Genomic DNA, 230,686 nt, shown 5'->3' with positions numbered 1-230,686 from the left:
TTAAAATATCTTTTCCTTGCGATTTCAATTCTTTAGCGAGCGTGCTGATAGCGATCGTTGCGGATTCTGAAAGGGATTGGATTTTAGAGGAATATAACATGCTTAATCCTTGTTAATTTTTTGAACTATCATAACATGATCAAAAAGATTTTAATTCTAATTTTCAAAAAACTTTAAAAAATGTTTCAAAAGAAAGCGGTGGTTTATGCAAGAAAACTCTAATTGAAAATCCAATTAGAGAAAAACAAGCGTTTTAAATCAGAAATTGTAACGATACCCTACATAAAGGCTGTATTGACGGCGGTAAGTGAAGCTCAAATTCCCATGGTTAAAATAATAAACATTGATAGTAGGAATCTTCACGCCAAAGTCAAATTCTTGATGCCGGCCAATATGGGTGCGGATCCCTAAATTAAAAAGGAATTGGAAAATCGCCGGATCAAGGCTATAGGAAGTGTGCTTATAAGGGCTTTTAGTTTCCAAAAAGGCCCCTGTCGTATTACCCCAAGAGTTGCCCGCGATTTGAGCCCCAAAAAAGAATCCAAAACTCGCATCCTCTTTATTGATGACATTGTATAAAGTGTCAATACCCACACCATAAGTGAACATGTCAGACAGATTGCCCATTGTCCCTACTTTGGTCGCACATGGTTGGTGAAGCTCACACACCCCACCATTATCTGATGTCAAAGCGTTCGCTCCAAATACGGCATGCCCATAATCCATAAAGCCGTAATAGCGCGCACCAAACCATCTCTTCTCCCCAAAAAACTGCTTATAACCCACAGTAAGCCCTAAGCCTTGCATAACGGCCAGATAGTCGGTTTTACCCACAGGGAACTTAGGATAGTTAAATTCACTGCTTTTGGGGGGGTTTTTAACGCTTTGTGAAGCCTGACCGACTTGATAGCTAATCCCCAAATACCAAGCGTTTTGCTCGCCTTTCACTGCTTTATAATCTTTTGGCTTTTCCAATTGCTTTTGCACTTCTGTGCTGCCTTCTGCTGCCACAAGACTATTACCTAACACTACCGATAAACAGAGCGTTTTAAACACTACAAACTTTTTCATACAACATTTTTCCTTCTAAAAGTCTACATTTCGTATAATAATAACATAATAATCTATAAAAAACCTAAATTCTTAAGAAAAACACCCCTAAAACTTAAAATTTTAAATTTTCTAGGGGGTTTTAGCGGTTTGACTCGGTGATTTTTTCTGTTTTTGGGGGGTTTCTTAATTTAACTTTGTTAAGAAAACCAAAATTGTTTGTAATAAAACCACTTAATCCTATCTCGCCAAAGAAAAATTCAATGACAATTTGCTTGAAATCTATAAAAGCATGGCTAATGTCTGTAGCTTTGTTTGTATCAAGCTTTAAACTTCTTCCGTGCGCTAGAGAGTTACGGCAGTCAACAATCTGTTGGATTAGATCTTCTTGACATTTATCATTAAAATAATTTTTCGTTTGATCGCATTTTGTCCTAGATAATGAAATTTTAAAAAATTCAGAGAGTTTTTCATGGAGTTTTGTTTGTTGTGGTTTCTTTAAAAAACTTTCAATCATGCTAATCAATACAAACATGTCCAAATACAAGTGAATAATTGGATCTTTTTTATTGATAATGTCTAAAATACTTGCAAGTTGGAAATCTCTATTGTCTTTGATATAAAAAACAATCCATTTTTCAAGTATTACAGAAAAATTGTCTATCCGTTGGAAATTTATAGCAATCCCATAAAGATCTATCTCCATAGACTTTTTATCTTTTTTGTAAGTGTTTCTTATTGCTGTAATGTCTTTATTAGAAAGCTTGAATTGGATATAGTCAATTTGGATGTCAAAATTAGAATGAGCATAAATCAAAATAAAAAAGTTTTTAATCGCTTCAGCAATAAGCGCTAATTTTTCAAGGGTTTCAAAAATTATATTGCATTCCAAAGACAAATCAAATTGATAAGTTAATAAACGATTCTGTCTTTTAGGAATCAAATTAGATTTTGCTTTTATCTTGTCTTTTTCATATCTTTGGGATAAAAAATCATTTTGAATATAAAATGATTGTAGGATAAAGTCCTTATCGTCATTCTCATGATAACTTTCACACCCACTTTCATCTACTTTAAATAATGCATCAGGTAGCAAATGCTTCTTGGTCGTAAAAAAGCTTTCTAAATAGTTTGTTCTGCAAACAAAACGATCGCCCATAATTTTTTCTGGATCGATCCAATCATCAAACAGCCATTCATAATAGAGCGTGATTGGTGTGGGATGCCCTAAAGCATGACCTAAAACAATGCGATCATAAAGCTTGCAAAGAGTGTATCGTTTTTTGTTATCCACAATATAGAGCGTTTGGTATTGCAAAGAGTGGATCTCTTTAATTTCTCCTAAAACCACAAAAGAAAAAGAAATTTTGTTTTCTTGATACGAAAACACTCCTGGAATGCATTGCTCATTTTGTGGATTAGTTTGTGGATTTTTTAAGAAAGCAAGACATTGCCTTTCAAAATATTCCACACCCCCAAGCGATGTGATCACTCAAACCTCTTCATGCTAATCTTTTCTATCAAATCCACGCTTTTTTCAGAGAGTTTGATGACCCTACAAAGGAGTTCAAAAACGTATTGGCCGCCGGCGTAATCGTTCGGGTTGTTTTCAATCAAGCTGTCTTTATCGGTAGTCTTTTGATAGCGTTCGATCACCCAGTCAATCGCACTTTTGCCATTCACCACATAGTCAAAGGCTTTTTTAGGGATTTGAGTGATGGTGATATGGTGGTTATAAATGATGCTATCCCCTTTTTTAGTCATTTTACCCACAATCATAATAGCCCTCCACTTCGGCGCTCTCTAGCAGGTTATGTTTAACGCTTGTGTGCATTTCCCCATTCTCATAGTTCAGATGCAATTCGGCCAATTCTTTGCCAAGGATAGAGAGTTCCTTAAAATCCTCGCTCAAAGCGATTCGCGGCGCTTCTTTGGCGAGGGAGTTTTTGTATTTTTCCAAATAGCCTTTATGGTGGAAAATCGCATAAATGTAATAAAAAATCTCTTCTTCAGTAATAGCATTATCTTGGTAATGCCTCCTGAACAGATTGAGCGCATAGCCGCTGATAGCGTCATGGCGATTCCCCAAATCGTCGTAATAATACAAGGGGTAAGCTTGGGTGTTCGCCATTGTTTGGACATCAGTAATCTCGTTTGCAATCAAGCAAGAAAAATTTCTTGAAGCCATTGAACTGGTATTGATCACCACATTACGCGCGCTTTTATCCGGGAAAATTTTGGGCAATTGGCTTTGTTCTTCATTTAAATTTTTATCAAAATAAAGCCATTGTTTGTTAAAAGGGCGATACATGGCTAATCTTATGCACTCCTCATTGCTTTCTGGCAGATTTTCATTTTTAATAAATCCTTGTTTCAAACTACGAGTCCAAGCGATTTTCGTTTTATCGGTGGTGATTTCTTTATCATTAAGTTGTTTGTAAAGATCGCCTGATTTGACGCCTTTGGTGCGTTGTTTGAAGGCTTCCCTAAAAACCTCATTGAAGCGCTTCAAATCAGCGTTATAAGTGTCAATGCAGTTTTGCACCGATTGCATTAAATTTTTTGGCGAAAAATTATACACCCAAGGATCACGACCGCTCGCCACGCCATTAGAATTGAGATCAAAAATACTATTGAATATTTTGAGTTTTGGGTCTCTTTTCAAAGGGATGAGCTTTTCAAAGCCGTCATTCCTTTGGTTGATCCAATCGCCTTTATTATTTGGGGTGATGGTTTCAAAAGCGATTGCGTCTAGGTTTGTGAAGTTAGCGAGCCGATTGAGTTTTTCTTCTCTTTTCAAATAATCCCCAATATCGTAGTAATGGATCGTGCTGTTTTTCACGCTTGTGTCTTTGACAAAAAAGATAATCGCTACCGTCGCCCTGGATCCGCTATCAAAGATTTTCCCTCCCTCTTTTTTAAAAGTTTCCCCTGAAGTCCTCGCATTCCCCCTCAAATTCAGCACATAAAGATGCGAAAATTCTTGCGCCACGCATTTCCTGAACCCGTCCGCGCTTTTAGAGTCAATGAAGCTCCCATTCACCACAAAGCCTACCACCCCTTTATCTTTTAAAAGATCGCTCGCCATGCGGATTGACTGGATGAGCGTGTCTCGTGTGGCTTTCCCCGCTTTAGCGGTGGAATTTTTACCATAAGTTTCATAAACCCATTTTTCAAGCTTCTTGTGTGAAAGGTTTTGGTTGTTGTCGTTTTGGCTTTTAGCACCGGCTGAATAAGGAGGGTTGCCGATGATGACTTGGATAGTTTGGTTGGCTAGAGTGGTTTTGATGTCTTTATTTTCTTTCAAATCTTCAAATAAAGGGAATACCCCCTTATCGCTTTTTTCTTCCAAATAATCCAGGCTGTCCGTGAGCGCGATATTTTTGAAATTTTTTAACGAACCATCCCTATTTTGCGCGGCTTGGGTGATATTGATTAAAGCGATATAATAAGATAAAAGCACGATGTCAAAAGCGAACAAATTTTTTTGAAACTTCTCTTTCAAGGCTTCATCGCTAATGAGATCGTTTTCTTTAGAAAGCAAACGAGCGATAAAACTCCCGGTGCCCGTGAAAGGGTCAAAAATCGTGATGTTTTTATCGTTAAAATCCGTGTTGAAATGCTTTTTCAAAATGCCGTTAGTGGCCCTTAAAATGAAATCCACCACCTCTATGGGCGTATAAACGATCCCTAGTTTTTCGCTTTGCTTTCTAAAGGCTTCTTTAAAGAAAGTGTTGTAGAGGTTTTTAATGAGTTCTTGCTGGCTTTTTTGGCTTTTGGCGCGCGTTGCTTCGGTTTTCACGCTTTCATAGAGGTTTTTAAGATCTTTAGTTTCCCCTTCTAGCCCTAGATCGGAGAGTTTTAAAACCATTTTATCCAAGGCTTTTGCGATAGGGTTTTGAATATTGTCCCCAAAAATCGCATCAAAAATGGGCTTAGTGATGACGTGAGAAGTGATCATATCCAAGGCTTCCTCTTCTCTGATGTTTTGATGGATATTTTCCCTTAAGGAATCCAAAAAGCCGTGGAAAATTTCAGGGTTTTTGCCAAAAAGTTCTTTCAAGCGGTTGTTCAAGGTCCTTGCGATGTTGCCCGTTTTTTTAGCGAAATTTTCCCAATAATTCCTGTCCCCTAATTTAGTGGGCATGACATTATACACAGCGTTCGCTAGATCTTGCAGCAAGATAGCGTCAAAAAGGGTTTTTTGGGCTTGTTTGGGATCGGATTGCTCGGTTTTATCTTTTTGTAACTCTTCCTCATCGTCTAAATTGCTTGCGTCATCGCTTCCAAAGATTTTGATTTTTTCTTTAAAAGTGGCTTCATCAACCAGGCTTGAATCATGGCTTCTTAAGGCTTTTATCACTTTCCAAATGTTTTTGAAATTGGTGTTATTGACGGCTTCATCTAGGTTTTTAATTTCACTCTCTTCTAAAGCGATAGGCAAAATGATATAGCCTCTTTTCTTGTGTTTGGCTTTTCGCATCACCCTACCCACCGCTTGGATAATATCCACCATAGCGCTTTTGCCATCAAAAAAGATAATGCTATCAAGTGCTGGGACATCCACCCCCTCGCTCAAACACCTAGCGTTGCTTAAAACCTTACAAGTGTTGGGTTTGAATGTGTTCAAGTTTTCTAATTTGTCAAGCCTCTCCTTACAATTCATGGTGCCATCAACATGATCGATGCTGATTTTTAGGTTTTTAAAACTCTTTTTCTTCAGCTCTTCATCATAGCATTCCATGATCGTTTCAAAGGAGTCTTTGATATTTTTACTCGTTTGTATGCTTTTACAAAAGCTTATGGCTCTTTGAGAAACAAAGGTGTCGGCTTTGTTTTTCAAGTCGTTGTCTTCTTTGTTTTCATCGTCTAAAACGATTAGATCCTGCTTGGCTAACCCTTTATGCGTGCCAACGATCTTACACACAAATTCGTTATTGATGAGCTTTTTATCTAATTTAGTGCCTTCGGCTTTGAGCTGGCTGATTTTCTTATTCACGCTGTTAGTAACGCCGCTTAAATTTTCTTTTCGCACCGCTAAAATGATGACTTTGTAGTCGGTTAAGAGATCCAAAGCGATCGCTTTTGAAAAATTGAGCGTATAGATTTCTTCGCCAAAAGTCTGCGCATCATCCATGGAATAGATAACATTATCTTTCTCTTTGGCTTTAGCTTTAGAGCTTTCGCTATACACTTTAGGCGTAGCGGTCATGTAAAGGCGTTTTTTGGCTTTGATATTTTCATCGCTGTGGCAAAGCGTGAAAGCGTTTTTATCGTCCCTTTCATTACTAGAATACATAGCCCCTACCGTTCTGTGGGCTTCATCGCAAATGATGAGATCGATTTCGCCCAAACCCGCTTCTTGCGCTTCTTTAATACGCAACGCGCTTTGATAAGTTGAAAAGATAATGAAGCGTTTGTTTTCTTTTTGTGCTTTTTCATAAGCGCTTAAAATGTCTTCCAGGCGAGTGGAGGCCTTTATAGGGAGCTCAGAAAAATTAATATCGTCATTGTCTTCGTTCTTACTTTCCCCAGTTTTATCATCGCTGCACACGATAGAAGCGTAAAAAGGCTCGCTTTTTTCTTGCGCGTATTCTCTAAAAGTTTGAGAAAGCAAAGCGATGCTGGGCGCTAAAAAAAGCATGATCTTAGGGTCTAAAGCTTCCATGATTTTTAAAGAAGTGTAGGTTTTGCCGGTCCCGCATGCCATAATGAGCTTGCCTCTAGCGTTTTTAGGGTCAGAAAAATACTCTTTAGTGGCGTTTATGGCTTCTGTTTGGTGAGGGCGCGGCCTTTTCTTATCGCATAAGGGGATTTCGTCTTCGGTTTTTGTGGGATCAAACTTTTCCCAATCAATACGAGAATAAATAAAATTCTCTTCAGTGATTTCATCAATGTCAATCCCCATTCCTGTGCTTCTGATTTGTTCAATTGCTTTAAGAGCTTCAGAGGTTAAATTAGAAGTGGAGATGATGATCCCTTTTTTAAACCTGACCTCCCCTACCCCGATTAGCAATTGGGTTAAAAAAGGTGAAATGTCGTTATACGAGATGCTGTTTTGATGGAATTTGCATTGCACAGCGATGTATTCTTTTGAAGTCGTTTGAATGACTATATCAATCCCCTTATCGCGCTCCTTCCCCCTTAATTCCCAATCATACCAAAGATCAATAGACTCGTATTCGTTAGCGCTGTCATGCTCTTGTAAAAATTGCTTAGAAATTTTTTCAAACAAGCTTCCTTTATGGCGTTTGTTGGGTATGGCATGCAGTTTTTGTTTGATGAGTTCGTAGGCGCTGATTTCTTGCATTTTTCATTCCTTATAGTGGCGTTAAAGTCCTACATTATATAAAAAGATGTTGGAAAGTGGGGTTAAAAAGGCTTTTTATTCAGCGCTTTTTAAGGCTTTAGCGATGAGTTCTAAAGGGTGCAAAAATGGCGGGGTGTTAGGGTCATCTAAAGACTTTAAAGCGTTGTTTAATTGCATGTGGCATGCCCCGCATTCTGCGCTCAAAATTGCAGCTTGAGTGTTTATGATTTCTTTAGCCCTAAGAAGCCCCACTTTTAAAGAAAACTCCGCCTTTTCGGTTTGCATCGTAATCCCCCCAAAACCGCAGCAATTGTCCGGCATTTCTTTAATTTCATAATGCGCATTGAGTAAGTTTCGCACTTCTTTATGAGCGTTTAGGGTTTTTTTGGCATGGCAAGGGTTATGATAGGTGATAACCTCTTTTTTTCCCTTAGGGATTTTTTCTAAAAGACTTTTTAAAGGGGTATGTTTTTCTAAAAACACGCTCGCCAGATAGATTTTAGGCGTGATTTTTTCCAAGCGCTTCACATACAAATCCTTATCTTTTTCGCCTAAAAACACCTTGTAATAATCGTTAATGAGCATGCTAGCGCATGTGGCTTCAGGCACGATGATCGCATCCACTCCATCTAAATAGCTTTCAAACCATTCTATGTTTTTTTTCACTAAAAAAAGCGTGGTGTCTTTATCGCCGGTAAAATACGCAGGGGCTGAGCAGCATTCTTGCTTAGGGATGATCGCTTGAACGTTGAGTTTTTCTAAAATATACAACAAGCTTTCCCCCACTTGCTGGTAATGGTAATTGCTCAAGCACCCTATAAAAATGGCCACTTTTTGAATGGGGTTTTCTAAAGGCTTCATTCCTGCATGCTTTTGTAAAAAACTTTTTTGATTTAAGGGAGGCAGAGCGCTTTTTTTAAAGCGTTTGAACAAGCCTTTAAACGCCACTCTAGGCTCTAAACTATCCCCCACTTGCTTGAAAACGCAAGGGGCTAAAAAATGTGCAGTTGAAAACACCCTATCCATTTTTTTGCGGTTTTTTAAAAGGGAAAAATAGGATTTTTTATACCAAGCGATGCCATGCTTTTGAGCGATTTTTTCTCTGGCTTTTTCTATTAAAGTGTCTATGGGCAAATGAAAAGGGCAAATTTCCACGCAAGCGGTGCATAAAAAGCAAGTTTCTAAAAGGTGTTTTAAATTCGTGTCTAATTGGAGCTTGTTTTGAGCGTTTAAGCGCATCAAATCTAAAAAGCCCCTAGGCGAAGTCGCCTCATCTTTATGAATGCGATATATAGTGCAACCTGGCACGCATTTAGCGCACTTAACGCAAGCGTCCCCTACTTCTTCAAAAATATTTCCATTAACATTTTCATTCATAGCGTTTTACTGAAATGTTTTTCGCCCCCACGCAAATACGCGTCAAACTCCATGGCCATGTTTCTTACGAGCATGCCCCCCGTTCTTGTCATCTCAAAGCCTTTAGGGTTGAAAGAAAGCAAGCCCGCTTCTTCATAAGGCTTTAATTTTTCTAATTCTTTTTTAAAATGCGCTTTAAAATCAATAGAAAATTTTTCTTCAATCTTAGAGTAATCCAATTTTAAATTACTCATCATCTGCATGATCACTTCTTTTCTTAAAACATCTTCTTGACTGAGCGCTACGCCTCTTTCTACCGGTAAATGCCCCAAATCAAGGGCTTTTTCATAGTGGTGCAAATCTTTATAATTTTGCGTGTAATAATCGCCCCCTTCGCCGATGCTTGTAATGCCAATGCCAATGGTTTGAGTGAATTTCTTCGTGGTATAGCCTTGAAAATTACGGCGTAATTCCGCTTTTTGAAGGGCTAAATACAATTCATTATCGCTTTTAGCGAAATGATCCATGCCTATCATTTGGTAGTTGGCTTTTTCTAAAAAACTGATGAGAGATTCTAAAATCTCTAGTTTGTCTCTAGGGCTTGGCAATAAGGTTTCATCAATTTTACGCATCGTTTTTTTCACCCAAGGCACATGCGCGTAATTGAACACCGCCAATCGGTCCGGATCCAGTTTCAAAACCCATTCCAAAGTTTTTAAAAAACTCTCTTTAGTCTGGTTGGGTAAGCCATAAATCAAATCAAAATTAATGGATTTGATGCCGTAATCTCTGGCGAGTTTTACCGATTCTTGAACCATTTCAAAAGGCTGGATTCTGTGAATGGCTTTTTGAACCTCAAAATCAAAATCCTGCACCCCAAAACTCAAGCGGTTAAACCCCCTATCAAACAAGGTTTGCATGTGTTCTTTAGTGAAATGCCTAGGATCAATCTCGCAACTCATTTCAATATCTTGACTGAAATTAGGGAAAACTTCTTGAATGCTTTGCGTGATTTCATCTAATTGAATGGGCGAAAAAAAGGTCGGCGTGCCGCCGCCATAGTGGAATTGCGCCACTTCTCTGTTAGTGTCCATCGCGTTTTTTAAAAGGGCGAGTTCTTTTTTAAGGTAGCTGATATAGCGGGTTTTTTTCTCTTCTAAGCTGGTGTAAATGACTGAACAAGCGCAAAAATAACACGCGCTCCTGCAAAAGGGCAAATGCGTATAAAGCGATAAAGGCATGGGGTTTTTGAGGTTGTCATGGTTAAAAAACGCCGTTTTCAAGCTCTCTTCATTAAAATTTTCTTTAAACTCCACCGCTGTGGGGTAGCTGGTGTATCGCGGGCCGGGCTTGGAATATTGGGAAAATTTTTCAAAATCAATGGTTTGCATTAAAAATTTTCCTCATCGCTATTGTCAAAATTTTCAAAATTATTCTCATTAAAAGGGGGTTGTTTGAACATGTTGTCAAAATTAAAAAATAAATTAGGGTGCTCTTTTTTGATTTGTTTGACAAAGTTTAAGGTGTTGATATTGGGCAAATTCCCGTCTTTTTGGCGTAAATTTTCTAACAATTGCAAGGAAACTTCGCGCACATCTTCAAAATCAATCGGCGCTTGGGTGATAATATCCCTTTCTAATTCCGCCCTAAGCCTGGCTTCAAAAGCCTTTCTGGCGTTCTCTGCCAAAAGAGAAATCACATTATCTGGCACTAAAACGTAATTTTTATCTTCTTCATCAGAAATAAAGTAAGCTTCATTTTTTTTAAACGCCCCTTTTTCTAATTCTAAAAGCATTTCACTAGCGCTGATTTTTTTGAGAAAGGCTCTGTTTTTTTGGGTGGTTAAGCTATGGATAAGTTTTTGTGATTTGGTTTTAGAAACTCGTTTTTTAGGTAATTTTTCCATTTGTATCCTTTTTAAGCTGATTGTATCCAATTTCGTTTAATTCTCATTATAAATCGTTTTTAAATACTCTATTTTTGAAGTCAAATTGAGTAATACCATATCGGCTAACACCAACGCTAACAAACTCTCGCACACCACACTCCCTCTAATCGCAATACAAGGATCATGCCTACCCTTCAACAAGCATTCGCACTCATTACCCTTAATGTCTATGGTTTGTTGAGGTTGGAAAATGCTTGGCGTGGGTTTGAAATGCACCTTAACAATAATTTCTTCCCCATTGCTCATGCCCCCTAAAACCCCTCCGCTACGATTGCTCAAAAACCCTTTTTGATTCATTAAATCATTATACTCTGAGCCTTTTAATAAAGAGCTTTCTACCCCTTTGCCTATTTCAACCGCTTTCACCCCGTTAAGCCCCATCATCGCTTCAGCGATTTTAGCGTCTAATTTAGCGTATAGCCCTTGACCTAAGCCAATGGGGAGTTTTTGATTAATTTTCACGCTCCTTGCTCTAATCAAAGCCACGCCCCCGATACTATCGTGGTTTTTGATAGCGTTTTGAATGGCTGTTTTTTGCGCTTCTTCTTGTTCTTTGTCTAGTGCAAAAATCTCGCTTTTTAAAGCGTGATTAAAATCGTAATTTTTGGCTTCAATGCCCCCAATTTTAATAATCCCGCTTTCACAAACAATACCAATTTCTCTTAAAAGCATTTTAGCAAACGCCCCAGCAGCCACTCTTATAGCGCTCTCTCTGGCCGAGCTCCTCCCCCCACCCCTAAAATCCCTGATTCCGTATTTATGAAAATAAGTGAAATCCGCATGGCTAGGCCTAAAAAGGTTTTTAATGTTATCGTAATCCTTGCTCCTAGCCCTTTGGTTGTGGATTAAAAACCCTATGGGCGTCCCTGTGCTAAAATCTTCAAAAACCCCGCTTGTTATTTCCACCTTATCGTCTTCTTTTCGTGGCGTAATGAAAACATTCCTCCCCCCTTGGCGGCGCTTCATTTCATTTTCTAATAGCGCATAGTCTATTTTAATCCCGCTAGGCATGCCGTCTAATACCCCCCCTATGATGTTCCCATGCGATTCCCCAAAAGTCGTGAGCCTTAAAAAACGCCCCAAAGTGTTCATTTGGCTTCCTTCAGTTTTTGAAGCGCATAATAAGCGCATTGCTGTTCGGCTTCTTTTTTGCTTTTGCCTTTAGCGGTTGCATACATTTTATCTTGAATGTATAGAGCCATTTCAAATTCTTTATGGTGATCGGGACCTTTTTCTTGGAGTAATTGGTACGAAGGGATCACGCAAAATTGCGCTTGGGTCAATTCCTGTAAGGCGGTTTTATAGTCCATAAACAAATGCTCCAAATCCAAACGCTTGTAAGCGCGATTGAGTAAATTTTGCATGATTTTACGCACCTTAGCTAACCCCGCTTCTAAATACACCCCAGCCATTAAAGCCTCAAAAGCGCTTGATAAAATAGAGGGTTTTTCTCTCCCCTTAGAAATTTCTTCAGAAGAAGAAACGCGCAAATAATCCTGCAAAGCAATCGCTTTCGCTAATTTCGTAAAACCATGCGCGCTCACAATAGAAGCCCTTAATTTAGAGAGTTTGCCCTCATCGTATTGATAGAATTTATGGTATAGCAACTCCCCTATCACCAAACCCAACACCGCATCGCCCAAAAATTCCAAGCGCTCATTGTTTAAAGCGAGCTTGCATGATTTATGCGTTAGGGCTTGCTCCAATAAACGCTTGTCTTTAAAAGAATACCCCAAAGCTTTTTCTAGCGTTGTATAAGAGCTATTAGGCGTTATGTAAGGGCTGTTTTGAGAGCGTTTGTTTTTCATCATTTCTCCCTTTAAGTGGTCGTTTTGACCCGTTTTTGCGCCTCTAGTTTAGCGAGGCTATCGCATCGTTCATTCTCAGCATGCCCGTTATGCCCCTTGATCCAAACAGCCACAATCAAATGCCATTTAGAGACTTCTAAAAATTCTTTCCATAAATCCACATTTTTAACTTTAGCAAAATTCTTTTTTTGCCAGTTAGCTAACCACACATTGATCGCTTGGCACACGTATTGCGAATCGCTATAAAGCGTGATATGGCATGGGCGTTTCAAAATTTTTAAGGCTTCATTGAGCGCTCTTAATTCCATGCGGTTATTCGTGGTGAAATGTTCGCCCCCACTGATGATTTTTTCTTTATCTTTATAGCGTAAAATCGCCGCATACCCGCCCGGCCCAGGATTGCCCAAAGAAGAGCCATCGCAAAAAATTTCAATTTCTTGCATCTTAATCCACTCCCACAGCATGCGTTTTTTTAGAGATTTTAAGCACCATATCCATAAACGCTAACTGGTAACACACAGGACACCTATGGTTTTCAAAAGGAAAGATTTGTTTGCAATGCTTACAACGGTATTCAAAAGTCAGGCTCGCTTTTATAGGGCTATGCAATAGAGCGCGTAAAACCTCTAATTCAAAAACTTGGCAAGGTTTGTTATCCAAAAGCAGCCCTTGAGATCGCGCGATATCTTGCAAAAGGGCATGTTTTTCTAAAATAAAAGCAGGGATATTCATATCCCATAAAAGATCGATCACATTTTCTAGCCGTTCGGTTGTATCAATTTCTTGCCAAAAAAGCTTTTCATCATGCGATTTTAAGTGATTTAAAGCGATTTTTTTCAAATCTAACGACGCTTTTGAAACATGCAAGATTTTAGCCGCCTCTTCCTTATTCTCTATTAAATGCATGAGATAAAGGTAATTTTTAATCGTTTCAATTTCAGGCACCTCTAATTCTTCCAAACATTCCAAAGTTTCTAAAGCCTTTGAATAGTCTTTTTCTAATTCATACGCATGCAAAAGTTTCAATAACGCTTCCACATTCCTTGGGGAAAAGCGCAAAATTTCTCTCACGGTGTCTTTTGTTTTTTGCAAATACCCCACACTAAAATAATTTTTAGCCAATAAATCTAAAACAGCGATTTTTTCTTCATCTTTTAAGGGGCGATTCAAAAGGCCTTTTAAGATTTCAATGCTCATTTCCACATCCGCTTTAGAATACGCCCTGGCTAAAAACATCAAACTGGAAATTTTGGCATGCTTTAAAAGCTCGTCTAAATTCTCGCTGCTCGCATAGGCGTTTTGATTTTGGGCGAATTTTTGCAAAAATTTTTTGTTTCTCTTTCGGGTGAAATACGATCTAGCCTGTTCTAATAAAATGACAAGAGCGATAATGAAAGTGAATAAGGCGATAGAAAATAAAGAATCTTTATAGAGGAAATTGAAGTGTTGCACAATCTAAAATCACTCTCTAATCATCACAATCCTAGACTTAACGCGCAATTTTTCAAAATGCTCTTCTAAAATCTTATCCTTAGATTCTTCCACTAATTTTTGGGCGATGAATTGCTTGGCCTGACTGAAGCTCACTTCATTTTTACCCTTTTTTTCCTTGATATAAAAGGTGATGAACTGCCCCCCACCCCCATTCATAACGGGCGTAAAAGAGCCTTGCTCATGCGAAATAAAGACTTGGGCGATTTGAGGGTTTAGGGTTTTCATCTCTATTTTTTCATTGGCCTTACTCACCCCTGGAACTTCCAAATTAGGGTCTGCCATAGCCCTTTCTAAATCTTCTTGATTGGTGGAAGTGTAGCGCACGGTTTCTATTTCTGTGGGGATACTGAATTGCTCCTTGTGTTTGTTGTAATATTCGCGCATTTTAGTTTCAGAGCTGGTATCCACATTAGTGAGCAAAATATTACGCAACAATTCTTGCATTTCTAAATGCTCTTTAAGCTGATCTCTATAGAGTTTATAATGCCCCTCAGCCATAAGCATCTGTTTGAAATGGTCTAAATCCATGCCTTGTTGTTGCGCCATCATCGCCATTTCTTGGTCTAGCTTGTCATCATCTACATGGATTTTCAAGCGCTCAATTTCTTGGTTTTTAATGCGTTCAGCGATCAAACGATCCCTGGCTTGAGCCTTACTCACTTTAGATTTTTCTTGCTCTTCTTGGATTTGATACAGCGTGATAGGCGAGCCATTAACGAGCAATGAAATGCCCCCTACGACCTTATCTTCAAGGGTGTTGTTGGTAGCGTTATTAGGATTACCAAAAATAGAATTGAATTGAGAGCTAGGGCTTGTTTCCTTATTTTTTTCAGTAGCTTGAGGGGTTGTATCTTTTTTTTCAGGTTTTGGCACATTACTTTGAACGCCTTGATTTTGCGTGCCTTGATTTTGAACGCCCTTACTACCCCCTTTGATTTTAGGAGGCGTGATCTTTGGAGTGGGATTTTTGGCATCCCCATGATGGACTTCTGCTCTGGGCTTTGCTCTAGTTTTAGTTGTTTTCTTTTCTTCGGTGTTTTTCTTTTCTTCTTTATTCTTCAAATCCTTATTCTTTAATTCCTTACTCTTCAATTCTTGGCGGATTTTTTTATCCAAAGAAGACTCTTGCTTCCTCCCTTCTAAGGCTTCTACTTTAGAATCAGGCTCTGCATAAACCACCCCAATAAATAATAGAACCTTAGAAATATAAGAAAAAATTTTCCTCATCAACCCAATTTCTCTTTCAAAATAGCATTCACCACGCTAGGATTAGCCCCTTTTAGATTTTTCATCGCTTGCCCTACAAAAAACCCAAAAAGCTTGTCCTTACCGCTTTTGTATTCAAGCACCTTATCAGCGTTGTTTTTTAACACTTCTTCTACCACTTTAACAATCGCTTCCGTGTCATTGACTTGAGACAAGCCCATTTGCTCAATGAGTGCATCCACATCGCCCCCATGCTCTTCTAAAAGCCTGTCTAACACATCTTTAGCGCTCTTGCCTGAAATCTTGCCCTCATCAATGCGTTTGGCTAAAGCGCCTAACATGTGAGCGCTAATCCCACAATTCTCTAAAGTAACTTCAGCCTTCAAGCGCCCTAATAATTCCACGCAAAGCCATGTCACGCTCGTTTTAGCCTTAACCCCAAGATTAAGCATGCTTTCAAAATACTCCGCCAATAAAGGATCGCTCACCAATAAATTCGCATCGTCTTCTTTAAGGTTAAAATCTTTCATGTAGCGGATTTTTTTCGCGCTGGGCAATTCATTGATCTTTTGAGCTTCTTTTAAAAGTTTCTCATCAATAAAAACAGGATACAAATCCGGATCTTTAAAATAGCGGTAATCCGCTGACTCTTCTTTATTGCGCATAGAAAGGGTGATCCCTTTGGCGGTGTCAAAAAGGCGCGTTTCTTGAACCACCTCTTCATCATAACGCCCACTTTCCCACGCCGCGCTTTGGCGTTCTATCTCGTATTCAATCGCTTTAGCGATGAATCTAAAGCTATTCAAGTTTTTGATTTCCACCCTCGTGTAAAGCTTTTCATCGCCTTTGGGTCTAATGGACACGTTCGCATCGCACCTGAAATTCCCCTCTTGCATGTTCGCATCAGAAATCCCTGTAAAACGCACGATAGCATGGAGCTTTTTCAAATACGCTATGGCTTCTTCACTATTTTTCATGTCCGGCTTGCTGACAATTTCTAATAAAGGGGTGCAAGCGCGGTTCAAATCCACTAAAGAACAGCTGCCCTCATGGATATTTTTACCAGCGTCTTCTTCCATGTGGGCTCTTTCAATACGCACGATTTTTGTGCCCTCTTTGGTGTCAATCTCTAACTTCCCATCGCTCACAATGGGGACTTCAAACTGCGAAATTTGATAAGCCTTAGGCAAATCAGGGTAAAAGTAATTTTTCCTCGCAAAAATGGAATGTTGGTTGATATGAGCCTCAATGGCTGTGCCTAATTGGATGGCTTTTTTAACCACTTCTTGATTCAATACCGGCAAAGCTCCCGGTAAGCCCAAACACACAGGGCAGGTGTTAGAATTGGGGGTTTCTCCAAAGCTTGTAGAACAAGAGCAAAAGATTTTGGTTTTGGTGTTGAGTTGGACATGGACTTCTAGCCCGATTACAGCTTCAAATGGCATTATTTGTCCTTACTCTTTTTATTGCTCACAATGGCAAAAGTCAAGTCATTGATCTCGGTGTGGTCTTTAATGAAATCATTGATTTCTTTCAAACTCATTTTTTGGATTTGATTGAGCAGCGTTTGATTGAAATTTAAAGGCAAACCTAAATAAAAATAATTGTAAGTGGTGTTCAAGCGGCTAGAGATCGTTTCATTCCTTAAAGGCTCAGAGCCTAGTAAAAACTTTTTAGCGTCGTCTAATTCTTGTTGCGTCATGCCTTTTTCTATAAATTCTTTAATTATTTTTTTAACCAAGGCAACGCTTTTAGCTTGAGTGCTGAGCTTGGTTTGCAAATACCCGCTAGCAAAATGCGCCACTTTAGAAAAATTAGAGCGGATATACACGCTATAAGCCAAGCCCTCTTGAACCCTGATTTTTTCCATTAAACGAGAGCCAAACCCCCCCCCAAGCACAAACATCATGACTTTAGATTTCGCTAAATCCTGTTTTAAATCCTTGATTTTAAAGGGCGCACCAAAATACACGAAAGCCTGTTCAGTGTCTTTATAGAGAACTTTTTCGCTTTTTTTATCGCTCGTTTCAAAATAAGGCTCTTCATACGCTTTACCTTGCGGCAAGAAATTAAGAGCGTTATTCAAACGCTTAAGGGTTTGATCGATTTTCAAATCGCCCCCAAGCACCACCACGAGCTTATTGAGTTCAAAAACCTTAGCAAATTGCTGTTTCAAATCGTCTAGCTTGATTTTTTGAAGACTCTCTTTAGTGCCTAAAGCTGCATTAGCTAAAGGGGTGTTAGCAAAAAGCTCTTGTTTTAAAGTCAGTTTAGCCAAATAGTCAAAGTCGCTTTCTTTTTGTAAAAGCGCGGCCAACATTTGGGTTTTGACTTTTTCTAAAGCGTTTTGCGTGAAATTAGGGGATTTCAAAAGCTCTTTTAAACGCATGATAGCTTCATCTTCGTATTCTTTTAAAAATTCTAAAGTGATTTGCAAATCTTCTGCGCTGGTATCCACATTCAAACTGATCGCTTTTTGCTCTAAAAGTTGCGCAAATCCCACCGCACCAAGCTCCTTAGTGCCTTCGTTTAAAACTTGCGCGAATAATTTCGCCAAACCCAACTGATCTTTATCGCTTAAGCTCCCACCCCCCCTAAAAGCTAAATGGATAAACCCCATAGGCAATAAATGGTTTTCTTCATAAATCACAGGGACTTTAGCTTGATTGATTTCTTGGTGTGTCAAAGCGCTCGCTTGTAACCCCATAAAAACTCCTAATAATAAAGTGATTAAAAATTTTTTCATGCTCTTTATACCTTTGCTTTAGCCGGATAACGCTTTAAAATTTCATAAGCGGTGTTTCGTTTAGCCGCCACGCTCCCAATGTCTTCAATAAGTTCTATCATTTCCGCTTCATTCATGCAAAAACTCGTCCCGGCCGCTTTCACTACATTTTCTTCCATCATCACACTCCCTAAATCATTCGCTCCAAACAATAAGGCTAACTGCCCTATCATAGAGCCTTGAGTAACCCATGAACTTTGGATGTTTTGAATGTTATCCAAAAAAATCCTACTGCATGCCAAATAGCGTAAATACCGATTGGAACTCGCTTTTTTAATGCTTGGGATTTCTTCTTTTAAGGGGGTGTTGTTGGGCTGAAAACTCCATAAAATAAAAGCCCTAAAGCCGCCGGTTTCATCTTGCAAATCGCGTACCCTTTGTAAATGCTCTATTACATCTTCTTCATTATCCACGCTCCCAAACATCATGGTAGCCGTGCTTTTAATCCCGCAAAGATGGGCCATTCTATGCACTTCAATCCACCGATCACTGCTCAATTTTTTAGGAGCAATGACATCGCGCACCCTATCGCTTAGTATTTCTGCTCCCGCTCCTGGAATGGAGCTTAACCCAGCGTTTTTCAACCTTTCTAAAACTTCTTTTAAAGACAATTTAGAGATTTTAGAAATGTAATCAATCTCAACTGCGCTAAAACCATGAATGGTAATGGTGGGGAATTTTTGAGCGATATGGCTGACTAAATTTTCATAATAGTCAATCTTTAGCTGCGGGTGCACCCCCCCTTGAAAAAGGATCTGCGTGCCGCCAATGGCGAGCAATTCTTCAATCTTTTGATCAATTTCTTCATAGCTCAACACATAGGCGTCTTTTTCTTTTAGGGTGCGTTTGAACGCGCAAAACTTGCAATCCACAAAACAAATATTGGTGTAATTGATATTCCTATCCACAATAAAAGTCGTCAAGTTTTCAGGGTGCAAGCGTTGCTTCACTCTCAAAGCCCTTTGCCCTAATTCTTTCAAGGGCGCGTTTTTCATTAAATCCAAAATTTCTTCTCTGTTGATGCGCATTTTAAAACCTTGTTCCCATAGAAAATTCAAAGTGTTGCGTGTAATCGTCCATGTTAGGGTTGAAGCATAGCCCTTTACATTTTTTGCCATTGCCATCGCCCCATTGGTTGAAAAACGCTATAGGGAAAATCAACACCAAAGGCCCCATGGGCGAAATCCATTCAATCTGTAAGCCTGTAGAAGCTCTCCAAGTCGCTCTTTCAAACCCAGCCCCTATCACGCCATAATCTTTAAAATTCGCTGTCGTGAAGGGAGCGTTATAGAAGAAACTCCCCCTAGTTGGGGTTTTAAAGGTTAAGAAACCAAAGTCAAAAAACCACGCTAAGCGCATTTTAGCCGCTTTTAGCACCCCATAGCTCAATTCAGTAGAAGCGGTAAAAATCCCATCGCCTCCAAGCCACAAGCCAAACTCATCTTTAGGCGTAACTGAGCCGTTTCTAAAGCCTCTCACCGTGGTTACGCCCCCCATGTAGAAAGTGGAGTTTAAGGGCAAGTAATCATCGGTGTTATACCTAAAGATATAGCCCCCTTGCGTTTTAAAGCGAGCGATCAAATCTATCAATAAATATTTTTGCAAATGGTGGTAAGCGGCGAATTTACCATAAACTTTGGTGTTACGGACATTCCCTCCTAACCCGTTCCACGAATTGAGCGTGCCAGAGCTTGGCAAACCAGACATCGTCGCATAAGAGCTAAAGATAACCCCATTTCTAGGGAAATAATAATCATCGGTGTTGTCATAGCTCACATCAAGAGTGAAAGAGCTGGTGATAGGCGTGTGGTAATCCCTATCCCAAATACCTTTTATTTCTGGTGAAGTGGTGATCGCTCCAGGACTAGAACAGCTTTCAGGGACCAATGGAGTCCTACCGCCTGATAAGCGATTGATAATCACCGATGCGGGTGTGGAACATTGTCTTGGAGAAACCACTTCATTCACAGAGGAATAGTAGCGGTTGTATAAAGGGCTGCTGAAACCAAGGAGTTTGGTAACGTTCAAGTTATACCCTAAGCTCACATGGGTTCTGTTACCCAGCATGCGCCCGACATTCACCCCAAAGCCTCCGCCTTGTTGGATGTATTGGTAGCTTATCCTATAGTCCGCATAAAGATTGATCGTAGAGCTATACCAGCTGTCAAAAATCCTTGGATTAGTTAAGCTCAAATTCCCCGCAAACATACGCCCCGCCCCTCTTGGCATGCCCGGATAAGATCTACCCCCCCCTGTAGCGATGTTAGCATACAAGCTCATGCTTTGGCCTGTGCCAAAAAGGTTTCTTTCGCTCACGCTCCCATTAAGCATAAGCCCTCCATAAGAGCCATAGCCTAACCCAAATTGCAACTGCCCAGTACGCCCCTCTTCTACGCTCACTAATAAATCCATGAGTGAGCTATTCACCCTTTTTTCTTCAATTTTGACTTTAGAGAAAAACCCTAAACGCCTCAAAGAATTTTCGGAATTTCTCAGTTTGGTCAAGTTGTATTTATCCTTAGGCCCTAACAATAACTCCCTTCTAATGATTCGATCGCTCGTGCGTTGGTTCCCTGAAATGATGACATCATTGATATGCACCATATCGCCCACTTCAATACGATAAATGACTTTCACAAGCCCGTTTTTTTCATCTTTATCCAAGTCTGGCTTCACCACCGCAAACGCATAACCCTTATCGGCAATTTCGGTTTTTAAAATTTGCGCATCCGCTCTTAAATGCTCAATATTAAAGACATCTTTTCTTTTCACTTTAAGCGCTTTTTCTAAGGTTTTTAAGGGGACTACCGGGTTGTCAATCTCTATTAAAATGTCTGAAATCCTGTATTGGATCCCCTCTTTGACTTTATAATGAAGCTTAGCGTCATGGGTAGAAAAATCCGTTTTCAAAAAAGGCGAAGAAATATGAGCGTCTAAATAACCCCTACGCATATACACATCTTGGATACGCAAAGAATCGTATTCTAATTGATCTAGACGCAATTTTCCGTCATTCAAGCCCCACATCCAGCCCATGAAATCTCGTTGCTTGTTCGCGCTCAAAGATTCAATCAAGCGGTGTTTTAATTTCGCACTTCCCTCATAAATGGATTGTTTGATATAAATACTATCCCCCCTATTCACATCAAACACGATTAATAACGCGCCCTCACTGACCTTTTGGGTGCGCACCTCCACCACGCTCCCATAATAGCCCTGCCCCTCTAAAGCGGTTTTTAAAGCCGTTTTAGCATGCTCTAATTTTTGCTCATCAAAGGTGTCGCCCTTTTTGATCCCCATTTGGGATTTTAAGCCGTCTTTTTCCTTTTCAGTCCCATAACCCTTGATTTCTACCCCGGCAATCCTGGCTTTTTCATCAAAATGAAACTCTAATATGCCGCTTTCAAAAGTGGCATAAACGTCTTTAAAATACCCTTGATTGAACAAAGCCAAAACAGCGGTGTCTATTTTTTTAGAATCCACAATATCGCCCACACGAATCTTTACAATCTCATTAGCGAGCATGTCAGACATGTAAGAAAGCCCGACATAAGAAATGGACTTGACTTTCATTTCTTTAGGCGTTTGATTGGATTGGGGGGTTTCGTTTTGAGCTTCATTCTTTTGAGTCTCACTTTTTTGAGCCTCTTTTGTGGTTTCTTTTGGAGAAGCCAAATCGTTTGGTTTAGAGCCGTCATTTTCTAAAGCTTCAACGCTGGTATTCATACATGCGAAAACAAGAGAAGATAGAATAAATTTTTTAATACTGATTTCCTTAATAGATTTTAGCTTGAGTGTTGTTAGTAGCGTTATTATAACTAATCATTCTTAAAAACGCTAAAAATCCTTAAAATTTTTGTATAAAATTATACAAACTATCCCTTTCTACCGCAACAAAGCCAGAATCCTTGATTTTAAATATCAAATCTTCTTTTTCTAAACCATGCCGGCTTTTCGCGCCGGCCGCACTTTGAATGCTCTCTATTTCTATCGTGCCGTCTAAATCGTTAGCGCCAAATTCTTGAGCCACTAAAGCCAAATTCAAGCCCAAAGTCGCCCAATAAGCTTTAATGTGGGGGATATTATTTAAAAGAATGCGGGATATAGCGATGGTTTTTAGGATTTCTATCGCGCTAGGGGATTTTCCCACTTTCAAATAGTTGTTTTCTTTTTGATACAGCAAGGGAATGAATGCGTTAAAGCCCCCTTCTTTATTTTCTACTTTATTTTTAGGGCTTTGAGTTTTTTTGATCCTTAGCATGTGATCGATGCGATGGATTTTATCTTCAATATGCCCAAAAAGCATGGTAGCGTTACTCATTTTGCCTAATTTGTGCCAATAAGCATGGATTTCTAACCACCGAGAAGAACCCACCTTGCCCTTACAGATTTTACGCCTAACTTCTTCATCAAAAATCTCTGCTCCCCCACCTGGCATGGAATCCACCCCGGCTTTGAGCATGTCTTCTAACACCAATTCAAAAGGTTTGTTGAATTTAACGCTTAAAAAATGCACTTCTGCAGCGGTCATGGCCTTTAAATGCAAGTTAGGCATTTCTTGTTTGATGGTTTCAAACACCTTTAAATACCATTCATAGGAGTAATTAGGGTTATGAGCGCTCACGATATGGACTTCTTTAATCCCCTTGTTGTAGGAGTTTTTAACCTTTTCTAGGATTTCTTCTAAGCTCATTTCATAAGGGTTAGGGTTTTTTCTGTGGGCTGAAAAAGCGCAAAATTTGCAAGCGTCCGCACAAATATTGCTAGGGTTTAAATGCCTATTGACATTAAAATACACGATTTTTTGGTGCATGTTTTGGCGCATGCGATCCGCTGCTTCCCCTAGCGTGTATAAATCATAATCATAAAGCTTCACTAATTCTTTGCTTTCAGTAACTTGATTGTCTAATACTTTTTCTAAAAAGTCCATTATTAATTGCCCTTTCATTTTAAAGATAAACATTGTAGCATTTTTAGATTGAAGAATGCTTTTTATATATTATATAAAAATATCCCTTTTAATCCCCCCTATTGATACCAGCCCCCTTTTTTTGACATAATTCTCATTAAAGGGATTTTTATGATAAAATCTAAGCTTTATCAAGCCATTAGCTGGTGTTCTTTCTCATTTTTATAAATTTTTAAAAATTTTCATACTCTTGTTTACTTTTTCATTATCATTTATGCTATAATTATGGGACAACTTAAACCAACACAAAGGAGATACTATGTTATCAAAAGACATCATTAAGTTGCTAAACGAACAAGTGAATAAGGAAATGAACTCTTCCAACTTGTATATGAGCATGAGTTCTTGGTGCTATACCCATAGCTTAGATGGCTCGGGGCTTTTCTTGTTTGACCATGCGGCTGAAGAATACGAGCATGCTAAAAAGCTTATCGTTTTCTTGAATGAAAACAATGTGCCTGTGCAATTGACTAGCATCAGTGCGCCTGAGCATAAGTTTGAAGGTTTGACTCAAATTTTCCAAAAAGCCTATGAACATGAGCAACACATCAGCGAGTCCATTAATAATATCGTCGATCACGCCATAAAAGGCAAAGATCATGCGACTTTCAATTTCTTGCAATGGTATGTGTCTGAACAGCATGAAGAAGAAGTGCTTTTCAAGGATATTTTGGATAAAATTGAGTTGATTGGTAATGAAAACCATGGCTTGTATTTGGCTGATCAATATATCAAAGGGATCGCTAAAAGCAGGAAATCTTAATTTTAGGGTATTGGGTGCAAAAACTAGCCGTTTTTGATTTTGACTCCACGCTAGTCAATGCTGAGACGATTGAGTCTTTAGCGAGGGCGTGGGGGGTGTTTGATGAAGTGGAAACAATCACTTTGAAGGCTATGAATGGCGAGACAGATTTTCATAAAAGTCTTATTTTAAGGGTTTCTAAACTCAAAAACATGCCCTTAAAACTAGCCAAAGAAGTTTGTGAAAGTCTGCCTTTATTTGAGGGGGCGTTTGAACTCATTAGCACCTTAAAAGAGAAAAATTACAAGGTGGTTTGCTTTAGTGGGGGCTTTGATCTAGCGACCAATCATTACAGGGATTTATTGCATTTAGATGCGGCTTTCAGTAACACGCTGATCGTGGAAAATAACGCCTTAAACGGCTTGGTTACGGGGCATATGATGTTTTCGCATTCTAAGGGCGAAATGCTTCTCGCCTTGCAACGCTTGTTGAATATCAGCAAAACGGACACCTTAGTCGTGGGCGATGGGGCGAATGATTTGAGCATGTTCAAACATGCCCATATCAAAATCGCTTTCAATGCTAAAGAAATCCTAAAACAGCACGCCACGCATTGCATTGATGAGCCTAATTTAGCCCTAATCAAGCCTTTGATTTAAAGAATTTTTTTTGTAAAATTCCTTTAAAAGGATAATCATGTTCCAGCCCCTATTAGACGCTTATACAGACAGCACCCGTTTAGATGAAACCGATTATAAGCCCCCATTAAATATAGCCCTAGCGAATTGGTGGCCTTTGGATAAAAGAGAAAGCAAAGGGTTTAGGCGTTTTATCTTGTATTTCATCTTAAGCCAACGCTACAAAATCACCCTCCACCAAAACCCTAACGAGCCCTCCGATCTCGTTTTTGGCAGTCCTATTGGATCAGCCAGAAAAATCCTATCCTATCAAAACGCTAAAAGGGTGTTTTACACCGGTGAAAACGAATCGCCTAATTTCAACCTCTTTGATTACGCCATAGGCTTTGATGAATTGGACTTTAACAATCGTTATTTGAGAATGCCTTTATATTACGCTAGCTTGCATTACAAAGCCGAGAGCGTGAATGACACCACCGCGCCCTACAAGATTAAAGACAACAGCCTTTATGCTTTAAAAAAGCCCTCCCATCATTTTAAAGAAAACCACCCTAATTTGTGCGCAGTAGTGAATGATGAGAGCGATCCTTTGAAAAGAGGGTTTGCGAGCTTTGTCGCAAGCAACCCTAACGCCCCTATAAGGAACGCTTTCTATGACGCTTTAAATTCTATTGAGCCAGTTACTGGGGGAGGGAGCGTGAAAAACACTTTAGGCTATAACGTCAAAAACAAAAACGAATTTTTAAGCCAATACAAATTCAATCTGTGTTTTGAAAACACTCAAGGCTATGGCTATGTTACTGAAAAAATCATTGACGCTTATTTCAGCCATACCATTCCTATTTATTGGGGGAGTCCTAGCGTGGCGAAAGACTTTAACCCTAAGAGTTTTGTGAATGTGCATGATTTTAAAGATTTTGATGAAGCGATTGATTACGTGAGATACTTGCACACGCACCCAAACGCTTATTTAGACATGCTCTGTGAAAACCCTTTAAACACCCTTGATGGGAAAGCTTACTTTTACCAAAATTTGAGTTTTAAAAAAATCCTTGATTTTTTTAAAACGATTTTAGAAAACGACACGATTTATCACGATAATCCTTTCATTTTCTATCGTGATTTGCATGAGCCTTTAATATCTATTGATGATTTGAGGGTTAATTATGATGATTTGAGGGTTAATTATGATGATTTGAGGGTTAATTATGATGATTTGAGGGTTAATTATGATGATTTGAGGGTTAATTATGATGATTTGAGGGTTAATTATGATGATTTGAGGGTTAATTATGACCGGCTTTTACAAAACGCTTCACCTTTATTAGAACTCTCTCAAAACACCACTTTTAAAATCTATCGCAAAGCTTATCAAAAAACCTTACCTTTGTTGCGCACCATAAGGAGATGGGTTAAAAAATAAGGCGTATTTTAAGACTGATTGAGAAATTGGAGCGCTATTTTAAAATGCACTAACGCTTCTTTTTTGAGCGTGGGGTTTTTGAGCATGTCCTCTAAAGCATGGGTGCTTAAAAAATGTTTGGTTTTTAAAGACACGATGCGCCCAAAGGACTCTTCTTTAGAAAGGTTTAAAAGGCGTTTGGGCAAAATCTCGCCAAATACCACAATGACTTTTGAAGCGCTGTTGTCTAATTGCCAGGTTAAATGGGGCAGGCATGCGTTGATTTCTTCTTCTAAATTAAGGCTGTTAGAGTCGCATTTAAGGAGCGATAAGATATTGCAATCTTTTAAGGGGCAGTTAAAAACCTTTTGGATAATGCTCTCTAACATGGCCGCTTTTAAATTGTTCAAGAAATGTAATTGGCTATCCAGCATGGGGGTTAGCGTGATGAAAGTGATCTTGGAAGTGGGGTTAAAAAGCCCGATCACCGGTTTTGAATTTTGATGGCGTTTGCACAGATTGCAATTTTCTATGCCCTCATAAACTTGTTTGTTAAGGGGCTTATTTTGGGGCTTGGTAAGGTTGGTATTGGTGTAAGTTTCACCTAAAAGACGCTCCATATAAAGGGAGCGTAAAGTTTGAAGGCGTGAAAGTTGCAAAGCGTTCAGTCTTTATGCTTTTTGAAAGCGTGAGGGCTTAGCATGTTTTCTGGCTTGAAAATATCGTCCAGTTGCTCTTTAGTTAAGATTTTCTTTTCTAAAGCGATGTCATAGATAGAGCGATCGCTTTTTAAGGCTTCTTTAGCGATCATAGCGGATTTTTCATAGCCAATATGAGGGTTTAGCGCGGTAACAATGCCAATGCTGTTAAACACATAATCGTGGCAAATCTTTTCATTAGCCGTGATGCCTTCCACGCATTTAGTCGTTAAGGTTTCAATCGCACGCCCTAAAATCACAAAGGAATGGAAAAGCTTGTAAGCGATAACCGGCTCAAACACATTGAGTTGCAATTGCCCTCCTTCTGCGGCTAACGCCACGCTCAAATCGTTCCCAATCACCGCAAAGCACACCTGATTGACCACTTCAGGGATCACCGGATTGACTTTACCGGGCATGATAGAGCTACCCGGCTGCATTTTAGGCAAATTGATTTCATTCAACCCAGCTCTAGGGCCTGAACTGAGTAACCTCAAATCGTTACAAACCTTAGAAAGTTTCACCGCAATACGCTTTAAAACCCCACTCACTTGCACATACGCCCCCGTGCTTTGAGTGGCTTCAATCAAGTTATTAGCCATGACAAAAGGGCGACCCGTTACTTCTTGGATTTTCTTTTCAATCAAACTGCGATAATCCGGGTGCGAATTGATCCCTGTGCCAATAGCCGTGCCGCCTAAATTAAGCTCTCTTACCCAATTCCTAGCGTCTAAAACCTGCTCAATATCCCTATCAACCATCAACGCATAAGTTTCAAACTCTTGCCCTAAAGTCATAGGCACAGCGTCTTGAAGCTGGGTGCGCCCCATTTTAATCACATGAGCGAATTCTTTAGCCTTTTGAGCGAAAGCGTCCCTTAAAGCCTTCATGGGAGCGACTAAATTACTCAAGCGCTCATAAATCGCAATTTTTAACGCACTAGGATAGGCGTCATTGGTGGATTGAGAGCGGTTGACATGGTCGTTTGGGTGGCAAAATTGATACTCGCCCTTTTGATGCCCCATGTATTCTAAAGCCAAATTAGCAATCACCTCGTTCATGTTCATGTTCGTGCTTGTGCCAGCCCCCCCCTGAATCATATCCACAATGAATTGATCATGGTATTTGCCATCAACCAACAAATCGCACGCATGGCAAATCGCAATTTTAAGCTTTTCATCAATCAAGCCTAATTGCGCATTCGCTAAAGCGGCCGCTTTTTTGACTTGAGCAAAAGATTTAATAAAAACAGGATAACTGCAAAGCTTGTCGTTGGTGATGAAAAAATTTTCACTCGCCCTTAAAGTCTGAATCCCATAATAAACCTCGTCGCTAATTTCCATTTGCCCAATGAAATCATGCTCAATACGCATAAAAGCTCCTTATGTAATAATTAAAAAATATTCTAGCTATTGTAACCAAATCTTGGATTATTTTTCTTTTAAACGCAACACTTTTGCCCCTAAAGCGTTGATTTTATCCTCTAATCTCTCATAACCCCTATCCAAGTGGTAAATCCTATGCACCCTACTCACCCCCTTAGCCACTAAAGCGGCTAAAACGAGAGCCGAAGAAGCCCTTAAATCGGTCGCCATCACATCGCTCCCGGTAAGCTCTGTGGATCCGCTAATGGTAGCCACATTCGTTTTTAAGCTAATACTAGCCCCCAAGCGTTGCAATTCGCTTGCATGCATGAAGCGGTTTTCAAAAAGCGTTTCTTCAATCACACTCGTCCCCAAACACTGCGTGGCTAACGCCATGAATTGCGCTTGCATGTCTGTGGGAAAGCCCGGGTATTCTTTCGTGGTGATTTCAAAGGCTTGGCGTTTTTTGGCCGGATAAATTTCTATAGAATTTTCTTGAATGTCTAGCGAAAAACCAATTTCTATGAGCTTATCCGTGATCGCTTGAAGATGGTTAGGGATGATATGATTGATTTTAAGCTGGCTGTTAGTGATAGCCCCCACGCACAAATAAGTGCCTGCTTCAATCCTATCGGGTATGATTTGAATATCTTTTAAATTTAAAGCGTCGCTTTCTACCCCCCTAATCTTTAACTCGCTGCTGCCAACGCCCTCAATTTCTACGCCTCCGCTTTGTAAAAACGCGCACAATTGAGCGATTTCTGGCTCTTTAGCGGCGTTAATGATGCGCGTGATCCCTTTAGCAAGACTTGCTGCCATGAGGGCGTTTTCTGTGCCTGTAACGCTGATTTTATCAAATAAAATATCATTCCCTTTCAAGCCTTTAGGGGCTTTTGCATGGATATAGCCTTGCTCAATTTTGATTTCAGCCCCTAATTGTTGCATTGCTTTTAAGTGCAAATCCACAGGTCTAGCTCCTATAGCGCACCCACCGGGCAAACTCACTAAGCATTCTTTAAAGCGCGCTAATAGTGGGCCTAAAACCAAAATGGAAGCGCGCATTTTACGCACCAAATCGTAAGTGGCTTCGGTGTGGTGCAGGGATTTAGCGCTGAGTTGGAGCGTGTGGGGGTTAAGCCATTCTAATTCTGCGCCTAAATTTTGCAACAATAACGCCATCGCCTTTATATCCACCACTTGGGGCAGAGATTTGATTTTGACTTCTTGGCGGCTTAAAAGCGTGGCGGCTAAAATGGGGAGCGCAGAATTTTTCGCCCCTGAAATTTCTACCTCTCCTTTTAAAGGGACTTGTCCTACAATCTCTAAAAAATCCAATTCTATCCTTTTTCTTTTTTATTCTTAAGGGCTAAGCCGGTAGCGTTAGCGATTTTTTGTCGGTAATTAGGGTTAGCGTTTTCTAATTCTTGCCCAAAATTAATAGCGTCTTCTAATTCAAAAAATTCTGAAGCGACTAAATTTTGGATCGTTTCTAGCCACAGAGTTTCTTTGTCTTTAGGGCAGATTTTAAAACGCTCATTGAAGCGGTTTTTCAGTTTTTCTAAAGCTGGCACGCTTTGAAGGTTTTTGATTTGTTCGTTTAAATTTTCCAAAGAAAGGCTTTTATTAGGGATCTCTTGCTCTAAAGGGGGGCGAAAAAACCTCCAAGCAAGCCCCACCAATAACACAGGTAGCAAGCATACAAAGAGGATCAAATACATGTAAGCGTAATAAGTCAAATTGCCCATGTTGATAAGATTTATAAGCGTTTTTTATAATAGGCGTTACTCGCTTCAATATAGCCTTCCACGCTCCCGCAATCGTATCGTTTGCCTTTGAATTGGTAAGCGATGATGCGTTTTCTTTTGGCTTGAGTGAGTAAGGCGTCTGTGATTTGGATTTCATTGTTTTTACCCGGTTTAGTCTCACGCAAAATATCAAAAATATCCGGAGTTAAAATGTAGCGCCCAATGACGGCCAGATTGCTTGGGGCGTCTTCTTGGCTTGGTTTTTCTACCATGTCCTTAATCTCATACACCCCCTCTTCTAACAATTCGCCCCTAATCACGCCGTATTTTGAAACTTCTTCTAGCGCCACTTCTTCAATGGCTACAATGGAGCATTGGTATTTTTGATACAATGAAGTCATTTGCTTTAACACGCTTGGGTGATCATGGCTTATGCACAAGTCATCGGCTAAAATCACCGCAAAAGACTCATTGCCTATCAGGGCTTCCCCAGTTAAAATCGCATGCCCTAAGCCTTTCATTTGCTTTTGGCGTACATAAGAAAAACAGCATTTTTCTATAATGTTACGAATGCTTTTTAAGGCGTTTTCTTTGTTGGTGCCTTGGATTTGATGCTCTATTTCATAGCTCGTGTCAAAATAATCTTCTAAACTTCGTTTATTCCTTCCTGTAACGATCGCCATCACTTCACAGCCCGCTTCCATCGCTTCTTCCACAGCGTATTGGATCAAAGGCTTATCCACAATGGGCAGCATTTCTTTAGGAATGGTTTTAGTGATCGGTAAAAAGCGCGTGCCATAGCCAGCGGCAGGAAAAAGGCATTTTTTAATCATGGTTTGTCCTTTGAGTTAAGAGTTTGTTCTAAAAATCCATCAATAGGGATGAAATTCCCAAAAATTTCTTGATAAATCAAGTAATTGAGCATGACCCTAAAGCCATACATGCGAGTCTCGCTATAAGGCATAAGCTCCATGCTAAGCCATGGCTCAAAATGATTTTTTTCTTTAAATCGTTTGGAGCTTTCTAACCACCTCCTTAAAAACCCAGGCCCAGCGTTATAGGCGTAGGCGACAAAAAGGGGGTGGTTGAATTCTTTTTTCAAATGGTTCAAGTAATAATTACCAAATTTGAGAGCGATATTGGGGTTAAACATGTCGTTTAGATCAATGTTATCCATGCCAAGGCTTTTAGCGAAAGGCCCTACATTAAAGGGCATGATTTGCATAAGCCCTAGAGCAAAGGAGCGAGAGATTAAAGCCGGGAGCAAAAAGCTTTCTTGCCTAGCGATCGCATACGCCATAGCCCTTTCATCTGTATTTTGCCATTCAATAATGCCCTCATAAGGGGATAAATAATAATAAATCTTGTCTTTATTGCGTTGGCTTAAAAGATAGGTCAATTCAGGGGCGCTTTTTTCATAATACAGGCTTTTTAACATCGCATTAAACGCGCCCTCATCTTTCAAACTCAAAGTTTTTTCCTTAAAAATTTGCCACGAAAAAGGGTCATAAGTGTTAAAAGGAGGGTCTTCTTGGCTTAAATTTTGGATGTGAGAAATGATTCGGTAACTGGGCTTGGTTTGGAGTTTTCGGCTCGCATAAAGACTATAGAGGTTTAAAGCTGGGCTTTGTGAAAGGCGCTCCAAAGTTTTTTTCTTTTTAGAGACTAAATACTGCCAAAAAATCGCTCTGTCTTTTGAAAAATCATCGTCCTTGACAACCTCTTCAGATCGTTCAAAATACTTGAGCGCTTTAGAGGGTTTTTTGCGCAAGATTTCATTAATCCCTAGAATAAAAAAGGTTTGCGCGTTGCTGTGGGTAGCGTTACTTTTAGTGAGAGCGTCTTTAAAATGATCCAATTTAGGATCTAAAATAACCTGATAGATCAAGCGGTTAAACGCCGGGTAATCTTCATCTAAAAGGCGGTTTAACTCTTTAATAGGGATATGCTTTTCAAAAATTTGGAGCTTTTTTTCATAACTCAAATGATTGAAAAGCGCGCTAAACACTTGCACATTAGCCTTAAACAAAGAAGCGCTCACATTCTTACTTTGCAAGATTTCTAATTCTTCATAAAGAACGGGGTAAGCCTCTTTGATTTTTTCTTGTAAGGGCTTGATGGTTTGGATGGGGATTTTATCAAAATCTCTGATTTTTGATTTTAAAGCGATAGCGATACAGCTATTTTGGAAAGCGTCTGTTGTTTCCAATATGCTTTCTAAGGTAATTTGCTTGCAATAAATATCTTCAGGCAATTTAACATCAGGGCTTTTTTCTGCATTGTCTGAGCCTTTTTCTTGCATGGCCTTTTGTAGGGCGTTATTTTTATTTTGGGTCAATTCATAGGCTTTTTTAGCGTTTTCTAAACTCGTTTTTTTATCGCTAATATAACGCCATAAATAATAATCCCTAACGATCCCGGCGGGCTTTTTTTCTAAATCCTTTAAACTCAACTCAGTTTGAGAAAAACCAACGCCAAGCGCACCGATAAAAAATAAAATCAAAAAACGCATGATTTCCTTTAAAGGCTTTTGGCGAGCATAAAAAGCCATTGGATGAGGGTTAAATCTAAAAATTTCAACACAATGACCACCACTAAAGGAGCGAAATCCAACCCGTTAAACACCAGCTTGAATCTAGAGCGTAAAAAATAAAACACCGGCTCACACAAACGAGCGAGGATTTGCATGATAGGGTTATTGGGGTTAGGCTGCACGAAACTGATAAGCGAATAAATGATCACCACCCACATATAAATCGTAATGAGCGCACTTAAAATCACCGCTATCGCATTAAGAAGAGTGGAAAAAATCATGCTTTCAGCCTTAAAACTTCTTGATAATGGCTTTGGATATAGGGGAAAATCAGCGGCAATTCAATGCCATGCGAGTTCCCGGTTAAAAGAATGCGCAAAGGTTTGAAAAAATCCTTACCCTTAAGCTGGCTCAATCGCATGGCTTCTTTTTTAAAGCTTTCAAAATCCTTATACGCTTGAAAATCCATGCCTTTTAGGGCGTTAAAAAGCGCTAAACAACGCTCTTTAAAATCTTCGTTCTCATAAGTTTTAACAATATCCTTTGGCTCTAAAAACAACGAAATTTTTTCTTTCAATTCTAAAAGCGTACCGCATTCTTCTACAAACAATCTTAAAAGCCCTAGGAGGTTTTTATCTTTTATTGAAGTGAGTTCTAATAACTTTTCATCGTCTAAAAGCTTTAAATGCTCGTGGTTTAAGTGTTTTAAATATTTTAAATTAAAATGAGCCGGGGAACTGGAAAGATTTTCTAAACTAAACCACTCTATCGCTTCATCAAGGCTGAAAACTTCCTTAGGCACTTTATTACCGATAGTGATGAGGTAATTCGCAATCGCAACCGGTAAAAACCCTTGATTCAAAAGCCATTTCACGCTAGACGCTTCGTCCCTTTTGCTCATCTTTTTACCGCTTGTTTCATCTAAAATAATAGGCAAATGTGCATAAACAATCGGATCGTTTGAGCCTAAAGCTTCTTGGATTAAAATTTGTTTAGGGGTGTTACTCACATGATCTTCGCCTCTAATAATCAGACTGATTTCATAGAGCAAATCATCGCATGCGCAAGCGAAATTATAAGTCGGGCTTTTATCCTGTCTCAAAAGCACAAAAGAATCCAATTCATCAGGCTCAAATTTCACTTCTTTTTTAATCGTATCATTGAAAGACACCGCATGATTTGGGGCTTTCAAACGCACCACAGGGGCATGGTTTTTGTCTTTTTCTAAAGTGGCCCACTCGTCTAAATACCTGAAAGGGCGTTTTTCATTCTTGGCTTTTTCTTTTTCTCTTTCTAAAAACTCCGCGCTCGCATAACAATAAAACGCTTTATTTTCTTTCAGTAATTTTTCTGCCATTTCTCTGTGATAATCTATGTTATGGCTTTGATACACGAGCTTGTCCCAGCTTACCCCCATAAGCTTTAAAATCTCTAAAATCTCTTGGTCTTTGCCTTCAATGTTGCGCTCTTTGTCCGTGTCTTCAATGCGAATGAGAAAGGGTTTGTGTTGCTGTTTGGCTACAATGTAATTGAAAATGGCTGCCCTTAAATTCCCTATGTGCATATCCCCTGTAGGCGAAGGCGCAAAACGAAGCATAAAAACCCTTTATTTAAAAATAGTTTTTGATTATACCTAAAGAATACTTAATTATGCTGTGGTAGCTCTGTTTTTATCAAACATGAATGGGCATCATTTAAGAGATTAGCGCTTGGCTAACGCCAAGCTCTTTATGATTGGTTATCAAAAAGCTAACAGCGTTTTTTATTCAATCACTTCATAAATAACTTCTGTCTTCCAACGGGTTTTAGGGGTGATTTCTTGGTTGCGATAACCAAAACAAGCCATTACTGATACGCCAAATTCCGCCGTGTTCAGATAGCCTTTTTCCTCTAAATAAGCCTCCACTTTTTCTTGATCATACCCTTCAATCGGGCAAGAATCAATCCCTAACATGGCCGCTGCCATCATCATGTTCGCCATTTGGATATAAGTCTGCTTGCTAGCCCAATCAAACAAAGATCGTTCGCTATTGAGTTTCATATCGTTCTCTTGGAAATTTTTGATGATTTGAGCGAACCTGGAATTGGTGTCATAATCCCTTTTTTTAACCTCATGCATCACTTTCTTAACGTAATCGCTGTCATAAGTAACGCCTTTTCGCGCAAGATAAATGACAAAATGGCTCGCTCCCTCTAAACCAAAAAGCGCCCCCCAGGCCATCGGTTTTAAATCTTCTTTCATGCGTTCATTTTTTAATAAAAGCATTTTCCATGGTTCAAGCCCGATTGAAGAAGGGGCTAATCTCCCCACTTCAACCAAAGCTTCCCAATCCTTTTGAGAAATACGGCGATTGGGATCGTATTTTTTTGCAGCAAATCGTTGGTGCTGTAAAGCAACCACTTGTTCTCTGTCCATTTTAATGTTCTCCTTTTTCTAAATAATGATAAACGGCTGCCATATCCAATCCGCCTAAACCGGATTTTTCCGCTTGAGAATAAAGCTCTTCTGCTTGAAATAAGAATGGCAACTCGATCGCCTCTCCTGCTTCATTTTTGGCTAAGCGAATGTCCTTGAGCATGAGTTTCAAACTGAAAGCGGCCGGATAGCTATCTTGCAGCCACATGCCTTTTTTAGCTTGAAAGAGAGGCGAATTCATGCCAGATTGGCCAATAATTTGCAAAAACGGCTCTGCATCAACCCCTAAACGTTTGGCTAATAGCAAAGCTTCTGAATAAGCAACCCCCATTTGAGCCAAAAGGCTATTAATGGACAGTTTAGCTCCTGTCCCTTGACCAACTTTTCCTAAATAAAAGGTTTGACTCCCCAAATGCGCCAAAACAGGTTTGAGTTGAGTGATCACTTCTTCATCGCCTGCCGCTAAAATCAATAACGCCCCAGCTTTAGCCGCACCAACCGATCCTGAAACGGGCGCTTCAAGGTAAGTTACTTGATGTTTTTGAGCGATTTTTTCTAAAGACAAGCTTTCCAAAGGGGCGATAGTGCTCATATTCACCACGATTTTTTTAGACATCTGTTCCCAAAATTCTGGCACTAAAACAGCATCAATCGCCACTTTATCCGAAAGCATGATAAAAACCAGATCAACTTTAGCGGCCAAATCTATGGGGCTAGTATAAACCGCTACGCCTTTTTCCTTTAAAGGGGCTGCTTTGCTCTCTGTTCGGTTATAAACCGACACTTCTAAATTTGCATCGTGCAAACGAGTCGCCATAGGAATCCCCATAGCCCCTAGTCCAATCCATCCGATTTTCATTCAGTCCTCACTTATTAGCGTGAATACGCCACTAAACCATCTAACCAAGCTTGATGGCCATTTAGCATCGCATTAGGCACGGATTTCGCTAAAGCTTTAGCAGGGACTCCTGATTGGCTTTCTTGGGTTAAAATACGCACACGATCATTATCTAATTTTTCAACTAGCCATGCGTGATAGGCTTCAAGATACTCATCGCCCTTAGCTTCATTCCAGCCTCTCCAAGCCAAACGCAGTATGGTGTCTTTCAATTCAAACTCTTCCACCTGTGCCTCCACTAAAAAGCCAAAAGTTTCAAAACAAAAACGAGTCTTGTCTTTAAGAATGGTATTGTCTTGATTATGCATGTGGATATTCCCTGAATTTTTGTAATACTTTTCCCAATGGGATGCATCTCTTAAATGCTGCACCACTTTATTAAAATCCAAACCTTTGACAATGACTTCATTGGACACGAAATTATCAGTCTCTCCTGGAATCCATTTTTCAGGCCATTGAATCGCATTCATCGTTATCATGTTTTCTCTGTTTTTAATTTTTTCTGCCTATTGGCGAAAGATTTATAGCATCATTAGGTAAATAATGATCCTTAACCCATTTTATCAGCCACTCTAAAGCATTATTTTTAGGATTTTCAATAACCAAATTTAAGCATGCGTTTAAAATTTCGCTGATTTTTTGGTGTTGGTAGCCCAAGCTTTGAAGCGCACCGCCCTTAAGGGCTAGGTGTTCTTTTTTAAAAGGCTCGTTAGAATCAAATATTTCTTTTAATAAGCTTTTAATTTTTAAAGCGTGTTTGGGGTTTTTGAGTGCATAAAAATCTAAAGCCAAATTAAAAGGCTCTAAATCGTAGTTTTTCAATAAAAATTTTAACTCTGTTTTGTTATGAATATTTAAAAAAGATTTGTGGCATTCTTTAGCTTTTGAAAATAAAACACAAGTTTTTTTAGGGTAGCGTAAATTTTCCAAACTTTTTTGATGTTTAAAAAACCCCAACAATCTTAATTCCAAATTAAAAGGCGCGTTTTTTAAAAACCCTAAATTTTCTATTGTTTCTTGAATAACCAACTCCAAAATTTCTTGATATTCTTTGGCCACTTCATAGGCGTTTTTCCCCATAAGAAGCTTATTCAATTCACTTTGTAAGCGTTCTTTGGAGAGGTGTTTTAACAAATCCTTACACGCAAAAACCGCTTCTTTAGTGCTTGGCGCTATCTTAAAGCCTAAAGTCGCGCTAAATCGCAACGCTCTTAAAATCCTTAAAGCGTCTTCAAAAAACCTTAATCGCGCTCCCCCCACGCATTCAATTATTTGATTTTCAATCGCATTTTGCCCTTTAAAGGGATCAATCAGCCCTTTTGTAGGGCTATAAGCGATCGCATTCATGCTAAAATCGCGCCGCTTTAAATCGTCTGTTAAATGAGCGCTAAAAACCAATTCTTTAGGCTTTCGGTGTTTGATATGCCCTTTTTCAATTCTAAAAGTTGTGATTTCATAGCTTTGATGGTTTTTAAGAGCCGTGATCGTGCCATGTTTGATGCCGGTTTCTAGCACCCTAAAATGGCACTTTAAAAGAATCTCTTTGCTTTCATTGACTAAAGCGTTTGAGGTTAAATCGTAATCTTTAGGGGTAATGCCCATCAAACAATCGCGCACGCACCCCCCTACCAAGTAAAGCTCATAGGGGGATTTTTCATAAATGTCAAACAATTCTTTTAATTCTTTTTCTAACTCAAACACGCTTTTTACTCTTAAAATTTCTTTGTGTTATTATATCTTTTTAGAATTTTTAAGGAATTTTGATGGAACAAGAAATTTGCGTGATCGGTTTTAGCGGCGGGCAAGACAGCACCACTTTAGCCGTATGGGCGAAAAAGCGTTTTAAAAAAGTCTGTTTAGTGGGGTTTGATTATGCGCAAAAACACTCTGTGGAATTAGAATGCGCTCAAAAAATCGCTTCTCTTTTACAACTCCCTTATGAAATCATCCCATTAGATTTTTTAGAGAATATCACCCGCTCTGCGCTTTTTAAAAACTCTAACGATTTAATGGGGCATTCGCACGCGCAAAATAAAGATTTACCCAACTCTTTTGTGCCTAATCGTAACGCTATTTTTATCACCCTTTTGCATTCTTACGCGCAAAAAATAGGGGCTAGTAACATCGCTTTAGGGGTTTCGCAAGCGGATTTTAGCGGCTATCCGGATTGTAAAGAAGATTTTATTAAAAGCATCGAGCATGCCCTAAATTTAGGATCAAACACAGCGATTAAAATCGTAACGCCTTTAATGTTTTTGAATAAAGCCCAAGAATTTCAAATGGCTAAAGATTTGGGCGTCTTGGATTTAGTTATCAAAGAAACGCACACCTGCTATCAAGGAGAGCGAAAAATTTTGCATGCTTATGGCTATGGCTGCGATGAATGCCCGGCATGCCAATTGAGAAGAAAAGGCTATGAAGAGTTTCAAGCTAAGGCTTTGTTTCAATAAAGCGTTGGTAAAAATACTCAAAAGCATGTTTAAGACAAGCAATCAAAGAGCGATAAAAAGCATGTTTTAATTTTTAAAATTATATGTATAGTTAAGATAAACGCTCACCACTCTTTTATAATCCAATTTATCCCCATAATTATCGCTATAGTAATTGACTTTAAAGGCTGGCACTTTAACCCCTAATTCAACGCTAGAACCCCCAAGATATATTTCATCACCATAGCGATCAATATCGTATTCATCATTATTCCAACGAACGCCAAATTTTCCTTGCAACTGAAAAATCGTGTGGCTCTTGACTTGATTGAAAGGGGTGAGATTGTTACTTGCAAACCAAGTGCTACCCCCTAGTTCCATGCCAATCGCAAGCCCTGAAGATTTTCTAAATACGTGCCTTGATGCTTTTTTTAATGTATTAGCGTCTAGCGTTCTGCCGGTCATATCTTTGTAAAATATAGAAAGCCCTTTTACCCTTCGTTCAACATATTTTTGGGACGCTCGCTTATCGTTAGTCCAATTAATGAGCAAATCCGTATTGAAACCATAGGGTAAAAAAACGATTAAACCGCTACCAGGAACAGAACCAACGCCACCAAGTTGGTAACCGAAAAAAAGAGAGTGCCTAAACCCTATAATCCTTTTTTTACCCAAAAAATATTTATACCCCAAGCTGAGTTCATTAAAGAGACCGCCCGATCCGCCATTTCCTGCGAATCGGCTAGCGATTTTGTTTGAATCTTTCACTGCATTTAAGGCGTTTTGTGCATCTCTTATGGCTTTTGTGTTTTGTTCGGGGAATAATGAATTTTTTGCGTTATTGATCGCTTGATTTAAGGCGTTTTCTGCTGAAGCTTTTTCGCCGATGCTACCTTGTCCTTGAATGTAGCTTCCTTCTAGAAAATTTAAACCTAAATAAAATCCGTTCCTTTCAGCGTGAAGCCAAAACGAGAGAGAGAGAGAGTTAGTAAGAGAGCTTTTTTCATGGTTTTTCTTTGGTTTAAGATTCGATATTATTGCTAGGTATTTTATCATAAAATAAGATTTTAGTATGGGGTTTTAATGAAAAACAAAGTTAAAATGAAATAACCCTAAAAACCACCGCTTAATGAATATTAAATTAAAAACATGTTAATCTTTAGTTATTTTTAAATTAGGAAAACCCATGCATCAAAACAATTTCGCTCATCTTTCTAAAATCGTTCTTTTTTTAAACACCGGCTTTTTAGCCTATCTGTTAAGCGCTTGTGGGGCGAATGTGCCTATAGAAGAAGTGTTAGTTAAAGATCCTAAAGAGACTAAAGCCCAAGAAGTCGCCAGAGAAGAAAGCGCCATCCAGCAAGAAAACGCCATTATTGATGCGCACACCACGCCTTTAATCAATCGTTTCACCAATTATAGCGCTTATGGCTCTTTAAACGGCTTTTACAATTCAGTGGATAACCTCAATTCGCCCATGCAAAACGGGATGTATGGAGGCTATTACATGCCTTATTATTACATGCCCTATGGTTTCATGCCTTATGGGTCAGGTCTCATGCCTTATGGGCCTTATGGGTATGGAGCGCCTGGATACTTCCCTTACGCTTTTTATTGATTAGCTTAAAACAGCTTGTGCTAAACAATAAGCGTGTTGGTGTTTTTACTCAAACATGCTTATATTTTCTAATGGTTGTTTCTAACATGCTATGGTGGCGTGATAAAGAAAGGCTATATCAGAGGAGATCTTATGCGTATAGTTAGAAATTTATTTTTTGTATCGCTTATGGCTTATAGTAGCACGTTCGCAGCGGATTTAGAAACCGAAACCAAAAACGAAAAAAAGAGCGGTAAAAAGTTTTACAAACTCCATAAAAACCATGGCTCAAAAACCGAGGCTAAAAACGACAAAAAGCTTTATGATTTCACTAAAAATAGCGCTTTAGAAGGTATAGATTTAGAAAAAAGCCCTAAGCTTAAGAGCCATAAAAAAAGCGATAAAAAACTTTACAAACAACTCGCTAAAAACAATATCGCCGAAGGGGTGAGCGTGCCAATCATTGACTTCAATAAGACCTTGTCTTTTGGGCCTTATTTTGAAAGGACTAAAAGCAAAAAAACCCAATACATGGACGGCGGGTTGATGATGCACATCCGCTTTTAAGCCCTTATTCATAATCCAAAAACGCATGCGTTTTAAGAGCGAGAGTTTTAGGGAAATACCGCACAAACAAATCCAAAAACACTTTTTCGCCAAAGAAATCCCCAGCGATCGTTACTTCTTGGACGCTAAAATTCTGCACGTTATCCCAAATGAAATTCCCTAAAAACTCCGCTAAAGAATCCAAAATCCCCAAACTCAAGATTTCATTTTCCACGCCTGCGAGCCTGAAACTCATCGCACTGTGCATGATCTTTGAAAAGTTTAAAGCCATTTTCAAAGAATCGTCTTTAAGGATTTTATAATCAATCCTAGGGCCTTTAGGGCGTAAGCATTCTTTAGCCAAAGAAATAACGCTCTGTGCGCAAAAATCCTCGCTATAACCCAAAACAAACCCTAAAATGCAAAAAAAATCCAATAAATTCGCGCCCCCTAGATTGTATTTAGAAAGCTCTACAATGCGCACGTAAAAATTAGGGAATTTAATAGCGTAGTTTTGTAGCATTCTGGAGGCTTTTTCATCTTGTTTGAGAGTGTTAAATATTTGATTGAAATCAAAACTAACGCTTAAAAGCGTTTTTAAAGAACCATTAGCATGCAATAACAACCTTGTAGGGCGCTTGAAACTAAAATACAAAACGATAGAATTATTGGGGGTTTCTCTTAAAAACTCTAATTCATCTTTAAAGGGAAGGGTAGAAAGGTTGTTTTCTAGCACGAATTTTTTAGTGGGTGTGATCAAGCGTTTAGGGGTTTTAAAAAGCGCTTCATAATGTAACAGCACTTCACAAGAACGGCTTTCATGCATAAAAACAAATTCTATCCCCTCATCTTGTAAAATATGGCACAATAAATTCAATATGGGGTCATAGGGCAGTTGGGCTATGATTTCATCGTTTTTGAAAGTGTCCTTAAACACGCTTTTTAATGGGGCTTTGATAGAGGGTTTTTCCAAACTGGCCAAATATTTAGCGTCCTCTAAAGGCAATTTAGTGCAGGTCAAAACGCTAGAAAGATTGCTAAAAATAACGCTTGGAGAGGGATTTTTTAAAGAAAAAGATAACGCTCCCCTAGAAGTGAAAATAGGGATAAAATCCTGCGTTTTGAGCATGCCTTTTAATTGGGTTAAGCAATCTATAAGCTCTTTAGGGCTATGGATTATAGCCCCCTTAAAAGCGGCGTTTTTGACAAAACCCAACGCATTGGCATACAAAGATGCATTTTTGTCTAAAAAATCTTGATGCTCTTTAGCGTTCATAAAAAGGGGCTTTGAAAGGCTTGTTGTTTGGAAAAGATTTTCATCTAAAGGCTCTGTGATTTCCTTTAAAGACAAAAAGCTAAAATCTAAAGAAAAGGGCAAGATCTCGCTTAATTTTTGCGCGAACTCTAAAGTGGTTTCAGCGCTCGCTTGGAGGTAGAAAGAAGTGGTATTATCCTTATAAACGCTATAAAAACGCGCTTGCAAATGGAGCGCCATTTGCTCTAAAAGGGGCGTAAAATTTAGGCTTGCTTTTTCATTAACGCATTTAAAAAGAAAAACAAACGCCAATTCAAAAACCCTTATAAGAGAGTTCGGCGATACAATCTAAGGCGATATTGCCCGTGCGTTGCATTTTAACCCCCCATGCGTTGAGTCGGGTTTCTATGGCTTTTAAGGCTGTTTCTAAAGCGTTTAACATTCCGCTTGAAAGCTTGAAAGTGGTCTCGCTCCCTATCACAAAAGGCACAAGCCCCACGATAAAAGTTTTAGGCAAATCCCCTAAAAACTCCGTGAGCCTTAAAGTGTGCAGCATTTCCACTTCATGCGCGCTCCCAGCCCATGTGATTTCTTTAGGGGCGTCCTTAAAATCAAAGGCATAGACTGATCCTATCTCAACGCCTTCAGCGCTCACGCAATCCAAAATCAAAACCTTTTCATACGAAGTGATTAAAGGAATGAGTTGCTGAGCCATAGTCCCCCCATCTATAATATCCACGCTAGGGAAAAAAGAAAAATTTCTTTTGAGGTAGTGGGCTAGATGCACCCCAATCCCTTCATCGCCAAAAAGGATATTGCCAATGCCAAGAATTAGGATTTTTTCACTCATTCTTTGGTATAACCATAGCCATTAATCATAGAATCCGCCCCCGAACTATCATACCTGATAGAATGGAAAAACACCATATAAACATGCACAGGGACAAATAAAATAAACCCCCAAGTCGCTAAGTGGTGGATAAAACGAACGTTCGCTAACCCCCCACAAAGCGCTTCAAACCACTTAAAAGCGCTCCCTAAAAACGCCCCAAGCCCCTCATGATAGACGTTATAATACAACACTATCCCGCTCAAACTCATCAATACGATCAAAACAACCAAAGTGAAATAAGCCACGAGTTGGATAGGGTTATACAATCCTTTAGTGTGGGGTTTGCCGCTGATAAGAAAATACGATTTCATCTGATCAATCCAAGCTTTTGGGCTTAAAAGTTGGCCAAAACTCCTGCGTTCCATTAAGCTTTCTTTAGTGAAAAAAAGATAGGTTCTAAAGATTAATGCGCTAATGAGCAAAAACCCAAACATGACATGAAAAGAGCGTACATAAGCTTGTAAAAGATACACCCCTTTATAAAAGCTGGAATTAGGCTGCAAAAAAGGGTAAGCGATGTAAAACCCTGTAGCGATTAGAGCGAAAATACTCAAAGCCCTAACCCAATGGAAAAAGCGCACAAAACCTGAATACTCTTTGTGTAAGACGACCTTATTCATTTTATCCATGCGTAACCCTTTTTAGAATTTAGCGAAATTAGGCTCTACTTTAAACTCGTTTAAAGACTGCCCTTTAAAATCCATCACGTGCACGGAGCATGCGATGCATGGGTCAAAAGAATGGATAGTCCTAATGATTTCTAAAGGCTGGGTTAAATCAGCGATTTTAGTGCCAATCAAGCTCATTTCATAAGCCCCCTTTTGATTTTGAGAATCTCTAGGCCCCGCATTCCAAGTAGAAGGCACTACCGCTTGATAATTTTCCACCACGCCGTTTTTAATACGCACCCAATGGCTTAGCATGCCCCTTGGCACTTGACCAATGTAGCGCCCTTTATATTCTTGATTTTTATCAATGTGATAAGGAGCGCAAGTGCTTTGATCGCTTTTTAGATTTTCCACTAGTGCATCAAACGCCAAAAGGCCATTATCAGCAATCGTTTTAGCTTCAATACACCTTGCAGCTGTGCGCCCAAGCGTTGAAAACAACGCCTCTAAAGGCAGTTTAGTGTCTTTTAAAAACTTCGTAGCCACTTCAGTAACATAAGGGTTTTTCGCCGCTAAACCTACCACTACGGAACTTAAAGGGCCTACTTCCATGGGCTTACTATCGTATCTGGGCGATTTTATCCAAGAATATTTATTTTTAGTGTCAAGCACTTTAGCAGGGATGATTTTATTTTCAATCCCCACGCTCTCGCCGTCTTTTAAACCGGTATAATGCGGGTTAGTTTGCCCGTCATAAGGGTGGAGTTGCACTTCTTTAGTGTTCTCATATTGATACCAAGAATGCGTAACCTCTTCTTTAATCAAACTCTCATCAATGGGGTGTAATTTAGAAATATCCCCATCAAGCACCACCCCACTACTCAAAAGGTATTTATCCTTCCCGAGCAACACTTCTTCATAAGCGATAAAATTCCTTAAACCGCAACCTTTGATGACAGATTGTTCGTTAGCGAACATTTCGCCTGCCATCACCAAATCAGGGTAGTAAGCATGGTTGATAAAATTAGCCACCACTTCAAACTTACTCTTCCATTCAGCCAATCTCGTCGGATCCAATATATCCATAACACTCGTAACACCCCCTACCGTTAAGCTTTGTGGGTGAGGCTGTTTGGCCCCAAAAATAGCGGTCATTTTCGCCGCTTCCCTTTGGATTTCTAAAAGCTTGAGGTAGTGGCTTAAAACGATTAAATTTTGTTCCGGACTCAAACGATAGGTTTTATGCCCATAGTAGCCATTACTAAAAGGCCCTAAAGATCCACCTTTAGCGAAATCATTCAAGCGTTTTTGAACCGCTTTTAATTCGCCGGCACCGGTATTAATGGGATAAGGGCTGTATTTGAAAGAGAGTTTTGCCGCTTGAATGGGATCGGCTTTTAAAGCGCTCATAATATCGCACCAATCAAGCCCATGCAAAGTATAGAAATGCACCACATGGTCATGAAAAAGCAATGCCATGTTCATCAAAGATCGCACCAATTGCGCGTTTAATGGGGGGGTGATGCCTAGAGCGTTTTCTACCGCAGTGATACCAGCCTTATAATGCGAATAAGTGCATACCCCGCAAATCCTTTGAGCGATAAAGCCCGCGTCTCGTGGGTCTCTGCCCTTAATGATCGTCTCTAGCCCCCTAAAAAGCGTAGAAGAAGAAAACGCATCGGTGATCACATTATCATCATCTACGATCACCTCAATCCTTAAATGCCCCTCAATCCTAGTGATAGGATCGACTACGATTTTTTTTGACATGTTAATCCCTTACTCTTTGTTTTTGATCGCTTTAGAAAGGAGTGCATGTGCGGCAATGCCAATAGCGGTTGCGCTGAGTAAAGTCGTGCCGACTTTATCCGCTACTTTATCAGCCCCTAATCCGTCAAAGGCGGTTTTAATGGAGCGATTCGCTAAAGGCTCTTCAAAAGGACTCATCGTATCCCAAAAATTAGGCTCAGAACACCCTATGCACCCATGCCCTGCGCCTATGGGCCAAGAAGTGTGTGAATTAAAGCGGAGTTTGGAGCAATTGTTGAAAGTGTAAGGCCCTTTACAGCCCATTTTATACAAACAAAAACCCCTTTTAGCGTTTTCATCGCCAAAATGCTCCACAAACTCGCCCGCATCAAAATGCCCTCTCCTTTCGCACAAATCATGAATCCTGTTCCCATAAGCCCAAGAGGGGCGGTTATACGCATCCAATTTAGGGAGAGCCCCAAACATCAAGTAATAAAGCACATTGCCCACGATATTTTTTTCACTAGGTGGGCAACCGGGAACATTGATCACGGGTTTATCAATGATTTTATGCAAGGGTTGCGCGTTAGAGGGGTTAGGGTAAGCCGCTTGAACGCCCCCAAAACTTGAGCATGTGCCTATGGCAAAAATAGCGGCTGCGTATTTGGCGGCTTTCCTGCATTCTTCAGCCCCCGTTTCAGCGTTTGGGCCTTGAGTGAGAAAATATTCTGTGCCTTGGGGGATACCGCCTTCTACCATTAAAATGTAATTGTTTTTGTGCTTTTCTATGGCGTCATGCAAGCTTTTTTCAGCTTGAAAACCGCTCGCTACCATGATGGTCTCATGGTATTCTAAGTTGATGTAATCAAAGATAATGCTATCAATAGTGGGGTCTGCACTCCTTAATAAGCTCTCGCTACAGCCAGTGCATTCTGCCATGTGCAACCAAATCACAGGCAATCTGTTAGCCACTTCTACCGCTTTCAAAGTCAAGGGAGCAAAACTAGCCGGTAAAGCTAGAGTCGCACTCATCATGCCCGCCCATTTCAATAAATCACGCCTAGAAATACCCGCACCTTTAAACTCGTCTTGCAAGTTTTTATGCTCGTTATGAGCGTTAAACGAGCTGACTATCTCAAGGCGTTCTTCAATCTTTTGATAGGTCTTTTTTTCATCGTAGAACATGACCACTCCTTAATTGGAAATTTTCATTATCTTAACATAATAAAAATAATAAAGCTGCAATTGATTATTTTTTAACTTTTATTTTAGATGAAAGGAATTTCTTTAACATTAAGTTTCATTTGGATAGAATTCCCCCCTATTTTATTAAAAAAGGAACAAAATGAAAAAAGTACTCATCATTAACGGGGCCAAAGCGTTCGGGAGCTCTGGGGGGAAACTCAATGAAACTTTGACCAACCATGCAAAAAAGACTCTAGAATCTTTAGGGCTAGAAGTGGATACAACAATCGTGGATAAAGGCTATGAACATGCTCAAGAAGTGGAGAAAGTCTTTAACGCTGATGCGACGATTTGGCAAATGCCTGGCTGGTGGATGGGAGAGCCTTGGATTGTGAAAAAATACATTGATGAAGTCTTCACTTCAGGGCATGGGAAGCTTTATGCTAGCGATGGCAGGAGTTCGCAAAACCCCACTAAAAACTACGGGAAAGGGGGCTTGATGCAAGGCAAAAAATACATGTTGAGCTTGACCTGGAACGCTCCCATTGAAGCCTTTAACGATCCTAGTGAATTTTTTGAAGGGGTGGGTGTGGATGTTGTGTATTTGCATTTGCATAAGGCTTTCCAGTTTTTAGGGCTTTCAGCGTTGCCTACTTTTATTTGCAACGATGTGGTGAAAAACCCCCAAGTGGAGCAGTATCTTAACTCCCTAACCACGCATTTGCACCAAGCTTTTGGTAAGTGATTTTAAAATTTTTTTAACCCCCCATTTCTTTGGGGGGCTTGTTTGTTACACAATAAAGTCTTTAGGATTGAGATCGCAACCTAAGATGAGATCTTTAAGATTACTGCCCACCGTTTGATAACTCGCATTGCTTACAAAATAGAATCCGTATTTTTCAAAAGGCACAACAAGAGTGCCATCTCTATCCCTTAATTGCGCTTTTGCTTTATCCCAACAAATATATCTTTGAGACTCATCGTCTGTGTAGCTTTCAAAGGCTTCTCTGGCGTTTTCTAGCAAGTAGTCTATGACAGTGCTAGCCAATTCCTTAGCGTTTCTTGTTATTTTCCTTTGATGATTGGGGAGCTTAACACTTTGAAGATTATGGGAAGTTAAGTCATCATCAAGGGTTTTATTAATCTCTCTTTCGCGGTATTCTTTAGGCAAATCTTTAAACAATCCCACTTGACAAAATTGATCCGCTAAATATTCGCTCCTAGCTCTCACTTCCTCTATCCCCCAAGAATGGGTGTTATTGGTGAAATAGTCGTTTAAATGCAAGGAGCTGTATTGTTCCATAAGCGCAATTTTTGCCTCGTAAGGTTTGTTGCTAAGCTTTTGATTTTGCCCTGATAGGGTTAGATTCCCAAAATTATGGAGGTAGTCTTGCTCAAAAGTGAAATAATCCCCCACCCTATCGCGCCATTCTTGGGTGGGGGTTTTGGGGTAGAAATGCTCCACTTCTAGATTTTCTTCTCTTGGCGGTTCGGCGTTGCTTAGCTTTTCTATCTCAAGCAAAATGAACTTGCACACATAATTTGTTGCATAAGCGTTACGCACAAGAAACGCCGCTTTAATGCGATCGTCATTAGGGAACGCCGTTTGACCAACACTCTTGCCCAAATACCGCTTCAACGCATCGGCTGAAACATTTTCTCCTAGCTGTCTGTATAAAGAATAAAGAACTCTGGTAAGCGTAGGGGAAGAATCCCCGCACACGCTTCGGCGCACGAAGTAGCTGGTAAGGATTTGCAAAATTTCGCAGAAATTTTCATAATCCAATTTGCCTTCTTCAAAGTCTCTGGCGCAACGCAAAACAAAGGGCTTTGCCACGCCAAATTTGATTTTCACAAGATCTTTAATGCGCAGGCGTAAATTCGCTAACTGTTGCGGGTCTCCACGATGTAAAAAATAATGATCTCTGTCTAAAAAGATTTGATAGATTCTGCCATATTCACGCATATCGCTCATAAGACCTTGTATATCATCAGAGAAATTGTCTCTGTGGTGGGCTTTTAGCGCGTAATACACTTCACGCTCTCCCTCCTTAAATCTATCCTCAAAATAGATTCTTAAATAGGTTTTGATAAAATCATTCAAATCCTTTTCGCCAAGCCAATTTTCTAAAGGCACCCAATAGGTCTCATAAAGGTGTTTCTGTCTGAGAGAATTTTCCCCCATCATCAGGTAGTTGCGGATGAGATCCAGCCCTTTTAATTGCACGCCCGTGGCGTTAATGCTTTCAAACACCACTTGCGGATCGTCTTCGCCTAACTCCAATCCTACGGCTACGATTTTAAGCCGCAAAAACGCGCCATAAATCTCTTCTATGCGATACCCTTTGCTGATATAATTGTCAAGCTCTTTGGTGAAAAATTTATAATTATTCCTGATGTGTGATACGCCTTGTATTTCATGCGATCGATTTTGCATGACAAGATCAAAGGCTTCTTTGTCGCTTTTAATGGGCTTTAGGCGCAGCCTTTGTCCTGTAAGATTGAGCAGTCCGTCAATCTCTTTTTTTATCTCTTCATTTGGTATCTTGGTCTCTATAGCTTTAAGCAAAAGCATGATGGTGGTAATCCTTTGCTGCCCGTCAATGATGACAAATTCTTGCAGTTTCCTTAAGCTCTTTTCATCATCAATCCAATGCAAAATATAAGTGATAGAACCCATGAAATGCGTTTTTTTATTTTGAGAAATACCGATAATATCTTGCAGTAATTTTTTACAATTTTCTTCTTCCCAAGTGTAGTTCCTCTGGTATACAGGGATAGAAAATATCGTGCCTGTTAAGGCAAAAAAGTCGTTAACGGTGCTTTCTTTCGCTGTCATAGCTTTTCCTTTTAAATAAGATTAAAATCACACCGAGTATTAAATCAAAAAAAAAAGAACTTAAATTTTTGAAAAAGTAGCAATTTGTGGCTGAATTTATCCAAAAAAAGATAAAAGAGCTTTGCGCAAAGCAAGTAGTAATCTCTTAAAAATGCGATCTTTTGGGGGTTTTAGTTAATGGGAGCGAGAATGATTTCAAAATACCCCTACTAGGGTATCTCATAAGAATTGTATGGCATGAACAAGCGCCCGTAATTAGGGTTCACGCGCAATAAATGCTCTTTGAAATTCCCGTAATTACGACAACTTGACTCAAAACCATTATCGCATGCATACGAGAACAAATCCAAAGCCCTTTGATCGTCTTGAGGCACGCCTAAACCCTTTTGATACAGCACGCCTAAATTGTTACAGCTCCCCAAAATCCCCCCATCGCATGCCATTTGAAAATACTTCGCCGCATAGTGGTTATTTAACGGAGCCCCTAAATCCCCATTCGCATAAATCCAGCCTAAATTCGCGCACCCCATCATATCCCCCGCGTTACAAGCCAAATAATTCAAATCCACTTGACTGAGCTGGGCCTTATCAATGCCATAAATATTATTCACGTTAGACATCAAGCCCAAATTATAGCACCCCATATCATTCCCATTTTCGCATGAAAATTTATAATAACTTATCGCTTTGTAATAATCTTTTGGGACCCCACTCCCGTTAGCAAACATCCACCCCAAATTATTGCATGCGAGCATATCCCCCCCTTGACAAGCCACCGCATACAATTGCAAAGCGTTTTCTTTATCGTTCGTATCCGCATTTTTCTTGTTTTCATACATTTGAGCCAGATTCGCGCAAGCGGTCGCATCGCCCCCACTGCAACCCATTTCATAATAGCGAGCGGCTTTTAGTCTGTTGGTTTGGATCCCTACCCCATTAGCATACATCGCCCCCACTGCAAAACACCCGGCCGCATTGCCGTTATCGCACGATTGGGAAAAAAGCTTGAAAGCCCCTTGATAATCGCCCTTTTTAGCCAAATCAATACCGGCAGAAAGCTCGGTTTGAGCGTTTTCAGGCGAACCTAATTTGTCTAACAGGTTAGAGTTATCGTTTTTAGGGGTGATCTGGGTGTTAGGGTTTGGCACGCCCTTAGCGTTAGCGGGGTTTAATTCAGGGGGCGTGTTTTTTGGGGCTTGATTGTTTTCTTCAGCGCCGCTAAGCTGTAAGACTAAAAAAACAAGCAATAACAAACTTTTTTTGAGCATTCTTTTAATCCTTAATGCAGGTTTTGATTCAACTCAATTTTTTTCACGCTCCTAAAAGCGATCAGCTTGCCATTTTGGCTATTGGAACGAAAATGCACGCCATTTTTTCCGGAAAGCTCTTTGCCCTTGTAGAGATTATTGGCATGTTTTTCTAAAGCGCTATTCACTTCTAAAAGTTTTTTAAACTCATTTTCTTCAATTTCTATCACGCTCCCAGCTAAAATCGCAACGCCTGCATCCACAATACAGCCATCGCCTAAACTAATGCCGGTAACGCTATTAGCCCCTAACAGACAATTTTTCCCGATGCTAATAGGGTTGTTATTCCCTCCGCTTAAAACGCCTAAAACACTCGCTCCCCCACCAATATCAGTGCCTTCTCCAACCACCACCGATGAAGAAATGCGCCCCTCATTCATGCATACTCCCATAGCCCCTGCGTTAAAATTCACATAACTCGCCCCGGGCATTTGAGTATAGCCTCCGGTCCCTAAATACGCCCCAAAGCGCGTTTTTGAGCTATCCAGTAAGCGGATATTGTCAAACTCAGGGATTAATTGCATCAAATAGCGTGGGAATTTATCTATAAAATCAATGCTAGGGAAATTGCCTCGCATTTTTAAAGCCACTTCGTTCGTTCTGAGCCATTCTAATTCATAAGGCTTGTTACCGCTCCAAGCCGCATTAGAAAGTTGGTTAAAAATGCCCTCTAAATTCAAACTCCTCAAAGGGGCTTTCCCTAAAGAAAGCGCTAAAAGTTTCATATACGCGCTCTCCACGCTCTCACAAGGCTTATCTTCATACAAGATCACCAAGCGATAAAGAGACTCCCCATTATTATTTTTCAAACGATTTTCCTCTAAAGCCTTTAAAAGCTCTAAAACCACTTGGATATTCTTATGAGCCATTTTATTAGAGTAGGCTTCATTCAAAAAGGGCGTGTAAAACTCTAGCGCTTTTAACACAAAACTTTCATCAATCTCAACGACGCGCTCGCTCGCGCTCTCTTTTAGGATTTTGTCTTTAGAAAGCGAGTTGCAAAACACCGCATAAGAGCCTAGATTTTCCTCTTTCCAGTTCAAAACGGGGTAAGTGGCGCATAAAATCTTTTTAGAAATAGGGGCAATATCCACTCTGGCAATGCCAAAACCTAAAGGCTCTTTATAGTTATTAGATTGCTGGTAGTTGCTCACAAAATTTTTAAATTTATTCATCATGCCTAATCCTTTAAACTTTTTTCTCTTTCTTTAGCTAGATTTTCCACTTCTATGACAAAGGTTTCAAACAAATCCTTTTCAGCCAGTTTGTGAATGACTTTACCCTCTTTAATGATCAAACCGCTGCGATTCCCAAAAGCGATCGCCATGTCTGCATGTTTGGCTTCACCTAAAGCGTTCACCACGCAACCCATCACGCTAATGTCTAAAGGGGTTTTAATGTGGCTCAGGCGTTTTTCTACCTTGCTCGCCATATCCACTAAATTGGCTTCAATGCGCCCGCAAGTGGGACAAGAAATCCAATTAATCCCCTCTTTCAAACGCCCGCTATGGCGTAAAATCGCTCTAGCCACTTTGATTTCATTTTCTAATTCCCCTGTGATGGATACGCGCATCGTATCCCCAATGCCCTCCATTAAAAGCCCCCCTAAAGCCATGGCGGATTTGATACTGGAGCTAAAAAGATTCCCCGCTTCAGTAACCCCCAAATGGAAAGGATAGATCACAAGAGGGCGTAACATTCTATAAGCTTCTATGGTGCGCATCACATCGCTCGCTTTTAAAGAAATCTTAAAATCAGTAAAATCCAAATCTTCTAAAAGTTTGGCGTTATACAAAGCGCTTTCTACCATGCCTTTTGGGGTTGGTCCGTATTTTTGATCAAACTGCTTTTCTAAACTCCCGGCATTCACACCAATTCTTATAGGGATGTTTTTTTCTTTACAAGCATCAACCACCGCTTTGATTTTGTCTTTAGAGCCGATGTTTCCGGGGTTAATCCTGATCGCATCAACGCTTTGAGCGGCAATGAGAGCGAATTTATAATGGAAATGAATATCAGCGATTAAAGGCAAAGGAGACACTTTTTTCAATTCTTTTAAGGCTAGAGCGTCCTTTTCATTACTCACCGCCACCCTCACTAAATCAGCCCCGGCGAGTTTGAGTCGGTCAATTTGATTTTTAGTGCTTTCAATATCAGCGGTTTTACTAAAGGTCATGCTTTGCGTGCTTATGGGAGCATCACCTCCTATGGCGACGCCACCGATAAAAATTTGCTTGGTCTTAACTCTGTTTTCTAGCATCAAACCTCTTCATCAGTTAAATTCTTATGCACTATTATACTCTTTTATGCGCTCTCTTTTATGCTCTCTTTCGCTCTTTTTTAACGCTTTCAATGATAAACGCTTAAATTTTAGGTAAGATCAACTATTCCATTTTAAATTAAAGTAGCCCTATGACCTTTGAGCCTTATCCTTTTGAACGATTAAGAGCCTTGTTTAAAGAGATCACCCCTAAAAAAAAGGGGCTAGATTTAGGCATCGGCGAGCCACAATTTGAAACGCCTAAATTCATTCAAGACGCCCTCAAAAACCACACCCATTCGCTCAATATCTACCCTAAAAGCGCATTTGAAGAAAGTCTGAGAGAGGCTCAAAGAGGTTTTTTTAAACGCCGTTTTAAGGTAGAATTGAAAGAAAACGAATTAGTTTCTACGCTAGGATCTAGGGAAGTGTTGTTCAATTTCCCTAGCTTTGTTTTATTTGATTATCAAAACCCCACCATCGCCTACCCTAACCCCTTTTATCAAATCTATGAAGGGGCGGCCAAATTTATCAAAGCTAAAAGCCTTTTAATGCCTTTAACTAAAGAAAATCATTTCACTCCAAGCTTGAATGAAAAGGAGTTGCAAGAAGTGGATTTAGTGATTTTAAATTCCCCTAACAACCCCACCGGAAGAACCCTTTCTGTAGAAGAGCTGATTGGTTGGGTCAAACTCGCTTTGAAATATAATTTTATTTTAATCAATGATGAATGCTATAGTGAAATTTATGAAAACACGCCTCCTCCTTCGCTTTTAGAAGCTTGCATGCTGGCTGATAATGAAGCGTTTAAAAATGTTTTGGTTATCCATTCGCTCTCCAAACGATCTAGCGCTCCAGGTCTAAGGAGTGGTTTTATCGCTGGGGATAGCAGCCTTTTAGAAAAATACAAAGCGTTTCGCACCTATTTAGGCTATACGAGCGCTAATGCGATCCAAAAGGCTAGTGAAATCGCTTGGCTAGATGATGTGCATGCAGAATTTTTCCGCAATATTTATGCGAATAATTTGAAACTGGCGCGAAAAACCTTTAAAGACACGCTCATTTATCCTTATAGTTTTTATGCGTATCTGCCCGTTAAAAATGGCGAAAATTTTGCCAAAACGCTTTATCAAAACGAAGGCATTATTACTTTACCGGCTTTGTATTTAGGGCGTAATCGTATCGGCGCTGACTACGTGCGTTTAGCCCTTGTCTATGACACCCCCCTTTTAGAAAAGCCTTTAGAAATCATAGAAACTTATCGAGAAAACCATGCTTGAAACCCCAAAAGTTTTACTCAAAAACTTACAAGATTGCAAGATCCATTTTATCGGTATAGGGGGGATTGGTATTTCAGGCTTAGCCAAATACCTTAAAGCGCAAGGGGCTAAGATCAGCGGATCTGATATTGCCATAAGCCCTAGCGTTAAGTATTTGAAAGCTTTAGGCGTAGAGATTAATATCCCGCATGATCCAAAAGCGATCAATAATCAAGATGTCATTATCCATTCAGCCATTATCAAAGAAGACAACACCGAAATACAAAGGGCTAAGGAATTAGAAATCCCTATTTTGTCTCGTAAAGACGCTTTGTATTCTATCCTTAAAGACAAGCGCGTTTTTAGCGTGTGTGGGGCTCATGGAAAGAGCAGTATCACGGCCATGTTGAGCGCGATTTGCCCCGCTTTTGGAGCGATCATTGGGGCGCATTCTAAAGAGTTTGATTCCAATGTGCGAGAGAGCGCGGATATGAGCTTAGTTTTTGAAGCCGATGAAAGCGATTCAAGTTTTTTATTTTCTAACCCTTTTTGCGCGATTGTGCCTAACACCGAGCCAGAACATTTGGAGCATTACAATCACGATTTAGAGCGCTTTTTCTCCGCTTATAAATATTTTTTAGACCATGCTCAAAAAAGAGTGATCTATAAAGAAGATCCTTTTTTACAAAACTATTCTAAAGACGCCATTGTTTTAGAAAAAAAAGACATTTATAATATCCAATACATTTTAAAAGACGGCGAGCCTTACACTTCATTTGAATTGAAAGATTTGGGGGCTTTTTTGGTGTGGGGGTTAGGCGAACACAACGCTACGAATGCGAGTTTAGCGATTTTAAGCGCTTTAGATGAATTGGATTTAGAAGAAATTAGAAATAATTTATTGAATTTCAAAGGCATTAAAAAACGCTTTGATATTTTGCAAAAAAACGCGCTCATCCTCATTGATGATTACGCCCACCACCCCACTGAAATCAGCGCCACTTTAAAAAGCGCTAGGATTTATGCTGATTTATTGGACACGCAAGAAAAGATTGTAGTGATCTGGCAAGCGCACAAATACTCCCGCTTAATGGACAATTTAGAAGAGTTTAAAAAATGTTTTTTAGAGCATTGCGACAGATTGATCATTTTACCCATTTATAGCGCGAGTGAAGTCAAAAGAGACATTGATTTGAAAGCCCATTTTAAGCATTATAACCCCACCTTTATAGACAGGGTGCGTAAAAAAGGGGATTTTTTAGAGCTCTTAGTCAATGATAATGTGGTAGAAACGATTGAAAAAGGCTTTGTGATAGGCTTTGGAGCGGGGGATATTACCTATCAATTGAGAGGCGAAATGTAATGGGTGCAGCGGTTGTTTTATTTTTAACGTTGATTTTATTGTTTTTAGTTTTAAGGGATTTTGGTTTAGCAAGCCCCAAACAAAAGATTTTAGCTTTTTTAATCGTAGGGATTATAGGAGCGAGCATCAGCGTTTATACTTATCAACAAAACCAGCAAAACCAACAAGAAATCGCTTTACAAAGAGCGTTTTTAAGGGGGGAAACCCTGTTGTGTAAAGGCATTAAAGTCAATAACCAAACCTTTAATTTAGTGAGCGGGACTTTGAGCTTTTTAGGCAAAAAACAAACCCCTATGAAAGACGTTCTTGTGGATTTGGATTCTTGTCAGACGCTTCAAAAAGATCCCTTAATCCAACCCCAATGAACCCCCAATGAATAATAATAATAATAATACCCCACCCAAACCCCTAGAAGAAAGCCTGGATTTAAAAGAGTTTATCGCTCTTTTTAAAACCTTTTTTGCCAAAGAAAGAGATACTATTGCTTTAGAAAACGATCTCAAGCAAACTTTCACTTATTTAAACGAAGTGGATGCGATCGGTTTGCCTACTCCTAAAAGCGTGAAAGAAAGCGATCTCATTGTCATCAAACTCACCAAATTAGGGACGCTCCATTTAGATGAAATTTTTGAGATTGTCAAACGATTGCGCTACATTGTCATTTTACAAAACGCTTTTAAAACTTTCACGCATTTAAAATTTCATGAACGCCTTAACGCTATTATTTTACCCCCTTTTTTTAACGATCTAATCGCTTTATTAGATGATGAAGGGCAAATCAAACAAGGGGCGAACGCTACCCTAGACGCTTTGAATGAAAGCTTGAACCGCCTTAAAAAAGAGAGTATAAAAATCATTCATCATTACGCCCACTCTAAAGAGCTTGCCCCTTATTTAGTGGATACGCAAAGCCACCTTAAACATGGTTATGAATGCCTTTTATTAAAGAGTGGGTTTTCTAGTGCGATCAAAGGCGTTGTGCTAGAAAGGAGCGCTAATGGCTATTTCTATCTTTTGCCTGAAAGCGTGCAAAAAATCGCCCAAAAAATCGCCCAAATTGGTAATGAAATAGATTGTTGCATTGTTGAAATGTGCCAAACTCTAAGCCGTAGCTTGCAAAAACATCTTTTATTTTTAAAATTCCTTTTTAAAGAATTTGATTTTTTAGACAGCTTGCAAGCCCGGCTTAATTTCGCTAAAGCCTACAATTTAGAATTTGTCATGCCAAGCTTTACGCAAAAAAAAATAATTTTAGAAAACTTTTCGCACCCCATTTTAAAAGAGCCAAAGCCCTTAAATTTGAAATTTGAAAAATCCATGCTCGCTGTTACCGGCGTGAATGCGGGCGGGAAAACCATGCTCTTAAAATCGCTTTTAAGCGCGGCGTTTTTGAGCAAGCATCTTATTCCTATGAAAATCAACGCTCATCATTCCATTATCCCCTATTTTAAAGAAATCCACGCCATTATTAATGACCCTCAAAACAGCGCGAACAATATCTCTACTTTTGCCGGCAGAATGAAGCAATTTAGCGCTCTTTTATCCAAAGAAAACATGCTTTTAGGCGTTGATGAAATTGAGCTAGGGACTGACGCTGATGAAGCGAGCAGTTTGTATAAAACCCTGTTAGAAAAATTACTCAAACAAAACAACCAAATCATTATCACCACGCACCACAAACGCTTGAGCGTGTTAATGGCAGAAAACCAAGAAGTGGAATTACTGGCCGCTCTTTATGATGAGGAAAAAGAACGGCCCACTTACACTTTTTTAAAAGGGGTTATTGGCAAAAGCTATGCGTTTGAAACCGCTTTGCGCTATGGCGTGCCGCATTTTTTGATTGAAAAAGCGAAAGCCTTCTATGGCGAAGATAAGGAAAAATTGAATGTTTTGATTGAAAATTCCAGTGCGTTAGAAAGGGAATTGAAGCAAAAAAATGAACGTTTAGAGAACGCTTTAAAAGAGCAAGAAGATTTAAAAAACGCATGGCTTTTGGAAATGGAAAAACAAAAAGAAATCTTTCACCATAAAAAATTGGAATTGGAAAAATCCTACCAACAAGCCCTAAATATCTTAAAAAGCGAAGTCGCTTCAAAAGATACCAGCTCCATGCATAAAGAAATCCATAAAGCGAGCGAGATTTTAAACAGGCATAAAACAGACCAAGAGATCCCACAAACAATAACAAGCTTTCAAACTAACGAAAAAGCGCGTTATAAAAATGAAAGCGTGATGGTTATACAAATTTTAGACAAGGGCTATTATTTGGTAGAAACCGAGCTTGGCATGCGCTTAAAAGCGCATGGGAGTTGGTTGAAACAAATCCAAAAACCCTCTAAAAACAAATTCAAACCCACTAAAACAACCATCCCCAAACCCAAAGAAGCGAGCTTGCGCCTTGATTTAAGGGGGCAACGCAGCGAAGAGGCCCTGGATTTACTAGATGCTTTTTTAAACGACGCGCTTTTAGGGGGCTTTGAAGAAGTGCTGATTTGCCATGGCAAGGGGAGCGGGATTTTAGAAAAGTTTGTGAAAGAATTTCTAAAAAACCACCCTAAAGTGGTGAGTTTTAGCGACGCTCCCATTAATTTAGGCGGCAGTGGGGTTAAGATCGTTAAATTGTAGTTTTTGGCACTTTTTTATGGGGGATTAATATAAAAAATAAAAATCCGCTTTAAATTATAAAGCCATTTTGTGCCAACACCTAATGGAGAACAAAGCCTTTTTAAAAGAGCGTTGAAAAAGGGCTTTTATCGCTTAATTGAGCCAAAACCCTTAAATCTTTAGCCTTGATAGGCTTTTATGGCTTTCTCTAAAACCTTAATCGCGCTCTCTTTGTTTTCAAACCCCTTGACTTTCACCCATTTATTAGGCTCTAAATCCTTGTAAGTTTCAAAAAAATGCTTGATTTTATCCAAAGTGTGTTTGGACAAATCATCAATATCTTTGACATAGGAATGCGTGGGATCGATCTTATCTATGGGTAGAGCGATTAGTTTTTCATCCATCCCGCTTTCATCTTCCATGTTCAAAACCCCAACCAAGCGCGCTTTCACCACGCTTCCGGCTTGAAAAGCCACATCGCTTAAAACCAGTGCATCTACAGGGTCGCCATCAGATCCTAAAGTGTTAGGCACAAAGCCGTAATTTGCGGGGTAATTTTGCGCCCCATAAAGCACCCTATCCACCATTAAAGCCCCGCTTTCTTTATCCAATTCATATTTGATATTAGAATGCTTGGATATTTCAATCACCACGCACAAAGAATCAGCGTCATGGCTCACTTCTAATTGGTCTAAATTCATTGCAATCTCCTTTGAATAAAAAGAATTATTCTAACATAAAGCCCGCTCTTTTTAAACCTCTTTAGGGGTTTTTAAAGGAGCGTATTGTTTGCTGTATTTGTGAAAGGCTTTTAAGCACTTTTGAGCGTTAAATTTATGGTAAAAAAGATTATCAAAATAGGATTTTCTAGGGGGTTTTAATGAAATGTCAGGCTTTTTTGCATTTTGAATGGTGCTATTGAAAGCATGCTTGTTTAAAGAAATAGGGCAAGGCAAATAAGTTAGATTAGCAACATCATGGTAAGTGGGATTGTTCATAAACATATCCACCGGCTCTATGATTTTAAAACGCTCCGTGGCTTCTATAAAGGTTTTAGCGCCCTTAGGCGTGATATAGTAGCCTGCCGTAGTGGCCACATACACGCTGGTGAGGTAAAAATGCTCTAAAAATAGTGCTTCTTTTTCACTATCAGCACGAGATTCCCAAAAAGTCTCTTTGATGTTTACCTCTTTTGCCAATAAGGATTCGTATTTTCCCATGAGTTCGTCGTATTTTTCCGCAATATTCTTATTGAGATCATCGTATTTTTTGGTGAGTTCATCGTATTTTCCTGTGAGTTCATCGTATTTTCCTGTGAGTTCATCGTATTTTCCTGTGAGTTTCTTATACACTTCTGTCCGAGCTAAAATGCTTCCAATAAAGCGGTTGAGCTTTCTTTTAATTTTTCTAAAAACCACTGGATTAAAAGAGATTTTTTGGGGTGCTATTTTGCAAGGATTAGGTAGTTCTTTAGGGTCTTGTTGCGTTTCAATAATAGAGTCTTGTTGCGTATCTTGTGCGGGATTGGGGGGGGGGGTAACTTCATCATTTTCAATAGACGCTTCAGCCTCTTCAGTTTCTGTATAGATAGGGAGAGCGTGCAAGTTGGTTTTATGGCCTCCCCAATAATGCCCATAGAGTCTCACAAAATCAAAAGGGCTTTTCAAGCAATCTTCTAAGGCTTGCATGAAATTAGACTCTAATGCTACATCATCTTCTAAAATAACGACCGGTTGGTTTGTTTTGACGCATTCTTTCCATAAAAGATAATGGCTTAAATAGCACCCAAATTCTTGGGGCAATAATTCTTGATAACAATAATCAGAATGGAACCAATCGGATTTTAACATGCTTTGCGCATCATAAAGCTCTTGAACGAATTTTTCAAAATCTTCATGTTTAGGGCTAATAGCGTCAAAGATTTGAAAAACACAACGGCCTTTAAATTTTTCATTGGATTCTGAAACGAGTTTTTCAGTATCCAAACGCCTTTGACTTTCTTTTAAAGAAATGATATAGACACCAATCACAGATCATTCTCTTTGGAACGCATTTTAATTCGCAAAAGACAAAATATATTTTTGCATTTCATTCACGATTTCTTCAATGCTTCTCTCCCCATCGATCGCTTTATACACCTTCTTATTCTTGTAAAAATTTTGGATCTCACCCAACGGATCCAAAAACACCCGCATGCGGTTATGAAACACCACCTCATTGTCATCAGCCCCCCTAGAGCGCCCTAAAACCCTTTCTTTAGCGGTGTTTGTGTTCACTTCTACTTCAATCACGCTTTTTAAGATCACTTCGTTTTGAGCGTTCAATTCCTTATCCAAAGCTTGCATTTGCTCCACGCTCCTAGGATAGCCATCAATTAAAATGATCCTTTTACTAGAGCTTTTAATCGCTGCAAGGATCGTTTCTACCACAATTTCTAAAGGCACTAATTCGCCTTGAGAAGTGAATTTCTCAATCAATAAGCCTCGCTCGGTCTTTTTAGCGCTCTCAGCCCTTAGTAAATCCCCGGTAGAAAAATGAGCGATTGTTTCGCTGTTATTCTTAGCGATAAGCTCTGCGTCAGTGGTTTTACCACTCCCTGGGGCTCCAATGATCAAAAATAGTTGTTTCATATCGTATCCTTTTAAATTATTTTCTCAAGCGAATGTGTAATTCTCTTAGTTGCTCTTCATTAATGGGGCTAGGCGCGTTCGTCAATAAGCATGAAGCTTTTTGCGTTTTAGGGAAAGCGATCACATCTCTAATGCTACTAGATTTTGTCATTAGCATGATCAAGCGATCAAAGCCTATCGCAAAGCCCCCATGAGGAGGAGCACCAAACTTTAGCGCTTCTAATAAAAAGCCAAATTTCTTTTGCGCTTCTTCTTCATGGATATTGATTTTTTCAAAGACTTTTTTTTGCATTTCTTCTTTATGAATCCTTATGCTTCCCCCACCAAGCTCCACGCCATTAAGCACCACATCATACGCATGCGCTTCAATTTCTTCTATGTCTTCGCATTCTATATTTTTAGGCATCGTAAAGGGGTGGTGCGCGGCATGATAGCCGTTTTCGGTTTTTTCAAACATGGGGAAATTGACCACCCATAAAAAATTCAAAGCGTCTTTATCAATCAAATCAAGCGTTTCAGCCACCTTCAAGCGCAAACGCCCCATGTAATCTAACACGATTTTTTTATCCCCGGCTCCAAAAAAGACAATATCCCCAACTTGTGCATCAGTCTTTTCTAAAATATTTTTAAGCCCCTTTTCGCTCAAAAATTTAACTAAAGGCCCTTTAATCCCATCTTCTTTAATCTGCAAATACGCCAAGCCTTTAGCCCCAAATTGGCGTACAAATTCTTCTAATTCTTTTAAAACGCTGCGGCTAAAAAGCGCATCAGCCCCCTTAACGTTCAAAGCTTTAATGCGTTTGTTTTTAGGATCTTTTGCGATATTAGAAAAAATAGCGTTTGAGCTGTCCATAAAACAATCCCCCACTTCTATTAAAGGCAATTCAAAGCGTAAATCCGGCTTATCGCTCCCGTAATTTTCCATCGCTTCCTTATAAGGCATGCGTTTAAAAGGTTTAGAAATAGTATGCCCAATCGCTTTAAAAATCTCTTGCAACAAATCTTCCACCACGCCCATCACATCATCTTCATCGCAAAAACTCATTTCCGCATCAATCTGCGTGAATTCTGGCTGCCTGTCCGCCCTCAAATCTTCATCTCTAAAGCAACGAGCGATTTGAAAATACCTGTCCATTCCCCCCACCATTAAAAGCTGTTTGAACAATTGCGGGCTTTGGGGAAGCGCGAAAAATTCGCCCTCATGCACCCTGCTTGGCACTAAATAATCCCTAGCCCCCTCAGGCGTGGTTTTAGACAAAATGGGGGTTTCAATCTCTAAAAAGCCCTTTTGAGCTAAAGCGTTACGAGTAATAAGAGCCACTTCGCTGCGCAATTTAAAGATTTCATAAGCGTTCAAAGAGCGTAAATCCAAATAGCGGTATTTCAAGCGCAAATCTTCATTCACATTTTTATTGCCGATTTCAATCGGTGGGGTAGCGCTTTTATTTTCAATGACTAACTCTTCTAAAACAATTTCAATTTTACCCGTTTTTAGTTTAGGGTTTTCTAACCCAGCGCCTCTCAAACGCACTCTTCCTTTAGCCACTAGCACAAATTCACTCCTGACTTCTAAAGCCTTTTCATAAGCCTTAGAGCTAGGATCACAGACTAGTTGCACCAAACCGCTTTTATCCCTTAAATCAATAAAAACCACGCCTCCATGGTCTCTATAAGTGTTACACCACCCGGCCACTTTGATGATTTTACCCACATCTTTTTCACTAATTTCTGTGCAGAAATGACTTCGCATGTTTTATCCCTTTAAATTAAAACAAAAATTAAATTTATGAAAGCGTTTTTTTAAGCATTTCATGGATTTCAAGAATGTTAGATTTTACCACAAAACCATCCGCTTCTAAAGATTGGGCTAATTGGCGATTAGAATCGCTGCTCATGGACGAATTGATAATCACAGGAAGATGCTCAGTCCTGCTATCAGCTTTAATGGTTTTTAACACTTCAAACCCTGAAATAACGGGCATTTCTAAATCCGTAATGACCACGCCGACCTGTTGGTAATGTTCTTTTTCATACAAATAATCCAACAATTCCCTCCCATTTGGAAAGGCTAAATAACGCAATTCTAAAGTTTGAACGATCTTTTCTAGGGTTTTAAGAGCGCTTAAGGAATCTTCAGCGATTAAAATGAGTTTTTGGCTTTGAATGGCTTCTATGCAACGCAAAGTCAAATCGTCTAAATCTTTCAAGCTAGGGAAAACATCGCTAATCATTTTTTCCACATCCAAGATCTGCACCACTCGTTGTTCATCAAAACGGGTGATAGCGCTAAGCTTACCCTCTTCATTAATGCCTTGTTTGTCCCCGGCGCTAATCTCAGTCCAATTTTTATGAATAATCCTTTCAATTTTTAAAACCTTTAGAGCGATGGAATGGTTAGAAAAATGGCACACGATCACTAAATTATGGTCATCTTTAACGCTGCATTCTTTTAGATCACGGCTCGGATCATTAGCGTTATAATGCAACCACCTTTTCACATCCACTAAAGGAATGGATTCGCCCCTAACGCTAAGAAACCCAAGCATCACGCCATCGCTCCCTCCAAGAATCTCTGTAACCTCTCCGTCATAATGGATAATTTCTCGGATCTTAAAAATGTTTAAGCCATAAAGTTGGGCGTCTTTTTCTGCATCTAATCTAAAGCATAGAAATTGCGCTTCGTTATTTAAGTGCAACGAAGTCGTTTTGTCAATATCTCTTACCACCTATTTTCCCCTAAAGCCCTATCAAAGATTAAATGTTATAATACTACCCTAATTTAGTTTAAAAGGTTTTTACAAAAATGATAAAAAGCCAAAAAGAATATTTAGAAAGAATTGAATATTTAAACACCCTATCGCACCATTATTACAACCTTGATGAGTCAATCGTAAGCGATGCGGTCTATGATGAACTTTACCAAGAATTAAAAGCTTATGAAGAAGAAAACCCTAATGATATTCAAGCTAATTCCCCTACCCAAAAAGTGGGGGCTATTACCACCAATTCGTTCAATAAAAACCCCCATTTAATGCGGATGTGGAGCTTAGATGATGTGTTCAATCAAAGTGAATTGCAAGCGTGGTTGCAACGCATTTTAAAAGTTTATCCTAACGCTTCATTCGTGTGCTCGCCCAAACTTGATGGGGTTTCGCTCAATCTTTTGTATCAACATGGCAAGCTAGTGAAAGCGACCACTAGGGGCAATGGCTTAGAAGGAGAATTAGTTAGTGCAAACGCTAAACACATCGCTAATATCCCCCATTTTATCGCTTATGATGGAGAAATAGAAATCAGGGGCGAAGTGATCATTTCTAAAGAGGATTTTGACGCTTTAAACAAAGAACGCCTAAACGCTAATGAACCCCTATTCGCTAACCCTAGAAATGCCGCATCAGGGAGTTTGAGGCAACTTGATAGTGAAATCACTAAAAAGCGTAAATTGCAATTCATCCCTTGGGGTGTGGGCAAGCATTCTTTAAATTTCCTAAGTTTTAAGGAGTGTTTGGATTTTATCGTCTCGTTAGGTTTTAGCGCCATTCAATACTTAAGCTTAAACAAAAACCACCAAGAAATAGAAGACAATTACCACACCCTGATTAGAGAAAGGGAGGGCTTTTTTGCCCTTTTAGACGGCATGGTGATCGTTGTGAATGAATTGGATATTCAAAAGGAGCTAGGCTACACGCAAAAATCCCCTAAATTCGCTTGCGCTTATAAATTCCCGGCTCTAGAAAAACACACCAAAATCATAGGAGTCATCAACCAAGTGGGGCGCAGCGGGGCGATAACCCCAGTCGCTGTTTTAGAGCCTGTAGAAATCGCTGGAGCTATAATTACGAAAGCGACCTTGCACAATTATTCTGAAATTGAAAAAAAGAATATCATGCTTAATGATAGGGTCGTTGTCATTAGAAGCGGCGATGTGATCCCTAAAATCATCAAACCTTTAGAAACTTATAGAGACGGCTCGCAACACAAAATTGAACGCCCCAAAGTTTGCCCCATATGCTCGCATGAGCTTTTGTGCGAAGAGATTTTTACTTATTGTCAAAACCTTAATTGCCCGGCAAGGTTGAAAGAAAGCTTGATTCATTTCGCTTCTAAGGACGCCTTAAACATTCAAGGCTTGGGCGATAAAGTCATAGAGCAACTTTTTGAAGAAAAACTCATTGTTAACGCCCTAGATTTGTATGCTTTAAAATTGGAAGATTTAATGCGGCTAGACAAATTTAAAATTAAAAAAGCTCAAAACCTATTAGACGCTATTCAAAAAAGCAAAAACCCTCCTTTATGGCGTTTGATTAACGCTTTAGGGATTGAGCATATCGGTAAGGGAGCGAGTAAAACGCTGGCTAAATACGGCTTAAATGTGTTAGAAAAAAGCGAAGCTGAGTTTTTAGAAATGGAAGGCTTTGGGGTGGAAATGGCACGCTCTTTAGTCAATTTTTATGCGAGCAATCAGGAATTTATCCGATCGTTATTTGATTTGTTGAACCCTAAAAACAGCGATATGACTGAAGAAAAGCAAGAAAGCTCTTCTGTTTTCAATCATAAAACGATTGTTTTAACCGGCACGCTTTCTAAACCACGGCAAGAATACGCTCAAATGTTGGAAAATTTAGGGGCAAAAATTTCTTCAAGCGTGAGCGCTAAAACCGATTTTTTAATCGTTGGAGAAAACGCCGGCTCAAAACTCGCTCTAGCACAAAAACATGGCGTGAGCGTTTTGAATGAAGAAGAATTATTAAAGCGCCTTAAGGAATTGAATTGAAAATCATCGCTTATTAAAATCAAGCTCCTTTACCATTTGTTTTAAGATTTTATGTTTAATACCCATTTAAATTCTAAAGAAAAATTCCAATTTTCATTCTTAATGAATTTACTCACAAAATCCTATTTTATAGTAGAATGCGAAAAATAAAGATATTTTAAGGAACAATAATGGAACACCATAAAGCACACACAACCATTCAAGCTTTACAAGCGAAACGCAAAAAATTGCTAACCGAATTAGCCGAGCTAGAAGCAGAAATAAAGGTAAGCAGCGAACGAAGGAGCAGTTTTAACATTTCGCTCTCACCCAGTTTGTTAGCTGAAATAGAAGAGATAGAATACGAAGAAAAAACAAGTAAAGAGCGAAGAATCAATCACAGCGTTTTACTTTCGCCCAGTTTTATGGTTAAAGTGGATGAATACATGAAAGAGAAAGGTTTTCCTAACCGCTCGCTCCTCTTTGAAAAAGCGTTGGAATTTTATATGCTAAAACACCCATAAAGCCAATAGCGGACAAAAAACAAGAGAGTATTTAGGGTTTTGAGAATGGAAAATCAAAAGCTCCGTTTCTCTTTTAGGGTCTTTCTTATTTAAAGCCTTGGCTTTGTCTATTTTTTGGGGTTGGAACGCTTTTTAAAGTCGTTTGATGCGATTAGAGCGTGTATATCGGTAACGCTTTTGGCTTGTTTTAACAAATATCAGTTAATTTTTAGTAACACTGCACTCAATAAAACCATCATTTGAATATAATAACCTTAAATGGGATTTTAAACCATTTCTATATAAGGGGATTTTATGATTTCTAACATCAGCATACACCCAAAAACCATGTTTAAAAACGCTTTAAATATATACAAGATTTTTCATTTAAAAGTCATACTAGTACAGCCATTATTGGCGCAAATGGTGCTGGAAAATCAACGCTTATCAACACTATTCTAGGCATTAGATCAGACTATAATTTTAAAGCACAAAACAATAATATTCCATACCACGACAATGTTATACCACAACGCAAGCAATTGGGAGTTGTCTCTAACCTATTCAACTACCCACCTGGATTAAACGCAAACGACCTTTTTAAATTCTATCAATTTTTTCACAAAAACTGCACTCCAAATCTATTTGAAAAAAATCTTTTGAATAAAACCTACGAACACCTAAGCGATGGACAAAAACAGTGCTTAAAGATTGACTTAGCTCTTAGCCACCACCCCCAATTAATTATTATGGATGAACCAGAAACCAGTTTAGAACAAAACGCTCTTATAAGACTATCAAATCTCATAAGCTTGCGCAACACCCAACAACTTACAAGTATCATCGCCACTCATGATCCTATTGTCTTAGATAGTTGCGAATGGGTATTGCTCCTTAAGAATGGCAACATTGCTCAATACAAACCTTTAAATTCTATATTAAAATCTGTAGCTAAAACTTTTAACTTTAAAGAAAAACCAACCACAAAAGACTTATTAGCATTACTAAAGGATATTTAGTGGGAGCAATTCTATCTATCCTAAAACTTGAAATCAAATCTTATCTCACCAATACAAGCGCGCTATTTTGGACTTTTATTTATCCTATTTTAATGCTCCTATTACTGATTTTTGTTTTTTCAAAAAATACCACTGAAATATTTTATTTTAATAATATTATAGGTCTAATGGGACTCCTTATTATTTCTAGTGCGATCTTTGGTCTCACTCAAGCTATAACAAGCTCTAGATCGCATAATATATTCTTGTTCTACATGCTATCACCAGCAACTTTCAAACAAATAACTCTAGCATTAATCGCTTCAAGACTAATCGTTGTAATCCTATATGCTTTTATCTTTATTGTTCTCTCTTTTTATGCGCTCAATATCATCACTATTCTTAATTTTAAAGCGCTTATTTTGGGGTTTGTTAGTGTTTTTTCAAGCGCATTGTTTTGTTTTTGCTTGGCCATTTTTGTAGCTAGAATTTTTCAAAACGAACAAAGCATCTTAGGATTTTGTAATATCATCAATCTCTATGCGCTAATGTCTTGTAACGTTTTTGTTCCTTTAGAATACCTACCTAATATTGGCCAATTATTTATCAAAACATCTATTTTTTACTACCTTAATCAACTTCTAATCAAAGCTTTTCAAGGGATTGATACTATACTGGTTTTAGCAACTTCAACATTTTTCATTATTGGTGGCATTATTTTATTTTTACTAAGTGCTAATCGCATGTTACTAACACCAAAAGAACGCATGCGTTAAACCCTTAGTCCCACCATTGATTCGCTTAATGGCTCAAAAAAGGGGTAAGCCCCAACCCCTTAAAACGCTAAACGCATTCCAATATTTCCGGTAATATTGATCATTTTATAATCCAATCCAAACCTAGCCCCCACCCCAGCATTCGCATAAAAGCTTTTAAACAACCTCACTTCCCCGCCTGTAGTGATGCTCGCAAAAGTGTTATAAAGCTCGCCTTTCCTATAGCTCAAAGTGTTGTTACCAATGAAACGCACCAATTTATCCCCCATAGATCTCACAAGCAAATCCCTACCGATGCCGCCAATCGCATAAAAATAAGAGTTTGTATTGAAATAATGGCGGTTCTCAAAAGCAAAATCAATCGTTAAAACGGATTTTTTAGACGGATCCGCGTTCGCTTTAAACTGGTTGTAGAGCGCGTTATCCATCACCCCTTCTAAACCGGTCATGCCAATATAGTAATACCTTAAACCAATTTGAGGTTTTAAAATGATGCTTTTGTTTTTAAACATGAAATCATACCCATAATTGACTCTCGCGTTCGTCGTCCATGTGTTGTAATTATAAGATTGGTTGATCACAGAAAGCAAAGTGTCGTTGGAGCTGATTTGGGTTTTATTAGCCCCCCAAGTTTCATTGACGCTAAAGGTTAGCTCGCTCTTTTTAATGAAAGCCCTCGCATACAAGCCCACATCTACATTATCGGATTTAGAATTAGTGATGCGTTCATAAAAACCGCTATACCCATAAGCCGCATACCCTCCAACAATCACACCCTTAATAAATCTGTCATAGCCCACATTGACACCATAGAGCGTTCCTGTGCCATTTTCCACAAAGCTCACGCCCCCAACGCCGGTCGCCCAAAGGTTGTTTTTCAATTTATCCCTTTGAGAGTATTTTAAAATCACATCCATCGCGTTAGGGGTCGCATCAGCAAATCTTTGGTTTTTAAGGCTGCTCAAGCGTTCGCTAAAATCCGTTGAATCAAAGGAAGCGAAATTAGAAAGCTTGGCTAAACGGCTCATTTGTTGCGTGTAAGTGTTGAGCTGCAAAGCATCGGTGGAATTGTTTTTAAGATTGGGTTTAGAAAGCATGCCTAAAGCGCTGGTAATATCTTTCATTAAAGTAACAATGTGTTCAGTGTGATTGTCTTGCAAATAATAAGGAGCGAACAAGGGATTACCCCCTTTAGCCGCAAAAAGCTCATTCAGCCACAGAATGGAATTATTGCCCGCAGATTTGATCGCATTCAAACCGGTGCTACCTTGAATGTGTTTAACATAATACTCCAAACTAGGGGCATGAATATCCATGGGTTTATCAGAGACGGTAACTTGAACTTTATCATAAAGGATAGATGAATACACCATTTGCCCTTGATTGTCTTTAAAGCTCACCACAAGACCCCCATCTTTAATATTGACCGGTTGGTTGTCATAGCTTAGTGAATCGCCCTTTAATTGCATGCGTTTGCCGTTAAAATCAATGAGGGTGTAAAGCTTGAGGTAATCGCTCAAGCTCCCTCCAAGAATCGTTTGATTATCATAGCCATAAACCATGCGTTTAGCGTTAATAAGCGTGTAAGAACCCTGTTTGAGTTGGGTGTTAAAGTTGATTAGAGTCTGGTTGTTATAAGACATGATCGTGGAAGTGCCAGTTACGCTCAATATCGTTTTATCAGTTGGGCGTTTGAGGTTGAAAGTCAATGACCCTTCGCTCTTGAAATCGCCCCCCACATCCAAACCATTTTCATTCGTTCTAAAAGTTGCGCCCTTAATCACATTGAAATTACCGCTGATATCAGCCCTATGATTAGAGTTGTTGTTAAAAGCGTTATTCACGATCAAGTTGTTGGCTTTAAAAGTGGCGTTTGGCTCTAAATTTAAAGTCCCAATAGTCGTATTTTGTAAGACTTTTGAAAAATCCACTAATCCGTTCGCTCTAATTGCGCCTAAAAATGCGAAGTTATTTGCATTCACTTCTAAAGTTTCATCGGTTGGAGCGCTTGAAATTGAAGAATTAGTTTTTTTCTCGCCCATGCAATTTAAAACATTCACGCAAATCTGACCTTTTTGAACGCTAATGTCATTTTTAGAAGCGTTAAGTGTTAAGCCGTTGGTAGCGTTTAAGGTGTCTAATGAAATGTTAGAAAAATCTTTAGATACAAAAGAAAGCCTGCCCTGATATTGCGTGAAATTGATCGTGTTTTTCCCATTAAAGATAATAGACTTACCCGCTATAAAATTCAATTCCCCCCCTGTGGCGTTACTAAACGAGCTGTTATTCACAAACACATGGTTTTTAGCCACGAAATTGAAATTCCCTTTTTGCCAAAGATTGTGTAATCCTCTAGAGCCTAGTAAAGATCCCAAGCCAAATTGTTCCAATTCTTTTTGTAAAGATTTAGGGAGTATGGATCCTAAACCTTGATGATAAACGCCTCCAAAGCCCTTATCAGCAATAATCTTATTGATCATTTGCCCTAGGACTTGATGGCTCATGATTTTATTCACTACGCCTTCGCCTAATAAGTCATTTAACGCTTTTTCACCTATGCTAGAAATGGTGCTAGTCAGCTCTTTGCTAGGGTTAGTGATGCTATTTAAAGCGATATTGACTAACACGCTCAAATCCTGCGGGCCTAGCCAAGAAATGAGCTTATTGATTAGGGGGGCTTGTTCAATCATTTGATTGAGAATATCCCCAAAAGTCGTTTTATCCAAGAAACTCTGTAAGTCTTTGGCATCAGAGCTAGAGCCTATTTTATCCAGGGCTTGATTTAAGCCTCCAGGCACAAAATTATTGGCAAAAGAACTCAAGCTTTGTTTGCCATACCAAGTATTGATGAAATTCTCTACATTTTCAATCCCTAAAGTTTTCACGATGAATTTTTCAAACCCTGAAGAATGGGCTTGGATTTGCTCTAAAAGCATTTGATCGATTTCTTTTCTTTTTATAGGATCTAGCGCATTTAAAAGCCCGTTTTCACCAAAAACATCGCCCACCGTTTTAGAATTTAAAATTTCCATGATCGCATTTTTAAAAGCGCTCACGCCTAAGAGATTATTCACTTCAGTAGGGCTAAGCAATGAGCTTAAAGTCTTAGATCCAAAATCTTTAGGGATCATGTTGGCTAAATCTTTAGGGATAGCGTTGTTATTCAAGCTCTCTTCATAAACCATGTTAGAAAGGATATTCCCCAAGCCCTTTTCCCCAAAAAGCTTATCAACGCCCTCTTTCCCCAAGTAAGAAAAGATCTTATCAGTCCCTTGAGCGTCAATATTGGCTTGATTAAGCACCAAATTCGTCGCGCTTTCAAAAGACACATTCGCGCTCCCGCCGCTCCCCCAAGCGTTCCCGCTGCCGATGGTTCCAGTAATGTAAATGTTTTTAGCCTTAAAATTAGCGTTAATATAGCCCAAATAAGGCGCGCTAGAATGGAGCAATTGCCCCAAATTAGTCTGCCTAAACATCTGGCAAGTGTTATCCCCAACCGCGCATGGATTTTTATAGCCATCGCCTCCAAACCACACCACGCTATTCGTGTTCGTTTGCCCTTCTTTGATCGCCCCTACCACGAGATTGCCTTGAGAGAAATGATAATTAGCCGTATTGGAAAAATTATTGATAATACCCAATAAGCTCTTCCAATTTGCTTGGTTTAAAGCAATACCATATTTCTTTAAAATGTCAAAAAGAGTTTCAAAACCATTCGGGCTATTGAGATTGAGATTGTCTAAAGCCCCTGAAGATAAAAGATTGGCTATTTTAGGCAAAAACTCCTTACCCAAACTAGCGATCACACTCAAATCTTGCTTAGTGATAGCCTGATTGTAAATGTGCAAGGCTTGTAAGGGTTGGTTTTGTGCGTTATAAGTCCCGGGTATCTCATTATTCTTACCAAAGCCTTTAATATTGCTACTCAAATAATAAGTGCCAGCCTTATCGCTTGTGTAATTATAAGAATTCGTGCTTTCATCATAAGGGTTTTGTTGGTAATCATACAAGCTAGGAGCGAGATTAAACATCGCATTATTAGAAACGCCGTTTTGAGAGATCTGCACTTTTAAGCGGTTGTTATGCAAGGTTTCTGTAATCGTTTCAGTCGTATTGAGCGGGTTAGTGAAACTCCAAGAATGAACGCCGTTATTAAACGAGTAATCAGCCTTTTCAATCTGTATACCATAAAAACGGATCTTTTCATAGCCGTTATTCCCCATTAAACCCTGAATGTTTTGAGCTTGTAAAATATTATAAACTAAGGGCTTGTTTTTTGCATCAAACAAATTCACATTAGACAGATTCAAAACGCCTTGAGATCCAAAGCTGAAATTCCCGCTTGCATTAATGGATAAAGCGTTAGCGCCATTGCCTAAAAGGTTTAGAGTGCTGTTTAAAAGAATGCTTTGAAAATTCAGGGTGCTGTTGTTGCTTAAATCAAAAGAAGCGTCAGAATTAAAAGTCGCCAAATGAGTGAAAGAAATTTGAGAATTATTAGCGTAAAAATTCACAGGAGCGTTAAAAACGCTGTTGCCATTGAAATTCAACAAGCTTGAGCCGTTGAGATTGAAATTCGTTTCCCCTTCCACGCTAAGAGCGTTAAAGCTCGCTTGAGAACTTTCAGCCAAATTCATCGTAGAATTTTGTTTAAAAGTGGAATCCCCTTGGAAATTGATATGGATATTTTTAGCCCTTAAATTGAGCGTCGCTTGATTAAAATTCGTATTCCCTTTGAAATTGATAAGGCGCACAGAGTTGCCAAAATCAGGCGTTTTACCGAATAAAGGAATGCCATAAAAGGTTACATTAGCGTTATTGAAATTCACTTGGTTGAAGCTTAATTGAGCGTTAGGGTTCAAATTCAAGTAAGAAACCCCGTTAAAAGCGGTTGTGCCGTTAAAATTCGCTGTGCTGTTGTTGTAAAAAGAAAGGCTTGAAGCGTTTTCTAAAGTCGTTTGGGTTTGGCTATCCCCAATATTAATAGCAGCGTTGGGTTTGACTGAAAGCCTGGAATGATTGAAAGTAACATTCCCATTCAATGAAGACTGGTTCACATTTTTAGACACATCAATGACGATTTGAGAGTTATTGAAAATAATGTTATTAGCTTTCAAATCATAGCGGATACCCCCTCCTAAAATGGAATTAGAAAATACCAAATCCGTATTCGCAACCATATTCACATACGATGAGCCGCTCTCAGTCGCTCCGTTAATATTGGTCCAGCCGCTAAAAGTGGTGTTTTCAAAAGTGATACGCCCTGAATTAAAATTAAAGCCTCCCCATGTGAAATCCCTAAAGTTAGAGTTTTTAATCTCCATAGAAAGCTTGGAATTAAAATTCGCCCATGAATGCTGGCTCGCGCTGGTTTGTAAGCCCATAGCCACGGTTTGGAAATTCGTGTAATCCAATCCGTCAGCGTTCAAGGTTTCATCAGCGTTAAAATTGATCGTCGCCCCACCGCCAGCATTAGGGTTGCCGACATTAAAGTTATTCGTTAAAAAGATATTAGTTGCGTTGAAATTGCCATGCAAATACAGCAAATTATTCTTACCAAACCAGATCGATCCGCCATTGTTATTGGCCTTTTCTTGAGCGCTCCCTAAAAGCAAAGTCCCCACCACCGTAGCCCCAAAATTCAGCGACCATGCAAAAGCGCTAGAGCCGATAAGATTTTGATTTTTATAGGGTGCGATATAGCACACGCCAACACACACGGGGGTTTTTCCTGGAATGAAATCAAATTGCTTCCTCACTTGACTCCAAATATCCTTAGAATCAGTTTCTGTGTGGAAAGGCGAAGAATGGATAGTGAAATATTTATAGGTGATAGAGCCCGGATTAAAAGTCTCTTCAAAGACAAATTTTTGGCCGTTGCTTTGGGTGAATTGCACAAAAAAAGTGTTATTATCCGTTCTTAATAAAGTCCCTTGTTCGCCGTCATAATGGATCAGGTTCCATAAATTTTTTGAAAAAGCATTGTCCGCCAAAATTTCATTATTATATTTAATGTTATTCCCGCTTAAAAGCGTGTAGGTGGTGTTGTCAGTCAAATCCCTTTCAATATTAAAAATACTATTATTGTCAATAGCGATTGAGCCTTGGAGACGGCTAAAAGGATCGCTATTAATAAGCGTGTTTGTGCCTTTAAAAGTAATATTTTTAGTATCGTTAAACGAATAGCTACCGCCATTAAACGAGTTGTTGTTAAAAATTAGGTTTTGCACTTTTGCGTTGATGTTATAGGAATTGAAAGTGTTGTTTTCTAGGGTTAAAGAATTTCCAGCGCTGTTTTCACCCCCTTTATAAATCAAAGTGCCGTTATCGCTAAAATTAACATTCTTAATCACGGCATTTCCGTTAGCATTAGCGTTATCCACGCCAAAATTCCCCCCTCCATTCACAGAGCCTTTATCCCAAGTAATGTTATTGGCCTTAAGGTTAAAGCCTCCATGCGGGGTTTGGTTGCTAAAATTGGCGTTTGTTACATTCAAATTGCCATTATTAACAATGAAATTCATCCATGAATTTTGCAAACCGGCTTTATCGCTATTGAGGTTTGCGTTAGCGATATTCAAACGCTCTTGAGCGTTAAACACTAAAATCGCCCCCCCACCGGTTTTGGCCCCATTACCAGAGCGAATCGTGCCGGTAATATCAATTTGATTGGCTTTAAAAACGCCTTGAATATAGCCCACTAGCCCCCATTCAGCCCCTGAAGTTTTCCCAAAACTCACCACGCTATTAGAAGTGGGATTCGCCCCATCAAGAAAAGAGGTGGTTTGGTTGAACACTAAAACGCTGTTAGCGCCGCTATAATCTTGCGTGAAAACGCCTGTGCCAGCGATCTTCCAAGTCGTCATGCCGTTGAGATAGAACACGGTGTTGCTGGCGTTATTATTGACATTTTTAAGATTAAACGCATCATTATGGATATTCACGCAATGCGTATAACCTAGAGTGCATAAACGAGTGAGCGTGATCCCGTTATTAAAATTTTCTTTGATGTAGTAAGTCAAGCCATTATCAGTGAATTGGACATTATAAATTTTAGCGCTGTCTGGCGTGGATTGATCTTTATCCACTAGCGTGCCGCTAGGGTTTTCCCCACTAATCCAACGCAACATTTGATACAAAGCGTTATTATCCTTATAATCCACGCTTTTAGCGTTAAGCAATTGATAAGTCGTGCCCACGCTTAAACTGCTCAAAAGCCCTTGCATGTTGAAAACAACGCCCTTACTGAAAGTAAAATCCGTTTGAGCGCCATTTATTTTGAATTGGTTATTCACATTGAAAGTGTCGTTAGTAAAATTGACTTTAGGGGTATTATTGAAATTAAACACGCCCCCATTAAAAACATTCCCATTAAAATCCACTCGCTTGGCGTTAAAACTAAACGATCCGCCATTAAACGAGTTGTTATTAAAAGTGTTTGTTTGCTCTGCATGACTAAAATTAAACGAACCGCCATTAAATTTGTCTTCATTAAAGGTGTTATTTATACCATCAAAAGTGTAAGAAGCGTCGCTTAAAACGGAATTTTCAATGGTGGTCTTACCCTGGAATTTGAAATTCCCTGCTAAAAAATTCGTGTTTTTAAAATGGTAAGAATTTTCAGCGCCTTGAAATTTGTAATAAGCCTTGTTGAAATTCACGCTATCAAAAACGCTGTTACCGGTAAAATCATACCCTCCACCCGTCCAATCGTAAAAATCAGACTGAGAAACATTGATCTTACCACTCCTAGAGCCATTCCCTAAGGCGATAAAAGTCATGTAAGAGTTTTGCGAAGTGGTTTTTAGGTTTTTAAAAGTGGCTCCAGCGATATTAATTTCAGTCGCGCCCACAAAATTCAAAGTCGCCCCCCCACCGGTTTGAGCGCCATTACCAGTCATCATGTTACCGGTGATATAAACCCTATCGGCTGTGAAAGTGCCGGTGATATAGCCCGTTTTCCCCCAATTGACTCTCTCATACCCCCCAAAACGCACCGTGCTGTTAGATTTAGGGATGCTGCCATTAGCCCAAGGGGTCGTAGCGTTAAAGACTAAAGCGCTGTTTTTCCCGCCATAGGTTTGAGCAAATCTCGCATTAGTGTAATTCCAAGTGTTCAAGCCGTTGAGGTAGAAAATCGTGTCAGCCCTATCATCGTTAATATTTTTTAAATTAAAGACATTGTCATGGATATTCACGCTATTGGTGTAGTAAATATTGTTCGCGCCATAATAGACGGATTGTAAAACAATAGAATCAGGGCTAAAAATTTGTCTGAAATGATAGAGCGTGCCGCCTAAATTGTAGGTTACATGGTAAGTGTGGGTGTTGTTATTTGAGCTTGTATGATTTTTATCAGCGTCTTTTGTGGCTTGCGTGTTTTTAAGCCTGATGATATTCCATAAATTATTCACATCATTGTAAGCGATAGAGCCATTTTTCATGCTAAAGAGCGTGTAAGCGCTCCCTATGCTAGGCGTGTAATTTTGAATATTAAAAATCGCATTAGGATTAATAGTAACTTTACCGGTCATATTGACAAAAGGCGAAGTGGGGTTGTTGATCGTGGTTGTGCCTTGAAAATTAACATGAGCATCAAGTCTATTAAAAACGAACCAACCCCCATTAAAGGTCAAATTATTAAAAGTAATATTATTTGCATTAAGAATATAGGCATTCCCTACGGTGTTAGCGTTGCCATTAGGCATACTCCCTAAAATGCTGTTATTAAAGGTAACGCTATTAGCGTTAAGATTGAGCTTGTAATGATTGATATTAGAGTTAGTGAAAGTGATGCTCCCCCCAATACCATTCCCACCCTTATAAGTGAGCGCGCCATTATTATTGAAAGTTACCCCGCTAATGGTGGTTGCGCCGTTGCTATCCACGTTATCAAAGCCAAAATTCCCGCCATTGACAATCCCGCCATTATAAGTAATCTTTCGCCCCATCACATTAAAGCCTCCATTAGGGGTTTGGTTGCCAAAATCCGTGTTTGTCAAATTCACGCTGTTATTGGAAATCAAATTGATCCAAGAAGTTTGCGTCCCGGCTCTGTTATTTTGAAAATAAGCTCCGTTAGTGGTTAATTCGTTTGAGCTTTCAAAAACCAGTATCGCGCCTCCGCCGGTTTTCCATTCATTACCTGAGCCAACAGCCCCTGTGATAAAAATGTCTTTTGCCTTAAAAACCCCTGTAATAAAACCTACATAGCCCTTTTCCCCAAACCACACAGAAGAATTATTAGGCGTTGCGGAAGCGTTTTTTGTCCCTATATACAATTTGCTGTTGTTGTAGTTTTGCGTAAAACTCCTACTCCCCCCAGCCCAAGTGCGTAAAGGGCTGATGTAGTAGGATTTGTTGTTATTATTTTCATTCACGCTATTGAGCCAATACACCGAACTCTTATAATCTTCAGCGCTCAAAGCTGAAACAAACCCAAGCCCTAAGAAGATTTTTTTGTTAAAGGATAGAGAAGAATTTGAATGCGTTTTTAAGGAATAAATTATCAAAGGCGAGTTTTTGATCGTACATTTTTTAGCGATTTTCTTTTTAATGCCCTTAAACGAGCGGTTTTTACTAAAGCGTTCCTTTAAATCTATTTTGCTATTTCTATAAGTCATATTTTGAACCCTTTCATTATATAATTACATTTCTTAACACTATCTGCGACAAAAAGATCATTTTATCAATTAAGAGAAAACAAAACAACTCCTTTTACATGTTAGTAACCAATCTCATTATAAAACCCATCAATCAGTTACTTTCTATAATATACCTCTCTTAAAACATATAACTATAAGCCGCATGGATAAAAACGCTCTCTAAAAAATAAGAATTTTTAAAAGAATTTCTGGTATTTGAAAAAGGGATCTTAGCCCCAAGCTCTATGCGGTGGTGGCGATCGATCGTGCTGCCAAGCCCCACATTAATTAGCCCGTTATACCCCATAAACGAACTATTTTTCATGCCTAAATGATCGCTTTGATAAAAATACCCTATCCCAAGCCCCCCATACACCCCAAAGCTGTATTTTTTATAAGTGTAAAAATCGCTCAACACGTCCATATTTAAGCTCAATAACGAAGTGTTAATCGTGTGCAATGCGGTGGGTTTGATCGCCATAAGGTAGGAAAATTCACCCCTTAATGCTAGAGCTTTAAAAAAAGCGAATTGATACCCCCCTTTAGCCCCCCATAAAAAAGCCGTATAAGAAGAATCACTAGCCGGTTTTGGGGTTATTTTAATGGGGGCTAAACCCACCATAGCCCCAAAATAAATATGACTTTTTTTAGGCTCAAACGCCCCTAACAAACCCACCCATAAAGCCAAAACCGGAACGATTTTTTTCATTCTAAAGTTTTTTGGTTTTGATAAAACCGCTTGAGTTTGTCGTCTATGGGAGCGAGCAAACGATAAAACACCGGCACAATGAGTAAGCTTAACACCATAGAAATCATTAAACCCCCACTCATCGCAATCCCTATAGGGGATTTCATCGCCGCTCCATCCCCACTCGCCAACGCTAAAGGCAGCATGCCACAAACCATCGCAATGGTCGTCATTAAAATCGGTCTTAGACGGGTTTTGCCGGCAAATAAAATGGCTTCTTGGATATTCAAACCTTTTTTACGCTCTTCATTCGCCACATCAATTAAAAGCGTGGCGTTTTTACCCACCATACCAATGAGCAAGATCAAGCCTATCATAGAGAACATGCTCAAAGGCTGATGCACTAAACCTAAAGCAAAAAACGCCCCTGAAAAGCTTAAAGGCATGGTAACCATGATGATAAAAGGCTCTAAAATGGACTCATACAACGCCGCTAAAATCATATAAATCAACACAAACGCTGTCGCTAAAGCGACTAAAAACTCCCCATTGCTCTCTTTGGCGTTATCCGCTTCACCGGTGAATCTGTAATTCGCCCCTTCAACCAGCCATTCTTTAGTGTTTTTACTCACTTGCGTTAAAATTTCCCCTAAAGAGATACCCGCTTTAGGTTGAGCGAGCACCGTAACGCTGCGTTGGCGGTTATAACGAGAAATACTGGACGGGCTTTTAGTTTCTGTGATTTCCACTAAAGCGTCTAAAAACATCAATTTATCGTATTTGTTACGCACTTGCAAGCGTTTGATGTCTTCTACAGAAACGCGCTTATCATCAGGCACTCTAATGATCATGTCGTATTCTTTGCCATCTTCTTTGAACACGCTCGCTTGAGAAGTCCCAGAGAAAGCAGAACTCACCACTGAGCCAATGGTTTGAGCGCTCACGCCGTATTTGTTAGCGTTTTGTCTTAAGATTTTGAGTTGCAATTGCGGTTGCGATTCGCTCGTGCTTGTATGGTAGCTTTCAACCTTGCCTTTTAATTCAGGGCTTTCTAATAAGAATTTTCTCAAATTCTCCACGCTTTTATCCACCGCTTCTTGAGAATGGGAAAACACAAAGGTTTGGAAGGGCGAACTATCCCCACCGCCCCCTATAAGAGCAACTTCAGAAAGATTAATAGTATCTAAACCTTTAGCTTCAGGCAAGCTTCTCAACTCTTTCCTTAAAGCGCGCATCAACTCAAATTGCCCCAATTGATGCTCTTTTTTGCGCTCTTTTAAAGGCTTGAGTTGCACAAAAATCTTAGCCTTAAAAGGGTTTTGCGATGTGCCATAACCCACTTGCAAGGTGGTAAATTCCACTTCATCATGTTTTTCAATCGCTTTTTGAAAGATCTTACTCTTTTGTGTCATGTAATCTATGCTCACGCCCGGTTTAGCCTTAAGCCACACTAAAAACCTCCCCCTATCTTCTTTCAGCATGAAATCCATACCTAATTTGGAAGCCACAAAAAGCGAACCCACAAACACCAAAACCACCGCTATAAAGATAATGAGCTTGTGGTTTAATACCCATTGGAGCAATCTGGTATAACGAGACTCTAAAGCTTTAAAAAAAGGCTCACTCCACACATAAAAACGAGAATGCCTGGGATTGACCACGACTGAGCTTACCATGGGGATAATCGTAACGACCACCACATACGATAGAGCGATCGCTAAAGCCACCGTGATCCCAAAGCTTTGGAAAAAGCGTCCGATAATGCCTTTCATGTTCCCTATAGGCACAAACACAGAGAGCAACATCGCTGAAATCGCTACTAGAGCAAAACCAATTTCCCTCACCCCCTCATAGCTTGCTTTGCGTTTGCTCATGCCCATTTCTAGCTTTTTATGGATGTTTTCAATCACCACGATCGCATCATCAATGATGATCCCTATCGCTAGCGTTAAAGCCACCATGGTGAGCATGTTTAATGAAAAGCCCATCCATTGAATGAGCGCAAAAGTCCCCATGATAGAAATAGGGATAGAGATCGCTGAAACAAGGGTGATCGTGCCGTTACGCAAGAACGCAAACACCACTAAAACCGCTAAAATCGCCCCTAAGATTAGGTCAAATTTCACGTCTTCAATAGAGGTGCGGATATAGCTCGTGGTGTCTAAAAAGGGTCTGATTTCATAACTAGGGCTAATGGCTTGAATGTGTTTTAACGCTTCATACACCCTATCCACGATTTCAATTTCATTCGCTCCGGCAATCTTTTGGATTTCTAAAATCACACCGGGTTTGTCTTTAAAGCTCGCAAAAGTGTTGTCTTCTTCCAAACCAATTTCAATTTTTGCAATATCGCCAAGACGCACATGATTGCCCACTTGGATCTTTTCTACATCCGCAACGCTATAACTATTCGCATTGATTAAAATAGACAATTCCCTTTGGCTATTGACAATGCGCCCCCCATCAATTTCCACATTCTCCGCTTTAAGCGTGCTGAAAAGATCCGCATAAGTCAAGTTGTATTTATTCATCAAAGTGGGATCTGCATAAATCCTAATCTGGCGCTCCCTAAAGCCGTTGAGCTGCACGCCCCCTACCCCATTGATTTTTTGGAGCATGGGTTTAATGGTGTTTTTAGCGTAGTCATTAAGGGTTGTAGCCGGCACGCTTGAACTGCTCACAAACAATGAAATAATGGCTTGGCTGTCGGTATCAAATTTATTGATAGAGGGTTTTTTAATGTTGGAGTCATCAAAACGCACCGAAGAAATTTTATTAACCACATCGTTTAAGGCTTCTTCATTAGGTTTTTCTAATTCAAATTCAATGACGACAATACTCACATTTTTAGAACTCGTAGAAGTAACCTTTTTGATCCCATCAATCCCCATCACCGCTTCTTCAATCTTATCGGTTACCTTACTCTCTATGATTTCAGCGCTAGCCCCAGGATAAGTCGTAGTAACCACCACCGTAGGCAGATCAATTTTAGGGAAAAGCGCCACGCTCAATTTTTTAAAACCCATAGTCCCAAAAAAGACAATCGCCAAAGCAAACATCAAGGTCGTAATAGGACGATTAATCGCTGTTTTATACATCAAAATATCCTATTATTTCGTTTGGATAAACCCATCGCCAAAAAGCCCCACCGCCATAGGCTTAGACAAAAGGGCTTCAGCACTCACTTTTCTGGTGTTTTCATCAACCGTGGGGTAAATCTTAGTGATTTTAGCTTCATGCTGATTGGAATCCCCGTCTATAGAATAAGTGTAAGTATCCCCCACTTTGACCGCATTAATATATTTAGAATCAAATTCAATAACCAATTTCCTAGCATGGCTGACTAATCTCAATAACACCGTGTTATTCGCGCTCACCCCTTCGCCCACTTGAATGTTTTTGCTCGCTATCACGCCATCAAAAGGGGCTCTTAAAATGGTTTTATTCAATACCGCAATAGAATAAGCGTAATCCGATTCCAAGCGCCTGTAAGTGAACTCATAACCCTCTAGAGTGTTTTTATCCACAGCGCCCCCAATTTTGCTGTATCGTTGGTATTGCTTTTTAGCGAAAATGAGTTGTTGTTCAGTGGAATCGCTTTGAGCCTGTTTGTCTTGATTATACAAAAGCAACAAAACATCGCCCTTTTTGACCACGCTCCCCTCAGTAACCTTAATGCTATCCACAATCCCTGTGCTGTCTAAGGTGAGTTTGGAATCTTGCATCGCTTTCACATTGAAAATCGCATACACTTTTTCGCCAGCTTCCATGCTCAAAAAACTCAAAAAAAGTCCTATTAAAATTTTTCGTATCATTTTCATTCCCTTAATGCACATAGTCGTCTATTTTATGCCCGCTGTTGAAAATGTAGTTGGCTTTTTGCACTTCGTAATTGTTGAGCGCTAAATTGTAAGCCACTTCTGCATCAAAGCGCGTGGTTAAGCCCCTTAAATAGGTGGTGAAATCCACTAAATTAGCGTCGTATTTCCTTTTAATATTGGCAAAAGAAAGATTGGCCGCATCCAAACTGGCCTTGGAAGATTCAATCTTAGCTCTGGCAATATCAAGCGACTTTCTATAAAGCTGTTCGTCTTTTTCTTGCTCTAATTTTTTATACGCTAAATTCTTTTCATTCGCTAATTGGCCTAACATGATAGATTGTTTTTGCAAGCTCAAGCCTATATCATCAAAAATATTCAAAGTCGCAGTAACCCCAGCCGTATTTTGCTGACCGGGGAAGAAGTTCCCAAAACTCCCCAAAGCGTAAGCGGGTTTTTGGATCCAATAAAGCCATGAGTCAAACACATCTATCTTGGGGTAATAGTTGAGTTGCTTGTTTTGGTATTTGAGCGCAGAAATTTGCTCCCTTAAAGAGACTAAATCTTGCCTTTCTCTCAATTGCAAATTAGGCGCATCAATCGTAGTCTTTTTTAAATTTTTCACACTGAGATTAGTGAGATATTCTAAAGTCAATCGGTTTTGCTCCAAAGCAAATTGCATGTCTAAAATATCGTATTCGCTCAAATTCCCTTGCGCTTTTAAGCTTTGCAAATCATCAATCGTGGTTAGCCCTTTGTCATAGAGTTTGGTAACCCTTTTAATGTCTGTTTTGATTTGCTCTAATTTCTTTTGTAAAGCGATCATGCGAGCGAGGTTATTAAAATACTCATAATATTGTTGCACCACTTGCAAATACACGCTCTGGCGGCTATACTCTAAATTAGCCACAGTGGATCGGTAAGTCGCAGACTTTTCTTTGACATTATTCACATCGCTAAAACCATTAAACACATTCAATTTGACTTCAGCCTGGAGTTGTTGCGTGTTGTAATGCTTAAAGTGCGGAGTATCCCTATTTTCATTTTTAAAGTTATAGTTCATATTAAGAGTGGGCAAAAACATCGCTTTGGAGATGGTGTGGTTTTTCATCGCTTGCTTGACACTGAGTTCTTGCGCTTGCAAACTGAGATTAGTGGTAGCCCCCTTTAGCAATTCATAAAGCCCCAAAGCGGCTTTATCGCTTTTTTCATGGTATTTAGCGATCTCTTGATTGATAGTGGTCGCTGTTTCTTTAGGCGAGGGCAAAAAACTCGGTGTTGCTTCTAAAGAACTTGTCGGTGGATCAATGAGCTTTAAATTCTTGTGGCTGTAATTGTTAAGGATTTGCTTGATTTCATCTGGGGTTTTAGAGGGGGTTTGGGCTAGAGTTAGAGTAACACACAAGCCCCATAAACTCGCATATCTTATAATAGTATTCATCAATCCCCCTATCGCCTGGTTTTAGCATGCACTAATTGCACTAAATATTTCGCGTTTTCTCTAGGCAAATCCGGCAACATCCCATGCCCTAAATTAAAAATATGCCCTTGATTGCCCATGACTTTTAAAATCCTTTCAACCCCTTCTTCCAAAGCGTTTTTATCATAAAGGCGGGTGGGTTCTAAATTCCCTTGCAAAACATACTTACCGCCTAAAATCTTTTTTGCCGCCTCTAAAGGCGTGCCCCAATCCACGCCAAACACATCAAATTCCCCATCTATGCTATCCAAATAAGCACCAATCCCTTTAGGGAAAAGGATAACCGGGATATGGGGGTAGCGTTTTTTAAGCTCTTTAGAGATTTTTTTCAAATAATCCCAACTGAATTTCAAATACGCTTCTTTTTCTAAAGCGCTAGCCCATGAGTCAAAGATCATTACCGCATTGACCCCTGCTTGGATTTGAAGGCTCAAATACTCTATCAATTCAAGGCTCAATTTTTCTAAAAGCGCTTTTAAAACTTCAGGCTCGCTATAAAGCATTTTTTTGCTTTTGGCATACGATTTGCTCCCCTCACCTTCTATCATGTAAGTCGCTAAAGTCCAAGGCGATCCGCAAAAACCGATTAACGCTTTCTCTTTAGAAAGCTTTTGGCGCGTTTGAGAAATCGTATCATAGACATAATTTAGTTGTTTATAAGCCCCTACTTTTAGGCTTTCCACGCTTTTTAAATCCGTAATCGTCTCTAAAAAATGCGGCCCTTTTTTGGGGATAAACTCCAAATTCAAGCCCATTTCCAAAGGCACTACTAAAATATCGCTAAATAAAATAGCCGCATCCACGCCTAAAATCTCTACCGGCTGCAAAGTAACTTCTGTGGCTAAATCGCTATTTTGACACAATTCCAAGAAGCTCCCCGCTTTTTTACGGCTCTCTTGGTATTCGCTAAGGTAACGCCCCGCTTGCCTCATCATCCAAATGGGCGTGTAAGGCGTTTCCTTTCTAAAACACGCATCAATGAAAATCATCATAAATCCTTAAAGGTTTGTCTGATTATGGTTTTTATACTCTATAGTTGTTTTTTAAAATGAATATTTTACCCTAAAAATCTCGTAAAATCATAAAAGGTGAAAGTGATGCCAACAGAATAGATATTCAATCGTGGCGTGCCAAAGGCTTTAGAAAATTTGCTTTGGATAAAATAAAAGGGAATACCGCCCCTTGCTTCTATACTCAAGCCAAAATTTTTAGCCGCATTGAAAAACAAGCCCACGCTCCCCACCGCTGATTGGATATTGAATTGATACTTATCAATCTTAGCCCCTAAAATTTGAAGCTGATAGCCTAAGGCGATTTTAGGGATAACCCACCCCTTAAAAAGCCTAACCCCAGCGACTAGCCCAGCGCTCATGAAATACGAATCGCCCATTCCAGCATCCAAATACCCCCCTAATAAAGCTTTCTTTTTTAAAACGAACCCTGCTTGAAAACCCAAAGAAGCGTCATGGTAAATTTTATCCATTAAAATAGGAGGGCGGTTTTTAGGGCGGATGGGGGATCTTTTAGTCGTTTCTGCATGCTGATAAAGATAGCCGATTTTAAAAGAGCCAAAATATTTTTTAGTAGGCTCTAAAGGTTTGAAAAAATCCCCATCCTTTTTGGCCAGTAAAACGCCTTTTAAAAGGCTTAAGATTAAGAAAAATCTAAAAATCAAAGCTTCAATTCCAATTTTTGTTTGGAAAATTCTACAATCTTTCCATGGAATCTCGCATAAAGTTGCGCTAAAGGAATGGTGTTTTCATAAAGCGCTAAGGCGACATTTAAATTCTCTTGAACGCCTTTTTCAAAAAAATGCTGCAATTCGTCATAATCTTCTATCTCTATGCCTAATTTTTTTAAAAAAAGATAGCTATATTTATCCACCACCATCACTTCTTTGGCGCACGCATAGCATAAAATCGCATCCGCGCTTTCTTTGCCAACGCCCTTTTGGTCTAAAAGCCACTCTCTGGTTACTTCTTGTTTAAAATTTTCAAAACTTTGAAAGTCTTTTAAAATATTCTTACTCAAATCAATCAGTCGTTTGGCTTTTTGGTTATAAAACCCGCTAGGGCGGACACACTCTGCAAGCTTTGAAAACTCTATAGAAGCGATTTTTTTAAGATTGATTTCATCATCATTTTCTAAAATGAAAGCGTTTTTTAGATTTTCCAAAGATTTCAAAACGGCTTCAAATTTAGTGTTTTGCGTTAAAACCGCCCCTAATAAAGCTTCAAATTTCAAAGCGTTAGGCCACCACCAAGCAGGGGCGTTTTTCAATAAATCCAAACTCTTTAAAGCCTTTAAAATCTCAAAACTATCCAACACAATAACCGCCTATAATAAATAAGGAATCAAAAAGAATATTTTATTGAAAAAGAAGCAAAAATGAAAGCGAAAAGCCAACGCTTAAAGCGTTAGCCCTATACAAACACCTTTCTTAAAACTAAGTTAAAAGCCTTAAGATATTTTGTTGGACGGTATTGGCTTGACTCATCGCATAGCTACCTGATTGCGCCAAAATGTTGTTTTTATTGAAATTCGCGCTCTCTTCAGCGAAATCCACATCCCTAATTTGAGATTCAGCCGCTTTAACATTCACTTGAGTGATGCTGATATTATTCACGGTGCTAATCATTTGATTTTGCACAGAACCTAAATCAGATCGGACTTTATCCAACATTTTCATCGCAGACTCGGCAATGTCAATCACCACCATTGCGCCTCTTAAGGTAGTTACCCCAGATCCCAAGCTTTGGTTACCGCTAGCGATCACGGCGTTATAGTTCGCACCACTCGCTGATTTGACATTAGCGTTAAAATTCCCAGTAACATCGCGCAAATTCACCGTGGTTTCTGCCACTTGAGATTCCCCAAAACCAATCGCTGTGAAACCTAAATGCTGCGAGTCAGAAGCCGAAACGACATTGATGCTCTTAGCGTCTAATCGTGTGAGAGAAAGCCTCCCATAGTTAGTAGAGCCTTTTGTTAAATCCTGACCGCCATTAACCATCGTTAAAGCGCTAGGCCCATTACTGACGCTATCGGTTTTGATTTCAATCCCACGGCCATCTATACTGCGCAAATTCAAGCGCCCTTTTTGATCTGTATAAGCTTCCACGCCGGTTTCTGAAGTAACCGCATTGATCGCTGCGACTAACCTTCCGTCTGAGTCATTTTTCTTAATATCTGCGATATTGCCCAAATGGATCCCATTTAAGGTTAAATTACTCAAACTTCCTGACTGGACCGCCACATCGCTCGTGGTGATAACGCTCGCATAAGCTTTAACCCCTGTTCGGTTAGAGTTTTTGTTGATCACTTCCGCTAACACGCCGATCCCTGTGCCTGCTGAACTAGAAACTTTTACGCTCTCTAAAGTCACATCATTCACGCCATCCACTTGTTTAAAAGTCAAGCTAATATCCCCAGAAGCCGTGATTAACGCGCCTGTAGCGATACGAACCTGACCGATTTTATCGGAAGTGGTAGAGCCGATAGAAGCCTTAATACTTTGGTTAGAATAAGCCCCTACTTGGAATTCTTTGTTAGTGAATTGACCAGACAATAACGCTTGCCCGTTATAAGTAGTCGTATTACCGATATTGTCTAAACCTTGAATCAAACGAACGATGTCAGATTGAATCGCTTTACGAGATTCGGTAGTTTGCCCGTCTTGAGCCGCTTGAGTCGCTTTAACCTTAACGGTGTCTAAGATTTTCAACTGCTCATCCATAGCCTTATCCGCAACCTGGATAATCCCCATGCCGTCATTCGTGTTGGCAATCGCTTGACCCAAACTGCTCGCTTGTGAACGCAAAGAATCCGCCACCGTCATGCCTGATGCGTCATCAGCCGCCTTATTAATCCTTAAACCTGAACTCAATCTCTCCAATGAAGTTTTAAGCGCATTTTGAGTGAGTGCGGATTGCACATGCGCATTCATCGCATTGATATTTGTATTGACCTGAAAAGCCATTGTTGTAACTCCTTGTTATAAAAAACCCAAAGGCATCCTTGCTTTTGGTTGGAACTATAATCGGTTAAAGTTTGAAATTTTAAAGGGCTTTATTTTAAAAGCAAAATTAGGAGCATGAAAATGGGCTATAATAAAGAAAATTTGATTATTGAATTCAGACACCGATGGATACGATAAAAAGCATTCCTCTAAGGACTTTCATTTTACTCTATAAAAGCTCACCAAAACGTGTTGTGTTGGCATCAATTATAGTGCTGTTTGTCGGCATTATTCCATCTATAAATATTCTTGTTATGATAAGATTGATTGATATTGTGGTAGACCTATTGCAAAATCATACGCATTTTGAATACAGCTTGCTGTTACCAACTTTGCTACTATGGGGAGCCTTGCTGTTTTTAACGCATGTGTTCTCAGGAATTTCATCAAGCTTGCAAACCATTATTGCTGAACAATTTTCTATAAACATCATCACTCAGCTTGCTAATAAACTCACAAAAGTTAAAAATCTAAATTTTTTTGAAAACAAAGATCACACTATTAAGCTTAACGCTATCCATAACGGTCTATACATCCGTCCCCTAAATTATGTCAGTAATCTATTTTTTAACTTGCAACGCATTATAGGGCTTGTGAGTCTGTTTGGGATATTATTTTCCATTAGTATTTATCTACCCTTTATAATGATTTTTGCAACAGTGCCTTGTATTTTCATCTCCAATCATATAGCAAAAAAACATAGCGCTTCCATAGATAAGCTTCAAGACAAAAAAGAGAGCATACAAAATTATCTATATTCTGGACTAGATAACCAAAAGAACAAGGACAACCTATTATTTAACTTCATGCTAAATTTTCATCATAAATTTATTGAAAACAAAGAATTATATATCAATCATTTTGTGAAAATCGCCCAAAAAAACTTAATGCTTACCATATATGCTGATATTTTAATCACCATTCTAAGTATCGCACTATTTTTTCTAATGGTTTTTATTATCCTTTCAAAATCTATTGGTGTGGGGGCAATTGCTGGATATATCCAAGCGTTTAGCTCTACTGAGCAGCAACTACAAGATTTATCATTTTATGGAAAGTGGTTTTTTGCTATCAATAAATACTTTGAAAATTATTTTTATATATTAGATTACAAAACACCAAAACCAGAATCACAAATCAGATTAGAAGAAAAAATCCATAGCATTACATTTGAAAATATTAGTTTCTCTTATCCTAATTCAAAGCTTATTTTTGAAAATTTTAATCTCTCTTTACACTCTGATAAAATTTATGCATTAGTCGGCAAGAATGCTAGCGGAAAAACTACGCTGATTAAACTATTGTTAGGTTTTTATACCCCAAATTCAGGTCAAATTATTATCAATAATAAATACTCATTACAAGATTTAGAGCTAAACAGCTACCACCAACAAATGAGCGCTATATTCCAAGATTTTTCTCTTTATGCTGGGTATAGCATTGATGATAATCTCTTCATGCAAAACAACCCCACAAAAGAGAAACTAAAGCAAAAAAGAGAAATACTAAAATCTTTTGATGAGAATTTTCAAAATTGTCTTAATGATTGCAACAACACACTATTTGGAGCGCAATATAATGGGGTAGATTTTTCTTTAGGTCAAAAGCAACGCATAGCTACCATGAGAGCCTTTTTAAAACCAAGTAATTGCATTGTTTTAGATGAGCCAAGCAGCGCCATCGATCCCATTATGGAAAAAGAGTTTTTAGATTTTATTTTTAAAAAATCGCAATCTAAGATGGCTTTAATTATTACACACCGCATGAATAGTGTCAAGCAAGCTGATGAAATTATCGTGTTAGATCAAGGCAAACTAATAGAACAGGGCAACTTTGAAACCCTTATGAAAAAACAGGGATTATTTTACGAATTGTTTTTGAAACAACAATACTAGCGAGCGCTTAAAATGTTTGGTAATTTTGGGTATAATCTCAAAAGATTCAAATTTAAATAAGGAATGCCACCATGTTTGGGAATAAGCAGTTGCAACTTCAAATCAGTCAAAAAGATTCTGAGATTGCGGAGTTAAAAAAGGAAGTCAATCTCTATCAAAGCCTTTTAAATTTGTGCTTGCATGAGGGTTTTGTAGGTATTAAAAACAATAAAGTCGTTTTTAAAAGCGGGAATCTTGCAAGCTTAAACAATTTAGAAGAACAAAGCGTTCATTTTAAAGAAAACGCAGAGAGCGTTAATTTACAGGGCGTTTCTTATTCTTTAAAAAGCCAAAATATTGATGGCGTGCAGTATTTTTCCCTAGCCAAAAAAACAGGGGGTGTGGGGGAATACCATAAAAGCGATTTGTTTAAAACTTTTTGCACGAGCTTAAAAGAGGGCTTGGAGAACGCGCAAGAAAGCATGCAGTATTTCCATCAAGAAACCGGCTTGCTCTTAAATGCGGCTAAAAATGGCGAAGAGCATTCTAATGAAGGGTTAATAACCGTTAATAAAACGGGTCAAGACATTGAATCACTTTATGAAAAGATGCAAAACGCCACTTCGTTAGCGGACTCTCTAAACCAACGGAGCAATGAAATCACTCAAGTCATTTCTTTGATTGATGATATTGCAGAACAAACCAATCTCTTAGCCCTAAATGCCGCTATTGAGGCCGCACGAGCGGGCGAGCATGGGAGAGGGTTTGCGGTAGTGGCTGATGAGGTGAGAAAACTCGCTGAAAAAACTCAAAAAGCCACTAAAGAAATCGCCGTCGTGGTTAAAAGCATGCAGCAAGAAGCGAACGACATTCAAACCAATACCCACGATATTAATTCTATTGTAGGCTCTATTAAGGGCGATGTAGAAGAGCTTAAATCCACCGTGAAAAATAACATGATTGTCGCGCAAGCCGCAAAATACACCATCTACAATGTCAATAACCGGGTGTTTTGCGGTCTGGCTAAATTGGATCATGTGGTCTTTAAAAACAATCTTTATGGCATGGTTTTTGGTCTCAATTCCTTTGATATTACCAGTCATAAGAATTGCCGCTTAGGCAAATGGTATTATGAGGGCGCGGGCAAAGAGAATTTTTCCAACACTTCAGGCTATAGAGCTTTAGAAAGCCACCATGCGAGCGTGCATGCTGAAGCTAATGATTTGGTTAAAGCCGTTCAAGAAGACCACATTACCGATTCAAAATACCTAGAACATAAAGTGCATTTAATGGAAGATAGCGCTAAACATGTCAAAGAAAATATTGATAAGATGTTTTACGAAAAACAAGATGAACTCAATAAAATCATTGAAAAAATTCAAAAAGGCGAATGATTTTATTCAATGAAGTGTTTTGATGTTTTCTAAATCTTTAGAAGCCCTACGCCATGCCAAACGCTACCGCAAAAGAGAGTTGTTTGACCCTTTATTAAAGGATTACGCTTCTAATGATTATTTGGGTTTGAGCGTTAGAAAAGACTTGCTTCAAAACGCTTTTAATAAGCTCCAATCCTTTGTTTCTCATTCCCCTAAGGCTTCTATGCTAGTGAATGGCTACCACTCTTTGCATGCAGAGTTAGAAGAGCGATTAGCGGATTTGTTGGGATTTGAAAGCGCTCTTTTAGTGGGGAGTGGTTTTTTGGGCAATCTGGCTTTAATAGACACCCTATTAGTCAAAAACGCCCTCTTATTCATGGACACACACTACCATGCAAGCGGGATTTTTAGCACCAAAACGAAGCCTAATCAAGTGATCTTTTTCTCGCACAATGACGCTAAGGATTTACAACAAAAACTCTTTAACGCTCCTAAAAATAAGCTCAAATTCATCGCCATTGAGGGGGTTTATTCTATGGATGCGAGCATCGCTCCTTATGATTTTTATGAAATCATTCAAGAAATCCCTAACGCTTTTTTAATCGTAGATGAAGCCCATAGTTTTGGGACCATCGGCGAGAATTTGTTGGGTTTTTTAGAATATCATCGCATCAAAGAAAAAGACAAAATCATTAAGCTCAGCACTTTTTCTAAAGCGCTTGCGAGCTATGGGGCGTGTATTTTAGCCCCCTTACAAACCATAGAGTTTTTAACCAATCGCGCTAAAAGCGTGATTTACACCACCGCTTTAAGCCTGTTAGACACCGCTTTAACTTTAGCCCATTTAGAATACTTTATCGCACAAAAACAAGAATTAAAAAATGAGCTTAGCAAACACCAACAGATTATTTTTGAAACATTAGGTATTAGAACGCTCGCAGGATTTTTTACTTTAGAGTTTGAAAACAATCCCGATCTTTTAAACGCCCATCATTTTTTGAAAGAAAAAGGGTTTTTAGTGGGAGCTATCCGCCCTCCTACGGTTTCTAAACCCCTTTTACGAGTCTCTTTATCCCTCAAAAACAGCTTAGAAGACACTAAAGATCTTGCGAACACCCTTTTAAATTATTCTAAAATACAATCTTCTTTTAAGAGTGATTAAATGCTAAAAAAGATTTTTTATGGTTTTATCGTTTTATTTTTGATTGTCATGGGGTTGTTAGCCATTCTTATCGCTCAAGTTTGGGTAACTACGGATAAGGATATTGCTAAGATTAAAGATTATCGCCCGGGCGTCGCTTCACAGATTTTAGACCGAAAAGGGCGTTTGATCGCTAATATTTATGATAAGGAATTTCGTTTTTATGCGCGTTTTGAAGAAATCCCCCCACGATTTATTGAAAGCCTTTTAGCGGTAGAAGACACCCTCTTTTTTGAGCATGGGGGGATCAATTTAGACGCTATCATGCGCGCTATGATTAAAAACGCTAAAAGCGGTCGTTACACTGAAGGGGGTAGCACCCTAACCCAACAACTCGTTAAAAACATGGTGCTCACACGAGAAAAAACCCTAACCAGAAAACTCAAAGAAGCTATCATTTCCATACGCATTGAAAAAGTCTTAAGTAAAGAAGAAATTTTAGAGCGCTATTTGAACCAAACTTTTTTTGGGCATGGGTATTATGGCGTGAAAACCGCAAGTTTAGGGTATTTTAAAAAACCCCTTGACAAACTCACGCTTAAAGAAATCACCATGTTAGTCGCCTTGCCTAGGGCTCCAAGTTTTTATGATCCTACCAAAAATTTAGAATTTTCACTCTCTAGGGCTAATGATATTTTAAGGCGGTTGTATTCTTTAGGCTGGATTTCTTCTAACGAGCTCAAAGGCGCTCTCAATGAAGTGCCAATCGTCTATAACCAAACTTCCACGCAAAATATCGCCCCCTATGTCGTGGATGAAGTGTTGAAGCAATTGGATCAATTAGACGGGTTAAAAACTCAAGGCTATACCATAAAGCTCACGATAGATTTGGATTACCAACGCTTAGCGTTAGAGTCCTTGCGTTTTGGGCATCAAAAAATCTTAGAAAAAATCGCTAAAGAAAAGCCAAAAACTAACGCATCTAATGAAGATGAAGACAACTTGAACGCTAGCATGATCGTTACAGACACGAGCACCGGTAAGATTTTAGCTTTAGTGGGGGGGATTGATTATAAAAAAAGCGCTTTCAATCGCGCCACGCAAGCCAAACGGCAATTTGGGAGCGCGATCAAGCCCTTTGTGTATCAAATCGCCTTTGATAATGGCTATTCCACGACTTCTAAAATTCCTGATACCGCGCGAAATTTTGAAAATGGCAATTATAGTAAAAACAGCGCGCAAAACCACGCATGGCACCCTAGCAATTATACTCGCAAATTTTTAGGGCTTGTAACCTTGCAAGAAGCCTTGAGCCATTCGTTAAATTTGGCCACGATCAATTTAAGCGATCAGCTTGGCTTTGAAAAAATTTATCAATCTTTAAGCGATATGGGGTTTAAAAACCTCCCTAAAGACTTGTCTATCGTATTAGGAAGCTTTGCTATCTCACCGATTGATGCGGCTGAAAAGTATTCTTTATTTTCTAATTACGGCACCATGCTCAAACCCATGCTCATTGAAAGCATCACCGATCAACAAAACGAAGTTAAAACTTTCACGCCTATGGAAACCAAAAAGATCACTTCCAAAGAACAGGCTTTTTTAACCCTTTCAGTGCTGATGAATGCGGTAGAAAATGGCACAGGGAATTTGGCTCGCATTAAAGGTTTAGAAATTGCCGGTAAAACCGGGACTTCTAACAACAATATTGATGCTTGGTTTATTGGCTTTACCCCCACCTTGCAAAGCGTGATTTGGTTTGGGAGAGACGATAACACGCCTATTAGCAAAGGAGCGACAGGAGGCGTTGTGAGTGCACCTGTGTATTCGTATTTCATGCGTAACATTCTAAGCATTGAACCTTCTTTAAAAAGAAAGTTTGATGTCCCCAAAGGCTTGCGTAAAGAAATCGTGGATAAAATCCCCTACTATTCAACTCCCAATTCCATCACCCCCACCCCCAAAAGAACAGACGATAGCGAAGAACGCTTGTTGTTCTAATCCTACATGGCTATAGGGACTTTAACGTCTCCGTAATTGACAGAATCTTTAAAGATTTCTTCCACTTTAGCCACAAGGATACTCACCGCTTGATTGTCTAATCCCATTTTATGCAACCCTTCGCTCAAAGCGTCCTTATCAAAACCACGCGCGCGCACTAACGCAAACACTTCCTCATTGTTAGGATTGATATAAATCCCTAAACGATCCACATTCATCAAGCTATCATAAATGGGCTGTGTCATTTGGATAAACATTTCATTAGTGATCTTTTGCTTGATGCGGTTGGATTTAGAAAGGTAAGCCTCTTTGAGTTTATGCACAATATTTTGTGCCACTCTTATTGTCGCTCTTTTGGTAGCGATTTTTTCTATCTCTTCAGTTTTCTTACCATCCACAATGTGCGAGCTATCCACCCCTTGCGTGATATACTCACTGCGATTTTGCAACATCCAATAAGGCACATCTTGCAAGAAAGAATTCCTTTGTGAAGTGTTTGGGCAAGTGCAAGCCTGCAACATCAAAACACCCAATCCGCATAAAAATAATTGCTTGCTTTTTAAAAAAGATTTTTCTAACACGCTATCTCCTTTGATTTTGATTTTACAGAGTGTAACACAAATCTTTAAGATTTTAAACAACAATTAGGTAAAAAAATAAAAAAAATAAAATGATTGAAACTTTATTAAAAAATCAACACGCAGTTGAGCATTAGAATAAGCCGGGTTCTGTCAATGGATGGCCATTTATCTGGGAAATATTTTGCAATATTCCTCAAGCGAAGCGTGTATCAATTTAGACTTACCATGCGCTTCTTGCTACAAATTGGGTTTGCCCAAACAAGCTAAATTGCTTTAGCTTTGGTGGGCTCTTACCCCACCCTTTCACCCTTACCTTAAAAAGGCGGTTTGCTTTCTGTGGCACTTTCCCTTAGCTTGCGCTAGCCATCCGTTAGATGGAATTTTGTCTAATGTAGCCCGGACTTTCCTCTATTCTAAAATAGCGACCATCTTCTAATGCGTTAATATATTAGAAAAAAGTAGCTTTAAAAGAGTTTAAAAATTAAGGGTATAGAGAATATTTTTATCATTCTCATAGCTCACAAGAATAAGCTCATTATCCCTAAACCACCCAGCGCTGATATTTTTAATCTCTTTTGGCAAGCCATAAACTTCAAGAATCTCTTCTTTTGTAGGGTCTATAACTAAAAGCGTGTTAAATTCCTTACTGAACGCATAAAGCTTATTATCCTTTAAAGCTAACGCACTAATGACTAACTCGCCCAGTTTCCTTTTTTCTTTAAGTTTGGCATTACCTAGTTCAAGTAAAAACTCCCCATGCACCTGTTTGTCGCTATTGAGCATGGAGATAATAATCAAATCCTTATAGCGCTTGTTAGGAGCGGTGATCAAATAAGTGAATTTAGCCCCTCTTCTTGCAGCGCTAACATAATAGTTTTTCGCCCTAGAAGTTTTCAAGCGGCTGCGTTCCACTTCATCAAAAGAGTTGGCCCCTTCTAAAAAATAAGGGAAGTTTTTAAGCGCGTTAGCGTTTTTGTTAGGAGTGATTTCTACGCTCGTTTTATTATTGCCCATGATCACAATGTTTTCATCTTCGTTGAAATCCGCCCCCACGAACGCCCCCACCGTCGCGCTATAATAGCTATCCAACACCATATGACTATGAATGGTTTTCAAATCGTTACTTACAAGATAAAGGCCTTGGTTTTCTGTGGTAAGGATCGCCTTGTCTTCATTGAAACTCAAATCCGTGATCGCTCCATTCAATTTTAAAAAAAGCTCTTCTTTTTTCTCAATCTTCAACGCTTTTGCGATTTCTAGAGGCGAATGTTCATAATCATTATCTTTAGGCAAAACGCTCAATTTCAAAGGCTCGCCTACATCTCTTCTGCCTAAAACGCTTCTTGGGAATTTCAAATGATCCCAATTCTCCATAGACCAGACCGATTCTTTCAAATTCCACGAAAAACGCACCGGATCGCTTTGCCCTATGTAAGGGAAAGGCCCGGTAGAAACAAACGCCTGTATCGCATTAGAACCCACCACAATAAAGAAAACATAAAAAGCGCTTTTTTGGAGCGTGTTTAACAAACGAACTTTGAAAAGTTGGGTATTAGGGGCAAAAAAGAGCAAAACCGCTAAAAGCACCACCACGCTAAAAAAGACAAAAAGCGCCCAAAACTGCGTGTGCAAGCCCAAAATAGCGAGCGCGAATCCCTGCCCCACATCTTCTAAAGCATGACTACCCGTATGATAAAAGCTCTCATATAGCCCGCTACTAGCCATGAGCAACAGCAAGGCAATGTATTTAGGCTTAAACCCAAAACGCACCACCAAAAGCGCCACCGCCCCTATTAAAATCATGTTGATGCGTTGCGCCCAGCAAAAAATACAAGGCGAATCCTTCAAAACATAGCCAAAATAAAAATTCGCCAAACCCACAGGAAAGATCAAAATCCCTAAAACCGCCAAAGAAAAAAGATTATAAAATCGGGTTTCTTTATTCATGCATCCCCCTTATAGATTCATGTTAGGCAAAACGCTAGAGCTATGGGCTATAAAAATAATAAGCTCCACCAACCACACCACAATCAAAATCCCAAACGCCCAATTTTCTTTTTCAGGCTTTTTAAACGCTATCAAAATAGCGGCCAGACTCAAAAGCAGTCCTAAAAACTCCATGCCGTTCCTTAAAATTTTCGTAGGATTATACTCAAAAACAAACTATTGGATAAGTGAAAGATTAGGGGCGAGACCACTCAAGCGGTTTTTAACCTTTTTTATTTCCAATCAATACACCACGCTTAAACGCTCTTTAAAGCTAGCGTTGAGATTGAGGAAGGCTTCTAAATCAATCTCTTCATAGCCGTCTAAAAATATCATTTCGTTTTTACTTTTGGCTAAATATTCTTGCGCTTCTTTATCGCACACGATACAAAAGTAAGCGTCTTCGCATTTGTAGAGTTTGTCTTTGATGATAATCTCTAGCGCTTGGTTGAGCATTTTGCCGCATTGTAAGGCTAAATTTAGGGCTTTGTCAAAGGGCGTTAAATCCGATCGGTTAAAAAGCGTTATTTCTTCTTTGTCGTTTGTAAGTTGCGCTTTGTCTTGTAAGGTATAAACTTTAAAGCCTAAATCCAAACCGCTATCTTTTGGAGATTGAATGATTTTTTGAGCGGCTCTTTTGACCCTTTCTATGGTAATATCGCTAATGATAGGCTTTGCGCTTTTTAAAACATTCTTACAAAAATCATAAGCGCTTTTATCTTCTTTTATCTCTTCATCAATTTGAACTAAAATAAATTCCCTATTGCCTTTATCTTCTGCGTTTAATTCCATCACCGCATGCGCGGTTGTCCCGCTCCCGGCAAAAAAATCTAAGATGATGTCGCCCTCGTTTTAAGTAATGTTGAAATAAATTTTATAGACTTTGGATAGCTAAATATTTTATCGCTATCAAATAAATTGATAATATCATTTTTGCCCTCAATACTTCCGCCAAAATCAGTTGTCATACTACGGGGTTTTCTACCATTTAAATTTAAATACTGCTTAAATTGAACGCTCCATTTATCTTTAATTTTTATAATTCTAACTTCACCATCTTGATAATTTTTTTTAAATGTTTCTTCTGCTCTAATCCAACCATCTTTTATTAAAGTTCCATCTGGTGCTTTAATTTCATATATTATAGGATTTGTTAAACCTCTTCTTGAAAAAGTATCCCAAAAAAATCTGCCCTTATCATCTATTTCTTTGTATCTTTTGAGATAATCATCATCGTGCTTTAAAAACATTTCATTAGTTAAATTTATATTTTTAGCATAAACCAAACAATATTCGTGTTCTTTTACGATAAATTTAGAGTCACTGCCTCCTCCTACTTTTGATTGCTTAATAAAGTCTCCAACAAAATTATCCTCCCCAAAAATCTCATCGCACAAGATTTTTAAATTCGCGCATTCGTTATCGTCAATGCTGATAAAAATCACGCCGTCTTCTTTAAGCAAATCGCGCGCGAGTTTTAGGCGAGGCAGCATGAAAGAGAGCCAACCACTATGCGTCTTGCTCCCTTGATTGTTTTTAAAAAATTTCAAGCTCTCGCTTTCTTTTTCCTTTCCGTTTTCATCTATTTCCATTAAACCCACTTCCCTTAAAATCTTTTGATAATCTTGCCTGAAATTATCCGGATAAATAAAATCATCGTTTCCAGTGTTGTAGGGCGGATCAATGTAAATCATTTTGATTTTTTCGCTGTAAGCGGATTTTAAAAGTTTGAGCGCATCAAGATTGTCGCCTATGATAATAGCGTTGTTGGGGTGTTTGTTGGCTGAAGTTTGGGGCGTAAAACTTTCTTGTAATTTGAGTTGTTTTTGGCAAGGTTCAGAATAAAGAGCGTTGGCAAGCCCTTTTCCCGTCCAAGTGAGCTCATAGCCGCTGATATCGTTCATGCTTTCATTAAAGCCTAAAAGCATTTTGATAGCGCTTAAGCTCACTTGTCCGTCTTTTATCGTTTGCGGGAAGTTCTTTAAAAGCATGTCAAAAAGGGGGTTATTTTCTTGCTGGCTTTGGATAATGTTGATACCCATTTTTTTGGCTTGATTTTTGTCTGTCATGGCGTTTCCTTTAATGCGTTTTTAAGCGCGCTCAATAAATCTTGTTTGTTAATGCGTGTGGCAAAAACGACTCGTATTTCTTTTTTTGCGTTCTTTAAATTTTGAGATAGCGTTTCAAAAAAGATCTTAGCGTAGTCCATTTTACGCTTTTCATCTGGTGGGATATCGCTTTCTTTGTCATAGCCTTTGGTTTCGCAAACAAAAAAGATTTTTGCACCCTTTTCATCTTTAAGCAAATAAGCAAAATCAGGCTCATAGTTTTTATAAGGCGTTGGGATTTTAAATTTAGGGAGCTTGGCAAAAACTTCTATTCTTTTACCTTCCAGTGTTTGCACCCGCTCTTCACTCACTTCTTCTTCAATTTTAGAATCATAAATGATCGTCTCATAAAGATAGTTTTGGCTTGGAGCTTGCGTGCTTTTGTATTTGCCTAATTTGTGTTTTTCAATCTCATTTTTGGGCGAGCCATCTTCAAAATAAAGCGGATCGGTTTTATCAAAAGCCGTGTTAGAAAAGGCGTTTTGGCAAAATCCATAACTCACGCAAGAAAGCAAGTTTTCATGCAATTTATCTTTAATGATGCCTTTAAGCAATTTAAAGGCTTTTTTGGGTGAGTTTGTAAAATGCTCTTTGTTTAAAGCGTTGTAGAGTTCAAGCGTGAATTTTAAGGGTAAGCGCTCATCTTTGGCAAAGTCAAGCAGAAGCGCGCTTATTTCTTTTTGTAAGGCGTTAGCGTAGTTTTTGATTTTTAGGGTGCTTGATTGCTCTGTGATGATCCTGTTGGTTTGTGGGTCATACCTTTTGCTTTCAAAAATGATTGCCTCACACATCACATGGCTTTCATTAAACGCTTTGGCGATAGATTCTATCAGCTTGGTTTTTTGGATATTTTGATAGCTTATATGGCTTTGCGCATTGATGGTTTGCCATAACTCTTTAAATTCCTTAGCTAAATTTTGGCGGATTTTGACTTTTTCTGGAGGCTGATTGGCGTTTATAATTTGATCGCGCTTGTTGGTTGGATCTTCAGCCATTTTAAAGGCGCTTAAAACGGCGTGATATTCTTCATCGCTTAAAAAGCTTTTTATCCTTTCTTCGTTGTTTTGCATTATCTCGCAAATAGGGGCAATGATTTTGTAAGCGTTGTTTGTTTCGTCAAATTCTACGGCGTTTAATGTTTCTAATGCATCGCAAAATTGATTGATCTTTCTTTCATTAAGCCCTAAATTGGCTAAAATCTCTCTGTCTAGCGTGCTGCCACCACCAATAAAGCTGCTCGCTTCAATCTCTTTTTGCAAACCCTCCATAAAGCCCACTTCTTCGCCACTCACTAGCATATCAAGGTAGTTTATTTTATAAAAGGCGTTGTCATTGCCTTTTAAAAATCCATGCGTAATGCGCTTGCCCTCTTGATTAAGCGCAATTCTTAACCCGCGCCCCACTTGCTGATGGCGGCTTGTTTCGCTGGTGGAGTTTGCCAGTTTAACAAGGGTAAAAATATTTGGATTATCCCAACCCTCTTGCAAAGCCCACACGCTAAAAATAAAACGCAAAGGCGTTTGGAATGAAAGCAGTTTTTCTTTTTCGCTTAAAATCATTTTAATGTCGTTGGCTTCAATATTTTCTTTATTGCTTTCTTTTTTGCCTTTATTGAGCGCTATGCTATCGCCGCTAAAATAGCCTTGATGGACGCGTAAATTACCGCTCTCATCAAAATCTCTTTTCAAATATTCTCTATAGCTTGGCGATAAATTTTCCTTTGCTAGAATTGAAGTGCGTTTGAGTTTGTAAAGCCTTTCAAATTCGGTTTTAATAAAGGGCGTGCCTTTGTTATCAATTTGCCTAAAATCCTCAATTTTTGGGATAAAAAACAGGCTTAACGCTTTAATGTCTTGGTCAAATAAAAACGCCTCTTTTTCAAAATGCAAGTCAATGGCTTTTTCTAAAAGAGTGCTGATTTCATCTTGCGCGAGTTTATAAGAAGTCTTTTCAAGCGTAGCGCCATTACTCAAATAAGCCTTATCTTTGGTGGTTTTGACCAAGCTAACGCCGTTAAAAGAAGCGTTAATTTTGCCTAAATCCTCTCCCTTTGAAAGCGTGATTTGTTTAGGAATACCCGCTTTGTAAAAGGCAATTTTTGCGCTTTTTGAATCCGCATTGAGCAAAAACGGGCTTTGCGCATCTTGCATGACAGAATGGACACGGACTTGTTTGACAAGGTAATTTCTAAACGCGCTGATTGAATCCAAACAAAAGGCTACATTGCTTAAAGCATGCTCTTTTTCTTTGGCAAAAGTCGCCCCAAAGCGAAAATAAAGCGTGCCTATTTTACTAAAATACTTACCAAACGCCTCACCCTTAAGCAAATGCGGCTCGTCTATGATAGAAATAGGCTTTAAATCAGCGATATTTTCAAAAATGCTTTTGGTGTTAAAAAGGTTTTCGCTGTTTTTATTGAGTATGTTTTTTTCGCCCTTGTCAATCGCGCTGTTAGTGAGGAGCAAGACACTCAGTTCATCTTGGTTTTTAATGTAATGGTTGATAATATTGCTTGGCGATTTAACCCCTTCATAAGTGTAGGTTTTCAGGTGGCGTTTGAATTCTAAATAAAAATAATCTTTCGTAAGGCGGATATTTTGCTTAACCGACTCCAAAATGGCTTTTCGTGGGACAAAGATGATGAATTTATTTTGCCCATAAGCCTTGTGGAGTGCAAAGATTAAATTCAAGTAAGTGAAAGTCTTGCCCGTGCCTGTCTCCATTAAAATATCAACATTAAGCTTGCCGCTTAAATTTTTGACAGGAATTTCACATGCAGCATGAAATTGACTTAAACAATCTTTTAGATTTAAGGCGTCGTGGCGCTTAAAATCAAAGCCGTCTAAAAGCGTGATGATATTGTAGATACACTCTTGTTGGTAGTCTTGCTTTTCAAAAATCATTGGTGTTTTTGCCTTTGGTGTTTGCGAGCGTCTTAATCTAAAATGGGTAAAAAAGCAAAGCCCCTTTTTAGAGCTTATATTGATCCCATCGTAATCAAGTTCTCAAAAATTTATTAAGAAAATCAATTCAAAACAAGAGTTTAGAGCCATTAAGCCCTAACTTTCAAAGCTTCTAAAGCATGTTTTTTGCCAATTTCAAAGGCTTTTTTGTTCGTTTCAGCGACTTTTGCAGGGACTTTTTTAAGCATAGTATCTAGCACGATATTTTCTTCTACGCATTTAGTCAGCTCCACGGTAATGGCTAACGCTACCACAGATTGCGTGATAATGTTACCCACTTCATCTTTAGCGATGCTGATAATGGGGATTTTATAAATTTGATACTTTTCTTCGTCTTCTTTAGTAGGGGTTACCAAATTGGGATCAATGACAACGATACCGCCTTGTTTAATATCGCTTTTAAACTGGTTGTAGCTGATTTGAGCGACTGAAAGCATGAAATCAATCTCGCCCTCTTTAGCATAAGGGAAAATAATTTCATCTTTATCTAGCAAAATATCCACCTTAGTGGGCCCTCCACGCACTTGCGAAGTGTAGGTGGAAGTCTTGGTGCCATAGCCCCCACTCACAATCTTAGCTTCAGCTAAAATTTCCCCCGCTAACAGCACGCCTTGCCCTCCAACGCCCGTAAATCGTAATTGCGCTTCCATTATTGTTTTCCTTGTGCTTTTTCAATGATTTCTTGATACGCTTCGCAATATTCTTTCCTGTCCGTGTCATGCTTTAAAACGCCTGTAGGGAATTTATCCACCCTTTCTTCAGGGCTCATGGCTTCAAATTGGCGTTTGCTCACTAACCGGCTTTCCATCCATTTTAACATTTGAGACGCTTCGCCCATTTTATTTTTGCGTCCTAAATTGATGTGGCAATTGCTATGGACATCAAAGAAGCTAAAACCCTTGTGCGAGAAACCTTCTTTAAGCACTTTTTCTAATTTTTGAGGGTCTAAAACGCTCTCTCTAGCGACAAAACTCGCCCCGGCGGCGGTAGTTAAAGCGCATGGGTCAAATTGGTTGTCAATATTGCCCCATTGAGCCGTAACCGTCCACATGCCATTAGGCGTGGTGGGCGAAGTTTGGGAGTTAGTCAAACCATAAATGAAATTATTCACTAAAATAAAATTCAAATCAATGTTTCTTCTGCACGCATGCATGGTGTGATTGCCTCCAATCGCAAAGCCATCGCCATCGCCAGAAACCACGATCACATGCTTACTAGGATTAGCCATTTTAATCCCTGTCGCATACGCCACAGCCCTACCATGCGTGGTGTGAACGGTGTTGCAATTCACATACGAACTCATGCGCCCGCTACAACCAATCCCGCTCACCAAACACACATCATCCATTTTCCAACCTAAAGCGTCAATCGTGCGGATAATGGATTTTAAAATCACGCCATCGCCACAGCCCCAGCACCACAAAGTGGGTATTTTATCCACACGCAAATATTCATCATAATTAAACGCCATTTTAAAGCTCCTTCAACTTTGCGATGATTTGTTTGGGCGAAATCGTACGCCCATTGGCTTGCCCAAAGAAATGCACCTTTCTTTGCATAACCCTTTCAATCTCTTCTAAATACTGCCCCTTATTCAATTCAATCACAAGGATTTTTTTGTATTTGTCCCCTATTTCTTTCAAGCGTTTAGCCGGGCTTGGCCATAAGGTTTTAGGCCTGAAAAAGCCGACTTTTTGCTTGCTTTCTTTATGGTAATCTTTCAAGGCTTCTTTAACCGCTAGAGAAACCGAACCATAAGCGATGATAATAATTTCAGCGCCCTCTAAATCCATTTCCTCGTTTTCATTGATAATGTCTTGCTTGGATTCAATCTTATTAAATAATCTGTCAATCAAATCCCCACCGATTTTAGCGTCTTCAGTAGGAAAGCCAATAGGCCCATGGTGCAAACCTGAAACATGGTAGCGATAACCTTTAAAGAAAGGGTTTAAGACAGCCGGCTCGTCTTGCGCGACTCCATAAGGCTTGTAGTCTTTTTTATCGCCTACAAATTCCTTACGATTAATGGTTATCTTTTGCACTTCTTCTAAATCTGGGATTTGCACCTTGCCATACATATGCCCCACGGTTTCATCCATGAGCAAGAATACAGGAGTCATGAGCATTTCAGCCAAGTTAAACGCGCGAACGGTCTCTGTGTAAGCTTCTTCCAAACTAGCAGGAGCGAGCGCAACGGCTTTAAAATCCCCATGTATGGGGTGTCTTAAAAAATTCACATCGCCTTGAGCCACACGAGTGGGCATTCCGGTTGATGGGCCTGAACGCATCACATCAGCGATCACTAAAGGGATTTCCGCCATGAAAGAATAACCGATTTGCTCCACTTTCAATGAAATACCAGGCCCAGAGCTCGCTGTCATAGACTTCGTCCCGCTCATGCTCGCCCCTAAAGACACGCTAATCCCGCTGATTTCATCTTCCATTTGGATAAAATGGCCGCCGCATTTGGGCAAAGCCACGCTCATCGCATGCATAATATCCGAACTTGGCGTGATAGGATAGCCCCCAAAAAACCGACACCCCACTTCAATCGCCGCTTTAGCGACTAATTCATTCCCATCAGAAATAATCTCACGCATTATTTGCCTCTCCCTTCTAAAATAGTCTCTTCTAAGAGCATGTATTTATTGGCCTTAACTTTTTCGCTTCTTTCTTGGGCTTCTTTAGAAACTTTAGCGAATTTGAAATCCTTCCTGTCAGCCACATAAATCGCAAAATCCGGGCAGTGTAATTCGCATTGCACGCAACCGATACAGCTCTCTGGATAGGCTACTTTGGCCACTTTTCCAAGCACCCTTTCTTTTTCAATCCCCATGCCAAGAACCCCAGCAGGGCATACCGATACGCAAATATCACAACCCTTACACCTGTCTTCATTCACCCAAACGGCAACCCCATCTGGAGCGCTCATTTTAGCCATTCATTCTCCTTTGTGCTAAAAGCTGTTCTAAAGCCCTAGCAATCAAAATTTGCCTAAAATTGTAGCAAGCCTTTTTTAATAAATTCTAAAATGCTTTAATAGTAGGAACTTAAAATTAAAATGAGAAAATACTAAACACTTTTTACTCAATTTAAAAGAAAAAACGCCCTATTTACCTTAATCATAAAAATGATTATTAGAAAGATTAATGTTTTTTAAATGTTCTTTATAAGTCGCGCTGAAAGCATGTTTTTTATCCGGCATTTTCACAAAATACAAGAAATCCGTTTTTTTAGGGAAAACCACGGCTCTAATCGCTTCTAGGCTCACGCTCCCTACAGGATTTTTAGGCAAGCCCTTAAATTTATAGGTATTATAGGGGGTGTTATCGGTTTTAATGCGCTCTTTGGTTACTTTAGCGTGTGAAAATTCCTGATAATTCAAAGCCCCATCCATTTGTAAAGGCATGCCTTTTTTTAGGCGGTTAAAAATCACGCTCGCAATCAAGGGCATTTCTTCAGTGTTAGCGGCTTCTTTTTGCACAATAGAAGCGAGAATGATTTTTTCAAACCACTCTTCTTTATGGTAGTATCCAAGCCATTGTTTGCTTAAAGCTTCGTGTTTTTTCATGGATTGACCGATCAAAGTTTGCATGATTTTAAAAGCGTCCTCCCCTAAAGGCAAATGATAAGTGTCTGGCCATATCACCCCATCTTCTATCACAGCGCCATTCAATCGTGGAGCGATGCTTTCATAGGCCTGATTGAGATCGCTTGTTTCTAGTTGGTAAGTCTCGCTCAAAATTTGCGTGAAAAAATAGCGGGTTTCTCCAGGGATTAAAGTAACGCTTTTATACGCCGCTTTTGCTTTGATCAAACGGACTAAAAAATCCCCCTTTCTTAAAGCCCCATCGCCCATATCAATATAGCCTTTTTTAGGCATGCCCATTAAGCGTAAAAAAAGCAAATCTAAAGCGTTCATATCCACGCCTTGCTCTTTTAAAGAAAAAAACACTTTTTTGAGCGAACCTTGCGGGACAACCACCACTTTGTTAGGATAAATTGGTATACTTAAATAAAAAAGAATACTGATGAATAAAAGAAAACATGTATCCAAGAAAGTATTTAATGTCATTATCTTGTTTGTGGCAGTATTCACTCTTTTAGTCGTCATTCACAAAACCCTTTCAAACGGCATTCACATACAAAATTTAAAAATCGGGAAGCTTGGCATTTCTGAATTATACTTAAAACTCAATAACAAGCTTTCTTTAGAAGTTGAACGCATTGATCTCTCTTCTTTCTTCCATCAAAAACCCACTAAAAAGCGTTTAGAAGTTTCTGATCTGATTAAAAATATCCGTTATGGCATCTGGGCGGTGTCTTATTTTGAAAAACTTAAAGTCAAAGAAATCATTTTAGACGATAAAAATAAAGCCAATATCTTTTTTGATGGGAATAAATACGAGTTAGAATTTCCAGGAGTCAAAGGGGAATTTTCCCTAGAAGATGATAAAAATATCAAGCTTAAAATCATCAATTTGCTTTTTAAAGACATTAAAGTCCAAGTGGATGGCAACGCCCACTATTCACCTAAAGCTAGGAAAATGGCGTTCAATTTGATTGTCAAGCCTTTAATTGAACCCAGCGCTGCAATTTATTTGCAAGGGCTAACCGATTTAAAAACCATAGAATTAAAAATTAACACTTCCCCAATGAAAAGCTTGGCGTTTTTAAAGCCTCTTTTCCAACGCCAATCGCAAAAAAATTTAAAAACATGGATTTTTGATAAAATCCAATTTGCTAGTTTTAAGATTGATAACGCTTTAATTAAAGCTAATTTCACTCCTGGCGAGTTTGTCCCATCGCTTTTGGAAAATTCTGTAGTTAAAGCCACTTTGATGAAACCTTCAGTCGTTTTTAATGATGGCTTATCGCCCATTAAAATGGATAAAACCGAATTGATCTTCAAAAACAAACAGCTCCTCATACAGCCCCAAAAAATCACTTATGAAACCATGGAATTAACCGGCTCTTACGCCACTTTTTCCAATTTGTTAGAAGCCCCCAAGTTGGAGATTTTTTTAAAAACGACCCCTAATTATTATGGCGATAGCATTAAGGATTTATTGAGCGCTTATAAAGTCGTTTTACCTTTGGATAAAATCAGCATGCCATCTAGCGCGGATTTGAAACTCACCTTACAATTCTTGAAAAACACCGCCCCCTTATTTAGCGTTCAAGGCAATGTTAATTTGCAAGAAGGCACTCTCTCGCTCTATAATATCCCCCTTTATACGCAAAACGCTAATATAAGCTTAGATATTACCCAAGAATACCAATACATTTACATAGAAACTACCCACACCCGCTATGAAAACATGCTGGATTTAGACGCTAAAATCGCTTTAGATTTGAATAAAAAAACCCTTTCTTTGGATTCTTTAGTCCATAAAATACGATTCAACACTAACAATAATATCAACATGCGTTCTTATGGCTTGAATAACGCCCAAGATAACCCACAGCCTACTAAATTTTCTTTAGATTTAAAAAGCTTGCATTCTGTTATTCAAGAGGGTGAAAACTCAGAGGTTTTTAGACGAAAAATCATAGACACCATTAAAGCCCAAAGCGAAGATAAATTCACTAAAGATGTTTTCTACGCTACAGGAGACACTCTTAAAAACCTTTCTTTGAATTTTGATTTTTCTAACCCCAACCACATGCAATGGAGCGTGCCACAACTCTTATTAGAGGGCGAATTTAAGGATAACGCCTATGTTTTTAGGATCAAAGATTTGAAAAAAATCAAGCCCTATTCCCCTATTATGAAATATTTCGCCTTAGAAGATGGCTCTTTAGAAGTTTCTACGAGCGATTTTATTAATATTGATTTTTTTGCTAAGGATTTAAAAATCACTTTACCCATCTATCATAGCAACGGCAAGCAATTTGATTCCCTCTCTTTATTTGGTTCTATCAATAAAGATGAAATTTCTGTCTATACTCCAAGCAAAAGCATATCCATAAAAGTTAAGGGGGATCAAAAGGATATTACCCTTAATAACATTGATTTGAGTATTGATGATTTCTTGGATAGTAAAATGCCAGCTATTGCGGAATTATTCTCAAAAGAACGAAAAGAAAAGCCTAGCTCTAAAGAAATCCAAGATGAAGATGTTTTCATTAGCGCCAAACAACGCTATGAAAAAGCCCACAAAATTATCCCTATCTCTACACGCATCCATGCTAAAGATGTCGTGCTGATCTATAAAAAAATGCCTTTTCCTTTAGAAAATCTTGACATTGTCGCTCAAGACGATAGGGTGAAAATTGATGGCAATTATAAAAACGCCATGATCATGGCGGATTTAGTGCATGGGGCTTTGTATCTTAAGGCTCATAATTTTAGCGGAGATTATATCAACACCATCCTCCAAAAAGATTTCGTAGAAGGAGGCTTATTCACGCTTATTGGGGCTCTTGAAGATCAGGTTTTCAATGGCGAATTGAAATTCCAAAACACAAGCTTAAAGAATTTCGCCCTCATGCAAAACATGGTCAATCTCATCAACACCATTCCCTCTCTCATTGTCTTTAGGAACCCTCATTTAGGGGCTAATGGCTATCAAATCAAAAAGGGGTCTGTTGTTTTTGGGATCACTAAAGAATATTTAGGGTTAGAAAAAATTGATCTTATCGGCAAAACGCTTGATATTGCTGGTAATGGGATCATTGAATTAGACAAAAACAAATTAGATTTGAATTTAGAAGTTTCCACTATCAAGGCTTTGAGTAATGTTTTAAATAAAATCCCTATCGTGGGCTATCTTGTCTTAGGAAAAGGAGGTAAAATCACCACTAATGTGAATGTCAAAGGCACGCTGGATAAACCTAAAACTCAAGTCACTTTAGCATCAGATATTATCCAAGCGCCTTTTAAAATCTTGCGCCGTATTTTCACACCTATTGACATCATCGTGGATGAAATCAAAAAAAACATTGAATCAAAAAGGAAGTAAAATGACGCTCAATGAAGCCATTAAAGACAAAGTTTATGAAATCGTAGAAATCGCTAACTGCGATGAAGCCCTTAAAAAACGCTTCCTCTCTTTTGGTATCCATGAAGGGGTTCAATGCATTCTTTTGCATTATTCTATGAAAAAAGCCACGCTTTCAATTAAAATCAACCGCATTCAAGTGGCTTTAAGATCCCATGAAGCGCAATACCTTGTCATCAAAGAAAGCGTGTGAAAATGGGTTTAAAACGCGCTAAAACTTACCAAAAAGCCCAACAAATCAAAGAGTTGCTCTTAAAACATTACCCCAACCAAACCACCGAATTGCACCATAAAAACCCCTATGAATTGTTAGTGGCTACCATTTTAAGCGCTCAATGCACGGACGCTAGAGTGAATCAAATAACGCCCAAGTTATTTGAAAAATACCCAAGCGTGAACGATTTAGCGCTCGCTTCTTTAGAAGAGGTTAAAGAGATTATTAAATCCGTTTCGTATTTCAACAACAAAAGCAAGCATTTAATCAGTATGGCGCAAAAAGTGGTTAGGGATTTTAAGGGCGTTATCCCCTCTACGCAAAAAGAATTGATGAGTTTAGATGGTGTGGGACAAAAAACCGCTAATGTGGTGCTTTCAGTGTGCTTTGACGCAAATTATATGGCGGTAGATACCCATGTGTTCCGCACGACGCACCGATTAGGATTAAGTGGCGCTAACACGCCCATTAAAACCGAAAAGGAATTGAGCGAGCTTTTTAAAGACAACCTATCCAAACTCCACCATGCCTTAATCTTGTTTGGCCGCTACACCTGCAAAGCTAAAAACCCCTTATGCGGTGCGTGTTTTTTAAAAGAATTTTGCGTTTCTAAAGCTAGCTTTAAGGCGTAGTGGCTTTATTTGTTATAAAATTTATAGTAAAATTAAGATTTTATAATCAAAGTCAAATCATTCTTGAAAGAGTAGAGTTTTATGCCAGAAACAGAAGCTAATAAGTTAAAAATAGCCGAAAAAGAAAAAGAGAAAGCGAATAAAGAAAGAGAACTAGAGCTTTCCACTTATTTAGAAGAACTCATCTGCGATTATAAAAATCTTTTAGACATGGAGATTGTTTTTAGCGCAGAACTTGGCTCTACGCAAATCCCTTTGTTGCAAATTTTGCGTTTTGAAAAAGGCTCTGTGATTGATTTGCAAAAACCCGCCGGAGAGAGCGTGGATACTTTTGTGAACGGGCGGGTTATTGGTAAGGGTGAGGTGATGGTTTTTGAAAGGAATTTAGCCATTCGTTTGAATGAAATCCTTGATTCTAACGCCATTGTGTATTATCTCGCTAAAAATTCATGAAAGCGTTGTTTTTATTGTTGAGTGCTGTTTTAATGTTATTGGCTGAAGAAAAAATACCTTTAAACGATGACACCCCCATTAAATTGGTTCATTGGCAAAATGCACTAAAAGAAATCCAACCTGATTCAAACGCTTCAGCAACACCACCTATAAAAGCCGTGCAAACCACGCTCACTTTTGAAACGCCTTTTAACAAAACGCCTAAAATCATGGAAGTTGAAGGCCAAAAAGTGATCGTTTTAAAAAACGCTAAACTGGATTCTAAAAAAATGATGGATTTTAAAGAAGCCTCTTTGAATGCCTTAGAAATGTTTTCCTACCAAAATGACATCTACCTCTTGTCTAAAAAAGCTAAAATGGAATTAGAAATCCAAGCTTCAAACAGCAAGGATAAAAAACGGCTCCGCTTTCTTTTTTTACCCAAAGGTTTTCATTTAGCCCCACCGCCTAGCTTGAAAGAAAAATCTCAGCAAACTAACCTTGCACAAAAAGACACCAACGAGCAACCCCAAAGCCCTTTAAACACTCTAGAGTTAAAACCCCCACTGGATTTAAGCCATGCTTATAAGGCACTAACGGTTATTGCTGCCTTACTCTTAATATTGTATATAATCAAAAAAAAAATTGTTCCCACACAAGGGTCTTTTTCTGCAAAAGATTTTAAGTTAGAAGTTAGTGTTTTGGGTCGTGTTGGTGCGAACCATAAAATCATTTCCATAGAGACTAATAAGGAGCGTTACTTGGTCTTACTGAGCGATAAATACGGCCTGCTTTTAGACAAAATAAGCCCAAAAACATCTAAGGAAGAACTGATTAAAGAAGCTGAAAATAATATAAAGAATTCAAAATTAGGAAATTTATATGCCGGAAAATTCTAAACTACAACCTGCTAAGTTAGGGAAAAATTTTGATCCTGTGGATCATTCTAACAGGAATTTTTTCTTTTCTCTCATTCTGTCTGTATTATTACACTGGTTGATTTATTTTTTATTTGAACACAGAGAAGATTTTTTTCCTTCAAAACCCAAGCTCGTTAAATTAAATCCTGAAAATTTATTGGTTTTAAAAAGAGGCCATTCGCAAGATCCCAGCAAAAACACCCCGGGTGCTCCTAAACCCACGCTAGCTGGCCCTCAAAAACCCCCAACACCCCCCACCCCACCCACACCCCCTACTCCGCCAACCCCACCAAAACCCATAGAAAAGCCAAAGCCTGAGCCTAAACCAAAGCCCAAACCTGAACCCAAAAAGCCCAACCACAAACATAAGGCGCTCAAAAAAGTGGAAAAAGTGGAAGAGAAAAAAGTAGTAGAGGAGAAAAAAGAAGAGAAAAAAGTAGTGGAACAAAAAGTAGAACAGAAAAAAATAGAAGAGAAAAAACCTGTTAAAAAAGAATTTGACCCCAATCAGCTTTCTTTCTTGCCTAAAGAAGTTGCACCACCCAGACAAGAAAACAATAAAGGCTTGGATAACCAGACTAGAAGGGATATTGATGAATTGTATGGTGAAGAATTTGGGGATTTAGGCACAGCTGAAAAAGATTTCATCAGGAATAATTTAAGGGATATTGGGCGCATCACGCAAAAATATTTAGAATACCCTCAAGTAGCGGCTTATTTAGGGCAAGACGGGACGAATGCGGTAGAGTTTTACTTGCACCCTAATGGCGATATTAGCGATCTTAAAATCATCATTGGCTCTGAATATAAAATGCTTGATGACAACACCCTAAAGACAATTCAGATCGCTTATAAGGATTACCCACGCCCCAAAACTAAAACGCTCATTCGCATTAGAGTGCGTTATTACTTAGGGGGCAATTAAAAATGGAAATCACGCTTTTTGACCCCATAGACGCCCACTTGCATGTGCGAGAAAATGCGCTTTTAAAAGCGGTGTTAAGATATTCTAGCGAGCCTTTTAGCGCTGCAGTGATCATGCCTAATCTCAGTAAGCCCTTAATCAACACTCCAACCACCCTTGAATACGAAGAAGAAATTTTAAACCATTCTTCAAACTTCAAGCCTTTAATGAGTTTGTATTTTAATGATGGTTTGACTTTAGAAGAATTGCAACGCGCCCAAGAAAAAGGCGTCAGGTTTTTAAAGCTCTACCCCAAAGGCATGACCACAAACGCGCAAAACGGCACTTCGGATTTGTTGGGTGAAAAAACTTTAGAGATTTTAGAAAACGCCCAAAAATTAGGCTTTATTTTATGCATCCACGCAGAACAAGCCGGGTTTTGTTTGGATAAAGAATTTTTATGCCATAGCGTTTTAGAAACTTTCGCGCTTTCATTCCCTAAACTCAAAATCATTATAGAGCATTTGAGCGATTGGCGCAGTATCGCTTTAATTGAAAAGCATGACAACCTCTATGCGACTTTAACTTTACACCATATCAGCATGACTTTAGATGATTTATTAGGGGGGAGTTTGAACCCGCATTGTTTTTGCAAACCTTTAATCAAAACCAAAAAAGACCAAGAAAGGCTTTTATCCCTTGCTTTAAAAGCCCACCCTAAAATCTCTTTTGGCTCTGATAGCGCTCCGCATTTCATTTCTAAAAAGCATAGCGCTAGCATCCCGGCGGGCATCTTTTCTGCCCCTATTTTATTGCCTGCGTTATGTGAACTTTTTGAAAAACACAACGCTTTAGAAAACTTGCAAGCCTTTATCAGCGATAACGCTAAAAAAATCTACGCGCTAGAAAATTTGCCCAGTAAAAAAGCACGTTTGTCTAAAAAACCTTTTATAGTCCCTACACACACGCTTTGCTTGAATGAAAAAATTGCTATCTTAAGAGGGGGCGAAACGCTATCTTGGAACCTTCAAGAAATCGCCTAAAACATGCCGCCTTTTTTGTGGGGCTTTTTATCGTTTCATTTTTAATTATAATGACGCATCAAACCCCCCCCTATGCTTTCACGCACAATCAAACCCTTGTTACTCAAACCCCCCCCTATTTCACTCAGCTCACTATCCCTAAACCAAATGACGCTTTAAGCGTGCATGCGAGCGCTTTAATCAGCTTGCCTAATGATAATCTCTTGAGCGCTTATTTTAGCGGCACTAAAGAAGGGGCAAGGGATGTGAAAATCAGCGCGAATCTTTTTGACAGCAAAACTAATCGCTGGAGCGAAGCCTTCACTATTTTAACCAAAGAAGATCTTTCTCATCATTCGCATGAATACATCAAAAAATTAGGTAACCCCTTGCTTTTTTTGCATGACGATAAAATTTTGTTGTTTGTCGTAGGGGTGAGCATGGGCGGGTGGGCCACTTCTAAAATCTATCAATTTGAAAGCGCTTTAGAGTCGGTTCGTTTTAAGTTTGCGCGAAAACTCTCTTTAAGCCCTTTTTTAAATTTGAGCCATTTAGTAAGGAATAAGCCTTTAAACACCACTGATGGCGGGTTTATGCTACCGCTCTATCACGAATTAGCCACCCAATACCCCTTGTTGTTGAAATTTGACCAACAAAATAATCCAAGAGAGCTTCTAAGGCCTAATACCCTAAACCACCAGCTCCAGCCAAGCCTAACCCCCTTTAAAGACTGCGCTGTCATGGCGTTTAGAAACCATTCTTTTAAAGATAGCCTCATGCTAGAAACCTGCAAGACCCCCACCGCTTGGCAAAAACCCATTTCTACAAATCTTAAAAACTTAGATGATTCTTTGAATTTACTCAATTTAAATGGAATATTGTATTTGATCCACAACCCTAGCGATTTATCTTTGCGTCGTAAAGAACTCTGGCTTTCTAAATTAGAAAACTCAAACTCTTTTAAAACCTTAAAAGTTTTAGACAAAGCCAATGAAGTGAGTTACCCAAGCTATAGCCTTAATCCTCATTTTATAGATATTGTCTATACCCATAACCGCTCTCACATCAAACACATCCGTTTCAATATGGCTTATTTAAAATCCCTTCTCAAGTAATCAGTCATGTTTATACCTTCTTCTTACACGCTGAGTTTTGCATGGCTTTTTTTAATTTTCTTTTTTTTCAAAAATAAGCCATTGGGTTTGAGGTTTTCGCTCTCTTTGATAAGCGTGATTTTAAGCAATATCGCTTTTAAAGATTCTCTATCGCTCAATGAATTTTTAAGCAGTTTTACAGCCCCCTTAAGCCCCTTTAGTTGTCTTTTGATCCTTGCTTATGCAAGCTTTTCTTGTCATATACTCAAAAAGCCCCCTTTAGAAACCTTGCAATCTTATAGCGTCATGCTGTTTTTCAATCTGTTGCTTTTGACAGATATTTTAGGGTTTCTGCCTTTTTCAATCTACCATCATTTCATGGCTTCTCTTATTTTTAGCGCGCTTTTTTGCGGCAGTTTGTTTTTGAGCAACCCCTTATTAGGTGTGATCGCTTTAGTAGCGTTATCCAGTTCGCTTTTGATGCGTTCTAATTTTCAAATCTTGGATTCTTTATTGGATTTCCCATTATTTCTTTTTGTCTTTTTTAAGACTTTATATCTCGCTAAAAAAAGGTTGTATTAACGCTTATGAAACCCTTATCTAATGCCCTTTTTTCGCTCTTTTTAAAAGGTTTTTATTTCACCTTTTTTATGAGCTTGTTGTTTGTGTTCAATCGTATCGGCTTTATCCTTTATACTGGCTATTATAAGCATGCTTTAAAAAACCCTATTTTTGATGAAATCATTAAAACCCTATTCAATGGGGCAAGATACGATAATCGTGTGGTTTCAAGCCTGGCGATTCTTTTTATCATCATCGGGTTATTGGGGTTATTTATCCCTAAACACCAAACCAGAATGCTTAATATTGTGGCGTGTTTTTCTATCGCTATTATCCTGTTTTTAAATATTGCGAACATTGTTTATTATGGCATTTATGGGAATGTGTTTGATGAAAATTTATTAGAATTTTTGCATGAAGACACGCTCACGATTTTAAAAATGAGCGGGGAATACCCTATTCTTTCTAGTTTTTCACTCTTTGTAATCCTTAGCGTTTTAATTTCTTTTATCTATTTCAAACTCCAAAACGCCCTTTTTAAGCCCACAAATGTTTATCAAATCACCAAACCCCTTAAAACTTTCATTTTATTTGCGCTTTTTTCGCTCACGCAAATGTTTTACATCAATGCGCAGTTGAGCTTTGTTGGCGCATCTTTAGATCTCAGTATAGAGCCAGCCAAAGATCCTTTTTTAATGAAAATTACCCCCGGGGCGTTTCGCAACCTTTATCTTTTAGCGCGCAATTACAGACAAAGCCATAACCTTAAATTCAGCGATTTTGCTAAAGAAACGCCTTTAGAAGTGGCGAAAAATTATTTCAATCTTAAAGAGAACCCTTCAAACAACCTCTATGAGTTGCTTTCTCAAACAAGCCACAACGATTCTCTTCAAACCATTCAACATGTTTTCTATATCGTTTCAGAGTCCTTAAGCTCATGGCATTTTGATAAAAAATTTGATTCTATAGGGCTAACGAGCGCTTTACAAGATTTGGTTAAAAAAGAACATGCCTACATGCTTTCTGCTTTTATTGAAGGCGCCCCACGGACCGTTAAAAGCCTGGATGTTCAGATCACAGGCTTGCCCTATATCAATGATAATAACTTAGTCAATTCAGGGGTGATCCTCCCTAGTTTTCCTATGGCGATTGGCAATATCACAAAAACTTTAGGTTATAAAAACAACTTTTATTATGGGGGTAGCGGGATTTGGAACAAACTCACGAGTTTCACCAAAAAACAAGGTTTTCACGCCCTTTATTTCAATAACCATCTCTTAGCATTTGTTAAAAACAAGCCCTACCCTAAACCCATAGAGAGCAACTGGGGAGTGCATGATAATATTCTATTTGACTATATTTTAGAAAACACCAACCCCCATGAAAAAACTTTCAGCATGGTCATGACTTTAAGCAACCACGCGATCAAAAACGTGAATCTCAAAGCCTTTGGCGTGCCTTTAGAAAAAATCCAACAATTTGTGGAAAAAACCCCTAAATCAGAAAATTTACCGGACGCTAATTCTTTGGGGCATATTTACTGGTATGACAAAGTGATAGTCAATTTCATCAAAAAAGCCAGCCAAAAATTCCCCAATTCGCTTTTTATCATCACAGGGGATCACTTTGACAGGAGCTATGAATACGCTAAAAACGATTTATATACCATTAAATCCGTGCCGCTTATTTTATATGCCCCTACTTTAAAGCCTAAAAAAATCAGTCAAGTCGGCTCGCATTTAGACATCGCCCCTACAATTATTGAATTAGTCGCCCCTAAAGGCTTTCAATTCGTGAGTTTCGGGAAGCCCTTATTTTCTAACAATACAACAAACCCTCCAAGCCACCCCAATTACGCGCTAGGCTATGAAGCGATCGCTACTAAAGATTATTTTTATAACCCAAGTTCAGGGTTAAGGTATTTGAATGAAAACCCTAAAGAGCCAGAGGATAAACAAAACGACAAGAAACAAAACGACAAAATAGAAGCTTCTAAGTTTTATCAGCAATTAGAATCTTTGAAAGCCCTTAGTTTCTACTTGCTCTATCATGGGGCTAATCTTAAAGATTGACAAACTGAGTTTTTAATTCCATTAAACGCATGATTTTTGCTACAATAATAGGATTTTAATTATATAAAGGATAAATGGGCATGCCAAATAGGGGCGTTGTTTTATTAGATGGGCAAGCGTTAGCTTATGATATAGAAAAAGATTTGAAAAATAAAATCCAAACAATAACCGCGCAAACGCATAAAAGCCCCAAACTGGCCGTGATTTTAGTGGGAAAAGACCCTGCGAGTATCACTTATGTCAATATGAAGATCAAAGCATGCCAAAGGGTGGGCATGGATTTTGATTTAAAAACTCTCCAAGAAAATATTACTGAAGCTGAATTGCTGTCCTTCATTAAAGATTACAATACCGATCAAAACATTTCAGGCGTTTTAGTCCAGCTCCCTTTGCCCAGACACATTGATACTAAAATGGTTTTAGAAGCCATTGACCCAAACAAAGATGTGGATGGTTTCCACCCCCTTAATATCGGCAAGCTCTGCACTCAAAAAGAATCGTTTCTGCCAGCCACCCCTATGGGCGTGATGCGTCTTTTAGAGCATTATCATATTGGAATCAAGGGCAAGGATGTGGCGATTATTGGGGCGAGCAATATCATTGGAAAACCTTTAAGCATGCTCATGTTAAACGCTGGGGCTAGCGTGAGCGTGTGCCATATTTTGACTAAAGACATTAGTTTTTACACCCAAAGCGCTGATATTGTCTGCGTGGGCGTGGGTAAGCCTGATTTGATTAAAGCGAGCATGTTAAAAAAAGGGGCTGTAGTGGTGGATATTGGGATCAATCATTTAAATGATGGGCGTATCGTGGGCGATGTGGATTTTACCAACGCGCAAAAAGTCGCCGGTTTTATCACCCCTGTGCCTAAAGGCGTGGGGCCTATGACGATCGTCTCGCTTTTAGAAAACACTCTAATCGCTTTTGAAAAACAACAAAGGAAGGGATTTTAAATGAAATTTTTACGCTCTGTTTATGCATTTTGCTCCAGTTGGGTGGGGACGATCATTATCGTGCTGTTGGTTATCTTTTTTATCGCGCAAGCCTTTATCATTCCCTCTCGCTCTATGGTAGGCACGCTCTATGAGGGCGACATGCTCTTTGTCAAAAAGTTTTCTTACGGCATACCCATTCCTAAAATCCCATGGATTGAGCTTCCTGTTATGCCTGATTTTAAAAATAACGGGCATTTGATAGAGGGGGATCGCCCTAAGCGTGGCGAAGTGGTGGTGTTTATCCCTCCCCATGAAAAAAAATCTTACTATGTCAAAAGGAATTTTGCTATTGGGGGCGATGAGGTGCTATTCACTAGTGAGGGGTTTTATTTGCACCCTTTTGAGAGCGGCACGGACAAAACTTACATCGCTAAACATTACCCAGATGCTATGACTAAAGAATTTATGGGTAAAATTTTTGTTTTAAACCCTTATAAAAATAAGCATCCGGGTATCCATTACCAAAAAGACAATGAAACCTTCCACTTAATGGAGCAGTTAGCCACTCAAGGCGCAGAAGCTAATATCAGCATGCAACTCATTCAAATGGAGGGCGAAAAGGTGTTTTATAAAAAAATCAATGACGATGAATTTTTCATGATCGGCGATAACAGAGACAATTCTAGCGACTCGCGCTTTTGGGGGAGTGTGGCTTATAAAAATATCGTGGGTTCGCCATGGTTTGTTTATTTCAGTTTGAGTTTAAAAAATAGCCTGGAAATGGATGCAGAAAATAACCCTAAAAAACGCTATCTGGTGCGTTGGGAACGCATGTTTAAAAGCGTTGAAGGCTTAGAAAAAATCATTAAAAAAGAAAACGCAACGCATTAAGGTTTTTTGTGCAATTTTTTGATTTCTCTTTAGAAAGTTTTATTACCACCTTAATGAAAATCCTAGCCCTTTTGATCGCTATCATAGGGCATGAGATCATGCATGGCTTGAGCGCATTTTTATTTGGGGATAGGAGCGCTAAAGACGCCAAGCGTTTGAGTTTAAACCCTATCAGGCATTTAGACATGATGGGCTCGGTGCTTTTACCGGCTTTATTACTCATTTTTCAAGCCCCTTTTTTGTTTGGGTGGGCTAAACCCGTGCCTGTGGATATGCGTTACATTGTCTCTCAAAAAGGCTCTTTGGCATGCGTAGTGGTGAGTTTAGCCGGGATGGTTTATAATTTCACCCTGGCCGTTCTGCTCGCTTCCATCACGCATTGGAGCTTCCAAAAACTAGGGATCAACGCTTTAAGCATCAATGAATTGAATCTTTATCAGCTCGCTTTAGTAACCTTTCTCATTCAAGGCATTCTTTATAATCTTGTCTTAGGCGTTTTCAATAGTCTCCCTATCCCGCCCTTAGACGGCTCCAAAGCATTAGGCTTTTTAGCGTTGCATTTTAAAAGTTCGTTTTTATTGGAATGGTTTTCTAAAATGGAACGCTACGGCATGTTGGTAGTGTTTGTCTTTTTGTTTATCCCCCCTTTATCGGAGTTTTTTATCCATGCACCCACAAGATTTTTATTTTCCTTACTCCTTTCTTAATCTTTTATCAAGGAGAGCTGATGAATAAGCCTTTGAATATTGCTCAAGTTTTTATAGGAAGCGATCATGCAGGGTTGCATCTTGCAGAATTTGTTAAACATTTTTTAGAAGACAAGCGTTTTAAGATCCAAGCTTTTTTACCCACTATGAGGGTGGATTACCCTGATTACGCCAAATTAGTGTGCCAAAAGGTCTTAGAAAATCCGCAAAGCTATGGCATTTTAGTGTGCGCCACAGGGATAGGCATGAGCATGGGCGCTAATCGCTTTAAGGGTATTAGAGCCGCTTTGTGCCTTGATGCTTACATGGCCAAAATGACTCGCTTGCACAATAACGCTAATGTCTTGTGCTTGGGCGAAAAGATTAGCGGTATTGGCGTAACAGAAAGCATTTTAGAAGCGTTTTTCTCTACAGAATTTGAACAAGGCCGCCATGTGTTGCGCATCCAAAAACTAGATGAATCGCTGAAATCATCAACCTAATGTAGTATAATTGCATCGTTTCGCTAAAAGGATATTTTAATAGAATGTTTACCCAATGGTTTATCATCACTATCGCTATTGTTTTTATCCTTTATATGGGTGTGCGTACTTTCTTTTTTAAAACCGTAGCTAAACGGCAAGAACGCACTAACGCATCCATGAAGCTCACCTTACAAGAAGCTGAAATTTTGATCCAAAAACACCAGTTGCAACTCCAAAGGGCTTTAGGCAATATTGATATTCTTACCCAAGAAATGAGCTCGTTAAAAACAGAATTAAAAGCCCTTAAACAGCGCAACTCTGAATACAAAGGCGAATCGGATAAATATAAAAATCGTATTAAAGAATTGGAGCAAAAAATAGAAGCTCTCCTTTAAAAACGCTATAATAAACCAAAATTCTACAACCAATCCGTTATATTAAAGGAAATTAAAATGAATGAAACGCTCAAAGAAGAACTTTTACAAAACATCAGAGAAGTGAAAGACTACCCTAAAAAAGGGATTTTATTCAAAGACATTACCACGCTACTCAACTACCCTAAACTCTTTAACAAACTCATTGACGCGCTCAAAAAACGCTATCTCGCTCTCAATATAGACTTTATCGTGGGCATTGAAGCGAGGGGGTTTATTTTAGGCTCTGCTTTAGCTTATGCGCTTGGGGTGGGTTTTGTGCCTGTGAGGAAAAAAGGCAAACTCCCCGCACACACCTTATCTCAAAGCTATAGTTTAGAATACGGGAGCGATAGCATAGAAATCCACTCTGACGCTTTTAGGGGAATTAAGGGGGTAAGAGTGGTGTTGATTGATGATTTATTAGCCACTGGAGGCACAGCTTTAGCGAGCCTTGAGCTTATCAAAGCCCTACAAGCTGAATGCATAGAAGCATGCTTTTTGATAGGGTTAAAAGAATTACCGGGTATCCAACTTTTAGAAGAGCGAGTGAAAACCTTTTGTTTGTTAGAATGCTAGGATAAGGGTGAATTTTGGAAGAATACATCATTGACTTATGGAATCAGCATGCAGCGACTTGGGGGTATCTCATTTTATTCGGGTGGAGTATTTTAGAAGGCGAAATTGGGTTGATTTTAGCAGGGATTGCCAGCTATACCGGTCATATGCATTTGGGGTTAGCCATTTTAGTCGCAGGGATTGGGGGTTTTGTGGGGGATCAGATCTATTTTTACATCGGTCGCACCAATAAAGCTTACATCCAAAAAAAGCTAGAAAAACAACGCCGAAAACTAGCCCTAGCCCATTTATTGTTGCAAAAACATGGCTGGTTTATCATTTTTATCCAACGCTACATGTATGGCATGCGTACCATCATTCCCATTAGCATAGGACTCACGCGCTATAGTGCTTTAAAATTCGCTATCATCAACCTCATTAGTGCGATGGTGTGGGCGAGCATTACCATTATTCTAGCGTGGTATTTAGGAGAAGAGTTATTGCATGCGTTAGAATGGCTTAAAAAACACCCTTATGCGCTAATATTACTATTAGTATCTTTCTTGGCGTTGGTTTTATGGTATTTCCAATACTATAGTAAGAAAAACCGCTAGAGCGCAATACAATTCTTGAAAGATATGAAATTAAAAAAGGAGACTTTATGTTAAAAATCAAATTAGAAAAAACCACTTTTGAAAACGCGAAAGCTGAATGCAGTTTAGTTTTTATTATCAATAAGGATTTTGATCATGCTTGGGTCAAAAATAAAGAATTGCTAGAAACCTTTAAATACGAAAGCGAAGGCGTATTTTTAGACCAAGAAAATAAAATCCTGTATGTGGGCGTTAAAGAAGACGATGTGCATTTATTGAGAGAGAGCGCGTGTTTGGCCGTTCGCACCCTTAAGAAACTCGCTTTTAAAAGCGTTAAAGTGGGCGTTTATACTTGTGGGACGCATTCTAAAGATAACGCGCTTTTAGAAAATTTGAAAGCGTTGTTCTTGGGCTTAAAATTAGGCTTGTATGAATACGACACTTTTAAATCCAACAAAAAAGAAAGCGTTTTAAAAGAAGCCATTGTCGCTTTAGAATTGCACAAACCTTGCGAAAAAACTTGCACGAATTCTTTAGAAAAGAGCGCTAAAGAAGCTTTAAAATACGCTGAAATCATGACAGAAAGCTTGAATATCGTTAGAGATCTAGTCAATACCCCCCCTATGATTGGCACCCCGGTTTATATGGCTGAAGTGGCGCAAAAAGTGGCTAAAGAAAACCATTTAGAAATCCATGTCCATGATGAAAAATTTTTAGAAGAAAAGAAAATGAACGCCTTTTTAGCGGTCAATAAAGCCTCTCTTGGAGTCAATCCTCCTCGCTTGATCCATTTAGTTTATAAGCCTAAAAAAGCGAAGAAAAAAATCGCTTTAGTGGGCAAAGGCTTGACTTATGATTGCGGAGGTTTGAGCTTGAAACCGGCCGATTACATGGTTACCATGAAAGCGGATAAAGGCGGTGGCTCTGCGGTGATTGGGCTTTTAAACGCATTAGCCAAACTGGGCGTGGAAGCTGAAGTGCATGGCATTATTGGGGCTACAGAAAACATGATAGGCCCGGCTGCCTATAAACCAGATGATATTTTAATCTCTAAAGAAGGCAAGAGCATTGAAGTGCGTAATACTGACGCTGAAGGGCGTTTGGTTTTAGCGGATTGTTTGAGCTACGCTCAAGATTTAAACCCTGATGTGATCGTGGATTTTGCGACCCTTACCGGAGCATGCGTTGTGGGCTTAGGCGAATTCACTTCAGCGATCATGGGGCATAATGAAGAGTTAAAAAACCTCTTTGAAACTTCGGGGTTAGAATCCGGTGAATTATTAGCCAAACTCCCCTTTAACCGCCATTTAAAGAAATTGATTGAATCTAAAATCGCTGATGTGTGCAATATTTCTTCTTCACGCTATGGCGGTGCGATCACAGCGGGCTTGTTTTTAAATGAATTTATTAGAGATGAATTTAAAGACAAATGGCTACACATTGACATTGCAGGCCCTGCTTATGTGGAAAAAGAATGGGATGTGAATAGCTTTGGAGCGAGTGGGGCTGGCGTGAGAGCATGCACAGCTTTTGTGGAAGAGCTTTTGAAAAAGGCTTGAAATGGGCTTGTCTGTAGGCATTGTGGGTTTGCCTAATGTGGGCAAATCCAGCACCTTTAACGCGCTCACTAAAACCCAAAACGCCCAAAGTTCGAACTACCCTTTTTGCACCATTGAACCCAATAAAGCCATCGTGAATGTGCCTGATAGGCGGCTTGATGCGTTGGCTCAAATCGTAAAGCCTGAACGCATTTTGCATTCTGTGGTGGAATTTGTGGATATTGCCGGATTGATTAAGGGAGCGAGCAAGGGGGAGGGTTTAGGCAATCAGTTTTTAGCCAATATCAAGGAATGCGAAGTGATCTTGCAAGTGGTGCGCTGTTTTGAAGATGACAATATCACGCATGTGAACGACAAGATTGATCCTTTGAATGATATAGAGACCATTGAATTGGAGTTGATTTTAGCGGATATTGCCACTTTAGACAAAAGGATCGATCGCTTGCAAAAAGCCCTAAAAAGCTCAAAAGACGCTAAAAATCTTTTAGAATGCGCTTTGAGTTTAAAAACGCATTTAGAAGAATTAAAGCCGGCGAAAACTTTTCCCTTGAATACAAGCGAGGCTTTTTTAGAATTGGACAAGGAATTGCGTTTTTTATCTCATAAAAAAATGATCTACGTCGCTAATGTGGGCGAAGAAGATTTAAACGCACTCAATGAGCATGCCAAAAAAGTCAAAAACCATGCGAAAGCCCAAAATAGCGAGTTTGTTGCCTTGTGCGCTAAATTGGAAGAAGAAATGGTTTCTATGAGTGGAGATGAAGTCAAAGAATTTTTGCAAAGTTTAGGTGTAGAAGAAAGCGGACTAGAAAAGACCATTCGTTTGAGTTTTAAGGAATTAGGTTTGATCAATTATTTTACCGCTGGGGTCAAGGAAGTGCGATCATGGACGATTAAAAAAGGCTCTAGTGCACCCGTGGCTGCTGGGGTGATCCATAAGGATTTTGAAAAAGGCTTTATCAGAGCTGAAACCATCAGTTATGATGATTTTATCGCTTATAAGGGCGAAGCCGGAGCGAAAGAAAAGGGAGCGTTACGCATTGAAGGTAAGGATTATATCGTTCAAGATGGCGATGTGTTGCATTTTCGCTTCAATGTCTAGTCTGTTTCGTTACTATTTTCTCATAAGAATTGACACCCAACAAGAAACTTTTTAAAAAAATCTATATAGAATTAAGCGATATTTGCGGGTTGCAATGCAGTTTTTGCCCTAACCCCAAAAATATCAGAGGCGTGATGCCTTTGGAATTGTTTGAAAAAATTTGTAGAGAAGCGGCCCCCTTAACCCCAATCATCACCTTGCATGTTTTAGGCGATCCTTGCAAACTCAAAAATTTAAACCGCTATTTAAGCACCGCTAAACGCTTTTCTTTGAAAGTGGATTTGGTTACTAGCGGGGTGTATTGGCACGATTTTGAGACGCTTTTACACGATGCAATCTATCAAATTTCTATTTCTTTGGACGCAGGGCTAGACAATCGCAACAAAATCAACCAGCACCGCTACATCCAAAAAATTTTAGAATTTTGCCGCTACAAATGTGAAAAAAACAGCGAAGTGTTTTTGAATTTACGCATTCAAGACAGCACCCTTGAGAAACACCAGAATTTGATCAAGCCTTTTTTAGAAAGCTTTGAATGTGTTTCTTTAGAGGGTTTAAAAACGCAAGGGCGCGCTCGTTTGTTTAAAAAAAGTTTTTTGAATATCCAAAAAACCTTTAAATGGCCGAATTTGAACGCCCAAAATCCTTTAAACCAGGAATCAAAAATCCCCTATTGTTACGGCTTGATCAAGCAAGTCGCTATTTTATCTAATGGCGTTGTCGTGCCGTGCTGCATGGACACGCAAGCTCATATCAACCTTGGCGATTTAAACCATACGCCCCTAAAAGATATTTTAAAGAGCCAAAAAGCTATGGCTATCAAAACCCATTTTTTAAAGGGCGAAGCGTTAGAGCTTTTATGCAAAAACTGCTCCTACCCTCTCATTCGTTATAAAAAATAAAATTTGTATCTATTAAGATGATATGGGTTTAAATTTGCATTCGCATTGAATGAGGTGTTTGAAAATTCTTCATAAGAATGGTTATTTCTCACTCTTATATATCATTTTTAAAAATTTCGTTGTGAGCATAGGGCTTATATCATTCGCATGCTTTTTGATCGTTTTGGATAAAGTAATTTTCATACAATCGCAGTAACGCAATAAAAAACGCCGTGATAGTAGGCCCCACAATGATCCCCCAAAAACCAAATTGTGAAATCCCAGCAATCATGGAAAAGAAAATCAGCATTTCATTGATTTTAAGGGTGGTTTTAAAAATTCTTTTTTTGATGAAGACGATTAAAATTGGCTTGATCACGCTATCAATCAGCACGCTAATCAATAAAATAGAATACAAAGCGATAAATATCGCCTCATTCACATTCCCATGATAAAGTTCATAAATCGCTATAGGGATCCAAATCAAAGCCCCCCCAACAGCCGGCACCAAAGACGCTAGGCCGTATAAAATCCCTAAAGACCAGCCGTCATGCCCAAACCATACGATCATCACCCCAAACGCCACGCCCTCTAAAATAACCGTGATGAGAGAAGTTAAAAGCACGATGCGTAAAATCCCAGCCACTTCTTCAAAAATCTTTTTGCTTTGATTGATTCCAAGAGGCAAGACCCCCAAAAAATAACGATAAAATCTCTCCCCGTAATAAAAAAAGAAAAACAACAGCCCCAAGATAAACAAAGCGTCTGTAATGAGTTTCAAGCTGTATCTTCCCACATAGCTGCTTATTTTCAACAAATAGCCCGTGATGGAAGCGGCACTAAAATTTTCTAAAAACTTGCTCGCTCCATCATGAATGGTAGGAAAATGCGATAAATTTTCAGTGATTGTCCCTTTAAGCCATTTGATTAGGGCTGAAAATTTTTCAAAATTGATTTCAAAAATAATATTAGAACTTTTATAAACAATAAAATACAACGGAACGATCAAAACGCTCGCTAAAACCAAAACGCATAAAAACGAACTGACAACATTGAAAAAGCGCTTATCTAAAAAAACTTTCACTTGAAAAAACCCCACGCACAAAAGCCCAGCGATCAGCGCATCCATTAAAAAATCTTGATACAAATAGATCATCCAATAAAAACCAATCAAAAAAAGAATCCAAAAAAAATACTGAGCTTTCATGAAATTATCCCCATTAAACTGAACCAAAAATTATCAAATGTTAGCTAAAAAACGCTCTTTTAAGGATAAAAAACCTCTTTTAACTTATAATTAAATCAAAAAGGCTTATATAGATGGTGTTTTACAAGTATTCAGGGAGCGGGAATGATTTTTTAATCACGCAAAGCTTCAAAAAAAAAGATTTTTCCAATTTAGCCAAACAGGTGTGCCATAGGCATGAGGGTTTTGGGGCTGATGGGCTTGTGGTCGTCTTACCGAGCAGAAATTATGACTACGAATGGGATTTTTACAATTCAGATGGCTCTAAAGCTGGCATGTGTGGGAATGCGAGCCGTTGCGTGGGGTTATTTGCCTACCAGCATAATATAGCCCCTAAAGAGCATGTTTTTTTAGCCGGAAAAAGAGAGATTTCTATCCGTATAGAAGAACCCAATATCATAGAGAGCAATCTCGGTAACTACGAAATCCTAGACACCATACCCAATTTAAGATGCAAAAAATTTTTTACTAATAACAGCGTTTTAGAAAATATCCCTATGTTCTATCTCATCAATACAGGAGTGCCGCATTTAGTGGGGTTTGTGAAAAATAAAGAGTGGTTAAATTCCCTTAACACGCTGGAATTAAGGGCTTTAAGGCATGAATTTAACGCTAACATTAATATCGCTTTTATAGAAAATAAAGAGACGATTTTTTTACAAACTTATGAAAGAGGGGTTGAAGATTTCACGCTAGCTTGCGGGACAGGCATGGCAGCGGTTTTTATCGCCGCACGCATTTTTTATAACACGCCTAAAAAAGCCACTCTCATCCCTAAAAGTAACGAATCTTTAGAGCTTTCTTTAAAAAATGATGGAATTTTTTATAAAGGAATCGTTCGTTATATTGGCATGAGTGTTTTAGGCATGAGGGTTTTTGAAAATGGGTGTTTTTGATCATTATTTCTTATAGTAGTAATCAAAATGATTTTGTCGTAATTAAACATAATGCGCTATCATTTGCGAGCTGTTTTTAGCAATATAAAAAATATCCTAAAGGAATAAAACCATGCAAGCGTTAAAATCATTGCTTGAAGTGATTACAAAACTCCAGAATCTAGGCGGCTATTTGATGCATATAGCTATTTTCATCATTTTTATTTGGATTGGAGGGCTTAAGTTTGTGCCGTATGAAGCTGAAGGGATCGCTCCTTTTGTGGCTAACTCCCCTTTCTTTTCTTTCATGTATAAATTTGAAAAGCCCGCATACAAACAACACAAAATGTCTGAATCCCAATCCATGCAAGAAGAAATGCAAGATAACCCTAAAATCGTTGAAAACAAAGAATGGCATAAAGAAAACCACACTTATTTAGTGGCTGAAGGTTTAGGGATCACGATCATGATCCTAGGTATTTTGGTGCTTTTAGGGCTTTGGATGCCTTTAATGGGCGTGATTGGGGGCTTACTTGTCGCTGGAATGACGATCACGACTCTATCCTTTTTATTCACAACGCCAGAAGTGTTTGTCAATCAGCATTTCCCATGGCTTTCTGGGGCTGGAAGGTTAGTGGTTAAAGACTTGGCGTTATTTGCTGGAGGCTTGTTTGTGGCAGGGTTTGATGCGAAACGCTATTTGGAGGGGAAAGGGTTTTGCTTGATGGATCGCTCATCGGTGGGGATTAAAACCAAATGCTCTAGTGGGTGTTGCTCTTAAAGAACGATCACCTTAAAGTAGGCTTAAAGCCTACTAGAAGAATCACAATTGATAGAAGAATCTTGGTTAGTGCCTTTTTTGTAAATGATTGTTTTTAAAATGTGACGTTTGACAAAAGAATTGACGCTTTCTACTTCTTCATCAGCTAAGCGTCTCAAAACATCATGCTCTTCTTTAGAGAGATAAAAAGTCACTGAAAAATTGCGTTTCAACTCATCTACAGCGACACGCTTACGACCGGGTTTTATATTTTTATTTCCTAATTCCATTAAAATTTCCTTTTTTAGTTAGTATGTTGTAACATCATAACGGCTATTCTAACATGAAATAAGTGCTATTTTAATATTAAATCTAAAGAAAAATATTTTTAGATGTGCTAGAATACCCATTGGTTACAAGATAAGCTTTTTTATCAAAAATAATGATGACATAGGGGTAACAAGTGGCAATAAACACCTTTTTAAAACATTCTTTTTTGGTTTGTTTGTTAGCGGTTAATTCGCATGCTTTTGATTGGAATATTTTTAAATATAATCTGGGTTTCAATATGTTCATCATGGACCATGAAGGCTCAACGCCTTATTGGGTCAATACTAACACCAATCTTAAAACCCGTCTAACTCCAAATTTTGGGATCCAATTTTATACAAGAGGTGTGGAGCAAAGCCTGACTGTGGGGGCGTATTTCTTTCAAAACTTCCATAATTACAGCACTAATTTTCCCTACCGCTGGGGGCCTACGATGTATTATAAGGCTAGAGGGAAGCGTTTTACTTTTTATGGTGGCATCTTTCCTAGAAAAAACCTCTTAGGGAGGTATGGTTTGAATATTTTTGCCCCTTATTATTGGTTTATAGATCCAAATGCTAGAGGGTTTTTATTGCAATTTCAAAACCATTATTCGCCTTCAAAACCCTATTATGGGCATGCGGAATTCATGCTAGATTGGTTTGGAGGCAATTGTTACAACACTTGTAAATTCGGGAGAAACCCTTATGGGAATGCAATGGACAGGTTTCAAATGAACGGATCTGTCGCTTATAATTTCTTTAAGGATTTATTGGGTATTGGAGGGTATTTTGTCTTGTTCCATAATGAAGACAAATACCTTTTGAATGGGGCTGATGGCATGAAATTTAATGAAAAAAAAGCGATTGAAAATAATAATATTTATCTTATGGATCGCCTCTACTTTAACGCTTACATAGGGACAAGCCTTTTAGACATCGCCCCCTTTATGGAAAAACTCAACGCCAGTTTTGGCATGGTTTCTGAATCAAGCCGATTAAGGCAAATTCACAAAAATGTGCCTTTTATGAACAGCGTGGGCGGGCAATTTGATGTGGAGATCCAATACAAAGGCTTTGGCATCCACAATTTATTTTTCTTCGCCAAGACCCCAGAAATGCCTTTTTATAACCAATACCAATATGTTGAAATGTATTGCGCGCCTTCTTACTGCCCCACGCCTATTTATCGTGGCGTGCCATTCTTTCAAGCCAACATGTATAACCGTTTTGATTTTTATTACAATTGGAAAAACGACTTCGCATCGGTCCGCATCAACTTCGTGCTTAATGCGATGCGTGGGGGCTTTGATAGGAGCTTGCCTTGGTCAGAATCTTACCAAGTGTATATGACGGTCGCCTTTGATCCTTATAACCTTATTAACAAAATTGCTAGAAAAAAATAAAAATTCTTGACAATCGGTTAATCTGTCTTATATAATATTATTTCATTTGTAGCCATTGTTAAGCAATGATTTTAAGCTATGGAAAAGAGGTGATAGCAGTATGCCAGGGATTAAGGTTAGAGAAGGCGATGCGTTTGATGAAGCTTATAGGAGATTCAAAAAGCAAACCGATCGCAATTTGGTGGTAACAGAATGCCGTGCAAGGAGATTCTTTGAGTCTAAAACTGAAAAACGCAAAAAACAAAAAATCAGTGCTAAGAAGAAAGTTTTAAAGCGTCTTTATATGTTAAGGCGTTATGAATCAAGACTATAATAGGCTTTAAGAAAAATTTAAAATTTAAGGATTATTGAATAATGCAATTCACAGGGAAAAATGTTCTCATTACGGGAGCTTCTAAAGGCATTGGGGCCGAAATCGCCAAAACTCTCGCTTCTATGGGGCTGAAAGTTTGGATCAATTACCGCAGTAATGCTGAAGTGGCTGACGCTTTGAAAAATGAGCTTGAAGAAAAAGGCTATAAGGCAGCTGTCATTAAATTTGATGCGGCTTCTGAAAGCGATTTTATTGAAGCGATACAAACCATTGTCCAAAGCGATGGAGGTTTGTCTTATTTGGTGAATAACGCTGGTGTGGTACGCGATAAATTAGCCATCAAAATGAAAACAGAAGATTTTCACCATGTCATAGACAATAATCTCACTTCAGCCTTTATAGGTTGCCGAGAGGCTTTAAAGGTGATGAGTAAGAGTCGTTTTGGGAGCGTGGTTAATGTCGCTTCTATCATTGGTGAAAGAGGTAATATGGGGCAGACAAACTACTCAGCGAGTAAGGGGGGAATGATTGCGATGAGCAAGTCCTTTGCTTATGAGGGAGCTTTAAGGAATATTCGTTTCAACTCTGTAACGCCAGGCTTTATAGAAACCGACATGAACGCTAATTTGAAAGACGAACTCAAAGCGGATTATGTTAAAAACATTCCTTTAAACAGGCTAGGGTCTGCTAAGGAAGTGGCAGAAGCGGTAGCGTTTCTTTTGAGTGATCACTCTAGTTACATCACTGGAGAGACTCTCAAAGTCAATGGCGGACTTTATATGTAGTCCTAAACATTCTTTTAGCGATAAAAGTTTGTAAGTAGCAAAAATCATGCTAACATTATGAGGTTATTCTAAAACAAAGAGGTTATTATCAAATGGGGATTATTTACTTAATATTGTTTCTCATTGTAATTTATTTGTTGTATAGGATTTTAGATGTTTTGGAGCAAAAATAAACGCTCCAATGAATGGTTGATTTAATTTTTACAAAACAAGGGAGTTTTAATTATGGCTTTATTTGAAGATATTCAGGCAGTTATTGCTGAGCAGTTGAATGTGGATACGGCACAAGTTACGCCAGAGGCGGAATTTGTGAAGGATTTGGGTGCGGACTCTTTAGATGTCGTGGAATTAATCATGGCGTTAGAAGAAAAGTTTAACATTGAAATTCCTGATGAGCAAGCGGAAAAAATCGTCAATGTGGGCGATGTGGTGAAGTATATTGAGGACAATAAACTAGCTTAATCTTTTTAACTTGGAGCGGTTTGTCTCCAGGTTTTAGTCAAAAATTTAGCTTTAGCTAAAATCTAGTTTTATTGAATTAAAGTTTTGAAATAAGGAGCTATTGGTGCGTCGGATTGTAGTAACTGGAATGGGAATGATCAATTCGCTAGGTTTAAATAAAGAAGATTCTTTTTTAGCGATCGCTAAAGGGGAATGCGGTATCAAACACATAGAAAGTTTTGATGCGAGCGCGTTTCCTGTGCGTATTGCTGGAGAAATCACTGACTTTGACCCTACAGAGGTGATGAATCCCAAAGATGTTAAAAAGGCGGGTCGTTTCATTCAATTAGCCTTGAAAGCCACAAAAGAGGCGATGAAAGATAGTGGGATTTTAGATGCTCACAACAAATGCCCTGAAGAATTGGCAAACCGCATGGGCGTAAGCTCTGGCTCTGGGATTGGCGGGTTAGGCAATATTGAAGCGAATTCCATTTTTTGTTTTGAAAAAGGCCCTAGAAAAGTCAATCCCTTTTTTATCACTTCTGCGTTAGTGAATATGATTGGTGGTTTCACTTCCATTGAGTTTGGCATTAAAGGGCCTAATCTCTCTAGCGTAACGGCTTGTGCAGCAGGCACTCATGCCATTATTGAAGCCGTTAAAACCATTTTGCTTAATGGGGCTGATAAAATGCTAGTCGTGGGAGCGGAATCCACCATTTGTCCTGTAGGGATTGGAGGGTTTGCGAGCATTAAAGCCCTTTCTACAAGAAATGATGATCCCAAAAAAGCTTCAAGACCTTTTGATAAGGATCGCAATGGTTTTGTGATGGGCGAAGGCGCTGGGGCTTTGGTGCTTGAAGAATACGAGAGTGCGAAAAAAAGAGGGGCAAAAATTTATGCAGAGTTTGCCGGATATGGCGAGAGTGGCGATGCTAACCATATCACAGCCCCAGCCCCTGATGGCGAAGGGGCTTTTAGAGCCATGAAAATGGCTTTGGAAATGGCGAAAGTGGAAGTAGGCTATGTGAACGCTCATGGGACAAGCACGCATTATAACGATTGGTATGAAAGCATCGCTTTAAAAAATGTGTTTGGTTCTAAAGAAAAAGTCCCTCCTGTTAGCTCCACTAAAGGGCAGATTGGGCATTGCTTGGGCGCTGCGGGTGCGTTGGAAGCCGTTATTTCTATCATGGCCATGAATCAAGGGATCTTACCTCCTACCATCAATCAAGAAACGCCTGATCCAGAATGCGATCTGGATTATATCCCTAATACGGCCAGAGAAAAGCAAGTAAATGCAGTGATGAGTAACTCATTTGGTTTTGGTGGCACTAATGGTGTTGTGATTTTCAAAAAAGCCTAGTTTTACAAAGTTAGGATTTTGAATGGCCATTTATTTAGATTTTGAAAATCATATTAAAGAGATTCAAAATGAAATTGAATTAGCCCTTATTAGAGGCGATGAGGACGCTAAAGAAATCTTAGAAAAAAGATTGGATAAGGAAGTTAAAAGCATTTACTCCAATCTCACTGATTTTCAAAAACTCCAGTTAGCAAGACACCCTGACAGACCCTACGCTATGGATTACATTGATCTCATCTTAAAAGATAAGTATGAAGTCTTTGGGGATAGGCACTATAACGATGATAAAGCGATCGTGTGTTTTATAGGGAAAATTGATAATGTTCCGGTTGTGGTGATCGGAGAAGAAAAAGGCAGAGGGACTAAAAACAAGCTCTTAAGAAATTTTGGCATGCCTAACCCTTGTGGCTATCGTAAAGCTTTGAAAATGGCAAAGTTTGCTGAAAAGTTTAATTTGCCTATTTTAATGCTTGTAGATACAGCTGGGGCGTATCCGGGGATTGGTGCAGAGGAAAGAGGCCAGAGTGAAGCGATCGCTAAAAACCTCCAAGAGTTCGCTTCCTTAAAAGTCCCTACTATTTCTGTAATTATCGGTGAAGGGGGTAGTGGTGGCGCGTTAGCGATTGCGGTAGCTGATAAATTGGCTATGATGGAATATTCCATTTTTAGCGTTATATCCCCAGAAGGTTGCGCGGCGATTCTTTGGGATGACCCTAGCAAGACTGAAGTGGCTATTAAAGCGATGAAAATCACGCCTAGAGACTTAAAGGAGGCGGGGCTTATTGATGATATTATTTTAGAGCCTAGCAAAGGGGCTCATAGAGACAAATTTTCAGCGGCTAACACGATCAAAGAATATTTTTTAGACGCTCTAAGGACTATCCAACAAGACCCTCATTTCCTTGAAAACCGCTATCAAAAATTAATGTCGCTTGGTTCGTTTGTAGAGGGAATGAATTAAATCTATAAAAAACTTTGTGTGTTTAAACTTTATTAAACCCATTCTCTTAAAGAAATAAGGGGTATTTTGAAATCATTCTCCCCCTACAACTAAAATCCATCCTAAAGAACGCTTTAAAAAATACCGCTTGAATAAAATCAAGCTCTTTACTATCCAATCTTAAAAAAAGCAATATTTTTTTATAACCAACGCTCAATAAAAACAAAGCCAAATTTTTCACCACTTGCTATCATTTTAGAAAAAAGCGGATATTTCACATAGTTTGTAAAAAAATATAAAAAACATCATTGTGTTACCAATCTGCTATCTCTCTCCTTTTGTTTGAATATAAAAAGACAATCATCATGCTCAGCGTATTGAATGAAAGCATTCTTATTTTACAATACAAAAGTTAGGTCTAATGGTATTTTAAAAAAGAAAGAAATCCCATGGTTATACATGAAAAAATCAAAAGCCGCTTTTCTAGGAATTGGTCTTTAAGGAATAGGGGCAGGCATTTTGCATCTGCAAGCGTGTATTTTTTCTCACTTCTTGTCATTACAGCGGTTAATAGAAGTAGCGCAGTTGCTTGGTTATTGATGCCTGAACATTTGATTGGGTGGTTTTTGATTTCTTTTAGTGGGGAATTTGTAGCAGACATGGCGTTTGGCAAAAAAAGTAAAATCCTTAAAACCCGCTTTGGAATTTCTATTGTGAGCGGCATTTCACTATTGCTTGGCGCTTTACCAGTGCATTTGTTTTTTGTATGGTTTGGTTTTATTAATTGGTGGGCTGTCCTTTTTATAGAAGCGGGAGCTGATCTATTGGTGGGCTGTGTGATACAAAAGATTTTTTTTGGTAAATATTGGGTGGATCGCTATTATTAAGGCTCTCTTTTTTTCAAGCCTGAAAGCGGATTTTCTTATATTCCAATCAATTGGATAAGGGTTACCCCTACTTAAGGCATCGCATCAAAAACCACGCTGATCCCATTTTTTAAAATGATAGGGTTTTTCGCGTCAGTGATATGGATAAAACGCACGCCATCAAGCAAGTTAAGAGCGATTTCTTGTTGTCTGTTTTCTTTAGCAATGATTTGAATGATCTTTAAGTTTTCATCATAAAAAATGATTTTGGGTTGCCATAAAGGGTTATTGGAGCTTATTTTTAAATACGCATTTTGATTCACGCTCAACCAATATTTCCCGCTCGCTTCCTTAAACTCCACAGGATCGCTACTCAAAACTAAAACTCTCGCATTAGGGAGCTTGATCTTTTGTAAGACAAAGTCGTATTCCCACTCTTTCAAGGATATGCACCTAATATCCACAAAATCAAAACCATGCCTTTTCATCGTCTCTATCAAAATGTTAGGGTCTAAAACGTATTCCGTTTTAAGCTCGTATGAAAAAACATTCTCGCCCGAAGAGCTTTGCATTTTAATAGGCAAAACATACGAATACCCCATCATGCTCAAAGAATTATTGATGCTTTTGGCAAACGCTAGGGGATTGCTTGAAGCCTTGAAAGTGATTTTCAACATGCTTGGCTTGTCAAAATTAAAAGACAAAAGCCCGTTTTCTTTGAGAGTGTTGAGCAGTTTCAAGGAATCCAAACGCCCCATTACATAGAAAGCCTTACGATTTTTAAACAAACGCTCTAAAAAAAGCTTGTTCGTATGATAAGCCCGCTCCCCCATTAAATTCTCAACCTTATCGTTTAAAGCGTCAGCGTTTAAAAGCATTCCCCCAACAATAAAAGCTAAAAAAAGGTTTTTCATTGCTGGAGTTCTTTGTATTGGGCCTCGTTGATGAGCGTTAAGCCTTTATTTGGCTCGTATAAAAACCGCCTGGTTTTGCTGTCGTTATATTCTTGTTCTTGATGGTTGTTTTTAAGACTAAGATGCCCATGCCCAAAACGCAACAACAGGCGGTGGTTTTTGGTTTCTAAAGAATAATTTTTTTTAAAAACCTTTTGAAAGGAATTTTTTTTCTCATCCAAATCAATCACTTCTACCCAAATATCTTTTTTAGGGATAATATAAATGGTATTAGGATTTTCTTTGATCGCTTCTTTTCCTTGCTTGTCGTGTTCTGTTTGTTTTTCTTGTTTTTCTTTTGGCTTAGGCGTTGGCTCTGGCTTGTTTTCTTCTGTAGGATTAGCTTCATTGAAAGAACTCTTTTTAGTGCCGGATTTAATAGCGCTTTCTTGCCCTCTTTCTTCTTTCAAAGAAGAGCTGTTTTGAATGATAACGACCGCCAAAATAATGACAACCACCCCTAAAACCAAAACAAAGGGTTTCCATTTGGAAGATTTTTTGGATAATGAAGTATTGGCCTGATTGATGCTGTAATCCAATTCAACCTTAAGGGGTTTTTTTGCTGTTTCTTCAGGGCTTGTTTCTTGTTTTTGCTCTTCTCCCACACCCTCTTTAAAAGTGCACGCCTTATCAAATTCTTTCATCCATGCGCTCAAATCAATTTTATACTCACGCTCTAAAATCTGTATAAAACCCCTAGCATGCACCCTTGATAAAGACTCATAGCGTTTTTCCAAGATAGAATGGATATTTTTAGAAGCGATTTTAGTCGCCTTGCAAATTTCTGCCACTCCAACTTCTTTTAGAATCTGCAAATTTTTATCTAAATTTTTAAGCGATAATTCTTCTAATGCCGCGCCAGAAATATCTTTAGAAACGTTTTGAACATCAGAAAGATCTAAATTTTCTAAACTTTTTTTATTCTGTTCCATTCAATTGACCACCTAGTTGATTTTATCCATTAAGATCCCTGCTGCCACGCTCACATTGAGCGAATCAAAGTCTCTTCGCATTTTTACGCTCAATATAGTGTCCATTTTAGCAAGGATTTTTTTAGACAACCCCTCATGCTCGCTCCCCAAAAAAAGAGCGCATTTTTTTAAGGACAGATTTTCTACTTGGCTAGAGCCTTGCATGCTCGCGCCCAAACATAAAAACCCGCTCGTTTTCAATTCATTGATTAAATCCAGCGTGTTAGGCATAACGCTAAAAGGCAAATCATACATAAGCCCCAAGCTGGATCGCACAATCCCCTCATAAGCCAATTCTTTAGCAAAATCTAAAATAACGCCATCCATTCCTAAGCAATACGCGCTCCTAAAAATACCTCCAATATTCCCCACATCCGTAATCCCGCAAAGCACCAAAAGTTTTTGAGCTTTTTTAATTTCTTTTAAAGAAACGGCTAAAGGCAGTTCTACTTTAGCTAAAACCCCTTGATGATTCCCTCCCTTAGCCAAGCTTTGCGCTTTTTTATTATCCACTTTGATGATATTAGGGCATGCTTTTTTGAGCGCGAAAAAAAGCTTTTTGTCTATTTCTTTAGAAAGATAGATTTCTTGCAACTTTTCTTGATGGAAGTTTAGAATGTGCGTAATCACCTGCTTGCCATAAATCACTGCTTGCATGCTAAACCCCTTTCTAATCGCATTGATTTTTTTCTTCTGACAAACGCTGGCAATAAAGCTCTTTAGCGTTTTTTTGCGTCATAGCGGCTTCCATTTTAGCCTTAATTTTAGGAGGCAAATCCAACTCCAATAACGCTGATAGCCCCATGCAAGGCTCTATTTTTTTCTCGTTCAAAAGCACTAAAACCCATTCCCCTTGGATATTGCTCTTTTGCAATTGCGTCATGATTTGAGAAACCTCTCCTAAATAATATTGCTGGTGGAGTTTGGTAAGCTCTTTAGCTACAAACAAATGCATGCCTTGAGCCAAATCGTTTAAATCCTTTAAAGTCTCTAACAATCGGTGCGGGCTTTCATAAAAAACCACCGGGGTTTTTTCTTCTAAATACGCTAAAGCGTTTAAAATTTTAGTGATTTTTAAGCGCCTTTCCTTGCTTTTATGGGGTAAAAAGCCAGCATAAAAAAACCGCCCTTCTAAAAACCCGCTCGCGCAAAATGCCGTAGTGAGTGCGTTAGCCCCGGGCAAAACATCGTATTGAATATTATGTTTTAAAGCGTAAGCGGCTAAACTCATGCCCGGATCGCTCAAACTAGGCATGCCTGCATCGCTCATCACAGCGATTTCTTTGTCAAAAAAAGAAAGCTCTATTTGGTTTAAAAATTCCTGGTCATTGTGCGAATGGAAAGCGATAAATTCCCTTTTTTTAGCAGCGATATTAGGAAAAGAATGGCTGATAATAGGGTTTTGCGCGAGCAAGTGCAACAGCCTCTTACTCACCCTTGTATCCTCACACAAAAAAACCTCGCAACGCTCTAAAACTTCTAAAGTGCGTAGCGTGATGTCAGCGAGATTACCTATAGGAGTGGGCAAAAAATACAGCACAAAAAGCCACGCTTTTTAAAAGAGTTACTTCAAGTTGTAGCGTTGCTTGAATTTCTCTACTCTCCCTGCAGTGTCAGCGATCTTATCGCTACCGGTATAGAAAGGGTGGCAAAAGCTAGAAATATCAATACGCATTTCAGACTTGGTGCTTAAAACTTCAATTTCTTTCCCGCTAGTTACGCAAGTAACTTTGCATGGGATATATTCGGGGTGAATGCCTTTTTTCATCAAGTATCCTTTATTTTTAAAATTTAAACTTAAAATTATAGCATAAGTAACAATAAATTAAAACCACTCTAAAGTTAAAATAAAATTTGACTTTGTTAAAAAAATTATGATAGCATAACGAAGCATTACGAAATTCAACGCTTGTGGCATGCGCCACTTATTAGCATCTTTTGATTACACTAATTCTTTAAGAATGCTTTAGCTTTTTGTACTTTTATCTTAATTGAAACAACTAGAAACCTCTTTTTAATTAAAAGGAAATTTAATGAACGAAAACGCGCCTACGCACAAAAGTTCGCACAAGGTCAAAACCCACACGCCAGTGAGCGGTTATCACATTGAAGATTTACGCACCTACCCTACTGAAAAGCTTTTAGAAATCGCTAACAAGCTCAAAGTAGAAAACCCCCAAGAATTCAAACGACAAGACTTGATGTTTGAAATTTTAAAAACCCAAGTTACGCAAGGCGGATACATTCTTTTTACCGGGATTTTAGAAATCATGCCTGATGGCTATGGCTTTTTAAGAGGGTTTGATGGGAGTTTTTCAGACGGGCATAACGACACTTATGTCAGCCCTTCTCAAATCAGGCGCTTTGCTTTAAGGAATGGCGATATTGTTACCGGTCAAGTGCGATCCCCCAAGGATCAGGAAAAATACTACGCCCTTTTAAAAGTGGAAGCTATCAATTACTCGCCTTCAGATGAGATTAGAAACCGCCCCTTATTTGACAATCTAACCCCCCTATTCCCTGATGAACAGATCAAATTAGAATACGAACCCACTAAAGTTACCGGCAGGATGCTAGATTTATTCAGCCCTGTGGGGAAAGGTCAAAGGGCTTTGATCGTCGCGCCACCAAGGACTGGGAAAACGGAGCTGATGAAAGAACTCGCCCAAGGCATCACTTCTAACCACCCTGAAGTGGATCTGATTATCCTTTTAGTGGATGAGCGCCCTGAAGAAGTTACAGACATGCAACGAAGCGTTAAAGGTCAAGTCTTTAGCTCCACTTTTGATTTGCCGGCCAATAACCACATAAGAATCGCTGAATTGGTTTTAGAAAGGGCTAAAAGGCGAGTGGAAATGGGTAAAGATGTGGTGGTTTTATTGGATTCTATCACCCGTTTAGCAAGGGCGTATAACGCCGTAACGCCCTCAAGCGGTAAGGTTTTAAGTGGGGGCGTGGATGCGAACGCCTTGCACAGGCCCAAGCGCTTTTTTGGGGCCGCAAGGAATATTGAAGAAGGCGGGAGCTTGACGATTATCGCTACGGCGTTGATTGAAACGGGATCTAGAATGGATGAGGTGATTTTTGAAGAATTTAAAGGCACCGGGAATAGCGAAATCGTTTTAGCAAGGAATATTGCGGATAGGCGCATTTACCCAGCTTTTGATATTTTAAAATCCGGCACACGAAAAGATAATATCCTGCTTGGCAAAGACCGCTTGACTAAAGTGTGGGTTTTAAGGAATGTGATGCAACAAATGGACGACATAGAAGCCTTAAGCTTTGTGTATTCTAAAATGCAACAAACTAAGGACAATGAAGAATTTTTAAATTTAATGAATGAAAAATAAAATCCCTAATTAATCCCATTAAATTAAAAAAAGTGTCATGAAAATAGGCGTTTTTGATAGCGGTGTGGGAGGGTTTAGCGTTTTAAAAAGCCTTTTAAAAGCGCAATTGTTTGATGAAATCATCTATTATGGCGATAGCGCTAGAGTGCCTTATGGCACTAAAGACCCCACCACGATCAAGCAATTTGGCTTAGAGGCTTTGGATTTTTTCAAACCACACCAGATTGAATTATTGATTGTGGCATGCAACACAGCGAGCGCTCTGGCTTTAGAAGAGATGCAAAAGCATTCCAAAATCCCTATTGTGGGCGTGATTGAGCCAAGCATTTTAGCGATCAAACGGCAAGTGAAAGATAAAAACGCCCCTATTTTGGTGCTAGGGACAAAAGCGACGATCCAATCTAACGCTTATGATAACGCCCTGAAACAGCAAGGCTATTTGAACATTTCGCATTTAGCTACTTCTCTTTTTGTGCCTTTGATTGAAGAAAATATTTTAGAGGGCGAATTGTTAGAAACTTGCATGCGTTATTATTTCACTCCATTAGAGATTTTACCTGAAGTGATCATTTTAGGTTGCACGCATTTTCCCTTGATCGCTCACCAAATTAAGGGCTATTTTATGGATCATTTTGCCCTTTCAACGCCCCCCCTACTCATCCATTCTGGCGATGCTATTGTGGGATATTTGCAGCAAAAATACACCCTTAAGAAAAACGCATGCGCGTTCCCTAAAGTGGAATTTCATGCGAGCGGCGATGTGGTTTGGCTAGAAAAACAGGCTAAAGAATGGCTCAAATTGTAACGCTAATAAAAATTTAGGGTTAAATAACTCAATTCCCAAAAAGGGCTATCTCTCACACTATAAGGGTATTGTGTTGATTATAAAAAGCGCTTTAGAGAGATTTACGAAAGTGTTTTGAAGCGAAGAATGTCTGATGATTATCTTTGGAAAAGATTACCTATCTACAGACTTGCAAAATAGTGCTAAAGATATTCTTCTCATCGCTTCGCAAATTCTCAAAGAAAGACTTTTTACCCACAAAAATGAGATTTTCTTTTGCCCTAGAAATAGCTACATTCAAGCGTTTAGAATCTAACAAGAAAGAAAGATTACCATAAGTTTTCACGGTGGAATAAATGATAATATCTGCCTCCTCGCCTTGAAAGGCATCCACAGTGTCTATCTTGAGTTCATCAAAATTCTTGAAGCCGCATTTTTCCACTTCTGATCGCAAGTGTCTTTTTTGGGCATTATAAGGTGTGATAATTCCTATGGTTTTTCTGATTTTTCTTTGGTTAAGAGCGCGATTGATTTGCTCTAAAAGCTCTATGATTTTTTGAACTTGATCTTTGTTATAGCTACTTGTTTTTTCTAGTTGATGCTCTCTTTATAACCCTTAATTAATTCTGCACTATAAAGCACGAACGCACAATCAAATTTAATTTTTATCAAAGGGTTAAGTCTTTTTGGGGTAGGAAATATCCATGCAGACTTTAAAGAACAAAACCTTTCGTTAGTGTCTGTTGGGATATTTTAAGTTAAAAAACCCCTTGCTTTTAGCAAGGGGTGGTTTTTGCGTTTTTGGTGTTCCTTAATCCTTTAAGATTTTTGGAAACCACCTTTTGTATTAACATTCTTGATTCCATGCTCTGCATTTTCTCTCGCCAAGCAGTAATATCCTGTAGAAAATGCATTGGCTAAAAATTGCGTAAAGCCAGACTTAACGTCTTTTACAGCATTGTTCAACTTGGTGGAAAACTTGAACGAATCAGAATAATCTTTCATATTCTTTTGGTTGAAGCCAATTTTATCATACTCTGACAAAGGAACGCTTCCTACATTATGCGCAACTATCTTATCATTCACGAGCTTGAGCCACTCAGGGTTTTTTTGCGTTAGCATACCGGTTGCTTTTTCATTGATTGCTCCATTTCGGATATTGCTATTAATGCGTGTGTGGCTGTTAGTAGCGTAATTGTCCAATTTCGCTGACAAACTAGCAGGCACTTTTTTTGCACTTTCAGCCCATAGATTCACAGTATTGTTTTTTGTAGAATCTTTGAGCTTGTCTATCGTTTGCTCTAGATTGCCAAAAAAACCTGCTTTAGCTTCTGATACCGCTTGATTGAGATTGTCAATTTTCTGAGCCAATTTTTGATTCCTTGAAAGCCCTACCTTACTGAGATCATCAACTTTATCATGCCTTTTCAAAGGGAAAGGTCCGCCGAGATCATCAATCGTAGCATAAATGGGTTCAGGGCTAACTGATCGCCCTACCTTACTGAGATCATCAACTTTATCATGCCTTTTCAAAGGGAAAGGTCCGCCGAGATCATCAATCGTAGCATAAATGGGTTCAGGGCTAACTGATCGCCCTACCTTACTGAGATCATCAACTTTATCATGCCTTTTCAAAGGGAAGCCCGCTGCTTTCCCTACACCACCCAAACCACTTGCTATTTGATTGAGTCGGTCAATTTTTGCATTCACCTTTTTAGCAACTTGAGCATAAATGGGTTCTTCAGGGCTAGCTACTTGTCCTGCTTTCTTTTTATTAACTTTAGCATAAATGGGTTCTGTGCTGTTTTTGAGTCCATTATTGTTATTGTTGTTGAAATTTTTAAATTTCTCATTCAATTCTTTCTTGATATCCGAAAAATTTTTGGCGAGATTTGTGGCCTCTATTCCAGATAATCCATTACCGACTAGGGTTCCATTCACACCATTCTTAACGGATTGGTATATTTCAGATTTTTTTCCAGTATTGAAATCTTCATTTTTTTGAGTTTGTTGGGCCAATTGCTCCTTTGAGAAATTTTTGAGATCGGCTAACGCTTGCTCTACCCTACTGAAATCACCCGTTGCTTTAGCCACTGATGCCGCTTGATTGAGATTGTCAACTTTATCCGTTACCTTTTGATTGATAATCACATCTTTAACGGAATTTTCAAGGTCGCTTTTTGCTTGCGTTACCTTGCTGAAATCCTTATTTTTGCCATTTTTGAAGTCATTCAAAGCTGCATTAAGGTTTTCAACTTTTGAAATCCATTCTGGATTGATACCTAAATCTTTCACCGAGCCTTTAAGGGCTTTTAGTGTTTCTTCTGCCTTGCTGAAATCCTTATTTTTGCCATTTTTGAATTCATCAAAAGATTTACTAAAGTCTTTCAAATCCTTGTTGATATTTTCAAGTTTATCAGACAATTCCCTTTTGATACCTTTAAGATTTTGAGCGTAAGCGATTGCTCTTGCATCCCTATTAGCCTCTTTATTGATCAACGCAAAAATCTCATCTTTTTGGCTGTTAGCTTGAGCTTTTGCTTCCATTTTATTTTTGCTGCCGCTTTTGCTCTCCAATTTTTTCTCTACTTCTTTCTCTAAATGCTCTCGTTTCCTTAGAGATTTTTCAAGATCTTTCTGAGCTTTTTTCACTTCATCATAGTTGCCTGTGTTTTTAGCGTCAGCTACAGCTTTATTGAAGTTTAAAGCTTTTCCAACCAATTCTTTGTTACTGCTCAAAAAGTCTTTGATGAGCTTATTAACATCTTGTAGGGACAATCCTTTAGTGACTAGTTTATCCTCTAAATCCCGCCTTACTAAACTAGTGATAGCGAGATTATTTAAATCAGGCAAATTAAAGACAGCTACCTTGTTAAAGCCTGCGTCTAAATGGGAAACGCCATTCGTAGCACCCACACCCTTATTGGGATTCTTGGAGGCGTTGGTATATTTGAAATTAGAATAATCAACAAACATCACGCCATCATGTTTTAGGTTACCTTGGAGAGTGACATTTTTCTCCCTATCTAAAGCTTTATCTGCTTTTTTCCCATAATCTTTGAGAGTGTAGCTCAAATCCCCCTTATTAAACTCAGTAATTAAAGCTGAATGTTTTGGGTCTTTTTTAGAAACAAAAGCAATACGATCATTCCCTAGGGCGTCTAAATAAGGCTTAGAGTCTTTTTGAAAATCCTTAATCTCATTTCGGAATTTTTCTTTCTCTTTCTCGCTCAAGTTGTCTAATTTAGCATTGTTTTGTGCAAGAAATTCCATGAAATCTATTTTGTTTAGGATCTCTTCTTGACTCAATGCTCGTTGTGAGCCTGTGAGTTGGTCTTCTTTGTAGAGATAAAAACTAGGGTTGTTAATCCCTTTCTCACCACCTGCTATGACTAAGCCACTGCCGTTTTTCATATGCACATTAATTATTGTAGCCACATTGTTACCTTGTTGGTCTTTATAACCAACGGTGGCGTTCCAATCGTGCTTGTCTCCAAAACCACCATTGCCCGCATACAATAATGAAACTTTTTCAGGTTCTATGCCATCATGACTCCCCATTAACACAGAAGACAGAGTGTTATTGTGAATCAATAATTGATTGAACTTGTAATTGGGATCCATGTCGGCGACGCCCTCAACATCTAACATTTCCATATCGCCAAGAGTGAATTTAGAAAAATTACCCCTTTCATCAAGCAAATCCCTAGATTCAGGCGGTAAGCCTTGTATGTGAGTGGTGGTAGTGGCTATATCTGGTTGGACATGAGGAAGTGGTTCTTGATTGATTGCTTCTTTGACATCAGAAGATTGTTTTTTGTCAAATATAAATGATAAAAAAATATCCAACCAATCCCCACCAGTAGGCTCTCCATTTTTTTCTGCTTCTTGCCTTTCTTTCAAGGATTCATCAAACACGCCCATGAACTTTTGATCCGTTCGGATTTGATTCCCTATGATGATTCCTGCAAAAGATTGTTTGGCAGATTTCAAAAACTCTGCTTTTTCTTTGTCATCAGGGATAGGGGGTTGTATGGTATGTTCCATAAAATTTCGGATCGATCGGGTGTTGATTTTAGATGGATCGTTTTGATGGGACACCCAACTTGTGAAAATTCGGTAACGCTGATCCCCAAATTTCTGAAAGCTCTTTGTGGAAGATTCTACATCAATGAGATTGTCTTTGTTGATTAAATCGTTGCTCTTATTGATAAAGTCTGAAAAATACTGATTCTTTTTGGTAGGATTTTTGATCGCTTTATTGGAGTATTCTTCCCTTAATTGCGAGATTCCATCAAAAGCTTGCCTGTTATCCCTATCATTCTTATCAACGATTGGTTTTTGATCAGGATCAAATGAAGCGACAGCGTTATCAAGCTTAAGAAAAGCTACCTGAAGATTATTAATAAATTGCTGCGGGTTAAAAGCCGCTTCGGCTTGTGGTTGTTGGTCAATAGTTTCGTTAGTCATTGTTTCTCCTTACTATACCTAAATTTGGTATCAAAGACTGCTAAAAATCACTACACACTTTGAGTAGTCAATTCATGCATGTCTTTGAACATTATCACTATACCATAATATTTAGAATATTTGGCATTTTTTCATTAATATTGAAAAAGTCCGATCGTTGCAGGCGTCTAAAGGCTAGGGACGATTCACATTTTTACCTATAATTAACAAAAATTTGCTAAAATGGACAAATTTTAACAAAGAAAAGAAATTAAGAAATGAGCCTTTTTGAAGAAATCAAATGCAATGCTAAAGATGGTTGGAGAAAGAAGCAAGGTGAGCGCATGAAGCGTTCTAAAAATGGTTTGGTTTGTGTTTGCCATACTTATTATAGTAATTATAGTGTATGTATTTGTAATTAAGCGTTTGTGATCCACAGATCCACATGGGAAACAAAATGGAAAACAAATCAATAGGACAGATTTTCAAAGACAGCTTCAAAAAAAGTTTCTTTAGTGGTCTATGGAGTTGCTTAAAATGGAGCTTTATTCTCACTCTGATCAGCTTGGGTTTGTTTTTGCTTGTTTTTAGGTTTCAACCTGAGACGATTAAAAAATACATCAAAGATCCTAAAGATCTACAATTCTACAACGACTTGAGAAAGAAAAATGGTTGGGACAAGTAGGTTTATTGTTCCTAAATTACGTCAGTTGTCAAACAAAAGCGTCGGTTTTGATTTAAATTATAAAGTAGCGCTTGTATGAATGGTATAAAAATACTTTTTTTTGATATACTTAAACGATTGATTTCAATTTGAAAGGAAACGCATGAAATTTTTTACAAGAATCACTGACAGCTACAAGAGAGTTGTAGTAACTTTAGGGCTAGTGGTAACGACCAATCCTTTAATGGCGGTCACCAGTCCTGCAACAGGCGTTAGTGAGACTAGAACGTTGGTTATTCAGATCATTTCTGTTCTAGCGATCGTAGGTGGTTGCGCTTTAGGGGTCAAAGGCATAGCGGATATTTGGAAAATCTCTGATGACATCAAAAGAGGTCAGGCGACTGTTTTTGCTTATGCACAGCCCATAGCTATGTTAGCGGTGGCAGGTGGCATTATCTATTTGAGCACTAAGTTTGGCTTCAATATTGGCGAAGGTGGAGGAGCTAGCTAAATTGATCAACAATAATAATAGTAATAAAAAGCTAAGAGACTTTTTTTTGAAAGTTCTCTTAAGTCTCGTTGTTTTCAGTTTGTATGGGTTAGCAAATGATGATAATCAAGCCAAAAAAGAAGCGCTAGAAAAAGAAAAAAACACTCCCAATGGGCTTGTTTATACGAATTTAGATTTTGATAGTTTTAAAGCGACTATCAAAAATTTGAAAGACAAGAAAGTAACTTTCAAAGAAGTCAATCCCGATATTATCAAAGATGAAGTTTTTGACTTCGTGATTGTCAATAGAGTCCTTAAAAAAATAAAGGATTTGAAGCATTACGATCCCATTATTGAAAAAATCTTTGATGAAAAGGGTAAAGAAATGGGATTGAATGTAGAATTACAGATCAATCCTGAAGTGAAAGACTTTTTTACTTTCAAAAGTATCAGCACGACCAACAAACAACGCTGCTTTCTGTCATTGCGCGGAGAAACAAGAGAAATTTTATGCGATGATAAGCTATATAATGTTTTATTGGCCGTATTCAATTCTTATGATCCTAATGATCTTTTGAAACATATTAGCACCGTAGAGTCTCTCAAAAAAATCTTTTATACGATTACATGTGAAGCGGTGTATCTATAAAGAGAGGGGTGTTTGTGGCAAGCAAGCAGGCTGATGAACAAAAAAAGCTAGTTATAGAGCAAGAGGTTCAAAAGCGGCAGTTTCAAAAAATAGAAGAACTTAAAACAGACATGCAAAAAGGTGTCAATCCCTTTTTTAAAGTCTTGTTTGATGGGGGGAATAGGTTGTTTGGTTTCCCTGAAACTTTTATTTATTCCTCCATATTTATAAGACAAAAAGATTCCTATTGCGACAAAAATTATCCCAACAATCCCCATAGCACCGCTCAAGACACAACATAAAACCCCTGCTCCAATGAGACCTAATGAATCATAACGCTTATCAGCCAGACTGTTTTTGAAAAAATTTACAAAAGCGTTTGGTTTCTTTGTTTCATGGGTTGTTTCAGTTGTATTGATTGTGTCAGCCATAGTGTTACCTCCATAAGGTATATTCTCAATTTGTTACTATGAAACAAATTCATGTTATTATAGCAAAAAATATGAAACCATCTCCCTATTGCTTGTCGCTACTATGTTGTTGTTTGTAGTCTAAAAAGAGATGATTTGATAGAATGAAGCGTTTAAGTTAGATCGATTAAGCTTGCTGCTATCCATTCAAATTGCTTTGAAAGTTCGCTTGTGATCTGGCTAGAAAAACAGGCTAAAGAATGGCTCAAATTGTAAAAGGACTTGACATGTTTAAAGATTTTTATCGCACCACCCTCTCTTTTTTAAAGCCTTTATTGCTTTTATTGGGTTTATTGTTGCCGTTTTCACTTTGTATAGCTGATGAATATATTAGCATAAGTGATGATTGGGATGAAAGGGCACGAAATCAGTGGGATGAAATTGCACGAAATCATAAGACATATTATTTTGAAAATGGTTTAGACCATTTTAATCAAGGCCAATACAAACAAGCCTTTAAAGATTTTAAATTGGCGCAAGAATACAGCATTGGGCTTGGCAATGTTTATTTAGCCAAAATGTATTTGGAGGGAAAGGGCGTGAAAGTGGATTACAAAAAAGCGCAATTCTATGCACAAAACGCTATCAAAGGGTATGGGAGCGGGTTGTTAGGGGGCGCTCTTATTTTAGGACGCATGCAAGCAGAAGGTTTAGGGATGAGAAAGGATTTGAAACAAGCGCTTAAGACTTACAGGTATGTGGTTCGCATATTTTCTAATAAAAGCACAAATTATTTTGCTAACAATTTTAGATTACCAAACCTTGTGTTCACTAGTATGCTTATTGGATCGCGATTCATTGATCTTTCAGGTTTGAGCGCGAATCCTATAAAATTTGGAAAGAAGTTTGGAATACTTGTTATGAAATCCACTCAAATCAAAGATAAGACACTTCTTTGGGAAGATATTGCTGAAATTTCAAGCAATATTACTTTACTCAAACAACAAATGGGGGAGATCCTTTATAGGATTGGGATCGCTTATAAAGAAGGGCTTGGCACTAGAAAGAAAAAGGACAGGGCTAAAAAATTCTTGCAAAAATCCGCAGAATTTGGCTATGAAAAAGCCATGGAAGCTCTGTAATTTGTAATCAAACTTTGTATTAGGCTTGACTGAATGGGTTAAAAAATCCGTTTAGACTGCTCCCATTAAAACAAAGCCCTATTTTTCCATTATAATAGACACTTGATTGTTTTCAATCTCTACATAAAGTTCTTTTTGAGAATTGGAGCTATAAGAGAGCTTGTTATGCTGGTAGGCTTTATAATCTTGGTCAAACGCCACATAAAACAAGCGTTTGTTTTGAGAGTTGGGGTAAGGGATCACCTTGATAGAAGAAAAAGCGATATTCTTTTTTTCATTTTTTGCAAACACCCTTTTTTTATACTCTTTAAAAGCGTTGAATTTCATGCCGTCATAGCGAGTGAAATTGGGGTTATAAAAACGCATGTAGCGTTCAAAATCGCCCCTAGCCCAAGCTTCTTTCCATTGGAAAAGGGAGCTTAAAATCATGCTCAATTCCTCTTTGGTGCTGGGGGAAAACTTGTCTTCATAGGTGATAAGGAACGCTTTTTCGCCTTTTAACACTTTATCATAAGAGCTTAGGATGGGGTTTTCAATCGCAATGCAGCCCTTAGTGTTCAATTCATTCCGATCGCCATTTAAAGGCATTCCATGCACCCAAATGCCATGCCCGGTGCGTTTTTTCAAGGTGTCATACAAATTAGGGTAATTCGTTACAAAAGCCAAAACGCCATAATATTGATCCAAACGCTCTAATTTCTGCGTGATACGATACACTCCAATAGGCGTGGCCAAATCGCCCTCTAAAGTTTTATCGCCCTTTTTAGAGCCTACAAGGGCTTTAGAGCTGTTGATTTTTTTAAGCATGTTGTTTTCTATTTCATAAAACTCCAAACTGGGCTTGGATTTATCCGCTACAAATAAAAACTGCTTGTTTTGATAATAGCCAAAATCCGTGTCCTTGTTTTGAAGCTCTTCTGCCCAAAAAGATTTATCCGCTAAATAAGAATCCAGCTTTTGACCCACCACTTCCAAGCCTTGTTTTTGATAAAGGCGCATGATTTCTAACAAACGATCACTAGCATTCAATCCCACAAACCCCATTAACAGAGCCGGTAATATTTTTTTCAATCCCTTTTCCTTTGATGGATATAACCCAGTTTTTGCAAGCTCTTTTCTTCCTTACTCCATGATTTTTGAGCGATCACTTGCAAGTTTAAAAAAACCTTTTTTTCGCCCACTTCTTGCATTTTTAATCGCGCGTTAGTCCCGATGCGTTTGATATTTACCCCGTTTTTGCCTATCACGATTTTTTTTTGGCTTTCTTTTTCTACGATAATGTGCACATAAACCTTGTCTATGCGTTCTTCTTCGATAAATTTATCAATCATCACATCGCTTTCATAAGGGATTTCATCGCTCAAAAAATCAAACAAACTCTCCCTAATGATTTCCTTATAAATATCGCGCATTTTTTCATCGCTCATTAAATCCTTTTCAAAAAGCCATGCGCTAGGGTTTAAATGCTTGCTGATGCATTCTAAAAGCGCGTTTAAATTTTGAGATTTTTTCGCGCTCAAAGGCACTAGATCTAAAAATTGCGAAGCGTATTTTTGATACTCTTGTAATTTTTGTAAAACCTGCTTATGCGTGGCTGTGTCAATCTTACTCAAAGCCAAGATATGGGGTTTTTGGCACAAACTCAAAAACTCTTCATACCCTTTCAAATCATCATGCACAGAAGCCAAAAAAACGCACAATTCAGCATCGCTCATCGCTTTTAAAGCCTGTGAGAGCATGCACTGGTTGAGTAATTTTTCTTGATGATGGAGCCCTGGTGTGTCTAAAAAAATGATCTGGCTCTCATACCCTTCTTTGTCTTTAAAAGGCACGATGCATTTCATCAATTTTCTGGTCGCATTAGCCTTATGCGAAACAAGGGCTAAATGAGCGTTTAATAAAGTGTTTAAAAGAGTGCTTTTTCCAGCGTTTGGTTTGCCTATAAGAGCTACAAAGCCCGCCTTAGTTTTCATCATAAAATATACTTCACCAAATTTTCATCAGCCACTAAATCCTCTAGCTTTGATTGAACCAATTCTTTAGTGATAGTAATATTTTGCCCCGAATAATCCTCCGCTTCAAAACTAATGTCTTCTAGCACTTTTTCAATGGTGGTGTGCAACCTTCTAGCGCCTATATCTTCGCTTTTTTGATTGGCGTTATAAGAAAGTTTGGCTAACTCTTTGATCGCATCGTCTTCAAACGCAATTTCTACGCCCTCCACTTTTAAAAGGGCTTGGTATTGCTTGATGATAGAGGTTTTAGTTTGGGTTAAAATCATATACATGATTTCTTCGGTTAAATTTTCTAACTCCACCCTTAAAGGGAAACGCCCCTGTAATTCAGGGATGAGATCGCTCGGTTTAGAAAGATGAAAAGCCCCTGCCGCAATGAATAGAATATGCTCTGTTTTAATAGAACCATACTTCGTATTCACCACACTCCCCTCTACAATCGGCAACAAATCCCTTTGAACCCCCTCTTTACTGGGATCTTGACGGCTTCCTTCTTTAGAGCTGACAGCGATCTTATCAATTTCATCAATAAAAATCACCCCTGAACTTTCCGCACGCTTCAAACCCTCCATTTTAATGGCTTCGCCATCTAAAAGCGTGTCGCTGATTTCTGCTTTTAGGGCTTCTTTAGCCTCTTTAACGCTTAAAGTTTTTTTGACTTTATCCTGTTCTTTATGGAAAACCTTAATCAAATTTTCTTGAACCCTTAAAATTTCAGGCGGCACATTGGAATCAATCTCTATGCTTTTTTTACGCACTTCAATTTCAATTTCTCTACTATCCAACTCGCCTTGTGCGATCCTTTGTTGCATTTTTAAAAGGCTGTTAGCGTATTCTTGTTTTTTCTCTTCACTCACGCCACTAGGCAAGGGGGGTAGGAGTTTTTTAGCGATTTTTTCTACAACCGCCTCTTCAATCTTGTCTTTTAATTTTTCTTTATGCTCATTTTCCACTAAAAGCACGCTGTTATTGACTAAATCCCTTACCATAGACTCCACATCGCGCCCCACAAAACCCACTTCTGTGTATTTGCTCGCTTCCACTTTCACAAAGGGGAGTTTCATGATTTTTGCCATTCTTCTTGCTATTTCCGTTTTACCCACGCCAGTAGAGCCAATCATTAAAATGTTTTTAGGCGTGATTTCTTCTTGTAAGGATTTTTCCAGTTGCAAACGCCTGTAACGATTCCTTAAAGCGATAGCGATAAACTTTTTAGCCTCCTTTTGCTCAATGATGTATTCATCCAAATAAGCGACAATTTCTCTTGGGGTCATATTCAATTTAGACATTAAAGCTCCAAAATTTTAATATTCGTGTTGGTGTAAATGCAAAGATCCCCTGCGATTTTTAAGGACTCTTCTACGAGTTTTCTTGGCTCTAAATGAGCGAAATGATCCAAAGCCCTAGCTGCGCTCAAAGCAAAATTCCCCCCACTCCCAATAGCAGCGATCTTATTGTCTTCAGCCTCTAAAACATCGCCCATGCCGCTCAAAATAAAAATGTGATCCAAATTTAAAACGATCATCATCGCTTCCAATCGGCGTAAATACTTATCCTTGCGCCATTCTTTGCTGAAATCTACTACGCTTTTAAACAAATCCCCCTTTTTACTCTCTAAAATGCGTTCAAACATATCAAACAAACTAAAAGCGTCCGCGGTGCTTCCGGCAAATCCGCTTAAAACCTGGTTGTGATACAAGCTTCTGATTTTTGTCGCATTGGCTTTGACCACGCAATTACCCAAAGTTACCTGCCCATCGCCTCCAATGAGCGCGAACTTTTTATGATTCAATTCCCCTCTATAGCCTAGGATCGTCGTCGCTTCAAACATTTTCTACTCAGCCACCACATCAATTTTAAACACGCCCGCAATCCCCGATCCAAGCTTGACTTCAATCTCATAAATCCCTGTGCTTTTAATCGGGTGTTTGAGTTCAATGTCTTTTTTATCTAAATTTAAACTCGCATGCTGTTCTTTCAAACGCTCCGTGATTTCTTCCTTAGTGATCGCTCCAAATAAAGAGCCGTTCGCGCCAACTTTTTTGTGGATAGTCAGCGTGATGGTTTGTAAGGTTTCTACCATTTGCAATTTTTGCGCCTTTTCTAGGGCTTCTTTTTCCGCTTTCTTTTTAACTTCGGCTTTGTATTTATTGATCACTTCGTTAGTGGCGAGTTTGGCTTTTTGGTTAGCGATTAAAAAGTTATTCCCATAACCATCTTTAACCTCACACACTTCACCTGCTTTGCCTAAATTTTTCACATCTTCTAATAATAGAACTTTCATTATATCCCCTTTAAGTTGTAAGTAATTTGTAATTATACTCTTTTTATAATAAAAAAGGCTCTATTCTCATCAAATGTTGATCGCTAAAATTTTTTTAATTTTTTTGAAAGAAGTTTGTTTTTAAGCTTTTTAATGATGTTTTTATAAAACTTTAAGGGGGTAGTTGGGTATTTTGAAATAATCCCCCTCTCAAAATCCCCTAAAACCCTACGAACGCTTTAAGAAGTTATCGCTTGGCTAAAATTAAAATTAAAATTAAAGTCAAGTTCTCCATTGTTTAATTTAAATTTTATTATCAACGCTTGATTGGAGCGGAGTCAAAATAAAAACTCCATATTCAACAAAACATTGATTTAAAAACCTTTAAAGGCATTTTCTTAACTACAAAAGCTAATTGCCTTGACCAACTCGCACCCATGTGGATGCAAGAGTTTAACTATGATACTTTTTTATTGAAATCTAATACCCATAGTAGAAAGAAGAGAAAGTGAATAAAAGAGTGCTTTCTTAAGTTCTTCATTTTGATCTAAAGTCTGCTTAAGACCACCATTCAAATGTTTGGCTCTACAAACTTGTATAGCACCACCTTTTAAAGGGTTGCCGTATCTATCATAGTAAACGCCATCTGAAACAGTAAAGTTATCTTTATTTTTTTTCATAATATTTCCTTATATGAAATTTAAAATCATACCCCTATTTCTAGGATATGGCTAACTATACCTAATAGCTAGCAAACGAATATTACCACAAAAAAAGAAAACAGAATGCCAAAATTTTAAAAAAGGTGGTTTTTAGTCTCTAAAAATTTAGAACGTCAATTTTACTTTTTTACCCCATAAATGCTATAATCACCCCTATCAATCAAACTCAATTCATAACAATTAAAGGTGGTTAATGATAGTAAGAACTCAAAATAGTGAAAGCAAGATCAAAGAATTTTTTGAATTTTGCAAAGAAAATGAAGTGGAATTTGTGGATTTTAGATTCAGCGATATTAAAGGCACTTGGAATCACATCGCTTATTCTTTTGGGGCTTTAACGCATGGCATGCTTAAAGAGGGGATTCCTTTTGATGCGAGTTGTTTTAAAGGCTGGCAAGGCATTGAACACTCCGATATGATTTTAACCCCCGATTTGGTGCGTTATTTCATTGACCCTTTTAGCGCGGATGTGAGCGTGGTCGTGTTTTGCGATGTGTATGATGTGTATAAAAACCAGCCTTATGAGAAATGCCCTAGAAGTATCGCTAAAAAAGCCTTACAGCATTTAAAAGATTCAGGTTTGGGCGATGTGGCTTATTTTGGCGCGGAGAATGAATTTTTTATCTTTGATTCCATTAAGATTAAAGACGCTTCCAATTCCCAATACTATGAAGTGGATAGCGAAGAGGGCGAATGGAATAGGGATAGAAGCTTTGAAAATGGCGTGAATTTTGGGCATAGACCGGGCAAGCAAGGAGGCTATTTGCCTGTACCGCCAACGGATACGATGATGGATATTCGCACTGAAATTGTGAAAGTCTTAAACCAAGTGGGGTTAGAAACTTTTGTCGTCCATCATGAAGTCGCGCAAGCGCAAGGCGAGGTGGGCGTAAAATTTGGGGATTTAGTGGAAGCCGCTGATAATGTCCAAAAACTCAAATATGTGGTTAAAATGGTCGCTCATTTAAATGGGAAAACCGCCACTTTCATGCCAAAACCCCTATATGGGGATAACGGGAGCGGGATGCACACCCATGTGAGCGTTTGGAAAAACAACGAAAACCTTTTTAGCGGCGAAGCTTACAAGGGCTTGAGTGAGTTTGCGTTGCATTTTTTAGGGGGCGTGTTGCGCCACGCTAGAGGGTTAGCCGCTTTCACTAACGCTTCCACTAATTCTTACAAACGCTTGATTCCGGGATATGAAGCCCCATCTATTTTAACCTATTCGGCTAATAACAGGAGTGCGAGCGTGCGTATCCCTTATGGGATTTCTAAAAACAGCGCGAGGTTTGAATTCAGATTCCCGGACAGCTCATCAAACCCCTACTTGGCTTTTGGGGCTATTTTAATGGCGGGCATTGATGGCATTAAAAATAAAATGGATCCCGGCGAAGCGATGGACATTAACCTTTTCAAGCTAACTTTGGACGAAATCAGAGAAAAGGGTATCAAACAAATGCCCCACACTTTAAGGAGATCGTTAGAAGAAATGCTAGCCGATAAGCAGTATTTAAAAGAGGGGCAGGTCTTTAGCGAAGAATTTATTCAAGCCTATCAGTCTCTTAAATTCAACGCTGAAGTGTTCCCATGGGAGAGCAAGCCCCATCCTTTTGAATTTATCACCACTTATTCATGCTAAAACAATGAGTGGGTTAATAATCCCATTTTAACAATTTAGAATAGGGCAAAAATGCCTTGTTCTTAAAAAAAGTGGTTGGAAAAATTGATTTTCTTTGCTTTTTGGTTTTATTTTAATAGGGTATTGATCATAAAATTTAAAAAATAGCTTAAAAGCATTTTTTAAGATAAATGTTAAAAGAGCTTGCGAAAAGCGAGCGATGATTTCTTGTGATACGGTCTTTTGGGGTTAGGGGGGTTTAGTTTTGGGGGGGTTAAAAGGGGGAGAATGATTTCAAAATACCCCCTATCTCCTTAAGAATTTTACAATAAAATAAAACCTAAAACTATAAAATAAAGTTTTAAAACAACTTAGCAGAAATCCCCCAACATTTTTAGCGTTTGGAATGAATGCTACTCATTTATAATATCCCCATGCATTCGTATCTACAGCAAGAAGTGTCGGGAGTTACGCCTTTAAAGATGTGATGCGTGAGAAATCGAACGCACTTGGGACGCTCAAGCTCTGTAAAATCCCTAATTATAGGGACACAAAGTGAAAGCCAAACTCTCCCCCAATATCAGCCTAAAAAAGCCTGTGTCTTTAGCGTTTGAGCGCTTCACTATTCTTGAAAAAGCAAAAAATTTGTTTTAATCCTGTGTTTTTTGTGTTTTGAAATTTTTGAAATGCTTGGCTCAATCAACATTTAACAAAAAAGCCAAAACATTTTTTAAGAAGAAAAAACCCTAAAACCCAATATCAGTTTGATTGCTAAAATAAGGGCTACCAAAGTCTTTGGGTGTGTGGCGTGCTTCTTTCTCTATAACAGCGTCTTTAACGCAAGCAACACGCAAAGCGTCAAAATAAGTCTCAACGCTAGTGCAACCGCCGAGTAAAGACGCTCCAATGAACACGCTATTTCTAATGGTTTTCATTTTATATCCTTTTGTTTTAAAATTTTTAATAACTTACATACTTTAATCATGCGTCTATGATAGTTAAGATTTATTATGAAACAAAAAGTAAATGAAACTCAAAACAATCAAAATAACGCCCTAAATCCCAACCAGAAACGCTACCCTTTGTAATCCTTGATAATTTTTGCTATAATAAAGCCCTAACTAAAATTTCTCCTTTTATTTTAGTTAGGCTCCTTGAATTGAAATTGTAGTAGGGTTTACCACACTTGCCTTGTGTTACTAATCACACAAGGCAAGATTAATTCTTGCAAAATAAACTCTTCCAATACAGCTTAATCGTTAGCAATATCCCTTATAGTATAGTAAAAACCTTTTAGTAAGGCTAAAAAGGGGAAATATTTCATCGTAAAAGCGTGAATTATTTATACAAAAAGAATTAAAACATTCAACCAAACATCTCGTTGATTTCATATTTTTTAGCGGCTTTATCCTTAAGCCATAGAGCCACTTCTAAAGCCCCTTTAGCAAAAATAGAGCGGTTAGTCGCCGTATGGCTAAGCTCTATGTATTCGCCTTCCAAATAAAACCCTATCGTGTGCTTCCCGGCGACATCGCCCCCCCTTAAAGCGGCTATACCAATGCTTTCTTTAGAGCGCAAACCTTCTCTGTGAGTGGTAAGGGCGCTTTTTTCATCATACCCCCTAGCCTTAGCGCAAGTTTCATACAAACTCAACGCCGTGCCGCTCGGGGCGTCTTTTTTGAGATTGTGGTGCGTTTCTACGATTTCAATATCCGCATCTTTTAATTTCAAAGAAGCTAAAAAGGCTAATTGGTTGAGCATCATAATCCCTAAAGACATGTTGTGCGCGTGCAAAAGCGGCGCTTTTAAGGCTAATTGTTGCATTTTTTCTAGCGTTTCTTTTTCTAAACCGGTCGTGCCAGAAACTAAAATTTTAGGGCATTTTAAAAGAGTCTCTAGCAAATGATCCACGCCTTTAGGTAAAGAAAAATCAACCACGCATTCGCAAGCTTTCACAAACACTTTTAAATCATTGGTTACTAAAGGGGCGTGTGAAAAAGAGCTGAAATCCGTTTCGCATTTTTGCCTGACAAACACGCTAGATAACTCTAATCCCTTATACCCCCCCTTTAATTCTTCTAAAAGTAATTTCCCTATACGACCGCTCGCTCCATAAACACCGATTTTCATGCACTTTCCTTGCTTTTGAATCTTACAACCCCATTTTAAAAGGGTTTAAAATATTGTTAGGATCGAGAGCTTTTTTAATGTTCCTAAAAAGCTCCATTTCACTATGATTAAACGCTAAAGGCATGAATTTGGCTTTAGACAAGCCTATGCCATGCTCCCCGCTTAAAGTCCCCTCCAAACTAATAGCGGCCTGAAAAATCTCTTCCATAGCCTTATGGCCTTTTTCTAAATCTTTTTTAGGATCTTCTAGCATGATATTCACATGCACATTGCCATCGCCCGTATGCCCAAAGCAAGGGATTTTAAAGCCGTATTTTTGGCTTATTTTGGCGACTTCTTGCAACAAACTCGGCAAACTCGCCCTAGGAACGGTCACGTCTTCATTCAATTTCTTTTTACCATAAACGCTAATGCTTTGGGAAGCGTTACGCCTTGAAAACCATAAATCCTGCTCTTCTTGTTCGTTTTGAGCGATCTTAAAATCCACGCACCCATTGGCTTTGAAATGCTTTTCTATCTCATTGAGTTGCCATGCAATCTGCTCTTTAACCACGCCATCCACTTGAGTGATGAGTATCGCTCCAGCGTCTTTGGGTAAGCCTTTAGAAAATCTCTCTTCAACCGCTTGGATACTCAAGTTATCCAAAAATTCCATCGCTACAGGCGTAACGCCACTGCTCATTGTCTTATAAACGGCGTTCATGGCGTCTTCAATATGGTTAAAAACCCCCATCGCGCTTTGTTTTAGGGGCGGTTTGGCTAAAAGCTTTAAAGTGATTTCAGAAATCACGCCCAAACACCCCTCACTAGCGATCATCAGCCCTGCAACATTAAAGCCGGCGACATCTTTGATCGTTTTTTTGCCTGCCCTTATGATTTCACCATTCGCTAAAACCACCCTTAAAGCCATGACATAATCTTTAGTGATGCCGTATTTAGCCGCACGCATGCCACCGGCATTTTCAGCGACATTCCCCCCTAAAGTGCTTTGATTTTCACTCGCTGGATCTGGGGGGTAGAATAAATCCAATTTTTCCACTTCGTTTTGGAAATGCTTGTTAATCACGCCCGGTTCTACTCTAGCGATTAAATTTTTAGTGTCAATCTCTAAAATCTTATCCAAATGTTTTTCTACGCTTAAAACTAGCCCCCCGCTCACGCTCAACGCCCCCCCTGTAAAACCGCTCCCAGCCCCCCTAGGCACAACGATGATGCGGTGCTCGTTGCAGTATTTTAAAATCTGGCTGATTTCTTGCTCGTTTTTAGGGAAAATCACACCGCTAGGCAAATGCCTTTCTTTGGTAGCGTCATAGCAATAAGCGTTCAAATGCGCTAAATCGGTGAAAAAATCCTCTCCCCCTACTAGGTTTTTAAAATATTTAATGTGTTGTTGGTCTAACATGTTATTTTTTACCCGCTTCTAGCGCCTTTCTTCGCTCTTCAAGCTCTTTTTCATCTCTTTCTTGATGCTCTTTCGCTCTTTGTTCAAATTCTCTCGCTCTTTGTTCGGCTTTGGCTTTTTTCTTTTCTTCTTTCAAACGGCGTTTTTCTTCTTTAGAATTTGGTTTTTTCTCTTCTTTTTGAGCGTTGTTCTCTTTAGGAGCGTTTTTGTTTTCGCCTTGTTGGGTGGCGTTATTTCCATTATCTGGCTCTTTAATGGCTTCTTGCTTGATTTCTTGCTCATTTTCTTTGGTATTGACTTTTTCATTGCCTTTATCCATTTCTAAAGCTTTTCTTCTTCCTTCAGTCTCTTTTTCGTCTTTTTCATCATGCTCTTTTTCTCTTTCTTCCAATTCCATAGCCTTTTTGGTGGCTTTGGCTTTTTTCCTTTCATCTCTTAAATAGCGCCTTTCTTCTTTAGAATCAAGTTTTCGCTCTGCTTTTTGGTAGTTTTTCTCTTCTAAAGTAGGAGCGTTTTCTGTGCTTTGATTGGCTTTTTTAGGCTCTTTAATGGCTTCTTGCTTGAACTCTCGTTTAATTTCTCTAGAATCAATCTTTTCTTCCCTCTTTTTAATCCTCACTTCTTTGCGTTTTTCTTTTTTGACTAAAGCGTCATAGTAAGCGAAGTAATTTTTAGATTGACTGCCTGAAAAAAGTTTCCCTAGCGTGCCTGCATCAATCCCTTCAACTCTAGAAAAAAACGGCGTGGAAGTTTTAGTAACGCCGCTTGTATCCAGCTCTCTTTTTTCTAGAATTTCAAAACTCTCACAGCTTAAAATATTGAGCGTGTTCGTGGTTACAATATAAATCACCCCCACGCTATAAACATTACACGCTTTTCTTAAATTAGCGATTTTTGGGTCAAACCCATTCAAAAAAGTAACCAACAAATCAGAACTAATAAAATTAATATCGGTGTTAGTCGCTCTGATTTGCTCATAGAGTTCATCATTAGGAGCGATTAAAAACGCTTGGTTGTTGAATTGCCTAAAATAGACTAAATCCCCCTTTCTAGCGACCATTCTTGGAGTGGGTAAATGGCTTTGTTTCATAGACTCAAACGCTCTGAATTTAGCCGTTGCGACACCATTTTCAACGGCGATAATGACCACTTCAGAATTAACGATTTCATAATCTGAAAGTTTAGTAACGACAAAACCAAACTCCCCCACTTGCAAATCATGAGCCGGAAAACGAATGATTTTTTTAGACAAATCCACAAATTCTATACTCACTCTTAAGGGTTCTTGCCAAGAGGCTGATTGCAAGCTTATAAAACTCATTAGAAGAAGTCCTATCAAAAGCCTTAACATAAAATTCCTTTTAAACATTTTTAAACTTTTTTAAATGCCATAAAATGGCTAAAGACAATCCGGTGGTTTTAGCGTATTGAAAATCCATTATAAAATCAAAAGCTTTTGATCGCTCTAAAAACAGCACTTCAATCTTTTCGGCATCAATCCCCCCACCCTTTGAAACCTTCAAATTCTTATACACTTCAGCGTAATAGAGCGTTTGCAAACTCCCGCTCAACCCGGTCGCGCTATAAAATTGGCCTATGGTTTCTAAATTTTTAGGGCTGATCTGATAACCGCATTCTTCTAGCGCTTCTTCGCAAGCGATTTCTTCTAAACTCTTATTAGCTTTATCCACAAGCCCCGCGCACAATTCATAAGTGTATCCGTCAATATTTTGATCTTGATCGCGCTTAAAATGAAAATGGCGCGCATAAATGGCTGGGCGGAATTGTTTCACAATCACAAAACAATCGGATTCTTTTTCATAGAGTAAAACCGCCACACTATCTAAAGACTTAATAATATCCCATGTTTTCTTAGTATTCTCTTCATTATAATGCATGCGTTTTAATTCTATGAAATTAGAGCTAGAACAAGGCTCTAAATACACACTAGAATCATCTATTAAAGATTTTTGATTGAAAGCATTCTTAAAATAAGACATTAAAAACCCTCCAAAAGATAAAATGAATTTTTTTCAAAAGAATGGGTTTTCAAAAGTTCTTCTAATTTTTGCTTAGAATGCTGAGCTTTTTCTAAAAAAACCTCTCTTTGCTTGCCGTGTAATTTGCTTTTAGCGGTGCGGATATAGCCTAAAGGATTAATCGGGCGGGAGTTTTTATACACGCCAAAATGCAAATGCGGCCCGGTGCTTAAACCGGTGCTTCCCACTCTTCCTATGATTTGCCCTTTTTTAACGAACGATCCTTTTTTCAACCCCTTAGCGAACGCGCTCATGTGAGCATACACCAAGCGCAATTCATTCAAATGGATTTCAACCACATTCCCATACCCCGCCTTAACCCCTATAAAACCCACACGGCCATCTGAAGCAGAATGGATCAAACTGCCATGTTTAGCCGCATAATCCACGCCGTAATGAGGCCGTCTGACTTTTAAGACAGGATGGAACCTCCCATACGAAAAAGGCGAAGAAATGCGGGTGTATTTCACTGGGGTTTCTAATAAAAACCCTGCCACTTCTTGCGCTTTTGAGTCATAATAACGCCCGTTTGAATGGGAAAAGAGATAGTATTGGTGCAAACGAGAGCTAATCATGGCTATTTTGATAGTCGGCTGGCCAAACGCTTGCCCCACACGATAATCCCTTGTATAAACGATAGCGATTTTATCGTTTTTCACTAGGCGTTTAAAAGGCACGCTTTTTTTATACGCGTTCATCAATTGGTTGGCTAAAAGGGGGTCATTGGTGGCTTTGACAATATCTTGATAGGGCGAAGTTTGTAAGGAAAGAAGGAGGGTTCTTTCTTTACGAGTGAAAACAATGGGGATAAAGTCTAAAAAATAATCCTCCCCTTTTTTGTAAATATGGATTTGCAAATCCTGGCTTATAGGGATAAGGGCTTGAATGAGCGTGTTGTTTTCATCTCTTAAAGTGTAGTAGGTAACATTGCTTTGGATTTCAGCGCTCAATTCTTTATCTTGAGAGCTCAAATTGTAGTAGAGTTTTTGAGGGATACGATTTTTTTCTAAAAACCCTAACAGCGTGAGCTTATCCCACACAAGCCTTTCGCCCACCAATAAAGTTTGCTTTTTAGCCATTCCATCGGCTTTTAAAAGAACCCCACAGGATAAATGGAATAAAAAAGCAACCATTAAAGAATAGGTAAAATTTAAAATAACTTTCTTATGAAAAAATACCATGCAGTCGTTTAATGCCTTCAATCAAATCTGTATTTTATTAGTATAACATAAGCCATTAAAGAAAAACGATACAAGTTTAAAGCCTAGCCTTGTTTTTATAGCTTTATGAAGTGCGTTTTTATTGATGCATGGTGGTTTCTCATAAATGGTTTTATCCCGCCTGGATCTTGTAGCGTTGGATATTCATTCTCTTTTTAACAATTCGTATCATTGTTAATTTTCAAGTATTTTTTCTAAAATCTTTAACACATCGTTATGGTGCACTTGGCTTAAAAGGCTAAAAATTTTAAGCATTTCTAAAAACACAAGAGCGTTGGTTTTATGGATAGTTAAAAGAGCATGTTCTTTGAGTGCAGCCGTTCTATTTAATAAGGGGGTAGCGGTTTTTAATTCCAGAATAGAAAAGCAAAAATATAGCATGGCTTGGGTTTTAGAGCCGTATTGTTGCTCTCTAATAACGATTTCGCTCAACTGATTATCATTAAAAGAATGAATGAGTAAAGGATAAGAAATGCGTGAAAGTTCAAAATCCATGCCCCCAAATTGATGCGATCTAAATCTTTCTCTTGTGATCGTGAAATTATCTTCTATGAATTGTTTTTGTTTTTCTAAATATTTTAAAGTATTTTCTAAATTTTCTAAACTGATTAAACCCAATCGCTTAGCGTAATAAATTATTTCGCTCAATTCATAAAGGGTTTTTCTTTTATTATTAGCCCCTAAAAAATGATATTTTTCATCTTTTAGGGTAGTGAGTTCAAATTTTTCTTTATCTTTAATGGGGACATCATAACCGATTTGCCACTCTACATAATGCTTTAAACTAAAAGGGATTTTTCTAGTCGCTGTTGAAATGCCATAATCGCTAAAGGCATGTCTGATTTTCACACGCACTTTGCCTGAAATGGAAGTTAAAGGAATAGAAACCTCAATCACTTTTTTATTATTATCAATCTTAATCAAACTCACAAGGGTGTCCTTGAAACAATTTTTTAAAATATTCTAAACGCGCTCTTTTGTCTTTTAAAAAAGCGTCTTTAATTTTTAAAAAAGCAAAATTGTCAATAATAATATCCAAATTGCCAAAATAATAAGGGATTTTAGGGGCGATTTCCTTAAAATAATGGATATATTGGTAATAAATCAATTTATCTTGACTGATACGCACCGCATTTTCGCTTGGCGCGTCTAAAAAAGTTTTGTTGCGTTTAAGAGCGTTGATGTCTCGCATAGGGAAAAAATAGCCCACGCATGCCCCAACCTTTTTAGCGTTAGGGTATTTATCCACATAATTGGCTATATAGTCAAAATCGTTTAAGCATAGCTTCGTATCGCAATCAGTTGGAAAAATAAAACGCTTAATATCTGCATAGTCCATTCGCCCTCGCTCATATAAAGCTATCACAATAGGAAATTCGTTATTTTTAGTGAAAGATTTAGAAGAAACAACCAAAGCGTCTAAAAGCCTGTAATGATCCTTAAATAGCTTTAATTGCTTAAAATTAGCTTCTTTGATGAGATAAGATAAAGGGTGTAACACGCAAATAAACGCCGGCTTTAAAATTGCAAAAGATTTTAAAAAACTTATCCCTAAATCCCTGGATTTCAAATCGTTGTCTATCTCAAAAATGAAATCTTTATTTTTAATATCTTGTTTGATAAAGGAAGTTCTATCGTTATAGGGGGGATTGCCCACGATGATTAAAGGTTCATCTTGGCTAATGCCATAATTTTCTCTTTTAGGATTGGCTAGAGCGTTTATCATTAAAGCACCACACTCAGGGTCAATATCCGCTCCTATTTTTTTAGGGTGGTGGAGTTTTAAAAACTCTTTATTGCCACAAGCGGTGTCTAAAAGCGTGTAGTTTTCAATACCAACATGCTTTTTTAAAAGCTTGTAAGCGCAATCCACTAAATAAGGGGGCGTGTAGTAAGCCCCTAAATTCACGCTCTCTTGCTTGGTTAAATGCTTGGGGGTTCTAATCAAAACCCCTTACACATCTAGTTGCTTCACATCTTTAGCATGCGCTTGGATAAAGGCTCTTCTAGGCTCTACTTCATCGCCCATGCAAAGCGAAAAGACCGCATCGGTTTTTTCCAAATCTTCAATTTTGAGTTTGATTAAGCTGCGGTTTTCTTTATGCATGGTCGTTTCCCATAAATCATTAGGGTTCATCTCGCCTAGCCCCTTATAGCGCTGGATATTCGCTCCCTTTTTAGCGTAATTTTCCACTTCTTCTAAAAACGACAAAATATCCTTATTTTCTAAGAAATCCAAATTGTATTCCATAAGCTTTTGGTAAGTGTAATTCGCTTCTTCAAACAACACTTCTTTAAAGAGGTTGTCATCTAAATTAAATTCCACCAAGCCCTTAGGGGTTTGCGCATGCAAATGCAAGCTTTCTTCAGTAGCAAAAGAGCGTAAGATCTGATAATTCAAACCCTCTAATTTTTCTAAAATGCTTTTTCCTAAAACTTTCATATCAAGGTTTAAGGCGTCCTTAGTCTCAATCAAAAAGCGTAAAACTTCTAGCAAGTTGTAGCGTTTTTCTAATTCCAAAAGCGTATAGCGGTAATGGCGTGCCACTTTTAACAAATTCATCAAATCGTTCTTGCCAATCCCTTCAATATCCACCGAATTGATGCCATGCTCAATTAAAAAATGATCCAAAGCGACGCTGTCTTTAAGATAAATTTCTGTTTTGCCTTTCTTGTATTTATAAAGAGGGGCTTGAGCGATATAAACATGCCCTTGTTCAATCAATGGGCGTAAATAACGATAGAAAAAAGTCATCAGCAAGGTTTGGATATGACTCCCATCCACATCAGCATCGGTCATGATAATGATTTTATGATAGCGCAACCTTTCTATATCAAAGCTCTCTTGAATGCCGCACCCAAAAGCCGTGATCATGTTTTTAATTTCTTCTGATTTTAGGATCTTTGACAAATGGCTTTTTTCCACATTTAAAATCTTACCCTTTAGAGGTAAAATCGCTTGGAAAACCCTATCGCGCCCTTGTTTAGCGCTCCCGCCCGCGCTATCGCCCTCCACTAAAAAGATTTCACTCTCAAGCGGGTCTTTGCTCTGGCAATCGGCTAATTTTCCAGGCAAAGTGCCAACACTCAAATTATCCTTTTTCCTTGTAAGCTCTCTGGCTTTCTTGCTGGCTTCTCTGGCTTTTGCAGCTAGTAGGGCTTTATTAGCGATGATTTTAGCTTCGTTAGGGTTTTCCTCTAAAAATTGATGGATTTTGTCATAGACTAATTTTGAAACCAACGTGCGTGCATACGAGCTGCCGAGTTTGGATTTAGTCTGCCCTTCAAACAAAGGCTCACTCATTTTCAAGCTCACAACAGCGATCAAACCCTCTTTAATGTCTTCAGAGATGGGGCGCGATTCTTTGGTTTTAATGTTATTGTCAATGTATTGTAAAATCGCTTTAGACAAGCCCATTTTAAAGCCCGCCTCATGCGTGCCGCCCTCAGAAGTTTTAATGTTATTCACAAAGCTTAAAGTGTTTTCATTGTAATCATCAGTATACGCCAAAGCGACCTCTATAGAAGTGCGCGTTTCTTCATCCATGCTTTTAAACGCAACAATGGGGGTGAGCAATTCTTTTTTAGCGCTGTCTTTAACGAATTGTTTCAAGCCGTCTTCATAGAAATAAGTCTCTTGCAGTTGGGTTTTTTCTTCTTTGAAAGAAATTTTTAAGCCGTCGTTAAGATACGCCATTTCTTTGAAGCGTTTTTGTAAAATACCCGCTTGAAATTCAATGACTTCCATCACGCTTTCATCAGGGAAAAATTCAATAGTCGTGCCGCTTTCTTTAGCGCTTTTGGTTTTGCCAATGATTTCAAGCTCGCTAGTAGGAATACCCTTTTCAAACTCTTGGCGATAAATTTGACCCTCTTTTTTAATGGTCATAATCAAGCGTTTGCTCAAAGCGTTCACAACCGAAACGCCCACGCCATGCAAACCGCCTGAAACTTTATAAGTATCATTATCAAATTTGCCCCCCGCATGCAAAATCGTTAAAACCACGGTGCAAGCGGGGATTTTTTCCGTAGGGTGAATGTCTACAGGAATGCCTCGCCCGTTATCTTCTACAATGCATGAACCTTCCTCAGTCAAAGTGATGTTGATCGTATCGCAAAAACCCGCCATGCTCTCATCTACAGCGTTATCCACGACTTCATACACCATGTGGTGCAACCCGCCTATATTGGTATCGCCAATATACATTCCAGGGCGTTTCCTAACCCCCTCTAAGCCTTTTAAAACCTTAATACTATGGCTCTGGTAATTTTGCATTCAATCAAGCCTTTATAATGTGATTGGCATCATCAAAGTAGAAATTTTAGCGCTCAAGTGGCTTTGCTTTTCATCAAGAGACTCTTGGATCAAAAAAGGCGAAGAAGGCTCATTGCATTTTAAAACGAATTGCGTTGTCCCTAAAGCGTTTAAGGCTTCAAGGAAAAATTTCGCGTTCACGCCCAAATGAAAGGCTTTTTCAATATCCAAACCTTTTTCAATCTCAACAGAGGTTTTAGCCGTTTCGCTATGCTCAGAATCCAAAGATTCGAACAAAGCGTTGTTTTTTTCTAAAGTGAGTTTAATGGTGGAGCTTAAAGAACTGCACAATTTAATGCTCTCTTTAAATTCTTCCTTGCCTAAAGTGAAAGAAGAAATGTATTCTTTAGGGAGGATTTTTTGATAATCAGGGTAATTCCCATCAATGAGCTTGGTGAAAAAAGTGTGTGTTTCGTTTTCAACCACCGCTAACATGCCGTCGCTTTTAAAACTGAAATTTTCATAAAAAAGCTTAAGGATTTCTAATAAAGCTCTTTTAGGCAAAATGCAAGAGATGTCTTCTTCGATGGAATGGATAGAGATTTTTTCTAACTGCGTGTAAGAAAGCCGTTTGGTATCCGTGCCTACCACTGAAAGGGTTTGGTGTTTTTGATCAAATTGCATTAAAACACCGGCTAACTCCCTTTTATGGCTGGTTTGCTCAATCACAGGGGCGATTTTTTTAAACGCATCCACCAAAAAAGGGGTATTGACTTCTATACTCACTTTGGGATCTATAACAGGGAATTCAGGGAACTCATCAGCGTCAAACATGGGGAGTTTGAAAGAGCTTTTATTTTGTTTGATCACCAAGCTGTCATCTTTAGTCTCTAAAACAATATTAGAGTCTTTTAAACATGAAATAATGTCTAAAAACTTCTTCCCGTTGATCGTGCCAACGCCCTCTTTATCGCTAGATTGCGTAAAAATATAGCTTTTTAACCCAATATCGGAATCGCTCGCTTTTAAAAAAAGCTTTTCTTTAATGACTTCTAAATGGATGTGTGAAGCGATAGAAGAAGCGTCCTTTTTATCCAAAAAAGCTTGCAAGTAGCGCAAAGTGTTTTCTAAATCGTTTTTACTAACACTGATTTTCATAATTGAATAATCCCCTTGAATTTTTAGTCTTATTATAGCATAAAAGAACGCTTTTTTAAGGGTTTAAGCGTATTCCTACCCCTATACGATTGGAAAAAACATCGTATTCATACAAGCCATCGCCATAGCCATTAAACCACTGCGCATAAATCCCCACAAAAGGGTTAATGCGGTAGGTATAGCCTAAGCGGAAAGCCCCATGCCAGCGATTATAACGCCAGTATTGCGTGAAAATATCATAAAGTTGCAATTCAAAATGATGGCGCCCTCTCCTGTAATCAATTTTAGCGTTACCATACCCCATGTAATCAATCAAATTAGGGTTGGATTGATCATAAGGGACATAGGGCCAATAAGCGACCATGATTTTTAGGCCTCCCTTTTCCCACACCAAACGAAACACAGGGCGTTGCCCCGCGCTCACCGAGCGACACCCCCCCCAACGCACGTCTTTTTGCCCGTTATAATCTTTAACGATCACAGGCCCTCCTGGGAATTGGTTTTCAGGATTACCCTCTTTATTAAAAGGCTGATAGCATTGCGCGCCCCCCACGCCATTAGAAATGTGCTGCCAACCTATCCAAATTTCAGAAAAATTCCCTATTTTACCCCCAAAAGGTTTAAAATTAATAGGATAAACGTAAATGAGTTCAGGCATGAAATTGATCATTCGCATGGGGGCGGATTGGGGGTCATTATAAATTTGAAACCAGTTAGTTTGGGTATAAGCCAGATAAAGCGTGCCTTTAGTCCAAAGAATATGCCTAAATACAGGCACTCTAAAACTGATTTGGAACTTAAACTCATTGCGTTGATAGGGGTTGATATTGGGGTGATACCATTGAAAAATGGGGGTGAAACTATGATAAAAAGGCAAAAAATAAGTGCCTAGATAATCCATCATGTTTAAATATTTTTTAGCAAAATCCACCCAAGAATGTTCTTTGGGGGCTTTTTGTGGAGGGAAATACCAAGCATTGGACAAATCGTTTTGCGTTTTAATGATGTGCAAATCCTGTTTGCGCAAATAGTAGTTATAATCCACCTTAAAATTATCTTGTGAAAATTTTTTGCCCTCTAACTGACAAACTACAAAAATCATAAAGATCAAAATGCTTTTCATCAAGCATCCTTATTTCACTTAAATTGCAAGATGAAAATCGCTAAAACCACTACAGGCGCGATAAAACGAACGCTAAAATGCCACGCTTTAAAAGCGTTTATATTAAAGAAATGCTTCGTGGCTAAAAAAGAACGCTTTTTATTTAAAACCCACCCCACAAATAAGACTGAAAACAAGCCTCCCAAAGGCATTAAAAATGAAGAAGTGATGAAATCCAGCCACCCAAACACGCTCTTATGAGCGAGGCTTAAAAACTTAGCGTATCGTTCATTCATAGAAAGAATGACTAAAACGCCTAAAACATACACAACAACCCCTATCCATAGCGACGCTTGAAGGCGCGAGAAATTAAAACGATTGATAAGATAAAGCGCTAAAGGCTCTATCAAAGAAACCGTGGAAGTGATCCCGGCAAAAACAAGCGCCATAAAGAAAAAGAGCGAAACGATCTGCCCGCTTATGCCCATTTTAGCGAAAGTTAAAGGTAAGGAAATAAAAACAAGCCCTGGCCCTTGAGACACATCCGCATGGTATTCAAACACAAAGGTAAAAATCATCACCCCGGCAATGAGAGAAATTAAAATACCCGGTAAAACAATAAACAGAGAGCTTTTGAATAGATTTTCTTTTTTGGGCGTGAAAGCTGAATAAGTAATGATCGTGCCTACCCCCAAACTCAAAGAAAAGAACATCTGCCCTAAAGCGTCCATAACAACCTTAAAATCAATCTTTTGAATCTCAAAATTAAATAAAAAGCGCAAAGCTTTAGGCATGCTTTCTAAAGTCATCGCATAGATTAAAAGCCCTATGAAAATCACAAACAATAACGGCATAAGCACGACATTTAATTTTTCAATCCCTTCTTCAATCCCCCTAGAAACAAACCATACTGTCGGCAATAAGCATGCGCTAAAGCCAATAACAGGCCAGATTAAACTGCCATTTTGGAGCATGCTAAATTGCATTTTGGCTTGCTCTAAATCTTTAGGTAAATCAAAAGTTACTACAAAAAGATAGTAAAGCACCCAGCCTAACACCACCGCATAAAAGGATAAAATGAGAGGACCGCCTAAAATAAAAAAAGAAGTGAAAGGGTAATATTTTTTCCTTTTAGGATCTAAGATTTGATAATTAGAAACAACATCTTTTTTACCCAAATTCCCAATCAGCATTTCCACTAAAAGCATAGCAATGCCTAAACTCAAGGTTAGCACCAGATATAAAAGCACAAACGCACTTCCCCCATTATGACCTACCATATAAGGAAAGCGCCAAATATGCCCTAAACCGATAGAGCTACCCAAAGTGGCTAAAATAAAGCCTAATTTAGAAAATTTTCCCATGTTAAATATTTTAATAAATCTTGCTCAACCAAATGGAAAACACAATTAAAGGGGTGATGTATTTAAGCAAGAAATACCAAGTTGCAAACAATTTAGGGCCTAAAAAGTGCGTGCTTAAAAGACGCAATTTTTCTTTTTTCAAAACCCAGCCCATAAAAATAAAGGTTGCCATCCCGCCTAAAGGCATGATAATGGTGCTTGAGGCAAAATCCAACCAATCAAAAAGACTTTTTTCAAAGAAAGTGAGATAGTCTTTATAATCCTTATGGAGCGAGAAAATCAACACCACGCCTACCACAAAAATTAGCGCTACAAGACCCCAAGTAACCTTAAAACGAGAGTATTGATACCTTTCGGTAAGATACATCACGCTTGGCTCTAATAAAGCCACCGTAGAAGTGATTCCAGCAAAAGCGAGCGCGAGCAAAAAAAGAACTGAAACAAGAATACCTATCGCTCCCATTTGGCCAAAAACCACCGGTAAAGAAGTGAAAATTAACCCTGTGCCTTGTGAGACATTCGCCCCGTATTCAAACACAAAAGTGAAAATCATAAGCCCTGCCACAAGAGAAATTAAAATCCCTGATAAAACCACCCAAATCGTGCTTTTAAGCAAATTCTGCGTTTTATCCGTAACCGCAGCATAAGTGATATTGATCCCTAAACCGATGCTTAAAGAAAAGAAAACCTGCCCCAAAGAATAAGTGAACACTTGAGAAGTCAAATCTTTTGGCTTGAAATCAAACATGAAATGGAAAGCTTTAGAAAAAGAATCCATGCTCATCGCATAGAAAAGCAAACCAAAAAAAGTGGCAAAGAGTAAGGGCATTAAGACTAGATTGAGTTTTTCAATCCCTTCTTTAATCCCCCTAGAAACAATCCATCCGGTTATAAATAAAACGCTAAAAAGCCCAATGGATTGTAACCTTATAGACTGCAAAGTTTGAGTAAAAATTTGTTCAGATTCTTGGATATTGTTAGGCAAATTAAAACTAACACTCACCAAATAATAAAGCACCCAGCCTAAAATAGTGCCATAAAAAGTCAGTATTAAAGGCCCAGAAATAAGCAAAAGCCCTGCGTATTTCCAGCGTTTTTTGGGGTTAAGGTCAAGCTCTTTAAAAGCTTCTATTACATTTTTTTGAGTGCTTTGTCCTAATAGCATTTCAGCGATAAACATCGCCGCACCAACGCTTAAGGATAAAAATAAAAATAATAAAACAAAAGCACCCCCACCGCTCACCCCAGTCATATAGGGGAAACGCCAAATATGCCCTAAACCTATCGCGCTTCCTAAAGCCGCTAAAACAAATCCTAATTTAGAAAAATGATTACCCATTCTTAACTATCAAACTCCTTGTAAATGATTAAAATTAAAGAGCGATGTCCTTAATCGCCCAACTATTGCTGTATTTTTTTAAAATCTTTAAAAACCCTAAAATTTAAGAAAAAACCCACTTCAAAAATACCTAAAAAATATAAAGCAACGCCCCCAGATTATACTATAGTTAAGTTACATATTGTATAATTTTGAGAAAATTTCATTATTTAAGTAAGGGGAATTAATGCGCTGTAGGGTATATTACGAAGATACCGACTCTGAAGGCGTGGTCTATCATGCGAATTATTTGAAATATTGCGAAAGGGCTAGGAGCGAGTTTTTTTTTAAAAAAAATGTCTTGCCAGAAAATGAAGAAGGCGTGTTTGTCATTCGCTCTATCAAAGCGGATTTTTTCACCCCTGCAAGCCTTGGCCAGGTCTTAGAAATAAGAACGCAAATTAAAGAATTAAGAAAGGTTTTTGTGGTGCTTTTTCAAGAAATTTATTGCATCCAAAACGCTTCTTTAGAGCCTATGAAGCCCTTTAAAGTCTTTGCTTCAGAAATCAAATTTGGCTTTGTCAACCGCTCTACATACAGCCCTATTGCCATTCCTAAATTGTTTAAGGAGCTTCTTAATGCCGTCTGATTTAGAAAAACCCACCATTATTTACCCTTGCCTTTGGGATTATAGAGTGATTATGACCACTAACGATACAAGCATGTTAAAAGAACTTTTAGAAACCTACCAACGCCCCTTTAAATTGGAATTTAAAAACACTTCTAAAAACGCTAAATTTTATAGCTTTAATGTTTCTATGGAAGTTTCAAACGAATCAGAACGGAACGAGATTTTTCAAAAAATTTCACAATTAGAAGTCGTGGTGCATGCGCTTTAGTCTTTTAAAACAAACGCCTTGAATTTTTCACCCCTTTCTTTATACGAAGAAAATTGATCCAAACTGGCCGCACTAGGCGAAAGCAAAGCGATTTCATTTTGCGATAAAACGCTTTTAATTTCTTGAACCGCTTTTTCTAACTTTAAACAAACTTGACAAGAAACATTAAATTCTAACGCTAAGGCTTGGATGATAGAAGCGCTTGATCCTATGGCATAAAGGCTTATTTTATAGTTTTTAAATTCTTCAAAAAGGGGGGTTAAATTGACCCCTTTAATATCACCCCCTAAAATCAAATGGATTTTTTGGTTTTTAAAGGTTTTTAGGGCTTGTAAGGTGGCATCAATGTTTGTGGCTTTGCTGTCATCTACCCACAAACGCCCTTGTTTATCCCTAAATTCTTCCATTTTATGCGAGCCGATTTTAAAAGCGTTCAGTCTTTTAAGGGCGTTTTCTCTATAGTCTTGCCATTTTAAATTCTTCATTTTTAAAAATTGCTCATAAACTAAAAGGGCTAAGGCAGCGTCTAATAAAAACGCTCCCTTAAAAAAAAGAGCGTTAGAGGGGATTTCTAAACGCTCTAAAACCTCTTCGCTTGTGTCAAAAAAGATTTTTTGCGCTTGCGAGTTTTGAATAATGGGGTGTTCTTTGAATTTTAAAGGGAGGATAGCGAGCGAAGTTTTAGGCATCAATGTTAAAACCTTGAGTTTAGCGTTCAAATAATTTTCAAAATTGCAATGCCAAGTCAAATGATCAGCTTCCACATTGATGAGCAAGTAGATTAAAGGGTAAGCCTTATTCGTGTAATGCAAAGAAAAAGAGCTTGTTTCTAGCACCCACAAGGGCGATTGCTTTTCAAACAATTCAATCAAGGGCGTGCCGATATTCCCCCCACTCACAGCCTTAAAATCTTCTAAAAGCGTGGTGAGCATTTCTGTCGTGGTGGTTTTCCCGTTAGTGCCGCTAATACTGATTATAGTAGGCGTGAAAACCAAATCAAACAAGCTATCAATATAATCGTATTCGCTCACTAAATGCTTGGCTTTTATGACTAAAGGGTGCGTAAAACTAATGCCCGGGCTGACTATCTCTAGTTGGGAATCATTAGGGTTAAAATCCTTACTGGGGTAGCAAAGAAAACCCTCGCTATCTTTATGGAATGAATGGAATTTATCATCAAGAAATTTGACTTCGTTATGGTTTTTTTTAAAAAAACGCCCTAGGGCTAGAGTGGTTTTGCCATGCCCCAATAAAGAGATTTTCATTTTAACGCACCTTCAAGCTTAAAAGAGCGACTAAATTACTCAGCATAGAAATGATCCAAAAACGCACGATCACCTTGTTTTCTGCCCAACCCTTTTGTTCAAAATGATGATGGATGGGTGCCATTAAAAAAAGGCGTTTTTTACGGGTTTTATAACTCCCTACTTGCAAGATCACAGACAAAGTTTCTATTACAAAAATAGACCCCATTAAAACGAGTAAGATTTCATTATGCGAAACAATAGCGTTATAAGCGATAAACCCCCCTATTGCCAAACTCCCGCTATCGCCCATAAACACGCTTGCCGGGTTGCAGTTATACCACAAAAAGCCAAAGAGCGATCCCACTAACGCTAGCGAAATCACAAACAATTCCCCCACATCTATGACTTTAGGATAGAGCAAGTATTTAGAAAATTCCGCATTCCCTGCCACATACACAAAGATAGAAAGGCTTAAGAGGGTGAAAATGCTAGGCACGCTCGCTAATCCGTCTAACCCGTCGGTTAAATTCACCGCATTGCTCGTGGATAAAAAAACCAACACCCAAAAACCAACCGCTAAAGCCGTGGGCATTTCAAACAAGGGGTTTTTCAAAAAAGGCGCGTATAAAAAAGTGTCCAACCCCTTAAGGCTCAATAAAACAGACACCATAAGCGAAAGGACAAAAAGCATGCCAAATTTCATTTTCGCGCTCATACCGGCATTATTTTGTTGGTTGATTTTAGTGTAATCGTCTCTAAAACCCACAAAACTAAAACCCACTAACACGATTATCCCTAACAACACATAAAGATTGCCCAAAGACGCGCACAACACACTCGCAACAATGGTTGCAAAAACAAACACAATCCCCCCCATCGTAGGGGTATCCTTTTTATTCTGGTGGCTTGGCACGAAGCTAGAAATGGGCTGGTTAGCCTTTTTAGCCTTGGCCCATAGAATGAATTTAGGCATTAAAAAAAGCGTGAGAAAAAAGGCTATGAAAAACCCTAACCCTGCTCTAAAAGTCAAATACTGGAAAAGATTGATATTAAAATAGCCATATAGTAAAGAATAGAGCATAAAATCTCCTAAAATCGCCATGCATGCTTGAAATTTAGAAAAAAAGAAAATTGTAGCGCAAATTGATTTACTTAAAAATAGTATAACTATGGCCTCAATTTTTATTTTTAGGAGTCTTTTGTGGAGCGTTCGCTTATTTTTAAAAAAGTTAGAGTTTATTCTAAAATGTTAGTGGCTTTAGGGCTTTCAGGCGTGTTAATCGGTTGTGCGATGAATCCAAGCGCTGAAACAAAAAAACCAAATGACGCCAAAAATCAAAAGCAAGCTCAAGCTCAAACTCATGAAAGAATACAAACAAGCTCTGAACATGTTACGCCGCTAGATTTTAATTACCCGGTGCATATTGTTCAAGCCCCACAAAACCACCATATTGTAGGTATTTTAGCGCCGCGCATTCAAGTGAGCGATAATCTAAAACCCTATATTGATAAGTTTCAAGACGCTTTAGTCAATCAAATCCAAACTATTTTTGAAAAAAGAGGCTATCAAGTGTTGCGTTTTCAAGATGAAAAAGCTTTGAACGCGCAAGATAAGAGAAAGATTTTTTCCGTTTTGGATTTGAAAGGGTGGGTAGGGATCTTAGAAGATTTGAAAATGAATTTAAAAGATCCCAATAATCCTAATTTAGACACGCTAGTGGATCAAAGCTCAGGCTCTGTATGGTTTAATTTTTATGAGCCAGAAAGCAATCGTGTAGTCCATGATTTTGCTGTGGAAGTAGGAATTTTTCAGGCAATGACCTATACTTACAAACATAGTAATTCTGGAGGGCTTAATTCTTCAAACAGCATTATCCATGAAGATTTGGAAAAGAATAAAGAAGACGCGATACATAAGATCTTAAACAGAATGTATGCGGTTGTCATGAAAAAAGCTGTAACAGAACTTACAGAAGAAAATATTGCCAAATACCGAGACGCTATTGATAGAATGAAAGGCTTTAAAAGTTCTATGCCTCAAAAAAAGTAGTTCTTAAACGAACCATTTAAAAATTAGCCTTAAAATCAGTCTTTTTAAAGGCTATTTTAAGTATAATGCAAAGTTTATTTCAATAATTAAGGATACACAATGGCAAAAAGATGCACTTTAACTTTCAAAGGGCCTATGATAGGCAATCATGTCAGTCATGCGAACAACAAAAACAAGCGCCGCTTACTCCCTAACTTGCGATCGGTTAAGATCCAATTAGACGACGGCACGACTAAACGCATTAAAGTGGCTGCTTCCACTTTAAGAACCATGCGTAAAGGGGCTTAGTTTTTAGAATTTCTGTCCGTTTTGATTGTAGGGGTGGTTTTGGTGTTTTTGATAACCTTTTTAAAACTTCCCTTAAAACTAAACTTCTTTTTGAGATTAAAACACAGCTTAGGTTTATCGTTTTGATTAAATTTAGAGGTAAACGCTTTCAAAAGAATTTATTTTGATCTAGGAATTGGTTTTGTTTGAAAAGTTGAAATTTTTTAAAATCAAAAAAGACGATGAAATTCAGCCAGAAGTCAATTTAAATTCTGAAATCTATGAGCAATTTAAGGTCTTTAGACTCCCGCTTATTTTAATCCAATTGCTTGTGCTTTTAGGCACTCTGGGATACTTCGCCCTAGAAAATTATAGCCTTATGCAAGCTTTCTTCCAAACGACTTACACCATGACAGCTACAGGGTTTGGCGCTTTAAATGAAAGCCAGTTTGGGCCTATAAGTATTTTTTTAACTTCCATTTTAATGTTTTTTGGGGCAGGAATCATTGCCTTTAGCGTGGCTATTTTAGTTAGCGTGGTCAATAAAGGCACGCTTACCAGATTGATTAAGGAGAAAGGTATGATTTACAAAATCGCGCGCCTTAAGGATCATTATGTGATTTGTTACCACAACGAATACACCATTGAATTGAGCAAGCAATTCCGCTCCGCTCAAATCCCCTTTGTGGTCGTGGATAATGATCCTAATTTTGAAGAAGAAGCCATTAAGCACAAATACCCCTACTATATCATAGGCGATCCGCACACCAATTTAGCCATGCTAAAAACCCACTTAAGCAGCGCTAGGGGCGTTGTGGCTTTGTCTAAGATTTTACCGGTGAATGTGGCGTTAATGGTGAGCGTGCGCTTGTTTGAAAAGGAATTAAAGCGCAAACCTTACTACATCATTGCGAGCGCGCATAGCGATGAAGGCTTAGAAAAATTAAAAAAATTAGGGGCTGATATGGTGGTTTCCCCTACAAAACTCATGGCGCAGAGAGTGAGCGCGATGGCGGTGCGTCCGGATATGGAAAATATCTTAGAGCGTTTTATCAATAAAAAAGACACGCTTTTAGACTTAGAGGAAGTGATTGTCCCTAAAACCAGCTGGCTTGTGTTAAGGAAATTAAAAGAAGCCCATTTTAGAGAGATCGCTAAAGCGTTTGTGATTGGTATCACTCAAAAAGATGGCAAATACATCCCCATGCCTGACGGAGAAACGATTATTGCAAGCGAATCCAAGCTATTGATGGTTGGCACTTCAGAAGGCGTTGCAACCTGTAAGCAACTCATTACTAGCCACCAAAAACCAAAAGAAGTGGATTACATTTCATTGTAATTTCACACAGCCCTTTTTATAAAATAAAAAAGGCTTGGATCTCATCAAATACGGATAATAAAATCTAAAAAATGCTAAAAACATTTTTTGCAATCAATAGTAAAGGGCTTGAATTTAGTCAAAAAGGTTTTAATTATCCATGCTTGATGAGAACTGATCCAAGATTTAAACGGATTTGAGGCTTATTTTTCTCAAACCCATACGCTCAATGAGAGTTAATGTTACAACCCTTTTAAAGCTCTCTTTGTTGAAAGGATTTTTAAACCATGTTTTAATTTGTCCTGTGATTTATTTATCATGCTCATTCTCTTTGCATTTTTGAAGCGTTGCCCTAAATTTCGTGCAAAATAAATCTTCATCAATCTCCCAACCTAAAATTTTACTCTCCTTTCTTGCTTTTCTCTAGCGCGTAATCGCTTAAATCCTTGATCTTTTGTTCCCATCCGCCTTGGATATAGATCACATTCCTAATATAATACGCGCCCACAAACAAGCCGCTAAATTTCGGCTTCAAGGTTTCTAAAAGTTCGTTAAAAGCGGTTTTTTTCGCTTCGTTAATCTCGCTTGTGGCTTGTTGCTTTTCTTGCGTGATGTTACTTAAAACTTCTTGCTTATTCGTGTTAATTTGCGTTGTAGCGTTTTCTTTCGCTTCGTTAATGTTAGTTATCGCTTGCGTTTGGTTAGCGGTTATTTGATTGTTAGCGTTTTCTCTAGCCTGGTTTAAAAAGATTTGATAGCTCGTTAAAAGCTTTGTAGTGGTTTCTATAATTTGATTTTCTAGCTTTTTAATTTCGCTTTTAATGTTCTCGGTGTTAGCGTTTAAAATGCTCGTTACTTCTTGCTCGTTGCTTTTTATGCTCGTATTGAAATCGCTAAAAAAGCCCTCGTATTCTTTCATTTTTAATTTTAAGCTCTCGCCGGCGTTACTCAGCCATTCAATAGAATTTCTTAAACTGCTATCGATCTCGTTGGCGTTTTTGAAAAAATCCAAACTCAAAAGCACTTCTAAAATCCTAACAATCCCTTTAAGGCTTAGTTCCACTTGCTCGGTAAAAAGACTATTAGAATTTAAAGCGCTCTGTAATTGCTTTAATAATTCGTTAGTGATTTCTTTCACTTCGGGCTGCTCTTTAATCTCTAAAACGCTGTTAGGTAAATTAGGGTAATTGATCATTGTAACACTCCGTGATTATCTATAAGAGAGAGAGTAACACGCATCCCAACAATAAGATAACTAACTAATAAAAAAATAATAGATACATTTTCTACATTAAAAAAACATTTTTAAATTTTTATTAAGTTTTTTAATGTTTTCCAATTCATCACTAGTTACTTTCATTTTTAAATCCTTTTCTAATTCGCTAACGCTGTCAAATTTTAAGCTTTTAGCGCTTTGGAAATTTTTCTGTTTCTTTTGCCACTCATAAACCAACAAATAACAACCTACCACTAAAGCCCAAAAATACAAATGAGGTTTATTGGTAAAACTCACGCTCAAACAAAACATATTAAGACCAAAAAAAAGTAAAAGCGTTTTGATGCGTTTATTAAGTATGCTTCTCGCTTCTAATATAATGTCAAATGGTTTCTCTATTTCTCCTATTATCATTTTCTTACTCCTTGACTTTTTCAAGTTTTTGTTTTATAGTTTCAATGCAAGCCCACTCCATCGGCTTATTCTTTAAGCGTTCTTGCCTGCGGAATGAAAGAGTGGATAATGTCCGCCTTGTCAATCTCTGCTTTAATGTAAATCGGTTTAACTTTTAATCCTGTTATAAGCTTACTGTCATTATCTTGTGTAACTAAAAAATAATAAATCGTTTTAGGATCGCCTTGGAAGGCTTTGATATGCTCTTTTTTAACTTCCTTACCTTGATCTTTGAAAATAAGCGTAATATCGGGTTCTTTTAAGGTAGGTTCTACTAAATGCAAGTAAGCTAATCGGTGCTTAGCATCAGGCTTATTTTTTAAATGTTTAATGAAATTTTCTTTATTGCTAACTCCATTAAAAGCGTTTAAAAAGCTATCGGTATCAATCTCTTTGGGTAATTGCATGGGTTTGATAGCGTTCAAATCTTTCAAAAACGCTTCTTTGTCTTCTATGACTTTAAAGGCTCGTTCTTTTATCTCGCTTTCCTTAGCGCTTTTGCTAACTTCTTTTATCCCTTTCTCGCTCTCTTTTTGCATGTCCTTCACGGCTTGTATCAAGCGGTTTAATACGGGATTGTTTTCATTCGGCTCTCTATTGACCATTAAAAGGTAATGCGTGAAGTCGTAAATGTCAATGTCCTTAAATTCCTTGCTTTTAGGATTAAACATGTCCTTAGTAACGTCTGCGATCTTGAACTCTTTCAAGCCTTTTTTAATGTTATCGCTCTTTAACGCTTCAAATAACGCTTTGCTTGGATCATCAAACCTCGCAAATCGGGCAATTGCTCCTCCTAAAATCTCGCTGATATCGCTCGTATTTTGTTCGCTCTTTTCAAACATATCTAAAGAACTCGTTTTATAGAATTTCTCGCTCAAATCTTTCAGGCTCTCGCTCGTGCTTTGGTAATTTTTTAAATTGGCAAAACTGCGATCCATAATATCGCTTAAATAAGCGTTTAAACTCACCTTAGGAAAATTCATATCGTGGATGAGATTGTGAAAACTGCCGGCGTTATCTACAAACATTTTTTTAACCTTTTCATAGCTTTTAATATCGTTTGAAAATTCTTTCTGCCAGCGGTTGAGTAATTCTATCCCTTGCGTCTTGGTCCTTGGCATGTTAAACATAAGCAACGCTAAATTACTATCGGTTACATTAGGATGAGTAGCTTTGTCAAAATTAAGGTTATTAGCCACAATGTTTTTTAATTGATAGACGCTCTCAGCGTTTAGCTTGGTTTCTAATTCTTTTAACTTGGCTTCATAATGGCTTAAAACCGCTAGCGCATGATCGCTCTCGCTGTTAAATCTTCCTTGATTGCTTGAAGCCGCTAAATTGTTGATCTCGGTGTTGTTTAATCGGTTGTGTGGCACTCTAACTAACAATTCGTCCGGTTTTAAATCTATGTGATAGTATTCCTTGATCGCTTTCTCGTAAATATAACGGCTTTTCGGCGTGAAGTTCAACATGCCTTGGATGCGGTGGTTGCCTGCGATCACTTGCCCGTCGTGTAAGATAATCGGTAAATCTTCAAAACCTCCGCTCCCAAATATCTTCTTAGGATCAAAATCCTCAGCGATGCTTTTGATCTGTTCTTCGTTCATGTCGGTGCGTTTTTGCGTTCCGCCTGTGGTAAAGCTTGGCTTTAAATCTTTAGCTTTCACGATCGCATAGTCTAAGTCGTAAATCTCTCGTTCGTTCAACCTTACTCGGCTTTTGGGGATCTGCGCTTGGATCTCTGTAGGAATATCTTTTCCTACTTCTATTTTAGTCTGGCTTTCAATGTTGCCTGCATTGCCTCGCTCGTGTTCTAATTTCTTTTTTAACGCTTCTTTACGCTTTGCTTCTTGCTCTTTAGCTTTTAAAAATTCTTGTTCGCTTTGTAGTTGCTCGCTTTCTAATTTCGCTAACTTTTCGGCGTTGGCTTGTTCTAGTGGGCTTAAATTTGTAGCGTTTTGTGGGGTTTCGTTATCTAATTCTCTATTTTTTAATAAATCCTCTTGATCTGTTAGCGGTTTTGGTGTAGGATTATCTGTAGCACCACTATGGGAACTCAACCCATGGGGCACCTTCGCATTAGCGTCGAGTGAGGTGCTTGAAAATTCTTTATAGACATCATTATTCTTATAATCTCCGTTACTCTTGAACATCGTTTTTAAAACTAATTCATTTTTCTTATTGATCGCTTGTTCTACCACTACCGCATAGCCATTAACTTGTTTAAATGCCGTTATAGCTTCTTTATCGTATTTGTCTATAGTCCTAAGAATTGCATCAGCGTGATTAACGATATACCTATAATTCGCTATATCTTCGTTCGTAACAGGGCTTTCTCCATTTTTGACATTAACAGAATTAACGCCATGCCTTTTGAGTATGTGAGCGATAGCATCATGATCTAAACTCGCTCTTATGTTTTCAGGGTGTTTAAAGTTAGCGTTTTGTAAAAGTCCCACTTCTTTGTTAGAGGCTTTTTCTATAATCATTTTTTTGTTGTTTTTGTGTAAAAATTCTACAATTTCAGGGTTTAGGTTATTCACTCCAAAAGTGATAGCGTCTCTCCCGCTTGTAGGGATTTCTGCGTTATTTAATAGCTCTTTAATTTGCTCGTTAGTGAGTTTTTGATTAGAAAAATCAAACGCTTTTTCTTTGATTTCTTCGCTGGCTTGTTTGACGCCGTTATTAAGCTCTTCAATGATTTTAAGCGTGTTGTTGCTAAATTTAGCGTTTTTAGCGCTTAGTTCTAACTGCTTGCTAAAATCGCTTATAGAGTGGCTTCGTTCAAGCGCTCGTTTAATGTGATACTTTAAAGCCGCGCCTGCGGTGGCTTCGTTTAAAGCTTTGGGTAATTTCACTCCTAAAATGCGATCCGGTGCGTTTCTGTATAAAGTCCCTAGCGTGAATTTAGTCCATTAGTATTTTAACGCTCCGCTTAAAGTGGTTGCTAAACCTTGGCTTAAATTTTTCGTAATAGCGGGCTTTAAACTCTCGGCGATCTTAGCGTCGTTTTTAAAAAGTCTATGAAAACCGCTCGCTATGTCAATGTATTCTTTAGCTTTGGGGGTGGTAAAAACATCGCTCTTAAACTCGTTTAGCTTGTTTAGAAACTGCGCGGGGTGTGGTGTTTTATTCTAGTGTATTAAATATTGAATAATAAAGTTAAATAAAACTTTTTGAGTATTAGTATTTGATTGGAGCGAAGCCTTTCAATATTTTAAAAAGGCCAATCAAAAATATAAGGATAAAAGGCTAGTAAATCCTAAAACCATAAGTAATGTTAAACATGATATGGCTCCTGTCAGAATACACGTTGTGCGTTAAAGGTTGCGTGCCAGGCCCGTTAGGATCAACTGGAACATACATGCCACAATACCCAATACAATAGCCTTTTTTGGTGATATTGCCATAATATTCTAGTTTCAAATCCATTCTAATATTATACTTATTAGAAAAATAGCTCAAAAAGAGCGCGAGACTCCTTTCATCAGCCCTTGGGCTATCCGTCCAACGGCCTAAAATTTTCCAACTAAACCCCCTATACTGCGAGCCTACATACAAAAACCCATTAATAACATCAGCGCCAACAATATTGTTAATTTCTGCGTCATAAATACTATTCGTCCAAATGTTATACCCCAAAGGGTCGCCATAAATACCTATATCGCCATTAGCGTTACCGATATTTTTATAGACACTACCCCCAAATTGCCACTTATTATAGTAAAAACGGGTGCGGAAAAAATAAGTTTGCCCGCTCTTTCCTAACGGCACTTGTTGGAAGAGGATAATATCATTTTGATTAGCCGGAGTGGCAAAAATGGGGAAAAACCCCACGAAAGTGCCTACAAAACGAAAGCCCTTATTATTAAAATTAGGGTTGGTGTCGTAAGTGATATTAATGCCTGGTGCATACATTCTTTGAAAGATCGCATAAAAATAAGGGTTGATTTTTAGGTTGTCTTTTTCGTATTTTAAATCAGCCACCATTAAAGCCTTACCGCTTGTATAGTAGCGCCCAAAATACCAAAACCAGTCGCTTGACGCTGAAGCCCTAGCGTCTGAATACATCACTCTGAATCTGGTGTCTTTGTATTTGACAAAACCTTCAACCCCTTGAGTGTAAGAAGTGAACCAGTCATACTCTTCAGCATCATAGCGCCCCCCTTTCACGCCAAAACTGAATTTGTCTTTCTTGTAGTTGTAGCTCAAAAAAGCGTTATGCACCATAGCCAAACGAGGTTTTTGCACGTTTAAACCGCTATGCCCTGCATACCAGCCAATGTATTGCCAAAAGATACCCGCACCGAAAGGATCCGTCCTAGAGCCAGGCTGGCCATTAGGGATATTGTTGCCTTGATAAGCGGTAGAGTCATAGGGGAGCGCTGCCATCATCGCCCCCACTTCCGCTCTCAAACCCTTGTATAACCCCATGCTCAAATTCAATTCACCGAGTAAAGAAGTGTAACTACCTGTAGGATAAATGTCTTTGGAGGGTTGGTATCTTTGGTTGTTAAAGCCAAACTTAGTATAGCTACTCACCTTTCCAACAATACTCATGTTGAATTTATAAGCTTGAAGTTTGGATAAAAAAAGACCAGAAAAAAGCAAAAAAAACAGGGCGTAAAGAAAATATTTCTTAACTTCCAAAACCCTAACTCCCAAAGATATTAAAATAAAAATACAAAAAAAGGCATATCTAAGAGAATAGGGGAACTCCCTTAGAAACTATAACTGATGTGTGTCATCAAATGGCTTCTGTCTTGGGTAATACTCTTTTTAATGCCACCCATGTCTTGAGGGCCTTGCGCGAACGCAGAAGATTCAAACAAACCATTATTCAAGTTAAGCGGTTGCCCGTTTGGCCCAAGGAAACCGGTTCCAGGGTTGTAACCCGCACGAATTTGGAACTCTAACCATACGAGTTTGAGACCCGCTTTAACATGCTTGCTGAACTGATAGTCTAGATACATACCAATACCATATTCCAAAGCCCTTGGAGCGGTAGTGAAGCGTTGATAAACGCTCCAACTGAACTTACCATGCTTGCCTCCACCTTTAACATACTCAGTGAACGCGTCAGCGTCGGTAATGTTGTCAATCCCCGCAAACCCTAAGCTGTAGATACTGCCAACCCATTGTTCGATACCATCCACAGCGATGATGTTACCCCAAGTACCTAAGTTCATGTTAGGGTTACCGATGTTGAGATAAGCACCACCAACCACAAAGTAGTTGTTAATGTCTATATGGTGGCGTAAAAAGAGCGTCGCACCACCAGGACCTTGCAAGCCACGCCACTTACCATTGTCCAAGAACGGATCCCAAGTGTTATAACGAGCGGGCGCGTAACGACCGTATTCAGCGTTATTCCAACGATAGCTGTATAACGCATAGAAAGCCGTTCTATTCCTAATGCCCCTACCACTAAACCCCGGATTGGTATCATACTCTATTTTAACACCGGGATTTGTTTCTACCTCTGGGATAAGATACACATAAGGGTGGATCATTAAATTCTTTGTAGGGCGATAAATAATACCGGCTTTATGAATACCCCAAGGCTTTTCACGATAGATAGGGAACAACCATTGACCATCAGCGATACCACGACCCCAAGAGCTAAAGAGCAAGAACTTCATCTTATTCGTGAGCTTGAAAGTCCCATAAAAACCTTGGAACAATTGGTAAACCCAATCCATTTGCTCCTGCTCAGTAACATCAAAGCGCCCCATTACCATATGGACTCTATCGCTATCATAGGTGAGATTCGCTTTATAAACTTCATAGCGCCTTGAACCACCGGGCAAGTAGGCGTTAGCCGGATAGTAGTTAGGGAACAAGCCGTTCCACTCACCCATATATTCCCAACCAAGACCTCTAGGGTTAATGACACCACCTGGCCCTGATTGCTGCCACAATTTAGTCGCATTCATACAAAGGCTCAAAGAATCCGTGCCGCACGAAGTTTTATCCCAATAGCTTGGGGGGGTAAAATCCTTTGCCCATCTATCGTATTTAGTGCCATCGTAAGCTTGTCCGCCCAAAACACCGCCTAAATTCACGGTCCATCCCCTACCTAAATGCACAGACCCCTCTAGCTTACCCGTAAGGTTAACAAAAGTTTCTGTGGGATAGATACCTTTAACAGGGTTAATAGGCGAATGGTTAAAACCCACTTTGGAGAAATTGATAAAATCCCCATGCACTTCATAAGTAACCGCCCCTAATGAACCCGTAGTGAACAATAGTGGCAAGGTAAAACGCTTTAGCAATGTAGCTACAACTTTTCGTTTCTTTAATTTCATTCCTCTTCCTTACTTTACCTGAGAATAGATAAATTACTCTGTAGAAATAATTGTAGCATAAAAGAATATAGAATTAGTTTAAAATCAAGCTAATTTTTCTTAAAAATCGCAAAATTTAAAACGCAAGTTTATCCTTAAAAGCTCGCTCATCGCATGCAAATGGATAGGATAATCCTTTAAGATCCTAATAAGATATTTAAAAAAGGCTTTTTTAAGACTCAATAGGGAATTTACTGATACAATAAGGCATTGTTTTATATAAAAATAATAATAAGGATCAAGAATGAAAAAAATTAGTTTGAGCTTGTGTTTGGTTTTGAGTTTGGGTTTTTTAAAAGCCCATGAAGTGAGCGCTGAAGAGATTGCAGATATTTTCTACAAACTCAACGCCAAAGAGCCTAAAATGAAAATCAACCACACTAAGGGGTTTTGCGCTAAAGGCGTGTTCCTCCCTAATGTGCAAGCAAAAAAGGATTTAGATGTGCCACTACTCAATGAAAAAGAAATCCCTGCGTCTGTAAGGTATTCTTTAGGGGGCGTGGCAATGGACGATAAAAGCAAAGTTAGGGGAATGGCGTTAAAATTGGAAAATCAAAACGCTAGCTGGACAATGGTGATGCTCAATACAGAAATCAATTTTGCCAAAAACCCTAACGAATTCGCTCAATTTTTTGAGATGAGGATTCCTAAAAATGGCAAGGTAGATGAAGCAAGAATCAAAAAGCTTTACGAAGAAGTCCTCTCTTATAGGAATTTTGCCACCTATATGAAAACGATAGGGATTAGCTCAAGCGTGGCTAACACGCCTTATTACAGCGTGCATGCGTTCAGGTTTAAAGATAAGAAAGAGGAATTATTATCTGCGAGATGGAAATTTGTGCCTAAAGAGGGCGTTAAGTATCTTAACCCCCAAGAATTAAAGCAAAAAGATTCAAATTATCTGCTCTCTGCATTCCAACAACACCTTAAAACTAAGCCCATAGAATACCAAATGTATCTGGTGTTTGCGAATAAAAATGATGCCACTAACGACACGACCGCGCTTTGGAAAGGCAAACACAAGGAATTATTAGTAGGGACCTTGAAAGTTGAAAAATACGAAGGAACGGGTTGCAATAAAGACGTGTATTTCCCAGCTGATCTCCCCAAAGGCGTAGAAGCCCCTACTGATCCCTTGTTTCAAATCAGGAATGAAGTTTATGGGATCACTTTTAGCAGAAGGCAATAAAAAGGCTAAGGCAAATCAAAATATAAGGGGGAAGTAAAATTTTTGTTTAAAACTTTTATGTGCGCCTACTCAAAATCACTCGCCATCTTATTTGAGGCGCACACACTCACGCTGAATGTCAAGCAAAAAATAACGGACATTCAATCCACCTACCACCTTTTTAATACTATTATCTTGTATTTTATTTAGGCTGTATTATGGGTTTTTATGAAAGCGGCTTATTAGGTATTTCTGTAATTTTGTAATCAAAAAAGTTTTGCGAAATATTAAAAACGCTCTGCCCTTCCATTTGTTGGCGGGTTATCCAATTCAAATCATTGTCTTTGATTTTAGAAATTTCTACGCACGCCACTTGCCCGTTAAACAGGTCAAAATGCACCACAATAGTAGGAATTTTATCCGTTATCAAACGCCTTTTAGCCTCTAAAACTTTATGTTCTTTAATATCATTGATCCCTTGAAACCCACTTTGAACTTCTAGCAATAAATGATTATCCAACAAAAAATCGGCTTTAGGACTTCTTTTAAAGCTTTCTATGTTCTCAAAATTACCACCACCAAAAAATTTGATGGTTTCTTTTTGCGTATTAAAAAGACAAGCGATAAAATCCTTAAAAACTCCGCTACTAAAACCCACGCATCCACGAAAAACAAACTTCTTCAGGTCTTCTGCCTTGATTATTTAGCTTATAAATAATATGAGTATCCACTATCTTTGAAAACACTCGCTCTATGGAGTCTTTAAAAAAACATTCCAATTCATACTCATTATATTTAAAACAATAAATACTATTGATAGCGCTAAAAATTTCAATAAGCCTTTTTTTGAGTGCGTTTATTTGAGTGCGTTTAAATAATTGAAATCAACGCAAGGTTGTATGTCTTTAGCGCCTAAAAATTCCTTAAACGCATTTTGAGAATTAAAACCCAATAAATTTCTATAACCTTTAAAATCGTTATTATCAAACATTTTTACCCCTTAAAAAATCAAAGACAGCATGAGCGAGCGCTACACTCAATAAGGGTGGCACAGCATTACCAATTTGCAATCTTTTAGCGCTACCACTCCCATAAAATTTATAATTATCAGGAAAGCTTTGCAATCTTGCCCCCTCTCTAATGCTTAACGCCCTAGAGTCTCTTGGATGGATACACCTAGAACTGCTTGGGGTAGAAAAATTTCTTGTAATGGTGGGGGCCGGTTTTTCCCACCACATTTTGGCATAGGTATTAGTATAACCGCTTTTGGGGCGTAGGCTTTCTGGCAAATCATCTTTATTCTGCCCGTCTTTTAGCGTTTGCATGATTTTTATCAGTTTTTCATTGTTTTTAGGACTGCTATGCTCGCTTAATTCTTTAGAATTTCGCACAAATTCCAAAAAAACGTTATCCGCATTTTTAAGATAACCTAAAGCATCACCATTTTCACCGCTTTGAATGGGTGGTAAAATCCCCTAAAGCGTCTTTTAAAGAAAAATGTGTTTTTATGGGTTTGGGGGAGTAAAATTTTTGTTTAAAACTTTTAAGCGTGCCCACTAAAACACTTCTTCTCTTATTTGAGGCACACCATAATCTAGGGCGTTTAAAATGGCATTCTCTAAAATATAACCTCTCTCTTTAAAAGCGTTACAAATTTGTTTGAATAATTGCCCTTTTTGCATAGACATTAAACCCACCACATTTTCAAAAACAAATATTTTTGGTTTTACTAAGTCTAAGAGCCGCAAATATTCTTTAAACAGATTCGCTTTTTCATCCATTTTTCTTTTGCCAAGGGTAGAATAGCTCTGGCATGGTGGTCCGCCTAATAGAATATCAATTGAAACGCATGGCAAGTTGTGGCAATGAAGTTGCACAATATCGCATAAAATGGTTTGTGCCTCTTTATGATTGGCTTGATAGCTTAAAATGGCATCTTTGTCTATATCGTTAGCCCATATTAATTCAAAATAAGGTTGTGCCGAAAAACCATAGCTCAACCCTCCAGCACCACAAAAAATATCTGCTACTTTATACAAGTTTTATTTTTTCCTTTCATCTAAACCCACACTTTTTAAATGGAGTAAAACTTAAAGCCCTTTTTTGAAATTGGGTTAAAACCATTTATTCAATCTTTTAAGTTTTGCTAGGTTTGTCAATCGCTTTTCTATGGACGGCCTTTTCTCTGTTTTGAGCTTTTTGAGTGATATTGGCATGCTCATCTTTAATATCGTTTGGCCAATCTTTGCCTTGCTCTTGCACATTCCATTCGGGTAATGCGTCATGGCTATTGTTTCTATAATCCGTCAGGCAAGCTTGCTCTAAAAGTTTATAGCTTATACTTGCATCTTTGATTGCACAAAAACCAAACAAGCCTTTGACTTGAGTTTCAAAATTAGGCTGATAAATCATGTAAAATTCTATTTTAGCCCCTGTGAGTATTGTGTGATAAAGAAAATACCACACGCCAAAACTTCTAATACTAGGCCTCCCTTTGACTCCCCCATCTTTATAAATATTGAGCGTGCTTTTAATCCCGCCATCCGCTTGAGAACCACCAATTTTTTTAATCTCACCATCCACCACAATTAAATACACTCTAGCCACATTTTGAGTTAAAATATTTTGAGATAAAGATTGATTGTTTTCATCTTTTAAATCCTTAAGATAGTTGAAATTTAACTTTGTGCTGTCTTTCACGTATTCTACATCAGCGATTTTAAAGGCAGTTTTGACTTCGCTAATATGCATTTTTACTCCTTGATGATCAATAACTCATGAGATTGTTTGACATGGTTATTATCGCCTCTTTCTAAGCGGTTTTTACCCATTCTGGTTTCGCCTTGTCCCATAGTGTATTGCCAAGAGGGTTCTAAAATTTTAAAATCCTTATAAGCATTCCTTACAAATTCGCAGTCATTATAGCTTAAAATAAATGGCCCTTTATGCCTTTTTAGCATGTGAGCTAATACTTCATGTTTAAAACCATTGTGGTGGATAGGAAAATTACGCATAGGGTAAATCCCCTTAAACATTTTAGAATTTTCTAACACATAAGGGGGGTCAAGATAGAAAAAATCATTAGGATAAGCGAGCAACACTTCTTCAAAGCTAGAGCATTCCACCTTTAAACTAGGGGCGTTAAAATCTTTAATTTTTAAAAGGGTGTTTAGATAGCGTTGTTTATCGGTATAAATTTTACTCATCCACCCCAAAAATCCCGGCCCATAGCTTAAATTAAAGTTAAAGTAATAATCTCTAGCCAAAATTAAAGGGTCTAAAACGCATTCTTTTTTATAATGGGCTTTTAACTCTTGTTTGATAATGTTGTAAGTTTCTTGATTAGGTTCTAAAGAGAGCAAATTATCATAAAGAGCTTGTTTGTCTTTGAGCAGCGCTTGATAAAAATTCACTAAAATGTCAAAAATATCAAAGCCCAACACTTCTAAACCCAACTCTGCCGCGCATGCAATTTCCACGCTCCCCCCACCTATAAAAGGGCTAATAATCCTACGCACACCATTAGGTATACACTCCACTATTAACCCTACAGCTAAAGATTTGCCCCCACCATATCTTAAAGGGGCTTTTACATAGCGTTTGTAACGCCCATTATTAGAGCGCAAATTGTGCAAAAAAATGTCTTTTTTGCTAGCGTTTTGGTTGAATAAATTCGCATGCATTCCAAAAGGTTTTATTTATTTTTTCGCCCTTTTCCTCATGTTGGGGTCTAAAATCTTTTTCCTGATCCTTAAATTCAAGGGGGTAACTTCTAAAATCTCATCTTCTTCAATCCATTCTAACGCCCTTTCTAACACCATAGTCCTAGGCGGGGTGAGTTTGATCGCATCATCGCTCCCACTCGCTCTCATGTTAGTTAAGTGCTTGGATTTGATAGGATTGACATCTAAATCATTATCCCTGCTGTGTTCGCCAATGACCATGCCCACATAAACCTTCGTTTGGGGGTTGATAAAAAGCGCGCCTCTTTCTTGGATATTGAAAAGGGAAAAAGCGGTCGCTTCGCCATTTTCCATGCTAATTAGCGCCCCATTTTTGCGCGATTCCACGCTCCCGCTAAAAGGGCGGAATTCCAAAAAGCTATGATTCATCACGCCTTCGCCCTTAGTGTCGGTTAAAAACTCGCTCCTATAACCGATAAGTCCTCTTGCAGGAATTTCAAATTCTAATCTTGTATAGCCATCGCTCATGGGATTCATCGCTTTCATCTCGGCTTTTCTTTTGCCCAATCTCTCAATGATAGCCCCGCTAAAATCTTGGGGCGTGTCAATCACTAAATGCTCAAAAGGCTCGCATTTAACGCCATTTTCTTCTTTAATGATGACTTCAGGGCGTGAAATGCTAAATTCAAACCCTTCACGGCGTAAATTTTCAGCTAAAATGGTGATTTGCAATTCCCCACGCCCGCTCACTTTAAACTTACCTTCGCCCATTTCTTCGCATTTCATAGCGATATTGGTTTGCATTTCTTTTAAGAGCCTGTCTTTTAATTTGTTGGCAGTAACATGCTTTCCTTCCAACCCAGCTAAGGGCGAATCATTGACGGCAAAATACACGCTCATTGTAGGCTCTTCTAAATGCATGGGATCTAAAGGCATGGGGTTAGTGGGATCAACGACGCTATCGCCCACATCCATTGCGTTAAACCCAGCAAGCGCTACAATATCGCCCGCATAAGCGTTTTCAATCTCAGTCCTAGCCAGCCCTAAAAAGCCTATGAGCTTAGTGATACGGCCATTTTCTTTACTCCCATCGCTTTTCATCAGCAACACGCTTTCATTCTTTTTAACCGAGCCATTAAACACTCTAGCGATACCGATTTTGCCCACATAATTGTCATAATCAAGCGTAAAAATTTGCATTTGCAAAGGCTCATCCACGCTCCCGCTAGGGCTTGGCACATGCTCTAAAATCGTTTCAAACAAAGGCTCTAAATTTTTCTTTTCATCGTCTAAACTTTTCATCGCATAGCCATCTCTAGCAGCGGCATACACGACAGGAAAATCCAATTGTTTATCGCTAGCCCCCATCGCTACGAACAAGTCAAAAACTTCATCCACCACTCTGTCCGGTTCAGCGGCAGGCTTATCAATTTTATTCACCACCACAATAGGGCAAATCCCAAAACTCAAAGCCTTTTTAACCACGAATTTAGTTTGAGGCATGACCCCTTCTTGAGCGTCCACTAGGAGAAGCACCCCATCCACCATTTTTAAAACACGCTCCACTTCGCCCCCAAAATCAGCATGCCCGGGAGTGTCAATGATATTGATTTTAGTGTCTTTGTAATAAATAGCGGTGTTTTTAGACAGGATAGTGATGCCTCTTTCTTTCTCTAAATCGTTGCTATCCATCACCCTTTCATCCACTTTTTCCCTCTCACTAAACGTGCCAGATTGAGAAAGCAAGCCATCTACTAAAGTGGTTTTCCCATGATCAACATGCGCGATTACAGCGATATTTCTAATATTTTTCATGAATGTCCTAACAAGCAAAATTGAAATTAGAAGTATAACACAATATTATAATAGCCCCAAATGGCGGAATTTTTTGGCTAAATCTAGTTCTATGAAATGGCTTTTATGGGCTTTTAGAAAATTTTCCTTCTTACCATTAGGCGGCATGAAATCGTCATTATCCCTATAAAAAAAGATAAAATAATTTTTCTTTAAATAGTAAGCCAAATGGATTAAAAACGAATCCCCCCCTATATACAAATCGCTTTCTAAAATCAGGTTTTTAACTTCTTCTAAACTGGTTTTAGCGCGATAATGAGCGACTCTGTCTTTTAAAAAAGCGTATCGTTCTTCAAAATCTAAAAGCGTAACGCAAAAGGGTTTTAAGAGTTTTAAAACGATTTGCAAATGCTCTAAAGAAATATTTCTATCATTTTCTCTTGTGAAAGGGTTGATCAAAATCTTTTTGGGGTTTTTTAAGCTCATGGGATATGGAGGGTTATCAAAAACATGCCCATAAATTTGAGAAAACAACCCCTGGCGGTTTTGATAAACATTTTTAATTTCTTTATTTGGAGTGGTTATGGGAATGAATTTGGCTAAAAGAGCGCTTCTAAAATCTTGTTTTTCTAAAATCAAACGTTTGACTTCGTGCTCCTTAAGCGCTTTTAACAACCATAAAAAATCCTTCATCGCCAAAAAAACGCCTTGTTTTTTAAGGTCATAAAAAGCGGGGACATTCTCAAAAACAGGAATGATTTCAAAATGTTTTTCGCATTCTAAAAGCTTGGCGATTTTTAAAGTCAAACGAGTGCCTAGGATTTTAAGGGGTTGTTGCTGTTTGAAAGCGATTTCTTTTAAAAGGCTAAGCGTGATGAGGTTATCCCCTAAAGCCAAAAGACAAGCAACATGCATGGTTTTTCCTGATGGTGAAATGTTTAGGGTCTTTTTTTCTATCCCTAAATTTTTTAAATAAAATTTTTCATCAAAATTATTGTTAATAAATTGCGTAAATAGGGGCAAACATTCCAAATCTTTTCTTAAAATTTTATGCGTTTTAAAAAGCGATTCAAAAATAAATTGCATTAAATCGCTGTTTAACAATTCTTTTAACGCATGAGCGTTGATAGGAAAATTTTCTTTTAAAACAAACATGTTCGCGCTGTTTAAAAAAAGGCGTTGCTTATTGTCATAAAAAAAGACCAGTTTTGAAGAAATGAATTTATACACGATTTTTTCTCTAGCCTGATAAAGGCTTAAGGGAGCGACTTGCTGGCAGTCTTTTAAATCAGCGTTAATGAATTGGCTAGGGGCTTTTAATCTGTCTTTTAAAATATCTGAACCCCTAAAAATAGGAATGGTATTTTTTTCTTGTTTGGGGTGTAATCTTTCTTTATTGTTGCCTGTAACAATCCCTAAAGCAAAATGAGCGTTATTTTTTAAAGTGATATGAGGAATGGAGAAAAGGTGGTCTAAAATTTTATTTTCTTTACTAGAGCAATGGATATTAAAAATCTTTTTAGGGTTGTTGAAAAAAGAAGAAGGCGAGCGTTTGAACTTGCTATTTTGATAAAAGCATGAGATTTTTTGATCCTTGTTAGGGGTTTTTTTAAGCACCAAACCCACAGCCCTAGTCATTAGATTTTTAAAGGGTTTGTCAAAATCAATCAGGCTTCTCATTTGAAACTTTAAAGCCATTTCTCGCATTTTGCTAAACGCATCAATATTCAAACAACTTTCTGGTAATAATAGCCCCAAATGAGCGTTTTCTTTTAAGCAATTCAAACTCGCTACAAAAAAGAGCGATGCGCTATCTAGGCTTTGAGAGAGGTTGAATTTCTGTTTGAAATTTTCTTTTTGGTTTTGATTGTATTTCTTACCCCATGGCGGGTTAGTGAAAATGCAATCAAATTGCGGGGTGTGTTTTAAATTTAAAAAATCTTTTTGCATAATATTAGGGCAATCTAAATGATAACGCTCTTTAATACGCTTTTTAGTCAAAGCGATAGCAAAAGCGTCCGTATCATAGCCATAAATATTTTCAACCTTAAAACCCAGTTTTAAAGCATGCATGATAAAATTCCCGCTCCCCACAGCCGGATCGCAAAAAATCGCTTGAGTGGTATCAAAATCTTTAGGGAGAGTGAAAAGTTGTTCTACTATCCTATTAGGAGTGTAGTAAATGCCTTCTAAATTTCTGGTGGTGTTAGAAAGCTCTTCTTCATAATGAGAACCCAACTTTTCTAAATCAGAGCTATTTTCTAATATTTTTAGGTATTTTAAAATCAATTCTTGATGGTTATGCACGCCTTTTAAGGATTTGTTAGCGTATTTGTTGAGCTTGTTTTTCCCTAAATGGTTGCGGCAAAAATCTAAAAAAGAGCTTGTTTTCACATAAATTTTATGATCGATCTCTAGTTTCTCTAAAAGATTGGTTTTGATCCAGTTATGCACGCTGCTATGAGAAACATTGATTAAATGAGCGATTTCTTCAATCAAAAGAGCGTTTGAAGGCATTTCCCCCCTAAAAACTATAAACATAACTCACATTAAACACCACAAGGCGTTTGAAAAAGAGGGAAGTGTTTAACCCTTTACCATGCGTTTCATAAAAGGAATTCACCGCTAAAGGGATTTTCAAGCCCATTTCAAAGCCGTTATGCCTATTGACATTCACACGAACCCCAAAATTCAAAGGGATTTGGAAAAAACTCGTGTGCATTTTAGCTTGATAGCCCGTCAAGTAATTGTTGATAAAACCCGTTTGACTTATCCACATGCCTAAACCACTCCCTACCCACGAACTCCCCGCTAAAGCAAAGCCTGCATAAAAACCCACGCTCGAATGTTTTTTGCGTTATCAATGAAATTATAAAGGTAGTCTATGCCAAGCCCATAGAGATGGTTATTCATTTTGCCTAAACCATCAAAGCCATTACCCACAAAACCAAAATTAGTGTAACCATAGTCATAGAACAAGTAATAGCGAAACCCTTGATTTTTTTCTTGGTAAAGAAATGCTTATACCCTACGCTCAAACTCACCCCATACATGCTTGAAATGTTTTTAGAATAAGAGCTAGGATCAAGCGCGTTTAAGGAATTTGAAATTTGAGCGATTTGAGAAGATAAAGAAGAAAGCATGCGGTTTTGAGATTGAGTGAATTGCGATTCTAAATTTCTTAAATTTTCTTCAAATTCTAAAGGGTTAGTAATGGGTTCTTGCATTTTTTCTAACGCTTGGGCTAGTTTAGGGTTAGATGCAATTCCACCGCTAAGCATCATTATTTTTTCAATGTTTTGAAGGGTGGATTGGAGGTAGTATTGCTCGGCTTGCATTTCAGTGGGGGTTAATTTGGAGTTGTTTTTTAAAGCGTTGTTGATGTAATTAAAGGTGTTTTGCATGCCTTTGATTTCATTTTCAACTTGATTGAGTTTATAGATTTTATTTTGAGCGTTAGAAATGATTTGGATGCGTTCTTGATTCAAAAAGGGGTTATTGTGCTCAACGGCATGACTAATGGAATATTCAAACCCCACGCTCGCATACGCCCCATTTTCTTCAGCGATACAAAAAGATAAAAATAATAAAGGTAAAGAAAATAAGGTTTTTTGAAATTGCATGGGTGATCCTAATCAAAAATAATCTCAATGATACACTAATTTTAATAGAAAAAAGTGAAACCATTTTTAAGCCATTTTTGAATACAATAAGAGTATTTTATTTTTAAGGTTAGAATAATGAGTTTGATCATTACGCGCTTCGCTCCATCGCCCACTGGCTACCTCCACATAGGAGGTTTAAGAACAGCCATTTTCAATTATCTTTTTGCACGAGCCAATCAAGGAAAGTTTTTTTTACGCATTGAAGACACGGATTTGAGCCGTAACTCCATAGAAGCGGCTAACGCCATTATAGAGGCTTTCAAATGGGTAGGGCTAGAATACGATGGAGAAATCCTCTACCAATCCAAACGCTTTGAGATTTATAAAGAATACATTCAAAAACTCTTAGATGAAGACAAAGCCTATTATTGCTACATGAGCAAAGATGAGTTGGACGCTTTGAGAGAAGAACAAAAGGCCAGGAAAGAAACCCCACGCTATGACAATCGTTATCGTGATTTTAAAGGCACGCCCCCTAAAGGCATAAAGCCTGTGGTAAGGATTAAAGTCCCACAAAATGAAATCATTGTTTTTAATGACGGAGTTAAAGGCGAAGTGAGAGTGAACACTAACGAAATAGACGATTTTATTATCGCCAGGAGCGATGGGACGCCCACTTATAACTTTGTGGTTACTATTGATGACGCTTTAATGGGGATTACTGATGTGATTAGAGGCGATGATCACCTTTCTAACACCCCTAAACAAATCGTTCTCTATAAGGCTTTGAATTTTAAAATCCCTAATTTTTTCCATGTGCCGATGATTTTGAACGAAGAAGGACAAAAATTAAGCAAACGCCATGGGGCCACTAATGTGATGGACTATCAAGAAAGGGGCTATCTTAAGGAAGCTTTAGTGAATTTTTTAGCGCGTTTGGGGTGGAGCTATCAAGATAAAGAGATTTTTAGCATGCAAGAATTACTAGAATGGTTTGATCCTAAAGATTTAAATTCTTCGCCCAGTTGCTTTAGCTGGCACAAACTTAATTGGCTCAACGCTCATTATTTAAAAAACCAAAGCGCGCAAGAATTGTTAGAACTTTTAAAGCCTTTTAGTTTTAGCGATCTTTCTCATTTAAACCCCGCTCAATTGGATCGCTTGTTGGACGCCCTCAAAGAAAGATCTCAAACCCTAAAAGAATTAGCCCTTAAAATAGATGAGGTTTTAATCGCCCCTGTGGAGTATGAAGAAAAGGTTTTGAAAAAACTCAATCAAGCGCTCGTTATGCCCTTGTTAGAAAAGTTTAAATTGGAATTAAATACAACCAATTTCAACGATGAAAGCGCGCTAGAAAACGCCATGCACCAAATCATTGAAGAAGAAAAGATTAAAGCGGGTAATTTCATGCAGCCTTTAAGATTGGCCCTTTTGGGTAAGGGGGGTGGGATAGGCCTTAAAGAAGTGCTTTTTATTTTAGGCAAAACAGAGAGCCTCAAAAGAATAGAGAATTTTTTGAAAAACTAAAAGATTGGCTCTGTTTTCATGGAACGCTGATAATAAAAGAGTTTGATTTTGGCGGTTGTTAAACAACTCCTTTTGAAAAATAAGAGGGTTTCAAGAGAAAATAAAAAAATATTTCTAAAATTTTTTGCCTTGATTGAAATCAAGCTTAAAAGTTGGGTTCAGACAATCTTTGGGCAAACTGATCGTTTGAGGAATGACCTCATAATGGCAATAATTTTCATCTTCAAAAAGAGGTTTTACCAATAAGCGGTTTGAAAAAAGCCGATTTTCTTGATTAGGATCAATAACGCCATTGTTTAAAAAGAGGAAAGTTCGCGCGAGTTTGGTTATTTCGTTTGGATCATGACTTACCAATAACACGCTTAAATTTTCACGCCTGATAAAATCAAGCAAACCTTGTTGCACCTCGTTTTTTAAGGTATTATCTAGGGCGTTTAAAGGCTCATCTAAAAGCAATAAATTCTTGGCTGCGATCAAAGCTCTTGCTAAAGCGACTCGTTGGGCTTGTCCGCCAGAGAGTTGGGGGATTTTTTGCTGGCTTAGATTTTCTAAACGCATTAAGCGTAACACTTCGTGGATTTTATTTTTATCTTTAGGGTGAGCAAAGGCGATGTTTTGATACACATTTAAATGAGGAAATAGGGCGTAATCTTGAAACACAAAGCCGATTTTTCGTTGTTGCGGTTTTAAAAAAATCTTTTTTTGAGTGTCTAGCCATACTGAATGATTGACTTCAATATAGCCGCTACTCACCGCTTCAAGCCCTGCTAAAATGCGTAAAATCGTGCTTTTACCCGCTCCCGATTCTCCTAATAAAGCCACAACTTCCGCTTCTTTAATTTCTAAGTCTATATTCAAATCAAACGCGCCCCTAGATCCTAAAAGGTGTTTTTTAAACCGCGCTTTTATCATAAAAACGAGCTTTGTTTTTTATTCAAAAATAGGGTAACAAATAAGAGGCTAAAACTGATAAGCGTGAGCGTTAAGGCGTATTGGTGGGCTTTAGGGTAATTGAGTGCTTCAGTTTCGTTAAAAATCGCAATGCTAGCCACTCTTGTTTCCCCTAATATATCACCCCCAAGCATCATCACCACGCCAAATTCGCCTATAGTGTGCGTAAAAGTTGTAATGATAGCCATCAATAAACTGGGTTTGATGTTAGGGAGCAGGACAAAAAAAAGGGTGTAATATTCCCCTTTACCCAAGCTATAACTGGCTTCTTTTAAAGAAGTGGGCAAGGAAATTAACGCGCTTTTAATGGGGCTTACCATAAAGGGTAAGGAAAAAATCACACTCCCTAAAATAAGCCCTTGAAAACTAAAAACAAGTTTCACATTTAACGCATCTTGTAAAAACGCTCCCAAAAAAGAAGAAGGCGAAAAAATTAAAAGAAGATAAAACCCTAGCACGCTTGGGGGTAAAACTAAAGGCATATACACAAGCGTTTCTGTTAAGCTCGTTAAAAGATTGCGTTTGAGGCTTAAAAAATAGCCTAAAAAAATCCCTATAGGGAGTAAAATAAGGGTGGTAATCAAAGCTAAAGAAAAGCTCAAACGCATGGTAATCAAAAACTCATGATCCATTATCCGCCTTTTTTAATGCGTTTCAATCCACGATATAGCCGTATTCTTTAAAGATAGCTCTAGCTTTAGGGCTGAATAAAAAATCTTTAAAAACTTTGGCTAAAGGGTTATTAGCCCCATTTTTAGTGATGATCAAAGCTTGTTCAATAGGGTTATAAAGGGCTTTATCAATGATGAAATAAGAGAGGTTTTTATCTTTTTTATCAATCAAGGATAACGCTCCAAAGCCTATTTGAGCGTTTTTAGTAGCGACAAATTGATGGGCTTGAGAAATAGAAGCGCCATAAATGATTTTAGATTTAAGACTGGAAATGAGTTTTAAATGATCTAAGACTTCCATACTGGCTTTTCCATAAGGGGCTAGTTTAGGATTAGCCATAGCGATATATTTAATTTTAGGATCTTTAAGAATTTCTAAAGAATCCATTTTTAGATTTTCGCTCCATAAAACCAACACGCCTTTAGCATAGACTTCTTCTTTAAAAGGGGTTATTTTTTCATCATAAAGCTTTTTGGGTCTGGTAATATCCGCTGAAATGAATAAATCAAAAGGGGCGTTTTGAGCGATTTGAGCGTAGAGTTTGCCTGAAGAATTAAAGCTAATCTTAATAGCGTCTTTTGGGTGTTCTTTTTGAAATTCTTTAACAAGGGCTTTTAAAGCGCGCGTGAGATTAGCAGCAGCAGCGATTTTTAAATCCTGCGCTAATAGAGCGTTTGAGAAAAATACGATTAAAAAGACAAACGCTTTGAAAGTATTTTTCATAGAACTCCCTTTGATTAAATTGAAGTTGGTGATTATACCTATTTGTATCTTAAAAATTTGTATTTTAAAAGTTTGAGGTGGTTTTGTAGGTGTATCCCACTTATCCATGATTTAATCAATATTTTCACTCTAAAACCCTCAATCTTTGATAAAAAATTAAACCTTTTAGAAAAATAACCGATTTTAGGGTGTAACTTTAATTCAACAAGAAGGATTTATTATGATTAAAAGAATTGCTTGTATTTTAAGCTTGAGCGCGAGTTTAGCGCTGGCTGGCGAAGTGAATGGGTTTTTCATGGGTGCGGGTTATCAGCAAGGTCGTTATGGCCCTTATAACAGCAATTACTCTGATTGGCGCCATGGCAATGATCTTTATGGTTTGAATTTCAAATTAGGTTTTGTAGGCTTTGCCAATAAATGGTTTGGGGCTAGGGTGTATGGCTTTTTAGATTGGTTTAACACTTCAGGAACTGAACACACCAAAACCAATTTGCTCACCTATGGCGGCGGTGGCGATTTGATTGTCAATCTCATTCCTTTGGATAAATTCGCTCTAGGTCTCATTGGTGGCGTTCAATTAGCCGGAAACACTTGGATGTTCCCTTATGATGTCAATCAAACGAGATTCCAGTTCTTATGGAATTTAGGCGGAAGAATGCGCGTTGGGGATCGCAGCGCGTTTGAAGCGGGCGTGAAATTCCCTATGGTTAATCAGGGCAGCAAGGATGTAGGGCTTATCCGCTACTATTCTTGGTATGTGGATTATGTCTTTACTTTCTAATTTGTTCTTTCATCCACTCTTCTTCATCAAATCAAACCCTAGCCAACTCTTAAAAGGTTGGGGTTCAAAAAATCTTTTTTATAAATAGAAAGTTTGTTTTAGTGCAGTATAATCCTAGCGTTTGAATTTTTATTTTCTAGATATGGTGTTGGTGTTTGGCGTTTGCGTTTGAAGGCGGGTTTAGTGAGGTTTAAATAATAAATTACTTATATATATTTGATAGATATTATTTTATTCAATAGTGTTATTTAATGGCTCAATTTAATAGGATAGTTTCGCTTTTATTTCTTTAAAACAAATTGATTCTACTGGGGAAAGGTTTTTATGGAAAACAGCACACTTTATATTGTTATTGCTGGCTTATGGCTTGCTGTAGGCTTTGGAATCTTTTTAAAGAAATTAGACATGCCTGTTATCATTGGCTACATTTGCACAGGAACGGTCTTAGCGGCTTTTTTTAAAATTAATGATTTTAATTTGTTGTCTGATATTGGTGAATTTGGTATCGTCTTTTTAATGTTTATGATAGGCATTGAGTTTAATTTTGACAAGCTCAAATCCATCAAACAAGAAGTGCTGGTTTTTGGGCTTTTACAAGTGGTTTTATGTGCTTTAATCGCTTTTTTATTGGGGTATTTTGTTTTGGGTCTTTCACCCATTTTTTCCCTTGTTTTAGGCATGGGGCTTTCGCTCTCTTCAACCGCTATTGTGTTGAAATTCTTTGAAGATTCCAAACAGCTTAGCACGCCTATGGGAAAGAGTGCGGTGGGGATTTTGATTTTCCAAGATATTGCAGCCATTCCCATGCTTTTAATTCTCACGATTCTAGGCAGTAAAGATTCTAATGTTAATTTACTCATTCTTAAAACCCTTATTTCCGCAGGGATTATTTTAGTTCTTTTATTATTGCCTGGAAAAAAAGGGGCTAATCTCATCTTAGAGCAAGCAAAAGACACGCGCCTGCCTGAAATTTTTATAGGCACGATTTTAGTGATTGTTTGCAGCGCGGCGGGGTTGAGCCATTTTTTTGGGTTTTCTATGTCTTTGGGGGCGTTCATTGTGGGTATGGCCATTTCTAAATCGCGCTATAAGATCAATGTCCAAGAAGAATTCGCACAATTAAAAAACCTCTTCTTAGCCCTTTTTTTCATTACGATAGGGATGCAAATCAATATTAGTTTTTTTATAGACAAGATCTTTGCAGTCATTTTCTCGCTCATTTTAGTGATGGGTTTTAAGACGGCTATCATTTATGCGCTTTTGCGTTTTTTTAGAGACTCTAAAACTGCCATAAAAACCGCCCTTTCTTTGGCGCAAATCGGGGAGTTTTCTTTTGTCATTTTTTTAAATTCAGGCTCGCACCAGCTCTTTAATTTGCAAGAAAAAAAAGGGATTCTTGGTTTTTTACACCAAAAAAATATCTTAAGTATCGCTCAAAATGACATCCACCAATTCCTTATCCTTATGGTGGTCTTTTCCATGTTAGCAACCCCTTTTATTTTAAAATACCTAGAATCTATCGCTCAATTTATTTTGCACCAAAAGAGCCAAGAAAATGAGCCGGCTAAAAAATAATGGCGCAAAAACCAAATGATAAGTTTGCTTGTGTTGTCAGTGTTATGTTAAAATACATGCATATTTTAACTCCAAATTGGTATAAAAAGAGGATTTCATGAAAGAGCAAGAATGGGATTTAAGCGCTTTATTTGAAAATAAAGAAAGCACAGAAGAATTTTTAAAAACCTTACAAACAGAAGCACAAGAATTTGAGAGCGCTTATCAAAATAACCTTAAGGATTTAGACGCCACAGGATTTGCAAACGCTCTTAAACATTACGAAAATTTGTTAGAAAAGATTTCTAGAGCGATGACTTACGCTCAATTACTCTTTGCTAAGAACACTAAAGAAGCGAAGTTTTATTCGCAGTGCGAAATGGCTTGTGCAAATATCCAACAACACCTTTTATTCTTTGAAATTGAATTTAAGAATTTGGACGCCAAAAAACAGCTCGCTTTCATTAAAAAATGCAAAGATCATGCTTTTTATCTAAACAATCTCATAGAAAAGAAAAAGCACACCCTAAATTTAGATGAAGAAAAGATCGCCCTAGCCCTTTCGCCTGTGGGGGTGGGTGCGTTTAGCCGTCTTTTTGATGAGCATTTTTCTTCTTTAAAAATCCCTTTTGAAGAAAAAACTTTAAGCGAAGAAGAAATTTTAGCCCTCTTGCACAACCCCAAACGCAAGATCCGTAAAAAATCTCAAAAAGCTTTCAGCAAAGCGTTAGAAAAATCCCGCCCTTTACTCACTTATATTTTAAACATGGTGCGTAAGGATTTGCTCATTGAAACTAGGCTAAGAAAATACGATAAAAAAGAGAGTTTCCGCCACATTGACAACCAGATCTCGCAAGAGAGCGTGGATAGCATGATAGAGATTGTGAACGCTAATTTTTCTTTAGTGCATCGTTACTACCATAAAAAAGCACAAATTTTAGGGCATAAACTCAAAGATTACGACCGCTACGCCCCTTTAAACAATGAAAGCATCACCATGACTTACTCTCAAGCTTTAGAAGAAGTGCTTAAAACCCTTAAAGCCTTTAGCCCTGAATTTCATAAAATCGCTTCTAAAGCAATCAAAGAAGGCTGGGTGGATTCACACCCTAAAGATTTTAAGCAAGGCGGGGCTTTTAGCCATGGCGGGGTGCCTAGCGCTCACCCTTATGTGTTGTTAAACTACACAGGGAATCGCCGAGACGCTTTCACTATCGCTCATGAATTTGGGCATATGATCCACCAAGAATTATCCAAAAAACAAGGCGTATTGAACATGGATACGCCCCTAACCACCGCAGAAACCGCTTCTGTCTTTTCTGAAATGCTGTTTTTTGAGCATTTAAAAAAGGGTTTAAAATCTGATGAACTCCTTTTCATGCTGGCCGGCAAATTAGAAGATATTTTTTCTACCCTTTTTAGGCAAGTGGTGATGACTAATTTTGAAAGAAGAATCCATGAAATGGATGAAGAATTAGACACCAAAGATTTTGATCGAATCTGGTTTGAAGAAAATCAAAGAATGTTTGAAAAGAGCGTGAAACTCACTAAAAACTACCATTTGTGGTGGAGCTATATCCCCCATTTTATCCATTCGCCTTTTTATTGCTACGCTTATAGTTATGGGCAGCTTTTAACTTTAGCGCTTTATGGGCTTTATAAAAAAAGCGACGCTAAAGAATTTGTTAAAACTTACACGGAATTTTTGAGCTTAGGAGGGTCAAAAAGCCCTAAAGAATTAGTGTCCATGTTTGGCTTTGACATTGATAGCAAGGAATTTTGGGAAATTGGCATGCAAGAGGTGCGTCATTTGTTAGAAGAATTTGAAAGGTTGCTCGCATGCAAAGAGAATTAAGGCTTTTAAACAACAAGCATTGCATTGAATACTTGCAATTTCTGTCCAAAAACCATTTGAGTTTCAACCTTTTGTGCGAAAGGGATACGATTGATTTTTCCCCCAAGCTCCCTAAAGAAATCCATGAAAAATTCGGCGCGTTAGTGCTGTTTGTTTTAGCCGGATACACCTTAGAAAGCTTGATGATTGACACACAAAGCGTGCAGTTTGAAGCCGGGTTTGGCCCTAACAATATTGGCAGCGTGGTTCAAGTAAAACTTCCTGGCATCATTCAAATCCTTATCAAAGAAAAAAATGAAAATGCCGTTTTATTCAATCGTTGCGATTCGCTTGAATTGTTCCAAAAAGAAGAGCCAATCACACAAGAGCCAAAAAAAGACGAACGAGAGTCTAAAGAATGGTTAGATTCTAAAGAGGCTCTTTTTTCCAATTCCAAAAACCGCGCGATTTTAGAAAATCTACACAAAAACTAAAGGATTGATTAATGAGCGTTTTGAAATTGCATGTAAAAGTCTTTCGTTTTGAAACCAACAAAGATTACAATCCAGCTTATGAGTCTTATTTTTTAGAATACCAAGAAGATCAATACCTTTTGGATCTTTTAAAACAACTCAAAGGCGTGAGCTATAATGAAAACATCGCACTTAAAATCAACCAGATTGCGGTGTTTGAAGACGCTAAAGTGAGCGATTTGGTGGCGTTTTTTTCTAAAGAATGGGTGCTAGATCCCCTATCCAAACGATACGCTTTAAAAGATTTAATGATTGATGAAAAGGAAGTTTTAAAAAATTATGAAGACTTTTTCAAACAAGTCCCCTACATCACCAAAGGCGAAAAAGAAGAATTAGAAAAGTTTATCCAAATCAATTTTATCAACCCCCAAACGAACCCTAAATATCTGGGCGATGGCTTTTTCTTGTATGTTAAATGGCTGATGAAGCGCTACCCCACAGAGCGCAACCGGTTATTAGAGATGATTTCTCAGCCTGAAAGCGGCGTGATGAATTTCTTAAGCGTGGCGCATTATCTCTATAAAAACGATGACAACATTGACCATGAAATCTATGAATTGCAAGAAATGCTCACTAATTCTAAAATCAAGCCATGGAAAGATTTTTCTAAAAACCTTTTAAGCCTTTTTCAATACAACTCTAACCCCCCTAAAACGCCCAACCCCCCTAAAACTTGCGCGCTCTTTAACGCTTATGCGAAGCATTTAAACGCCCAAGTGCTTCTAAAAAGCGCTAAGCTTTATTTGGAAAAAATGGGGCAGAAAGTCATTGATCTGCCTTTTTGTTATGATGGGGGCTATTATGGGAAGATTATCAGCACGCATGATTTCCTCACGGCCTCTGCGTATAATCTGGCTCTAGCCAAAGCCAATGGCGTTTCGCTCATTTTTTGCGAAGAAGATGCGTATTTGAATATTTTGCATGCTAAAGAAGTTTTAGACAACAACCCTGAAATCACCAACTCCGTCAATGAAAAATTGAAAAAATACCAGCTTGTTTATGGAAAAGGCGTTGAGGTCGTCTATCTTAATGAGTGGGTTAATGAATTTTTGGCATGGGAATTGAAAAGCCCTTTTGACGCGTTTTTAGGGGCTGAATTTTCTCGCATCAAACAAAGCGATCATTTTTTCAATAAAATCCATTTAAAAGCCCCCCATTTTTTAGAATCTTTTCAAAATTACGCCCCCCTTTTAGAAGTCAATGAAGCAAGCGGCTTACTCCAGTGCGCGCATTTACGCTATTTGGGGATTGATTTGGGGGCGGATTTTTTAATTACGCATTCTTTAGGGCTTTTTCACGCTTTTGAAAATTTAAGCTTAAAAGCTTCAAAAGTTTATAAAAGAGATAATGACAACACCCCCACTTTGTTTTTACCTCAAATCGCGCTAATGGCTATGGGGGAAAAAGACAAAAAAGCTCTAGGGCTTGATACGCATTATCATAAGGTTACTTTCATTTAAAATGAACGCTTTTTTAAAACTCGCGCTCGCTTCTTTGATGGGAGGGCTTTGGTATGCTTTCAATGGCGAAGGCTCTGAGATTGTCGCTATAGGGATTTTTGTGTTGATTTTGTTTGTTTTTTTCATCCGCCCTGTGAGTTTCCAAGACCCAGAAAAACGAGAAGAATACATAGAACGGCTTAAAAAAAACCATGAGAGGAAAATGATCTTACAAGACAAGCAGAAAGAAGAACAAATGCGTCTTTATCAAGCCAAAAAAGAGCGAGAGAGCAGGCAAAAACAAGACCTTAAAGAACAAATGAAAAAATACTCATAAAGGAAAAAAATGGAAATCATTTTATTGATTATCGCAGCGGTTGTGTTGTTTTATTTTTACAACACCCTCAAAGAATATTTGAAAAACCCCCTAAACCCTAAAGCCAAAACCGAAGAATACGACTTGAAAAATGACCCCTATTTGTTAGCACAATCTAGCCCCCTAGACAAATTCAAGCAAACCCAAACAGGCGCTTATATGCGTCTTTTAAAGTTTTTAGACATTCAAAAAAACGCTTTGGATAACGCTTTAAGAACGCTTTTTATCCATGAATTAGAGCAGCCCTTAAGCAGCGAACAGCAAAATTTAGCCAAAGAGCTTCTCAATGAGCCTGTGGATCAAAAAGAAAATTTTGAATCCTTATGCCAAGAAATCGCTGATCACACGCATGGGGAATACACCAAACGCCTGAAATTAGTGGAATTTCTTATGTTATTAGCCTATGCTGATGGGATACTGGATAGCAAAGAAAAAGAATTGTTTTTAGATGTGGGGGCGTTTTTACAGATAGACAATCACGATTTTAACGAACTTTATGACAATTTTGAACGCTTCAATGCAATAGAAATCCCTATGTCTTTAGAAGAAGCAAAAAGTCTTTTTGAAATCCAAACTCACACCACCAAGCAAGATTTAGAGAAAAAAGCCCTGGATTTAAGCGTTCCCTACTACCATAAAATGAATGACAACAAACGCTACAGCGAACAAGATTTTATCTCGTTGAAAAAAATCGCCCTCGCTTCCCAAATCTTAGAAAAAGATTTAAAAGACTCATAGGGGTGTGATGAAAAAGGCTATTGAATGCCCTTTTTAAAAGCCCTGGAATCTTTTGATGCACCCTTTTTAGAAAAAGAAATTTCAAAGCGTTTTAGGGATAATTTAGTTTTTTTCAAATCCTATCACCCCCATCTGTTTAACGCCCTCAATACGCCTTTTAAAAATTACCAATTGCTTTTTGAAAACAACCACTTCAACCTCTTACACACGCCCACAAACGCTTTAAGCTACCCCAAAAATCAAATGATAGAAACCGCTTTTAACATGGCTTCTAACCCCTTGAATAATCCCAGATGGTCATTAGACAATAACCGCCTCTCTTTACATTATTTAAAATCTCAAAACAACCCCAAACTCCCCCTAACCCTTAAAGCCACGCATGCGATCTCAAACTTTTTAAATAACCATCAAACGCCTTGCTCTTTAAAGAAATTCTTACCCCCTACCATGATTTATGGCGTTTTAGACGGATTGTTTTTGGCTATTTTACAGGCTCAAAATTACCGCTTCCATTCGCTTTATTTGTTTGAAGAAAATTTAGATTTGTTTAAAATCAGTTGTTATTTTGCGCGTTATGAAGATTTGATTATAAAAGGGGCTAAACTCTTTATTCAAGGGTTTTTTAACCCCAATGAATTAAAAATGGATTTTTTGAAACGCCCTGTCACGCATTCTTTTTTAAAGCTAGAAATCATGCCCTATAAAAGCGCTTTTAATTCGCGCATGCGAGAAAACATTCAAAGCTATTACAAACAAGCCTTAAGGGGTTGGGGGAGTTTTGAAGATGAATTACTAGGGCTAAAAAACACGCTCAAAAATTTACCCTTATACAAAACTCTAAAGATTAAACCTAAAAAGATCAACGCCCCTATTTGCGTGGTGGGTAATGGGCCAAGCCTGGATTTATTGCTAGATTTTTTAAAAGAAAATGAAGAAAAATTCATTATTTTTTCATGCGGAACCGCCTTAAAGCCTTTAAAAACGCATGGCGTTAAAGTGGATTTTCAAATAGAAGTGGAGCGCATAGACTATCTTAAAGAGGTTTTAGAAAAAGCCCCCCTAGAAGACACCCCCTTAATGGGGGCTAACATGCTCAATCCTAACGCTTTTAATTTAGCCAAAGAAGCGTTGATGTTTATGCGCGGGGGGAGCGCTTGCGCGTATATAAGCCCTTTGAGTATAGAATACGCAGCGCCTTTTGTGGGCAATGCCGGGGTGGCTTTAGCGGGTTTGATGAGCGATGAAATCTATTTGTGCGCTTTAGATTGCGCTTATATCAAAGGGTTTAAAAAGCACGCTCAAAATTCCTATTATGAAAATGAAAAAGAAATTGACACTTCATCTTTAATCAGCGTAGAGGGCAATTTTAAAGGTTATGAAACTTTTAGCGACTCGCTCTTTTTGCTCTCTAAAGAAAGGATTGAAGAAGCCCTTCATTATTACCAGCCTAAAAAAGTCTATAATTTAAGCTATGGGGCTAAAATCAAGCATGCTGTTAGCCTTAATCACTCTCAAGTGAAATTGAAACAAATCAACAAACAAGAAGCTATCGCTCGCATTAAAAGCATGTTTAGCCCTAGAAGTCATCATGCTAAGGATTTAAACAATTTACAAAAAAATCTTATGAGTTTTAAAGAAAGTTTTTTCACGCATTTAAACACGCCTTGTAAAACCAAGCAAGAAATATTTGAATGGGTGGATAGCTTGAGTGGGTTTTGCCAAACAGCCAGCGCTAAAACCCCCACTATAGGCATTTTATTTGAAGGGAGTATCGCTCATATTTTACAAAGCGTCTTAATCGTTTCATTGCATCTTAACGAAAATGAGCTGACGCATTTTATCAATTATTCTCAAAACACTTTAAAACAATTCCTTAAAAAAGCTTGTTTGTTATTGCAAAGGCAGCTCAAACAACCATGATTTTTATTTTTACATTATAATAACAACCTTAAATCTAAGGGGTATGCATGCCATACAATGAAATCACAAGGGTTCAAATCCCTGCCTTAATGCATTTAGCCAAGTTGGGCTATAACTTTATTTCTCAAAAAGATAAGCCTAACCTAGACACCGCCACTAATATTTTAACCGATAGTTTCACTCAAGCCTTTGAGCGATTAAACCCTACTAAAAACGCAAAAGAAACGCTTGCTGAAATGAAAAAACGCTTGAATTACGATGATTTAGGCAAAAGCTTTTATGAATACTTGCTCAAAAGCGAGCGTCAAATCATAGACTTTGATAACCCTAACAACAATCTTTATGAAATGATGACCGAATTACCCTACAAATCCTTTAGGCCTGACATCACCCTTTTTATTAACGGCTTGCCTTTGGTGAATATAGAGGTTAAACAGCCTTTAGCCGGACAAGGCATCAAAGAAGAAAAAGATCGCCATATCCAACGCTACGAAAACCCCGAAAACAAAGTTTTTTATAACCTTGTGCAAATCTGGCTTTTTAGCGATAACTTGCCCTATGATGAAAAAAACCCCGATCAAGGCGTCTTTTATAGCGCTTCTTATTCGCCTATTTTCCAGCGCTTTGTTGAAGCTAATAGGCTAGATATTACCCCCCCCCCGAAAATGATCAAAATGATCAAAACCATCGATCGCTTGAAGAAATTCAAAAAAGCGTCTTAAACGAATTCAACCTTAAAGACACCGACTACCAAGAAAGCTCTAAAGACGCCACCACAAACCCCCTTTTAACTTCGTTTTGCTCTCACAAAAGGCTTTGCTTTATCCTAAAATACGGCATCAGTTTCTTAAAAGAAAAATCAGAGTTTAAAAAACACATTTGGCGTTATGCGCAGATGTTTGCGAGCTTGAATGTTTTAAAAGAATTGCAAAAGCATTATGAAACTAACCCCAAAGATCCCCTAAAAGGCATCATTTGGCACACGCAAGGCAGCGGTAAAACCGCCTTAACCTATCATTTAACCAAACTCATAAAAGACTTTTTTAGCCCGCTAGGGAAAAAGACTAAATTTTATTTTATTGTGGATAGGTTGGATTTATTAGAGCAAGCCAAAAACGAGTTTTTAAAAAGAGGCCTTTGTGCGCATGAGGCAGAAAATAAAGAGGATTTGAGCCAAAAATTAAAAAGCTCTAGCGTTTTTGAAGGCCCTCAAGGGAATGATGAAATCATCGTTGTGAATATCCAAAAATTCAAAGCCCCCAATGAAGAAAAAGCCCCCAATGAAGACCCTTCTAGCGCTCCTAAAGAAATTGTTTCTAAAACAGAATTACAAGAAGCGGCAAAAGATAGCCACGATTTACAAAGGGTGTTTATCATAGATGAAGCCCACAGGAGCTATGATCCTAAAGGTTGCTTTTACGCTAATTTGATAGAATGCGACAAGACAGCGCTAAAAATCGCTCTCACAGGCACGCCCCTATTAGAAGACAACGCGCAAGACAAAGCCACTAAAAACACTTTTGGCAACTACTTGCACACCTATTCTTATGCAGAATCCATTAAAGACAAACACACCCTAAAACTCCAATTAGAAATCATTGAAAAGAGCTACAAAGAAAAACTACAAGCAATCTATCGCCTTTTACAAGAAAGCATCATTATTGAAGACACAGAGGTTAAAAAAGAAACGATTTTTAATCATGAAAGATACATTAAAGAAATGCTCTATTATATCATCAGAGATTTATTAGATTTCAGGCGTGTAAATAATGATGAAAATTTAAAGGCTATGGTGGTTTGTTTTTCAAGCGCACAAGCCAAATTAGCTAATTTATTTTTTAATGAAGTCCAAGAAAAAGTCTTACAAGAAAACCCCAACCTAAGGATTTTAAACAAACTCCAATCCAGCCTGATTTTGCATGATGAACAAGAAGTTAAAGAAAAGATTGATTCTTTCAAACATAAAGATACGGATATAGTCTTTGTGTTTAACATGCTTTTAACCGGCTTTGATTTACCCAATCTCAAACGCCTTTATATCCACAGAGAATTAAAAGATCACAATTTATTACAAGCCCTAGCCAGAGTGAATCGCTCCTATAACGACATGTCTTTTGGCTATCTTATAGATTTTGTAGGCATTAAAGAAAATTATGACAAAACGACTGATGATTATTTGAAAGAGTTAAACCAATTCAATCAAAGCGATTCTAATATCAAAGATAATCTCAAAGACATGTTTGCGGATCGTGAAACTTTAGAAAAAGACATTAAAAACGCTTATGATGATCTTTTTAATTACCCCATTGATGATGTAGAGGACATGACTAGCACCATTGTCAATATTAGCGCAATGAACGAGCTTTTAAAAGTCTCACACGCCATTAACACGCTCAAAGAGCGCTACAATTTAATCCGCACTTCTAACGATGAAAAAATCCTTTCATTAAAAGAAAAAATTGATATTGAAAAGATCAATAAAATCTCTTCAATGCTTCATAAAAAAGCCAAACAACTCCATGCGTTAAAAAATATCAATGAGCCTAAAAACCCAAACAATTTAATGATTTTAGAAAACCTCATCGCTCTTTTAGACTTTAAAATAGAGTTTAAGGAAAGCAAAGAATTACGCTTTAAAGAACAAGAAGAAATTACCACTAAACAAAAACAAGCTAAAGAAATTTTAGAAAAAATCCCGGACAAACAAGACAAAGAAGTTCAAAAGATTTCTAAAGAGCTTTCAAAACTGATCCAAGAACCCCTAACCAATCATAATTTTGATGGAATTTCTCATTCTTATAGCGTAATCATTTCACAACTCAAACAACATAAGGAGCAAACCACCAACCTATTAAGCAAATACAATAATGATCGAGCTTATGCGATCACGCACAAACGCCTTCATAAGCGCCTTATGGAACAAAACATTTATAACCCAGCGGGAATTTTCACGCTTTTAAGCGCGCTCAAAAAAGCTCTTGATGCGCGTATTTTTAAGCGTCAAGAAATCTTAAACGAAGAGTATTACCTAAAAAATGCCATAAAAGTAGAATTAAGGGACGCTTTCAAAAAAGACCCCTCCTTAAAAGATTTAGAAAAAGAAAAAGAACTTATCATTCAAACCCTTTTTAACGAACTCACACAAAACCACCATCAAGGAAATTTGAATGCCCAATAACGCTTTATTGCAAATCAAACAAGACACCCTAAGCCTCATTGATGATTTAAAAGTCATTTGCAAGGATGCTGGTTTAGCGGGCGACGGCAACGAATACAAGATCATCACGCAATGCTTTTTGTATAAATTCTTATGCGATAAGTTTGAATTCCTTTTTGAACAAGAATTCCCTAATAAAACGATACGAGATTACAAAGACTTTAAAAAGGAAGAAAAAGAAGATTTTTTCCTTACCTTAAGCGATAACAAACTCCCCAAACTCGCTTATGATGAGCTTTTAAGCTATCTTTTTGAAAAACATTTTAACGATAACGATTTACACCTTAAGCTAGACGCTATTTTTAATCGCATTTCTAGCAATAACGCCGAACTTTTTAACACCAAAAGCACGGATAAAACCACTATCGCCTTATTTGAAAGCGTATCACAATACATTAATGAAGAGTCTAAAAGGGCTAATTTTACAAGAGCTTTATTAGACAAACTCAAAAATTTTAATTTCAAACAAGCTTTTTTAAACTTACAAAACCAACAAGGCTATGATTTTTTCGCCCCCATTTTTGAATACTTACTCAAAGATTACAATAACAACAGCGGAGGGAAATACGCCGAATACTACACCCCTTTAAGCATCGCTAGCATCATTGCTAAGCTTTTGATTAATGAGCCAACTCAAAGCGTCAAAATCTATGACCCAAGCGCTGGCACAGGAACGCTTTTAATGGCATTAGCCCACCAAATAGGCACCGATTCTTGCACCCTTTATGCCCAAGACATTTCGCAAAAATCCTTAAGAATGCTCAAACTCAACCTGATTTTAAACGACTTGACCCACTCTTTAAGAAACGCCATTGAGGGAAACACCTTGATTAACCCCTACCATTCTAAAGAATGTCATGGGAAAATGGATTTCATCGTGAGTAACCCCCCTTTCAAATTGGATTTTTCCAACGAGCATGCCGAAATTTCGCAAAACAAAAACGATTTTTTCTTAGGCGTGCCTAATATCCCTAAAAACGATAAAAGCAAAATGCCCATTTACACGCTCTTTTTCCAGCATTGCTTGAACATGCTTAGTAATAAGGGTAAGGGGGCTATTATCGTGCCAACCGGATTCATTAGCGCTAAAAGCGGGGTAGAAAATAAGATTGTCCGGCATTTAGTGGATGGAAGGCTCGTTTATGGGGTGGTTTGCATGCCCAGTCAGGTTTTTGCCAACACCGGCACTAATGTGAGCATCATCTTTTTTCAAAAAACGCCAAGCGCAAAGGAAGTCATTTTGATTGACGCTTCCAAACTCGGCGAAGAATACACCGAAAACAAAAACAAAAAAACGCGCTTAAGACCAAGCGATATGGATTTGATTTTAGAAACTTTTCAAAATAAAACCCCAAAAGCGGATTTTTGCGCTCTGGTTTCTTTTGATGAAATTACAGAAAAAAATTATTCTCTAAACCCCGGGCAGTATTTCACTATAGAAGACACAAGCGAAACAATCAGCCAAGCGGAGTTTAAAAGCTTAATGCATCAATATTCAAGCGAACTGACAAGCCTTTTTGATGAAAGCCAGAGCTTGCAACAAGAAATTTTAGAAACTTTAGGAAATCTTAATCATGACTAAACTTTTAGATTTAAAAAATCATTCAGTAATTGCTATCAATCAAAACAACTACACTAAAAAAGACAATTACAAAAAAGTTTGTTATTTAGATACTGACAACATTACAAATAATAGAATAAATGCTTTTCTAAAAATTGATTTAACAAAAGAAAAATTACCCTCAAGAGCTAAACGAAAATGCTCCATTAATAGCATTATTTATTCTAGTGTAAGACCCAACCAACGCCACTTTGGGATTATCAAAGAAATTCCAAAAAATTTTTTAGTTTCTACCGCTTTTATCGTAATAGATATTATAGACTTAGAAAAATTAGACCCTAATTATTTGTATTATTATATTACGCAAGATAAAATTACTCATCACTTGCAACGCATTGCAGAATGTGGGACTTCTAGCTACCCCTCTATCACGCTCTCAGATTTTCTTAATATTAAAATCAAACTTTACCCACTAGAAACACAACAAAAAATCGCCCGCACGCTTTCTATCCTAGATCAAAAAATAGAGAACAACCATAAAATCAATGAGCTTTTGCACACGCTCGCTTATAAAATCTATGAATATTATTTCAAATACAAACCTAAAAATGCAAAGCTAGAACAAATTATTATTGAAAATCCTAAATCTAGCATTATGGTTAAAAACGCCCAAAAAACCCAAGATAAATACCCATTTTTTACAAGCGGAGATAATATCCTATCCTACCCTAAAGCGATCATTGATGGCAGAAATTGCTTTTTAAACACTGGCGGTAATGCTGGTATTAAATTTTATGTAGGCAAAGCTTCTTATTCAACGGATACTTGGTGTATTTGCGCCAACGAATTTAGCGACTATTTATATTTACTGCTCTCAAGTATAAAAAACCATATCAATCAAAGCTTTTTTCAAGGAACTAGCCTTAAACACTTACAAAAAAATTTGCTTAAAAAATATCCTATTTACATGCCGTCCGCACATGAAATTAAAAAATTTAATCAAATTATTATGCCCCTACTCACGCTTATATCCATTAACACAAGAACTTCTAAAAAATTAGAACAAATCAGAGATTTTCTACTCCCCCTACTCTTAAAACAACAAGTCAAACCCCAATGAAAAATTTTAGAACAAAACTTTTTTAAGGGGTAAAAACCCTTTAGTTACAAGAAAGAGAAGTTTTGCCATCAAAAGAAATTTTTTAAAGAAAAAGAAGTTTCAAAAAATTAAAAGTTTGAGTCAAATCCGCTAGTAACCATAGATTTGACCCCAGCGCTCTTGCACCAGAGCCAAAATTTTAGTATAATGGCGTTGCGAGTGCCATTAAAACTATGATTACTAATCTCATGTTAGGTTATCTCCTTTTCTGAGGTAACCACCCACTGTTACCCCCAACCCTAACATACTCCAAATACCGCAACCAAAGAGAAAACCAAGAGATTACTACTTGCGTCCGTTTATTATAGAAACAATCAACCAAAAAAACGCTAAAAAAAATTTTAAGCGATCTTTTAGGGTTAAATGAAGTTTTATTCAAAAAATGAAGTTTTACAAAAAAGAGTTTTTAAACAACAACTAAGCAAACTCGCGCTACAATCTCCCTTTTTGATTGCGGAGTATGGCGCAGCCTGATTAGCGCGCACCCTTGGGGTGGGTGAGGTCGTGGGTTTGAATCCCGCTACTCCGACCATGACTTTTTAAAAAAGCTTCAATCATTATCATTTCATTATATAATCACACCAAACAAAATCAATTTTTAAACATGATGATTTAAAGGATTTCTATTGAATCGTTTCTTTAACCGAGAGCTTTCATGGTTAGCTTTTAACACAAGGGTTTTAAACGAAGCCAAAGATGAGAGCTTGCCTTTATTAGAGCGCTTGAAATTTTTAGCCATTTATGACACGAATTTAGACGAATTTTACATGATAAGAGTGGCAGGGCTTAAACAACTCTATGAACATAAAATCGCCTCTAAAGGCATTGATGGCGCAAGCCCTGAAGAGCAACTAGAAAAAATCAAGCATTATTTAGCGCATGAAATTGAAGAAAGGGAGTTAGAATTCCAAAAAATCCAAGCCCTACTTTTTAAAAAAGGGCTTTGTATCACCCCCTATAATGAATTGAATTTAGAGCAAAAAGCGAAGGCTAAAACCTATTTTAAAGAGCAGCTTTATGCGTTAGTCTTGCCTTTTAAGTTGGATTCTTCGCACACCTTCCCGCCTTTAGCGAATCTGACTTTCGCGCTTTTTGCCCACATTAAAGACAAAGAAACCCAAAGCGCCTCCTATGCGCTCATCAAACTCCCCTCTTTTATCTTCCGTTTTGTGGAACTAGAAAAGGGCTTGTTTGTGTTAGCTGAAGAAATCGTAGAAGCGCATTTAGAAGAATTGTTTTTAGAGCATGAGATTTTAGACTGCATGGCGTTTAGGGTAACTTGCGATGCGGATATTGCCATCACTGAAGATGAAGCGCATGATTATGCGGATTTGATGAGTAAGAGTTTGAGGAAACGCAATCAAGGCGAAATCGTGCGCTTGCAAACTCAAAAAGGGAGTCAAGAGCTTTTAAAAACCCTTTTAGCGTCTTTAAGGAGCTTTCAAACCCACTCTTACAAAAAGCACAAACTCACCGGCATGCATATCTATAAAAGCGCGATCATGCTCAATTTAGGGGATTTGTGGGAATTAGTCAATCATAGCGACTTTAAAGCGCTCAAATCGCCCAATTTCACGCCCAAAATCCACCCTCATTTCAATGAAAACGATCTTTTCAAATCCATAGAAAAACAAGATCTGTTGCTGTTCCATCCTTATGAAAGTTTTGAGCCTGTGATCGATTTAATAGAGCAAGCCGCTAATGATCCGACCACCCTTTCTATCAAAATGACGCTTTATCGTGTAGGCAAGCATTCCCCCATTGTCAAAGCCTTGATTGAAGCGGCGAGCAAGATTCAAGTGAGCGTTTTAGTGGAATTAAAAGCGCGTTTTGATGAAGAAAGCAATCTGCACTGGGCAAAAGCTTTAGAAAGGGCGGGCGCGTTAGTCGTTTATGGCGTTTTCAAACTCAAAGTGCATGCTAAAATGCTATTGATCACTAAAAAAACAGACAACCAGTTACGCCATTTCACACATTTAAGCACGGGCAATTACAACCCTTTGAGTGCTAAAATCTATACCGATGTGAGTTTTTTTAGCGCTAAAAATGAAATCGCTAACGACATTATCAAGCTTTTCCATTCCTTGCTTACGAGCAGCGCAACTAATAGCGCATTAGAAACGCTTTTTATGGCGCCCAAACAGATCAAGTCTAAAATCATTGAACTCATTCAAAATGAAATGAATCACAAACAAGAAGGCTATATCATTTTAAAAGCCAACGCCCTAGTGGATAGCGAAATCATTGAATGGCTCTATCAAGCCTCTCAAAAAGGGGTTAAAATTGATCTCATTATTAGAGGGATTTGCTGTTTAAAGCCCCAAGTCAAAGGATTGAGCGAAAATATCAGGGTGTATTCTATTGTGGGGAAATATTTAGAACATGCACGCATTTATTATTTTAAACATGAGAATATCTATTTTTCTAGCGCGGATTTAATGCCCAGAAATTTAGAAAGGCGCGTGGAATTGCTCATTCCCGCCACAAACCCAAAGATCGCTAATAAATTGTTACATATTTTAGAAATCCAATTAAAAGACACCCTAAAACGCTACGAGTTAAATTCTAAAGGCCGTTACACTAAAGTTTCAAACCCTAACGATCCTTTAAATTCACAGGATTATTTTGAAAAACAAGCCCTTAAAACCTTTTAAAGGTTATCGTTCAAATCATAAAAGATAAGGATTTAAATGCTTTATTCGTTATTAAAAAAATATCTTTTTAGCCTGGACGCTGAAGACGCGCATGAAAAAGTTTGTCAAATTTTAAGAACGCTTTCTTCATCGCCCTTTTTGTGTAGTTTGATCCATTCTCAATGGGGTTATAAAAACCCAAAGCTTGAAAACGAAATTTTAGGTTTAAATTTCCCTAACCCTTTAGGCTTGGCCGCCGGTTTTGATAAAAACGCTTCCATGCTTAGGGCGTTAATCGCTTTTGGGTTTGGCTATTTGGAAGCAGGCACTCTCACCAATGAAGCGCAAATGGGAAATGAAAGACCAAGGCTTTTCAGGCACATTGAAGAAGAGTCCTTACAAAATGCGATGGGGTTTAATAATTACGGGGCGATTTTAGGAGCGAGATCGTTTAAGCGCTTCGCCCCCTATAAAACCCCTATTGGCATCAATTTAGGCAAAAACAAACACATAGAGCAAGCGCATGCCCTAGAAGATTACAAGGCGGTTTTAAATAAATGTTTAAACATTGGCGATTATTACACTTTCAACCTTTCTTCGCCCAACACCCCCAATTTAAGGGATTTACAAAACAAAGCGTTTGTGAATGAGCTTTTTTGCATGGCTAAAGAAATGACCCATAAGCCTTTATTTTTAAAAATCGCCCCGGATTTAGAAACAGACAGCATGCTAGAAATTGTCAATAGCGCTATTGAAGCCGGAGCGCATGGGATTATTGCGACTAATACGACCATTGATAAAAGCCTGGTGTTCGCTCCTAAAGAAATGGGAGGCTTGAGCGGGAAATGCCTGACTAAAAAAAGCCGTGAAATCTTTAAAGAATTGGCTAAAGCTTTTTTTAACAAGACTATTCTTGTTTCTGTGGGGGGGATTAGCGATGCCAAAGAAGCTTATGAAAGGATTAAAATGGGAGCGAGTCTGTTACAAATTTATAGCGCTTTTATTTACAATGGGCCAAATTTATGCCAAAATATTCTTAAAGATTTGGTAAAATTACTCCAAAAAGATGGATTTTTGAGCGTCAAAGAGGCTATAGGAGCGGATTTAAGATGAAACATTTTTCTGTTAAAAGACTTTTGAGGCTTAGTTCTGTCTTGTTAGTCACTTTAGGAGCGAGCATGCACGCACAATCTTACTTACCCAAACATGAGAGCGTTACCTTAAAAAACGGGTTGCAAGTCGTAAGCGTCCCCTTAGAAAATAAAACTGGGGTTATAGAAGTGGATGTGCTTTATAAAGTCGGCTCTAGAAACGAAGTCATGGGCAAGAGCGGGATCGCTCACATGTTAGAGCATTTGAATTTTAAAAGCACTAAAAACCTTAAAGCCGGTGAATTTGATAAGATCGTTAAGCGTTTTGGGGGCGTGAGTAACGCTTCTACGAGTTTTGATATTACGCGCTACTTCATTAAAACCAGTCAGGCTAACTTGGATAAGTCTTTAGAATTGTTCGCTGAAACCATGGGTTCTTTGAATTTAAAAGAAGATGAGTTTTTGCCTGAGCGTCAAGTGGTCGCTGAAGAAAGGCGATGGCGCACCGATAATTCCCCTATCGGCATGCTTTATTTCCGCTTTTTTAACACCGCCTATGTCTATCACCCCTACCATTGGACGCCCATTGGTTTTATGGATGATATTCAAAACTGGACTTTAAAAGACATTAAAAAATTCCATTCGCTCTATTATCAGCCTAAAAACGCTATTATTTTAGTGGTGGGCGATGTCAATTCCCAAAAGGTTTTTGAATTGAGTAAAAAGCATTTTGAATCCTTAAAAAACCTTGATGAAAAAGCTATCCCCACCCCTTACATGAAAGAGCCTAAACAAGATGGAGCCAGAACGGCAGTCGTGCATAAAGATGGGGTCCATTTAGAATGGGTAGCGTTAGGGTATAAAGTGCCTGCTTTCAAACATAAAGATCAAGTTGCCCTAGACGCGTTAAGCAAGCTTTTAGGCGAAGGCAAAAGCTCGTGGTTGCAAAGCGAATTAGTGGATAAAAAACGCCTGGCTTCTCAAGCTTTCTCGCACAACATGCAATTACAAGATGAAAGCGTGTTTTTATTCATCGCTGGGGGTAATCCTAATGTCAAAGCCGAAGCCTTACAAAAAGAAATCGTAGCGCTTTTAGAAAAGCTGAAAAAAGGCGAAATCACTCAAGCGGAGTTAGACAAGCTCAAAATCAATCAAAAAGCTGACTTCATTTCTAACTTAGAAAGTTCTGGCGATGTGGCGGGGCTTTTTGCGGACTATTTAGTGCAAAACGATATTCAAGGCTTGACCGATTATCAGCAACAATTTTTGGATTTAAAAGTGAGCGATTTGGTGCGTGTGGCTAATGAATATTTTAAAGACACCCAATCAACCACCGTGTTTTTGAAACCTTAAAAGAGCCTTATAACATGCAATTTCATTCATCTAGTGCGTTAATTACGCCTTTTAAAAAAGATTTGAGCGTTGATGAGGCCGCTTATGAATCCTTGATCAAGCGCCAAATTTTTCAAGGCATGGACGCATGCGTGCCTGTTGGCACGACAGGAGAATCCGCCACGCTCACCCACAAAGAGCACATGCGTTGCATTGAAATCGCCATAGAGACTTGCAAAAACACTAAAACGCCCTCCAATTCACGCATGAAAGTGTTAGCCGGCGTGGGCAGTAACGCCACGAGCGAGTCGCTTTCTTTAGCAAAGTTCGCTCAAAAAATCGGTGCGGATGCGATTTTATGCGTAAGCCCCTATTATAACCGCCCCACCCAGCAAGGCTTGTTTGAACATTATAAAACTATCGCTCAATCGGTGGAAATCCCTGTCATGCTTTATGATGTGCCAAGCCGAACGGGCGTGTCTATTGAAGTCCCAACCGCTCTCAAACTCTTTAGAGAAGTCCCTAACATTAAAGCCATTAAAGAAGCGTCTGGCTCTTTGAAAAGAGTAACAGAATTGCATTACTATGAAAAAGATTTTAAAATTTTTAGCGGGGAAGATTCGCTCAACCACTCTATCATGTTTTCAGGGGGATGTGGCGTGATTTCAGTGACCGGTAATTTAATGCCTAATTTGATTTCACAAATGGTCAATTGCGCGATTAAACAAAAATACCAACAAGCCCTAGAAATCCAAAATAAGCTTTTTGATTTGCATCAAGCCCTTTTTGTAGAAACGAATCCCATCCCTATTAAAATGGCCATGCATTTAGCCGGCTTGATTGAAAACCCAAGTTACAGACTGCCTTTAGTGGCCCCAAGCAAAGAAACGATCAAACTTTTAGAAAAAACTTTACAACAATATTATGAGGTAATTGCATGAATGGTTTCAATCACATGAAAAACAAAACCCTAGTGATCAGCGGCGCGACTAGGGGGATTGGCAAGGCGATATTGTATCGCTTCGCTCAAAGCGGCGTGAATATCGCTTTCACTTACAATAAAAATGTTGAAGAAGCCAATAAAATCATAGAAGATGTGGAGCAAAAATATTCCATTAAAGCCAAAGCCTACCCCCTTAATGTTTTAGAGCCTGAGCAATACACAGAGCTTTTTAAGCAAATTGACGCTGATTTTGACAGAGTGGATTTTTTTATTTCTAACGCTATTATTTATGGGCGTTCTGTCGTGGGGGGATTTGCGCCGTTTATGCGATTAAAACCTAAGGGGTTAAACAACATTTACACAGCCACCGTGTTAGCGTTTGTCGTAGGGGCTCAAGAAGCGGCAAAACGCATGCAAAAAATAGGTGGCGGGGCGATCGTGAGCTTAAGCTCTACCGGGAATTTGGTCTATATGCCTAATTACGCCGGGCATGGCAATTCTAAAAACGCCGTAGAAACCATGGTCAAATACGCTGCCGTGGATTTAGGCGAATTTAACATTAGAGTGAATGCAGTTAGCGGCGGGCCTATTGATACGGACGCTTTGAAAGCCTTCCCTGATTATGTGGAGATTAAAGAAAAAGTAGAAGAGCAATCGCCCCTAAAACGCATGGGCAATCCTAACGATCTAGCCGGGGCGGCTTATTTTTTATGCGATGAGACCCAAAGCGGTTGGCTTACAGGGCAAACGATCGTTGTGGATGGTGGGACTACTTTTAAATAAAGATTTTTTTTGAAAAACATTATCCACATCCACCAAAACAAAGAGTTGCAATTCGTTAAAAAATGCTTGTTGGGCTATTTTTTCGCCCCTTTGTGTGGGGCTGTTTTGTTGGTGCTTTTTCTTGTTTCAAGTGGGGCAAAATCGTTTCAAATTTCTAACCTATTCAGCAATCAACTAGCTTATATCGTTTTATTGTCTCTTTTTTTATGCGCGCTTGGGTTTATTGTGGGGGCGGTTGGTTTTTATAGGCTTTCTAAAATCACGCGCCATTTAGGGTTTTTTGAAAATTTTGCTTTCAGTTTTTTGGCGGTGATTTTATGCACCATTTTAAGCTATCTTGTCCCTAACGCCAGTAACGCTCTTTCGCTAATCGGTAATGGCGTTTCTATTTTTTATTTGCACAAACTCTATAGAGAATTGAGCCTTTACACGCAAGAAAGATTTTTCTTAAGCGGGTTTAGGTTGTTGCTTTTTAGTTTCATGCTGGCTCTTTTAGGGATTTTAGTGCAAGCGTTAGTTATCATTTTTTTAACGACCGCTGTGATTTTAATGTGTGTGGCGCTTGGCTTTTTAGGGCGTGCGTTTTTGAATTTTTCACAAGTCTTTTTGAAAGCATGAAAGTTTTAAAACTCCTGCCTAATTTTTTGACGATTTTACGCATTGTCTTATCCTTATTTTTATTATTTTTATTGTTAAACACGCGCACTTATTTTAGTTTTTTAACCCCCTTTCACATTAACATGATCTCTTCATTGGTTTTTTTATTTGCCGCGCTCACGGATTTATTGGACGGCTACATCGCTAGAAGCTATAAAGCCAAATCGCGCTTTGGGGAAATCTTTGATCCTTTAGCGGATAAAATCCTTATTTTGAGCGCGTTTTTAGGGTTAGTCCATTTGGATCGTGTGAATGCGTGGATCCCGTTTGTGATTTTAGGGCGTGAATTTTTTATTTCAGGGCTTAGAGTCTTAGCCGCTAATGAAAAAAAGGATATTCCTGTCAATGCGTTAGGCAAGTATAAAACCGTTTCTCAAGTCGTAGCGATTGGCGCTTTATTAGCCAATTTAACTTACTCTTATGTGCTTGTGGCTATAGCGGTTTTTTTAACCCTTTATTCGGGGATAGATTACACCATTAAATATTATAAATCTTAATATTTTAGAAGAAGTTTTTAGCGTTCTTTAAGAAAACCTTAAAACTCTTAAAAAGCTATCGCTTGATCAAGCTCTTTTACTATTTAATCTTTAAAAAATGCTTTTGATCGTTTTTTAAAATTTTATTTTCAATATTCAATTAAAAAAAATCATTTTATTTTATTTTTGTTATAATTCAAGCTATTTTTATTTTCAATCTAAGGAGGTGTCGCATGGACAATCAAAAGATAACGCATCAAAATACCACGCAAAAACAAGGCGAGCTTAAAAGAGACATGAAAATGCGCCATCTCTTGATGATTGCCTTTGGGGGAGCGATTGGCACAGGGCTTTTTGTAGGCACTGGAGGTAATATTGCGAGCGCTGGCCCTTTAGGGACTTTGATCGCTTATGGTTTTGGAGGGCTTGTGGTTTATTGCATCATGCTCTCTTTAGGCGAATTGGCTAGCGTTTATCCCACTACGGGCAGTTTTGGGGATTATGCGGCTAAATTCATAGGCCCTGGCACGGGCTATATGGTTTTTTGGATGTATTGGCTTGGCTGGGTGATCACGGTGGCGCTAGAATACATCGCTATAGGCATGCTCATGCAACGCTGGTTTGCTAATATTCCCATCCATTATTGGGTTATTTTATGCATTGCGTTGGTTTTTTTATTGAACTTTTTTTCGGTTAAAATTTTTGCCGAGGGCGAGTTTTTCTTTAGCCTGATTAAAGTTTTAGCAGTGATCGCTTTTATAGGCATTGGCGTAATTGGGATCATTTATCAAATCTATTTGCATGGGTTTAGTTCTATTTTTGATAATTTCCATTTTGGCGATAAGGGGTTTTTCCCTAACGGGAGCGCGGCGGTTTTTAGCGCGATGCTCGCTGTCATTTTTGCCTTCACTGGCACAGAGGTGATTGGGGTGGCTGTGGGAGAGACTAAAAACGCTAGCGAAGTGATGCCTAAAGCGATTAAAGCGACCTTGTGGCGGATTGTCTTTTTCTTTTTAGGCTCTGTGTTTGTCATTTCTGTTTTTTTACCCATGAGCGATTCTTCTATCGCGCAAAGCCCCTTTGTGAGCGTTTTAGAACGCATCAACTTGCCCTTTATTGGCATGGGTATCCCTTATGTGGCTGATATAATGAACGCTGTTATCATTACGGCGATGTTTTCTACCGCTAATTCAGGGCTTTATGGAGCGAGTCGCATGATTTATGGGCTGTCCAAACAAAAGATGTTTTTTAAGGTTTTTTCCCAACTCAACCGACAAGGCACGCCCACTTATGCGATGCTTTTTTCCCTTTCTTTTTCTCTCATAGGGCTTTTAGTCCAAATTTATGCCAAAGAAAATGTCGTGGAAGCTTTGATCAATGTGATCAGTTTCACGGTGATTATTGTGTGGGTTAGCGTGTCCGTTTCGCAATATTCTTTCCGCAAGCAATACTTAAAAGCCGGGCATTCTTTAGAGGATTTGCCTTATAAAGCCCCTTTCTTGCCCTTTTTGCAACTCATAGGGATCACTGGGTGTATTATCGGCGTGATCGGTTCAGCTATGGATAAGGATCAACGCATCGGGATGATTTTAACGATTGTTTTTGCTGTTGTGTGTTACATTGGATACTATTTTACACAAAAAGCTAATGAAAATAACAAAAAAGATTTGATATAATCTTTTTTTAATTTTGAAGTTTAGCACATTTTAAGGAAGTAACCATGATGAAAAAAACCCTTTTTATCTCTTTGGCTTTAGCGTTAAGTTTGAATGCGGGCAATATCCAAATCCAAAACATGCCCAAAGTGAAAGAGCGAATAAGCGTCCCCTCTAAAGAGGATACGATCTATTCTTACCACGATTCCATTAAGGACTCTATTAAAGCGGTGGTGAATATCTCTACTGAAAAGAAGATTAAAAACAATTTTATAGGTGGCGGTGTGTTTAATGACCCCTTTTTTCAACAATTTTTTGGGGATTTGGGCGGCATGATCCCTAAAGAAAGAATGGAAAGGGCTTTAGGCAGCGGCGTCATCATTTCTAAAGATGGCTATATTGTAACTAATAACCATGTGATTGATGGTGCAGATAAGATTAAAGTTACTATTCCAGGGAGCAATAAAGAATATTCCGCTACTTTAGTAGGCACGGATTCTGAAAGCGATTTAGCGGTGATTCGCATCACTAAAGACAATTTACCCACGATCAAATTCTCTGATTCTAATGATATTTTAGTGGGCGATTTGGTTTTTGCGATCGGTAACCCTTTTGGCGTGGGCGAAAGCGTTACGCAAGGCATTGTTTCAGCGCTCAATAAAAGCGGGATTGGGATCAACAGCTATGAAAATTTCATTCAAACAGACGCTTCCATCAATCCTGGAAATTCCGGCGGCGCTTTAATTGATAGCCGTGGAGGGTTAGTGGGGATCAATACCGCTATTATCTCTAAAACTGGGGGCAATCACGGCATTGGCTTTGCCATCCCTTCTAACATGGTTAAAGATATTGTAACCCAGCTCATCAAAACCGGTAAGATTGAAAGAGGTTACTTGGGCGTGGGCTTGCAAGATTTGAGTGGCGATTTGCAAAATTCTTATGACAATAAAGAAGGAGCGGTGGTCATTAGCGTAGAAAAAGACTCTCCGGCTAAAAAAGCAGGGATTTTGGTGTGGGATTTGATCACTGAAGTCAATGGGAAAAAGGTTAAAAACACGAATGAGTTAAGAAATCTAATCGGCTCTATGCTGCCCAATCAAAGAGTAACCTTAAAAGTCATTAGAGACAAAAAAGAACGCGCCTTCACTCTCACTCTTGCCGAAAGGAAAAACCCTAACAAAAAAGAAACCATTTCTGCTCAAAACGGCGCGCAAGGCCAATTGAACGGGCTTCAAGTAGAAGATTTAACCCAAAAAACCAAAAGGTCTATGCGTTTGAGCGATGACGTTCAAGGGGTTTTAGTCTCTCAAGTGAATGAAAATTCCCCAGCAGAGCAAGCCGGCTTCAGGCAAGGCAACATCATCACAAAAATTGAAGAGATTGAAGTGAAAAGCGTTGCGGATTTTAACCATGCTTTAGAAAAATATAAAGGCAAACCCAAACGATTCTTAGTTTTAGACTTGAATCAAGGTTATAGGATCATTTTGGTGAAATGATAGGGGTGGGTCGTTAGTCGCATGTCTTTGATTAGAGTGAATGGGGAAGCTTTTAAACTCTCTTTAGAAAGTTTAGAAGAAGACCCTTTTGAAACTAAAGAAACGCTAGAAACGCTTATCAAACAAACGAGCGTTGTTTTATTGGCTGCTGGGGAGTCTAAGCGTTTTTCTCAAACCATCAAAAAGCAGTGGTTACGCTCTAATCATACCCCCTTATGGCTCAGCGTGTATGAGAGCTTTAAAGAAGCCCTAGACTTTAAGGAAATCATTTTAGTCGTAAGCGGATTGGATTATATTTATATCCAACGCCATTACCCCAAAATCAAGCTTGTAAAAGGCGGGGCATCAAGGCAAGAATCCGTGCGTAACGCTTTAAAAGTAATTGATAGCGCTTACACGCTCACCAGCGATGTGGCTAGGGGTTTAGCCAATATGGAAACGCTTAAAAGCTTGTTTTTAACTCTCCAACAAACGAGCCATTATTGCATCGCTCCTTACTTGCCTTGCTATGACACAGCGATCTATTATAACGAGGCTTTAGATAGAGAAGCGATCAAACTCATTCAAACCCCGCAATTAAGCCACACCAAAGCGCTCCAATCAGCCCTAAACCAAGGGGATTTTAAAGATGAAAGCAGCGCGATTTTACAAGCTTTCCCTGATCGTGTGAGTTATATTGAAGGCAGTAAAAATTTGCACAAACTCACCACGAGCGGCGATTTGAAACATTTCGCACTCTTTTTCAACCCAGCAAAAGACACTTTTATCGGCATGGGCTTTGATACGCATGCGTTTGTTAAAAATAAGCCTATGGTTTTAGGGGGGGTTGTTTTGGATTGCGAGTTTGGGTTAAGGGCTCACAGCGATGGCGATGCTTTGTTGCATGCAGTTATTGATGCGGTTTTAGGAGCGATTAAAGGGGGGGATATTGGCGAATGGTTCCCTGATAATGACCCCAAATACAAAAACGCCTCTTCTAAAGAGCTTTTAAAAATCGTGTTGGATTTTTCTCAAAGCATTGGGTTTGAATTGCTTGAAATGGGGGCGACCATCTTTAGCGAAATCCCTAAAATCACTCCTTACAAACCGGCGATTTTAGAGAATTTGAGCCAACTTTTAGGTTTAGAAAAATCTCAAATCAGCTTAAAAGCCACCACAATGGAAAAAATGGGGTTCATTGGCAAACAAGAAGGGCTGTTAGTCCAAGCGCATGCGAGCATGCGTTATCAACAAAAACTTTAAATGCGATAAAAGGAAGAATTGATGAAAATCTTAATCATTGAAGACGATTTAGCGCTAGCTAGGAGTATTTCGCATAATTTGCATGATTTAGGGCATTTTTGCGAGATCATCTCTAGCATTTCAGAAGAAAATAAAGAGCCTTATGATGTGATTTTAGTTTCTTCTAAAGTTTGCACTCAAGGGCGTTGCGAACATTTTGTGCGTTATAATTCCAAGCAAATCATTATCATGATGGCTTCGCATGTCAATGAAGATGGCGTGAATAAACCCATTCAAGCGGGAGCGAGAGATTATATTCTAAAACCTTTTAAAATGGATGAATTGTTGCGTAAAATCCAATACCACAAAGCCTATCAAGAAATGACCGCTCGCTTGGGATTTTATGAAAATTACTTAGACTTTATCCATGCGGAATTGCCCTTGCCTAAAGATTTTTCTTACCGGCCGCCCTTTATCATCCACACGCCCTCTCAAGAGCTTGCGAACGCTTATTTATTGCAATACGCTAAAGAAAGGCAAATGGATTTTTCTTTTTTCTCTTTAAAGGATACCACTTGGAAAGAACTATACAAGAATAAAGACAAACTAGAACGCCCTTTTTACATCATGCATTTAGAAGAGCTTAAAAAAGATGAGCAATTGAAATTGCTAGAATTGGCCCGTTCATGCCCCATTGTTTTGTCCTATACCCATAAAGAGCCATTAGAATTTCCTAAAATTGTGAGCATTGAATGCGGCAATAAACCCCTATCTTTGTTCAACAATAACACGACCTTTCTTTCCATTCAAGAATACGAAAAGGAAGCGATTAGGCATTTTTCTTCTACTTGCACCGATACAGAATTAGCCAGCAAGCTTGGCATTAGCCGTAAAAGCCTTTGGGAAAAACGCCGGAAGTATAACTTACCGCGCAAGTAGAAAATCCTTAAACTCTGTTTTTTGTGGGGTGCTAATCATAAAATGTAAGAATACTAAAAGCGTTTTTACCGATATTATGTAGCAAACGCACCTAGATTTTAATTACTTTTAAAAATAAAATTCTATTATATCTATAAAAATAACGACTGTTACTTATAATCCGTTGCATTAAAAACACCAAAAGCATTACAATTGCCGAAATTTAGAGAAATGCGAGCTAATGATGATTTTACAAAATTTTGGCACAGCAATAAGACAATTAAGAGAAAAAACTGGTTTAAGTCAAGAAAAATTTGCACTGTCAATCGATATGGATAGAACATATTATGCTTCTGTAGAAAACGGTAAAAGAAATATTTCTTTGAAAAATATTAAAAAAATTGCCGATGGTCTTGGCGTTTCTCTTGAAACACTATTTCAAAACCTAAAATAAATCAAATTTTCTTGCCTATCTAATTAAATAAATCCTTAAAGGACTGATGTGCCACGAAATACAAAATTATTACATCCAGATTTTATTAACTACATGTATTCTATTATAAACCATCCAAATTACAGCGGTCTTCCAATAAAAAATAAAAACAATGGAGAATATATATGGCTTGCACCAGCTGATACTGAAATAGGAAAAGACAGGATAAAATGGTGTATTAATAAAGCATATGAGCTAAAACTTATTGGTGATATAAGTCAATCATATCCAGGAATATATGCTGATGTGATGTTGAAAATTCATCCTACAAAATATAAAATTTGTCAAATTTGTGGAAAGAGTATGTCTTTATTTTATCATTATCCTAGCAAAAATTTTCTAAAATCATTGAACGACACATTTAATAGCTACTACACAATATGTGACCATATTTCTTTTATATGGGATGACCTTATGATGAATGGTGTTAACAAAATAGATTTGGCTAGTTTTTTTATTGAAAAAGGCGATTTAAATTTAAATCATCAAACAGCAACAAAAGATGAAATAATTAATAGTCTTGAATATGCTTGTAGAAAAGGCAATAAAAAGTGTCTTGGTCCAGGTGCTATGTCAAATTTTCCAGATAGATTTGATGGTTTTCATTCTTACAATAGATGTTGTAGAGAAATACAAGATTTAGGTAGGTCGCAAGAAAATTTAAGAACCTATACAAAAGATAGGAGAGCTTATGAATATTGGAGTGATGGCAATATTCACGCAGCAAACCAATTTATGGGAAGTAATTTTTTTAATGGAATATCAGCCGACCATATAGGACCAATTTCTCTCGGTTTTATACACGACCCTTTATATTTGCAACCAATGTTAAGTGGAGAAAATTCATCAAAAAGAGACAGATTAACAATAATAGATATAGAAAATATAATAAAAATTCAAAATAGAACAGGCGTGTATCCAATATCGTGGTATTCAATAAGATTATGGGACTATATACAGAATAACTACAAAAACAAGTCAGATAAAACATTATTGCTGTATAGGGATATGCTGAAACAAAATGTGATGAATTTTATGTTTATATTATATTCTATTTTGACTTTATGCCCAAAAAATGGTAAGAATTTTCTAATTCAAGCATTTTTAGAACCAAAACGCAATTATTTTAACTGGACTTATAACTTTAACAATATGGGGGAAGTTGTTTCTCAAAAACCTAGACATTTTACTGTGAGAAATCAAGATGAGTTTGATAGGTATAAAAGAATAGCATTAGAATCCGTATTCGAATATAACAAAAAAGATAATCGTAAAAACAATAGCGATTTAAATAGCGGTGAATGTGTTAAATTGGCTCAAATTCGTCAATATATTGAAGCAAATGCTCCAAATGCACAAGTAATTACATTATTTAATGAACTTATGGCGATGATACAAATAAGATTGATTAGTAAATATCAAGAACTTTAAATCAATCTTGTATTTTTGCTATATAATCTTCATACGATAAGTGATTTCTTAAAAAATCAATAGTTGCAGTGTTGACATTATTTGATTTATATTTTGCACTTTCACTGCATTCAATTATTTCTAAATCTTTTATTGTGTCTTTTGCCGTAATTTGTTTTTTTGCTTCAATTGTAATTGGTTGCGGAAAAAGTTCGCTCGGCATAATATTTAAATCATCTCTTGCACATATAATTATAACTCTTCTTCTTTTTTGTGAAACACCAAACTCGTTTGCAAACATAACTCTACCATTTGTATTGTATCCTAATTCTGAAAATAATTGATGAATTTCTTTATATATTTTCCCTTTTTGGTAGCTCAAAAGCCCCTCTACATTTTCAAAAACTATTATTTTAGGCTTAACCTTTTTTATAACATCGATAAAATCACGAAAAAGCTGATTTCTTGGGTCATTATCAGCTCTAAAACCTGCCATAGAAAACCCTTGACAAGGCGGCCCACCACAAATAATATCCGCACCTTGTTCTAATGCAATACTACTTATTTTATTTTTTATTGCTTGTTGAGTAATATCTCCACACAAAACATTGATTTCAGGATTATTAACTTTTAGCGTAATGCAAGCACTTTTATCTATATCGTTGCCTAGTAGCGATATAATTCCAGCCTTTTTAAATCCTGTCGTCATTCCGCCTGCTCCACAAAATAAATCTACCGATTTATAGCAACCTATTTTATCTTTTATTTTTTTTCCAATCTGATAAGCTAAAAAAACAGGAACTGCATTTCCTACTTGATTAAGAATTTCTTTTTTATTTCCATAAAAATAATAATCATCTTGGAAAGTTTGAAATCTTGCTGCTTCCCTAACTGAAATTACTCTATTATGAATAGGATGAACATAAGTTCCGTTTCCTGGTCTATTAAAGCAAGTTGTTATTGTATAACTTGGTTTGTTGTAGTCAATTCTACCATACAATGTAGTTCTCCCACCAGTTTGTGCTATTTTTTGAAGTCTTTTTGATTTCTGTCTGGTTTCTTGTCTAATATGTTTCCAGTTTCCACCTTGTGGAACCGTTTCTATCATTTCTATATCTAAATCGCTTAATTTAGATGTTGTGTGATTTAATATATATCCATTATATAATGCGATATATTTTTTTATTATCATCATAGCAACCTTTGATTCAAAATCGTTCAAGTTATCCAAACAATTATAAGTTTCCACGCCTTTTTTCAGTATGCTTTCAGCGTATTCAATCGTGAATGTTGGAATTATATTTTTTATATCATTATAAAACTCTATTGTATATTTTTTCATTGTTTTGTTTCCTTATATTTTACAGCTCGTATGCTAAAATAGATAGTTTTTCTATTTCATCAAGTAGTTTATCATTTTTTGTTTCAAGATATTTTTTTGTTTTTTTAGATATTTGTTCTAAAAATTTTGAATTGATAGGAATTGGGAAATTATCTATTTCATAGTTATTTATATGATTATTTGTGCTTGTAAGTTTGAATAACCAATTTATAGTTTTTGAATTAAACAACCCAAGAATTGAATAAGTATCTATATTATATTTGTTTGGTGTAATATATATGAAATTACAAGAATTTGCTAATATATAATCTGTTGGAATATGAGCAAAAATAACTCTTCTATCTTTATGTATATTTGCAATTTGTTGACACGCTATTCTTACACATTTTATATATTCTTTTTTTTGTGTTTTTTTTATAAAATCTTGCGACACATAGTTTATTATACTATTTTCTTTTAAGCTAAACAACCCAATATCTCTTCCCCTAACCAACGGAATGCCATTCTTTATTTCATTAAAATATTTTCTATCGGCAGTTAAATCTAGCTCACCTCTAGAATTGATAATAAAATCCAAATCTTTAACGCTTGGAAATTTTCGCAATTTGTCTAGCGTTAAAAAGTCATTTTCTGAAATCGCAATAATAGCATTTCCATTATTTTTATTGATAATATTTTTTATTTTAACTGATATTGTTTCATTTGGCTTATTGCAAAAATCTGTAACTATATCAATGGTTTTTGTCTTTTTTGTTTTAGAAATCAGCAAGGAACATAATGCTTGTTTTGCATTAACAAATTTATTATTTTCTTGAATTATTTTTATAGAGTGAAGAAAATTATTTGTCAATATGTTTATTCTTAATTTTTCACAACTTTTATCAGCAAGCAACGAAGATGGAACAAGTAGTGATATAAACGAATTGCTATTGCTGTATTTTTCTAAGATTTCTTCTATAAAAATTTTATATAAATTTAAAACACCAGTATTTGAATATTTAAAATTCTTTTTAACAATTTTTGCAATGTCTCTATATTTTCTTTATCGCTATTATAATCAGCTTCTCTCTTATATTGTTTTATTTCAGCTTTAAGATTTTTATATGGTGGATTTGTTGCTATGATGTCAAATCTTTTATTTTCAAAAACATCATCAATATTTATGTATTCAATTTTATTTTTTGACATATCAAAAACCAATCCCGAAGCTATATGGGAATCAAAATAAGTATCATCTAGCGTAATCTTCCAATAATCATAAACGATAAGCTGTAATGATTTTTTATAAAACCCCAATGCCTGTTTGTTTATATCGGCTACATATATATTATTGATTAGTTTTTTTGCTTCTTCTTGTGTTTTTATCATATTCCGAACTGCTTTTAGATACGAAAAAACAAAATTACCTGAACCTACACAAGGCTCTAAAAAAGTAAATTCATAAATCTTTTTAGGCTTCACATCTAACTTAGAAACCAGTTCAAACATCATCACATCTGTTAAATATAAATCTGTGTAATAACTACCTGTCCTTTTTTTTGTTAAGCTTTCTATCTCTTTTTCTGCTTGGTAACTATTTGTTCGTATATTGTTCCAAAGTGTTTCGTTGTTCATTTTTTACCAACCACTTCTTGCCTCCAAGTATCAACCACCTGAATTATATCATCATCTTTTGGTTATGATAATATATCAAGCACTGCTTTCATAGCAATAGGCTCGTTTGTTTCTCTTAGCCACTCCATATATGTTCGCTCTGAAATTCCTAGTCTGCTCGCCATTTCTCTTTTAGTTATATTTTTTATCTCTTTTGCTTCTATAAGCTTATGAATTTTATGAATTATTTGTGCTAATTTCATATCTTTCCTTTTATAATTTTGTGATTATACATTTTTAAATATAAAAA

The 230,686-nt window shown here is 38.2% G+C and carries 198 protein-coding genes, 1 tRNA gene, 1 other RNA gene and 12 pseudogenes (1 of these 212 cut by a window edge); 92 read left to right on the top strand and 120 right to left on the bottom strand.

The window, feature by feature from the left end; all coding sequences use genetic code 11:
* The 18 genes and pseudogenes from AYS37_RS02945 to mqnE form a co-directional block, all read right to left on the bottom strand.
* On the bottom strand, window positions 1-100 hold the 5' end (the start) of the coding sequence (locus AYS37_RS02945; protein WP_000967299.1) for a pyridoxal phosphate-dependent aminotransferase. 1,073 nt of this gene lie to the left of the window's left edge; the window shows 100 of its 1,173 coding nt (coding positions 1-100); its start codon is at window positions 98-100; its stop codon lies beyond the left edge, outside the window.
* Window positions 101-258: 158 nt separating this feature from the next.
* Window positions 259-1,071, bottom strand: coding sequence for an outer membrane protein (locus AYS37_RS02940; RefSeq protein ID WP_000715034.1), 813 nt, complete (start codon window positions 1,069-1,071; stop codon window positions 259-261).
* Between the two features lie 121 nt (window positions 1,072-1,192).
* Window positions 1,193-2,542 carry a hypothetical protein gene (locus AYS37_RS02935; protein ID WP_000633149.1) on the bottom strand — a complete coding sequence of 450 codons (1,350 nt, stop codon included), beginning with the start codon at window positions 2,540-2,542 and terminating at the stop codon, window positions 1,193-1,195.
* A complete protein-coding gene (locus AYS37_RS09025) occupies window positions 2,539-2,829 on the bottom strand; it encodes a type ISP restriction/modification enzyme (RefSeq protein WP_001874552.1) in 291 nt (96 codons plus the stop codon). Before AYS37_RS09025 ends, AYS37_RS02935 begins: the two co-directional genes overlap by 4 nt.
* Entirely contained in the window at window positions 2,816-7,360 is a 4,545-nt protein-coding gene (locus tag AYS37_RS02930; protein ID WP_001874551.1) for a DEAD/DEAH box helicase, read from the bottom strand. The genes AYS37_RS09025 and AYS37_RS02930 overlap by 14 nt, the downstream gene beginning before the upstream one ends.
* Before the next feature lie 75 nt (window positions 7,361-7,435).
* The gene (locus AYS37_RS02925; RefSeq protein WP_001005087.1) at window positions 7,436-8,737 is read right to left on the bottom strand and encodes a (Fe-S)-binding protein; all 1,302 of its coding nucleotides are present in this window, start codon (window positions 8,735-8,737) and stop codon (window positions 7,436-7,438) included.
* Complete coding sequence (gene hemN, locus AYS37_RS02920; protein WP_001193149.1) at window positions 8,734-10,107, bottom strand: oxygen-independent coproporphyrinogen III oxidase; 1,374 nt, start codon at window positions 10,105-10,107, stop codon at window positions 8,734-8,736. The genes AYS37_RS02925 and hemN overlap by 4 nt, the downstream gene beginning before the upstream one ends.
* Window positions 10,107-10,622 (bottom strand): DUF2603 domain-containing protein, encoded by a 516-nt coding sequence (locus AYS37_RS02915; protein ID WP_000413468.1) that lies wholly within the window; start codon window positions 10,620-10,622, stop codon window positions 10,107-10,109. Before AYS37_RS02915 ends, hemN begins: the two co-directional genes overlap by 1 nt.
* 36 nt (window positions 10,623-10,658) lie before the next feature.
* Window positions 10,659-11,756 carry a chorismate synthase gene (aroC, locus tag AYS37_RS02910; RefSeq protein ID WP_001094077.1) on the bottom strand — a complete coding sequence of 366 codons (1,098 nt, stop codon included), beginning with the start codon at window positions 11,754-11,756 and terminating at the stop codon, window positions 10,659-10,661.
* Window positions 11,753-12,472, bottom strand: a complete 720-nt coding sequence (gene rnc / locus AYS37_RS02905; protein WP_001874550.1) for a ribonuclease III — start codon at window positions 12,470-12,472, stop codon at window positions 11,753-11,755. The genes aroC and rnc overlap by 4 nt, the downstream gene beginning before the upstream one ends.
* A pseudogene (gene rnhA, locus AYS37_RS02900) lies at window positions 12,429-12,915 on the bottom strand (ribonuclease HI). Before rnhA ends, rnc begins: the two are co-directional and overlap by 44 nt.
* A gap of 1 nt (window position 12,916) precedes the next feature.
* Window positions 12,917-13,924 (bottom strand): hypothetical protein, encoded by a 1,008-nt coding sequence (locus AYS37_RS02895; protein ID WP_001163591.1) that lies wholly within the window; start codon window positions 13,922-13,924, stop codon window positions 12,917-12,919.
* 9 nt (window positions 13,925-13,933) lie between these two features.
* Window positions 13,934-15,193: a SurA N-terminal domain-containing protein gene (locus AYS37_RS02890; RefSeq protein ID WP_001225927.1), complete on the bottom strand. Its 1,260-nt coding sequence runs from the start codon at window positions 15,191-15,193 to the stop codon at window positions 13,934-13,936.
* Window positions 15,193-16,617, bottom strand: a complete 1,425-nt coding sequence (gene gatB, locus AYS37_RS02885) for an Asp-tRNA(Asn)/Glu-tRNA(Gln) amidotransferase subunit GatB (RefSeq protein ID WP_001115686.1) — start codon at window positions 16,615-16,617, stop codon at window positions 15,193-15,195. The genes AYS37_RS02890 and gatB overlap by 1 nt, the downstream gene beginning before the upstream one ends.
* Entirely contained in the window at window positions 16,617-17,918 is a 1,302-nt protein-coding gene (locus AYS37_RS02880; protein ID WP_000713991.1) for a M16 family metallopeptidase, read from the bottom strand. The genes gatB and AYS37_RS02880 overlap by 1 nt, the downstream gene beginning before the upstream one ends.
* Window positions 17,919-17,923: 5 nt before the next feature.
* Complete coding sequence (locus AYS37_RS02875; RefSeq protein ID WP_001873862.1) at window positions 17,924-18,985, bottom strand: dehypoxanthine futalosine cyclase; 1,062 nt, start codon at window positions 18,983-18,985, stop codon at window positions 17,924-17,926.
* 1 nt (window position 18,986) lies between these two features.
* Window positions 18,987-21,683, bottom strand: a complete 2,697-nt coding sequence (bamA, locus tag AYS37_RS02870) for an outer membrane protein assembly factor BamA (protein ID WP_001098194.1) — start codon at window positions 21,681-21,683, stop codon at window positions 18,987-18,989.
* A gap of 121 nt (window positions 21,684-21,804) precedes the next feature.
* A complete protein-coding gene (mqnE, locus tag AYS37_RS02865; RefSeq protein ID WP_000346616.1) occupies window positions 21,805-22,887 on the bottom strand; it encodes an aminofutalosine synthase MqnE in 1,083 nt (360 codons plus the stop codon).
* Between the two features lie 298 nt (window positions 22,888-23,185).
* Between mqnE and AYS37_RS02860 the strand changes: the two genes are divergently transcribed.
* Genes AYS37_RS02860 through AYS37_RS02850 form a run of 3 tightly spaced genes read left to right on the top strand, consistent with a single transcriptional unit; the run spans window position 23,186 to window position 25,729 of the window.
* Window positions 23,186-23,689 (top strand): ferritin, encoded by a 504-nt coding sequence (locus AYS37_RS02860; RefSeq protein WP_000949227.1) that lies wholly within the window; start codon window positions 23,186-23,188, stop codon window positions 23,687-23,689.
* A 14-nt stretch (window positions 23,690-23,703) separates the two neighbouring features.
* Window positions 23,704-24,327 carry a phosphoserine phosphatase SerB gene (gene serB / locus AYS37_RS02855; RefSeq protein WP_001170399.1) on the top strand — a complete coding sequence of 208 codons (624 nt, stop codon included), beginning with the start codon at window positions 23,704-23,706 and terminating at the stop codon, window positions 24,325-24,327.
* A gap of 37 nt (window positions 24,328-24,364) precedes the next feature.
* Complete coding sequence (locus tag AYS37_RS02850) at window positions 24,365-25,729, top strand: glycosyltransferase family 10 domain-containing protein (protein ID WP_000487526.1); 1,365 nt, start codon at window positions 24,365-24,367, stop codon at window positions 25,727-25,729.
* Window positions 25,730-25,737: 8 nt separating this feature from the next.
* Here the strand turns inward: AYS37_RS02850 and AYS37_RS02845 are convergent, their stop codons facing one another.
* The 12 genes from AYS37_RS02845 to AYS37_RS02790 all read right to left on the bottom strand — a co-directional run bounded on the left by AYS37_RS02845 (window position 25,738) and on the right by AYS37_RS02790 (window position 37,063).
* Window positions 25,738-26,328: a uracil-DNA glycosylase family protein gene (locus tag AYS37_RS02845; protein WP_000440403.1), complete on the bottom strand. Its 591-nt coding sequence runs from the start codon at window positions 26,326-26,328 to the stop codon at window positions 25,738-25,740.
* A gap of 44 nt (window positions 26,329-26,372) precedes the next feature.
* Complete coding sequence (gene aspA / locus AYS37_RS02840) at window positions 26,373-27,779, bottom strand: aspartate ammonia-lyase (RefSeq protein WP_001217501.1); 1,407 nt, start codon at window positions 27,777-27,779, stop codon at window positions 26,373-26,375.
* 57 nt (window positions 27,780-27,836) lie between these two features.
* Complete coding sequence (gene murA / locus AYS37_RS02835; protein ID WP_000346459.1) at window positions 27,837-29,105, bottom strand: UDP-N-acetylglucosamine 1-carboxyvinyltransferase; 1,269 nt, start codon at window positions 29,103-29,105, stop codon at window positions 27,837-27,839.
* Window positions 29,106-29,107: 2 nt separating this feature from the next.
* Window positions 29,108-29,515, bottom strand: a complete 408-nt coding sequence (locus AYS37_RS02830) for a hypothetical protein (RefSeq protein WP_000527530.1) — start codon at window positions 29,513-29,515, stop codon at window positions 29,108-29,110.
* An 11-nt stretch (window positions 29,516-29,526) separates the two neighbouring features.
* Window positions 29,527-30,348: a UTP--glucose-1-phosphate uridylyltransferase GalU gene (gene galU, locus AYS37_RS02825; RefSeq protein WP_000591518.1), complete on the bottom strand. Its 822-nt coding sequence runs from the start codon at window positions 30,346-30,348 to the stop codon at window positions 29,527-29,529.
* A complete protein-coding gene (locus AYS37_RS02820; RefSeq protein WP_001874546.1) occupies window positions 30,345-32,027 on the bottom strand; it encodes a lytic transglycosylase domain-containing protein in 1,683 nt (560 codons plus the stop codon). Before AYS37_RS02820 ends, galU begins: the two co-directional genes overlap by 4 nt.
* 8 nt (window positions 32,028-32,035) lie before the next feature.
* Window positions 32,036-32,329 carry a YggT family protein gene (locus tag AYS37_RS02815; protein WP_000577960.1) on the bottom strand — a complete coding sequence of 98 codons (294 nt, stop codon included), beginning with the start codon at window positions 32,327-32,329 and terminating at the stop codon, window positions 32,036-32,038.
* A complete protein-coding gene (gene gltX / locus AYS37_RS02810) occupies window positions 32,326-33,645 on the bottom strand; it encodes a glutamate--tRNA ligase (RefSeq protein WP_000943296.1) in 1,320 nt (439 codons plus the stop codon). Before gltX (AYS37_RS02810) ends, AYS37_RS02815 begins: the two co-directional genes overlap by 4 nt.
* A gap of 165 nt (window positions 33,646-33,810) precedes the next feature.
* Window positions 33,811-34,464 carry an NAD(P)H-dependent flavin oxidoreductase FrxA gene (frxA, locus tag AYS37_RS02805; RefSeq protein WP_000373527.1) on the bottom strand — a complete coding sequence of 218 codons (654 nt, stop codon included), beginning with the start codon at window positions 34,462-34,464 and terminating at the stop codon, window positions 33,811-33,813.
* A 1-nt stretch (window position 34,465) separates the two neighbouring features.
* Window positions 34,466-35,323 carry an NAD(P)-dependent oxidoreductase gene (locus tag AYS37_RS02800; protein WP_001874545.1) on the bottom strand — a complete coding sequence of 286 codons (858 nt, stop codon included), beginning with the start codon at window positions 35,321-35,323 and terminating at the stop codon, window positions 34,466-34,468.
* A 14-nt stretch (window positions 35,324-35,337) separates the two neighbouring features.
* Entirely contained in the window at window positions 35,338-35,841 is a 504-nt protein-coding gene (locus tag AYS37_RS08745) for an SRPBCC family protein (protein ID WP_025445969.1), read from the bottom strand.
* Window positions 35,842-35,854: 13 nt separating this feature from the next.
* A complete protein-coding gene (locus AYS37_RS02790; protein ID WP_000462305.1) occupies window positions 35,855-37,063 on the bottom strand; it encodes a CCA tRNA nucleotidyltransferase in 1,209 nt (402 codons plus the stop codon).
* Between the two features lie 62 nt (window positions 37,064-37,125).
* Between AYS37_RS02790 and queC the strand changes: the two genes are divergently transcribed.
* Entirely contained in the window at window positions 37,126-37,812 is a 687-nt protein-coding gene (queC, locus tag AYS37_RS02785) for a 7-cyano-7-deazaguanine synthase QueC (protein ID WP_000434401.1), read from the top strand.
* Window positions 37,813-37,878: 66 nt separating this feature from the next.
* Here queC and oipA read toward each other — a convergent pair.
* Window positions 37,879-38,798, bottom strand: a pseudogene (gene oipA / locus AYS37_RS02780) (outer inflammatory protein OipA).
* Between the two features lie 179 nt (window positions 38,799-38,977).
* Here oipA and AYS37_RS02775 point away from each other — a divergent pair.
* Both AYS37_RS02775 and AYS37_RS02770 read left to right on the top strand, forming a co-directional pair.
* A complete protein-coding gene (locus tag AYS37_RS02775; RefSeq protein ID WP_000554059.1) occupies window positions 38,978-39,409 on the top strand; it encodes a hypothetical protein in 432 nt (143 codons plus the stop codon).
* Window positions 39,410-39,508: 99 nt separating this feature from the next.
* A complete protein-coding gene (locus AYS37_RS02770; RefSeq protein ID WP_195182781.1) occupies window positions 39,509-39,955 on the top strand; it encodes a hypothetical protein in 447 nt (148 codons plus the stop codon).
* A gap of 4 nt (window positions 39,956-39,959) precedes the next feature.
* Here the strand turns inward: AYS37_RS02770 and hydE are convergent, their stop codons facing one another.
* Genes hydE through AYS37_RS02745 form a run of 5 tightly spaced genes read right to left on the bottom strand, consistent with a single transcriptional unit; the run spans window position 39,960 to window position 45,623 of the window.
* Window positions 39,960-41,501 carry a hydrogenase biosynthesis protein HydE gene (gene hydE, locus AYS37_RS02765; protein WP_000896178.1) on the bottom strand — a complete coding sequence of 514 codons (1,542 nt, stop codon included), beginning with the start codon at window positions 41,499-41,501 and terminating at the stop codon, window positions 39,960-39,962.
* 1 nt (window position 41,502) lies between these two features.
* A complete protein-coding gene (gene hydD, locus AYS37_RS02760) occupies window positions 41,503-42,039 on the bottom strand; it encodes a hydrogenase biosynthesis protein HydD (RefSeq protein ID WP_001290839.1) in 537 nt (178 codons plus the stop codon).
* A complete protein-coding gene (gene cybH, locus AYS37_RS02755; protein WP_000359884.1) occupies window positions 42,036-42,710 on the bottom strand; it encodes a Ni/Fe-hydrogenase, b-type cytochrome subunit in 675 nt (224 codons plus the stop codon). Before cybH ends, hydD begins: the two co-directional genes overlap by 4 nt.
* Before the next feature lie 12 nt (window positions 42,711-42,722).
* Window positions 42,723-44,459: a nickel-dependent hydrogenase large subunit gene (locus AYS37_RS02750; RefSeq protein WP_000038049.1), complete on the bottom strand. Its 1,737-nt coding sequence runs from the start codon at window positions 44,457-44,459 to the stop codon at window positions 42,723-42,725.
* A 9-nt stretch (window positions 44,460-44,468) separates the two neighbouring features.
* Complete coding sequence (locus AYS37_RS02745; protein ID WP_000499050.1) at window positions 44,469-45,623, bottom strand: hydrogenase 1 small subunit; 1,155 nt, start codon at window positions 45,621-45,623, stop codon at window positions 44,469-44,471.
* A gap of 160 nt (window positions 45,624-45,783) precedes the next feature.
* On the opposite strand from AYS37_RS02745, the gene mdaB reads away from it, so the two are divergent.
* Window positions 45,784-46,368 carry an NADPH:quinone oxidoreductase MdaB gene (gene mdaB, locus AYS37_RS02740; RefSeq protein ID WP_000756724.1) on the top strand — a complete coding sequence of 195 codons (585 nt, stop codon included), beginning with the start codon at window positions 45,784-45,786 and terminating at the stop codon, window positions 46,366-46,368.
* Between the two features lie 45 nt (window positions 46,369-46,413).
* On the opposite strand, the gene AYS37_RS02735 is transcribed toward mdaB, so the two are convergent.
* The 4 genes from AYS37_RS02735 to ispG form a co-directional block, all read right to left on the bottom strand.
* The gene (locus AYS37_RS02735) at window positions 46,414-48,462 is read right to left on the bottom strand and encodes a DUF262 domain-containing protein (protein ID WP_000125498.1); all 2,049 of its coding nucleotides are present in this window, start codon (window positions 48,460-48,462) and stop codon (window positions 46,414-46,416) included.
* A 209-nt stretch (window positions 48,463-48,671) separates the two neighbouring features.
* A complete protein-coding gene (locus AYS37_RS02730; protein WP_000914890.1) occupies window positions 48,672-49,730 on the bottom strand; it encodes a tetratricopeptide repeat protein in 1,059 nt (352 codons plus the stop codon).
* 11 nt (window positions 49,731-49,741) lie between these two features.
* Window positions 49,742-50,947: a 2,3,4,5-tetrahydropyridine-2,6-carboxylate N-succinyltransferase gene (locus tag AYS37_RS02725; RefSeq protein WP_000981163.1), complete on the bottom strand. Its 1,206-nt coding sequence runs from the start codon at window positions 50,945-50,947 to the stop codon at window positions 49,742-49,744.
* A gap of 2 nt (window positions 50,948-50,949) precedes the next feature.
* Complete coding sequence (gene ispG, locus AYS37_RS02720; protein WP_000892456.1) at window positions 50,950-52,029, bottom strand: flavodoxin-dependent (E)-4-hydroxy-3-methylbut-2-enyl-diphosphate synthase; 1,080 nt, start codon at window positions 52,027-52,029, stop codon at window positions 50,950-50,952.
* Window positions 52,030-52,181: 152 nt separating this feature from the next.
* On the opposite strand from ispG, the gene AYS37_RS02715 reads away from it, so the two are divergent.
* Genes AYS37_RS02715 through AYS37_RS02700 form a run of 4 tightly spaced genes read left to right on the top strand, consistent with a single transcriptional unit; the run spans window position 52,182 to window position 57,276 of the window.
* Window positions 52,182-53,309 (top strand): succinyldiaminopimelate transaminase, encoded by a 1,128-nt coding sequence (locus tag AYS37_RS02715; RefSeq protein ID WP_000142305.1) that lies wholly within the window; start codon window positions 52,182-52,184, stop codon window positions 53,307-53,309.
* Entirely contained in the window at window positions 53,302-54,651 is a 1,350-nt protein-coding gene (gene murC, locus AYS37_RS02710) for a UDP-N-acetylmuramate--L-alanine ligase (RefSeq protein WP_000894719.1), read from the top strand. Before AYS37_RS02715 ends, murC begins: the two co-directional genes overlap by 8 nt.
* Window positions 54,651-55,016 carry a hypothetical protein gene (locus AYS37_RS02705; RefSeq protein WP_000500501.1) on the top strand — a complete coding sequence of 122 codons (366 nt, stop codon included), beginning with the start codon at window positions 54,651-54,653 and terminating at the stop codon, window positions 55,014-55,016. The genes murC and AYS37_RS02705 overlap by 1 nt, the downstream gene beginning before the upstream one ends.
* A gap of 7 nt (window positions 55,017-55,023) precedes the next feature.
* Complete coding sequence (locus AYS37_RS02700) at window positions 55,024-57,276, top strand: endonuclease MutS2 (RefSeq protein WP_001063704.1); 2,253 nt, start codon at window positions 55,024-55,026, stop codon at window positions 57,274-57,276.
* Between the two features lie 158 nt (window positions 57,277-57,434).
* Here AYS37_RS02700 and ppa read toward each other — a convergent pair whose 3' ends face one another.
* Genes ppa through AYS37_RS02675 form a run of 5 tightly spaced genes read right to left on the bottom strand, consistent with a single transcriptional unit; the run spans window position 57,435 to window position 62,611 of the window.
* Window positions 57,435-57,956: an inorganic diphosphatase gene (gene ppa, locus AYS37_RS02695; RefSeq protein ID WP_001046997.1), complete on the bottom strand. Its 522-nt coding sequence runs from the start codon at window positions 57,954-57,956 to the stop codon at window positions 57,435-57,437.
* A 51-nt stretch (window positions 57,957-58,007) separates the two neighbouring features.
* Entirely contained in the window at window positions 58,008-59,285 is a 1,278-nt protein-coding gene (locus AYS37_RS02690) for a glycosyltransferase family 25 protein (protein ID WP_000580759.1), read from the bottom strand.
* A gap of 24 nt (window positions 59,286-59,309) precedes the next feature.
* Window positions 59,310-59,885, bottom strand: a complete 576-nt coding sequence (locus AYS37_RS02685) for an adenylate kinase (RefSeq protein ID WP_000811234.1) — start codon at window positions 59,883-59,885, stop codon at window positions 59,310-59,312.
* Between the two features lie 16 nt (window positions 59,886-59,901).
* Entirely contained in the window at window positions 59,902-61,635 is a 1,734-nt protein-coding gene (gene aspS / locus AYS37_RS02680; RefSeq protein ID WP_001256408.1) for an aspartate--tRNA ligase, read from the bottom strand.
* A gap of 34 nt (window positions 61,636-61,669) precedes the next feature.
* Entirely contained in the window at window positions 61,670-62,611 is a 942-nt protein-coding gene (locus tag AYS37_RS02675) for a chemotaxis protein (RefSeq protein ID WP_000251121.1), read from the bottom strand.
* 77 nt (window positions 62,612-62,688) lie between these two features.
* Here AYS37_RS02675 and ligA point away from each other — a divergent pair, with 77 nt between their 5' ends.
* The 4 genes and pseudogenes from ligA to AYS37_RS02655 all read left to right on the top strand — a co-directional run bounded on the left by ligA (window position 62,689) and on the right by AYS37_RS02655 (window position 66,915).
* A complete protein-coding gene (gene ligA, locus AYS37_RS02670) occupies window positions 62,689-64,659 on the top strand; it encodes an NAD-dependent DNA ligase LigA (RefSeq protein WP_000597660.1) in 1,971 nt (656 codons plus the stop codon).
* 170 nt (window positions 64,660-64,829) lie between these two features.
* Window positions 64,830-65,162: a hypothetical protein gene (locus tag AYS37_RS02665; RefSeq protein WP_000399906.1), complete on the top strand. Its 333-nt coding sequence runs from the start codon at window positions 64,830-64,832 to the stop codon at window positions 65,160-65,162.
* Window positions 65,163-65,456: 294 nt separating this feature from the next.
* Window positions 65,457-66,160 (top strand): annotated as a pseudogene (locus AYS37_RS02660) (ATP-binding cassette domain-containing protein).
* Window positions 66,160-66,915 carry an ABC transporter permease gene (locus AYS37_RS02655; RefSeq protein WP_000500917.1) on the top strand — a complete coding sequence of 252 codons (756 nt, stop codon included), beginning with the start codon at window positions 66,160-66,162 and terminating at the stop codon, window positions 66,913-66,915. The pseudogene AYS37_RS02660 and the gene AYS37_RS02655 overlap by 1 nt, the downstream one beginning before the upstream one ends.
* Window positions 66,916-66,974: 59 nt before the next feature.
* On the opposite strand, the gene AYS37_RS02650 is transcribed toward AYS37_RS02655, so the two are convergent.
* From AYS37_RS02650 to AYS37_RS02610, 9 genes are all read right to left on the bottom strand, one after another.
* Window positions 66,975-76,538, bottom strand: coding sequence for a vacuolating cytotoxin domain-containing protein (locus AYS37_RS02650; RefSeq protein WP_000222296.1), 9,564 nt, complete (start codon window positions 76,536-76,538; stop codon window positions 66,975-66,977).
* A gap of 160 nt (window positions 76,539-76,698) precedes the next feature.
* On the bottom strand, window positions 76,699-77,268 hold the full coding sequence (locus AYS37_RS02645) for an outer membrane beta-barrel protein (RefSeq protein ID WP_000725175.1): 570 nt from the start codon (window positions 77,266-77,268) through the stop codon (window positions 76,699-76,701).
* Window positions 77,265-80,345: an efflux RND transporter permease subunit HefC gene (gene hefC / locus AYS37_RS02640; protein ID WP_000278392.1), complete on the bottom strand. Its 3,081-nt coding sequence runs from the start codon at window positions 80,343-80,345 to the stop codon at window positions 77,265-77,267. The genes AYS37_RS02645 and hefC overlap by 4 nt, the downstream gene beginning before the upstream one ends.
* A 12-nt stretch (window positions 80,346-80,357) precedes the next feature.
* Window positions 80,358-81,062: an efflux RND transporter periplasmic adaptor subunit HefB gene (hefB, locus tag AYS37_RS02635; protein ID WP_000619654.1), complete on the bottom strand. Its 705-nt coding sequence runs from the start codon at window positions 81,060-81,062 to the stop codon at window positions 80,358-80,360.
* A gap of 10 nt (window positions 81,063-81,072) precedes the next feature.
* Window positions 81,073-82,506: an efflux RND transporter outer membrane subunit HefA gene (gene hefA, locus AYS37_RS02630; protein ID WP_001092148.1), complete on the bottom strand. Its 1,434-nt coding sequence runs from the start codon at window positions 82,504-82,506 to the stop codon at window positions 81,073-81,075.
* Between the two features lie 8 nt (window positions 82,507-82,514).
* Complete coding sequence (hemE, locus tag AYS37_RS02625; RefSeq protein ID WP_001874540.1) at window positions 82,515-83,534, bottom strand: uroporphyrinogen decarboxylase; 1,020 nt, start codon at window positions 83,532-83,534, stop codon at window positions 82,515-82,517.
* 68 nt (window positions 83,535-83,602) lie between these two features.
* Window positions 83,603-84,220, bottom strand: coding sequence for a hypothetical protein (locus AYS37_RS02620; RefSeq protein WP_000577360.1), 618 nt, complete (start codon window positions 84,218-84,220; stop codon window positions 83,603-83,605).
* The gene (locus AYS37_RS02615) at window positions 84,217-84,873 is read right to left on the bottom strand and encodes a 3-methyladenine DNA glycosylase (protein ID WP_000887159.1); all 657 of its coding nucleotides are present in this window, start codon (window positions 84,871-84,873) and stop codon (window positions 84,217-84,219) included. The genes AYS37_RS02620 and AYS37_RS02615 overlap by 4 nt, the downstream gene beginning before the upstream one ends.
* Before the next feature lie 118 nt (window positions 84,874-84,991).
* Entirely contained in the window at window positions 84,992-86,524 is a 1,533-nt protein-coding gene (locus tag AYS37_RS02610) for a flagellin A (RefSeq protein WP_000885496.1), read from the bottom strand.
* Window positions 86,525-86,688: 164 nt separating this feature from the next.
* On the opposite strand from AYS37_RS02610, the gene AYS37_RS02605 reads away from it, so the two are divergent.
* The 4 genes from AYS37_RS02605 to pbp1a all read left to right on the top strand — a co-directional run bounded on the left by AYS37_RS02605 (window position 86,689) and on the right by pbp1a (window position 92,955).
* Complete coding sequence (locus AYS37_RS02605; RefSeq protein WP_029699443.1) at window positions 86,689-88,458, top strand: ATP-binding cassette domain-containing protein; 1,770 nt, start codon at window positions 86,689-86,691, stop codon at window positions 88,456-88,458.
* A 71-nt stretch (window positions 88,459-88,529) separates the two neighbouring features.
* On the top strand, window positions 88,530-89,831 hold the full coding sequence (tlpD, locus tag AYS37_RS02600) for a chemotaxis chemoreceptor TlpD (RefSeq protein ID WP_000467799.1): 1,302 nt from the start codon (window positions 88,530-88,532) through the stop codon (window positions 89,829-89,831).
* 22 nt (window positions 89,832-89,853) lie between these two features.
* Window positions 89,854-90,975, top strand: coding sequence for an aminotransferase class I/II-fold pyridoxal phosphate-dependent enzyme (locus tag AYS37_RS02595; protein ID WP_000491928.1), 1,122 nt, complete (start codon window positions 89,854-89,856; stop codon window positions 90,973-90,975).
* Complete coding sequence (pbp1a, locus tag AYS37_RS02590; protein WP_000913673.1) at window positions 90,976-92,955, top strand: penicillin-binding protein 1A; 1,980 nt, start codon at window positions 90,976-90,978, stop codon at window positions 92,953-92,955.
* Between the two features lie 2 nt (window positions 92,956-92,957).
* Here pbp1a and AYS37_RS02585 read toward each other — a convergent pair whose 3' ends face one another.
* The 12 genes from AYS37_RS02585 to mltG all read right to left on the bottom strand — a co-directional run bounded on the left by AYS37_RS02585 (window position 92,958) and on the right by mltG (window position 104,707).
* Window positions 92,958-93,536, bottom strand: a complete 579-nt coding sequence (locus tag AYS37_RS02585) for a tumor necrosis factor alpha-inducing protein (protein ID WP_000890831.1) — start codon at window positions 93,534-93,536, stop codon at window positions 92,958-92,960.
* A gap of 123 nt (window positions 93,537-93,659) precedes the next feature.
* Window positions 93,660-93,975: RNase P RNA component class A (gene rnpB / locus AYS37_RS02580), an RNA gene on the bottom strand.
* 35 nt (window positions 93,976-94,010) lie between these two features.
* Window positions 94,011-95,483: a disulfide bond formation protein B gene (locus tag AYS37_RS02575; protein ID WP_001031611.1), complete on the bottom strand. Its 1,473-nt coding sequence runs from the start codon at window positions 95,481-95,483 to the stop codon at window positions 94,011-94,013.
* 9 nt (window positions 95,484-95,492) lie between these two features.
* Window positions 95,493-95,657, bottom strand: a complete 165-nt coding sequence (locus AYS37_RS02570) for a hypothetical protein (protein ID WP_000394819.1) — start codon at window positions 95,655-95,657, stop codon at window positions 95,493-95,495.
* A gap of 108 nt (window positions 95,658-95,765) precedes the next feature.
* Complete coding sequence (locus tag AYS37_RS09020) at window positions 95,766-96,359, bottom strand: site-specific DNA-methyltransferase (protein WP_491996582.1); 594 nt, start codon at window positions 96,357-96,359, stop codon at window positions 95,766-95,768.
* Entirely contained in the window at window positions 96,353-97,591 is a 1,239-nt protein-coding gene (locus AYS37_RS02565; protein ID WP_001874535.1) for a site-specific DNA-methyltransferase, read from the bottom strand. The genes AYS37_RS09020 and AYS37_RS02565 overlap by 7 nt, the downstream gene beginning before the upstream one ends.
* Entirely contained in the window at window positions 97,588-100,533 is a 2,946-nt protein-coding gene (locus AYS37_RS02560; RefSeq protein ID WP_000575712.1) for a restriction endonuclease, read from the bottom strand. Before AYS37_RS02560 ends, AYS37_RS02565 begins: the two co-directional genes overlap by 4 nt.
* A 149-nt stretch (window positions 100,534-100,682) precedes the next feature.
* Window positions 100,683-101,243 carry a 2-oxoglutarate:acceptor oxidoreductase subunit OorC gene (locus tag AYS37_RS02555; RefSeq protein ID WP_000388033.1) on the bottom strand — a complete coding sequence of 187 codons (561 nt, stop codon included), beginning with the start codon at window positions 101,241-101,243 and terminating at the stop codon, window positions 100,683-100,685.
* Window positions 101,243-102,064: a 2-oxoglutarate ferredoxin oxidoreductase subunit beta gene (locus tag AYS37_RS02550; RefSeq protein WP_000885323.1), complete on the bottom strand. Its 822-nt coding sequence runs from the start codon at window positions 102,062-102,064 to the stop codon at window positions 101,243-101,245. The genes AYS37_RS02555 and AYS37_RS02550 overlap by 1 nt, the downstream gene beginning before the upstream one ends.
* A gap of 1 nt (window position 102,065) precedes the next feature.
* Complete coding sequence (locus AYS37_RS02545) at window positions 102,066-103,193, bottom strand: 2-oxoglutarate synthase subunit alpha (RefSeq protein WP_001206874.1); 1,128 nt, start codon at window positions 103,191-103,193, stop codon at window positions 102,066-102,068.
* Window positions 103,193-103,534, bottom strand: a complete 342-nt coding sequence (locus AYS37_RS02540; protein ID WP_001096895.1) for a 4Fe-4S dicluster domain-containing protein — start codon at window positions 103,532-103,534, stop codon at window positions 103,193-103,195. Before AYS37_RS02540 ends, AYS37_RS02545 begins: the two co-directional genes overlap by 1 nt.
* 177 nt (window positions 103,535-103,711) lie before the next feature.
* Complete coding sequence (mltG, locus tag AYS37_RS02535) at window positions 103,712-104,707, bottom strand: endolytic transglycosylase MltG (RefSeq protein WP_000208858.1); 996 nt, start codon at window positions 104,705-104,707, stop codon at window positions 103,712-103,714.
* Here mltG and AYS37_RS02530 point away from each other — a divergent pair.
* From AYS37_RS02530 to AYS37_RS02435, 20 genes are all read left to right on the top strand, one after another.
* The gene (locus tag AYS37_RS02530) at window positions 104,625-107,558 is read left to right on the top strand and encodes a DUF3971 domain-containing protein (protein ID WP_025445967.1); all 2,934 of its coding nucleotides are present in this window, start codon (window positions 104,625-104,627) and stop codon (window positions 107,556-107,558) included. The genes mltG and AYS37_RS02530 overlap by 83 nt on opposite strands.
* Window position 107,559: 1 nt before the next feature.
* Complete coding sequence (locus tag AYS37_RS02525; protein ID WP_000174127.1) at window positions 107,560-107,790, top strand: FeoA family protein; 231 nt, start codon at window positions 107,560-107,562, stop codon at window positions 107,788-107,790.
* Window positions 107,791-107,792: 2 nt separating this feature from the next.
* Window positions 107,793-108,443, top strand: a complete 651-nt coding sequence (gene nth, locus AYS37_RS02520; protein ID WP_001874532.1) for an endonuclease III — start codon at window positions 107,793-107,795, stop codon at window positions 108,441-108,443.
* An 81-nt stretch (window positions 108,444-108,524) separates the two neighbouring features.
* Entirely contained in the window at window positions 108,525-108,896 is a 372-nt protein-coding gene (gene fliN, locus AYS37_RS02515; RefSeq protein ID WP_001115284.1) for a flagellar motor switch protein FliN, read from the top strand.
* Complete coding sequence (locus tag AYS37_RS02510; RefSeq protein ID WP_000645364.1) at window positions 108,893-109,774, top strand: hypothetical protein; 882 nt, start codon at window positions 108,893-108,895, stop codon at window positions 109,772-109,774. The genes fliN and AYS37_RS02510 overlap by 4 nt, the downstream gene beginning before the upstream one ends.
* Window positions 109,758-110,720, top strand: coding sequence for an energy transducer TonB (locus AYS37_RS02505; protein WP_001114811.1), 963 nt, complete (start codon window positions 109,758-109,760; stop codon window positions 110,718-110,720). Before AYS37_RS02510 ends, AYS37_RS02505 begins: the two co-directional genes overlap by 17 nt.
* A gap of 2 nt (window positions 110,721-110,722) precedes the next feature.
* Window positions 110,723-111,742, top strand: a complete 1,020-nt coding sequence (gene pyrC / locus AYS37_RS02500; RefSeq protein ID WP_000406749.1) for a dihydroorotase — start codon at window positions 110,723-110,725, stop codon at window positions 111,740-111,742.
* Complete coding sequence (locus tag AYS37_RS02495; RefSeq protein ID WP_000433784.1) at window positions 111,718-112,836, top strand: 3-deoxy-d-manno-octulosonic acid hydrolase subunit 2; 1,119 nt, start codon at window positions 111,718-111,720, stop codon at window positions 112,834-112,836. Before pyrC ends, AYS37_RS02495 begins: the two co-directional genes overlap by 25 nt.
* 6 nt (window positions 112,837-112,842) lie before the next feature.
* The gene (locus AYS37_RS02490; protein WP_000470507.1) at window positions 112,843-113,397 is read left to right on the top strand and encodes a 3-deoxy-d-manno-octulosonic acid hydrolase subunit 1; all 555 of its coding nucleotides are present in this window, start codon (window positions 112,843-112,845) and stop codon (window positions 113,395-113,397) included.
* A gap of 5 nt (window positions 113,398-113,402) precedes the next feature.
* The gene (locus AYS37_RS02485; RefSeq protein ID WP_000803611.1) at window positions 113,403-115,448 is read left to right on the top strand and encodes an LTA synthase family protein; all 2,046 of its coding nucleotides are present in this window, start codon (window positions 113,403-113,405) and stop codon (window positions 115,446-115,448) included.
* Between the two features lie 80 nt (window positions 115,449-115,528).
* Complete coding sequence (folD, locus tag AYS37_RS02480) at window positions 115,529-116,401, top strand: bifunctional methylenetetrahydrofolate dehydrogenase/methenyltetrahydrofolate cyclohydrolase FolD (protein ID WP_001874531.1); 873 nt, start codon at window positions 115,529-115,531, stop codon at window positions 116,399-116,401.
* Window positions 116,402-117,274 carry a signal peptidase I gene (gene lepB, locus AYS37_RS02475; RefSeq protein ID WP_000670669.1) on the top strand — a complete coding sequence of 291 codons (873 nt, stop codon included), beginning with the start codon at window positions 116,402-116,404 and terminating at the stop codon, window positions 117,272-117,274.
* Window positions 117,275-117,282: 8 nt separating this feature from the next.
* Window positions 117,283-117,981 (top strand): site-2 protease family protein, encoded by a 699-nt coding sequence (locus AYS37_RS02470; RefSeq protein WP_001159334.1) that lies wholly within the window; start codon window positions 117,283-117,285, stop codon window positions 117,979-117,981.
* 20 nt (window positions 117,982-118,001) lie between these two features.
* Window positions 118,002-118,463 (top strand): ribose 5-phosphate isomerase B, encoded by a 462-nt coding sequence (gene rpiB / locus AYS37_RS02465; RefSeq protein ID WP_001039811.1) that lies wholly within the window; start codon window positions 118,002-118,004, stop codon window positions 118,461-118,463.
* 44 nt (window positions 118,464-118,507) lie between these two features.
* Window positions 118,508-118,840 (top strand): hypothetical protein, encoded by a 333-nt coding sequence (locus AYS37_RS02460; RefSeq protein WP_000495089.1) that lies wholly within the window; start codon window positions 118,508-118,510, stop codon window positions 118,838-118,840.
* A 57-nt stretch (window positions 118,841-118,897) separates the two neighbouring features.
* Window positions 118,898-119,437: an adenine phosphoribosyltransferase gene (gene apt / locus AYS37_RS02455; protein ID WP_001006098.1), complete on the top strand. Its 540-nt coding sequence runs from the start codon at window positions 118,898-118,900 to the stop codon at window positions 119,435-119,437.
* 14 nt (window positions 119,438-119,451) lie between these two features.
* A complete protein-coding gene (locus AYS37_RS02450) occupies window positions 119,452-120,030 on the top strand; it encodes a DedA family protein (protein ID WP_000393402.1) in 579 nt (192 codons plus the stop codon).
* Between the two features lie 47 nt (window positions 120,031-120,077).
* Window positions 120,078-121,568: a leucyl aminopeptidase gene (locus tag AYS37_RS02445; protein WP_000912862.1), complete on the top strand. Its 1,491-nt coding sequence runs from the start codon at window positions 120,078-120,080 to the stop codon at window positions 121,566-121,568.
* A gap of 1 nt (window position 121,569) precedes the next feature.
* Window positions 121,570-122,670 carry a redox-regulated ATPase YchF gene (gene ychF, locus AYS37_RS02440; protein ID WP_000524642.1) on the top strand — a complete coding sequence of 367 codons (1,101 nt, stop codon included), beginning with the start codon at window positions 121,570-121,572 and terminating at the stop codon, window positions 122,668-122,670.
* Window positions 122,671-122,699: 29 nt separating this feature from the next.
* The gene (locus AYS37_RS02435) at window positions 122,700-123,572 is read left to right on the top strand and encodes a radical SAM/SPASM domain-containing protein (protein WP_000188565.1); all 873 of its coding nucleotides are present in this window, start codon (window positions 122,700-122,702) and stop codon (window positions 123,570-123,572) included.
* A gap of 139 nt (window positions 123,573-123,711) precedes the next feature.
* Here AYS37_RS02435 and AYS37_RS02430 read toward each other — a convergent pair whose 3' ends face one another.
* Window positions 123,712-124,758, bottom strand: a complete 1,047-nt coding sequence (locus AYS37_RS02430) for an AI-2E family transporter (protein WP_000647352.1) — start codon at window positions 124,756-124,758, stop codon at window positions 123,712-123,714.
* Window positions 124,759-124,871: 113 nt separating this feature from the next.
* Here AYS37_RS02430 and dapF point away from each other — a divergent pair, with 113 nt between their 5' ends.
* Together dapF and AYS37_RS02420 are read left to right on the top strand one after the other, a co-directional pair.
* A complete protein-coding gene (gene dapF, locus AYS37_RS02425) occupies window positions 124,872-125,693 on the top strand; it encodes a diaminopimelate epimerase (RefSeq protein WP_000232422.1) in 822 nt (273 codons plus the stop codon).
* Between the two features lie 112 nt (window positions 125,694-125,805).
* A complete protein-coding gene (locus AYS37_RS02420; protein ID WP_001148301.1) occupies window positions 125,806-126,453 on the top strand; it encodes a YkgB family protein in 648 nt (215 codons plus the stop codon).
* A 23-nt stretch (window positions 126,454-126,476) separates the two neighbouring features.
* On the opposite strand, the gene AYS37_RS02415 is transcribed toward AYS37_RS02420, so the two are convergent.
* Window positions 126,477-126,722, bottom strand: a complete 246-nt coding sequence (locus AYS37_RS02415) for a ribbon-helix-helix domain-containing protein (RefSeq protein ID WP_000418875.1) — start codon at window positions 126,720-126,722, stop codon at window positions 126,477-126,479.
* Window positions 126,723-126,895: 173 nt separating this feature from the next.
* On the opposite strand from AYS37_RS02415, the gene AYS37_RS02410 reads away from it, so the two are divergent.
* From AYS37_RS02410 to AYS37_RS02380, 7 genes are all read left to right on the top strand, one after another.
* Complete coding sequence (locus AYS37_RS02410) at window positions 126,896-128,146, top strand: hypothetical protein (protein WP_000996909.1); 1,251 nt, start codon at window positions 126,896-126,898, stop codon at window positions 128,144-128,146.
* A gap of 100 nt (window positions 128,147-128,246) precedes the next feature.
* On the top strand, window positions 128,247-128,459 hold the full coding sequence (rpsU, locus tag AYS37_RS02405; RefSeq protein ID WP_001117778.1) for a 30S ribosomal protein S21: 213 nt from the start codon (window positions 128,247-128,249) through the stop codon (window positions 128,457-128,459).
* A gap of 41 nt (window positions 128,460-128,500) precedes the next feature.
* Window positions 128,501-129,244: a 3-oxoacyl-ACP reductase FabG gene (fabG, locus tag AYS37_RS02400; protein ID WP_001160833.1), complete on the top strand. Its 744-nt coding sequence runs from the start codon at window positions 128,501-128,503 to the stop codon at window positions 129,242-129,244.
* Window positions 129,245-129,469: 225 nt separating this feature from the next.
* Window positions 129,470-129,706 (top strand): acyl carrier protein, encoded by a 237-nt coding sequence (acpP, locus tag AYS37_RS02395; RefSeq protein WP_001163105.1) that lies wholly within the window; start codon window positions 129,470-129,472, stop codon window positions 129,704-129,706.
* A 103-nt stretch (window positions 129,707-129,809) separates the two neighbouring features.
* Window positions 129,810-131,048, top strand: coding sequence for a beta-ketoacyl-ACP synthase II (locus AYS37_RS02390; RefSeq protein WP_001252842.1), 1,239 nt, complete (start codon window positions 129,810-129,812; stop codon window positions 131,046-131,048).
* A 22-nt stretch (window positions 131,049-131,070) separates the two neighbouring features.
* Entirely contained in the window at window positions 131,071-132,009 is a 939-nt protein-coding gene (accA, locus tag AYS37_RS02385; protein ID WP_001029387.1) for an acetyl-CoA carboxylase carboxyl transferase subunit alpha, read from the top strand.
* Between the two features lie 428 nt (window positions 132,010-132,437).
* On the top strand, window positions 132,438-132,875 hold the full coding sequence (locus AYS37_RS02380) for a hypothetical protein (protein ID WP_000234642.1): 438 nt from the start codon (window positions 132,438-132,440) through the stop codon (window positions 132,873-132,875).
* Between the two features lie 71 nt (window positions 132,876-132,946).
* On the opposite strand, the gene AYS37_RS02375 is transcribed toward AYS37_RS02380, so the two are convergent.
* The 5 genes from AYS37_RS02375 to rpmE are packed head-to-tail and all read right to left on the bottom strand — an operon-like array spanning window position 132,947 to window position 136,546.
* Window positions 132,947-133,768: a hypothetical protein gene (locus AYS37_RS02375; protein WP_000792814.1), complete on the bottom strand. Its 822-nt coding sequence runs from the start codon at window positions 133,766-133,768 to the stop codon at window positions 132,947-132,949.
* Window positions 133,765-134,739, bottom strand: a complete 975-nt coding sequence (locus AYS37_RS02370) for a hypothetical protein (protein ID WP_000437304.1) — start codon at window positions 134,737-134,739, stop codon at window positions 133,765-133,767. Before AYS37_RS02370 ends, AYS37_RS02375 begins: the two co-directional genes overlap by 4 nt.
* Before the next feature lie 12 nt (window positions 134,740-134,751).
* Complete coding sequence (gene rlmB, locus AYS37_RS02365; RefSeq protein ID WP_001149323.1) at window positions 134,752-135,435, bottom strand: 23S rRNA (guanosine(2251)-2'-O)-methyltransferase RlmB; 684 nt, start codon at window positions 135,433-135,435, stop codon at window positions 134,752-134,754.
* 13 nt (window positions 135,436-135,448) lie between these two features.
* The gene (gene rsmI, locus AYS37_RS02360) at window positions 135,449-136,318 is read right to left on the bottom strand and encodes a 16S rRNA (cytidine(1402)-2'-O)-methyltransferase (RefSeq protein WP_000965334.1); all 870 of its coding nucleotides are present in this window, start codon (window positions 136,316-136,318) and stop codon (window positions 135,449-135,451) included.
* Window positions 136,319-136,342: 24 nt separating this feature from the next.
* Complete coding sequence (gene rpmE, locus AYS37_RS02355; RefSeq protein WP_000715281.1) at window positions 136,343-136,546, bottom strand: 50S ribosomal protein L31; 204 nt, start codon at window positions 136,544-136,546, stop codon at window positions 136,343-136,345.
* A gap of 265 nt (window positions 136,547-136,811) precedes the next feature.
* Here rpmE and rho point away from each other — a divergent pair, with 265 nt between their 5' ends.
* Window positions 136,812-138,128, top strand: coding sequence for a transcription termination factor Rho (gene rho, locus AYS37_RS02350; protein WP_001004719.1), 1,317 nt, complete (start codon window positions 136,812-136,814; stop codon window positions 138,126-138,128).
* 37 nt (window positions 138,129-138,165) lie between these two features.
* Window positions 138,166-138,933, top strand: coding sequence for a glutamate racemase (murI, locus tag AYS37_RS02345; RefSeq protein WP_000690314.1), 768 nt, complete (start codon window positions 138,166-138,168; stop codon window positions 138,931-138,933).
* A gap of 157 nt (window positions 138,934-139,090) precedes the next feature.
* On the opposite strand, the gene AYS37_RS02340 is transcribed toward murI, so the two are convergent.
* The gene (locus tag AYS37_RS02340; RefSeq protein ID WP_241209033.1) at window positions 139,091-139,444 is read right to left on the bottom strand and encodes a C-terminal helicase domain-containing protein; all 354 of its coding nucleotides are present in this window, start codon (window positions 139,442-139,444) and stop codon (window positions 139,091-139,093) included.
* 120 nt (window positions 139,445-139,564) lie between these two features.
* Between AYS37_RS02340 and AYS37_RS09015 the strand changes: the two are divergent.
* Window positions 139,565-139,669: pseudogene (locus AYS37_RS09015) on the top strand (RNA-guided endonuclease InsQ/TnpB family protein); the annotation flags it as partial.
* A 62-nt stretch (window positions 139,670-139,731) separates the two neighbouring features.
* Here AYS37_RS09015 and cagA read toward each other — a convergent pair.
* Window positions 139,732-143,382 (bottom strand): type IV secretion system oncogenic effector CagA, encoded by a 3,651-nt coding sequence (gene cagA, locus AYS37_RS02335; RefSeq protein ID WP_000180700.1) that lies wholly within the window; start codon window positions 143,380-143,382, stop codon window positions 139,732-139,734.
* A 436-nt stretch (window positions 143,383-143,818) separates the two neighbouring features.
* Here cagA and cagB point away from each other — a divergent pair, with 436 nt between their 5' ends.
* The 4 genes and pseudogenes from cagB to AYS37_RS08080 all read left to right on the top strand — a co-directional run.
* A complete protein-coding gene (cagB, locus tag AYS37_RS02330; protein ID WP_000428886.1) occupies window positions 143,819-144,046 on the top strand; it encodes a cag pathogenicity island protein B in 228 nt (75 codons plus the stop codon).
* Between the two features lie 142 nt (window positions 144,047-144,188).
* A complete protein-coding gene (gene cagC / locus AYS37_RS02325) occupies window positions 144,189-144,536 on the top strand; it encodes a cag pathogenicity island type IV secretion system protein CagC (RefSeq protein ID WP_000668170.1) in 348 nt (115 codons plus the stop codon).
* A 4-nt stretch (window positions 144,537-144,540) separates the two neighbouring features.
* Window positions 144,541-145,164 (top strand): cag pathogenicity island type IV secretion system protein CagD, encoded by a 624-nt coding sequence (gene cagD, locus AYS37_RS02320; RefSeq protein WP_025445965.1) that lies wholly within the window; start codon window positions 144,541-144,543, stop codon window positions 145,162-145,164.
* Between the two features lie 8 nt (window positions 145,165-145,172).
* Window positions 145,173-145,373, top strand: a pseudogene (locus AYS37_RS08080) (hypothetical protein); the annotation flags it as partial.
* On the opposite strand, the pseudogene AYS37_RS02315 reads toward AYS37_RS08080, so the two are convergent.
* Window positions 145,371-145,574 (bottom strand): annotated as a pseudogene (locus AYS37_RS02315) (cag pathogenicity island protein Cag1); the annotation flags it as partial. The pseudogenes AYS37_RS08080 and AYS37_RS02315 overlap by 3 nt on opposite strands.
* 266 nt (window positions 145,575-145,840) lie before the next feature.
* On the opposite strand from AYS37_RS02315, the gene AYS37_RS02310 reads away from it, so the two are divergent.
* Complete coding sequence (locus AYS37_RS02310; protein WP_000471676.1) at window positions 145,841-146,695, top strand: SEL1-like repeat protein; 855 nt, start codon at window positions 145,841-145,843, stop codon at window positions 146,693-146,695.
* Window positions 146,696-146,773: 78 nt separating this feature from the next.
* On the opposite strand, the gene csd6 is transcribed toward AYS37_RS02310, so the two are convergent.
* From csd6 to AYS37_RS02280, 6 genes are all read right to left on the bottom strand, one after another.
* Window positions 146,774-147,766, bottom strand: coding sequence for a cell shape-determining L,D-carboxypeptidase Csd6 (gene csd6, locus AYS37_RS02305; RefSeq protein ID WP_000722749.1), 993 nt, complete (start codon window positions 147,764-147,766; stop codon window positions 146,774-146,776).
* Window positions 147,763-148,668: a GTPase Era gene (gene era / locus AYS37_RS02300; protein WP_001874525.1), complete on the bottom strand. Its 906-nt coding sequence runs from the start codon at window positions 148,666-148,668 to the stop codon at window positions 147,763-147,765. The genes csd6 and era overlap by 4 nt, the downstream gene beginning before the upstream one ends.
* Window positions 148,668-149,999 (bottom strand): ATP-dependent protease ATPase subunit HslU, encoded by a 1,332-nt coding sequence (hslU, locus tag AYS37_RS02295; RefSeq protein ID WP_000040738.1) that lies wholly within the window; start codon window positions 149,997-149,999, stop codon window positions 148,668-148,670. The genes era and hslU overlap by 1 nt, the downstream gene beginning before the upstream one ends.
* Window positions 149,999-150,541 (bottom strand): ATP-dependent protease subunit HslV, encoded by a 543-nt coding sequence (hslV, locus tag AYS37_RS02290; RefSeq protein ID WP_000461025.1) that lies wholly within the window; start codon window positions 150,539-150,541, stop codon window positions 149,999-150,001. Before hslV ends, hslU begins: the two co-directional genes overlap by 1 nt.
* Before the next feature lie 3 nt (window positions 150,542-150,544).
* Window positions 150,545-150,994 (bottom strand): 50S ribosomal protein L9, encoded by a 450-nt coding sequence (rplI, locus tag AYS37_RS02285; RefSeq protein WP_000866289.1) that lies wholly within the window; start codon window positions 150,992-150,994, stop codon window positions 150,545-150,547.
* Window positions 150,995-151,443: 449 nt separating this feature from the next.
* On the bottom strand, window positions 151,444-151,653 hold the full coding sequence (locus AYS37_RS02280) for a hypothetical protein (RefSeq protein WP_000739617.1): 210 nt from the start codon (window positions 151,651-151,653) through the stop codon (window positions 151,444-151,446).
* Between the two features lie 235 nt (window positions 151,654-151,888).
* Between AYS37_RS02280 and glnA the strand changes: the two genes are divergently transcribed.
* Window positions 151,889-153,334 (top strand): type I glutamate--ammonia ligase, encoded by a 1,446-nt coding sequence (glnA, locus tag AYS37_RS02275; RefSeq protein ID WP_000637147.1) that lies wholly within the window; start codon window positions 151,889-151,891, stop codon window positions 153,332-153,334.
* Between the two features lie 725 nt (window positions 153,335-154,059).
* Here glnA and AYS37_RS02270 read toward each other — a convergent pair.
* The 13 genes from AYS37_RS02270 to AYS37_RS02210 form a co-directional block, all read right to left on the bottom strand.
* On the bottom strand, window positions 154,060-154,248 hold the full coding sequence (locus AYS37_RS02270) for a hypothetical protein (RefSeq protein ID WP_000849529.1): 189 nt from the start codon (window positions 154,246-154,248) through the stop codon (window positions 154,060-154,062).
* A 430-nt stretch (window positions 154,249-154,678) separates the two neighbouring features.
* Window positions 154,679-155,443 carry a 4-hydroxy-tetrahydrodipicolinate reductase gene (gene dapB, locus AYS37_RS02265; RefSeq protein ID WP_000690543.1) on the bottom strand — a complete coding sequence of 255 codons (765 nt, stop codon included), beginning with the start codon at window positions 155,441-155,443 and terminating at the stop codon, window positions 154,679-154,681.
* A 22-nt stretch (window positions 155,444-155,465) separates the two neighbouring features.
* Window positions 155,466-156,845, bottom strand: coding sequence for a glycolate oxidase subunit GlcD (gene glcD, locus AYS37_RS02260; protein WP_000886839.1), 1,380 nt, complete (start codon window positions 156,843-156,845; stop codon window positions 155,466-155,468).
* Between the two features lies 1 nt (window position 156,846).
* On the bottom strand, window positions 156,847-158,196 hold the full coding sequence (pgbA, locus tag AYS37_RS02255) for a plasminogen-binding protein PgbA (protein ID WP_000945144.1): 1,350 nt from the start codon (window positions 158,194-158,196) through the stop codon (window positions 156,847-156,849).
* A 10-nt stretch (window positions 158,197-158,206) separates the two neighbouring features.
* Window positions 158,207-158,845 (bottom strand): hypothetical protein, encoded by a 639-nt coding sequence (locus tag AYS37_RS02250; RefSeq protein WP_000119963.1) that lies wholly within the window; start codon window positions 158,843-158,845, stop codon window positions 158,207-158,209.
* A complete protein-coding gene (gene csd3, locus AYS37_RS02245) occupies window positions 158,845-160,065 on the bottom strand; it encodes a peptidoglycan DD-metalloendopeptidase Csd3 (protein ID WP_000231114.1) in 1,221 nt (406 codons plus the stop codon). The genes AYS37_RS02250 and csd3 overlap by 1 nt, the downstream gene beginning before the upstream one ends.
* Before the next feature lie 213 nt (window positions 160,066-160,278).
* A complete protein-coding gene (locus tag AYS37_RS02240) occupies window positions 160,279-161,034 on the bottom strand; it encodes a R.Pab1 family restriction endonuclease (protein ID WP_000052578.1) in 756 nt (251 codons plus the stop codon).
* On the bottom strand, window positions 161,021-162,013 hold the full coding sequence (locus tag AYS37_RS02235) for a hypothetical protein (protein ID WP_001874523.1): 993 nt from the start codon (window positions 162,011-162,013) through the stop codon (window positions 161,021-161,023). Before AYS37_RS02235 ends, AYS37_RS02240 begins: the two co-directional genes overlap by 14 nt.
* A gap of 45 nt (window positions 162,014-162,058) precedes the next feature.
* Complete coding sequence (gene gyrB / locus AYS37_RS02230) at window positions 162,059-164,380, bottom strand: DNA topoisomerase (ATP-hydrolyzing) subunit B (RefSeq protein WP_001181976.1); 2,322 nt, start codon at window positions 164,378-164,380, stop codon at window positions 162,059-162,061.
* A gap of 12 nt (window positions 164,381-164,392) precedes the next feature.
* Entirely contained in the window at window positions 164,393-165,517 is a 1,125-nt protein-coding gene (gene dnaN, locus AYS37_RS02225; RefSeq protein ID WP_000704253.1) for a DNA polymerase III subunit beta, read from the bottom strand.
* A 55-nt stretch (window positions 165,518-165,572) separates the two neighbouring features.
* Window positions 165,573-166,640 (bottom strand): phospholipase A, encoded by a 1,068-nt coding sequence (locus AYS37_RS02220; RefSeq protein WP_000836091.1) that lies wholly within the window; start codon window positions 166,638-166,640, stop codon window positions 165,573-165,575.
* A gap of 14 nt (window positions 166,641-166,654) precedes the next feature.
* On the bottom strand, window positions 166,655-167,983 hold the full coding sequence (locus AYS37_RS02215) for a sodium-dependent transporter (protein ID WP_000514605.1): 1,329 nt from the start codon (window positions 167,981-167,983) through the stop codon (window positions 166,655-166,657).
* Between the two features lie 10 nt (window positions 167,984-167,993).
* Window positions 167,994-169,322, bottom strand: coding sequence for a sodium-dependent transporter (locus AYS37_RS02210; protein ID WP_000526594.1), 1,329 nt, complete (start codon window positions 169,320-169,322; stop codon window positions 167,994-167,996).
* Window positions 169,323-169,548: 226 nt separating this feature from the next.
* On the opposite strand from AYS37_RS02210, the gene ybgC reads away from it, so the two are divergent.
* Window positions 169,549-169,950, top strand: coding sequence for an acyl-CoA thioesterase YbgC (ybgC, locus tag AYS37_RS02205; RefSeq protein WP_001203778.1), 402 nt, complete (start codon window positions 169,549-169,551; stop codon window positions 169,948-169,950).
* Entirely contained in the window at window positions 169,940-170,200 is a 261-nt protein-coding gene (locus AYS37_RS02200; RefSeq protein ID WP_001138689.1) for an HP0495 family protein, read from the top strand. The genes ybgC and AYS37_RS02200 overlap by 11 nt, the downstream gene beginning before the upstream one ends.
* Here AYS37_RS02200 and murD read toward each other — a convergent pair.
* Window positions 170,197-171,465 carry a UDP-N-acetylmuramoyl-L-alanine--D-glutamate ligase gene (murD, locus tag AYS37_RS02195; protein WP_000703513.1) on the bottom strand — a complete coding sequence of 423 codons (1,269 nt, stop codon included), beginning with the start codon at window positions 171,463-171,465 and terminating at the stop codon, window positions 170,197-170,199. The two genes, AYS37_RS02200 and murD, sit on opposite strands and share 4 nt — an antisense overlap.
* A gap of 1 nt (window position 171,466) precedes the next feature.
* Window positions 171,467-172,528 carry a phospho-N-acetylmuramoyl-pentapeptide-transferase gene (gene mraY, locus AYS37_RS02190; RefSeq protein ID WP_000967102.1) on the bottom strand — a complete coding sequence of 354 codons (1,062 nt, stop codon included), beginning with the start codon at window positions 172,526-172,528 and terminating at the stop codon, window positions 171,467-171,469.
* Between the two features lie 120 nt (window positions 172,529-172,648).
* On the opposite strand from mraY, the gene AYS37_RS02185 reads away from it, so the two are divergent.
* The 3 genes from AYS37_RS02185 to AYS37_RS02175 all read left to right on the top strand — a co-directional run bounded on the left by AYS37_RS02185 (window position 172,649) and on the right by AYS37_RS02175 (window position 175,103).
* The gene (locus AYS37_RS02185) at window positions 172,649-173,497 is read left to right on the top strand and encodes an HpaA family protein (protein ID WP_000442296.1); all 849 of its coding nucleotides are present in this window, start codon (window positions 172,649-172,651) and stop codon (window positions 173,495-173,497) included.
* A 99-nt stretch (window positions 173,498-173,596) separates the two neighbouring features.
* Window positions 173,597-173,785, top strand: coding sequence for a 50S ribosomal protein L28 (gene rpmB, locus AYS37_RS02180; protein WP_001119007.1), 189 nt, complete (start codon window positions 173,597-173,599; stop codon window positions 173,783-173,785).
* A 181-nt stretch (window positions 173,786-173,966) separates the two neighbouring features.
* Window positions 173,967-175,103, top strand: a complete 1,137-nt coding sequence (locus tag AYS37_RS02175; protein ID WP_000461975.1) for a potassium channel family protein — start codon at window positions 173,967-173,969, stop codon at window positions 175,101-175,103.
* Window positions 175,104-175,482: 379 nt separating this feature from the next.
* Here AYS37_RS02175 and AYS37_RS02165 read toward each other — a convergent pair whose 3' ends face one another.
* The 3 genes and pseudogenes from AYS37_RS02165 to AYS37_RS02155 all read right to left on the bottom strand — a co-directional run bounded on the left by AYS37_RS02165 (window position 175,483) and on the right by AYS37_RS02155 (window position 179,609).
* Window positions 175,483-176,277 carry a hypothetical protein gene (locus AYS37_RS02165; RefSeq protein WP_000611629.1) on the bottom strand — a complete coding sequence of 265 codons (795 nt, stop codon included), beginning with the start codon at window positions 176,275-176,277 and terminating at the stop codon, window positions 175,483-175,485.
* Window positions 176,274-176,712, bottom strand: a pseudogene (locus AYS37_RS02160) (RipA family octameric membrane protein). The gene AYS37_RS02165 and the pseudogene AYS37_RS02160 overlap by 4 nt, the downstream one beginning before the upstream one ends.
* 65 nt (window positions 176,713-176,777) lie before the next feature.
* Window positions 176,778-179,609 carry a DUF3519 domain-containing protein gene (locus AYS37_RS02155; RefSeq protein WP_000775281.1) on the bottom strand — a complete coding sequence of 944 codons (2,832 nt, stop codon included), beginning with the start codon at window positions 179,607-179,609 and terminating at the stop codon, window positions 176,778-176,780.
* Between AYS37_RS02155 and AYS37_RS08575 the strand changes: the two are divergent.
* A pseudogene (locus AYS37_RS08575) lies at window positions 179,578-179,778 on the top strand (hypothetical protein). The gene AYS37_RS02155 and the pseudogene AYS37_RS08575 sit on opposite strands and share 32 nt — an antisense overlap.
* A 225-nt stretch (window positions 179,779-180,003) precedes the next feature.
* Here AYS37_RS08575 and hofD read toward each other — a convergent pair.
* Both hofD and hofC read right to left on the bottom strand, forming a co-directional pair.
* Window positions 180,004-181,401, bottom strand: coding sequence for an outer membrane beta-barrel protein HofD (gene hofD / locus AYS37_RS02150; protein ID WP_001872665.1), 1,398 nt, complete (start codon window positions 181,399-181,401; stop codon window positions 180,004-180,006).
* Window positions 181,402-181,472: 71 nt separating this feature from the next.
* Window positions 181,473-183,059: an outer membrane beta-barrel protein HofC gene (gene hofC / locus AYS37_RS02145; protein ID WP_000768665.1), complete on the bottom strand. Its 1,587-nt coding sequence runs from the start codon at window positions 183,057-183,059 to the stop codon at window positions 181,473-181,475.
* Between the two features lie 283 nt (window positions 183,060-183,342).
* On the opposite strand from hofC, the gene AYS37_RS02140 reads away from it, so the two are divergent.
* Window positions 183,343-184,287, top strand: a complete 945-nt coding sequence (locus AYS37_RS02140; protein WP_000724189.1) for a catalase family peroxidase — start codon at window positions 183,343-183,345, stop codon at window positions 184,285-184,287.
* A gap of 90 nt (window positions 184,288-184,377) precedes the next feature.
* Here the strand turns inward: AYS37_RS02140 and AYS37_RS09010 are convergent.
* From AYS37_RS09010 to AYS37_RS08950, 11 genes and pseudogenes are all read right to left on the bottom strand, one after another.
* Window positions 184,378-184,467: pseudogene (locus AYS37_RS09010) on the bottom strand (DUF262 domain-containing protein); the annotation flags it as partial.
* 25 nt (window positions 184,468-184,492) lie between these two features.
* Window positions 184,493-185,257, bottom strand: a pseudogene (locus tag AYS37_RS08965) (restriction endonuclease).
* Window positions 185,250-186,305, bottom strand: a pseudogene (locus tag AYS37_RS08735) (DNA cytosine methyltransferase). Before AYS37_RS08735 ends, AYS37_RS08965 begins: the two co-directional pseudogenes overlap by 8 nt.
* Before the next feature lie 97 nt (window positions 186,306-186,402).
* On the bottom strand, window positions 186,403-187,017 hold the full coding sequence (locus tag AYS37_RS02125) for a GIY-YIG nuclease family protein (RefSeq protein WP_000548140.1): 615 nt from the start codon (window positions 187,015-187,017) through the stop codon (window positions 186,403-186,405).
* Between the two features lie 2 nt (window positions 187,018-187,019).
* Complete coding sequence (locus tag AYS37_RS02120) at window positions 187,020-187,949, bottom strand: DNA adenine methylase (RefSeq protein ID WP_000543198.1); 930 nt, start codon at window positions 187,947-187,949, stop codon at window positions 187,020-187,022.
* Between the two features lie 15 nt (window positions 187,950-187,964).
* A complete protein-coding gene (gene typA, locus AYS37_RS02115; protein ID WP_000790195.1) occupies window positions 187,965-189,764 on the bottom strand; it encodes a translational GTPase TypA in 1,800 nt (599 codons plus the stop codon).
* Window positions 189,765-189,809: 45 nt separating this feature from the next.
* Complete coding sequence (locus AYS37_RS02110; protein ID WP_001874516.1) at window positions 189,810-190,658, bottom strand: glycosyltransferase family 9 protein; 849 nt, start codon at window positions 190,656-190,658, stop codon at window positions 189,810-189,812.
* A pseudogene (locus tag AYS37_RS02105) lies at window positions 190,624-192,260 on the bottom strand (class I SAM-dependent methyltransferase). The gene AYS37_RS02110 and the pseudogene AYS37_RS02105 overlap by 35 nt, the downstream one beginning before the upstream one ends.
* A gap of 7 nt (window positions 192,261-192,267) precedes the next feature.
* Entirely contained in the window at window positions 192,268-192,582 is a 315-nt protein-coding gene (locus AYS37_RS08960; protein ID WP_080023636.1) for an outer membrane beta-barrel protein, read from the bottom strand.
* The gene (locus tag AYS37_RS08955; RefSeq protein ID WP_080023634.1) at window positions 192,555-192,722 is read right to left on the bottom strand and encodes an outer membrane beta-barrel protein; all 168 of its coding nucleotides are present in this window, start codon (window positions 192,720-192,722) and stop codon (window positions 192,555-192,557) included. Before AYS37_RS08955 ends, AYS37_RS08960 begins: the two co-directional genes overlap by 28 nt.
* Window positions 192,662-193,366, bottom strand: a complete 705-nt coding sequence (locus AYS37_RS08950; protein WP_001160406.1) for a hypothetical protein — start codon at window positions 193,364-193,366, stop codon at window positions 192,662-192,664. The genes AYS37_RS08955 and AYS37_RS08950 overlap by 61 nt, the downstream gene beginning before the upstream one ends.
* A gap of 117 nt (window positions 193,367-193,483) precedes the next feature.
* Between AYS37_RS08950 and gltX (AYS37_RS02095) the strand changes: the two genes are divergently transcribed.
* The gene (gltX, locus tag AYS37_RS02095; RefSeq protein ID WP_000052537.1) at window positions 193,484-194,875 is read left to right on the top strand and encodes a glutamate--tRNA ligase; all 1,392 of its coding nucleotides are present in this window, start codon (window positions 193,484-193,486) and stop codon (window positions 194,873-194,875) included.
* A 114-nt stretch (window positions 194,876-194,989) separates the two neighbouring features.
* On the opposite strand, the gene AYS37_RS02090 is transcribed toward gltX (AYS37_RS02095), so the two are convergent.
* Genes AYS37_RS02090 through modA form a run of 3 tightly spaced genes read right to left on the bottom strand, consistent with a single transcriptional unit; the run spans window position 194,990 to window position 197,221 of the window.
* Window positions 194,990-195,787: an ATP-binding cassette domain-containing protein gene (locus AYS37_RS02090; protein ID WP_000588365.1), complete on the bottom strand. Its 798-nt coding sequence runs from the start codon at window positions 195,785-195,787 to the stop codon at window positions 194,990-194,992.
* Window positions 195,784-196,458: a molybdate ABC transporter permease subunit gene (gene modB / locus AYS37_RS02085; protein WP_000349412.1), complete on the bottom strand. Its 675-nt coding sequence runs from the start codon at window positions 196,456-196,458 to the stop codon at window positions 195,784-195,786. The genes AYS37_RS02090 and modB overlap by 4 nt, the downstream gene beginning before the upstream one ends.
* A gap of 22 nt (window positions 196,459-196,480) precedes the next feature.
* A complete protein-coding gene (gene modA / locus AYS37_RS02080; RefSeq protein WP_000798959.1) occupies window positions 196,481-197,221 on the bottom strand; it encodes a molybdate ABC transporter substrate-binding protein in 741 nt (246 codons plus the stop codon).
* A gap of 42 nt (window positions 197,222-197,263) precedes the next feature.
* Between modA and AYS37_RS08730 the strand changes: the two genes are divergently transcribed.
* The 27 genes from AYS37_RS08730 (at window position 197,264) to AYS37_RS01955 (ending at window position 227,462) form a co-directional block, all read left to right on the top strand.
* Window positions 197,264-197,398: a hypothetical protein gene (locus AYS37_RS08730; protein ID WP_001874513.1), complete on the top strand. Its 135-nt coding sequence runs from the start codon at window positions 197,264-197,266 to the stop codon at window positions 197,396-197,398.
* A 43-nt stretch (window positions 197,399-197,441) separates the two neighbouring features.
* Window positions 197,442-198,002: an outer membrane beta-barrel protein gene (locus tag AYS37_RS02075; protein WP_000595776.1), complete on the top strand. Its 561-nt coding sequence runs from the start codon at window positions 197,442-197,444 to the stop codon at window positions 198,000-198,002.
* Between the two features lie 324 nt (window positions 198,003-198,326).
* Window positions 198,327-199,577: a cation:proton antiporter gene (locus AYS37_RS02070; protein ID WP_000431982.1), complete on the top strand. Its 1,251-nt coding sequence runs from the start codon at window positions 198,327-198,329 to the stop codon at window positions 199,575-199,577.
* A gap of 97 nt (window positions 199,578-199,674) precedes the next feature.
* The gene (locus AYS37_RS02065; RefSeq protein ID WP_000662866.1) at window positions 199,675-201,411 is read left to right on the top strand and encodes a M3 family oligoendopeptidase; all 1,737 of its coding nucleotides are present in this window, start codon (window positions 199,675-199,677) and stop codon (window positions 201,409-201,411) included.
* Window positions 201,396-201,884: a hypothetical protein gene (locus AYS37_RS02060; protein WP_001188597.1), complete on the top strand. Its 489-nt coding sequence runs from the start codon at window positions 201,396-201,398 to the stop codon at window positions 201,882-201,884. The genes AYS37_RS02065 and AYS37_RS02060 overlap by 16 nt, the downstream gene beginning before the upstream one ends.
* Window positions 201,885-201,895: 11 nt before the next feature.
* On the top strand, window positions 201,896-203,383 hold the full coding sequence (locus AYS37_RS02055; RefSeq protein ID WP_000114734.1) for a DUF5644 domain-containing protein: 1,488 nt from the start codon (window positions 201,896-201,898) through the stop codon (window positions 203,381-203,383).
* 1 nt (window position 203,384) lies between these two features.
* Entirely contained in the window at window positions 203,385-203,699 is a 315-nt protein-coding gene (locus AYS37_RS02050; protein ID WP_001861281.1) for a hypothetical protein, read from the top strand.
* Window positions 203,700-203,708: 9 nt separating this feature from the next.
* On the top strand, window positions 203,709-204,476 hold the full coding sequence (locus AYS37_RS02045) for a TerB family tellurite resistance protein (RefSeq protein ID WP_000402675.1): 768 nt from the start codon (window positions 203,709-203,711) through the stop codon (window positions 204,474-204,476).
* A gap of 24 nt (window positions 204,477-204,500) precedes the next feature.
* Window positions 204,501-206,396 carry a motility associated factor glycosyltransferase family protein gene (locus AYS37_RS02040; protein WP_001116265.1) on the top strand — a complete coding sequence of 632 codons (1,896 nt, stop codon included), beginning with the start codon at window positions 204,501-204,503 and terminating at the stop codon, window positions 206,394-206,396.
* Window positions 206,397-206,443: 47 nt separating this feature from the next.
* A complete protein-coding gene (locus AYS37_RS08725) occupies window positions 206,444-207,118 on the top strand; it encodes a type I restriction endonuclease (RefSeq protein WP_001146667.1) in 675 nt (224 codons plus the stop codon).
* Between the two features lie 173 nt (window positions 207,119-207,291).
* Entirely contained in the window at window positions 207,292-209,574 is a 2,283-nt protein-coding gene (locus AYS37_RS02035) for a DEAD/DEAH box helicase family protein (RefSeq protein WP_000458218.1), read from the top strand.
* A complete protein-coding gene (locus tag AYS37_RS02030; protein ID WP_001133367.1) occupies window positions 209,564-211,195 on the top strand; it encodes an N-6 DNA methylase in 1,632 nt (543 codons plus the stop codon). The genes AYS37_RS02035 and AYS37_RS02030 overlap by 11 nt, the downstream gene beginning before the upstream one ends.
* A complete protein-coding gene (locus AYS37_RS02025; RefSeq protein ID WP_000163870.1) occupies window positions 211,188-212,294 on the top strand; it encodes a restriction endonuclease subunit S in 1,107 nt (368 codons plus the stop codon). The genes AYS37_RS02030 and AYS37_RS02025 overlap by 8 nt, the downstream gene beginning before the upstream one ends.
* A 493-nt stretch (window positions 212,295-212,787) precedes the next feature.
* Window positions 212,788-212,865: transfer RNA gene (locus AYS37_RS02020), tRNA-Pro, on the top strand.
* A gap of 94 nt (window positions 212,866-212,959) precedes the next feature.
* Window positions 212,960-214,987 (top strand): RNA degradosome polyphosphate kinase, encoded by a 2,028-nt coding sequence (locus AYS37_RS02015; protein WP_001078662.1) that lies wholly within the window; start codon window positions 212,960-212,962, stop codon window positions 214,985-214,987.
* A 36-nt stretch (window positions 214,988-215,023) separates the two neighbouring features.
* Window positions 215,024-216,079, top strand: a complete 1,056-nt coding sequence (locus tag AYS37_RS02010) for a quinone-dependent dihydroorotate dehydrogenase (protein ID WP_000967069.1) — start codon at window positions 215,024-215,026, stop codon at window positions 216,077-216,079.
* Complete coding sequence (pqqE, locus tag AYS37_RS02005; RefSeq protein ID WP_000680254.1) at window positions 216,076-217,410, top strand: zinc protease PqqE; 1,335 nt, start codon at window positions 216,076-216,078, stop codon at window positions 217,408-217,410. Before AYS37_RS02010 ends, pqqE begins: the two co-directional genes overlap by 4 nt.
* A 14-nt stretch (window positions 217,411-217,424) precedes the next feature.
* Window positions 217,425-218,330 (top strand): 4-hydroxy-tetrahydrodipicolinate synthase, encoded by a 906-nt coding sequence (gene dapA / locus AYS37_RS02000; protein WP_001159514.1) that lies wholly within the window; start codon window positions 217,425-217,427, stop codon window positions 218,328-218,330.
* Window positions 218,327-219,115, top strand: coding sequence for an enoyl-ACP reductase (locus AYS37_RS01995; protein WP_001013070.1), 789 nt, complete (start codon window positions 218,327-218,329; stop codon window positions 219,113-219,115). Before dapA ends, AYS37_RS01995 begins: the two co-directional genes overlap by 4 nt.
* A gap of 9 nt (window positions 219,116-219,124) precedes the next feature.
* Window positions 219,125-219,733, top strand: a complete 609-nt coding sequence (locus AYS37_RS01990) for a hypothetical protein (RefSeq protein WP_000789434.1) — start codon at window positions 219,125-219,127, stop codon at window positions 219,731-219,733.
* On the top strand, window positions 219,730-220,269 hold the full coding sequence (gene pgsA / locus AYS37_RS01985) for a CDP-diacylglycerol--glycerol-3-phosphate 3-phosphatidyltransferase (protein WP_001846799.1): 540 nt from the start codon (window positions 219,730-219,732) through the stop codon (window positions 220,267-220,269). The genes AYS37_RS01990 and pgsA overlap by 4 nt, the downstream gene beginning before the upstream one ends.
* A gap of 212 nt (window positions 220,270-220,481) precedes the next feature.
* Window positions 220,482-221,924 carry an amino acid permease gene (locus AYS37_RS01980; RefSeq protein ID WP_000370100.1) on the top strand — a complete coding sequence of 481 codons (1,443 nt, stop codon included), beginning with the start codon at window positions 220,482-220,484 and terminating at the stop codon, window positions 221,922-221,924.
* A gap of 44 nt (window positions 221,925-221,968) precedes the next feature.
* A complete protein-coding gene (locus tag AYS37_RS01975) occupies window positions 221,969-223,399 on the top strand; it encodes a Do family serine endopeptidase (RefSeq protein WP_000976615.1) in 1,431 nt (476 codons plus the stop codon).
* A 21-nt stretch (window positions 223,400-223,420) separates the two neighbouring features.
* Window positions 223,421-224,641 carry a bifunctional 2-C-methyl-D-erythritol 4-phosphate cytidylyltransferase/2-C-methyl-D-erythritol 2,4-cyclodiphosphate synthase gene (locus tag AYS37_RS01970; protein WP_000052921.1) on the top strand — a complete coding sequence of 407 codons (1,221 nt, stop codon included), beginning with the start codon at window positions 223,421-223,423 and terminating at the stop codon, window positions 224,639-224,641.
* Window positions 224,642-224,662: 21 nt separating this feature from the next.
* Entirely contained in the window at window positions 224,663-225,559 is an 897-nt protein-coding gene (locus AYS37_RS01965) for an OriC activity response regulator (RefSeq protein ID WP_000697558.1), read from the top strand.
* A gap of 220 nt (window positions 225,560-225,779) precedes the next feature.
* On the top strand, window positions 225,780-225,992 hold the full coding sequence (locus AYS37_RS01960) for a helix-turn-helix domain-containing protein (protein WP_000973020.1): 213 nt from the start codon (window positions 225,780-225,782) through the stop codon (window positions 225,990-225,992).
* 48 nt (window positions 225,993-226,040) lie between these two features.
* Window positions 226,041-227,462, top strand: coding sequence for an Alw26I/Eco31I/Esp3I family type II restriction endonuclease (locus AYS37_RS01955; protein WP_001137833.1), 1,422 nt, complete (start codon window positions 226,041-226,043; stop codon window positions 227,460-227,462).
* A 1-nt stretch (window position 227,463) separates the two neighbouring features.
* Here AYS37_RS01955 and AYS37_RS01950 read toward each other — a convergent pair whose 3' ends face one another.
* The 4 genes from AYS37_RS01950 to AYS37_RS01935 form a co-directional block, all read right to left on the bottom strand.
* Window positions 227,464-228,783, bottom strand: a complete 1,320-nt coding sequence (locus tag AYS37_RS01950; RefSeq protein ID WP_000760950.1) for a DNA (cytosine-5-)-methyltransferase — start codon at window positions 228,781-228,783, stop codon at window positions 227,464-227,466.
* A 19-nt stretch (window positions 228,784-228,802) separates the two neighbouring features.
* Window positions 228,803-229,633 (bottom strand): TaqI-like C-terminal specificity domain-containing protein, encoded by an 831-nt coding sequence (locus AYS37_RS01945; protein ID WP_000183699.1) that lies wholly within the window; start codon window positions 229,631-229,633, stop codon window positions 228,803-228,805.
* A 125-nt stretch (window positions 229,634-229,758) separates the two neighbouring features.
* On the bottom strand, window positions 229,759-230,397 hold the full coding sequence (locus tag AYS37_RS01940) for an Eco57I restriction-modification methylase domain-containing protein (protein WP_001874512.1): 639 nt from the start codon (window positions 230,395-230,397) through the stop codon (window positions 229,759-229,761).
* A 62-nt stretch (window positions 230,398-230,459) separates the two neighbouring features.
* On the bottom strand, window positions 230,460-230,639 hold the full coding sequence (locus AYS37_RS01935; RefSeq protein ID WP_000761854.1) for a hypothetical protein: 180 nt from the start codon (window positions 230,637-230,639) through the stop codon (window positions 230,460-230,462).
* Between the last annotated feature and the right edge of the window lie 47 nt (window positions 230,640-230,686).

The organism is Helicobacter pylori NQ4053 (genome assembly GCF_000274605.1).
In the GTDB taxonomy this organism is placed as follows: Bacteria; Campylobacterota; Campylobacteria; order Campylobacterales; family Helicobacteraceae; genus Helicobacter; species Helicobacter pylori_CV.
This window is presented reverse-complemented; position numbering and strand designations above follow the sequence as displayed.

Coding starts and splice junctions, on each gene's coding strand:
- pgbA (WP_000945144.1), bottom strand. CDS start 158,196: ATGTTAAGGCTTTTGATAGGACTTCTTCTAATGAGTTTTATAAGCTTG.
- AYS37_RS02490 (WP_000470507.1), top strand. CDS start 112,843: ATGTTTATACCTTCTTCTTACACGCTGAGTTTTGCATGGCTTTTTTTA.
- lepB (WP_000670669.1), top strand. CDS start 116,402: ATGAAATTTTTACGCTCTGTTTATGCATTTTGCTCCAGTTGGGTGGGG.
- rho (WP_001004719.1), top strand. CDS start 136,812: ATGAACGAAAACGCGCCTACGCACAAAAGTTCGCACAAGGTCAAAACC.
- AYS37_RS02560 (WP_000575712.1), bottom strand. CDS start 100,533: ATGATTTTTGAAAAGCAAGACTACCAACAAGAGTGTATCTACAATATC.
- cagB (WP_000428886.1), top strand. CDS start 143,819: ATGGAAAACAAATCAATAGGACAGATTTTCAAAGACAGCTTCAAAAAA.
- AYS37_RS01980 (WP_000370100.1), top strand. CDS start 220,482: ATGGACAATCAAAAGATAACGCATCAAAATACCACGCAAAAACAAGGC.
- era (WP_001874525.1), bottom strand. CDS start 148,668: ATGAAAACTAAGGCGGGCTTTGTAGCTCTTATAGGCAAACCAAACGCT.
- mqnE (WP_000346616.1), bottom strand. CDS start 22,887: ATGGACTTTTTAGAAAAAGTATTAGACAATCAAGTTACTGAAAGCAAA.
- ychF (WP_000524642.1), top strand. CDS start 121,570: ATGGGCTTGTCTGTAGGCATTGTGGGTTTGCCTAATGTGGGCAAATCC.
- aroC (WP_001094077.1), bottom strand. CDS start 11,756: ATGAACACTTTGGGGCGTTTTTTAAGGCTCACGACTTTTGGGGAATCG.
- mraY (WP_000967102.1), bottom strand. CDS start 172,528: ATGCTCTATTCTTTACTATATGGCTATTTTAATATCAATCTTTTCCAG.
- AYS37_RS02685 (WP_000811234.1), bottom strand. CDS start 59,885: ATGAAACAACTATTTTTGATCATTGGAGCCCCAGGGAGTGGTAAAACC.
- dapB (WP_000690543.1), bottom strand. CDS start 155,443: ATGAAAATCGGTGTTTATGGAGCGAGCGGTCGTATAGGGAAATTACTT.
- AYS37_RS01960 (WP_000973020.1), top strand. CDS start 225,780: ATGATGATTTTACAAAATTTTGGCACAGCAATAAGACAATTAAGAGAA.
- AYS37_RS02125 (WP_000548140.1), bottom strand. CDS start 187,017: ATGCATATTAGCGAAGTCAAAACTGCCTTTAAAATCGCTGATGTAGAA.
- AYS37_RS02460 (WP_000495089.1), top strand. CDS start 118,508: ATGTTTACCCAATGGTTTATCATCACTATCGCTATTGTTTTTATCCTT.
- AYS37_RS02700 (WP_001063704.1), top strand. CDS start 55,024: ATGAATAATAATAATAATAATACCCCACCCAAACCCCTAGAAGAAAGC.
- hefB (WP_000619654.1), bottom strand. CDS start 81,062: ATGATACGAAAAATTTTAATAGGACTTTTTTTGAGTTTTTTGAGCATG.
- gatB (WP_001115686.1), bottom strand. CDS start 16,617: ATGCCATTTGAAGCTGTAATCGGGCTAGAAGTCCATGTCCAACTCAAC.
- AYS37_RS02090 (WP_000588365.1), bottom strand. CDS start 195,787: ATGATAAAAGCGCGGTTTAAAAAACACCTTTTAGGATCTAGGGGCGCG.
- AYS37_RS02430 (WP_000647352.1), bottom strand. CDS start 124,758: ATGAAAGCTCAGTATTTTTTTTGGATTCTTTTTTTGATTGGTTTTTAT.
- AYS37_RS02485 (WP_000803611.1), top strand. CDS start 113,403: ATGAAACCCTTATCTAATGCCCTTTTTTCGCTCTTTTTAAAAGGTTTT.
- AYS37_RS02010 (WP_000967069.1), top strand. CDS start 215,024: ATGCTTTATTCGTTATTAAAAAAATATCTTTTTAGCCTGGACGCTGAA.
- pbp1a (WP_000913673.1), top strand. CDS start 90,976: ATGCTAAAAAAGATTTTTTATGGTTTTATCGTTTTATTTTTGATTGTC.
- gyrB (WP_001181976.1), bottom strand. CDS start 164,380: ATGCAAAATTACCAGAGCCATAGTATTAAGGTTTTAAAAGGCTTAGAG.
- cagA (WP_000180700.1), bottom strand. CDS start 143,382: ATGACTAACGAAACTATTGACCAACAACCACAAGCCGAAGCGGCTTTT.
- fabG (WP_001160833.1), top strand. CDS start 128,501: ATGCAATTCACAGGGAAAAATGTTCTCATTACGGGAGCTTCTAAAGGC.
- AYS37_RS02060 (WP_001188597.1), top strand. CDS start 201,396: ATGCAAAGAGAATTAAGGCTTTTAAACAACAAGCATTGCATTGAATAC.
- AYS37_RS02750 (WP_000038049.1), bottom strand. CDS start 44,459: ATGTCAAAAAAAATCGTAGTCGATCCTATCACTAGGATTGAGGGGCAT.
- AYS37_RS02775 (WP_000554059.1), top strand. CDS start 38,978: ATGCATCAAAACAATTTCGCTCATCTTTCTAAAATCGTTCTTTTTTTA.
- acpP (WP_001163105.1), top strand. CDS start 129,470: ATGGCTTTATTTGAAGATATTCAGGCAGTTATTGCTGAGCAGTTGAAT.
- AYS37_RS02045 (WP_000402675.1), top strand. CDS start 203,709: ATGGAAATCATTTTATTGATTATCGCAGCGGTTGTGTTGTTTTATTTT.
- ppa (WP_001046997.1), bottom strand. CDS start 57,956: ATGAATTTAGACCAATTAGAAGTGAGCCATGACGCTGATTCTTTGTGC.
- AYS37_RS02735 (WP_000125498.1), bottom strand. CDS start 48,462: ATGACAGCGAAAGAAAGCACCGTTAACGACTTTTTTGCCTTAACAGGC.
- AYS37_RS02165 (WP_000611629.1), bottom strand. CDS start 176,277: ATGATCAATTACCCTAATTTACCTAACAGCGTTTTAGAGATTAAAGAG.
- murI (WP_000690314.1), top strand. CDS start 138,166: ATGAAAATAGGCGTTTTTGATAGCGGTGTGGGAGGGTTTAGCGTTTTA.
- AYS37_RS01940 (WP_001874512.1), bottom strand. CDS start 230,397: ATGAACAACGAAACACTTTGGAACAATATACGAACAAATAGTTACCAA.
- AYS37_RS02730 (WP_000914890.1), bottom strand. CDS start 49,730: ATGCTCAAAAAAAGTTTGTTATTGCTTGTTTTTTTAGTCTTACAGCTT.
- AYS37_RS01970 (WP_000052921.1), top strand. CDS start 223,421: ATGTCTTTGATTAGAGTGAATGGGGAAGCTTTTAAACTCTCTTTAGAA.
- AYS37_RS02555 (WP_000388033.1), bottom strand. CDS start 101,243: ATGGAAGCGCAATTACGATTTACGGGCGTTGGAGGGCAAGGCGTGCTG.
- murD (WP_000703513.1), bottom strand. CDS start 171,465: ATGAAAATCTCTTTATTGGGGCATGGCAAAACCACTCTAGCCCTAGGG.
- hslU (WP_000040738.1), bottom strand. CDS start 149,999: ATGTCTAAATTGAATATGACCCCAAGAGAAATTGTCGCTTATTTGGAT.
- AYS37_RS01935 (WP_000761854.1), bottom strand. CDS start 230,639: ATGAAATTAGCACAAATAATTCATAAAATTCATAAGCTTATAGAAGCA.
- hydD (WP_001290839.1), bottom strand. CDS start 42,039: ATGAGTGAAAAAATCCTAATTCTTGGCATTGGCAATATCCTTTTTGGC.
- AYS37_RS02120 (WP_000543198.1), bottom strand. CDS start 187,949: ATGCATGCGAATTTATTCAACCAAAACGCTAGCAAAAAAGACATTTTT.
- AYS37_RS02140 (WP_000724189.1), top strand. CDS start 183,343: ATGAAAAAAATTAGTTTGAGCTTGTGTTTGGTTTTGAGTTTGGGTTTT.
- AYS37_RS02370 (WP_000437304.1), bottom strand. CDS start 134,739: ATGGAACAGAATAAAAAAAGTTTAGAAAATTTAGATCTTTCTGATGTT.
- rpiB (WP_001039811.1), top strand. CDS start 118,002: ATGAATAAGCCTTTGAATATTGCTCAAGTTTTTATAGGAAGCGATCAT.
- AYS37_RS02575 (WP_001031611.1), bottom strand. CDS start 95,483: ATGAATAAAGAAACCCGATTTTATAATCTTTTTTCTTTGGCGGTTTTA.
- AYS37_RS02110 (WP_001874516.1), bottom strand. CDS start 190,658: ATGCATGTTGCTTGTCTTTTGGCTTTAGGGGATAACCTCATCACGCTT.
- typA (WP_000790195.1), bottom strand. CDS start 189,764: ATGAAAAATATTAGAAATATCGCTGTAATCGCGCATGTTGATCATGGG.
- murC (WP_000894719.1), top strand. CDS start 53,302: ATGCTTGAAACCCCAAAAGTTTTACTCAAAAACTTACAAGATTGCAAG.
- mltG (WP_000208858.1), bottom strand. CDS start 104,707: ATGACGACTAAAAGAGTGAATACTGCCACAAACAAGATAATGACATTA.
- AYS37_RS02505 (WP_001114811.1), top strand. CDS start 109,758: ATGCCGGAAAATTCTAAACTACAACCTGCTAAGTTAGGGAAAAATTTT.
- AYS37_RS02820 (WP_001874546.1), bottom strand. CDS start 32,027: ATGCGTTTTTTGATTTTATTTTTTATCGGTGCGCTTGGCGTTGGTTTT.
- AYS37_RS02830 (WP_000527530.1), bottom strand. CDS start 29,515: ATGGGCAATTTGACTTATTACGCTTACATGTATTTGATCCTCTTTGTA.
- AYS37_RS08745 (WP_025445969.1), bottom strand. CDS start 35,841: ATGATAACGATGAATGCGATTCAATGGCCTGAAAAATGGATTCCAGGA.
- AYS37_RS02550 (WP_000885323.1), bottom strand. CDS start 102,064: ATGGCGTTTAATTATGATGAATATTTGCGTGTGGATAAAATACCCACT.
- cagC (WP_000668170.1), top strand. CDS start 144,189: ATGAAATTTTTTACAAGAATCACTGACAGCTACAAGAGAGTTGTAGTA.
- pqqE (WP_000680254.1), top strand. CDS start 216,076: ATGAAACATTTTTCTGTTAAAAGACTTTTGAGGCTTAGTTCTGTCTTG.
- AYS37_RS01965 (WP_000697558.1), top strand. CDS start 224,663: ATGAAAATCTTAATCATTGAAGACGATTTAGCGCTAGCTAGGAGTATT.
- accA (WP_001029387.1), top strand. CDS start 131,071: ATGGCCATTTATTTAGATTTTGAAAATCATATTAAAGAGATTCAAAAT.
- AYS37_RS02040 (WP_001116265.1), top strand. CDS start 204,501: ATGCCCTTTTTAAAAGCCCTGGAATCTTTTGATGCACCCTTTTTAGAA.
- hefA (WP_001092148.1), bottom strand. CDS start 82,506: ATGAATACTATTATAAGATATGCGAGTTTATGGGGCTTGTGTGTTACT.
- AYS37_RS02545 (WP_001206874.1), bottom strand. CDS start 103,193: ATGCGTGAGATTATTTCTGATGGGAATGAATTAGTCGCTAAAGCGGCG.
- tlpD (WP_000467799.1), top strand. CDS start 88,530: ATGTTTGGGAATAAGCAGTTGCAACTTCAAATCAGTCAAAAAGATTCT.
- AYS37_RS02650 (WP_000222296.1), bottom strand. CDS start 76,538: ATGACTTATAGAAATAGCAAAATAGATTTAAAGGAACGCTTTAGTAAA.
- AYS37_RS02220 (WP_000836091.1), bottom strand. CDS start 166,640: ATGAAAAGCATTTTGATCTTTATGATTTTTGTAGTTTGTCAGTTAGAG.
- ispG (WP_000892456.1), bottom strand. CDS start 52,029: ATGCTAGAAAACAGAGTTAAGACCAAGCAAATTTTTATCGGTGGCGTC.
- rpsU (WP_001117778.1), top strand. CDS start 128,247: ATGCCAGGGATTAAGGTTAGAGAAGGCGATGCGTTTGATGAAGCTTAT.
- AYS37_RS02445 (WP_000912862.1), top strand. CDS start 120,078: ATGTTAAAAATCAAATTAGAAAAAACCACTTTTGAAAACGCGAAAGCT.
- bamA (WP_001098194.1), bottom strand. CDS start 21,683: ATGAATACCAGCGTTGAAGCTTTAGAAAATGACGGCTCTAAACCAAAC.
- AYS37_RS02925 (WP_001005087.1), bottom strand. CDS start 8,737: ATGAATGAAAATGTTAATGGAAATATTTTTGAAGAAGTAGGGGACGCT.
- AYS37_RS02860 (WP_000949227.1), top strand. CDS start 23,186: ATGTTATCAAAAGACATCATTAAGTTGCTAAACGAACAAGTGAATAAG.
- AYS37_RS02420 (WP_001148301.1), top strand. CDS start 125,806: ATGCAAGCGTTAAAATCATTGCTTGAAGTGATTACAAAACTCCAGAAT.
- modA (WP_000798959.1), bottom strand. CDS start 197,221: ATGAAAAATACTTTCAAAGCGTTTGTCTTTTTAATCGTATTTTTCTCA.
- pgsA (WP_001846799.1), top strand. CDS start 219,730: ATGAAAGTTTTAAAACTCCTGCCTAATTTTTTGACGATTTTACGCATT.
- AYS37_RS02050 (WP_001861281.1), top strand. CDS start 203,385: ATGAACGCTTTTTTAAAACTCGCGCTCGCTTCTTTGATGGGAGGGCTT.
- AYS37_RS02890 (WP_001225927.1), bottom strand. CDS start 15,193: ATGAGGAAAATTTTTTCTTATATTTCTAAGGTTCTATTATTTATTGGG.
- AYS37_RS02850 (WP_000487526.1), top strand. CDS start 24,365: ATGTTCCAGCCCCTATTAGACGCTTATACAGACAGCACCCGTTTAGAT.
- cybH (WP_000359884.1), bottom strand. CDS start 42,710: ATGGATAAAATGAATAAGGTCGTCTTACACAAAGAGTATTCAGGTTTT.
- hemN (WP_001193149.1), bottom strand. CDS start 10,107: ATGCAAACCATTGATTTTGAAAAATTTTCCCAATATTCCAAGCCCGGC.
- pyrC (WP_000406749.1), top strand. CDS start 110,723: ATGGAAATCACGCTTTTTGACCCCATAGACGCCCACTTGCATGTGCGA.
- AYS37_RS02800 (WP_001874545.1), bottom strand. CDS start 35,323: ATGAAAATCGGATGGATTGGACTAGGGGCTATGGGGATTCCTATGGCG.
- dapA (WP_001159514.1), top strand. CDS start 217,425: ATGCAATTTCATTCATCTAGTGCGTTAATTACGCCTTTTAAAAAAGAT.
- AYS37_RS02075 (WP_000595776.1), top strand. CDS start 197,442: ATGATTAAAAGAATTGCTTGTATTTTAAGCTTGAGCGCGAGTTTAGCG.
- AYS37_RS02525 (WP_000174127.1), top strand. CDS start 107,560: ATGACGCTCAATGAAGCCATTAAAGACAAAGTTTATGAAATCGTAGAA.
- folD (WP_001874531.1), top strand. CDS start 115,529: ATGCCAAATAGGGGCGTTGTTTTATTAGATGGGCAAGCGTTAGCTTAT.
- hslV (WP_000461025.1), bottom strand. CDS start 150,541: ATGTTTGAAGCGACGACGATCCTAGGCTATAGAGGGGAATTGAATCAT.
- AYS37_RS02845 (WP_000440403.1), bottom strand. CDS start 26,328: ATGGAGCGTCTTTTAGGTGAAACTTACACCAATACCAACCTTACCAAG.
- AYS37_RS02215 (WP_000514605.1), bottom strand. CDS start 167,983: ATGGGAAAATTTTCTAAATTAGGCTTTATTTTAGCCACTTTGGGTAGC.
- rnc (WP_001874550.1), bottom strand. CDS start 12,472: ATGAAAAACAAACGCTCTCAAAACAGCCCTTACATAACGCCTAATAGC.
- AYS37_RS02565 (WP_001874535.1), bottom strand. CDS start 97,591: ATGACAGACAAAAATCAAGCCAAAAAAATGGGTATCAACATTATCCAA.
- rpmB (WP_001119007.1), top strand. CDS start 173,597: ATGGCAAAAAGATGCACTTTAACTTTCAAAGGGCCTATGATAGGCAAT.
- galU (WP_000591518.1), bottom strand. CDS start 30,348: ATGATTAAAAAATGCCTTTTTCCTGCCGCTGGCTATGGCACGCGCTTT.
- fliN (WP_001115284.1), top strand. CDS start 108,525: ATGCCAGAAACAGAAGCTAATAAGTTAAAAATAGCCGAAAAAGAAAAA.
- queC (WP_000434401.1), top strand. CDS start 37,126: ATGGAACAAGAAATTTGCGTGATCGGTTTTAGCGGCGGGCAAGACAGC.
- AYS37_RS02055 (WP_000114734.1), top strand. CDS start 201,896: ATGAGCGTTTTGAAATTGCATGTAAAAGTCTTTCGTTTTGAAACCAAC.
- AYS37_RS02725 (WP_000981163.1), bottom strand. CDS start 50,947: ATGATGAATAAATTTAAAAATTTTGTGAGCAACTACCAGCAATCTAAT.
- AYS37_RS02510 (WP_000645364.1), top strand. CDS start 108,893: ATGAAAGCGTTGTTTTTATTGTTGAGTGCTGTTTTAATGTTATTGGCT.
- aspA (WP_001217501.1), bottom strand. CDS start 27,779: ATGCGTATTGAGCATGATTTCATTGGGCAAATGGAAATTAGCGACGAG.
- mdaB (WP_000756724.1), top strand. CDS start 45,784: ATGAAAAAAGTACTCATCATTAACGGGGCCAAAGCGTTCGGGAGCTCT.
- AYS37_RS01950 (WP_000760950.1), bottom strand. CDS start 228,783: ATGAAAAAATATACAATAGAGTTTTATAATGATATAAAAAATATAATT.
- rplI (WP_000866289.1), bottom strand. CDS start 150,994: ATGAAAGTTCTATTATTAGAAGATGTGAAAAATTTAGGCAAAGCAGGT.
- AYS37_RS02610 (WP_000885496.1), bottom strand. CDS start 86,524: ATGGCTTTTCAGGTCAATACAAATATCAATGCGATGAATGCGCATGTG.
- AYS37_RS02715 (WP_000142305.1), top strand. CDS start 52,182: ATGACCTTTGAGCCTTATCCTTTTGAACGATTAAGAGCCTTGTTTAAA.
- ligA (WP_000597660.1), top strand. CDS start 62,689: ATGATAAAAAGCCAAAAAGAATATTTAGAAAGAATTGAATATTTAAAC.
- glcD (WP_000886839.1), bottom strand. CDS start 156,845: ATGTTAGACCAACAACACATTAAATATTTTAAAAACCTAGTAGGGGGA.
- ybgC (WP_001203778.1), top strand. CDS start 169,549: ATGCGCTGTAGGGTATATTACGAAGATACCGACTCTGAAGGCGTGGTC.
- gltX (WP_000052537.1), top strand. CDS start 193,484: ATGAGTTTGATCATTACGCGCTTCGCTCCATCGCCCACTGGCTACCTC.
- hefC (WP_000278392.1), bottom strand. CDS start 80,345: ATGTATAAAACAGCGATTAATCGTCCTATTACGACCTTGATGTTTGCT.
- AYS37_RS02270 (WP_000849529.1), bottom strand. CDS start 154,248: ATGAAAACCATTAGAAATAGCGTGTTCATTGGAGCGTCTTTACTCGGC.
- AYS37_RS09025 (WP_001874552.1), bottom strand. CDS start 2,829: ATGATTGTGGGTAAAATGACTAAAAAAGGGGATAGCATCATTTATAAC.
- gltX (WP_000943296.1), bottom strand. CDS start 33,645: ATGCTTCGTTTTGCGCCTTCGCCTACAGGGGATATGCACATAGGGAAT.
- AYS37_RS02745 (WP_000499050.1), bottom strand. CDS start 45,623: ATGTTCTACGATGAAAAAAAGACCTATCAAAAGATTGAAGAACGCCTT.
- AYS37_RS02570 (WP_000394819.1), bottom strand. CDS start 95,657: ATGGAGTTTTTAGGACTGCTTTTGAGTCTGGCCGCTATTTTGATAGCG.
- AYS37_RS02035 (WP_000458218.1), top strand. CDS start 207,292: ATGTTTGCGAGCTTGAATGTTTTAAAAGAATTGCAAAAGCATTATGAA.
- hemE (WP_001874540.1), bottom strand. CDS start 83,534: ATGATTTTCATTGATGCGTGTTTTAGAAAGGAAACGCCTTACACGCCC.
- AYS37_RS02210 (WP_000526594.1), bottom strand. CDS start 169,322: ATGGGTAATCATTTTTCTAAATTAGGATTTGTTTTAGCGGCTTTAGGA.
- glnA (WP_000637147.1), top strand. CDS start 151,889: ATGATAGTAAGAACTCAAAATAGTGAAAGCAAGATCAAAGAATTTTTT.
- modB (WP_000349412.1), bottom strand. CDS start 196,458: ATGGATCATGAGTTTTTGATTACCATGCGTTTGAGCTTTTCTTTAGCT.
- AYS37_RS02915 (WP_000413468.1), bottom strand. CDS start 10,622: ATGGAAAAATTACCTAAAAAACGAGTTTCTAAAACCAAATCACAAAAA.
- AYS37_RS02605 (WP_029699443.1), top strand. CDS start 86,689: ATGGATACGATAAAAAGCATTCCTCTAAGGACTTTCATTTTACTCTAT.
- dnaN (WP_000704253.1), bottom strand. CDS start 165,517: ATGAAAATCAGTGTTAGTAAAAACGATTTAGAAAACACTTTGCGCTAC.
- AYS37_RS02250 (WP_000119963.1), bottom strand. CDS start 158,845: ATGTCTTATTTTAAGAATGCTTTCAATCAAAAATCTTTAATAGATGAT.
- AYS37_RS02200 (WP_001138689.1), top strand. CDS start 169,940: ATGCCGTCTGATTTAGAAAAACCCACCATTATTTACCCTTGCCTTTGG.
- AYS37_RS08950 (WP_001160406.1), bottom strand. CDS start 193,366: ATGCAATTTCAAAAAACCTTATTTTCTTTACCTTTATTATTTTTATCT.
- AYS37_RS02375 (WP_000792814.1), bottom strand. CDS start 133,768: ATGAAAAACCTTTTTTTAGCTTTTATTGTTGGGGGAATGCTTTTAAAC.
- nth (WP_001874532.1), top strand. CDS start 107,793: ATGGGTTTAAAACGCGCTAAAACTTACCAAAAAGCCCAACAAATCAAA.
- AYS37_RS01995 (WP_001013070.1), top strand. CDS start 218,327: ATGAATGGTTTCAATCACATGAAAAACAAAACCCTAGTGATCAGCGGC.
- AYS37_RS02070 (WP_000431982.1), top strand. CDS start 198,327: ATGGAAAACAGCACACTTTATATTGTTATTGCTGGCTTATGGCTTGCT.
- apt (WP_001006098.1), top strand. CDS start 118,898: ATGAATGAAACGCTCAAAGAAGAACTTTTACAAAACATCAGAGAAGTG.
- AYS37_RS02875 (WP_001873862.1), bottom strand. CDS start 18,985: ATGCGCATCAACAGAGAAGAAATTTTGGATTTAATGAAAAACGCGCCC.
- csd3 (WP_000231114.1), bottom strand. CDS start 160,065: ATGGTATTTTTTCATAAGAAAGTTATTTTAAATTTTACCTATTCTTTA.
- AYS37_RS02030 (WP_001133367.1), top strand. CDS start 209,564: ATGCCCAATAACGCTTTATTGCAAATCAAACAAGACACCCTAAGCCTC.
- AYS37_RS02940 (WP_000715034.1), bottom strand. CDS start 1,071: ATGAAAAAGTTTGTAGTGTTTAAAACGCTCTGTTTATCGGTAGTGTTA.
- AYS37_RS02415 (WP_000418875.1), bottom strand. CDS start 126,722: ATGGAATTAGGAAATAAAAATATAAAACCCGGTCGTAAGCGTGTCGCT.
- AYS37_RS02815 (WP_000577960.1), bottom strand. CDS start 32,329: ATGATTTTTTCCACTCTTCTTAATGCGATAGCGGTGATTTTAAGTGCG.
- AYS37_RS02880 (WP_000713991.1), bottom strand. CDS start 17,918: ATGAAAAAATTTTTAATCACTTTATTATTAGGAGTTTTTATGGGGTTA.
- rlmB (WP_001149323.1), bottom strand. CDS start 135,435: ATGCAAGCAGTGATTTATGGCAAGCAGGTGATTACGCACATTCTAAAC.
- aspS (WP_001256408.1), bottom strand. CDS start 61,635: ATGCGAAGTCATTTCTGCACAGAAATTAGTGAAAAAGATGTGGGTAAA.
- AYS37_RS02930 (WP_001874551.1), bottom strand. CDS start 7,360: ATGCAAGAAATCAGCGCCTACGAACTCATCAAACAAAAACTGCATGCC.
- AYS37_RS02705 (WP_000500501.1), top strand. CDS start 54,651: ATGGGTGCAGCGGTTGTTTTATTTTTAACGTTGATTTTATTGTTTTTA.
- AYS37_RS02665 (WP_000399906.1), top strand. CDS start 64,830: ATGGAACACCATAAAGCACACACAACCATTCAAGCTTTACAAGCGAAA.
- AYS37_RS02645 (WP_000725175.1), bottom strand. CDS start 77,268: ATGAAAAAAATCGTTCCGGTTTTGGCTTTATGGGTGGGTTTGTTAGGG.
- rpmE (WP_000715281.1), bottom strand. CDS start 136,546: ATGAAAAAAGGCATTCACCCCGAATATATCCCATGCAAAGTTACTTGC.
- AYS37_RS02595 (WP_000491928.1), top strand. CDS start 89,854: ATGTTTTCTAAATCTTTAGAAGCCCTACGCCATGCCAAACGCTACCGC.
- AYS37_RS02280 (WP_000739617.1), bottom strand. CDS start 151,653: ATGAAAAAAAATAAAGATAACTTTACTGTTTCAGATGGCGTTTACTAT.
- AYS37_RS02380 (WP_000234642.1), top strand. CDS start 132,438: ATGGTTATACATGAAAAAATCAAAAGCCGCTTTTCTAGGAATTGGTCT.
- AYS37_RS02025 (WP_000163870.1), top strand. CDS start 211,188: ATGACTAAACTTTTAGATTTAAAAAATCATTCAGTAATTGCTATCAAT.
- AYS37_RS08725 (WP_001146667.1), top strand. CDS start 206,444: ATGCCATACAATGAAATCACAAGGGTTCAAATCCCTGCCTTAATGCAT.
- AYS37_RS02310 (WP_000471676.1), top strand. CDS start 145,841: ATGTTTAAAGATTTTTATCGCACCACCCTCTCTTTTTTAAAGCCTTTA.
- AYS37_RS02530 (WP_025445967.1), top strand. CDS start 104,625: ATGAATAAAAGAAAACATGTATCCAAGAAAGTATTTAATGTCATTATC.
- dapF (WP_000232422.1), top strand. CDS start 124,872: ATGGTGTTTTACAAGTATTCAGGGAGCGGGAATGATTTTTTAATCACG.
- AYS37_RS02065 (WP_000662866.1), top strand. CDS start 199,675: ATGAAAGAGCAAGAATGGGATTTAAGCGCTTTATTTGAAAATAAAGAA.
- frxA (WP_000373527.1), bottom strand. CDS start 34,464: ATGGACAGAGAACAAGTGGTTGCTTTACAGCACCAACGATTTGCTGCA.
- AYS37_RS01975 (WP_000976615.1), top strand. CDS start 221,969: ATGATGAAAAAAACCCTTTTTATCTCTTTGGCTTTAGCGTTAAGTTTG.
- hofC (WP_000768665.1), bottom strand. CDS start 183,059: ATGAAATTAAAGAAACGAAAAGTTGTAGCTACATTGCTAAAGCGTTTT.
- AYS37_RS02540 (WP_001096895.1), bottom strand. CDS start 103,534: ATGGCTAAAATGAGCGCTCCAGATGGGGTTGCCGTTTGGGTGAATGAA.